At 56.3% G+C, this 226,039-nt stretch carries 224 protein-coding genes, 2 tRNA genes, 1 other RNA gene and 4 pseudogenes (2 of these 231 running past the window's edge); 68 read left to right on the top strand and 163 right to left on the bottom strand.

Features of this window, described 5'->3' with window-relative positions; translation table 11 throughout:
- The 5 genes from ACGHUK_RS06230 to ACGHUK_RS06210 all read right to left on the bottom strand — a co-directional run.
- On the bottom strand, positions 1-182 hold the 5' end (the start) of the coding sequence (locus ACGHUK_RS06230) for a TRAP transporter small permease (RefSeq protein WP_097774911.1). Its footprint begins 340 nt before the window's first position; the window shows 182 of its 522 coding nt (coding positions 1-182); its start codon is at positions 180-182; its stop codon lies beyond the left edge, outside the window.
- Positions 183-281: 99 nt separating this feature from the next.
- Positions 282-1,370 carry a TRAP transporter substrate-binding protein gene (locus ACGHUK_RS06225; protein WP_120079610.1) on the bottom strand — a complete coding sequence of 363 codons (1,089 nt, stop codon included), beginning with the start codon at positions 1,368-1,370 and terminating at the stop codon, positions 282-284.
- A 347-nt stretch (positions 1,371-1,717) separates the two neighbouring features.
- Entirely contained in the window at positions 1,718-2,728 is a 1,011-nt protein-coding gene (locus tag ACGHUK_RS06220) for a TRAP transporter substrate-binding protein (protein WP_390575528.1), read from the bottom strand.
- Positions 2,725-3,534, bottom strand: coding sequence for a response regulator (locus ACGHUK_RS06215; protein WP_005937194.1), 810 nt, complete (start codon positions 3,532-3,534; stop codon positions 2,725-2,727). Before ACGHUK_RS06215 ends, ACGHUK_RS06220 begins: the two co-directional genes overlap by 4 nt.
- A complete protein-coding gene (locus ACGHUK_RS06210) occupies positions 3,531-5,054 on the bottom strand; it encodes a sensor histidine kinase (protein WP_390575525.1) in 1,524 nt (507 codons plus the stop codon). Before ACGHUK_RS06210 ends, ACGHUK_RS06215 begins: the two co-directional genes overlap by 4 nt.
- A 137-nt stretch (positions 5,055-5,191) precedes the next feature.
- Here ACGHUK_RS06210 and ACGHUK_RS06205 point away from each other — a divergent pair, with 137 nt between their 5' ends.
- On the top strand, positions 5,192-5,725 hold the full coding sequence (locus tag ACGHUK_RS06205) for a YcxB family protein (RefSeq protein ID WP_332376252.1): 534 nt from the start codon (positions 5,192-5,194) through the stop codon (positions 5,723-5,725).
- A 138-nt stretch (positions 5,726-5,863) separates the two neighbouring features.
- Here ACGHUK_RS06205 and ACGHUK_RS06200 read toward each other — a convergent pair whose 3' ends face one another.
- From ACGHUK_RS06200 to ACGHUK_RS06190, 3 genes are all read right to left on the bottom strand, one after another.
- Positions 5,864-7,450, bottom strand: coding sequence for a mannitol dehydrogenase family protein (locus ACGHUK_RS06200; protein WP_005937186.1), 1,587 nt, complete (start codon positions 7,448-7,450; stop codon positions 5,864-5,866).
- Positions 7,451-7,455: 5 nt separating this feature from the next.
- On the bottom strand, positions 7,456-8,556 hold the full coding sequence (gene uxuA / locus ACGHUK_RS06195) for a mannonate dehydratase (protein WP_154258830.1): 1,101 nt from the start codon (positions 8,554-8,556) through the stop codon (positions 7,456-7,458).
- Between the two features lie 215 nt (positions 8,557-8,771).
- Positions 8,772-10,226: a lipopolysaccharide biosynthesis protein gene (locus ACGHUK_RS06190; protein ID WP_337679002.1), complete on the bottom strand. Its 1,455-nt coding sequence runs from the start codon at positions 10,224-10,226 to the stop codon at positions 8,772-8,774.
- Positions 10,227-10,536: 310 nt separating this feature from the next.
- On the opposite strand from ACGHUK_RS06190, the gene ACGHUK_RS06185 reads away from it, so the two are divergent.
- A tRNA-Leu gene (locus ACGHUK_RS06185) sits at positions 10,537-10,620 on the top strand.
- A gap of 179 nt (positions 10,621-10,799) precedes the next feature.
- Entirely contained in the window at positions 10,800-11,051 is a 252-nt protein-coding gene (locus ACGHUK_RS06180; protein WP_005922694.1) for a DUF6061 family protein, read from the top strand.
- Between the two features lie 310 nt (positions 11,052-11,361).
- On the opposite strand, the gene ACGHUK_RS06175 is transcribed toward ACGHUK_RS06180, so the two are convergent.
- From ACGHUK_RS06175 to ACGHUK_RS06155, 5 genes are all read right to left on the bottom strand, one after another.
- The gene (locus ACGHUK_RS06175; protein ID WP_005922692.1) at positions 11,362-12,300 is read right to left on the bottom strand and encodes a hypothetical protein; all 939 of its coding nucleotides are present in this window, start codon (positions 12,298-12,300) and stop codon (positions 11,362-11,364) included.
- 12 nt (positions 12,301-12,312) lie between these two features.
- A complete protein-coding gene (locus ACGHUK_RS06170; protein WP_112144086.1) occupies positions 12,313-13,863 on the bottom strand; it encodes a relaxase/mobilization nuclease domain-containing protein in 1,551 nt (516 codons plus the stop codon).
- On the bottom strand, positions 13,835-14,269 hold the full coding sequence (locus tag ACGHUK_RS06165; RefSeq protein WP_005934538.1) for a plasmid mobilization protein: 435 nt from the start codon (positions 14,267-14,269) through the stop codon (positions 13,835-13,837). Before ACGHUK_RS06165 ends, ACGHUK_RS06170 begins: the two co-directional genes overlap by 29 nt.
- A 684-nt stretch (positions 14,270-14,953) precedes the next feature.
- Positions 14,954-16,222, bottom strand: a complete 1,269-nt coding sequence (locus tag ACGHUK_RS06160; protein ID WP_097791218.1) for a GHKL domain-containing protein — start codon at positions 16,220-16,222, stop codon at positions 14,954-14,956.
- On the bottom strand, positions 16,219-16,917 hold the full coding sequence (locus ACGHUK_RS06155) for a LytTR family DNA-binding domain-containing protein (protein ID WP_097791219.1): 699 nt from the start codon (positions 16,915-16,917) through the stop codon (positions 16,219-16,221). Before ACGHUK_RS06155 ends, ACGHUK_RS06160 begins: the two co-directional genes overlap by 4 nt.
- A 179-nt stretch (positions 16,918-17,096) precedes the next feature.
- On the opposite strand from ACGHUK_RS06155, the gene ACGHUK_RS06150 reads away from it, so the two are divergent.
- From ACGHUK_RS06150 to ACGHUK_RS06110, 9 genes are all read left to right on the top strand, one after another.
- Positions 17,097-17,684, top strand: coding sequence for an accessory gene regulator B family protein (locus tag ACGHUK_RS06150; protein ID WP_005924490.1), 588 nt, complete (start codon positions 17,097-17,099; stop codon positions 17,682-17,684).
- A gap of 12 nt (positions 17,685-17,696) precedes the next feature.
- Positions 17,697-17,867 (top strand): hypothetical protein, encoded by a 171-nt coding sequence (locus ACGHUK_RS06145; protein ID WP_005924488.1) that lies wholly within the window; start codon positions 17,697-17,699, stop codon positions 17,865-17,867.
- Positions 17,868-17,885: 18 nt separating this feature from the next.
- Positions 17,886-18,416, top strand: coding sequence for a DUF5626 family protein (locus ACGHUK_RS06140; RefSeq protein ID WP_005934533.1), 531 nt, complete (start codon positions 17,886-17,888; stop codon positions 18,414-18,416).
- 13 nt (positions 18,417-18,429) lie between these two features.
- The gene (locus tag ACGHUK_RS06135; RefSeq protein ID WP_081027705.1) at positions 18,430-18,576 is read left to right on the top strand and encodes a cyclic lactone autoinducer peptide; all 147 of its coding nucleotides are present in this window, start codon (positions 18,430-18,432) and stop codon (positions 18,574-18,576) included.
- A 47-nt stretch (positions 18,577-18,623) separates the two neighbouring features.
- On the top strand, positions 18,624-19,388 hold the full coding sequence (locus ACGHUK_RS06130; RefSeq protein ID WP_005934532.1) for a hypothetical protein: 765 nt from the start codon (positions 18,624-18,626) through the stop codon (positions 19,386-19,388).
- Between the two features lie 2 nt (positions 19,389-19,390).
- Positions 19,391-19,672, top strand: a complete 282-nt coding sequence (locus tag ACGHUK_RS06125; protein WP_005943373.1) for a hypothetical protein — start codon at positions 19,391-19,393, stop codon at positions 19,670-19,672.
- A gap of 203 nt (positions 19,673-19,875) precedes the next feature.
- Complete coding sequence (locus ACGHUK_RS06120) at positions 19,876-20,442, top strand: hypothetical protein (protein WP_005934531.1); 567 nt, start codon at positions 19,876-19,878, stop codon at positions 20,440-20,442.
- 12 nt (positions 20,443-20,454) lie between these two features.
- Entirely contained in the window at positions 20,455-21,192 is a 738-nt protein-coding gene (locus ACGHUK_RS06115) for a DUF3658 domain-containing protein (protein WP_390575516.1), read from the top strand.
- A 198-nt stretch (positions 21,193-21,390) separates the two neighbouring features.
- On the top strand, positions 21,391-23,025 hold the full coding sequence (locus ACGHUK_RS06110; protein ID WP_390575513.1) for a recombinase family protein: 1,635 nt from the start codon (positions 21,391-21,393) through the stop codon (positions 23,023-23,025).
- Between the two features lie 378 nt (positions 23,026-23,403).
- Here the strand turns inward: ACGHUK_RS06110 and ACGHUK_RS06105 are convergent, their stop codons facing one another.
- Positions 23,404-24,540, bottom strand: a complete 1,137-nt coding sequence (locus tag ACGHUK_RS06105; protein WP_390575511.1) for a tyrosine-type recombinase/integrase — start codon at positions 24,538-24,540, stop codon at positions 23,404-23,406.
- Positions 24,541-24,697: 157 nt separating this feature from the next.
- Between ACGHUK_RS06105 and ACGHUK_RS06100 the strand changes: the two genes are divergently transcribed.
- Positions 24,698-24,862 (top strand): hypothetical protein, encoded by a 165-nt coding sequence (locus tag ACGHUK_RS06100; RefSeq protein ID WP_177720244.1) that lies wholly within the window; start codon positions 24,698-24,700, stop codon positions 24,860-24,862.
- Positions 24,863-24,908: 46 nt separating this feature from the next.
- On the opposite strand, the gene ACGHUK_RS06095 is transcribed toward ACGHUK_RS06100, so the two are convergent.
- The 6 genes from ACGHUK_RS06095 to ACGHUK_RS06070 all read right to left on the bottom strand — a co-directional run bounded on the left by ACGHUK_RS06095 (position 24,909) and on the right by ACGHUK_RS06070 (position 27,976).
- Positions 24,909-25,457, bottom strand: coding sequence for a hypothetical protein (locus ACGHUK_RS06095; RefSeq protein ID WP_154259802.1), 549 nt, complete (start codon positions 25,455-25,457; stop codon positions 24,909-24,911).
- A 136-nt stretch (positions 25,458-25,593) separates the two neighbouring features.
- A complete protein-coding gene (locus tag ACGHUK_RS06090; RefSeq protein ID WP_177720242.1) occupies positions 25,594-26,052 on the bottom strand; it encodes a hypothetical protein in 459 nt (152 codons plus the stop codon).
- Positions 26,033-26,473, bottom strand: a complete 441-nt coding sequence (locus tag ACGHUK_RS06085; RefSeq protein WP_349936105.1) for a helix-turn-helix transcriptional regulator — start codon at positions 26,471-26,473, stop codon at positions 26,033-26,035. The genes ACGHUK_RS06090 and ACGHUK_RS06085 overlap by 20 nt, the downstream gene beginning before the upstream one ends.
- Positions 26,474-26,475: 2 nt before the next feature.
- On the bottom strand, positions 26,476-26,889 hold the full coding sequence (locus ACGHUK_RS06080; RefSeq protein WP_044954351.1) for a hypothetical protein: 414 nt from the start codon (positions 26,887-26,889) through the stop codon (positions 26,476-26,478).
- 105 nt (positions 26,890-26,994) lie between these two features.
- Positions 26,995-27,336 carry a helix-turn-helix transcriptional regulator gene (locus ACGHUK_RS06075; RefSeq protein ID WP_177720241.1) on the bottom strand — a complete coding sequence of 114 codons (342 nt, stop codon included), beginning with the start codon at positions 27,334-27,336 and terminating at the stop codon, positions 26,995-26,997.
- A 10-nt stretch (positions 27,337-27,346) separates the two neighbouring features.
- Positions 27,347-27,976 carry a LexA family transcriptional regulator gene (locus ACGHUK_RS06070; protein ID WP_349936104.1) on the bottom strand — a complete coding sequence of 210 codons (630 nt, stop codon included), beginning with the start codon at positions 27,974-27,976 and terminating at the stop codon, positions 27,347-27,349.
- Between the two features lie 158 nt (positions 27,977-28,134).
- Here ACGHUK_RS06070 and ACGHUK_RS06065 point away from each other — a divergent pair, with 158 nt between their 5' ends.
- Positions 28,135-28,332: a helix-turn-helix transcriptional regulator gene (locus ACGHUK_RS06065; protein WP_227622660.1), complete on the top strand. Its 198-nt coding sequence runs from the start codon at positions 28,135-28,137 to the stop codon at positions 28,330-28,332.
- Positions 28,333-28,370: 38 nt separating this feature from the next.
- Entirely contained in the window at positions 28,371-28,586 is a 216-nt protein-coding gene (locus ACGHUK_RS06060; protein ID WP_390575504.1) for a hypothetical protein, read from the top strand.
- On the opposite strand, the gene ACGHUK_RS06055 is transcribed toward ACGHUK_RS06060, so the two are convergent.
- Positions 28,583-28,885 (bottom strand): hypothetical protein, encoded by a 303-nt coding sequence (locus ACGHUK_RS06055; RefSeq protein WP_349936102.1) that lies wholly within the window; start codon positions 28,883-28,885, stop codon positions 28,583-28,585. The two genes, ACGHUK_RS06060 and ACGHUK_RS06055, sit on opposite strands and share 4 nt — an antisense overlap.
- A 67-nt stretch (positions 28,886-28,952) precedes the next feature.
- Between ACGHUK_RS06055 and ACGHUK_RS06050 the strand changes: the two genes are divergently transcribed.
- The 18 genes from ACGHUK_RS06050 (at position 28,953) to ACGHUK_RS05965 (ending at position 36,427) form a co-directional block, all read left to right on the top strand.
- Positions 28,953-29,702 (top strand): phage regulatory protein/antirepressor Ant, encoded by a 750-nt coding sequence (locus ACGHUK_RS06050; protein WP_349936101.1) that lies wholly within the window; start codon positions 28,953-28,955, stop codon positions 29,700-29,702.
- A gap of 26 nt (positions 29,703-29,728) precedes the next feature.
- The gene (locus ACGHUK_RS06045) at positions 29,729-29,947 is read left to right on the top strand and encodes a helix-turn-helix transcriptional regulator (RefSeq protein ID WP_143405602.1); all 219 of its coding nucleotides are present in this window, start codon (positions 29,729-29,731) and stop codon (positions 29,945-29,947) included.
- Between the two features lie 93 nt (positions 29,948-30,040).
- On the top strand, positions 30,041-30,298 hold the full coding sequence (locus ACGHUK_RS06040) for a hypothetical protein (protein WP_097775530.1): 258 nt from the start codon (positions 30,041-30,043) through the stop codon (positions 30,296-30,298).
- On the top strand, positions 30,295-30,552 hold the full coding sequence (locus ACGHUK_RS06035) for a hypothetical protein (RefSeq protein ID WP_390575501.1): 258 nt from the start codon (positions 30,295-30,297) through the stop codon (positions 30,550-30,552). Before ACGHUK_RS06040 ends, ACGHUK_RS06035 begins: the two co-directional genes overlap by 4 nt.
- On the top strand, positions 30,549-30,695 hold the full coding sequence (locus ACGHUK_RS06030) for a hypothetical protein (RefSeq protein ID WP_390575499.1): 147 nt from the start codon (positions 30,549-30,551) through the stop codon (positions 30,693-30,695). Before ACGHUK_RS06035 ends, ACGHUK_RS06030 begins: the two co-directional genes overlap by 4 nt.
- A complete protein-coding gene (locus ACGHUK_RS06025) occupies positions 30,692-31,117 on the top strand; it encodes an ERF family protein (RefSeq protein ID WP_390575498.1) in 426 nt (141 codons plus the stop codon). Before ACGHUK_RS06030 ends, ACGHUK_RS06025 begins: the two co-directional genes overlap by 4 nt.
- 3 nt (positions 31,118-31,120) lie before the next feature.
- On the top strand, positions 31,121-31,585 hold the full coding sequence (locus tag ACGHUK_RS06020; RefSeq protein WP_390575496.1) for a single-stranded DNA-binding protein: 465 nt from the start codon (positions 31,121-31,123) through the stop codon (positions 31,583-31,585).
- Between the two features lie 24 nt (positions 31,586-31,609).
- Complete coding sequence (locus ACGHUK_RS06015; RefSeq protein ID WP_390575493.1) at positions 31,610-32,263, top strand: hypothetical protein; 654 nt, start codon at positions 31,610-31,612, stop codon at positions 32,261-32,263.
- Positions 32,264-32,334: 71 nt separating this feature from the next.
- On the top strand, positions 32,335-33,168 hold the full coding sequence (locus tag ACGHUK_RS06010) for a DUF6291 domain-containing protein (RefSeq protein WP_390575491.1): 834 nt from the start codon (positions 32,335-32,337) through the stop codon (positions 33,166-33,168).
- A gap of 225 nt (positions 33,169-33,393) precedes the next feature.
- Positions 33,394-33,543, top strand: coding sequence for a hypothetical protein (locus ACGHUK_RS06005; RefSeq protein ID WP_390575488.1), 150 nt, complete (start codon positions 33,394-33,396; stop codon positions 33,541-33,543).
- 287 nt (positions 33,544-33,830) lie between these two features.
- The gene (locus ACGHUK_RS06000; RefSeq protein ID WP_390575486.1) at positions 33,831-34,010 is read left to right on the top strand and encodes a hypothetical protein; all 180 of its coding nucleotides are present in this window, start codon (positions 33,831-33,833) and stop codon (positions 34,008-34,010) included.
- Between the two features lie 18 nt (positions 34,011-34,028).
- The gene (locus ACGHUK_RS05995; RefSeq protein ID WP_349137302.1) at positions 34,029-34,421 is read left to right on the top strand and encodes a hypothetical protein; all 393 of its coding nucleotides are present in this window, start codon (positions 34,029-34,031) and stop codon (positions 34,419-34,421) included.
- Between the two features lie 31 nt (positions 34,422-34,452).
- Entirely contained in the window at positions 34,453-34,599 is a 147-nt protein-coding gene (locus ACGHUK_RS05990; protein WP_349137301.1) for a hypothetical protein, read from the top strand.
- 81 nt (positions 34,600-34,680) lie between these two features.
- On the top strand, positions 34,681-35,094 hold the full coding sequence (locus tag ACGHUK_RS05985) for a D-Ala-D-Ala carboxypeptidase family metallohydrolase (protein WP_349137300.1): 414 nt from the start codon (positions 34,681-34,683) through the stop codon (positions 35,092-35,094).
- 10 nt (positions 35,095-35,104) lie between these two features.
- On the top strand, positions 35,105-35,407 hold the full coding sequence (locus tag ACGHUK_RS05980; protein WP_349137299.1) for a DUF4406 domain-containing protein: 303 nt from the start codon (positions 35,105-35,107) through the stop codon (positions 35,405-35,407).
- A 5-nt stretch (positions 35,408-35,412) separates the two neighbouring features.
- Positions 35,413-35,646, top strand: a complete 234-nt coding sequence (locus ACGHUK_RS05975; protein ID WP_173012902.1) for a hypothetical protein — start codon at positions 35,413-35,415, stop codon at positions 35,644-35,646.
- A gap of 2 nt (positions 35,647-35,648) precedes the next feature.
- Positions 35,649-35,915 carry a phage holin gene (locus ACGHUK_RS05970; RefSeq protein ID WP_097781834.1) on the top strand — a complete coding sequence of 89 codons (267 nt, stop codon included), beginning with the start codon at positions 35,649-35,651 and terminating at the stop codon, positions 35,913-35,915.
- Between the two features lie 170 nt (positions 35,916-36,085).
- On the top strand, positions 36,086-36,427 hold the full coding sequence (locus tag ACGHUK_RS05965; protein WP_120120044.1) for a sporulation initiation factor Spo0A C-terminal domain-containing protein: 342 nt from the start codon (positions 36,086-36,088) through the stop codon (positions 36,425-36,427).
- Positions 36,428-36,510: 83 nt separating this feature from the next.
- On the opposite strand, the gene ACGHUK_RS05960 is transcribed toward ACGHUK_RS05965, so the two are convergent.
- Positions 36,511-36,592 (bottom strand) — tRNA-Leu (locus ACGHUK_RS05960).
- A gap of 156 nt (positions 36,593-36,748) precedes the next feature.
- Between ACGHUK_RS05960 and spoIVB the strand changes: the two genes are divergently transcribed.
- The 3 genes from spoIVB to ACGHUK_RS05945 all read left to right on the top strand — a co-directional run bounded on the left by spoIVB (position 36,749) and on the right by ACGHUK_RS05945 (position 39,785).
- Entirely contained in the window at positions 36,749-37,978 is a 1,230-nt protein-coding gene (spoIVB, locus tag ACGHUK_RS05955) for a SpoIVB peptidase (protein ID WP_390575480.1), read from the top strand.
- A gap of 134 nt (positions 37,979-38,112) precedes the next feature.
- Positions 38,113-38,871: a sporulation transcription factor Spo0A gene (spo0A, locus tag ACGHUK_RS05950; RefSeq protein ID WP_044953592.1), complete on the top strand. Its 759-nt coding sequence runs from the start codon at positions 38,113-38,115 to the stop codon at positions 38,869-38,871.
- A gap of 71 nt (positions 38,872-38,942) precedes the next feature.
- Complete coding sequence (locus ACGHUK_RS05945; RefSeq protein WP_243139185.1) at positions 38,943-39,785, top strand: polysaccharide deacetylase family protein; 843 nt, start codon at positions 38,943-38,945, stop codon at positions 39,783-39,785.
- Between the two features lie 14 nt (positions 39,786-39,799).
- Here the strand turns inward: ACGHUK_RS05945 and ACGHUK_RS05940 are convergent, their stop codons facing one another.
- The 7 genes from ACGHUK_RS05940 to ACGHUK_RS05910 form a co-directional block, all read right to left on the bottom strand.
- Entirely contained in the window at positions 39,800-40,645 is an 846-nt protein-coding gene (locus ACGHUK_RS05940; protein WP_390575478.1) for a MerR family transcriptional regulator, read from the bottom strand.
- A gap of 110 nt (positions 40,646-40,755) precedes the next feature.
- Positions 40,756-42,159 carry an aminopeptidase gene (locus tag ACGHUK_RS05935; protein ID WP_390575475.1) on the bottom strand — a complete coding sequence of 468 codons (1,404 nt, stop codon included), beginning with the start codon at positions 42,157-42,159 and terminating at the stop codon, positions 40,756-40,758.
- A 15-nt stretch (positions 42,160-42,174) separates the two neighbouring features.
- Positions 42,175-42,843 carry a lytic transglycosylase domain-containing protein gene (locus ACGHUK_RS05930; protein WP_097774904.1) on the bottom strand — a complete coding sequence of 223 codons (669 nt, stop codon included), beginning with the start codon at positions 42,841-42,843 and terminating at the stop codon, positions 42,175-42,177.
- Positions 42,840-43,457: a dephospho-CoA kinase gene (gene coaE / locus ACGHUK_RS05925; protein ID WP_390575473.1), complete on the bottom strand. Its 618-nt coding sequence runs from the start codon at positions 43,455-43,457 to the stop codon at positions 42,840-42,842. Before coaE ends, ACGHUK_RS05930 begins: the two co-directional genes overlap by 4 nt.
- On the bottom strand, positions 43,454-44,482 hold the full coding sequence (locus ACGHUK_RS05920; protein ID WP_044953601.1) for an L-threonylcarbamoyladenylate synthase: 1,029 nt from the start codon (positions 44,480-44,482) through the stop codon (positions 43,454-43,456). The genes coaE and ACGHUK_RS05920 overlap by 4 nt, the downstream gene beginning before the upstream one ends.
- A gap of 86 nt (positions 44,483-44,568) precedes the next feature.
- Positions 44,569-45,660, bottom strand: a complete 1,092-nt coding sequence (prfA, locus tag ACGHUK_RS05915) for a peptide chain release factor 1 (protein WP_390575470.1) — start codon at positions 45,658-45,660, stop codon at positions 44,569-44,571.
- Between the two features lie 94 nt (positions 45,661-45,754).
- Positions 45,755-45,943: a DUF951 domain-containing protein gene (locus ACGHUK_RS05910; protein WP_005941184.1), complete on the bottom strand. Its 189-nt coding sequence runs from the start codon at positions 45,941-45,943 to the stop codon at positions 45,755-45,757.
- 205 nt (positions 45,944-46,148) lie between these two features.
- Here ACGHUK_RS05910 and ACGHUK_RS05905 point away from each other — a divergent pair, with 205 nt between their 5' ends.
- Together ACGHUK_RS05905 and ACGHUK_RS05900 are read left to right on the top strand one after the other, a co-directional pair.
- Entirely contained in the window at positions 46,149-47,084 is a 936-nt protein-coding gene (locus ACGHUK_RS05905) for a S1 RNA-binding domain-containing protein (protein WP_390575467.1), read from the top strand.
- A 50-nt stretch (positions 47,085-47,134) separates the two neighbouring features.
- Complete coding sequence (locus ACGHUK_RS05900) at positions 47,135-47,686, top strand: DUF4364 family protein (protein ID WP_118527808.1); 552 nt, start codon at positions 47,135-47,137, stop codon at positions 47,684-47,686.
- A gap of 54 nt (positions 47,687-47,740) precedes the next feature.
- On the opposite strand, the gene spoIVA is transcribed toward ACGHUK_RS05900, so the two are convergent.
- The 3 genes from spoIVA to ACGHUK_RS05885 all read right to left on the bottom strand — a co-directional run bounded on the left by spoIVA (position 47,741) and on the right by ACGHUK_RS05885 (position 52,051).
- Positions 47,741-49,231: a stage IV sporulation protein A gene (spoIVA, locus tag ACGHUK_RS05895; protein ID WP_044953602.1), complete on the bottom strand. Its 1,491-nt coding sequence runs from the start codon at positions 49,229-49,231 to the stop codon at positions 47,741-47,743.
- Positions 49,232-49,763: 532 nt separating this feature from the next.
- A complete protein-coding gene (aspS, locus tag ACGHUK_RS05890) occupies positions 49,764-51,098 on the bottom strand; it encodes an aspartate--tRNA(Asn) ligase (protein ID WP_005941202.1) in 1,335 nt (444 codons plus the stop codon).
- Positions 51,099-51,427: 329 nt separating this feature from the next.
- The gene (locus tag ACGHUK_RS05885; RefSeq protein WP_005941208.1) at positions 51,428-52,051 is read right to left on the bottom strand and encodes a sugar transferase; all 624 of its coding nucleotides are present in this window, start codon (positions 52,049-52,051) and stop codon (positions 51,428-51,430) included.
- A 328-nt stretch (positions 52,052-52,379) separates the two neighbouring features.
- Here ACGHUK_RS05885 and ACGHUK_RS05880 point away from each other — a divergent pair, with 328 nt between their 5' ends.
- From ACGHUK_RS05880 to ACGHUK_RS05865, 4 genes are all read left to right on the top strand, one after another.
- Positions 52,380-54,392, top strand: coding sequence for a TIM-barrel domain-containing protein (locus tag ACGHUK_RS05880; RefSeq protein ID WP_390575464.1), 2,013 nt, complete (start codon positions 52,380-52,382; stop codon positions 54,390-54,392).
- Positions 54,393-54,524: 132 nt separating this feature from the next.
- A complete protein-coding gene (locus ACGHUK_RS05875; RefSeq protein ID WP_291014711.1) occupies positions 54,525-54,785 on the top strand; it encodes a type II toxin-antitoxin system prevent-host-death family antitoxin in 261 nt (86 codons plus the stop codon).
- Entirely contained in the window at positions 54,775-55,116 is a 342-nt protein-coding gene (locus ACGHUK_RS05870; RefSeq protein WP_097774896.1) for a type II toxin-antitoxin system RelE/ParE family toxin, read from the top strand. The genes ACGHUK_RS05875 and ACGHUK_RS05870 overlap by 11 nt, the downstream gene beginning before the upstream one ends.
- Before the next feature lie 234 nt (positions 55,117-55,350).
- Positions 55,351-56,718, top strand: a complete 1,368-nt coding sequence (locus ACGHUK_RS05865) for an MATE family efflux transporter (RefSeq protein WP_291014716.1) — start codon at positions 55,351-55,353, stop codon at positions 56,716-56,718.
- 134 nt (positions 56,719-56,852) lie between these two features.
- On the opposite strand, the gene ACGHUK_RS05860 is transcribed toward ACGHUK_RS05865, so the two are convergent.
- The gene (locus ACGHUK_RS05860) at positions 56,853-56,990 is read right to left on the bottom strand and encodes a hypothetical protein (RefSeq protein ID WP_154255424.1); all 138 of its coding nucleotides are present in this window, start codon (positions 56,988-56,990) and stop codon (positions 56,853-56,855) included.
- A gap of 207 nt (positions 56,991-57,197) precedes the next feature.
- Entirely contained in the window at positions 57,198-57,746 is a 549-nt protein-coding gene (locus ACGHUK_RS05855) for a GNAT family N-acetyltransferase (protein ID WP_097774894.1), read from the bottom strand.
- A gap of 197 nt (positions 57,747-57,943) precedes the next feature.
- On the opposite strand from ACGHUK_RS05855, the gene ACGHUK_RS05850 reads away from it, so the two are divergent.
- Genes ACGHUK_RS05850 through ACGHUK_RS05840 form a run of 3 tightly spaced genes read left to right on the top strand, consistent with a single transcriptional unit; the run spans position 57,944 to position 60,108 of the window.
- A complete protein-coding gene (locus ACGHUK_RS05850) occupies positions 57,944-58,699 on the top strand; it encodes a GntR family transcriptional regulator (protein WP_097777907.1) in 756 nt (251 codons plus the stop codon).
- Between the two features lie 28 nt (positions 58,700-58,727).
- Positions 58,728-59,669 carry an aspartate carbamoyltransferase gene (gene pyrB / locus ACGHUK_RS05845; protein WP_154255423.1) on the top strand — a complete coding sequence of 314 codons (942 nt, stop codon included), beginning with the start codon at positions 58,728-58,730 and terminating at the stop codon, positions 59,667-59,669.
- Between the two features lies 1 nt (position 59,670).
- Positions 59,671-60,108: an aspartate carbamoyltransferase regulatory subunit gene (locus ACGHUK_RS05840; RefSeq protein WP_097774892.1), complete on the top strand. Its 438-nt coding sequence runs from the start codon at positions 59,671-59,673 to the stop codon at positions 60,106-60,108.
- A 416-nt stretch (positions 60,109-60,524) separates the two neighbouring features.
- On the opposite strand, the gene ACGHUK_RS05835 is transcribed toward ACGHUK_RS05840, so the two are convergent.
- The 3 genes from ACGHUK_RS05835 to ACGHUK_RS05825 all read right to left on the bottom strand — a co-directional run bounded on the left by ACGHUK_RS05835 (position 60,525) and on the right by ACGHUK_RS05825 (position 64,134).
- On the bottom strand, positions 60,525-61,832 hold the full coding sequence (locus ACGHUK_RS05835) for a sensor histidine kinase (protein ID WP_390575459.1): 1,308 nt from the start codon (positions 61,830-61,832) through the stop codon (positions 60,525-60,527).
- Positions 61,825-62,547 carry a LytR/AlgR family response regulator transcription factor gene (locus ACGHUK_RS05830; protein ID WP_390575456.1) on the bottom strand — a complete coding sequence of 241 codons (723 nt, stop codon included), beginning with the start codon at positions 62,545-62,547 and terminating at the stop codon, positions 61,825-61,827. The genes ACGHUK_RS05835 and ACGHUK_RS05830 overlap by 8 nt, the downstream gene beginning before the upstream one ends.
- 216 nt (positions 62,548-62,763) lie before the next feature.
- Positions 62,764-64,134 carry a sodium-dependent transporter gene (locus ACGHUK_RS05825; RefSeq protein WP_390575454.1) on the bottom strand — a complete coding sequence of 457 codons (1,371 nt, stop codon included), beginning with the start codon at positions 64,132-64,134 and terminating at the stop codon, positions 62,764-62,766.
- A 68-nt stretch (positions 64,135-64,202) separates the two neighbouring features.
- Here ACGHUK_RS05825 and ACGHUK_RS05820 point away from each other — a divergent pair, with 68 nt between their 5' ends.
- Positions 64,203-64,607, top strand: coding sequence for a hypothetical protein (locus tag ACGHUK_RS05820; RefSeq protein WP_390575451.1), 405 nt, complete (start codon positions 64,203-64,205; stop codon positions 64,605-64,607).
- Between the two features lie 306 nt (positions 64,608-64,913).
- On the opposite strand, the gene ACGHUK_RS05815 is transcribed toward ACGHUK_RS05820, so the two are convergent.
- The 6 genes from ACGHUK_RS05815 to ACGHUK_RS05790 form a co-directional block, all read right to left on the bottom strand.
- Positions 64,914-65,744 (bottom strand): pseudouridine synthase, encoded by an 831-nt coding sequence (locus tag ACGHUK_RS05815; protein WP_005941260.1) that lies wholly within the window; start codon positions 65,742-65,744, stop codon positions 64,914-64,916.
- 296 nt (positions 65,745-66,040) lie between these two features.
- Complete coding sequence (ytfJ, locus tag ACGHUK_RS05810; RefSeq protein ID WP_005941263.1) at positions 66,041-66,448, bottom strand: GerW family sporulation protein; 408 nt, start codon at positions 66,446-66,448, stop codon at positions 66,041-66,043.
- 79 nt (positions 66,449-66,527) lie between these two features.
- A complete protein-coding gene (locus tag ACGHUK_RS05805) occupies positions 66,528-67,277 on the bottom strand; it encodes a hypothetical protein (protein WP_097801861.1) in 750 nt (249 codons plus the stop codon).
- Positions 67,278-67,280: 3 nt separating this feature from the next.
- Positions 67,281-67,832, bottom strand: a complete 552-nt coding sequence (gene scpB, locus ACGHUK_RS05800; protein WP_390508492.1) for an SMC-Scp complex subunit ScpB — start codon at positions 67,830-67,832, stop codon at positions 67,281-67,283.
- The gene (locus ACGHUK_RS05795; RefSeq protein WP_097778376.1) at positions 67,829-68,551 is read right to left on the bottom strand and encodes a ScpA family protein; all 723 of its coding nucleotides are present in this window, start codon (positions 68,549-68,551) and stop codon (positions 67,829-67,831) included. Before ACGHUK_RS05795 ends, scpB begins: the two co-directional genes overlap by 4 nt.
- Positions 68,552-68,553: 2 nt before the next feature.
- The gene (locus ACGHUK_RS05790; protein ID WP_349936079.1) at positions 68,554-69,228 is read right to left on the bottom strand and encodes a site-2 protease family protein; all 675 of its coding nucleotides are present in this window, start codon (positions 69,226-69,228) and stop codon (positions 68,554-68,556) included.
- Between the two features lie 318 nt (positions 69,229-69,546).
- On the opposite strand from ACGHUK_RS05790, the gene rpmB reads away from it, so the two are divergent.
- From rpmB to ACGHUK_RS05765, 5 genes are all read left to right on the top strand, one after another.
- The gene (rpmB, locus tag ACGHUK_RS05785) at positions 69,547-69,735 is read left to right on the top strand and encodes a 50S ribosomal protein L28 (RefSeq protein WP_082210844.1); all 189 of its coding nucleotides are present in this window, start codon (positions 69,547-69,549) and stop codon (positions 69,733-69,735) included.
- Between the two features lie 69 nt (positions 69,736-69,804).
- On the top strand, positions 69,805-69,981 hold the full coding sequence (locus ACGHUK_RS05780; protein ID WP_097774886.1) for a DUF4250 domain-containing protein: 177 nt from the start codon (positions 69,805-69,807) through the stop codon (positions 69,979-69,981).
- Between the two features lie 100 nt (positions 69,982-70,081).
- The gene (locus ACGHUK_RS05775) at positions 70,082-70,837 is read left to right on the top strand and encodes an esterase family protein (RefSeq protein ID WP_390575448.1); all 756 of its coding nucleotides are present in this window, start codon (positions 70,082-70,084) and stop codon (positions 70,835-70,837) included.
- A gap of 143 nt (positions 70,838-70,980) precedes the next feature.
- Positions 70,981-71,376: a metal-sensing transcriptional repressor gene (locus ACGHUK_RS05770; RefSeq protein ID WP_317850999.1), complete on the top strand. Its 396-nt coding sequence runs from the start codon at positions 70,981-70,983 to the stop codon at positions 71,374-71,376.
- A 42-nt stretch (positions 71,377-71,418) separates the two neighbouring features.
- Positions 71,419-73,983 (top strand): heavy metal translocating P-type ATPase, encoded by a 2,565-nt coding sequence (locus tag ACGHUK_RS05765; RefSeq protein WP_097777913.1) that lies wholly within the window; start codon positions 71,419-71,421, stop codon positions 73,981-73,983.
- Positions 73,984-74,066: 83 nt separating this feature from the next.
- Here the strand turns inward: ACGHUK_RS05765 and ACGHUK_RS05760 are convergent, their stop codons facing one another.
- Entirely contained in the window at positions 74,067-74,333 is a 267-nt protein-coding gene (locus ACGHUK_RS05760; RefSeq protein ID WP_097774883.1) for a type II toxin-antitoxin system mRNA interferase toxin, RelE/StbE family, read from the bottom strand.
- Positions 74,330-74,596, bottom strand: coding sequence for an AbrB/MazE/SpoVT family DNA-binding domain-containing protein (locus tag ACGHUK_RS05755; RefSeq protein ID WP_097774882.1), 267 nt, complete (start codon positions 74,594-74,596; stop codon positions 74,330-74,332). The genes ACGHUK_RS05760 and ACGHUK_RS05755 overlap by 4 nt, the downstream gene beginning before the upstream one ends.
- A gap of 691 nt (positions 74,597-75,287) precedes the next feature.
- Here ACGHUK_RS05755 and ACGHUK_RS05750 point away from each other — a divergent pair.
- The gene (locus tag ACGHUK_RS05750) at positions 75,288-76,655 is read left to right on the top strand and encodes an AAA family ATPase (protein ID WP_390575444.1); all 1,368 of its coding nucleotides are present in this window, start codon (positions 75,288-75,290) and stop codon (positions 76,653-76,655) included.
- Positions 76,656-76,782: 127 nt separating this feature from the next.
- On the opposite strand, the gene ACGHUK_RS05745 is transcribed toward ACGHUK_RS05750, so the two are convergent.
- On the bottom strand, positions 76,783-77,835 hold the full coding sequence (locus tag ACGHUK_RS05745; protein ID WP_390575441.1) for a hypothetical protein: 1,053 nt from the start codon (positions 77,833-77,835) through the stop codon (positions 76,783-76,785).
- Positions 77,836-77,907: 72 nt separating this feature from the next.
- On the opposite strand from ACGHUK_RS05745, the gene ACGHUK_RS05740 reads away from it, so the two are divergent.
- Complete coding sequence (locus tag ACGHUK_RS05740; RefSeq protein WP_242961860.1) at positions 77,908-78,195, top strand: YabP/YqfC family sporulation protein; 288 nt, start codon at positions 77,908-77,910, stop codon at positions 78,193-78,195.
- A 9-nt stretch (positions 78,196-78,204) separates the two neighbouring features.
- Entirely contained in the window at positions 78,205-79,347 is a 1,143-nt protein-coding gene (locus tag ACGHUK_RS05735; RefSeq protein WP_390575438.1) for a sporulation protein YqfD, read from the top strand.
- Positions 79,348-79,751: 404 nt separating this feature from the next.
- Here the strand turns inward: ACGHUK_RS05735 and hslO are convergent, their stop codons facing one another.
- The 12 genes from hslO to ACGHUK_RS05675 form a co-directional block, all read right to left on the bottom strand.
- On the bottom strand, positions 79,752-80,663 hold the full coding sequence (hslO, locus tag ACGHUK_RS05730; protein ID WP_097777920.1) for an Hsp33 family molecular chaperone HslO: 912 nt from the start codon (positions 80,661-80,663) through the stop codon (positions 79,752-79,754).
- Positions 80,664-80,667: 4 nt separating this feature from the next.
- Positions 80,668-81,417 (bottom strand): class I SAM-dependent DNA methyltransferase, encoded by a 750-nt coding sequence (locus tag ACGHUK_RS05725; protein ID WP_390575435.1) that lies wholly within the window; start codon positions 81,415-81,417, stop codon positions 80,668-80,670.
- Between the two features lie 3 nt (positions 81,418-81,420).
- The gene (yihA, locus tag ACGHUK_RS05720) at positions 81,421-82,020 is read right to left on the bottom strand and encodes a ribosome biogenesis GTP-binding protein YihA/YsxC (protein WP_005940358.1); all 600 of its coding nucleotides are present in this window, start codon (positions 82,018-82,020) and stop codon (positions 81,421-81,423) included.
- 170 nt (positions 82,021-82,190) lie between these two features.
- Positions 82,191-84,650 (bottom strand): endopeptidase La, encoded by a 2,460-nt coding sequence (lon, locus tag ACGHUK_RS05715; RefSeq protein WP_390575433.1) that lies wholly within the window; start codon positions 84,648-84,650, stop codon positions 82,191-82,193.
- 141 nt (positions 84,651-84,791) lie between these two features.
- On the bottom strand, positions 84,792-85,337 hold the full coding sequence (locus ACGHUK_RS05710) for a Gx transporter family protein (protein ID WP_097781894.1): 546 nt from the start codon (positions 85,335-85,337) through the stop codon (positions 84,792-84,794).
- A gap of 13 nt (positions 85,338-85,350) precedes the next feature.
- Entirely contained in the window at positions 85,351-87,246 is a 1,896-nt protein-coding gene (locus tag ACGHUK_RS05705) for an ABC-F family ATP-binding cassette domain-containing protein (protein ID WP_005940348.1), read from the bottom strand.
- A gap of 35 nt (positions 87,247-87,281) precedes the next feature.
- The gene (locus tag ACGHUK_RS05700; RefSeq protein WP_044953456.1) at positions 87,282-88,022 is read right to left on the bottom strand and encodes a YjjG family noncanonical pyrimidine nucleotidase; all 741 of its coding nucleotides are present in this window, start codon (positions 88,020-88,022) and stop codon (positions 87,282-87,284) included.
- Positions 88,023-88,117: 95 nt separating this feature from the next.
- The gene (locus tag ACGHUK_RS05695; protein ID WP_390575430.1) at positions 88,118-88,339 is read right to left on the bottom strand and encodes a hypothetical protein; all 222 of its coding nucleotides are present in this window, start codon (positions 88,337-88,339) and stop codon (positions 88,118-88,120) included.
- Between the two features lie 55 nt (positions 88,340-88,394).
- Positions 88,395-90,272, bottom strand: a complete 1,878-nt coding sequence (locus ACGHUK_RS05690; protein ID WP_390575427.1) for an SGNH/GDSL hydrolase family protein — start codon at positions 90,270-90,272, stop codon at positions 88,395-88,397.
- Positions 90,273-90,314: 42 nt separating this feature from the next.
- Positions 90,315-90,968 carry an HAD-IA family hydrolase gene (locus ACGHUK_RS05685; RefSeq protein WP_242961859.1) on the bottom strand — a complete coding sequence of 218 codons (654 nt, stop codon included), beginning with the start codon at positions 90,966-90,968 and terminating at the stop codon, positions 90,315-90,317.
- Between the two features lie 152 nt (positions 90,969-91,120).
- On the bottom strand, positions 91,121-91,444 hold the full coding sequence (locus tag ACGHUK_RS05680; RefSeq protein ID WP_005940334.1) for a hypothetical protein: 324 nt from the start codon (positions 91,442-91,444) through the stop codon (positions 91,121-91,123).
- Between the two features lie 74 nt (positions 91,445-91,518).
- Positions 91,519-91,836 (bottom strand): YerC/YecD family TrpR-related protein, encoded by a 318-nt coding sequence (locus tag ACGHUK_RS05675; protein WP_005940332.1) that lies wholly within the window; start codon positions 91,834-91,836, stop codon positions 91,519-91,521.
- Positions 91,837-92,532: 696 nt separating this feature from the next.
- Between ACGHUK_RS05675 and ACGHUK_RS05670 the strand changes: the two genes are divergently transcribed.
- Positions 92,533-94,260, top strand: a complete 1,728-nt coding sequence (locus tag ACGHUK_RS05670) for a carbon starvation protein A (RefSeq protein WP_097774869.1) — start codon at positions 92,533-92,535, stop codon at positions 94,258-94,260.
- 377 nt (positions 94,261-94,637) lie between these two features.
- On the opposite strand, the gene ACGHUK_RS05665 is transcribed toward ACGHUK_RS05670, so the two are convergent.
- The 5 genes from ACGHUK_RS05665 to ACGHUK_RS05645 form a co-directional block, all read right to left on the bottom strand.
- A complete protein-coding gene (locus tag ACGHUK_RS05665) occupies positions 94,638-95,330 on the bottom strand; it encodes an alpha/beta hydrolase (RefSeq protein ID WP_390575425.1) in 693 nt (230 codons plus the stop codon).
- A 190-nt stretch (positions 95,331-95,520) separates the two neighbouring features.
- Positions 95,521-96,444 (bottom strand): translation elongation factor Ts, encoded by a 924-nt coding sequence (tsf, locus tag ACGHUK_RS05660; protein WP_005940319.1) that lies wholly within the window; start codon positions 96,442-96,444, stop codon positions 95,521-95,523.
- 48 nt (positions 96,445-96,492) lie between these two features.
- Positions 96,493-97,215, bottom strand: a complete 723-nt coding sequence (rpsB, locus tag ACGHUK_RS05655; protein ID WP_005940316.1) for a 30S ribosomal protein S2 — start codon at positions 97,213-97,215, stop codon at positions 96,493-96,495.
- Between the two features lie 201 nt (positions 97,216-97,416).
- Entirely contained in the window at positions 97,417-99,354 is a 1,938-nt protein-coding gene (locus tag ACGHUK_RS05650; RefSeq protein WP_223387823.1) for an LTA synthase family protein, read from the bottom strand.
- Positions 99,355-99,489: 135 nt separating this feature from the next.
- Positions 99,490-99,789, bottom strand: a complete 300-nt coding sequence (locus ACGHUK_RS05645; RefSeq protein ID WP_097774865.1) for a PRC-barrel domain-containing protein — start codon at positions 99,787-99,789, stop codon at positions 99,490-99,492.
- A gap of 130 nt (positions 99,790-99,919) precedes the next feature.
- Between ACGHUK_RS05645 and ACGHUK_RS05640 the strand changes: the two genes are divergently transcribed.
- The gene (locus ACGHUK_RS05640; protein ID WP_005940304.1) at positions 99,920-100,534 is read left to right on the top strand and encodes an HAD family phosphatase; all 615 of its coding nucleotides are present in this window, start codon (positions 99,920-99,922) and stop codon (positions 100,532-100,534) included.
- 66 nt (positions 100,535-100,600) lie between these two features.
- Here ACGHUK_RS05640 and ACGHUK_RS05635 read toward each other — a convergent pair whose 3' ends face one another.
- From ACGHUK_RS05635 to ACGHUK_RS05610, 6 genes are all read right to left on the bottom strand, one after another.
- Positions 100,601-100,759, bottom strand: a complete 159-nt coding sequence (locus ACGHUK_RS05635; RefSeq protein ID WP_005940302.1) for a DUF1540 domain-containing protein — start codon at positions 100,757-100,759, stop codon at positions 100,601-100,603.
- 58 nt (positions 100,760-100,817) lie between these two features.
- Positions 100,818-101,174, bottom strand: a complete 357-nt coding sequence (locus ACGHUK_RS05630) for a nitrous oxide-stimulated promoter family protein (protein WP_097781902.1) — start codon at positions 101,172-101,174, stop codon at positions 100,818-100,820.
- 329 nt (positions 101,175-101,503) lie between these two features.
- Positions 101,504-101,920: a flavodoxin gene (locus tag ACGHUK_RS05625; protein WP_005940293.1), complete on the bottom strand. Its 417-nt coding sequence runs from the start codon at positions 101,918-101,920 to the stop codon at positions 101,504-101,506.
- Between the two features lie 151 nt (positions 101,921-102,071).
- The gene (locus tag ACGHUK_RS05620) at positions 102,072-102,842 is read right to left on the bottom strand and encodes a heparan-alpha-glucosaminide N-acetyltransferase (RefSeq protein ID WP_390575420.1); all 771 of its coding nucleotides are present in this window, start codon (positions 102,840-102,842) and stop codon (positions 102,072-102,074) included.
- Positions 102,843-103,006: 164 nt separating this feature from the next.
- Positions 103,007-103,558: an NADH peroxidase gene (locus tag ACGHUK_RS05615; RefSeq protein WP_005926148.1), complete on the bottom strand. Its 552-nt coding sequence runs from the start codon at positions 103,556-103,558 to the stop codon at positions 103,007-103,009.
- A gap of 289 nt (positions 103,559-103,847) precedes the next feature.
- Positions 103,848-105,209, bottom strand: coding sequence for a uracil-xanthine permease family protein (locus tag ACGHUK_RS05610; RefSeq protein ID WP_005940287.1), 1,362 nt, complete (start codon positions 105,207-105,209; stop codon positions 103,848-103,850).
- A gap of 394 nt (positions 105,210-105,603) precedes the next feature.
- On the opposite strand from ACGHUK_RS05610, the gene ACGHUK_RS05605 reads away from it, so the two are divergent.
- Positions 105,604-106,725, top strand: coding sequence for a cysteine desulfurase family protein (locus ACGHUK_RS05605; RefSeq protein WP_097781906.1), 1,122 nt, complete (start codon positions 105,604-105,606; stop codon positions 106,723-106,725).
- 210 nt (positions 106,726-106,935) lie between these two features.
- Here ACGHUK_RS05605 and ACGHUK_RS05600 read toward each other — a convergent pair whose 3' ends face one another.
- The 16 genes from ACGHUK_RS05600 to ACGHUK_RS05525 all read right to left on the bottom strand — a co-directional run bounded on the left by ACGHUK_RS05600 (position 106,936) and on the right by ACGHUK_RS05525 (position 122,974).
- Positions 106,936-107,571: a thiamine diphosphokinase gene (locus ACGHUK_RS05600; protein ID WP_154255400.1), complete on the bottom strand. Its 636-nt coding sequence runs from the start codon at positions 107,569-107,571 to the stop codon at positions 106,936-106,938.
- Between the two features lie 18 nt (positions 107,572-107,589).
- Positions 107,590-108,468 (bottom strand): ribosome small subunit-dependent GTPase A, encoded by an 879-nt coding sequence (gene rsgA, locus ACGHUK_RS05595; RefSeq protein ID WP_097774859.1) that lies wholly within the window; start codon positions 108,466-108,468, stop codon positions 107,590-107,592.
- A gap of 11 nt (positions 108,469-108,479) precedes the next feature.
- The gene (gene pknB / locus ACGHUK_RS05590; protein ID WP_371287970.1) at positions 108,480-110,378 is read right to left on the bottom strand and encodes a Stk1 family PASTA domain-containing Ser/Thr kinase; all 1,899 of its coding nucleotides are present in this window, start codon (positions 110,376-110,378) and stop codon (positions 108,480-108,482) included.
- Positions 110,378-111,118 (bottom strand): Stp1/IreP family PP2C-type Ser/Thr phosphatase, encoded by a 741-nt coding sequence (locus tag ACGHUK_RS05585; protein ID WP_120079537.1) that lies wholly within the window; start codon positions 111,116-111,118, stop codon positions 110,378-110,380. Before ACGHUK_RS05585 ends, pknB begins: the two co-directional genes overlap by 1 nt.
- 19 nt (positions 111,119-111,137) lie before the next feature.
- Positions 111,138-112,178 (bottom strand): 23S rRNA (adenine(2503)-C(2))-methyltransferase RlmN, encoded by a 1,041-nt coding sequence (rlmN, locus tag ACGHUK_RS05580; protein ID WP_120019726.1) that lies wholly within the window; start codon positions 112,176-112,178, stop codon positions 111,138-111,140.
- A gap of 39 nt (positions 112,179-112,217) precedes the next feature.
- On the bottom strand, positions 112,218-113,552 hold the full coding sequence (rsmB, locus tag ACGHUK_RS05575; RefSeq protein WP_390575414.1) for a 16S rRNA (cytosine(967)-C(5))-methyltransferase RsmB: 1,335 nt from the start codon (positions 113,550-113,552) through the stop codon (positions 112,218-112,220).
- Entirely contained in the window at positions 113,552-114,472 is a 921-nt protein-coding gene (gene fmt, locus ACGHUK_RS05570) for a methionyl-tRNA formyltransferase (protein WP_005940255.1), read from the bottom strand. Before fmt ends, rsmB begins: the two co-directional genes overlap by 1 nt.
- Positions 114,472-115,008: a peptide deformylase gene (def, locus tag ACGHUK_RS05565; protein ID WP_005940252.1), complete on the bottom strand. Its 537-nt coding sequence runs from the start codon at positions 115,006-115,008 to the stop codon at positions 114,472-114,474. The genes fmt and def overlap by 1 nt, the downstream gene beginning before the upstream one ends.
- Positions 115,009-115,024: 16 nt before the next feature.
- Complete coding sequence (gene priA / locus ACGHUK_RS05560; protein WP_390575412.1) at positions 115,025-117,283, bottom strand: primosomal protein N'; 2,259 nt, start codon at positions 117,281-117,283, stop codon at positions 115,025-115,027.
- 21 nt (positions 117,284-117,304) lie between these two features.
- Positions 117,305-117,877 carry a guanylate kinase gene (gene gmk / locus ACGHUK_RS05555; RefSeq protein ID WP_390575409.1) on the bottom strand — a complete coding sequence of 191 codons (573 nt, stop codon included), beginning with the start codon at positions 117,875-117,877 and terminating at the stop codon, positions 117,305-117,307.
- On the bottom strand, positions 117,864-118,145 hold the full coding sequence (locus ACGHUK_RS05550; RefSeq protein WP_097777947.1) for a DUF370 domain-containing protein: 282 nt from the start codon (positions 118,143-118,145) through the stop codon (positions 117,864-117,866). Before ACGHUK_RS05550 ends, gmk begins: the two co-directional genes overlap by 14 nt.
- Positions 118,146-118,167: 22 nt before the next feature.
- Positions 118,168-119,046, bottom strand: coding sequence for a YicC/YloC family endoribonuclease (locus tag ACGHUK_RS05545; RefSeq protein ID WP_097774851.1), 879 nt, complete (start codon positions 119,044-119,046; stop codon positions 118,168-118,170).
- A 231-nt stretch (positions 119,047-119,277) separates the two neighbouring features.
- Positions 119,278-119,619, bottom strand: coding sequence for a transposase family protein (locus ACGHUK_RS05540; protein WP_118528073.1), 342 nt, complete (start codon positions 119,617-119,619; stop codon positions 119,278-119,280).
- Between the two features lie 185 nt (positions 119,620-119,804).
- Positions 119,805-121,208 carry an oxaloacetate decarboxylase subunit alpha gene (locus tag ACGHUK_RS05535; RefSeq protein ID WP_005940236.1) on the bottom strand — a complete coding sequence of 468 codons (1,404 nt, stop codon included), beginning with the start codon at positions 121,206-121,208 and terminating at the stop codon, positions 119,805-119,807.
- Between the two features lie 16 nt (positions 121,209-121,224).
- A complete protein-coding gene (locus ACGHUK_RS05530) occupies positions 121,225-121,605 on the bottom strand; it encodes a biotin/lipoyl-containing protein (protein WP_005940233.1) in 381 nt (126 codons plus the stop codon).
- 49 nt (positions 121,606-121,654) lie between these two features.
- Complete coding sequence (locus ACGHUK_RS05525; RefSeq protein WP_005940230.1) at positions 121,655-122,974, bottom strand: carboxyl transferase domain-containing protein; 1,320 nt, start codon at positions 122,972-122,974, stop codon at positions 121,655-121,657.
- Between the two features lie 366 nt (positions 122,975-123,340).
- On the opposite strand from ACGHUK_RS05525, the gene ACGHUK_RS05520 reads away from it, so the two are divergent.
- Entirely contained in the window at positions 123,341-125,296 is a 1,956-nt protein-coding gene (locus ACGHUK_RS05520; RefSeq protein ID WP_390575407.1) for a glycerophosphodiester phosphodiesterase family protein, read from the top strand.
- A 185-nt stretch (positions 125,297-125,481) separates the two neighbouring features.
- Here ACGHUK_RS05520 and ACGHUK_RS05515 read toward each other — a convergent pair whose 3' ends face one another.
- The 6 genes and pseudogenes from ACGHUK_RS05515 to ACGHUK_RS05490 all read right to left on the bottom strand — a co-directional run.
- Positions 125,482-126,147 (bottom strand): hypothetical protein, encoded by a 666-nt coding sequence (locus ACGHUK_RS05515; protein ID WP_390575404.1) that lies wholly within the window; start codon positions 126,145-126,147, stop codon positions 125,482-125,484.
- A 264-nt stretch (positions 126,148-126,411) separates the two neighbouring features.
- Positions 126,412-126,969: a TetR/AcrR family transcriptional regulator gene (locus ACGHUK_RS05510; protein WP_097781913.1), complete on the bottom strand. Its 558-nt coding sequence runs from the start codon at positions 126,967-126,969 to the stop codon at positions 126,412-126,414.
- A 410-nt stretch (positions 126,970-127,379) separates the two neighbouring features.
- Complete coding sequence (gene guaA / locus ACGHUK_RS05505) at positions 127,380-128,930, bottom strand: glutamine-hydrolyzing GMP synthase (RefSeq protein ID WP_044953447.1); 1,551 nt, start codon at positions 128,928-128,930, stop codon at positions 127,380-127,382.
- A 102-nt stretch (positions 128,931-129,032) separates the two neighbouring features.
- Positions 129,033-129,665 carry a GyrI-like domain-containing protein gene (locus ACGHUK_RS05500; RefSeq protein WP_097781920.1) on the bottom strand — a complete coding sequence of 211 codons (633 nt, stop codon included), beginning with the start codon at positions 129,663-129,665 and terminating at the stop codon, positions 129,033-129,035.
- Positions 129,666-130,573: 908 nt separating this feature from the next.
- Positions 130,574-131,458, bottom strand: a complete 885-nt coding sequence (locus ACGHUK_RS05495; RefSeq protein ID WP_226799365.1) for an XRE family transcriptional regulator — start codon at positions 131,456-131,458, stop codon at positions 130,574-130,576.
- 32 nt (positions 131,459-131,490) lie between these two features.
- Positions 131,491-131,706: pseudogene (locus ACGHUK_RS05490) on the bottom strand (helix-turn-helix domain-containing protein); the annotation flags it as partial.
- A gap of 384 nt (positions 131,707-132,090) precedes the next feature.
- Here ACGHUK_RS05490 and ACGHUK_RS05485 point away from each other — a divergent pair.
- Positions 132,091-132,270: a cysteine-rich KTR domain-containing protein gene (locus ACGHUK_RS05485; RefSeq protein WP_002588768.1), complete on the top strand. Its 180-nt coding sequence runs from the start codon at positions 132,091-132,093 to the stop codon at positions 132,268-132,270.
- Between the two features lie 23 nt (positions 132,271-132,293).
- Positions 132,294-133,283 carry a 23S rRNA (adenine(2503)-C(2))-methyltransferase RlmN gene (gene rlmN / locus ACGHUK_RS05480; protein WP_002569187.1) on the top strand — a complete coding sequence of 330 codons (990 nt, stop codon included), beginning with the start codon at positions 132,294-132,296 and terminating at the stop codon, positions 133,281-133,283.
- A 584-nt stretch (positions 133,284-133,867) separates the two neighbouring features.
- Here rlmN (ACGHUK_RS05480) and ACGHUK_RS05475 read toward each other — a convergent pair.
- The 7 genes and pseudogenes from ACGHUK_RS05475 to ACGHUK_RS05445 form a co-directional block, all read right to left on the bottom strand.
- A pseudogene (locus tag ACGHUK_RS05475) lies at positions 133,868-134,224 on the bottom strand (TnpV protein); the annotation flags it as partial.
- Positions 134,225-134,228: 4 nt separating this feature from the next.
- Complete coding sequence (locus ACGHUK_RS05470; protein ID WP_015541741.1) at positions 134,229-135,644, bottom strand: plasmid recombination protein; 1,416 nt, start codon at positions 135,642-135,644, stop codon at positions 134,229-134,231.
- 201 nt (positions 135,645-135,845) lie between these two features.
- Positions 135,846-136,073, bottom strand: a complete 228-nt coding sequence (locus ACGHUK_RS05465) for a DUF5348 domain-containing protein (RefSeq protein WP_008373546.1) — start codon at positions 136,071-136,073, stop codon at positions 135,846-135,848.
- 174 nt (positions 136,074-136,247) lie between these two features.
- Positions 136,248-136,487 carry a hypothetical protein gene (locus tag ACGHUK_RS05460; protein ID WP_008793133.1) on the bottom strand — a complete coding sequence of 80 codons (240 nt, stop codon included), beginning with the start codon at positions 136,485-136,487 and terminating at the stop codon, positions 136,248-136,250.
- A gap of 67 nt (positions 136,488-136,554) precedes the next feature.
- Positions 136,555-137,631 (bottom strand): AAA family ATPase, encoded by a 1,077-nt coding sequence (locus ACGHUK_RS05455; RefSeq protein ID WP_082419249.1) that lies wholly within the window; start codon positions 137,629-137,631, stop codon positions 136,555-136,557.
- A gap of 175 nt (positions 137,632-137,806) precedes the next feature.
- Positions 137,807-138,898 carry a site-specific integrase gene (locus tag ACGHUK_RS05450; RefSeq protein ID WP_004850597.1) on the bottom strand — a complete coding sequence of 364 codons (1,092 nt, stop codon included), beginning with the start codon at positions 138,896-138,898 and terminating at the stop codon, positions 137,807-137,809.
- Between the two features lie 11 nt (positions 138,899-138,909).
- Positions 138,910-139,104 carry a hypothetical protein gene (locus ACGHUK_RS05445; protein WP_008373537.1) on the bottom strand — a complete coding sequence of 65 codons (195 nt, stop codon included), beginning with the start codon at positions 139,102-139,104 and terminating at the stop codon, positions 138,910-138,912.
- Positions 139,105-139,336: 232 nt separating this feature from the next.
- Here ACGHUK_RS05445 and ACGHUK_RS05440 point away from each other — a divergent pair, with 232 nt between their 5' ends.
- Positions 139,337-139,819 (top strand): helix-turn-helix transcriptional regulator, encoded by a 483-nt coding sequence (locus tag ACGHUK_RS05440; RefSeq protein WP_008790928.1) that lies wholly within the window; start codon positions 139,337-139,339, stop codon positions 139,817-139,819.
- Positions 139,820-140,076: 257 nt separating this feature from the next.
- Here the strand turns inward: ACGHUK_RS05440 and tuf (ACGHUK_RS05435) are convergent, their stop codons facing one another.
- The 27 genes and pseudogenes from tuf (ACGHUK_RS05435) to coaD all read right to left on the bottom strand — a co-directional run bounded on the left by tuf (ACGHUK_RS05435) (position 140,077) and on the right by coaD (position 175,103).
- Entirely contained in the window at positions 140,077-141,282 is a 1,206-nt protein-coding gene (gene tuf / locus ACGHUK_RS05435) for an elongation factor Tu (RefSeq protein WP_390575398.1), read from the bottom strand.
- A gap of 175 nt (positions 141,283-141,457) precedes the next feature.
- Positions 141,458-143,584 carry an elongation factor G gene (gene fusA, locus ACGHUK_RS05430; RefSeq protein WP_097774838.1) on the bottom strand — a complete coding sequence of 709 codons (2,127 nt, stop codon included), beginning with the start codon at positions 143,582-143,584 and terminating at the stop codon, positions 141,458-141,460.
- A 24-nt stretch (positions 143,585-143,608) separates the two neighbouring features.
- On the bottom strand, positions 143,609-144,079 hold the full coding sequence (gene rpsG, locus ACGHUK_RS05425) for a 30S ribosomal protein S7 (protein ID WP_005930552.1): 471 nt from the start codon (positions 144,077-144,079) through the stop codon (positions 143,609-143,611).
- Between the two features lie 161 nt (positions 144,080-144,240).
- Positions 144,241-144,504: pseudogene (gene rpsL / locus ACGHUK_RS05420) on the bottom strand (30S ribosomal protein S12); the annotation flags it as partial.
- Entirely contained in the window at positions 144,479-145,660 is a 1,182-nt protein-coding gene (gene tuf, locus ACGHUK_RS05415; protein WP_390575395.1) for an elongation factor Tu, read from the bottom strand. The pseudogene rpsL (ACGHUK_RS05420) and the gene tuf (ACGHUK_RS05415), both read right to left, overlap by 26 nt.
- A 175-nt stretch (positions 145,661-145,835) precedes the next feature.
- On the bottom strand, positions 145,836-147,962 hold the full coding sequence (fusA, locus tag ACGHUK_RS05410) for an elongation factor G (RefSeq protein ID WP_097774838.1): 2,127 nt from the start codon (positions 147,960-147,962) through the stop codon (positions 145,836-145,838).
- Between the two features lie 24 nt (positions 147,963-147,986).
- A complete protein-coding gene (gene rpsG / locus ACGHUK_RS05405) occupies positions 147,987-148,457 on the bottom strand; it encodes a 30S ribosomal protein S7 (RefSeq protein ID WP_005930552.1) in 471 nt (156 codons plus the stop codon).
- 161 nt (positions 148,458-148,618) lie between these two features.
- Positions 148,619-148,882, bottom strand: a pseudogene (rpsL, locus tag ACGHUK_RS05400) (30S ribosomal protein S12); the annotation flags it as partial.
- Positions 148,857-150,038, bottom strand: coding sequence for an elongation factor Tu (gene tuf / locus ACGHUK_RS05395; protein WP_390575395.1), 1,182 nt, complete (start codon positions 150,036-150,038; stop codon positions 148,857-148,859). The gene tuf (ACGHUK_RS05395) and the pseudogene rpsL (ACGHUK_RS05400), both read right to left, overlap by 26 nt.
- Positions 150,039-150,213: 175 nt before the next feature.
- Entirely contained in the window at positions 150,214-152,340 is a 2,127-nt protein-coding gene (gene fusA / locus ACGHUK_RS05390; protein WP_097774838.1) for an elongation factor G, read from the bottom strand.
- Positions 152,341-152,364: 24 nt separating this feature from the next.
- Positions 152,365-152,835, bottom strand: coding sequence for a 30S ribosomal protein S7 (gene rpsG, locus ACGHUK_RS05385; protein ID WP_005930552.1), 471 nt, complete (start codon positions 152,833-152,835; stop codon positions 152,365-152,367).
- Between the two features lie 161 nt (positions 152,836-152,996).
- A complete protein-coding gene (gene rpsL, locus ACGHUK_RS05380) occupies positions 152,997-153,425 on the bottom strand; it encodes a 30S ribosomal protein S12 (protein ID WP_005940205.1) in 429 nt (142 codons plus the stop codon).
- A 288-nt stretch (positions 153,426-153,713) separates the two neighbouring features.
- A complete protein-coding gene (gene rpoC / locus ACGHUK_RS05375; protein ID WP_154255390.1) occupies positions 153,714-157,286 on the bottom strand; it encodes a DNA-directed RNA polymerase subunit beta' in 3,573 nt (1,190 codons plus the stop codon).
- 128 nt (positions 157,287-157,414) lie between these two features.
- Positions 157,415-161,257, bottom strand: a complete 3,843-nt coding sequence (locus tag ACGHUK_RS05370) for a DNA-directed RNA polymerase subunit beta (RefSeq protein WP_097774836.1) — start codon at positions 161,255-161,257, stop codon at positions 157,415-157,417.
- Positions 161,258-161,308: 51 nt separating this feature from the next.
- Entirely contained in the window at positions 161,309-161,527 is a 219-nt protein-coding gene (locus ACGHUK_RS05365) for a hypothetical protein (RefSeq protein ID WP_390575389.1), read from the bottom strand.
- A 275-nt stretch (positions 161,528-161,802) separates the two neighbouring features.
- Positions 161,803-162,882 (bottom strand): RNA polymerase sigma factor RpoD, encoded by a 1,080-nt coding sequence (gene rpoD / locus ACGHUK_RS05360; protein ID WP_049935214.1) that lies wholly within the window; start codon positions 162,880-162,882, stop codon positions 161,803-161,805.
- A 50-nt stretch (positions 162,883-162,932) separates the two neighbouring features.
- The gene (gene dnaG, locus ACGHUK_RS05355) at positions 162,933-164,708 is read right to left on the bottom strand and encodes a DNA primase (RefSeq protein ID WP_005940187.1); all 1,776 of its coding nucleotides are present in this window, start codon (positions 164,706-164,708) and stop codon (positions 162,933-162,935) included.
- Between the two features lie 25 nt (positions 164,709-164,733).
- On the bottom strand, positions 164,734-165,732 hold the full coding sequence (locus ACGHUK_RS05350) for a deoxyguanosinetriphosphate triphosphohydrolase (protein WP_097778128.1): 999 nt from the start codon (positions 165,730-165,732) through the stop codon (positions 164,734-164,736).
- Positions 165,733-165,899: 167 nt separating this feature from the next.
- Positions 165,900-166,520, bottom strand: a complete 621-nt coding sequence (locus tag ACGHUK_RS05345) for a YigZ family protein (protein WP_097774833.1) — start codon at positions 166,518-166,520, stop codon at positions 165,900-165,902.
- Positions 166,521-166,715: 195 nt separating this feature from the next.
- Positions 166,716-167,654: a CAP domain-containing protein gene (locus ACGHUK_RS05340; RefSeq protein WP_390575386.1), complete on the bottom strand. Its 939-nt coding sequence runs from the start codon at positions 167,652-167,654 to the stop codon at positions 166,716-166,718.
- A gap of 614 nt (positions 167,655-168,268) precedes the next feature.
- On the bottom strand, positions 168,269-169,363 hold the full coding sequence (gene acrA / locus ACGHUK_RS05335) for an acryloyl-CoA reductase electron transfer subunit beta (protein WP_097774831.1): 1,095 nt from the start codon (positions 169,361-169,363) through the stop codon (positions 168,269-168,271).
- Positions 169,364-169,384: 21 nt separating this feature from the next.
- Positions 169,385-170,179 carry an acryloyl-CoA reductase electron transfer subunit gamma gene (gene acrB, locus ACGHUK_RS05330; protein ID WP_005940175.1) on the bottom strand — a complete coding sequence of 265 codons (795 nt, stop codon included), beginning with the start codon at positions 170,177-170,179 and terminating at the stop codon, positions 169,385-169,387.
- Between the two features lie 17 nt (positions 170,180-170,196).
- Positions 170,197-171,372 (bottom strand): acyl-CoA dehydrogenase family protein, encoded by a 1,176-nt coding sequence (locus ACGHUK_RS05325; RefSeq protein WP_005940174.1) that lies wholly within the window; start codon positions 171,370-171,372, stop codon positions 170,197-170,199.
- Positions 171,373-171,476: 104 nt separating this feature from the next.
- Complete coding sequence (locus ACGHUK_RS05320; RefSeq protein ID WP_097774829.1) at positions 171,477-172,349, bottom strand: 3-hydroxyacyl-CoA dehydrogenase family protein; 873 nt, start codon at positions 172,347-172,349, stop codon at positions 171,477-171,479.
- Between the two features lie 42 nt (positions 172,350-172,391).
- Positions 172,392-173,177 carry an enoyl-CoA hydratase-related protein gene (locus tag ACGHUK_RS05315; RefSeq protein ID WP_097774828.1) on the bottom strand — a complete coding sequence of 262 codons (786 nt, stop codon included), beginning with the start codon at positions 173,175-173,177 and terminating at the stop codon, positions 172,392-172,394.
- Positions 173,178-173,299: 122 nt separating this feature from the next.
- A complete protein-coding gene (locus ACGHUK_RS05310; protein WP_097774827.1) occupies positions 173,300-174,517 on the bottom strand; it encodes an acetyl-CoA C-acetyltransferase in 1,218 nt (405 codons plus the stop codon).
- A 79-nt stretch (positions 174,518-174,596) separates the two neighbouring features.
- Complete coding sequence (gene coaD, locus ACGHUK_RS05305; protein ID WP_371287957.1) at positions 174,597-175,103, bottom strand: pantetheine-phosphate adenylyltransferase; 507 nt, start codon at positions 175,101-175,103, stop codon at positions 174,597-174,599.
- Between the two features lie 513 nt (positions 175,104-175,616).
- Here coaD and ACGHUK_RS05300 point away from each other — a divergent pair.
- Positions 175,617-176,963, top strand: coding sequence for a butyryl-CoA:acetate CoA-transferase (locus ACGHUK_RS05300; protein ID WP_005940161.1), 1,347 nt, complete (start codon positions 175,617-175,619; stop codon positions 176,961-176,963).
- Between the two features lie 48 nt (positions 176,964-177,011).
- Positions 177,012-178,277 (top strand): AI-2E family transporter, encoded by a 1,266-nt coding sequence (locus tag ACGHUK_RS05295; RefSeq protein WP_223387841.1) that lies wholly within the window; start codon positions 177,012-177,014, stop codon positions 178,275-178,277.
- Positions 178,278-178,644: 367 nt separating this feature from the next.
- Here the strand turns inward: ACGHUK_RS05295 and glmS are convergent, their stop codons facing one another.
- From glmS to ACGHUK_RS05165, 26 genes are all read right to left on the bottom strand, one after another.
- Positions 178,645-180,465 carry a glutamine--fructose-6-phosphate transaminase (isomerizing) gene (gene glmS / locus ACGHUK_RS05290; protein WP_390575382.1) on the bottom strand — a complete coding sequence of 607 codons (1,821 nt, stop codon included), beginning with the start codon at positions 180,463-180,465 and terminating at the stop codon, positions 178,645-178,647.
- A 301-nt stretch (positions 180,466-180,766) separates the two neighbouring features.
- Positions 180,767-181,324: a hypothetical protein gene (locus ACGHUK_RS05285; protein ID WP_390575379.1), complete on the bottom strand. Its 558-nt coding sequence runs from the start codon at positions 181,322-181,324 to the stop codon at positions 180,767-180,769.
- Positions 181,321-182,190 (bottom strand): DUF5685 family protein, encoded by an 870-nt coding sequence (locus ACGHUK_RS05280; RefSeq protein WP_154255381.1) that lies wholly within the window; start codon positions 182,188-182,190, stop codon positions 181,321-181,323. Before ACGHUK_RS05280 ends, ACGHUK_RS05285 begins: the two co-directional genes overlap by 4 nt.
- Before the next feature lie 68 nt (positions 182,191-182,258).
- On the bottom strand, positions 182,259-182,453 hold the full coding sequence (locus tag ACGHUK_RS05275; RefSeq protein ID WP_390575377.1) for a hypothetical protein: 195 nt from the start codon (positions 182,451-182,453) through the stop codon (positions 182,259-182,261).
- A gap of 7 nt (positions 182,454-182,460) precedes the next feature.
- Complete coding sequence (locus ACGHUK_RS05270; RefSeq protein WP_005940143.1) at positions 182,461-183,666, bottom strand: class I SAM-dependent RNA methyltransferase; 1,206 nt, start codon at positions 183,664-183,666, stop codon at positions 182,461-182,463.
- A gap of 105 nt (positions 183,667-183,771) precedes the next feature.
- Positions 183,772-184,341, bottom strand: coding sequence for a S1 RNA-binding domain-containing protein (locus ACGHUK_RS05265; RefSeq protein ID WP_005940140.1), 570 nt, complete (start codon positions 184,339-184,341; stop codon positions 183,772-183,774).
- Between the two features lie 39 nt (positions 184,342-184,380).
- Entirely contained in the window at positions 184,381-184,683 is a 303-nt protein-coding gene (locus ACGHUK_RS05260; RefSeq protein ID WP_390575375.1) for a septum formation initiator family protein, read from the bottom strand.
- Positions 184,684-184,713: 30 nt separating this feature from the next.
- Positions 184,714-185,154 carry a hypothetical protein gene (locus ACGHUK_RS05255; protein WP_120079515.1) on the bottom strand — a complete coding sequence of 147 codons (441 nt, stop codon included), beginning with the start codon at positions 185,152-185,154 and terminating at the stop codon, positions 184,714-184,716.
- Positions 185,151-185,435, bottom strand: a complete 285-nt coding sequence (locus ACGHUK_RS05250; protein WP_005940132.1) for a YabP/YqfC family sporulation protein — start codon at positions 185,433-185,435, stop codon at positions 185,151-185,153. Before ACGHUK_RS05250 ends, ACGHUK_RS05255 begins: the two co-directional genes overlap by 4 nt.
- Before the next feature lie 48 nt (positions 185,436-185,483).
- A complete protein-coding gene (locus ACGHUK_RS05245) occupies positions 185,484-185,741 on the bottom strand; it encodes an RNA-binding S4 domain-containing protein (protein ID WP_005940129.1) in 258 nt (85 codons plus the stop codon).
- Between the two features lie 70 nt (positions 185,742-185,811).
- On the bottom strand, positions 185,812-186,081 hold the full coding sequence (locus ACGHUK_RS05240) for an HU family DNA-binding protein (RefSeq protein ID WP_005940126.1): 270 nt from the start codon (positions 186,079-186,081) through the stop codon (positions 185,812-185,814).
- 54 nt (positions 186,082-186,135) lie between these two features.
- Entirely contained in the window at positions 186,136-186,846 is a 711-nt protein-coding gene (locus ACGHUK_RS05235) for a MazG family protein (protein WP_223387844.1), read from the bottom strand.
- Positions 186,847-187,007: 161 nt separating this feature from the next.
- Positions 187,008-187,415, bottom strand: coding sequence for a zinc ribbon domain-containing protein (locus ACGHUK_RS05230; protein ID WP_097774820.1), 408 nt, complete (start codon positions 187,413-187,415; stop codon positions 187,008-187,010).
- A 169-nt stretch (positions 187,416-187,584) separates the two neighbouring features.
- Complete coding sequence (locus ACGHUK_RS05225; RefSeq protein ID WP_338428588.1) at positions 187,585-188,547, bottom strand: nucleoside kinase; 963 nt, start codon at positions 188,545-188,547, stop codon at positions 187,585-187,587.
- On the bottom strand, positions 188,513-189,982 hold the full coding sequence (gene hemZ / locus ACGHUK_RS05220) for a coproporphyrinogen dehydrogenase HemZ (protein WP_154255378.1): 1,470 nt from the start codon (positions 189,980-189,982) through the stop codon (positions 188,513-188,515). The genes ACGHUK_RS05225 and hemZ overlap by 35 nt, the downstream gene beginning before the upstream one ends.
- A gap of 12 nt (positions 189,983-189,994) precedes the next feature.
- A complete protein-coding gene (locus tag ACGHUK_RS05215; protein WP_390575371.1) occupies positions 189,995-190,612 on the bottom strand; it encodes an MBL fold metallo-hydrolase in 618 nt (205 codons plus the stop codon).
- Positions 190,613-190,617: 5 nt separating this feature from the next.
- Complete coding sequence (dtd, locus tag ACGHUK_RS05210; RefSeq protein WP_005940113.1) at positions 190,618-191,079, bottom strand: D-aminoacyl-tRNA deacylase; 462 nt, start codon at positions 191,077-191,079, stop codon at positions 190,618-190,620.
- A 3-nt stretch (positions 191,080-191,082) separates the two neighbouring features.
- Positions 191,083-193,422 (bottom strand): RelA/SpoT family protein, encoded by a 2,340-nt coding sequence (locus tag ACGHUK_RS05205; RefSeq protein ID WP_390575368.1) that lies wholly within the window; start codon positions 193,420-193,422, stop codon positions 191,083-191,085.
- 1 nt (position 193,423) lies between these two features.
- Positions 193,424-195,556, bottom strand: coding sequence for a single-stranded-DNA-specific exonuclease RecJ (gene recJ, locus ACGHUK_RS05200; RefSeq protein WP_390575366.1), 2,133 nt, complete (start codon positions 195,554-195,556; stop codon positions 193,424-193,426).
- A complete protein-coding gene (locus ACGHUK_RS05195) occupies positions 195,553-196,902 on the bottom strand; it encodes a 5-bromo-4-chloroindolyl phosphate hydrolysis family protein (protein WP_390575363.1) in 1,350 nt (449 codons plus the stop codon). The genes recJ and ACGHUK_RS05195 overlap by 4 nt, the downstream gene beginning before the upstream one ends.
- 10 nt (positions 196,903-196,912) lie before the next feature.
- Positions 196,913-198,508, bottom strand: a complete 1,596-nt coding sequence (locus ACGHUK_RS05190; RefSeq protein WP_390575361.1) for an NAD(P)/FAD-dependent oxidoreductase — start codon at positions 198,506-198,508, stop codon at positions 196,913-196,915.
- Positions 198,509-198,531: 23 nt separating this feature from the next.
- Positions 198,532-199,836, bottom strand: a complete 1,305-nt coding sequence (locus ACGHUK_RS05185; protein ID WP_390575358.1) for a YbbR-like domain-containing protein — start codon at positions 199,834-199,836, stop codon at positions 198,532-198,534.
- Positions 199,833-200,732: a diadenylate cyclase CdaA gene (cdaA, locus tag ACGHUK_RS05180; RefSeq protein WP_005940107.1), complete on the bottom strand. Its 900-nt coding sequence runs from the start codon at positions 200,730-200,732 to the stop codon at positions 199,833-199,835. The genes ACGHUK_RS05185 and cdaA overlap by 4 nt, the downstream gene beginning before the upstream one ends.
- A 16-nt stretch (positions 200,733-200,748) precedes the next feature.
- A complete protein-coding gene (gene ispF, locus ACGHUK_RS05175) occupies positions 200,749-201,924 on the bottom strand; it encodes a 2-C-methyl-D-erythritol 2,4-cyclodiphosphate synthase (protein WP_390575355.1) in 1,176 nt (391 codons plus the stop codon).
- A gap of 127 nt (positions 201,925-202,051) precedes the next feature.
- Positions 202,052-203,734: a phospho-sugar mutase gene (locus ACGHUK_RS05170; protein ID WP_207698250.1), complete on the bottom strand. Its 1,683-nt coding sequence runs from the start codon at positions 203,732-203,734 to the stop codon at positions 202,052-202,054.
- 122 nt (positions 203,735-203,856) lie between these two features.
- Positions 203,857-204,213, bottom strand: coding sequence for a hypothetical protein (locus ACGHUK_RS05165; RefSeq protein ID WP_291011417.1), 357 nt, complete (start codon positions 204,211-204,213; stop codon positions 203,857-203,859).
- 160 nt (positions 204,214-204,373) lie between these two features.
- Between ACGHUK_RS05165 and ACGHUK_RS05160 the strand changes: the two genes are divergently transcribed.
- On the top strand, positions 204,374-205,912 hold the full coding sequence (locus ACGHUK_RS05160) for a YifB family Mg chelatase-like AAA ATPase (protein ID WP_097781936.1): 1,539 nt from the start codon (positions 204,374-204,376) through the stop codon (positions 205,910-205,912).
- Between the two features lie 148 nt (positions 205,913-206,060).
- Here the strand turns inward: ACGHUK_RS05160 and ACGHUK_RS05155 are convergent, their stop codons facing one another.
- From ACGHUK_RS05155 to ACGHUK_RS05105, 11 genes are all read right to left on the bottom strand, one after another.
- The gene (locus tag ACGHUK_RS05155) at positions 206,061-207,500 is read right to left on the bottom strand and encodes a TrkH family potassium uptake protein (RefSeq protein WP_390575351.1); all 1,440 of its coding nucleotides are present in this window, start codon (positions 207,498-207,500) and stop codon (positions 206,061-206,063) included.
- Positions 207,501-207,512: 12 nt separating this feature from the next.
- Positions 207,513-208,883 (bottom strand): Trk system potassium transporter TrkA, encoded by a 1,371-nt coding sequence (gene trkA / locus ACGHUK_RS05150; protein WP_005940088.1) that lies wholly within the window; start codon positions 208,881-208,883, stop codon positions 207,513-207,515.
- A 168-nt stretch (positions 208,884-209,051) separates the two neighbouring features.
- The gene (locus ACGHUK_RS05145; protein WP_337678737.1) at positions 209,052-210,371 is read right to left on the bottom strand and encodes a thymidine phosphorylase; all 1,320 of its coding nucleotides are present in this window, start codon (positions 210,369-210,371) and stop codon (positions 209,052-209,054) included.
- A gap of 171 nt (positions 210,372-210,542) precedes the next feature.
- Positions 210,543-211,460, bottom strand: a complete 918-nt coding sequence (locus tag ACGHUK_RS05140; RefSeq protein ID WP_097774807.1) for an ABC transporter permease — start codon at positions 211,458-211,460, stop codon at positions 210,543-210,545.
- A 1-nt stretch (position 211,461) separates the two neighbouring features.
- Positions 211,462-212,631, bottom strand: a complete 1,170-nt coding sequence (locus ACGHUK_RS05135; RefSeq protein ID WP_005940077.1) for an ABC transporter permease — start codon at positions 212,629-212,631, stop codon at positions 211,462-211,464.
- A 3-nt stretch (positions 212,632-212,634) separates the two neighbouring features.
- Complete coding sequence (locus ACGHUK_RS05130; protein WP_390575779.1) at positions 212,635-214,149, bottom strand: ABC transporter ATP-binding protein; 1,515 nt, start codon at positions 214,147-214,149, stop codon at positions 212,635-212,637.
- A gap of 295 nt (positions 214,150-214,444) precedes the next feature.
- The gene (locus tag ACGHUK_RS05125; RefSeq protein ID WP_154258681.1) at positions 214,445-215,620 is read right to left on the bottom strand and encodes a BMP family protein; all 1,176 of its coding nucleotides are present in this window, start codon (positions 215,618-215,620) and stop codon (positions 214,445-214,447) included.
- A gap of 273 nt (positions 215,621-215,893) precedes the next feature.
- Positions 215,894-216,340 carry a cytidine deaminase gene (locus ACGHUK_RS05120; protein ID WP_005940064.1) on the bottom strand — a complete coding sequence of 149 codons (447 nt, stop codon included), beginning with the start codon at positions 216,338-216,340 and terminating at the stop codon, positions 215,894-215,896.
- 90 nt (positions 216,341-216,430) lie between these two features.
- Positions 216,431-217,150 carry a purine-nucleoside phosphorylase gene (deoD, locus tag ACGHUK_RS05115; protein WP_390575348.1) on the bottom strand — a complete coding sequence of 240 codons (720 nt, stop codon included), beginning with the start codon at positions 217,148-217,150 and terminating at the stop codon, positions 216,431-216,433.
- A 78-nt stretch (positions 217,151-217,228) separates the two neighbouring features.
- On the bottom strand, positions 217,229-219,112 hold the full coding sequence (locus ACGHUK_RS05110) for a M23 family metallopeptidase (RefSeq protein WP_243139181.1): 1,884 nt from the start codon (positions 219,110-219,112) through the stop codon (positions 217,229-217,231).
- Between the two features lie 174 nt (positions 219,113-219,286).
- Positions 219,287-220,213: an RluA family pseudouridine synthase gene (locus tag ACGHUK_RS05105; RefSeq protein WP_390575345.1), complete on the bottom strand. Its 927-nt coding sequence runs from the start codon at positions 220,211-220,213 to the stop codon at positions 219,287-219,289.
- Between the two features lie 110 nt (positions 220,214-220,323).
- Here ACGHUK_RS05105 and rnpB point away from each other — a divergent pair.
- From rnpB to ACGHUK_RS05085, 4 genes are all read left to right on the top strand, one after another.
- An RNA gene (gene rnpB / locus ACGHUK_RS05100) (RNase P RNA component class A) lies at positions 220,324-220,661 on the top strand.
- Between the two features lie 216 nt (positions 220,662-220,877).
- The gene (locus ACGHUK_RS05095; protein ID WP_371290997.1) at positions 220,878-222,803 is read left to right on the top strand and encodes an NAD(+) synthase; all 1,926 of its coding nucleotides are present in this window, start codon (positions 220,878-220,880) and stop codon (positions 222,801-222,803) included.
- A gap of 3 nt (positions 222,804-222,806) precedes the next feature.
- Positions 222,807-223,160 carry a NusG domain II-containing protein gene (locus ACGHUK_RS05090; protein WP_154255363.1) on the top strand — a complete coding sequence of 118 codons (354 nt, stop codon included), beginning with the start codon at positions 222,807-222,809 and terminating at the stop codon, positions 223,158-223,160.
- Positions 223,161-223,179: 19 nt separating this feature from the next.
- The gene (locus tag ACGHUK_RS05085; RefSeq protein WP_390575341.1) at positions 223,180-224,886 is read left to right on the top strand and encodes an LCP family protein; all 1,707 of its coding nucleotides are present in this window, start codon (positions 223,180-223,182) and stop codon (positions 224,884-224,886) included.
- 189 nt (positions 224,887-225,075) lie between these two features.
- On the opposite strand, the gene ACGHUK_RS05080 is transcribed toward ACGHUK_RS05085, so the two are convergent.
- Positions 225,076-226,039, bottom strand: the 3' portion of a protein-coding gene (locus tag ACGHUK_RS05080) for a phosphopentomutase (protein ID WP_097774800.1). The gene runs 215 nt beyond the window's last position; only the last 964 of its 1,179 coding nucleotides appear in the window; the start codon falls outside the window, past its right edge; its stop codon occupies positions 225,076-225,078.

Raw genomic sequence — 226,039 nt, 5'->3', positions numbered from 1 at the left:
GTCAGCACAACTTCTTCCGACCATGCCGGGTCCGGGATGAACGAGACGTAACGACCGATGACCGACATGGTAGTGATGAGGATATCTGCGATCAGCAGCAGCTTGCAGATAAACAGAACCACTTTGTAGGTGATGTCGTACGCCGGCTTGATCTTATCCAAAGTGGTAAAGATTTTCGGCATATGAATTCCTCCATATAAAAAACCCGGCAGGTCTGCGGGCGTATCCCGTAGTCCCCCGCCGGGCTATGTACTATCTCAGAACAGGAAAGGCTTTTTCAATTATGCCTTCATGTCCAGCAGCTGCTGATACAGCTCAGCCTGATCGGAGGTGTTCTCGCTGATGACCTTCTGGCAAGCTTCCTGCCAAGGTGCCTTATCGGGAACATCCACGACATTGCAGCCGGAGCTCTTCAGCTCATCCAGAACCTTGTTCTCAGCGGTCTCGGACAGGTCTGCATTGAAGGCCTGCGTATCAGCACCGGCCTCCATGATGGCAGCCTGCTGGTTCTCGGTCAGCTTGCCCCATGCGTTATCGGTGATAACAGCCTGAATAGCGCCCAGAGTGTGGCCGTCCAGGATCAGGTTGTTGGCAACCTCGGGGAATGCATTGGACTTGTAGTTTGCGATGGGCTGCTCAGCACCATCCACAACGCCGGTCTGCAGTGCGCTGTACAGCTCACCGAAGGAAACGACGGTGGGGTTAGCACCCAGACCCTCGACCATGCCGTTCATAACGGGGTCGTTGGACACGCGCAGCTTCAGGCCCTTGAAATCATCGATGCCGGAAACCGGGTTGACCGTGAAGAAGTGACGGAAGCCCTCTTCGCCGTAGAAGACACCACGAACGGGCAGGCCCAGCTCCTGGGGCTCGTTCAGGAACTCAGGTGCCAGATCGCTGTTGGCGAAGTTCCAGAAGTGTGCGCGGTTCTCGAAGGTGAAGGGGATGGACAGCAGCTTGGACTTGTTGCAGCCATAGCTGGTCAGTGCGAAAGCGGAGATACGGCTCATATCGATGGAGGTAGAACCGCCCAGAATTGCGTCCAGAACGTCGTTCTCAGAACCCAGAACGCCGGAAGCCTGCACGTCGATGACGACGGAACCGCCGGTCAGCTCCTCGACCTTCTCCTTGAAGTGGGTAGCGGTCTGGCCAACGATGGTATCCAGCGGGTTGACCTCAGCGTAGACCAGAGTCACCTTGGGATCGTTTGCAGCAGCAGTAGCATCACCAGCAGCAGAAGCTGCGGTGGAAGAAGCTGCGGTAGAGGTGGAAGCAGCAGAATTGCTGGAGCCACCACATGCGGTCAGAGCCAGAGCAGCGGCGGAAACACCGGCTGCTGCCAGAAAGCTGCGACGAGTGATCTTTTTCATAATAAATCGTCCTCCTTAAATCTCCCGAACGGCCCGGTCTGCACAGGACCCGCATACCGTTCATTTACTGTACACACTTTAGCAAATTTTTTTAAACGAAACAAGGGCTTTCAAAAAATGTCCTGCTTTTTGAAAGAATGTCAGAATTTCTTTTGTGAAAAATGCCAAGTGCTTTACTTTTTGTTTGTGCACCTTCGCCTAACAGATGGATACATTTCTGTATTCCAGATAGAAGCAAAGCGCTGGATGCCCTTCCCTTTGGGGTTCAGAGCACACAGCGCTTTGCCGGTTCTTTATTCTGTTTTCCTGATTTCTTTGCCCATCTTTTCCGGGCTTTTCTGTGGGGCTTATGCCTGCCGGATGCGGGCGATCAATTCGCCCTGCTGGGCAAACCGATCATACATCGGCTGCACAGCAGCACGGAACCTTGCCTTTTCTTCTTCGTCCAGCTCTGTCACCTCAATGCCTGCTGCACGCAGATCACTTTCCGATTCCGCCTCCTGCTGCGCCCAGAGCCTGCGCTCCACCTTGGCGCTCTCCCGGGCACACAGGCGGATGATCTCCGGGTAGCGCTCGTCCAGTGCGGCCAGTTTTTCCATCACAGCAGGGCTTGCAAGCTGCACCTCCGGCACGCGGGTGTGCTCATCCTTTAAAAAGTAATGTGCCACCTCGTAGTGACCCATGGCCTCGTAGCTGGGCCAGCTGTTCTCCGCACCATCAATCTCGCCGTTGTGCAGAGCGGCATACACCTTGCTGTACACCACCTTTACCGGCTTTGCGCCGAGGTCGGTGATCATTTCGCTCATCATGTCCGATTCCTGCACGCGGATGGTCAGGCCCTGCAGATCTGCAAGGCCTGTCACCTTCTGCCGGGTGTAGATGCTGCGCACACCGGCATCGAACCATGACAGTCCCGTCAGCTCCAGCGACTCCAGCGTGGAGAGGAACTCGTCGCCGATGGTCCCATCCAGCACGCGCCACATCTGGTCAGCGTCGGTGTAAAGGTACGGCAGCTGCAATACGCTCAGCGCCGGCTCATACTCTGCCAGCTGGCTGAGGGACACGCGGGAGAAGTCAATGCCGCCAAACTGCATCTGCTGGATCACGCTCTGTTCCGCGCCAAGTTCTCCCCCGCTGTACACCAGCACTTTCACGCGGCCATCGGTGCGCTGAGCCACAAGATCCGCAAAGGCCAGCGCCGCCTGCGTAGTAGGATAATCCTCCGGCTGGTTCTCCGCATAGCGCAGGATCAGTTCCGCCCCCGGCTCGTCCTGCACCGGCTGATGGCCGCAGCCCGCCACCGGCAGTGCCAGCACCGCCGCGCCGAACAGGGCGGTGAGCATCTGGCGGCGGGTCACAGGCGGGCCTCCCGTGCAGCCTTGGCCGCTTCCCTGCGGTACTGGGTGGGGGTCATGCCGGTGCGTTTTTTAAAGGTGCGGGCAAAATAGCTGGAATCCTCGTAGCCCACCATGGAAGCTACCTCTGCTGCCGAACGGAACGGGTCGGTGAGCAGCTCCTTGGCAGCGTTGATACGCAGCTCGGTCAGGCAGTCCAGAAAGTTCATCTTCTGGTACTTCTTGAACTGTGCCGAGAGATACGCCGGGCTGATATGCAGGATCTCGCTCACACTGTCCAGCGAGAGGTCGAACATATAGTTATCCTCCATATACTTGCGCACATGGGCCATGACCAGTGCATTGCGGTCGTTCTCCCCTGCTTCGGCGGCATCGCTCTCCGGGTCAGCTTCCGGCTCCGGTTCCACCGGAGCCAGCTCTGCAAGGCGGCGGCCCGCCTCGATCTGACGGATGGCCTTGCGGATGGAAGCTTCCACTTCGTCCGGGTTCACCGGCTTGAGCAGATAATCGCAGGCACCCAGATGCATGGCCTCGTGGGCGTACTGGAACAGACTGTAGGCCGTAACAAAGATCACCTTGCACTCCGGGCGCTGTTCCAGCACAGCGCGGGCTGCATCCAGACCGTTCATACCGGGCATCTCAATGTCCATCAGGATCAGGTCTGCGCCCCACAGCACCGCCGTATCCGCTGCCTTGCGGCCGTTCTCGGCAGTCTCGATGGTCACTTCGTGCTCAAAGCGGCGGGCCACGATGTCCGCCAGCGTTTCCCGTTCCAGTGCTTCATCATCCGCGATCAACAGACGAATCATTCCTCAAACTCCTCCTCATTCTCCACCAATGGCAGATACAGCACCACCGCCGTACCGCGTCCCGGATGGGACCGTATCACAAAGCGGCTGTTCCGATCCAGCAGACGCAGGCGGGCCGCAACATTATAAATGCCGATATGCTCCCAGCGCTCACCGGGCTGGCTGAGCGCCCCGCGCAGCTGTCGTAATCGATCCGGCTGGATGCCCACGCCGTTATCCACCACGCGGATGCACAGCAGTCCCTTCTCCCGCAGAGGGTTCACGCGGATGCGCACCACACCGCCCTCCTCTTTGGGGCAGATGCCGTGCTTGAAGGCATTTTCCACGATGGGCTGTAAAATAAAGGACGGCACCATGGTCTCGGTAAGATCCAGCGAATCGGAAATGCGCCACTCCATACGCACCCGCTCACCAAAGCGGACATGGTAGATGGAGTAATATTCATCCACGATGCGCACCTCACGGGAGAGCGGCACCTGTTCATCGTTGCTCATCAGGCTATAGCGCAGCAGGTGCGAAAGCGCCATGATGAGCGCCTGCGTACGGTAGGCCGTCTCGGTACCGGCGGTCTGCTGGATCACATTCAGGGTGTTGAACAGAAAGTGCGGGTCGATCTGGCTGCGCAGCTGCTGCAGCCGGCTGCGCTCCATGCGGTTCTGCAGCTCCAGTGCTTCGGTCTTCTGGCGGTGCAGCTCCCGCTCGATTTCGTTTTTCTCCTGCAGGGTGGTCACCTGCTGGGCCATGGAGTGCTTCATGATGTTGAAGGACTCGGCCAGCTGAGCGATCTCCGTCTGCTTGGGCAGCGGGATGTCCGGGGTGTCGAACTCACTTTTGCCAATGGCGCGGGAGGCTGCAATCATCTGCTGCACCGGCGTGAGCAGACGCATGACCAGCAAACCGGTAACGCAGCCCAGCGCCACGCACAGCGCCACCACCACCGTCTGCAGCATGGTGATGCGCTCGTTCAGGGCCGAGATGGTGGTGTAGGTGGTCTGGGAATCCTGAATGGCGGTTTCCAGCAATTGCAGGGTGTACTGGCTCAGGTAATCGCCGCAGGGCACCACCTTTGCATAATACAGCTGGGAAGCTGCGGCATCGTTGCCGCTGAGCAGGTCGTTTTCCAGCTCATCCAGCAGGCCGGTGTAGGTCTGATAGACCGTATCCACTGCGCTGTAGAGCACCCACTGCTCATCGCTGACGCTTTCCAGACTGTTCAGGCTGGTACCGATGCGCCAGAGCCATGCGTTGCAGGTGGAAGATGCCGACTGCAGCCGGTCAATGATCTCCTCCGGCTCGCTGTTCTCCCAGCGGTAGTTCTCCAGCACGGAAATAGAGCTTTCCACACCGCCCTGAAAGCGGCTGATGGCGTTGAAGCAGCCCATCTGCGCGTCCTGTACTGCCTGCACTGCTCTGGACTGGTAGCCATTGAGCGTAAGCTGCATGGCAAAGGCCGCAAAAAATGCTGCCAGACACAAGCCCATGCGCTGCTTGAGGGTGATCTGCCGCTTGCGGTGCTGCAAAGCCTGCCGCCTCCTTTCGTTTGGTAACGATTTATTGTACCACGCTTTGGGCCGGATTGGCAAGGTTTGCATGTTTTTCTCTTGCCTAAACCGCGCAATTGTGGTACGATGCCTATAAATACAAAGGAGGCGACTTTATGTCCCAGACCATCTCCGTTTCCACCACCATGGGTGAGCAGGGCTTCCGCGATTTTGCCGTGTTCGATGCATTCCATCACCGCAAAGCATGGCTGCGTCCCGCTGTTTTTGCCGCCATCATGCTGGCTTTTGCCGCCGTCTGCCTTTCGCAGCTGGGCAAGCGCTCGGGTGCCGGGCTGCTGGCTGCTGTGCTTGCCATTGTGGGCATCGGCCTGCCGGTGAGCTACTTTTACTCGTTCTTCCGCAGCGTTTCCCGGCAGATCAAACAGATGCACCTGCCGCGTGCCTTCTACCGTGTGGAGCTGGCCGACACCGGCATTGCTGTGTGGATGTACGGCCAGCAGGACAAGCCCGAACCCACCAGCCGCCACGCATGGGACAGCTTTTACTGCGCCTACCGCACGGACAATGCGGTGTACCTCTACGTAGAGAAAGAGAAAGCTTACTTACTGAACGACCGCATGGAAGCGGTGTGGAAGTTTTTGGCCGGCATCCTGCCCAAAGAAAAGCTGCACGACTGCAGAAAAGGCTAAACCCAAAAAATATGCACACGCAAAAAAAGAACTGCTGACATTTCGTTCAGCAGTTCTTTTCTTTTATAAATACCCACGCTGCGGCAAAGCAAAGCGCAGCGTGGGTGCGAAGATAGCTTATGTGATTGCGTCAGCCGATCAGCGGGCAAGCGTATACTTGTGCAGGGTCTTGCGCACAGCGCCGGGGCCTGCAAACAGCTCCTTGGCCATTGCCTCGATCTTCTCGCCCAGACCAACGGCATACAGATCCACGCCGAACACGTCAACACGGCTGTACAGCTTCTTCAGGCAGCTGAAGTCCTGCTCGCCTTCCTTGACCTCCAGCGGAGCCACAATGGCCTGCAGCTCAGCCAGCAGCGGATCGGTGGAAGGCTCAAAGGCCTGACCATTGTCATCGATGCCCTTCAGGTAGCGGGCGTAGCCTGCCAGCACCAGCGGGATCAGGATCAGGTTGCTCTTGTCCAGACCGCGTGCCTCGTAGGCCTTGATGGTCTCACCAAATCGGATGGCCAGCTTCTGGGAGGTATCGGTTGCGATACGCTGGGGAGCATCCGGCATGAAGGGGTTGGGCAGACGGCGGTTGATGACAGCGCCGATGAACTCGTAGGGGTTCAGAACGCCGGGATCGACCACGACGGGCATTGCCTCGATGTAGCCGATCTTCTGGATGAAGGCACGCAGGTCTTCATCGGCCATCTCGGCGGAGATGAGGGTGTAACCCAGCATGCAGCCATAGATGGACATGGCAGTGTGCAGGGGGTTCAGGCAGGTGCACACCTTCATCTTCTCGATCTTGTCCACAGTCTCGCGGTCGCAGTACAGCACACCGCCCAGCTCCAGCGGAGGACGGCCATTGGTGTAGTGATCCTCGATGCACAGGTACTGGGTCTCCTCGGCGTTGACGAAGGGAGCGGTAAAGGTGTGCTTCTCGGTGACGATGGTGTAGTTGTCCTCAAAGCCGTCGTCGGCCAGCATCTGCTGGACCTTGGCATCCGGGCGCGGGGTGATCTTGTCGATCATGCTCCACGGGAAGGTGATCTTGGTCTCGTCCTGCACATAGGCAAGGAACTCGGCGGGCACCAGACCCTGCTCCACCCACTTGGCAGCATAGGCGTGGACAGCGTTCTTGACCTTATCGCCGTTGTGGGAGCAGTTATCCATGCTCTGGACGGTCAGGGGCAGCTTGCCGGCCTTGAAGCGCTCGTACAGCAGAGCAGTGACCTTGCCCATGGCCAGCACGGGGGTCAGGCCGCGCTCCAGATCAGCAGGAGCAACGCCGTAGCCCTTCTCAGTGATGGTGAAGGAGATCATCTGCAGGCTGGGGTTCTGGAAGATCTCCACCAGACGTGCCCAGTCCTCGCCGAAGGAGTAGTCAGCCTTCAGGCTCTCGGTAACGGAAGCCACCACCTTCTTCTCGATCTCGCCGGTGGACTTCAGGCAGACCAGCAGGCTCATATTGTCGTAGGGACGATAAGCCTTGTCGATGATCTCGTAGTCAAAGCTCTCGGCCACGATGACACCGCGGTCATACTTGCCGGTGTTCAGCGCATCGTTCAGGATGGCAGCCGGGAATGCACGGAAGATATTGCCTGCGCCGAAGTGCACCCAGGTGGGTTCGGCGTGGGTCTTGGCCTTGACAGCCTCGATATCGAATTTGGGCAGCTCATAACCCTTCTCTGCCCACTCGGCGGACAGATTGCCGTTTTTGATCTCAGACAGCTTCATATTTATCAGCCCTTCTTTTTCTCTTCATCCAGACGATCCAGCAGATCCCAGACACCCAGCATGTACTGAACGCCCAGAGCACGGTCATACTTGCCGTAACCAGGGCGGCAGTTGCCGGGGCCTTCCTCCCACAGCTGACGGCCGTGGTCGGGACGGATGTAGCCCTCAAAGCCGCAGTCATGGTAAGCACGCAGCACCTCGATGATGCCGGTCTCGCCGCAGCAGTCGCGGTGAGCAGCCTCGGAGAAGTCGCCGTTGGGGAAGTGGTGGATGTTGCGGATGTGACCAAAGGCAATGCGGTCGCAGTGCTTGCGCACGATCTCGGCACAGTTGTTGTTGGGGTTTGCGTTCAGGCTGCCGGTGCACAGGGTCAGGCAGTTGTACGGATCATCCACCATGCTCAGGAAGCGGTCGATGCTCTCAGCATCCACCAGCAGACGGGGCAGGCCGAAGATATCCCAAGGGGGATCATCCTGATGGATAGCCATTTTGATGCCGCACTCATGGCAGGTGGGCATCAGTGCTTCCAGGAAGTACTTCAGGTTTTCCCACAGCTTTTCCTTGGTGACAGGGGCGTAAGCCTTGAACAGCTCGTCCAGCTTTGCCATGCGCTCCGGCTCCCAGCCGGGGAAGGTCATGTTATACTTCTCAGTGAAGGACATGATGTACTCAGCCATAGCCTTGTAATCGCCCTTGATCTTATCCTTCTCATAGAACAGTGCAGTGGAGCCGTCGCCCACGGGGTGGAACAGATCGGTACGGGTCCAGTCGAACACCGGCATGAAGTTGTAGCAGATGACCTTGACACCGAACTTGGACAGATTGCGGATGCACTGCTTGTAGTTCTCGATGTACTTGTCGCGGGTGGGCAGGCCGATCTTGATGTCATCGTGGACGTTGACCGACTCGACCACGTCCATGTCGAAGCCGTAAGCGTGGATCTGATCGGCTACCTTCTGGATCTCGTCGATCTCCCAGATCTCGCCGGGCATCTTGTCGTGCAATGCCCAGACGATGCTGGTCACGCCGGGGATCTGCTTGATGTCGCTCAGGCTGATAGGATCGTTGCCCTCGCCATACCAGCGCCAACCCATTTTCATAGGCATAGGAAAATCCTCCTGTTTTATATTTTCTGCTTTGCATTTTCCGCGCAGCCGTGTGCCGCGCTCTTGTACTTATATTCTAGTATATCAGTTGCGTTTTTTCAATGGTCGCTTTGCCGGTTTTTAATGTTTCTTCTTGTATACTTTAGACAAAAAGAACAAAAATCCGTCGGACATCACCCGCCCGACGGATTTTTACACGATTCAAAATGCCGGTTTCAGCGTTTCAGCTTCTGCCGGATGGACGGAGCCAGCACATCCTTGAAATATTCAAAGGTGTCCAATTCCAGAATGGCAGAGCCTGTCAGATAAATGCCCAGACCAACCACCACCTGGATGATCACCGTCAGCAGATCCGGCAGGTGCAGAAAAATGACCAGATACATGCACAGGCCCGCGCCCGCTGCCAGCAGCAGGGTCGGCAGGATATCACGCATCTGTTCCAGATAGCCATAGCCGATCAGCTTTTTGTTGAGCTGTGCATCCAGGATCTGGGTCACAACATTCGTGATCAGCATACCATATGCAATGGCCTCGACGCTGACACGGAATGTTGCCAGCAGAAAAAGGATGCACACCCCTTCGTTCAAAAGCTGACATTTCAGGTAAAGATCGCTGCGGCCCACCGCCTTGGCTGCATTCAGGTTTGCCGTGATGATCGGCCAGCACGCATACCCCAGACAGAACACCCTGAGGAACAGCACACAGGGCAGCCACTTCTCGGTGAGGATCAGGCGCACCAGCGGTTCGGCACAGAACGCAGTGCTCATCATCACCGGCGCAATAATATAGGTACAGGTCTTGATGGAGCGGCGGGTCATGTTCTTGACCTGCGCACGGTCATCCTGCAGTGAGGACATGACCGGGAACAAAACGCTCTCAATGGAAGTATCCACGCTTGACGCGATATTATAAGTCAGGTTATCGCCCTGATTGTAATACGCCAGATCCGCCGAGGTGTACATCTTGCCGATGATCAGGCTGCGCAGGTTGTTGTAGATGACGCTGCTCAGCGACGAGGCCAGCAGCTTCCAACCATAAGAGAGCAGCCCTTTCAGGTGCTGCCACGAAAACTCCATCTTAGGCCGCCAGGAGGACAGCTTCCACAACACCAGCGTGTCCACCGTGATATTGGATACCTGCTGCACCACCAGCGCCCAGACTCCAAAGCCCATATAGGCAAGGCCCAGGCCCAGGACCGTGGATACGATCGCGCCCGCAAAGGCGGAATAGAAAAAATACTGGAACTTCATGTTCCGGGTCACATGCGCCTGCTGGATCGTTTTGATGCCGCAGACCGCCACTGTCAGGCTGATGCCGCGAAAGATCGGGGTCATGCTGGGGTCATTGTAGAAAGCAGCCAGATACGGTGCCGCCACGAACATTCCCCCATACAGCACAAAGCTGATCACAATGCTGAAAAAGAACGCCGACGAGTAATCCAGCTCGTCCACTTCCTTCTTCTGCACCAGCGCGGTGCCAATGCCGCAGTCCAGCAGGACATACATGATATTGTTGAACACCGTCACCAGTGCCACCTTGCCGTAATCATCGGGTGTAAGGATGCGCGCCAGAAGGATGGACACCACCGCTGAGATCAGCTGCACACCGCACCGCTCTGCAAAGCGCCAGAAAAAACCGTTTACAATAACATTTTCTTTTTTCTCGTTCATTCCTGCGTCCACTCAAATTCCTTTCAAAAAAGCGGTCGGTCTGCACCCTGCGCAGAAATGCATTTCCGCCGTATCCTTATCATCTTCTTCCCTGCTGCCAAAACAACTGAGCAGAGATAGTTAGTTTTATAATATCACACCCATCCATGCATTTCAACCAACATATTCTTAAGAAATGACGGCCCGAAAATTTCATTTAAAAAGAAAAAAAGCGCTTGACTATCTGCCGGGAACGTGGTAATATATTCAAGCAGTCCGCATCACGGTCTTTCACCTCAGAGATTTCAGGGCTGCAAAAACAATACGGTATGCGAGGGTGGCGGAACTGGCAGACGCGCACGTTTGAGGTGCGTGTGGTTTATCCTTGGGGGTTCGAGTCCCCTCCCTCGCACCAAACCATGAAAATCCGAACCTTTTCTCGATAGGAGAAGGGCTCGGATTTTTTGTTTTCTTCGGAAACGAGAACAATGGCTCTTCCCTTACGGCTGTGTGTCCAAAACCTTATCAGAAGAAAGACCGTATCACGAAGGTCACAACAGTAAGAGTGCCGTAAGGCAGAAGGGACGCAAGATTATGAAGTACGATGCAAGAGCCTGTCAGTTTAACATGGGCACCGGCTGTGTGGAGCTGCTGCTCCGGGATGGGCGCAAAATTTCCATCAACTGCACCGGTGTCGAGGATGCACTGGATGTTACCATGGCGCAGAGGTCTGAACTGGACTACCTCATCTACAATGACCCGCTGGCGTATGCAGAGCTAATTTTGAACGGTGAGCCAGAGGAGTATCTGAGAAATGCGGCTGGAAGTCACGGATTAGAGGACTGAACGCAAAAACAGGGTGCGCCCTGCCGGACGCACCCTGCAAAAATCCACACACGATAAGTAAGGCAGGGAGTTCCCCGACGGGAACTTCCTGTTTTTCTTTGGTTGCGATATGAGCCTGTTCCGCCTGCCATGCAGCAAATTCCCGTTGACCTTCCTCGCTGTTCCAGCAGGCAAGGATCGCCGGATAGAATGCCCGTGCCAGTCGTTCGATGGCTTCATCGGGGTAAGGGGAAATATTTGTGGACTTTTTCTTTTTGTTCAAACGCACACTCCTTTGGATTTCTGTTGACAGCATACAATGTGCCTGTTGTTATGCTGTCTGCTCATCCTCTGCGAGCGCAGATTCCAGCGAAGCAAGGTACTCCTTGTGCTTGTGGATGATTTCGAGAATGACTTCTCGCTGTGCTGTGTCTGGCATAGTTCTCAGAAGATAGTCAAACTCTGTGCGGAAACGTGTTGTAACGTGTTCCAGTGCGACATAATCATGCCGCACTTCTTCCGGGTAAGCATCGCTGTCGTAAACCGATTCGATTTTCTGAAACGGCAATACAGGTGCCTTTCCCGGTTCCCGGATGATGCCATCGGCATCCGGTTTCGGTTCAACTTTCAGTTCCGGGTGCAGGATTTCCTGCAAGGTCTGTGCGCGGGCATCATAGTTGGCTCGTGCAAGGCGGTGCATATCAGCCTTGCTGACTTTTACCTGTTTGTTCAGAATCTTCTCCCGCATACCGGGAATCAGGGATTCAGCAATTTCAACACCTTTCATGTACTTCGATGCGCGAAGTACAGTTGCCTTGCTTACACCATTTTCCTCTGCGATTCGTTCGCAGGTTTTCATGGCTTCACCGGAGTTATCAGTTTGAGAACTCCGGTGAAATCGGCCATTTTCATCATGCGATTCTTTGCGGGCTTCGCCATGAGAGGATTTTTCCGCTTCATATTGCTTCCCGATGAGGAACAGCTTCTGCTCCGGGGTGAGGTTGCGCCGCCCCAACTGATTCTTGCAGATCCATGCGAGGACTTCTTCTCTGCTTTCAAATCGGAGCGGCATGGTGGAAAAGCAAATCTCCGGGTGCTTCTGGAGAATTGCATAACGATTGTGGCCGTCAACGAGGGTGTTGTTCCAGACGATCAAAGGAGAGAGCAGCTTGCCTTCCTTGAGGATGTTTTCTTCAAGCTGCTTGTACTCATCGTCCGTCAGCGGCGGGATCTGATTCTGGAACTCCGGGTCGATTTTCAGATTGATCATACGCACAACTCCTTATCTCTCGTGATGTTGCGTCCGTTCGTCCTCCCGGAAGAACAGGGCAACATTCTGTTTTGCATCTTTCAGCTTGAGCAGTTCGATCTTGGCTTCCTTGTACTGCTCATAGAACTGGGCCTTTTCGGAAGCAAGAGCGCAGTATTCCGCTTCCAGCTTGTTCGGACTTGGCAGTTTAGTGATGTTGTTTGCCTTGAGATAGGCTGCTGCTGTCCGGTATGCTGTCAGCTCTGCACGATGCTGTTCTTCAAAGGTTGCGGGGGATTTGGCAGCGTTCCGTTTCTGCGCGAGCGGTCGGTACTGCTTGTAGGAAGCAGCATAACGGCGCAGTGTTTGGTTGTTTGCCATGCGGGTTTCGAGGTCTTTCACTACGGCCAGCGATTCATGGAACTTGGTGTCAAGCTCTGCAATTCTCTGGTCGAGTGCGTCCTCGTTGAGCAGACCTTTCTCCTGCAAAAGAATCAAGGTCTGCGCCATGGCTTTGAGGTTGTGCTTCTTCGCCCAACGCTCATAGCCGATGCCCTTGCCCTGCTTCAGTTTTGCCTGAATGTCCACCAGCTTCTTGATTCGGTCGGGTTTTTCCTCAAGATTGCTGTGGAGGATAATGGGCTGGCTCTTGGCATTTTCTTTCAAGGTGGCAAGCACGAGTTCTTTCTCAAACTTGTCACCGAGGCTGTGCGCCCGGATAAACTTCTTTCTTCCGGCTGGCAGGTAGCTGAGCCGCCCACGGCTTTTCTTGACCGTGATGCCGTACTGCTGCAAGAGCCTGTCCGAGAAATCTTCAAAGCTCGCTGCATTGTCCAGCACATCCGAGATCTGTTTCCGCAAAGTCTCCTTTGCGGTTTCAAACTCCGTTTGTGTAGGCTGCTGTCCGGCGGCAAGCAGGGCAGCGTTTTCACGGTCGAGTTTCATTTGACTGCGCCGTTTCATCCAGTATTCACGCTCGCTCACACGCTTTTTCGAGCTGAGCAGGTCGATCTGGTACAGCTTGGCATCCTGACACATTTCCATGACTGCGACACGCAGGTGCCGCATGGTCTGGGCTGTGCTGGAATGCTTCATGCCCTCACGCCAGTCACGGGGCTTTTGCATATAGGGCTTGCGCTCCACTTCTCGTGTCCGGACGCTGCCGATCACGATGTGGACATGGATATTTCCCGAATGGTTGTGTCCGTCCGGGTGGGTGCAGACGATAGCAGGATGACCGGGAAAGTTCTCTTTGCAGAAGTTCAGGCCGAGGGCCTGTGCCTTTTCCATCGTCAGCCCATTTTCGGCTGCATCCCGCGGGTCGAAGCTGATGATATACTGGTGACTCTTGATGTCATCCGGGTGGTTGTTCTTGTCGTACTTCCGGTTTGCCAGCAGGCAGGCCATTGCAAACGAGGCTTCGCCGCATTCAAGGGTGTCCAGAATGTACGATTCCCGCAGCTTGGGTCTGCTCTGTTCATCCAGAATTTTCTTGCCGGAAAATTCATCGTGCTGGTAAACCAGATAGGTCTCAGCGGCAGAGTAGTCCGAATTTTTAGAGGCGATATGCTTCAGCGTTGCCATACAGTTTACCCAGAACTTTCTCGGCGTTGAGCCGGAAGGCAGTCAGGTCTGCAAGTTCGTCCAGAAGTTTCGCCCGGAGCTGTTCGGTGTCTGCTCCGCCGGAGTTGAAGTGTCGTGCGAGTTGGTTCAGGTTGCCGCCCACCCTGCTGCACTGGGCAAGCAGAGTGGAAACGGCAGTCAGGGTTTCTTCTCCGCCGCCGGCAACGACAACGGTGCGCTCGATCTTCGCATTGTGCAGCGCACGGCGGATGAGGGTGGACAGGGAGAGATGAAGGAGTTTTGCTGTGCATTGGAGTTCCATCTTTTCAGTTTCCGTCACACGGAACTTGATGATGTGCGTTTTGTTGTTCGGCGTGTCGTGGCGGTGGGTCGTGCTGGGTTTCGTTTTGACATTCGTTTTGTTCATTGAACCTCCTGTCGTTTCGCTAGCTCCTCGGTGGAGCTATGTAAGCACGACACGCCGTTCTTTCGCACCGCAAGGTGCGAATATGAGCAGGGTTTGGGGCAGGTACGCCCCAACAAGATCACATCAAAACTCGCAAGAGTTGCAGATGTGAAGTCCCGGTGGAGCACAACATTTTCAAGAATTGAAAATTTGTGGCCACGGGACGGTTCTTGCTCTCCACCGCTGCGCTCAAAACGCATTTCCGAAAGTTGTTTCCGAATTGTTAAGACGCAAAAATAAGTAGAGAGTTCCGCTGCTCGTGTATGTTGATCGCCGTTTGCTCCGAACGAAGTTCCTGCCCCTGTTTTGCAGCGGCGTTGGCCGAAAAGCCGGTATCACGCTCGGACGGCTCATGAAATTCTCAAGGTACGGCTTCCCCAAAAAGAAAATACCGCCCACGCAGTACAGGCGAAGGATTTTGTCGGGTGAAACAGACGGCAAAATGATCGGGTGTGTTGCGGGGCGGTAAATCTTCGCAGGAAATAAAACCGCACAGAATCGTTTCTTTACAGAAATCGCTGTGGATTTGTTGGGAATGATAACATAAGTATTGATGTGTGTCAACACTTCAGGATAATGAATACATCAGATGAATGAAACACACAAAGTACAAGCAAAAGCAAAGCAATGTTTTAGGAGAATGTTTTAATTTTCGCAGTTCAGGCGGACTTGGACGGTAAACACACCGTCTTTCTTTTTCGTATAGAAGTCACCATGGTTCTCCTGAACGATACGATTTATATTTTTTAGTCCGTAACCGTGATACTCTCCGATGCGGATTCCGCGAGAAGTATCACTGTATGGGTTTTCCAGCCGATAGAAGAGGCTTCGATACTGCTTGCGCAGCTGTAGATGAATGATTCTCTGTTCCGCTGGCAGGTCGCAACAGGCTTCGATGGCATTGTCAAATGTGTTTCCGATAATGATGCTCAAAGACAACGATGAGATCGTCAGGACTTCAGGAATCGTCACATCCAGTTTGACGTTGATGTTATTCCTTTCCGCAATTCGTAAGTAATAATTCAAAAGAGCATCAACAACAGGATTTCCGACCGCAGAAATATTTGTGGAACGCTCGAAAACATCCGTGGCAGCCTGCGCAATCTTGTGAAGTTCTTCGGTATCACCGTGTTCTGCAACTGCCTGCATCGCCAGGATGTATTTCTTCACATCATGCCGCAGAGAACGGACTTCTTCCTGGCGTTCTTTGAGCTGCTGGTAGTATTCCATTTGAAGATTGTACTGCTGTTCGTTGAACTTAACTTTGAATTTTTCCAGTTCATTTTCCCGGAGAGCTTCCACATAGAACACGATCAGGATGTTTATAAGGAGAAGCACCGCCATAAGACCGACCATATAATCCGGGAAATACTCATCCGCAGCATGATACTGTGCCACATAACAGACAGCAATACTTGCGATTTGAATCGCAATGATCGGCAGCAGCCATAGGATACGCAGAGCATTTCCTTTTCGGCTGAAAAAATGTGAGATCAGGACTACGAGTGGAATTTGAATCAGGTTTGAAAAAACAACATAGACCAACCGTGCTGCCCCAGCCTGCATTAGAATGTCGGTATCCGGGATACGCAGCCCAATCAGAAGCATTGCAAGCACTTCCACCAAAGCAATCAGTGTGAAGAAAGCTCCGCTTGCAAAAACCGCCTGCCACGGTCGAACCTCATAGAACAGCAATGCAAGGAAAAATCCGCCAACTAAAAGATAGATCGTGCGCTGCGTCACCCAATCCGGGAATAAACTCAAAGCACACTGCCCAGCAATCAAGAGTGCAACATAGGCATAGAACCACCTTGAGACGGGCTCCTTTTTGGGAAACAGCCGACCGATAAAAAGCAGCAACAGGGCAATGTTGGCAAAGCTCCCTGCAAACTCAACGAAATAATAAAGCATCATCTTCCCAAATAAGCGTTGAAGATCTGATTGAACTCCTGACGCTTCCTCCTGCTGATCGGCAGCTGATGTCCGCTGGAAAGAAAAACAGCGGTTCCCGTAGCGTAAACAATGTGTTCCATGTTGACGAGATAACTTTTGTGTGGTGACACAAAGCACCGTTTGGGAAGCTGCTCCAAGGCTTCAGGAATGCTCATTCGCAATGTAAGGTCTTGCTCCTTGCAGTGAATCAGAACTTTATGTCCGTGGCTTTCCAGAAAGTAAACGTCCGATGTTTCCAAGGACATGGTAACACCATCGTATTCGATCGTGAAATGTTTGGAGTTCAGTTCCTGAAGGACGGCATCCATTGCCGCAGCGAACAGCGTCTGATCCAAAGGTTTGACAAGGTAGCGGAATGCAATGCCATATCCCTGCACAGCGTACTCATGCCGCTTCGTGACAAATACCACCAAAGGATGCTTCTCCATCTGAATCAAAGACTGCGCCAGCTGAAAACCGTTGGATGGCATCTCGATATCGAGAAGAAGCAGATCAAAGGATTTCTTCTGCATTTGCAATTCGCTCAGAAGTTCGTTTCCATCCATGTAAGTTTCAATGTCAAAGCAGCCTTGCACATCGTACTGCTGGACGCTTTGAACAATGCCATCAAGGTCTGATTTCTCATCATCGCAGACTGCAACGTGGTACTTCAGCATTTCGACAACCTCCACAAAATAATGTCCTGCTACTATTATAGACTGTGCAAAGGCTCCTTACAAGTAGCCTGACCTACCACTTTTGTCACCAGAACGACCAGTTTTGCCAAACCTCTTGATTTTGCTGAAATTTATGATACAGTGAAGCAAAAATCAGAAGATAAGGTGGCGCAACTGCAATGTGGGAACGCACGCTGTCTCAAAAATCAGTCCGTCTTTTCTGCGAGCAAAAAGTGATAGATGAAGCAAAGGCGGATGCGTATGTCTATGGGTACGAGTTGCTCATATCATCTGTTGTGAGCGTTCTGCTTGTTGTTTTAATCGCTGTTGTGTGTGGTGATGTGCGGTACGCACTTTCATTTTTGATTGGGTTTATCCCACAGCGAATCTACATTGGCGGATACCATGCAACATCGCACACCAGATGCTATTTGGCATTCTCCGGACTGGCACTTATCTGCATTTTGCTAAGTAAGGCAATCGCAGCAAATCACCTTTTCCGTATCCTGACAACAGTAGCTCTTTTGGGCATCTCTATCTTTCTCTCACCTATCGAAGCAAAGAATAAGCCTTTAAGTGAAAAGAAGCGGTCAAGTTACAAGATGGTCGCATCTGTTCTTTCGTCAATAGATTTCCTGCTTGCCATTTTTAATGTGCTTCCGTATACACGTCATGTAGTTTGCTACTATCTCTCCAAATGGGTATTGATTGTATTCTCAACAATTCCTTTGGTTCAACAAAAATTTAATGCCAACTTTTGTAGATAGGGAGGTGATAACATGAAAAAAAACAAATGGGTGCTGCTTCTTATCGCTTTTGTTGCATTTTTGGTATTGGTTTATTTTATTGGTGCTTGCCTTAATGCAACGGCAGAGGCATTGACAATTATTTCGCTCTGCATCGGCATACTGGTCATTTATTTAGTCGTAAAAGCAATCAAATCAAAATAAGGAAAGGAAAATGTGATCATGAGTACAAGAAAATTCATCAAAAAACTTACGGCGAGTCTGCTTTTTATTGCGGTTGTAATGTCGTTTGGCGTTCAGTCTGCCTTCGCTGAATCGAATTCACCGAAAGCTACCGTTAAGAACAATGTTGTTACTTTTAGCAATCTCGATCAACTGAAGGCAAACGAGAAGCTCGCAATTGCGGTAGTTGACAGTAATGGTGATCCAGCAACTATTACTATCGAGTCAGTGGACAATTCAATTTCTCGTGTAGCGAAATCGTCGAATTCTTGGAAGGTTTCGTATAAGGGAGTGGTGATTCATGCATATTTTTATATGACAGTGACGAATAACAAAGTCACAAATGCATGGGACTATTCGATTACAACTTTGGGTTCCACATATAGTGATGCAAGTTTGACGTATAACTCCAGTTCGGCAAAACTCACCTTTACCAGTAACGCTTATAATGGTATTGCTTCTCATACTTGCTGGCTGAAGGGAACTCCTCGCGGAACAAACAATGAAGTCGATGTAACGTATTCTATGTAATGTGGAGGACAATATGAAACAGAATTCACAAAAACTGATTTTTTTCCTGAGTAAAATTACATGTGCTTTTGCAATGGCGATTGCAGTCTTAAGTGTGAATAGCACCTGCTGCTTTACAGCGTATCAGCCGGATGTCCCTGAATCGCTTGATCGCAACTAAACTCATATGATAGACATTATATCAAAAACGATGTGAGGTGATAGAATATGAAAGATGTATCTCGAAGAGAATTCTTGAAAACTTTATGTTTAGGCATAACAGTAGCCGCTTTACAAAATTTGCCAATGACAACGGCTTTTGCAGACAGTGCAATCAGTAAAACAAAAATTATTTCTAAAAGCGACCGTGAAAATTTGGTGGCTACTGTTGCAAGAACTGTGCAAGTGTCCTACAAAATAGATAAAAATACGATCATTGAAGTAACTCGCTTTACTGATATTGATGGACAAAATGTTACCTTGAACCGGAGCGTTAAAGAAGATGGTACAGGTGAACTTGTCTATACGAAAGCCCAAAAAACGAAAAAAAGCAAATTGACCAATCAAAGCTATGATGTCTTTTTGAAATTAGCAACTTCAAAATCTATGCCTCAAACAAGGGGAGCCACTGTTGGAAGTGATGTTACAGGATCACAGTATAAGCATATATTTGTATCAAATCTCAGCTATACAATTGACAATACGGCGATTGCGCAAATTGAGATTGGTGGAGTTGAAACTGCAGCAAGCCTTTTAATTACTGGGTTGCACTTGCCGGGAAGCACTGCTGTTACGGTTGGATCCTTTTTGGTTAGTGTGGTTCTAGCTACTTCTCCATCGAAAGTTGTTATAAATCAATCGCTGTATGAAGTCCATTTCGCATATGATAATAGCTACTATACCCATTGCTATCATGATATTTTGTATTCGTATGATTCCGGTGGACACCTTATGGATACTACAAAATCGTACCATCAAGCTGTGGGAGGCTAAGAATGAAAAAAGGCAAAAGCAACTTTTTTCTTATTGCTCCTTTTGCCCTTTGGGGCTGCATTTCAGTATGGACTAGTAATCTTGTCCGATTGACAGATAAAAGCGCAGTACCTTATGCTTGGGCTTCTTTGTTTTTCTCATATGGAATCGTAGCAGTGCATTATATCCAAGTGGCAGTATCCTCCAAAGGCTGTAACAATGCCGAAAACGAAAAAATTGCATGGGTTCAGCTTGGGCTTTCAACTTTGTTCTTGATAGTAGCTGTTGTTCTAGCTATTCAATGAAGGAAAGCAAAGTAATCACCCAAAGCAGTGTAAGGTCACAATATTTTCTATTCCAGCAGTATTCTAGTAGTTTCAGCATTTGTATGGTTCACATTTATTTGCCGAGGAGTATACACCTGAAGGGGAAAATTTAATGAAGGTGATTCCAATGGAGCTTTAGTGTATTGAGTGAAGAAAAAAAATAAATTAGGAGGCAGTATACTGTGACTAACAAAATCAAACGGCTGATTTCCATTCTATTGGTCACGGTTTTATTTCTCCTGACCATTCAGCCAGCATTTGCAACTGGAAATAAGAGAAAGATCGATGATTATTCGATAGAAGAACTTCTCAATCTTTCTGTGCAAGAACAAGAGAATCTCGGATTTTATGTTTTGGCCGAGGTTCCAATGCGCATTCCTGTTTCTAATACAGACGGCTCAAGAGTTGTATCGTATATTGATGGAACATGGAGAGTTCTTTATACAAAGGCCAATGGATTGGGCTTTTATATGAGTGGAACTACCGTCGGTATTGGCCCGGATTTAATAAAAAATGTTTCAGGAACGGATTACTACACGAGCTATTCCGATAACATCGAACGAAGCTGCCCATTTTCAACGACAGCACTAGTTCCAGAACAAAGTATATATAATACAACCTATACATATGACTTCTATGATGTTGGAACTTATCTTGATTGCAGCGTTGGGTGTTATTTTGGAGTGGTTGGCTCAAGCAAACCAATCTATTGGAGTGCAACTACACAAGTTACCATCCCGAAATTATGATTTTGACCAGCTATGGATGAAATTGTTTTTGAACCCAGTGATGTCAATATGTTAGCAGCTTTAGGCATCGTCGAAAGTGTAAAGTTGTTTCCGTTTATGTTATCAATGGGAGAACTTCAATATGCTTGCGATTCAGAATATCGTTGCAAACAATTCGTGAATTGCCTTTCAGAATATTATCCTAACAGCCAAATTGAAGCTAGACAACTGTGGTCGAAATATCATGGTACAGCGAATGCGGTTCAATGTGATATGATAAATCATAAGCCACTGCGTGTTTGGGTCAGGAGTTCTGCCGATTGTTGGTGCGGCATTTATTATATTTGTTACTATGCAGCAAAGTATGGTACAAATAGAATTTTGCTTGCATCCAGAGAAGGTCTGAAAGAATTTATGGAAGGGAAAACCGATAAGATCTCACAAAAGTATTTGACGGAAGAAACTATTACTGAGTATGCCAAAAGATGGGGAAAGCTATTAAACGAAAACACCTCCATGCGTATTTGGCATGCGAACGATGTTAAAAGCGTTAACATAGATTATTTCGACCAGAGAATTATTAGTTTAGTATCGAGAATTCCTATTTCGGTTGGTGAACTTACCGCAGACGTATTAAAAGCGATTTCTGCTCCGGTAAGTGACTGGTATGTCATGAAACGCATAGAAGCACTTTTGAAAAAGGGTGTTCTTCAAGTCGTTATTCCAAACAAAATCTTTTATAATACCATCGTCCAGCTAAACGAAGAATAAAGGAATCCGAGCAAGTCGGCCCAACAGTCACCTCATTTCAACGAGAGGGGTGGCTGTTGGGTCAATTGTTCAAAAAGAAAAACTGAAGATAATAAAAAGTCTTGATTTCTCCATCAAAACATGGTATATACATTATACGAAACAATGCTTTGAAAGAACGTTTCACCGTTCAATGATGTGGAATGAGAGGTGTCCGCCATGACCGCCGTGATCTACGCCCGCTATTCCAGTGATAACCAGCGCGAAGAATCCATTGAGGGTCAGATTCGTGAATGTACGGCCTATGCCGAAAAGAATGACATCACTATCGTCAAGCACTACATTGACCGCGCCATCTCTGCCAAGACGGATAATCGCCCTCAATTCCAACAGATGATAAAGGACAGCGACAAGAAGCTGTTTGATATTGTTCTGGTCTGGAAACTTGACCGCTTTGCCCGGAATCGCTACGACAGTGCCCGGTATAAGACCCAGCTGAAGAAGAACGGTGTCAAGCTCATGTCGGCTACGGAGATCATCTCCGAGGGGCCAGAGGGTATCATTCTGGAATCGGTTCTGGAGGGCTATGCAGAATACTACTCTGCCGACCTTGCCGAAAAGGTTGTCCGTGGACAGACAGAGAACATCCTGAAAGGCCGCTGCAACGGTGGTCGTGGAACGTTTGGATATACGCTGGATTCCGAGCGGAAATTTCACATCGACCCGCTTGCCTCCCCTTTCGTGCTGGAATCGTTCACGAAGTATCGGGATGGCCTCACGATGAAAGAGATTCGGGACTGGCTGAATGAAAACGGCATCAAGAACCCGGTCGGAGGCGAATTTACTTACAACAGCGTGGAGCACATGCTCAAAAACCGGCGTTATATCGGAGAACTGAAATTCCGGGATGTGGTCGTGCCGGATGCGATTCCGCCCATCGTGCCGCTGGAACTGTTCGATGATGTGCAGGAAAAGATTGCCAAAAACAAGAAAGCCCCTGCCCGAAGAAAGGCAGAGGACGATTACCTGCTGACAACCAAGCTGCACTGTGGTTGCTGCGGTGCGCTGATGTTTGGCGAAAGCGGCACAAGCCGGACGGGAGAAGTCCACCGCTACTATAAATGTGCCACGGCCAAAAAGAAGAAGGGCTGCAAGAAGAAAACTGTCCGCAAACAGTGGCTGGAAGATCTGGTGGTGAACCAGACCATGCAGCTTGTCCGGGACGATGCCGCCATGGAATCCATTATCGCCAAGGTCATGGAGCTGCAAGACCGAGAGAACACCAACCTTCCTCTCTATGAGAAACAGCTCCGGGATGCAGAATCGGGTATCCAGAATATGCTCAACGCAATTCAAGCCGGAATCCTCACCAGTTCCACCAAGGAACGGTTGGAACAGCTCGAAGAAACCAAGCGTGAGCTTGAAGCCCGCATTGCGGAAGAAAAGCTGGCAAAGCCAAAAATCAAAGAGGAATTTATCCGTTTCTGGCTGATGCGCTTCCGTAAACTGGACATGAGCCTGAAAGACCAGAGGCAAGCGTTGGTGGATACGTTCATCAATTCGATTTATCTGTACGATGATAAGGTTTTGATAACCTTTAACTATAAAGAAGGTACACAGACCATCACGTTTGAGGAAGCGGCCCAAGCCGCATCAAAGGAAAATGGTTCGGATTTGGATTGCATTCCTGCACCAAAAACCAGTACACATTGTGTGCTGGTTTTTCTTTTTGTGCGAGGGAGGGGACCTCGAACAAGGCGGCGGCATTTATGCCGCAAGCAATCAGCCCAGTGCAACAACGACGACCGCAGCCTGCGACTGAAACAGGGAGGAGTTGTTGGGGCCGCGTTCTGATTTTTCAAAGCCCTGCCAAGGGGCTGCGGAAAAATCAGCTAACGCAACCCGTTGCTGTTGCTTAGCCTGCGGGTCCCAACCCGTAGGAATGTCTATCAGGGGTGTACCCATTTTGTACCGGTTTCTTTTTGCGCGAGGGAGCAGACCTCGAACAACACTATTTATTATATAAAAGAAAGCGCGATGAATTCTGAGAACTCATCGCGCTTTTTCTCTTATGCGGGTAGTGGGGGTCGAACAACAAAAAATGATTGAGCGACGTCAAAAACGTATCTGCAACGCGCCTAAACACTTGCTAAAAAGGTAGTGCGGTTGGTTTGTAGCCCATGTATTTTGCTACGTTTACAAAAAAGAGTGTTACCAAATGTGTTACCAGAATCACCCTTGAGCCTTCCTGAATGCCGCGGTGGTAGCGGCAGCAAGATCTTCCCTCTGACCGTCAAGCTCGTGCCGATACACTCCGGCAGTGTCCATGTTCTTGCTGTGACCGACCAGCATCTTCAGCTGGCTGTCGGTCAATACGCCGGATTCAATGCTGACGAAAGTGTGTCGCATCTCATACAGCGTGACCTGAGGCTCAATGCCATTGTCACGCTGGTACTTCTTCCAGCGCTTGAATAAAGCTCTCTGGTTCGGGATCTGGAACAAAGGGGTGGTATAGTTCAGCGGGATATCGGAAGCCTTCAGCAAGGCCACCTGCGCTTCGTAGGCCTCATGGGCTTCCTCGCCCATGTCAAATGAGCGAATGGCGTTTTCGTTCTTGCCGGTGGTTTCCTCATCCAACCGGTTGATGCTGCGGCGCAGATTGACCGTGTTTCCTTTGATATCACCATACCAGAGCCCCACAAGTTCACCGGGGCGTACACCTGTAGCAACTGCAAACCGGTAGGCATAGATATACTCGTCAAAGACCAGCTTGCCATAGTAAAGGCGGGTGTCCACATCAAACAGAACTTTCAAAGCGGTCGGCTGTAAAATCTTTTTCTTCCCCATGCGGGCATTCTTCGGGATAGACAGCTCAGGGAACATCGTACTGTACCTGTTCCGGCGGCACCATTTCAAAAAGCTGATCTCCGTTGAGCGGATCGTCATAATGGTCTTGCGGCTCAAAGGCTTGTCGCTTGACCTACGCTGACGCTCCTTTTTAAGGCATCGCTTTTTGAAAGACATATTGATGGCTTTTTGCAGATCGCCTTCGGTCAGCTCGTCAATGCGGATGTCCCCACAGACAGGCAGAATATAGTAATCTCCGTATTTCTTGCACTGCTCAACATAGGATGTGCCGCAGGTGAGCTTCAGCTCTTCCACCCACTCGGCATAGAGGGTGGCTACCTTCTTCCTGCCGTCCCGGATACTGTCATCCAGCCATGCGTCCGCTTTTGCGTTTGCTTCCCGTTGTCCTGTTCGGCCCGGCGTGCTGCTGTAAAAGCGCTTGCGGGTACCGTTCTTCTGCACCGCGATGCACCAGCGGCTTTCCTTCTCGACCCAAAATGCCGTGTTCGTTCTCTTTTTCATCGTTCTGCTCCTTTCGGTTGAAATTGCAAAAGCATCCAATTTTTTGATATTTGTTGACAACAACAACCGTTTGATGTAACACATGGTTGTGAGCAGTTGTTTTGTGAGCTTTGGAGAGGGCTATAAAACAAAAATGGAAACATGGAGGTGACCGCAGATGCAGGAGAAGGCTGCTGTTCTTGAAAGCGCCCAAGGTGTTGAGGGAGACAAGCGATACATGAGGAAGGTGTACGACACCCTCTCAAAGGATAACCGCAAAAAGCTGGAAGTATACGCTGCCGCGCTGCGAAGAACCCAGCTCGCACATGAAGGGACTGATTGAAACGGTTCCTTTATACATTGGCCCTTCGGCTTTGCCGAGGGGCCTTTTATTTTCCAGCCAGTTCAAATAATTCAGCGCTTGCTTCGCCAAGGGCTGTCTTTTGCCGGTCGCTCATATAAGAAAGGTAGGGTTCAAAAGCCTGATGATACTTTGCTGCCCAGTTTTCCTTTGCCTTTGATGTCTTGAGCGTCAGTATTTTGTTAGAATACTTTATCTGGGTTCGATGTATAAGTTCTTCTATTGCGCCATCCCTGAAGTCTAAATCTGTGTATTTGTTCAGCGAATCGGTGGTAGCAGCATTCACTCCGTATTTTTTACAATCTTCAAGCATCATAAGCCGACCAACGCAAAAATCGTATCTCATAAAGAACGTTGACGGTTCAGTGGTTGACGAGAGGATTCTGGCACAATCTTGAGCCTGTTTCAAAAGCTGAGGGGCTAATATCCTTGCATTCGCACGAGAGTTGACAAGATCCATTTGCCCCATCCACTCAGGATTTGGTGAGTATTTTGAACGTTCATCTTCTTCCGCTGCTTCAACAGCCATCTTGCCAATGACCTTTGTAGCCTTTTTCAACCATTTGAAAATTCCCATTGTAAACTCCCTATAAAAAAGAAAATGGAAAACAAAAAGCAGGGCTTGCGCTCAGCAAACCCCGCTCTTACAAGTGAATGATATTCTACGCCACATGGCACCCCGTCATTCCCGGAGGATAAACATAGAACGAGGATTAACTTTTGTTTTCTTTTTCAAACTGAGCTTTGAGCAGTTCGTACATATTGACCATTGGAAGCTCGATTTTTCCATGATTAAGAACCATAGAGGACATAACCTCCATTTTTGAACGGGCAATGCCATACACCGCTGCAGAGCCATTGAACCACAATTTTGCTTCAAAATCTTCGTCAGGTACGCTCTTATCAATCATAAACTTGCCGTGTATAACCATGTGATACTTGCAGGAAGCTTCTGAACCATCCTGCAATGAATAAACGCCGTCAAGAATGAGCCTGACATAAGCAGCCTTCTTAGAAGGATCATCAATTGGAACTTGCTCACTGATAGAAACAGAAAGCTGATGCGTTAATTCACACTGCGACACAGCATCAATGATATTATTATTAAAAGAGCATTCCGTAAGAAAGCTTCCAAGATACTGAATGTCAGCTTCAAACTGCTTTGAATCCATTGTGTGCACCTCCGGTTGGCTTTTTAGGTGTTTCAGGGAACCGAATCAACCTTGACGAAGAAAAGTCAGGCGTTTTAAAAGCTGTGTTGTTTGCAGCATCAGACTTCACATTTTCAGGTTCGGTGGACATGATTCTTTCATCGGGCTTCAAAGGGCACTGTACCGACAGCCCCAAAGCATCAGCAATGTCAATCAAAGTGTCGATGGTATAGTTGCAATCCCCGCTTTCCCAACGGGAAACAAGGCTTTGTTTTACCCCCATTTTATCAGCAAGATCTTTTTGCGCCCAGCCTTTTGCCATGCGGGTGTCGTGTATCATTTGCTGAATTTGGATATTTACAACGGCCTTTGCAAGTTCGGCAGTAGTCATGTTTTTGGCTATGGCAGCGATAAGGTCAGACAATGTTGTTCTATGAGACATTTTCATTCTCCTTCCATAAGTTCTGCAAAACGCGTTTTAGCAATAGGTGTGTGGGTACTGTATTCAGTGTTTTTGTGTCCTTGTCTTTCGTAGAAAGAAGATAGCAAGTATATTAAACCATCTTTATAAACAAAGAAAACCCGAAGATTTGAAATTCCAAGTTTGAACCTCATAGCACAAAGGTTCTTTTGCCCTGCCAAATGTTCGATCGGTGCACCCGGAGGGCCAATTGCGGCTTCCCCATTTTCCACAAGCTGTTGAATATACGATGCTAAACGTTTGAAAAACTTATCCTCCGAACCTGATTTTGCAAGTAAGCCAGCAAGCTCATCTCGGAAAACATCATGAACAATAACTGAATTTCCATATTTTGCAAGCAACATCACTAGTTGCAGCAGTGTTTCAAGATCATTCAATATAACCACATCCTGTCTGCGCCTATGCTATTATATCACTTATAAGTGATATTTACAACACTTTTGTACATTTTTACACTATTATTATAGTAGGATGTCTGCGCTTTAAGGTTTCTTTTCTTCTTTTTCCTGCCCAAGCAGGAGCAGCTCTGCATACTCTCTCAGTTTCCGTATACTTTCGGCATTCAAGCCCTCCATCAGGCGGTCAACGTCTGACTGGGGGGCTTTTTCTTTTTGCTCAGGGGCGGGGTCATCGGTCTCTCTGGTTAGACAGTCAACAGGAACGCCAAAATATGCTGCAACCTTTCTGGCAGTAGCATCTGTAATACCACCGCCATTTTTCCAGCGGTTCACGGTTGGCTTAGAAAGACCCATCTCTAACGCTGCACCGGACGGGGTCTTGTCCACACTGGCACATAGTTCCAAATACTTCTCGTAAAATGTCATAGCATTCACCTCATATATCTCGGCAGAGCCCCACAGCTTTGCCTTCGATCACAACGGTGTTCATTTCCTCTTTGGTAAGGATAATGCTCTCAAACGCCGGGTTTTCCGGGCGGAGCTCTATAAAGTTTTCGTGAAGATACACATGCTTCAGGGTAGCTTCATCGCCGATGCGCACCGCTGCGATTTCTCCCTGCTCCACCTCCGGCTGGCTGCGAATCGCCACCAGATCACCGTCGTGGATGCGGGGCTCCATGCTGTCGCCCTTGCAGGTCAGCGTAAAGGTTGAGTGCCAGCGAGAAGGTACACAAACCATCTGCTCTACATTTTCTTCCGCCGTGATGGGCGTCCCGCAGGCGATCCGGCCTACCAGCGGCACCCAGTCCATCTTTGGCATCGGCTCAAAGCCCGGGGGGATGGTGGGCTTCTTGGGCTCCGGCTGTTCTTCCCAGCCCATCAGGTAGGCGGGAGATACTTTCAGCCGTTTGGCAATAGCGTCAACCTTGTCTGTCGGTATATTGGTTACAATATTATTTTCATACTTATATACAGCCTGCTTTGATACGCCGATGTAATCGGCAAGCTCCTGTTGGGTTACATCTTGCTCTTGACGTACCTGTCGAATGCGATCGCCTACAGTCACCGTGAGCACCTCCTTTGATGTCTATAGTATAGCAGATAAACCATCAGTTTACAATATTTTTAATTCAATTATCAAAAATAACTTGACAGGTTACAAATATGATGCTATTATACTTGTGACCTCACAAGTTACACTGGGGTCGTTTGGAGGTGAAAAGTGTGGTAAACGTCAATTTGCTCAAGTCGTACATGGTCAAAGCAGGCTACACTCAAAAAATGTTGGCTCAGGAACTTGGAATTTCGGAGCAGACCTTAACACGCAAGCTCAAGAAACGTGTTTTTGGTACAGATGAAGCCTCAAAGATTGTGGAACTTTTGAGTATCGACAATCCGCAGGCCGTATTTTTTGGCCATTAAGTAACCTTACAAGTTACATTTCAAAGGAGGTAAGAGCCATGACGTACAGAGAATATGCAACGATGGACAGGCTGATGCAGGGCATCACCCCGGCACCGGTTGAGTATATCGCAGAGGAACTTGGCGGCGAGAAGTTCAAGACCGTTTGTGATGATATTTATGCCGTTCTAAAGGAAAACGAGCTTTCAGTCGAACAAGCAGAGGTAATGCTTGAAGTCGTGAAAGCTCATTTAAAGAAGATTGCTAAAATTTAAGACTGGGGTTCATCAGCAGGCTCAAGTGAATGAAGATATGCGGAAGTATCTTCCTTCACGCAGAGATCAAAACCAACCGGCTCCGCGAATGCGAAAGGATTCCCGCCATCGTCCGGGCCGATATGTCCGGGCAGGCTGCCAAGAGCGGTGATTCCTGCCTTTAGAGTTTCGTACTCAGCTGCGGGAATGGGCTGACCGCAATTCGGGCATTCAGCTGATTCGCGCTTGAGAAAACTCGTAGGAGCAAGCTCAAAAGAACATTTACATTTGCAGCATTTTACATCAATTTTGAATTTCATGCAATCCACCTCCTTTCTGCTTGCTACTATTTTACAGCAGGTAGGAGCCAATAACAAGGAGTTCACAATGAACGAGATCATCTTATCCACCCAGAACGGCGAGCCGGTAGCATCCAGCCGCCAAATCGCTGAGAACTTCGAGAAGCGTCACGACCATGTGATGCGTGACATTGATACCTTCAAGAAAGATGTCCCCAATTTTGGGGAGATGTTTTTCGAGGCGGAAGCCCCGGACAGCTACGACAGACCTCAGCGAACCTACCTCATGAACCGCGACGGCTTCAGCCTGCTGGTCATGGGCTTTACTGGCAAGGCTGCGCTGGGATGGAAGCTCAAGTACATCCAAGCCTTCAACGAGATGGAGAAGCAGCTGGCACAGCGCCCGCAGCTTTCCCGCGCGGAGCTGATGGCGCAGGCCTTGATTGCCGCCCACGACGAGCTGGAGCACAAGGACGCTCAGATTGCAGAGCTGACCCCGAAGGGCATCTTTGCGGATGCTGTAAGCGCCAGCAAGAAGAGCATCCTTGTAGGTGAGCTGGCAAAACTGCTGTGCCAGAACGGTGTGCAGATCGGGCAGAACCGGCTGTTCAGTTGGATGCGTGAGCACGGCTATCTGATCCGCGACCCCAAGCGCAGCGACTATAATATGCCCACCCAGCGGGCCGTGGAAATGTGCCTGTTTGAGATCAAGGAGACCACCGTGGTGCACTCGGACGGCCACACCAGCATCAACAAGACCCCGAAGGTGACTGGAAAGGGACAGATTTACTTTGTGAACCAGTTCCTGAATGGCCGGGCAAAGCGGCTGGAAGCGTGAAAGAAGGTGATAATTTGAAGGTAAACATGAAAAAAATTGAATCCCTGATGATTTTACGGGGAGTAAATGTTACCGAGCTGATGCAGGCTGCTGGCCTTGAGCGGGCCACCTACTACTACATCAAAAAGAAGGGTGGCACCAGCCCCCGGACGCTCAAGGCCATTGCCGACACGCTGAACGTTGACCCTCGCGAGCTTTTGAGCGAGCAGGAGAAGGAGCAGCGTCTTGGCAAGGAGACCGCCTGATGAACGGGCGGAACAAATACTGGCGGGAAGCCCGCTGGGACAAGAACCAGCCTGCACGGCTGGCACACATCAAAGAAAAGAGGTCGAAAAAGCATGATGAAGGTCGTACAGGGCACCTTCCGGCAGATTCCGTACTGGAAGCTGCGGGGGCGGTTCCACAGCTGCGGCTACCGCGATCAGGAAGTCGCTGAACATAGCGGCATTGGCCGGTACACTATGAGCGCCCGGATGAACGGGCACCAGCCGTGGACAAGTAAAGAGATCGTAGCAATTTGTGAACTGTTGGACATCCGGCAGGACGAAATCGGGGAGCTGTTCTTCCCTACTGTTGAGAAAGGAGAATCCGCATGAGCAAACCTTACACCCCTGCATCCAAGCGGGCCGACGCACCCACCGGATGCGCATACGTGGCACCGACGTTCTGGAACAAGTGGTTCCGCTGGGATGGAAGCCGGGCATCCGGCTGCTACCAGCTGGGCGGGCAAGTCAAGGACGAAAACCACACCGGCATGCAGGTTTTTGCAGATGGCGAATGGCACCCGGTCATTGGATGGACATTGGACAGCTGCGGCCCCGCAACTGACTATCAGGAGGTAGGAGCATGAAAATCAACCCGAACGCTCAGTTGAAAATCCAGCTGGGATCGGATGGCAACCCCAAAATTTACGCCTGCGGCACACAGATGGAACAAGCGGCTCTTTGCACCGCATTGGTCGCGGGAATCTGTATGGTGGCTGCATTTCCGTGAAGGCATACGCAAGAGAGCCGGAGCAAAAAACCAAGATGGACGCTGCACAGGTGACGGGAACATCCAGCAGTTACGCCCGCAAGTATGCCCTGAACGGCCTGTTCTGCATCGACGATACCAAGGATGCCGACACGGACGAGTATCATGCGGCAGAAGGTCGAAACCCCGCAGGTGTGAACAAGCCGCAGAAGCAGCCTGCTCCGAAGCGTGAAGCTCCTGCTCCGAAGCGTAATGCTCCTGCCCCGAAATCGCAGCCTGTACAGGAACAGCCCTTTATCTGCGCCTGCTGCGGCAAACCACTTCAGCCGGTGACCTATAAGGGCCGCACCGTGGAACCGGCAGAGACCGCCGCCAGCACCAAGAAGAAGTTTGGGCGCATCCTGTGCTGGACGTGTGCCCAGAAGCAGCCGAAGGAGGGCTGATCTATGCTGAACACGATTGCAATTATGGGCCGCCTGACCCACACCCCAGAACTCCGCATCACCACAAGCGGCAAGGAGGTCTGCTCCTTTGACATCGCTTGCGAACGCAGCTACTCTGCAAACGGGCAGCGTGAGACGGATTTTATCCCCTGTGTGGCGTGGGGCAAGACGGCGCAGTTCATCTCCCAGTATTTCGACAAGGGCAGCATGATCGCCGTCAATGGCAGCTTGCAGACCCGGAAATATCAGGACAAGCAGGGCAACAACCGCACTGCCTATGAGATTCAGGTGCGTGAGGTCAGCTTTTGCGGCTCGAAAGCCCCTGACAGCACGTCTACGCGGGGTTTTGATGAACAGACGGAAAGTTATGTCAGCGAAGCTATAAACGCTCAGAGCGCCCAGCAGGCGGCTGAGACCGGCACGGACGATTTTGCCGTTATCAACGACGATGAAGATTTGCCGTTCTGAGCGGCAGAAATGAGGGAGAGAAAAATGCGAGCAAAAAGAAATATTACGCCGGAAGAGGTGCGCAATGCAAAGCTTCTTCTTAGTAAGGGCCTGTCAGATGCAGAGGTCGCAGCCATTATCGGTCGTTCCGTGTCGGCAGTTGTCAATATCCGCAACGGTGCATACGACTTCATGCTTGAGGATGTACCGAATGATACCCCAGATGATAGCCGGGTGTGTATCCTGCTGAAATCTATCGACAGCCGCCTGTACCAGCAGAACGAAGACATGAAGAAGGCCATTGACAAGCTGGTGGGCCTGAACAGTGCCCTTGTTGAGCTTCAGAACGAGATCAAGGTGTGCAGTTCCTGCATGACGGCAATGCTGGATGCCCTGAACGACCTCAAGAGCCAGAACAGCCCGCAGGCTGAATCGGAAGCAACCCCTACGAAGTATCCGGGCAAGGATTTTGCGAACTGGGGAGAGGTTATTCGCCGTGTTGAGGTCTACGGTGACAAGTTCATTGCGGACAACCTGCGCGGAACCAAGGCCAGTCTGGACGGCGTTACGCTGTATCTGGCCTGCACCCCAAGCACGAAGAAGTTCCTCAAAAGCAGCGCTGTTGCGATCCCCCGCATCAAACAGCAGTGCCGGAACGTTATCGGCTACGGCGTTGAGGTTAAGATCATTGACCTGTAAAAGCCAAATAAAACCAAATGGTTTTTACGAAAAGCGTTTGGTTTTCAAAAACGGGAAGGAGGTGGTTAGTAGTGGACGATATTGAAATGGCTCGCCCGAAAGGCTTGTTGATCCTGTTCACATCGTTCAAACTTCTTGACATTCTTGATGATGCGGCATTCAGGCATGTTGTGAATGCAATGCGGGACTATGTGGAAACCGGGAGTGAACCGGAAGGGCTTGAGCCTATCGAACAGGTGGCGTTTGAATCTCAGAGGGAAGCGCTTGACGGGAATATTGAGACGTACAGACGTGCTATTACTGCACACCGAGAAGCAGGCCGAAAGGGCGGCAGGCCAAAGAAAACCGACGGAAACCAAAAGGTTTTTGACGATAACCAAACGGAACCAATTGGTTTTTCTGAGAAACCAAACGAAACCAATAGCCCCCTAAAATTAAAAACTAATAATTACTCAGATACTAAAGTATCTGATAGTAATAGCGCTGAAGCGCTGCCCCCTACCCCCAAAAGCAGGTTTTCACCGCCGGATGTTGAAACGGTGAAAAGTTACTTTGCGGAGAAAGGTGGCACAGAAGCGCAGGCTATTCGGTTCCATGCCTATTACGAATCCAACGGCTGGAAGGTGGGCCGGAATCCCATGAAGAACTGGAAGGCAGCAGCATCCGGGTGGATATCCCGTGACCGTGAGCAGCAACAGAACAAGCCTGCACCGGGCAATACATCCAGATCTGCAGCGGATGTCTATGCAGACATCTTCAAGGGGGGTGATATGATTGACGATGGAGAAGATCATCGAACTGCTGGCCGTGGCAGATGCCTATTTCGGCAAGCCCCAAACAGACGAGAGCCGGAAGGCGATTTCCACGGTCTGGGCAAAGTCAGACCTTCGGACGGCCCCGGATGATATCGCAGAACAGGCGTTTTACGATGTCATACAGCACTGCAAGTGGCAGGACAAGCTGCTTCCTGACTGGCTTGAGCGGATTCAGAAGATTCAGGGAGAGCGGCTCATGACAGAGCGTTGCATTCAGGGAAAGCGAACGTCTGAGACCAACTGGTGTGACTGGAATATTCCGTTGCACTGGGGGGCGTGAGCGACCCTTTCCAGCCTTGTGAGCGCTATTACCGCATGAGCTACAACGCTCTGCGCGTCTTTGCTGAAACCAAATACCCCTTTGTTGTTTCGACAAAGGGAAGGATCATCGCAGAGCCTGAATATCTCGAACTGCTGAAGAAGTGCAACTGCGTTGTGCAGATCAGTGGTGTGCAGCAGCTATGACAAGCTCGAAGAAGGCGCACCATCGTTTGAAGAACGTCTGGAAATTGCGAGAAAGGTTGCTCCGAGTGTGAAGCGCCTGATCGTCAGGATTCAGCCGTACATGCATGAGGTATACGGAGAAGTTTACGAAAACCTTGAAAAGTTCAAGGCAGCTGGTGCCTACGGCGTTATTGTCGAGGGCATGAAGTTTGCAAGCAAAAGACCGGGCCTTGTTAAGGTTGCGGGAGACTATACCTATCCGAAAGCCCTGATCGAGGGCGATATTCTTAAGCTGAAGCAGAGGGCGCATGAACTTGGCCTTGCTCTTTACAGCGGAGAAAACAGAACAAGAGAACTGGGAGACAGCCTTTGTTGCTGCGGTGTCTCTGACCTTCCCGGATGCATCCAAGTCTAATGCCATCTACGGCCGCAGCGCCACCGTGCAGCCTGCCGCCTACTATGTGCACATCTGGCGGCGCGTGGCCTGAGAAAGGAGGTTTTGAACCATGAAGATCATTGACGAGAACGGTGCAGCCATTGAAAACCCTGACCTGACGCTTGGGTATCTGGTGGACGACACCGAGCCAGTGGAGCACCCCGCCGTGGAAGGCGTGGAGGAAGTGAGCCACTACGAGACCGTAACGGAGTATCCCGGCGGCGGCAGGGATGTACGGAAGGTCATTGATGTGCCGGGCGTACCGGCAAGACCCGCGTGGACCGAGCAGCTGCCCATCCAGAGGTACATCCGCTACACCGCCGAAGAGCTGGCCGCGCAGGAAGAAGCGCGCAAAAAGGCCGAAGCCCGGGAGAAGCTGCCGGACACGGTGGCGGCACTGCAAAAAGAAAACGAGATGTTGAAACAGTGCTTGCTTGAAATGAGCGAGATTGTTTATGCATAAAATCACACAAGCATTAGAAAGGTTGGTACGTATGATGGCGATGTTGTGGGCACAGGAAATCATGTCTGCTGAGACTATGGAGGAGGCAAAGGCTCTGTATGAGCGCTGCCCCCGCCTGCTGAAGGAGAAGGTCAAGGCAATTCTCATCAAGAGCGGCTTTGAGGAAATCACGCAGTAAGGACGCTGAGGGCAAGGCAGATCAGTAGCTGGAAGAGAACGTGAAAATCGGGGCCTGACCCCGTGAAAGGACGTGATACATATGGCGATCAAACAGTATAGCCTGAAGAAGGACGGCGCAGCGCAGCTCTCCCCCGCGTTCCGCGTGCGGGAGTTCCGCTGCCGCGACGGCACCGACACCATCCTCATTGACGAGGGCCTTGTGGTGCTGCTGCAGTGCATCCGGGAGCACTTCGGCAAGCCCGTGACCATCACCAGCGGCTACCGCACCGCCAGCCACAACGCAAAGGTGGGCGGCTCCAGATCCAGCCAGCACCTGCTGGGCCGGGCCGCGGACATTCAGGTGCAGGATACTGACCCGCTGGCTGTGGCCGCCTACGCCGAAAGCCTGATGCCCGGCTGGGGCGGCGTGGGCCGCTACCCGGTCAAGGCAGGCCGGGCAAAGGGCTGGGTGCACGTAGACACCCGCCCGAACAAGAGCCGGTGGACGCTGTGAGGTGAATAACATGAGCAAGACTATTTTTATCAGCCAGCCCATGGGTGGCTTGTCCGATGAACAGGTACTTCAGGAACGCACCTCCGCGATCAGCAAGGCAAAGGCTCTGTTGGGTGAAGATGTGGCTCCGCTGGAAACCTTCTTTGATGATTTCGGCCCGGCAGCAAAGCCGCTGGACTATCTGGCCCGGAGCATCGAGTTCCTTGCAAAGGCCGATGTGGCAATTTTCGCACCTGGCTGGAAGAATGCCCGCGGCTGCCGTATCGAACACCAGTGCGCAGAGGATTATGGAATCCCCGTGATGGAGGTGTGAAACCAGTGGAAAGCATCATCTCAGCCATCCTTGCCGGTGCGGTGACCCTGATCGGCGTGCTGATCGCCAACAGCCGCAGTCAGGCCGTGACCGACACCAAGCTGGAAGAGCTGACCCGGGAGGTGCGGGAGCACAACAATTTTGCCCGCCGCGTCCCCATTTTGGAAGAGCAGATGAAGGTGGCCAACCACCGCATCGCTGATTTAGAAGCAGACGAACACGAAAGAGAAAGGAACTGACTATGAACGCACACACCTACAACGCCCCCACCATCTCCGCAGGCACCATTGCCCGCACCGCCTGCCTGCTGCTGGCCCTGACCAATCAGGTGCTGTCCGCACTGGGCAAACCCGTGCTGCCCATCGAGAGCCAGACCGTGGAGCAGCTGGTCACCGCTGGCATCACCACCGTTGCCGCGCTGGTCGCGTGGTGGAAGAACAACAGCTTCACCCCCGCAGCCCTTCAGGCAGACCAGACATACGACAAGCTGAAGGCACAGGGAAAGTAAGCCGCCCTGCCCAAAATAGCCATACATAGCAGCAGCCCCGGGGAGCCTGACGGTTCCTCGGGGCTGTTTTTGTTTGGCGTGTTTCGACGCTTTACGACGTATATCGACGTAATTGGTAAATTTTAAGTATTTTTCGGTTAGAGTTGACGCATAGAAAGGATGTGTCAACTATGATCGTTTCCGAATTGTCCACTCAGGTCAATGATTTGCTGCGCCCGATGGGCATCACACGCAATCTGAGCGCCTACAGTATCCTGTGCCAGTGTCTTGAGCTGGTCTGTGAGCAGGAAGACCGCCTGCAGGCCGTGGAGAAAGATATCTATACCCCTATCGCCGACCGCAGAAGATGTGAGCCAAAAGCGATTCAAAGCGCTGTCCGCCGGGCAGCTAAAGGTGCATGGCTCACAAACCCGGAGTATGTGCAGCAGCTGGCAGGCTATCCGCTGACCGGTGCGCCCAGCGCGGTGCAGTTCATTGAAATGCTGTATAATGCGCTGGTGAGAGCAGTCTGAAAACTTAATAGTGTTACCAAAAGTGTTACCATGATAAGAAAAAACACGCTGGTTCTGTACGAACCATCGCGCTTTTTCTCTTATGCGGGTAGTGGGGGTCGAACCCACACGCCTTGCGGCACAGGAACCTAAATCCTGCGCGTCTGCCAATTCCACCATACCCGCGTATTCTTCTATTCTGCAGCTGCGGCCAAACCGCCTTAATATAGTATCAGTTCCGGCGGCAAAAGTCAATCACTGCATTGATATTTCCGCCCTTCACAGCGCATACTATCGCCGGACGATCGTATCATTTTCCATGGCGGAAAGGGGCTTTTGCCGATGCGCAGATCAAAACTACGCCGCGCTGGCAGCATTGCGGCAGCTTATCTTCTGGTGGCCGCGCTGGCGGTGCTGGGCTGGCTGTGGCACAGTCTGCCTGCTGAAATTTTGCTGGAACCCGGCCAGACCCTTACCCTGCCCCGTTTTGCCTATGTGCAGCCGCTGCGCACCGCTGGCTCCCGCAACGCGGCCAGCACGCAGGCTGCGGGCAGCTATCAGGCCACTTTGTCCATTGGCGGGTGGCTGCCCGTCAAGACTGTGCGCGCTCTGGTGGAAACACGTCCGGTGGTAACCGTGTGCGGTACGCCTTTCGGCGTTAAGATGTTCTCCGAGGGTGCGCTCATTGTGGGCTTTTCCGACCTGAACACCCCGGACGGCACCGCAAACCCCGCCAAGAAGGCCGGGCTGCGGCTGGGCGACCGGGTGGTGCGCATGGACGACACCCTGACCGAGACGAACGACGCCGTGCACGATGCTCTGGAAACGGCCGCAGGCGCACCGGTGCAGGTGGTCTATATCCGCAATGGTGAGCAATTCCAGACCCGGCTGACTCCCGTGTGGGACAGCACCGCCGGGCAGTGGCGCGCCGGGATGTGGGTGCGGGATTCTTCCGCCGGGGTAGGCACCATGACCTTTGTGGACAATGTCGCCGGGGTGTTTGCCGGGCTTGGCCACCCCATCAGCGACAGCGACACCGGTGAGAGCGTGGCCCTGCGCAGCGGCGAGATCGTCCCCTGCCAGATCGTGGGGTGTACCAGCGGCACCGTGGGCAGCCCCGGTGAGCTGAAGGGCCGCTTTCTGAGCACCCATGCGCTTGGCAGCATCTGCATCAACAGCAAGACCGGGGTCTATGGCAGAACACGGGCTGCATTTTCCGGCCCGGAGCTGGAGATGGCTTTTGCGCAGGAGGTGGTGCCGGGCGATGCCGAGATCTGGACGACTGTGGACGGCGAGGTGCCCAAGGCATACCGCATCCGCATTGAAAAGGTAAACGACGCAGACCCCCACCGCAACATGATCCTGCGCGTGACCGACCGGCAGCTGCTTGCCAAAACCGGCGGCATCGTGCAGGGCATGAGCGGCAGTCCCATCCTGCAGAACGGCAGACTGGTGGGTGCAGTGACCCATGTGCTGGTAAACGACCCCACGCGGGGCTACGGCATTTTTGCTCAGACCATGCTCAAGCAGGCCCGCGCTGTTGAAAAAACAGACGATGCTGCGCAGCCATAAAGCTGATCTGCAAAAAAATTTGCGCATTTCGATTTTCTTTGCCAAAATTTACCAATATAAACCGTTGAAAGTTCTGGAAAATTATGGTAAAATCCATGGTGTTAAGGGAACTGCACACATTGGAGGAAACAACCATGGACAAAGTTAGATTTTTGATGTCGGATACTGGTGCCCCGTTCACTGCCGCCTGCCGCGAAGCGCTGGAGCAGAAGGGCGTGGACGTGACCGTTGTGGAAAAGGACGGCAACAAGGTCCTGCAGAAAATGCTCACCGTGCGCCCGCAGGTGGTCCTGCTGGATGCTTTTATGCCCGGTCTGGATGCCCTTGCGGTAAAGCAGCGCTACAATGCCGCCGGTGAGCGGCACACCTCCTTCTTCGTGACCGGTGCCTTCCAGAGCGAAGAGATGGTTCAGGAGCTGCTGGACGAAGGCTTTGCCTACTACTTTGTAAAGCCCTTTGATGAGACCGTGCTTGCCGCACGGGTGCTCAAGGCGGCACTTGGCCCGGAAAAGCACATCCTGCACACCAGCGTGGACAGCGATGAGCTGACCGTTACCGAGATCCTGCATCAGATCGGCGTCCCTGCCCACATCAAGGGCTACCAGTTCCTGCGGGATGCCATCCTGCTCACCATGAACGAGCCGGAGTATATCAACGCCGTGACCAAGCGCCTGTACCCGGAAATCGCCAAGAAAAACGGCACCACCGCCAGCCGGGTGGAGCGCGCCATCCGCCACGCCATCGAGGTGGCATGGGACCGGGGCGATGTGGATACCCTCAACAGCTACTTCGGCTACACCATCCATAACCTGCGGGGGAAACCCACAAACTCGGAGTTCATCGCGATGATCGCTGATAAGATGCGGCTGGATAAACGCCAGCGGGTGGGCTGATTTTTTCATAGAATCCGCCGTCGTTCATATTCTGATAAGAGCAAACCAAACAGACAAAGGAGGTTTTGCTCTTGAAGCTTGCAGAATATCTCGCACGGCGCAGGCGGGCCAGAGTTGCGGCCGTGATGCTGTTCGCCCTCATTATGGGGTTTGTATCTGCTGCGCCGCCGGTCGTCACCGGATGTCAGGCGCAGGATCTTACCCCGGCACCGGACACTTCGATGCTCTCCCCCGCCGTTTCGGCTCTGGCACAGGAGCAGCAGGAACCTGCTGCCCAGCCGCTGCCGGAAAAGTGGGTCTGCCTGACCTTTGACGACGGCCCCAGCAAGACCACACCGGATGTGCTCAGCGCGCTGAACGCGGCCGGAGTGCACGCCACATTTTTTGTGGTGGCTACCGGTTACAACGAGAAGTATCTGCCCCTGCTCACCGAAGCGGTCAGCGCCGGGCACCAGATCGCGCTGCACTCTGCTTCCCACGAGTACAGCGATATCTACCGCAGCAGCGACGCTTATTGGGAGGACATTGCCCTTTTAAAGGAGCGCATTGCGCCCTATGTGGATGCCGAGAGCATCCGGTATCTACGGTTTCCGGGCGGCAGCACCAACACCGTCAGTCGGCGCTACGGCGGCAAAGGCCTGATGAAGCAGCTGAAAGCCGAAGTAGAGCAGAAAGGCTGGCATTGGGTGGACTGGAACGTGTGCGCCGAGGATGCCGTGGGCGGGCACCCAAGCGCGGGCACCATTTACCGCAATGTGGTGCACGAGACCGGGCAGCAGACGAACTGCATCGTTCTGATGCACGATTCTTCCTCCACACACACCACCGCCGAAGCACTGCCGGACATTATCCGGTGGTATGCAGACAACGGCTACACCTTTTTGACCGTTGCCGAGGCTCTGCCGCTAAGCTGAGCAGACTGGCCCAGTTACAGCCGGTGTTCAAAGCCGCGGCCAAGCAGCACCCCGCCGGATGCCAGCGCCGCCAGCCAGAGCCAGCCTGCACCGCCGGTGACTACCCACCCTGCCGCCATGATGGCGGCAAAGGTGCACACCGGCGGCAGCACGATACGCGCGATGCGCAGCAGCTTTTCCCGCCGGGAGGGAAGCCCGGTGTCAAGCTGCTCGGGATGCACGGCATCGCAGCAGATTTCATCCCGGTACTTGCCCGGGTTTCGGTAAGCTTTATACGGAATGCCATCCAGCGAAAACTCCGGGTACATCCCCTCTTTTTCAAGGCTGAACTGCATCCCGTTGGCCTTTGCGTAGGTCTGCAGGGCCGCTGTGAACTCCTGCGGGGTGTTGATGCTGCCCTCCGGAATAAAGGAAAAATGCCTCTGGTGCTGCACCTGTGCCAGCGTGCGGTAATCCTGCAGCCAGCCAGAACAGAACGCACCCTGTACGGCAGGCTTTTCCATCCGGGACAGGCAGGCGTCCACATCCAGTGATGCCACAGACGGGTCCTGCCGGGCCAGTTCTGCACAAAAACGCGCCGCCCCTTCCAGCTGCTTTGCGCGCTGTTCCAGTGCGGTCTTTTGCTCCCGCAGGACACTCCCCAGCGATGCATCGCCTGCAAGCACGGATCGGATGACCGGAAGCGGCACATCCAGCATCCGCAGCATCCGGATGAACCGGAGAGTGCGGATGTCCTGTTCCGTGTAATCACGGTAGTCGTTGCCAGGCAGCCGGGCGGGATTCAGAAGTCCTTCTTTTTCATAGAAGCGGATATTGGGGGCAGACACCCCGCTCTGTTTCGAAGCCTGTTTGATGTTCATTTGCTTCACCTCCGCACTCACATTACACCTTAAAGACACTTGAAGGTCAAGCATTTTTTTGAAAAAAGCCCCGGAATGCGCGCGGCTGCGGGCGATCCGGGGCTAAATCTTTATTCCGCGTTCTGGCAGAACAGTGCAAAGGTGCGGTAAGCCATGTACAGGTCGGTCTTATGGATGACCTCGAAGGGCGAGTGCATGGACAGCACCGGCACGCCGATGTCCAACACCGGGATGCCGCGGTTGGCCACGTACTTGGCAATGGTGCCGCCGCCGCCAAGGTCCAGACGGCCCAGCTCACCGATCTGCCATGCCACGCCGTTGGCATCCAGCAGGCGGGTGATATCCCCTACCAGCTCGGCGGAAGCATCGCTGGCAGAGCTCTTGCCGCGGCTGCCGGTGTACTTGAAGAAGGCCACGCCGCGGCCTGCGTAAGTACCGTTCTGCGGCTCGAAGGCATTTGCCCAGGAGGGGTCGTAGGCGGCGGTCACATCGGCGGAGAGACACACGCTGTTCTGGAAGGCAAGGATGTCGTCCTGACCGGCGGCGCGGCACAGCAGCTGCATAAAGTGGAACACATACATGCTCTGCATGCCGGTCACACCGTCGGAGCCGATCTCTTCCTTATCGGTCAGCACGCAGACGGTGGTGTGCACAGGATCTTTCGTCTCGATCTCGGCCATAAGGGCGGGGTATGCGTCCACACGGTCATCGTGACCGTAACCGCCCACCATGGAGCGGTCAAAGCCCACGTCCCGGGCCTTATGGGCGGGCACCACCTCGATCTCAGCGCGGGTGAAGTCCCGCTCGGTGATGCCGTACTTTTCGTGCAGCAGCATCAGGGTGTTCAGCTTGACGGCCTCCTTGATGTCGGCATCCTCCACAGCGTCGGAGCCGATGAGCACGTTCAGCTCTTCGGCCTTGATGCCCTCGCTGAGCTTGCGGTCGTTCTGCTCGGCACCCAGATGGGGCAGCAGGTCGGTGATGCAGAACACGGGGTCATTCTCGTCCTCACCCACTGCAAAGGACACGCTGGAGCCATCGGCACGGGTGAACACGCCGTGGATGGCCAGCGGCATGGTGCCCCACTGGTACTTGCGGATGCCGCCGTAATAGTGGGTCTTGAAGTAGCTGAGGTGGTCTGCTTCGTACAGCGGGTTCGGGCGCAGGTCCAGACGGGGGCTGTCGATGTGGGCGATCACCAGACGGAAGCCCTCCTCAAAAGATCTCCGGCCGATGGTAGCGGCCACCACCGCCTTGTGCTCCTGCACAAAGTAGATCTTCTGGCCGGGGGCATAGGTCTTTTTCGGCTCAAACTTTTCGTAACCGGCCTCCAGCAGCAGCTTTTCGCTGGCGGCGGCAGCTTCGCGCTCGGTCTTGGCAGCGTTCAGGAAGGCTTTGTAGCCTTCGGCAAATGCTGCAGCCTTCTCCTTCACGTCGGCGCTCTTGTCGGCGGCGTACTCCGGCTTGTAAAGCAGCTGTTCGGCAGCCTGCTTTGCGGTAAGTTTCTCGCTCATGTTCCTTATCTCCTCTCAGCTTTCTGCATAGATACGCTGATACCGCGCATAGCAGGAAGTGATCTTTTTTACGTAGTGGTTCATCTGGTTATAGGGAAAGCCCTGCAGCGTTTCGCCGTCTGCGGAGTGCTCTTCCATCTGTAAAAGAGCATCTACCGTGCCCCACCCGCTGTGATAAGCGGCAGCGGCAGTGGCAACATCGCCGTTGTAGCGCTCCATGCACAGGTGCAGGTAATAGCATCCGAACCGGATGCTGGTCTCCGGGTCGTAGAGATTTGCAAAGAGCAGCCCTTCGTCCGGTGCGATCTTGCTGCGCAGCCAGATAAAGGTCTCTTCGGTCATCTGCATCAGGCCCCGGGCATCCACAGTGGAGGTGGCCTGCGGGTCAAAGCCGCTTTCGGTGCGGATGAAGGCATCCACCAGAAGCGGGTCAAGGCCGTAAGTCTCCGCCCACTGGTCCACCAGCACTTCGTACTTGCGGGGGTATAAAAGCCGTTCTGCCCTGCCCCACAAGTTGGGCACCAGCACAAACAGCAGGATCAGCGCCATGCCCAGCAGGAACAGCCTGCGGCTGCGCATTTTTTTGCGGCGGCGTGCCTTCTGGGCGCGGAGAGCGCGGCGGATGCGGGCCGTCTCCGGGTCGTACTGCGGTGCAGGATCTTGTTCGTTATATCGTTTGTTCAAAGCTCTTTTCCCGCACCTCCTTCTGCCAGAAGCTTTGTGCAGAGCTGCTCTGCCGCAGCCTGCAGATGTGCAAGGCTGGAATCGTTGCGCAGCACATAGTCTGCCTGCGCGGTGAGGGTGCTTTCCGATGTCTGGGCGTTCAGGCGGCGGGCGGCCATCTCGGCCGAGATGCCGTCCCGGGCCACGATGCGGGCCACACTGGTCTCAAACGGTGCCGTGACCACGCACAGGCGGTCACACTCGGCCTGCGCCGCAGTCCCCACGATGACCGCGCCATCCAGCACGAACAGCGGTGCACCGGCATCCTGTGCTGCCTGCTTTGCCGCACGGATGCGGCGCACGATCTCCGGGTGGGTCAGGCTGTCCAGCGCCGCCTTGCCTTCCGGGGTGGCAAAAGCGCGGTCAGCCAGCAGGCGGCGGTCCAATGTGCCGTCTGCTTTTAAAATGTCTGCGCCGAACCGCTGGGCCAGCCGGGGCAGCAGCGGCGAGCCGGGCAGTAAAATCTCGCGGCTGATCTGGTCGGCATCGGCCAGCGGCACACCGTGGGCCGAAAACACCGCCGTGACCGTGGATTTGCCGCAGCCGCTGCGGCCCGTGATGCCAAGCGCGATCATAGCTTGATCACCCGGAAGGCCGCAGCGCGGATCAGGCGGTTGTACACCGCCATGGAAAGGCCGTCCTTCTGCGGGCAGCGGGCGTAGACCACGGCATCGCCCTGCTCATCCAGCGCGCGCAGGCAGCGGAAGATGTGCTTTGCCTGATCGGCACCGTCGCCCTCGCGGCCATACTCCACGCAGGGCACACCCAGCTTTTCCGCCTCGCCGGTAAAGCACAGGCAGCTGGGATTCTGCTCGGCGTGGGCATCCACATAGGCTTTGAACTGCTCAAAGGTGCCGTCCAGCAAGGTCACATCCGCCTTGGGGGCGTAGTGCTTGTACTTCATGCCAGGGCTGCGCACCACAGCACCCTCCGGCAGCTTTTCGAGGATGGCTTTGGACACTTCCACCTCTTCGCCGAGGGCACGCTCGAGGTCCTCCAGCGTGATGTGGCCCGGGCGGAACAGGGTGGGCTTTTCGCCCACCACCGACACCACAGTGCTTTCTACGCCCACGTCGCACTCGCCGCCGTCCAAAATCAGCGGCAGGCGGCCGTCCATATCGGTGAACACATCCTGCGCGTTGGTGGGGCTGGGCTTGCCGGAAAGATTGGCGCTGGGGGCAGCAAAGGCGCAGCCGCTCTTTTCAATGACGGCGCGGGCCACCGGGTGGCTGGGCATCCGGATGCCCACGGTGTCCAGACCGGCACAGCACTCTGCTGCCACCTCCGGGCCGCGGGGCATAATGATGGTGAGCGGGCCGGGGCAGAACGCAGCCATCAGCAGCTGGGCGCGCTCCGGCACCTCGCTGACAAGGCCGGGCAGCATTTCCGGTCCGGTGACGTGGACGATCAGGGGATTGTCCTGCGGGCGGCCCTTGGCCACAAAGATCTTCTTCACAGCCTCGCCGTTGCGGGCATCGGCAGCAATGCCGTAAACCGTCTCGGTGGGCAGGGCCACCAGCTCACCGTTCTGCAGCAGGGCAGCGGCTTTTTCAATGCTCTTTTCGTCCGATGCGGGCAAAATTTCAGTTTTCATTTCCATACGGATCATCGTTCTTTCTATCTGTAAAGTATTTATGCTTTTCAGCATTTATCGACAGGATATCGTTTTATTTTCAAAACCGCATTTCAGCCCTGCTCGTTGAGCTTTTGCAGCTTTTCGGCCTGTTCGCGGGTGGCCAGTGCGTCGATCAGCTCGTCCAGATTGCCGTCCATGATCTTGGAAAGATTGTGCACGGTCAGGCCGATGCGGTGGTCGGTGCAGCGGTCCTGCGGGAAGTTGTAGGTGCGGATCTTTTCGCTGCGGTCGCCGGTGCCCACCTGCCCCTGACGGCTGGCGTTGATGGCATCCTGCTGCTGTTTCTGCTTCTGGGCCAGCAGGCGGCTGCGCAGGATCTCCAGCGCCTTGTCCTTGTTCTGGAACTGGCTGCGCTCGTTCTGGCATTCTACCACCATGCCGGTGGGGAGATGTGTCACACGGATGGCGCTGGAGGTTTTGTTGATGTGCTGACCGCCCGCGCCGGAGGAGCGGAAGGTGTCGATGCGCAGGTCCTTCATGTCCAGCGCAAAGTCCACCTCTTCGGCCTGCGGCATCACAGCCACCGTGGCCGTGGAGGTGTGGATGCGGCCCTGCGTCTCGGTCTCCGGCACGCGCTGCACACGGTGCACACCGCTCTCGTACTTGAGGCGGTTGTAGGCCCCGGCACCGTCCACCGAAAAGATGGCTTCCCTCACGCCGCCAAGCTCCGTCTCGTTGAGGTTGAGCATTTCCAGCTGCCAGCCCCTGCTTTGCACATACATGGTGTACATGCGCAGCAGGCTGTGGGCAAACAGGGCAGCTTCCTCCCCTCCTGCGCCGCCGCGGATCTCCACAATGACATTTTTGCCATCGTTCACATCCTTGGGCAGCAGCAGAATTTTGAGATTATTTTCCAGCTTTTCCACATCTTGACTTTTTTCGCTGATTTCCTGCTGTATCATCTGCTTGAAGTCCGGGTCAAGTGCGCCCGGTTCTTCCAGCAGAGCTTTGGCCTGTGCCAGATGATCCTGTGCGGTCTGCCACGCGCGGTAGGCCTGCACCACAGGTTCTGCATCGTGGTACTCCCGCATCAGCCTGCGGAAAAGCGCAGGGTCTGCGGCGGTATCCGGCTGGTTCAGGCGGATGGAAAGTTCTTCAAAGCGGTGGCAGACAGCATCCATCTGGGTAAACATGTTCGGCATAATTCCGGCAGTTCTCCTTACAAACTCAGATTCATGTTCGTGCAGCCGAACGGCTCCGGGGCCTTTCCGCCCCGGATGCGTGCTGCGCCGGGCGCTAGGCCTGCCCGGGTTTTACCACCTTTTTGATGTTCTTTTCAATTTTAGCACGCGGCAGCATCACCTCGCGCCCACAGCCGGTACACCGGATCTTAAAATCCATGCCGACGCGCAGTACCTCGAAGCTGGACGCTCCGCAGGGGTGCTTTTTGCGGGTGAGGATGGTATCGCCTACAGCAATGTCCATAGCTCTGCTTCTCCCTTCTGCCTGCCCAAAACAGCAGGCGGTGTGTGCGCAAAGCCCGGCGTGCCGGTTTGCTGCGCATACAGATATAGTATAATGCAAAGCCGCACAAAATGCAAATATCCGCCCATGCGGATGCATAAGTTTTAACAGAAAGGCCGCTGCCGTTCCAAGCACGGCCTAAAAAGCAGAGAAAGAGGAATGAAAGATGATGCAAGCTTACCGTACCGAAGGCAACTACCGTTCTGCTGCGCGCCTGTCCCCCACTGAACTGCGCGCCGCCATGGCAAACCGCGAGATCCTGCAGGCCACTGCTCTGGCCTTTGATACCCAGCGCCAGCTGCGGTTCGAGATCGGCGGGGTGAGAGCCGTGATGCCCTTTGCCCAGTGCGCCGATGGTGCCGCAAACGGCACCGTGCGGGACATTGCGGTGCTGACGAGGGTGGGCCGTCCCACCTGCTTTGTGATCGAAGCGCTGGACACCGATGAGAACGGTCAGCCCTTCTACCGGCTCTCCCGCGCGCTGGCGCAGCAGATGTGCAAGGCCGACTATCTGGACGCCCTGCAGCCCGGCGATATCCTGCCCTGCACCGTGACCCATATCGAGCCGTTTGGCGCGTTCTGTGATGTGGGCTGCGGCATCAGTGCCCTGCTGCCCATCGACTGCATGTCGGTGAGCCGCATCTCCTCCCCCGCCGACCGGGTGAGCGTGGGCCAGCAGATCTTGTGCGCCGTCAAGAACCGGGATGTACAGGGCCGCTTTGTGCTGACCATCCGGGAACTGCTGGGCACATGGGAGGAAAATGCGGCCGGGTTCACCGTGGGTGAGACCGTGGTGGGCATCGTGCGCAGCGTAGAGGAATACGGCACCTTTATCGAGATCGCGCCCAACCTCGCGGGCCTTGCCGAGAGCTGCACCGACCTTGTGCCCGGGCAGGCGGTGAGCGTCTACATCAAGAACATCCTGCCGGAAAAAATGAAGATCAAGCTGGTGATCGTGAACCACGCCCTGAGCCAGCGCCACCGGTTCGAGCTGAAGTATTTCATCACCGAGGGCCATCTGGACCACTGGGTGTACTCCACGCCGGAAAGCCCCAAGCGCATTGAGACAGATTTTGCCGCTGCGGCTTGCAATCCGGCGTGAAAGCCTTTATACTATAAAAGAAAAGGAATGCAAGGGGGATGTATGGAACGATGGCCGCCAATGATGCTTTTACTGCCGGTGTACGTCCCGGCGGGTTGACCAGCAGCACCGAGATCCGGCTGCTGCTGTGCTATCTGGTCAAAAATGCCGGACCCATTACCCGGCAGGAGATCGAAAACGCCCTGATGGAAGAAGCGCTGGTGAACTATTTCGAGATCGGCTCGTGTCTGGACGATATCACCAGGCAGCAGCTCGTCACCCTGACAAAGGGCAGCTACACCATCACCGAGAAGGGCCGCAAAGTGGCGCAGGAGCTTGCCTACGACCTGCCCCGCAGTGTGCGGGAGCGCGCTGTGGCCGCTGTGCTGCGCTGCCAGACATGGGCCCGCAAGGAAGCCAAGTACAGTGCCAGCATTACCGAAAAAGAGGACGGCCACTGCACCATCCGCTGCACGGTGAAAGGGCTGGACAGTGAGCTGTTCTGTCTGGATCTCGGCACACCGGACCGGCTGACCGCCGAGCTGGTAAAAAAGCAGTTCATCCTCAAGGGCAACGAGATCTACCAAATGCTCATCAATAAGCTGACCGAAGAAGAAAAGTGAACAAATAAAGAGGGAGGCACCCGCGCGGCGCTTCCCTCTTCTGTTTTGTAGCGGTCAGATCAGAATGCAGATGAGCCCGGTGCAGCCCTCATTGATGACCCGTTCCAGCGTTTCCTGCAGGCGGGTGCGGGCCTCCTGCGGCATGTGCAGTAGCTTGTTCTGCAGTCCTTCGTTCACCAGCTCGTGCAGGCTCTTGCCAAAGATGTTGGACTCCCACAGCTTTTCCGGGTCGTCCTCAAAGCCGGCCAGCAGGCTGCGGGCAAGGTCCTCGCTCTGCTTTTCGGTGCCCACGATGGGGCTGATCTCGGTGTGGATGGTGGCCTTCATCATCTGGATGGAGGGCGCGCAGGCTTCCAGCCGCACGCCGTAGTTCGTGCCCTGCCGCACGATCTGGGGCTGTTCCAGTTTCAGCTCGCTGACCGTGGGCATCACGATGCCATAGCCGGTGGCTTCCACCTGCTCAAGGGCGCTGCGCACCTTCTCGTACTCCCGTTTGGCCTTTGCCAGCTCCATGATGCAGGGCATCAGGCCCGCTTCGTCGCCAATGGCAAGGCCGGTCTGCTCGCTCAGCACCTGATAGAAAATTTCCGGCTTCAGCTCCACCGTGATGCGCACACTGCCGTTCGCAAGGTCGATGCCGCTGATGGCCGAGCGCTGCACCGCGTCACATTCCAGCGCAGGTGCGTCTGTTCCGGAGGGTACATCCTTCATGCGGGAGACCTTTGCCGCCAGCTGCATGGCCGCATCGTACACCTGCGTTTGCAGCCAGTGGCCATTTTCCAACATCGTGACCCAGCGCGGCAGGGCAAAATCCAGCTCCTGCACCGGGAACTCGTACAGAACCTGCCGCAGGATGCTGCCGAGTGCCTCCGCGTCCAGATCCACGCAGCTCACCGGCAGCACGGTGTGGTCGTAGTCCCGGGCCATGCCCTCGGCCAGCTGCTTCGTCTCCGGCGCATCCGGGTGGGTGCTGTTGAGCAGGATGATGTAGGGCTTGCCCAGCGCATCCAGTTCTTCCACGATGCGCTTCTCGGTTCTGGCATAGCCCTCCCGCGGGATGTCACTCACAGAGCCGTCGGTGGTGACCACGATGCCGATGGTGGAATGTTCGCAGATCACCTTGCGGGTGCCGGTCTCGGCGGCAAGGTCGAAGGGCACCTCGTGGTCGAACCACGGGCTTTTGACCATGCGGGGCTTGTCGTTCTCTTCGTGGCCCATAGCCCCCTCCACCATGTAACCCACGCAGTCGATGAGCCGCACCCGGCACTCGCCGCCGCCCTCCAACTGCAGGGGCACGGCTGCTTCCGGGATGAATTTTGGTTCCGTAGTCATGATGGTGCGGCCCGCTGCCGACTGGGGCAGCTCGTCCCGGGCACGCTCCCGCGCAGCCGCCGGGCCGATGGCGGGCAACACCAGCTGTTCCATGAAACGCTTGATAAAGGTGGATTTGCCGCTGCGCACCGGGCCAACCACCCCAATGTAGATATCTCCGCCGGTGCGTGCGCCGATCTCGCGGCAGATGCTCTTCTGTTCCTGATTTGCCAAATTGCTCTCCCCTTCCCGTTTGCGCTGTGCACCGGACAGGATTCCGGTCCGCTTGTTGTAATCGTATGAAACAGGGCGGGGCATTATGCCGGAACGATTTTGAATGCCCTCCGCCTTGCTCTGGGCATATTCAGCGGAAAATTTATTTTATAATTGCAATTCAGGAAAATCTGCGGATTTTCCTGAATTGCTTTTTCACAGATGGGGTCGTAGAGGAAAACAGCATTTACAGCGCCGCTTTCTGCGAAAGCGCGGCGCTGTGGAGGGGCTACCTGTTTGCTTTCAGCATGCTGAACCCTCTCAGGCTCACATTCGTTCGCCAGCTCCCCCGAAGGGGGAGCTTTTTGCAGTAACGGCGCAGTTTCCAGATAAAATGCAAGCCTTGCGGATGCGTCAGAAGCTCCCCCTTTCGGGGGAGCTGGCAAATCCGAAGGATTTGACTGAGAGGGTGAGTCCACCATTCTAAACCATCCAACAAAAAGAGAGCTGCCGTGCAAAATGCGCAGCAGCTCTCGGTATGATCTCTATAAAATTACGGGGTCAGACGGTTGGGGCCGCGGAACAGGAACTCGGCATCCTTGATGGTCAGGCCGCACAGCAGCATGGTCAGGCGGTCGATGCCCAGACCGAAACCGCCGTGGGGCGGGCAGCCGTACTGGAAGAACTCCAGATAGAACTTGACATCATCGGCCAGACCCTTTTCCTCGGCCTGCTTCTTCAGCACCTCGTAGCGGTGCTCACGCTGGGCACCGGTGGTGATTTCAACACCGCGCCAGATCAGGTCGTAGCCCTGGGGCACACCGTTCTCGTCGCGCATGTGGTAGAACGCACGCTTCTCGGCAGAGTAATCGGTGATAAAGAGGAACTCGTGGCCGTAATGCTTCTTCACCCACTCATAGCTCAGGCGCTCGGCCTCAGTGGTCAGGTCGCCCTTCTCGCTCTCATCGACGGTGTAGCCGAACTCTTCTTCCAGACCCTTGTACAGGTCTGCCAGCTTGACCACCGGGAACGGGGTGGTGGGAACGATCACTTCCTGCCCGAACATCTCCTTGATCTGGTCGCCGTAGTTGTCCTTGACAGCCTGCAGACCGGCAGTCAGCAGCTCCTCTTCCATCTTCATCACGTCTTTATAGGAAGTGATGTAGCTGAACTCCAGATCGAAGCCGGAGAACTCGGTGGAGTGCTTGTTGGTGTAGCTCTTCTCGGCGCGGAACACAGGGCCGGTCTCGAAGATGCGCTCAAAGCCTGCAGCCATGGCCATCTGCTTGTAGAACTGAGGGCTTTGTGCCAGATAGGCGTTGCGGTCAAAGTAGTCCACCTTGAACACCTCAGAGCCGCTCTCGCTGGCAGCAGCGATCAGCTTTGGGGTGTGGATCTCGATGAAGTTACGGTCCAGCAGGAACTTGCGCATGGCGTTCACAAAGCAGCTCTGTGCCTTGAACATGAGCTGATTCTCGTCGGTGCGCAGGTCGATCCAGCGGTAATCGATGCGCTGGTCGATGCTGGAACGCTCCACAGCCTTCTTTTTCTTGGTGGCTGCGATCTCCTTGCGGACGATGGGCAGAGCGTTGGCGATGCTCTCGATCTCGATGCTCTCGGGGATCATCTCCACGCCGCCCATCTTGACGTAGTCGTTCTCCACCACCTTGCCGGTGACGGTGATGACGGAATCCGGGGTGAGCTGATCGATGGTATCCACCAGATCGGGGTGATCTTCCTTTTCCACCGTGATCTGCAACTTGCCGGTAATATCCTTCAGCACGATAAAGGCCATATACTTGCTGTTGCGCAGGTTCTCGATAAAGCCCTGCACCTTGACCGTGCCGCCGATGGCCTTTTGAGCCTCGTTGATATAGGTGCGTTCCATAATACAGGAATCCTCCTTTGACGTCTTGTGTACTGTTTTATTATACGCTTTTCCGGGGATAAATCAAGAGATATGGCGATTTAGAATGGCCTCCGCTGCGCTCTGGCCATCTTCTGCGGAAGAATTATTTTTATTTTGTGTTTGTCGCGGCCTGCGGGCCGCTCCAAGCACCTTTTCACAAATCAGGACAAATCAGCAAAAAATGCAGTTTCTGGTCACAGCCCCTCCGTGAAAAAACAGTTCTGGAAAATCCGCAGATTTTCCAGAACTGCAAACATAAAATCTTTTTCCGCTGAAAATATTCGGGCTGCGGCACGCGGCGGCTATTTTTAATGGTTCTCTTTGCCTGTTTCTTCGTGCAGAGTGCCGGTGCCGCCCTCCACCACGCCGTCGTGCTTAAGCACAGCGGCAATGGTGCCAAAGAAGCATTTCACATCCAGCCCAAAGCTCAGATGCTCCACATACCAGCCGTCCAGCTTGGCCTTCTCGGCAATTTCCAGCTCGTCGCGGCCGTGGATCTGTGCCCAGCCGGTCAGGCCCGGGCGCACATCGTTTGCATGGTACTTGTCGCGCTCTGCCAGCAGATCATACTGGTTCCACAAAGCAGGCCGCGGGCCGATGACCGCCATATCACCTACAAAGATATTCCACAGCTGGGGCAGCTCGTCCAGACTGGTCTTGCGCAGGAAATGACCCATGCGGGTGATATACTGGTCCGGGTCGTGCAGCAGATGGGTGGGCATATCGTGGGGCGTGTCGATGCGCATGGTGCGGAACTTTAAAATGTAAAAGTGCTTTTTGCCAATGCCCACACGCTTCTGTTTGAAGAACACCGGGCCGGGCGAGTCCAGCTTGATGGCGACGGCCAGAATGAGAAAAAGCCAGGACAGGCAGATCATGCCGCACAGCGACAGCACCACCGCCAGCAGGCGCTTGATTCCATTGCGATACATGGGTTTCCTCCATTTTCCGATTCAAAGTAGCGGTTCCAGTATAACAGTATGGGCCGGAATTTGCAATTGCATCCGCCGCCTGCCGCCGATATTTTTATGCTCTGGCTGCGTTCTGCCGGTTTTGTGGCAAAAAAGTGCCGGTTTTGTCTCTTGTTTTGCAGCGTGGCCCGGGGTAAGATAAAGAAAATGAGAAGTCCACTCCCCCAGTCTCGCTTTCGCTCGACAGCCCCCTCGGAGATGAGGCCTTTGGCAAAACCTCTCACTTTGAGAGAGGTGGCACGCCAAAAGGCGTGACGGAGAGGGCAAGGATGCTACAAGGAGGTCCCCTATGATCCAACGTTTCCGTTTTGGCCTGCCCCTGCCCACCGACAGTGTGGTGCAGGAGATCCCAGTTTCCGCCGGGCCAGTGCCCTTCCTCACAGCCGAAGAAGACGGCTGGGCCTACCGGATGGCTCCGGATGCCATCGTGTACGGTCTGGGCGAAATGCCCCGCGGCATCAACAAGCGCGGCTGGCACTACGTGACCAACAACACCGATGAAGCCCGCCACAGCGAGGATAAGCTTTCCTACTATGGTGCGCACAATTTTCTGCTCATTGATGGCGGCGCAGGCCGTGAATGCTTTGGCGTGTTCATCGATTTCCCGGGCAAAGTGCGTTACGATATCGGCTACACCGAATACGATGCCCTGCGCTTTGCCACCGAAGAGCCGGATCATGAGCTTTACATCATTACCGGCGACGACCTGAACGATATCAGCCGCCAGTTCCGGCAGCTCATCGGCCGCAGCTATATCCCGCCCAAGTGGGCCTTTGGTCTGGCACAGAGCCGCTTTGGCTACAAGACCGCTGAGGACGTGCGGGAGGTGGCCCGCCAGTACAAAGAGAACGATCTGCCGCTGGATATGATCTGCATGGACATCGATTACATGCAGGACTACGCGGATTTTACCGTAAACAAGCAGCGCTTCCCGGACCTTGCCGCCCTGAGCGCCGAACTGAAGGCACAGGGCATCCGGCTGGTGCCCATCATCGATGCGGGTGTGCGCATCGACCCGAAGAACCCCGTCTGTGCCGAGGGCCTTGCAAACGGTTACTTCTGCACCAAAGCCGACGGCACCCCCTTTGTGGCGGCGGTGTGGCCCGGCAAGGCTTATTTTGCGGACTTCCTGCGCCCGGAGGTGCGGGAGTGGTTCGGCCGGCAGTACAAGGCACTGACCGACTGCGGCATCGAGGGCTTCTGGAACGATATGAACGAGCCTGCGCTGTTTTACTCACCCGAGCGGCTCAAGGCTTTCTTTGAGAGCATGGACGAACTGAGCCGGAAGGACAACATCGTGCAGGATGAGTTCTTTGGCAAGGTGGTGGGCGGCGCGCTGGGCCTGATGAACGCCCCGGAGGACTACGCCAGCTTCTACCACGATGTGGACGGCCAGCGGGTGCGCCATGACAGGGTGCACAACCTCTACGGCGGCAATATGACCCGTGCGGCAGGCGAAGCCTTTGCCCGCCTGCGGCCCGGCAGACGCACGCTGCTCTACAGCCGTTCCAGCTTCATCGGCAGCCACCGCTACGGCGGCATCTGGCTGGGTGACAACGCTTCCACATGGGCACAGCTTCTGGCCAATATCCAGATGATGCCCAACGTGCAGCTGTGCGGCTTTCTTTATGCCGGTGCCGACCTGTGCGGTTTTTCCTACGATACTACGCCTGATCTGGCTCTGCGCTGGCTGGAGTTCGGCCTGTTCACGCCGCTGATGCGCAACCACGCCACCGACGGCTCCCGGATGCAGGAATACTACCGCTTTGCGGATATGCTGCCTGCCCTGCGGAAGATGCTCCGGCTGCGGTATGCCCTGCTGCCCTACCTTTATAGTACCTTCATGAAGGCGGCATTGGAAAATACCAGTTACTTCCGGCCCTTGGGCTTTGATTTTCCTGCTGACCCGGATGCCCGCGAGGTGCAGGACCAGCTGCTGCTGGGCGAGGGTGTGATGGTAGCGCCTGTCTACACCCAGAACGCCAGCGGACGGCATGTCTACCTGCCGGAAGCAATGAAGCTCTACCGCATCCGCAGTGTAGACGACTACGACACCGAGCTTCTGCCCGCCGGGCACCACTACGTCCGCTGCGCATTGGACGAAGTGCTGCTGTTCATCCGCCCGGGCCATGCGGTGCCGGTGGCAAGACCCGCCAGCTGCACCGCCCAGCTGGACGAGACCAGCCTGACCCTGTGGGCCTGCCCGGACGAAAATGGCAGCGCCCGCTGCCGGATGTACACCGATGACGGCGAGACGAGCGATTTTGCCGCACCGGAGCACTGGAAGACGGTGGAAGCGTAAGCTTATTTTATCAGAAGACCGCTGCCCGACAGGACGGCGGTTTTTTGTAGGATCTCACTTTTATCAGCTGCAAATTTTACGTTGAATTTCACAGCAGAATTTGTTATACTACAGATGAAGGGAGTTGATCTTATGCCGAACATCAAACCTATTTCTGACCTGCGGAATTACAACGAAGTCCTTCGCGATGTGGAAGCAGGATCGCCGGTTTTTCTTACCAAAAACGGCCGTGGAAAGTATGCCATTCTGGACATGGAAGATTATGAGAAAACGCAGGCTACCATCCGGCTTATGAATGAAATTGCAAAAGGACGGTGCTCTGGTGAGACGGAAAAGCTTTACACTCCGGAAGAAATGAGGGCGCATTTCCGTGCAAAAGCCAATGGAAAATAACCTCATTTATACAACTCGTTCCCGTCAGGACCTGGACGACATCTGGGATTATATCTCGTTCGACTTGCAAAATCTGCCTTCTGCAGAGCGCATTCTGAACCGCATCATGGATGCTGCTGAACAATTAAAGCTGTTCCCGGAAAGCGGTGCATTGCTTTCTTCCGTAGCTCCGCTGGATCATGAACTTTATTTGGATGAGCGCTTTCTCGTCAGCGGAAAGTATCTGATTTTTTATCATGCTTTTCGGAACGATATTTATATTGACCGCGTCCTCTACGGCGGGCGGGATTATCTGCGGGTTTTGTTCCGGGACGCTTTGCAGGAAGAATAAACTCTTCTACTGTGCTTCAAGAAATGTTTTTGATCGTTTTATAAGCGGCACCGCCGGGAATTTGCATTTTTTCGGCGGTGCCACTTGTATTTTTCTGCGCCGCGCGTTATAATATGCTTTCGGTTCCCTTTATTTACGAAAAATTTACATTTCAGATGCTGTCCTCCTAAGCAGTGTGCAATGCTTCGGAAAATGGCTTCTCCGCGTAAACGATAAAAAGGAGGCACTCTTCTCATGGCTCAGACAAGCCGCACCGCTGACCTTACCAGCGGCCCGATGCTGCAAAAGATCATCCTGTTCTCCATCCCGCTGGCAGCTTCCAGCATTCTGCAGCTGCTGTTCAACGCTGCGGACGTAGTGGTCGTGGGCCGCTTTGCGGGCAGCACCGCACTGGCCGCCGTCGGCTCCAACGGCTCTCTCATCAACCTGCTGGTGAACCTGTTCGTAGGGCTTTCGCTGGGCGCAAACGTGGTGGCGGCCCGCTGCTTTGGTGCAAAGGATGACCACGGCGTTCAGGACACGGTGCAGACCTCGGTGACGCTGGGCCTTGTCAGCGGCGTACTGCTGGCTGTGGTGGGGTTCTTTGCAGCCCGGGGGCTGCTGGAGCTGATGAGCTGCCCGGAGGATGTGATCGACCTTTCTGCGCTGTACCTTAAAATTTATTTCATCGGGATGCCCATGACCATGCTGTACAACTTCAGCAGTGCGCTGCTGCGCGCCGTGGGCGACACCAAGCGCCCGCTGTACTGTCTGGCAGCAGCCGGTCTCATCAATGTGGTGCTGAACCTTGTGTTCGTCATTGGCTTTTCCATGAGCGTGGCAGGCGTGGCGCTGGCTACCATCATCAGTCAGACCGTTTCCGCCTGCATGGTGACGCGGATGCTGATGAAGGAGGAGGGCGCGCTGCATCTGGATCTGCATCATCTGGGCTTCCACATGGGTGCCCTGAAGCAGATTTTGCTTATCGGCCTGCCTGCCGGTCTGCAGAGCACCGTGTTCAGCCTGTCCAACGTGGTCATCCAGTCGGCCATCAACTCCTTCGGCTCCACGGTGGTGGCAGGCAGTTCGGCCTCCGCCAATCTGGAGGGCTTCGTCTATACCGCCATGAACGCCTTTTCGCAGGCAGCGGTGACCTTTACCAGCCAGAACATGGGCGCACGCAAGTACCAGAACCTGAACCGTGTTGTCCTCAACTGCCTGCTGTGCGCCATCGTGACCGGCGTGGTGCTGGGCGGCGGTGCGGTGCTGGCAGGCACCCAGCTGCTGCACTTCTACTCCTCGGATGCGGCGGTGATCGCTGCCGGATACGAGCGCCTGCGGGTGATCTGCGGCACCTACCTGCTGTGCGGCATCATGGATACGCTGGCCAGCAGCCTGCGCGGCCTTGGCTACAGCGTGCTGCCCATGGTGGTGAGCCTTGTGGGCAGCTGCCTGCTGCGGCTGGTGTGGATCGCCACCATCTTCCAGCTGAACCGCACACCGTTCATGCTGTACATCAGCTACCCCATCAGCTGGGTGCTGACGGCTGCCGTGCATCTGGCCTGCCTGCTGGTGGTGCGGCACAAGATGCGCCAGAGAGGTCAGACACTACAGGCGGCGTAAAGAGAAGCCCTGCGCCCTTGACAATCCCTGAAAAAAGCACTATACTACAAACAGAAAAGGCGCTGTCCGCAATGGTCAGCTTCTTGCCCGTTTAGTCAAGAAAAGATTGACCGCACGAGTTGGTAGCTGGGCGGTCAGTCTTTTTTGCTATCATCGGCTTTGTGCTTGGAAAACATTGTCATGACCTCAACGGCCAGACGGATCACGTCCACGATCAGACCCAACAGTGTGAGAATGAAGGTGAGCAGTGCGAGGGTTTCCAACAGAGTCACCGGATATCCCTCCCTTCGCCTTCAAGGCTCCGGGAAGTTTCATTTTGCAAAAAAGTTCCACTCCCGGAACCTCTGCTTCGTTCTATGTAGAAAGAGCAGCGATAACGGGCAGGAAGCATGACCACCTGCGCTTGCAGATAGCACCTTAACGCCACCCTTCGGGGTGGCGTTTTTAGTTTAACATACTTTTTGACGAATTACAACTTTTTACAGCTCCTTTGCCAGCAGGTAACGGTCGTGGCCGCCGTACATTTCCCGCCGGGAGACGATGGCAAAACCGGATGCAAGGGCGTTGTGCAGGCTGTACTGGTTCTGCGGGCTGACGGTAGCACCGATGTGGGTGATTTTTTTCGGGAAAAGCGGCAGCGCTGCTTCCAGCATGAGCCGCTGCAGGCCGTTGCCGCGAAAGTCTGCGTGGACGATGGCGCTGTCCGCATTGGCCCAGTGCTCCCACTCGGTGCGCGGCACATCCATGAAGGCCGCATAGTTGTGTGCGCTGCGCCCGCAGAAGCGCACGATGAGATACCCGCCAAGGCGGCTGCCCTGCCATGCGCCGATGCACAGATCATTGCGGACATAGGCCGTGATGTTTTCCAGCGTGTCCGGCACGAACTGCTCCGGGTCCGGCATGGCGGCGCGCACCTCGTTTTGCAAGGCGTACACCGCCGGGGCCTGCTCCGGCGTGCAGCGGCGCAGCTGCATGGACACCGGCGGCTGCACCGGCTGGCCGCAGATCTTGTGCAGAAAAACTTCCATCTTGCGTTTCCCTCCAAAATAAAATCATACTTTTTCGCTGTTTCCAGTATAAATGCCGCTTTTATAAATGTCAATTTATGTTATAATAAAGTATAAAGGGGTCTGCGGCGTATGGCGTGGTCACAAAGGTGCCGTGCGGCGCAGGCTTCAAGTCCCGGCGGGGAGCATCCCCTGCCCGTGAACGGAGGAACCGAACCATGAAGGAATCTGCACTTACCTCTTCCAACCGATTGGGCGGTGCTGTGATCAGCGACCGCATCGTTGCCAGTCTGCTGGAAGAGCTGCGCACCGGGCGCTATGCCCGGGCCGACCGTCTGCCCGCCGAGGTAGATCTTGCCGCTGAGCTGGGCGTGAGCCGCACCGTCATCCGCGATGCATTGAGCGAGATGGAGCGCGCAGGCTATGTGGAACGCGTGCGCGGCATTGGCACGGTGGTGAACCGCGCTGTGCTGAGCCTGCGCAGCCGGCTGGACCAGAAGCTGGAATACTACCCGCTGATCCGCAGCTTTGGCAGCTACCCCCATGCCGACGGCATTCAGGTATTTCCCATCCGTGCCGGTGAAGAGCTGGCCCGCGATCTGGAAATTGAGCCGGGCGACGACGTGATCTGCATCAAAAAGCGCATTCTGGCCGACACCACCCCGGTGATCTACTCCATCGACTACCTGCCCAGAGCACTGTTCGGCGCCAGAGACTACACCCGCATCGACCTGACCGGCGGCGTGTTCGATATTCTGGAACGGGAGTGCCACCAGCAGATCTCCTCCAACGTCGCCCACCTGAAGGCAAGCTGCGGCGATGATGCCATCCGCTCCGCCATGCGCCTTGCTCCGGGCGAGGCCATGCTGCTGCTGGACGAAGTGTGTTTCAATCGTTTGTGCCGCCCGGTGATGCGTTCGCTGAGCTACTACACAAACTTCTTTGATTTTTCCATTTTACGCAAGCTGCTCTAAACCAAAAAACTGACGGAGGTATGCACCCATGCGACATCTGATCGACCCGTTGGATTTTACCCAACAGGAAATCTCCACGCTGCTTGATCTGGCCGACCGCATCCATGACGACCCGGCCGCGTATCAGGAGGTGGCCCGGCATAAAAAGCTGGCTACCCTGTTCTACGAGCCTTCCACCCGCACCCGCCTCTCCTTTGAGGCAGCCATGCTGAACCTTGGCGGCCATGTGCTGGGCTTTCCCAGTGAGAACGTGTCCAGCGCAAGCAAGGGCGAAAGCGTTGCCGACACCATCCGCGTGGTGTCCTGCTATGCGGACATCGTGGCCATGCGCCACCCCAAAGAGGGCGCACCGCTGCGCGCTTCCCGCTACTCCCGCATCCCGGTGATCAACGCGGGCGACGGCGGCCACCAGCACCCCACCCAGACCCTGACGGACCTCATGACCATCCGCCGCCGCATGGGACGGCTGGATGACCTGACCATCGGCCTGTGCGGCGACCTGAAATTCGGCCGCACCGTGCACTCCCTCATCAAGACCATGGCCCGCTGCAAGAACATCCGGTTCGTGCTCATCAGCCCGGAAGAGCTGCGCGTGCCGGACTACATCGTAAAGGACGTGCTGGAGGCCAACGGCATCCCCTACCAGGAGACCCGCAGTCTGGAGGAATCCATGTCGGAGCTGGACATCCTGTACATGACCCGCGTGCAGAAGGAGCGCTTCTTCAACGAGGAGGACTACATCCGCCTGAAGAACAGCTACATCCTCACCAAGGAAAAGATGGGCCTTGCAAAGCCGGATATGGCTGTGCTGCATCCCCTGCCCCGCGTCAACGAGATCGCACTGGACGTGGACGACGACCCGCGTGCCGCCTACTTTGAGCAGGTGCAGAACGGTGTGTACGTCCGCATGGCACTGATCATGACCCTGCTGGGCCTGCGCGACCCCAAGGCACCTAAGGAGGAGAACTGATATGCTGAACATCGATGAAATTCAGAACGGAATCGTGATCGACCACATCAAGGCAGGCACTGCCATTGGCCTGATGGACCTGCTGGGCATTGCGGGCAACCGCACCGCCAGCGTGGCGCTGATCCAGAATGCACGCAGCAACAAGACCGCCAGCGGCCGCAAGGACATCATCAAGGTGGAGGGCGATGCTTCCTGGCTGAACCTGGATGTGCTGGCCTACCTTGACCCGGGCATCAGCGTGACCATCATTGAAAACGGCAAGGCCGTGCGCAAGGAAAAGCCGATGCCCCCCAAGCGCCTTGTGAACATTGTAAAATGCCGCAACCCCCGCTGCATCTCCTCCATTGAGGAAGAGTGCGACCAGATCTTTGAGCTGAGCTCCAACGGCAAATACCGCTGCATCTACTGCGAGCAGGAGCTGCAGGTAAAGCCGGAATAACGACACAGAAAAAGAGCTGCTGTATCAGGCAATTTTGCCGTACAGCAGCTCTTTTTTTGCAATAAAAAATCTGACGGAACTCTCACCGACGCAAATGCCCTGTGCGGCAGATGCTCCATTCCCACAAGCAGCACCTGCCGGACAGAAATGCGACGTACCGAGTGACTTTATCAGCAGCAAACCCCAAAGTTCGCCGTTGAAAGCCCCGCCAGATGAGCTGCGCAGCGCATGAGGACTGCACAGCGAAGAGCAAAGGGAAAACAGAGCAGCTTAACACGCACCGCTGCCCGGATCACTGCACAGGGGGCAAAGCTTCACCAGGTCTTCCTTTGGCCGCAAATCCGCCCTGCCCCGGCAGGAGGTCACCTTTACTGGCCTTAGTATAGCATTGTTGCGTGCCTGTTGCACAGAACATGTCATAAATTGTCGGTACACATGTCATGAACTGCGCACGGGATGGCGCAGGTAAACCGGAACCACCGGTCGCGGCAGCTCACGGTGTACTCGGCACCGTACTTGCGCAGCACGTCCTGCACGTTGGCAAGGCCCATGCCGTGGCCGCTCTCCTTTTTGGTGGTGCCGGGCAGCTTGCCCTCCTCCAGCAGCAGGTCTTCCTGCACGCGGTTGCGCACCGAGATCAGGTATTCTTCCGGCGTTTTGCGGATGCGCACATACACCTCCGGCGGCAGGGCCTGCGCTGCGGCGCGGGTGGCGTTGTCCAGAAGGTTGGAGAGCACGATGACCATATCCATGCTGTCGAAGGGCATCCGCTTGAGATCGCACAGGTCAAAGTAAATATTCACGCCAACTTTTGCCGCTTCTTCGTATTTTTTGCTCAGAATGGAATCCAGCAGCGGGTTGTGGGTATCCATGATGGTGGTGCCCGCCGCCACCGTTTTGCTCACGCTGGCAATGTAGGCCTGTGCGCCTTTCAGATCCCCCTGATCCAGCAGAGCGGTAAGGGCTGTCATGTGGTTGGTGAACTCGTGGGTCAGGCGGCGCTGTTCCGTGTAGGAATCCAGCAGGGCTTCGGCACGCTGCTGTTCCAGCTGAGCACGGTAGCGGGAGTTCTGCCGCTGCACCACCTGATCGTTGAACATCTGCACGATGGCGATATGCACCAGCACCGCCACGCTCATGCCAAAGGTGAGTAGCATGGTCATCCGGGTAGCGGGCTGCTGGGTCCCTGTGACCATCAGCACGATGTTCAGCACCACAGCCACCCCGGGGAAAAAGGACATCACCAGCGCCTGCAGCGGCTGCAGAGCACACTTCTGGTTCCAGCTGTACAGGGAATGCGCAACTGCTGCACCCACGATAAGGTTCGCGGCGCACAGCGCGATCAGGCAGCCGGGGCGCTGCCATGCTTCGCCGGTGCGCACTCCTGTGAACCAGGAGTAGGTATAGTTGACCGTGTTCTCCACCAGCAGGCACATGGTGCCGTTGATCAGGCAGGCGGTGAGCTTATCGGCAAAGGTTCCGCCAAACAGCTGCGCCGTAACAAAAAGGTACAGCACATTGAGCAGGACGCTCTGCACATTGAAAAATGACATTCCTGTTGCGAGTGACAGGCCCAGCTGCCCCATACACAGCAGCTCTGCCCACAGAACCGGCCAGCGCAGTTTTCCCCTGCCCAGATAGGCCCACTCCACCAGAATAAAGGCGTTCCCCTGGACCAGACACACCAGATGCCCCAGCATCATTTCCGCAAATGCATCACTCATCCACATACTGCCCCTTCCATTCCAGATATGCGTTCTGGATGGCCGCATAGCCTGCGCGGCTCACGCTCAGCTCCACCCCGTTTTTCAGCAGGGCGCGGTAGCTGCGGATGCTGCGCACATATTTCATGTTCACCACATCGTTGCGGCTCACCTGCAAAAAGCCGTTCTCGTAGAGCATGGGCGGCAGGTCGGCGATCTTGCCGTAGTAGGTGCAGATGGGCCGGCGGGCAATGTCGCCGTAGACGTTGATCTGGCGCAGGTCGCTTTCCAGATAATAGATCTGATCCAGCGGAATTTCCGTTTCGGTGCGGTTGTGGTGCACCGTCAGGGTCTTGCGCTGGTCGGTCAGGGCGGCAAGCAGGTCGTCCAGACACTTGGGCAGGGTGCGCGCAATGTCCCGCTTGAGCAGGTAGCGGTAGGCGTTCACCGTGTAGCCTTCCAGCGCAAATTCCAGATAGGCCGAAACATACACCAGCATCAGGCCGGGGCACTTCTGCTTGAGCTGACGGCCCAGCACCATGCCGTTTGCACCGGGCATGTCCACATCCAGAAACGCCAGCTGATACAGCTCCAGCCCCGGCGTTGCAAGCACCTCGGCTGCGCTGGTGCAGACGGCGGTGTGCACCTGCACGCTGCGGGCGGTAAAGTAGACGGTGACATATTCTGCCATGCGCGCGCCGAACGCCGCATCGTCGTCACAGATCAGGATATGCATGGAAGGTTCCTTTCTGCCGCAAAAGGCCCCTCTTATTGATGGAATAGGAGGAGCCTGTCGTTAACCTGCTTGCCCTCTCAGTCAAACCCTTTCGGGTTTGCCAGCTCCCCCAAAGTGGGAGCCCTTGGCAGTCCATGCAAAGTGCATCTTTCCGTCCGGTCTTCTCCCTTTGGGTGAGTTGTCACCGAAGATTACAGAGAGGTAGAAGTTATTTATTTACGCAAAAAATTTATCGTAGATGCCAAAAGCAAAGATGAACAGCACGATCACCGGCAGCACGCAGGTCAGGTAGCCGCGCATCCAGTCGTGCATCTTGAGGCCCTTGCCGGTGTTGACTTCCTTTTTATAGTTGTCCCAGCCCCAGCCGTACTTGGTAACGCAGAACAGCAGGTACACCAAGCTGCCCAGCGGCAGGAACAGGTTGCTCACGAGGAAGTCCTCCAAATCCAGCACAGCGCCGCCGAACACGGCAAAGCCGTCCCATGCCCACACGTTGTAGCCCAGCACGCAGGGCAGCGAAAGCAGAGTGATGAGCACGAAGTTCACCAGACTGGATTTCTTGCGGCTGCAGCCGGTCAGCTCCATGCCGCAGCAGATGATGTTCTCGAACACGGCCAGCACGGTGGAAAGCGCCGCAAAGGCCATGAACAGGAAGAACAGGGAGCCCCACAACCGGCCCATGGCCATGTTGGCAAAGATGTTGGGCAGGGTAATGAAGATCAGGCTGGGGCCGCTGGTCTGGTCCACACCGTAGGTGAAGCAGGCCGGAAAGATGATGAGACCGGCGGTGATGGCCACGAAGGTATCCAGCACCACGATGCGGGCGGACTCGCCCAGCAGGGAGTGCTCCTTGCCGATGTAGCTGCCAAAGATGGACATTGCGCCAATGCCAAGGCTCAGGGTGAAGAAGGCCTGATTCATGGCGGACACCAGCGTGTTGACCACGCCCACCTCTTTCATGCGCCCGAAGTCGGGCACGAGGAAGAAGCTCAGGCCTTCCTTTGCGCCGGGCATGAACAGGCTGTTGACGGCCAGCACCACCATGATCACCAGCAGGGCGATCATCATGGCCTTGGTCACGCGCTCAAGGCCGTTCTGCAGGCCCTTGGCGCATACAAAGATGCCCAGTGCCACCACGAACACCATCCAGAAGGTCATCACGCCGGGGTCTGCCAGCATTTCGGTAAACTTGCCAGCCACCTGATCGGCGTTCAGGCCTGCCAGCTTACCGGTGGCGGTCATGTAGAAATAGTGCAGCATCCAGCCTGCCACGGTGGTGTAGAACATCATGAGCAGATAGCAGCCAATGAGGGTGAGGTAGCCGTGGATGTGCCACTTCTGGCCCGGCTTTTCCAGTGCCTGATAGGCCCGCACCGGGCTTTTGCGGGAAGCGCGGCCCACTGCAAACTCCATGGTCATGATGGGCAGGCCCAGAATGATGAGGAAGATCAGGTAGAACAGCACGAACGCGCCGCCGCCGCCCTGACCGGCAATATAAGGGAACTTCCACACGTTGCCAATGCCGATGGCACAGCCCGCCGAAAGCAGAATGAAGCCCAGCCGGGACTTCAGTTTTTCTCTTTCCATGATTCCAAACTCCTTGTTTTCCGTTCTGCTCTGCCCTGCCCTTTGCGGGGCCGGGCGAAGCGTTGCTTTTGTATTATAGCACAAATTTGGTCGAAGAACAGGGGCGCTTCAGTGAGATGAACTTTTGTTGTCAAAAGTATTCTTTGTCTTCCCCGCGTGCACAGCCCGTCCTGCCGCAGGGCCGTACTGCAATTTTCGTTGCAGGTGCGTCCGTTTTCGGTGTATTTGCGGCGGGCTTCAATTTTTCTCACCTGAAAGGTGAAGAGCTGACAGTTATTCACTTATATAAAAATGCCTTGCATAACAGCCGAGAACCATCTCTTGACAAACCAGCAAAAAGAAACTATACTACAAATAGAGAAGGTGCTGTCCGCAATGGTCAGCTTCCTCCGGCTAATTGGTCAATAAGAAGAATGACCGCTCACCGTTTGGAGACTGGGGCGGTCATTTCTTATTGTTATGGATCTCTTTGAAGATTGCCCATGCGATCTGAAATGTAATCCCAACTGTACCGCCAACAATGACGAACAGCTGCAGAACATCGTTCAACACCATGATGCATCCCCCCTTCCGCATTTGCGAACGGGGGAACAAACAATAAGCTTTTACGTCCCCCGGACGCTTGCCGGAGGAAAGCATGACCACCTGCGCTTGCAGACAGCACCTAATCACCGCCTTTTCGGGCGGCATCTTTATGATATCATAAAAAATAACATTTTACAATAAAGAAAGCACCCGCTGTACAGGTGCTTTCTTTTCGTTTATATAGGTATATAGGCTTACTTGCGCTTTTTGGGGGCAGTACCCTTGCCCACCGGGCCGCGGGGGCGGCGCTCGGCAGCCTTGGACTGCACTGCGGCGCTGCGGGTCTGGGCGCGGCCCTTGGCGGCAGCGGCACGCAGACCGTTGATCTCTGCCTTGGTCAGCTCACGGTAGGTGCCGGGCTTGAGCATTCCCAGCTTCACCACGCCCTCGGCATTGCGCTTCAGGCGCACCACCTCAAGGCCCACGGTCTCGCACATGCGGCGGATCTCGCGGTTCTTGCCCTCTTTCAGGGTCATTTCCATCACGGTGCGGCCCGGCTCGTCGGTAACAACATTGATGGCGCAGGGCATGGTCTTGGTGCCGTCGTCCAGCACAACGCCGCTGCTCAGCTTCAGGATCTGGCTTTCATCGGCGCGGGGCTGCACGGTGACGCGGTACAGCTTGGAGATGCCGCCCGACGGATGGGTGACGGCCTGCGCAAACGCGCCGTCGTTGGTCATGAGCAGCAGGCCCTCGCTGTCCTTATCCAGACGGCCCACCGGGTACAGGCGGGCGGGGATATCGCTCACCAGCTCCATCACGGTCTTGCGGCCCAGCTCGTCGCTGGCGGTGGTCACATAGCCGCGGGGCTTGTACAGGGCCAGATAGTACATCTGCTGATCCTTGCGGATATAGATGCGCTCGTCGTCCACGTGCAGCACGTCGCGGTTGGGGTCCATCTTGTCGCCCACCTTGACGGGGTGGCCGTTGACCTTCACGCGGCCCTCGGCAATGATCTGTTCTGCCGCACGGCGGGAGCACAGACCCTGTTCAGCCATGATCTTTTGAATACGTTCTTCTGCCATAATAAAACTCCTTGTGCGCCTCCCGGCGCTCAAAACGCGCACCTCTCCCCTGTTTTGGGGTGCGGGTGCGCCTGTATCAAAACTGTGAGTTGGAAGCTCACAGTTACGGCGATAGTAGTTAGCAGGCCAGCAGGGATCGGCACCGGATACTCCGGCAAGATGCGCGAAGCCATGTCTGAAGTGCAGGCTGCGACTAAAATCGACAGAAAAGCCTGCCGGGAAGTGCGAGGGCTACACCACGCTGGTGGTCTGGCGAGCGCAGGCGGGACGGAGTGTCCGGTGCCAAGCCCCCTCCCTTACTGCTCAGCAGGAGCAGCAGGCTCTTCCTTCTTTTCGTCCTTCTTGATGAGGGCGGCAACCTTGTCCACCAGCTCCGGCAGCATGGTCAGGGCACGGTTGATGGTGTCGGCGTTGTCCGACAGCTGGATGGTGCGCACGCAGCCGTCCTTTACCACGAGGAAGGCCACCGGCTGGATGTTCACACCCGCACCGGAGCCGCCGCCGAACAGGTCCTTGTTGGCGGCGTTCTTGCCGTCAAAGTCGGTGCCGCCGGAGGCAAAGCCAAAGCTCACCTTGGAAACCGGCAGGATGGTGGTGCCGTCCTCGGTGATGATGGGCTTGCCAATGATGGTGTTGGAGTCCACCATCTGGTGGATCTTCTCCATGGTAACGTTCATCAGGCCCTGAATGGGATGCTCAGCCATAAAACAGCTCTCCTTTATCGGTTTGATTCGGGCAAAGGCCCGTTGTCTGCAGATCCGGATACACGTATAGTGTACCACATTATAGGAAGATGTCCAATACTTTTTTGCGCCAGAACTCGTACAGCACCCGCACCGCCGCAAGGACGATGAACAGTGCCTGTGCGCTCACCCGGCAGGACACCCGGTCCTCCACGGTGGGCTGCCCGCTGCCAAAGTCCGGCAGGATGCGCAGCTCATCGAACTGCAGCCAGAGAAAGCGGTCCAGCACGCCCAGCACCGGGTACAGCCACGCCTGCAGCTTGCCGTAGCTGCGGGCAGCGGCGGCGGGGTCCTCCCCGCGCACACCAAGGCGCACCTGTATTTTTGTGATGCGCAGCGCACCGAACACAGCTTTGGTCAAAGTGCCCGCACCTTTGAGCATGGTGCAGAGGATCTCCAGCGTGATCTTTGCCTTTTTGCGCGGCTGGGCGGGCTTGTTTGCCTTGGCGGCAGCGGCGGCGGCCTTTTTGCGGGCCTTCTCCTCTGCCTTTTTCCGCTTGCGCTCGGCCCGCCATGCGGCAAACTTTGCCTTGACCTTGCCAAAGCCCCTGGGCGGCTCCGGGTTTTCCGGTGCGGGCGGCGGCTCCGGCTTCGGGTACTGGAACACCGGGAAGGTGATGCCCAGCGCACCGGCCTTTACGGTGAGCACGCCGTGCTCCCAGCACAGGTCTGCGCAGAAGGGGCACAGCAGCAACAGCACCAGTAAGATCAGCACCACCAGCAGCAGAATGCCGATCACCCGGAGGATGAACAGCAGCACTGCGCCCAGCGCGGCGAGGAATGCTCCCATGCGTTACCCCTCACTTTCTGTCGGTGATGCGTTTGTTTCCATTTCCTGCCCATGCACCGGCGGCAGGTCGGCCAGAGAAGAAAGGCCGAACACCCGCAAAAAGGTGTCGGTGGTGCGGAAGCTCACCGGCCTGCCCGGCAGGTCAAGGCGGCCGGCTTCCTCAATGAGGCCCTTTTCCAGCAGGCCCGACACGCTGGACGAGGAATCCACGCCGCGCACCTGCTCGATGAAGGCGCGGGACACCGGCTGGTTGTAGGCGATCACGGTCAGGGTCTCCATGGCGGCGGGGCCAAGGGGCACTGCGCGGCGGCTGTCCAGCAGACGGCGGATGCAGTCGGCCCACTCGGTCTTGGTGGCAAGCTGCCAGCGGGTGTTCAGGTGCAGCAGGCACAGGCCGCTGTCCTCCCGGGCGTAGCGCTCCCGCAGGGCTTCCAGCGCGGCTTCCACGCTGAGCTGCGGCAGCTGCACCGCCTGGGCCAGCTTGTCGGCACCAATGGGGTCGCCGCTGGCAAACAGCATGGCTTCCACGGCTGCACGGATCTGTTTCTGGTTCATTCCTTCTCCTTATCACGTTGGATGCGGCCCCGCTGCATGGTCAGCCGGCCCTCGTCGTCCAGCTTTACGCGGCCGCCGCGCACCAGCTCCAGCAAGGCCAGAAAGGTGGCCACGTTGGTGCTGCGGGTCTGCTGGCGGCTGAACAGCTGGCTCATTTTTGCCGCTGTACCGCTGATCAGGTGCCGCAGAATGTACACCACCCGGCTCGTCACCGACACCATGGGCGCTGTGACCAGCGGCTCGAACTGCTGCTGGGTAGGCTCCCGGCGCAGCTTGGTGCGGCCGGAAAGAACGGCCCAGTAATCCGCCAGTACCTGCGGCGCATGGTGCAGGTCGTAGGTGTTATCGAACTCCATTTCCATGGGCGGACGCACAAAAACCGGCGCAGCTTCGGCCTTTTGGCGCAAAAGCGCAGCCATGCGGCGGCACTGGTCGTACTCGATCAGCTGGCCGGTGAACTCCTGCTTCATGCGCTCGCCCTCTTCGCTGCGGGGCAAAAGCAGGTAGCTTTTCATCTCCACCAGCCGCGCGGCCATCTCGATGAAGGCGCTGGCGGCTTCCGGGTCCGGGTCGGCCCGCGCCACCGTGGCGGTGTACTGGTCGATCAGCTCCAGAATGGGGATGTTGTGCAGGTCCATCTTATGTTTGGCCACAAGCGCCAGCAATAATTCCAGCGGGCCGTCAAAATCTTCCAGATGGAAGGTCAGTTCTTCTGCCACGCTCACACCACCGTCCCAAGGCCGGCATAGTAGATGGAATACGCGATCTTATCAATGTAGCCGGTGCCCTTGCCCAGCAGCTCCCACACGATGTTGTTCAGGTAGTACAGGGGGGTATCCAGTGCGCCGAACCACACTGCCGCCAGCAGGGCGATCATGATATAGCGCTCGTACTTCATCAGGCCAAAGTAGATGCGCCGGGGCAGCACCACCAGCAGGATGCGGCTGCCGTCCAGCGGCGGCACCGGGATCAAGTTGAACACGGCAAGGCTCACGTTCATCAGCACAAGGTACTGCAGGAACATGGCAATGTAGATGGTGGCATCGTTCACCGGTGCCCAGTAGTACATGAGCTTCCACACCACCATGCCCACATAGGCAAGGAGGATGTTTGCCGCAGGGCCAGCCAGCGCGGTGAGGGCCATGCCCCACTTGGGGTTTTTGAAATTGCGGGGGTCGGTGGAGACGGGCTTTGCCCAGCCCACGCCCGCAAACACCATGCACAGCGTGCCCAGCAGGTCAAAGTGGGCAAAGGGGTTCAGCGAAAGCCGCCCCTGCCGCTTTGCGGTGTCGTCGCCCAGCAGCCATGCTGCCAGCGCGTGGCCGCACTCGTGGAAGGGGATGGCCACCAGCGCCACCAGCGCGCGGATGAGATAATAGATGCCCTGAGAGGTCATTCGATATTCCTGCCTTTTTTCAGTATACCATATATAATACTATTTTTTGAGGTTTTAGACAAGGGGGTAAACTCCTTCAGTCTCGCATGCGCTCGACAGCTCCCTCAGTGAGGGAGCCCTTGGCAGGGAGAAAAACTTTGCCGTACTGCCAAAGCCTCCCTCCCCGAGGGAGGTGGCATTGCGTAAGCAATGACGGAGGGAGTTTCCAAAAAAACGCAATATTTTTTGAAAAAAGGCTTGCATTTTGCCCGGTAATCTGCTACAATAGTCAAGCTGATTATTTTGATTCCTTACTTCACTGCAGGAGGTGCAAGTACCATGGCTAAATGTGAATGCTGCGGCAAGGGTGTTGCCTTTGGTATCAAGGTTTCTCACTCTCATCGTCGTTCCAACCGTACCTGGAAGCCGAATGTCCGTCGTGTCAAGGCGGTCGTTGAGGGTTCTCCCAAGTACGTCTACGCATGCTCCCGTTGCCTGCGCGCTGGCAAAGTTACCCGCGCTGTCTAATTTGGTGTATGTGGCCGGTCACTTTGTCGAGTGGCCGGCTTTTTTTGTTGCTGTAAGGAGGCAAAACACATGGCTCTGCCCAACGATCCCATCATGCTGCTGAGCGTGGTGAACCTGAAGCTGCGTGATTTTTACAAAAACCTCGATGCTCTGTGCGAAGACATGGATGCCGACAAGGCAGATCTGTGCGCAAAGCTCAAAGCTGTGGGCTACGAGTACGATGCCCAGCGCAACCAGTTCGTGTGATATTTCCAGAGAAAGCTTTCTTTTGATCGCTAACGACCGGCACCAACGTGCAGCGACTGCGCCCGGGCCGGTGAATATAGAAACAAGGAGTGCTTGATTTATGATCCAGGGTACCTATTACAAAGAGTGGAGCAGCGTGCTGAACCGCGAGATGGAGTTCAAGGTATACGGCAGCACCGGTGTGCCGGTGCTGGCCCTGCCTGCCCGCGGCGGCCGCTTTTATGATTGGGAGAACAACGGCATGCCCGATGCCATTGCCCCGCTGCTGAACGAGGGCAAGGTGCAGCTGTTCTGCGCCGACAGCATTGACGGCGAGGCCGTACTGAACGGCGACATCCCGGTGCGCCGCCGCGCCGAGATGGAGGAAAAGTACTTCGTCTATCTTACCGCCGAGCTGGCTCCCCGGGTGCTGGCCCTGAACGGTGCCGCAAAGGATGCCAAGCTGTGGTGTGTGGGCATCGACCTTGGCGCTGTGCACGCCGTCAACTGCCGCCTGCGCCGTCCCAAGCTCTTTGCCGGTGCCATCGGCCTTTCCGGCATCTACGATCTGGCCCGCTTCTGGGGCAGTGAAGCCGACGATCTGGTGCTGCGCTGCTCTCCCCTGCAGTATCTGGCCGAGAACGGCATCGCCGACAAGCTGGCTCTGGCCAAGGCCGAGGAGAACAGCCTGATGCTCTGCGCCGGTCAGGGTGCCTACGAGGACGATGCCAAAGCCGACACACAGGCGCTGGCCGATGTGCTGGCCGCACAGGGCCTGCCCGCCCACCTCGAGGTCTGGGGCGGCGATGTCTCCCACGAGTGGTACTGGTGGGGCAAGATGCTGGGCCTGTTTGTGCCGCGGATTCTGGAGAAGTAAAAGTGATTTGATAGAGGGAAGGCATTTGCAGTGCCTTCCCTCTTTTTGTTTGTATTTTTCAATTCCCTACTTGATTTATCGGGTTTGCTGTGCTATACTCATGCTGTAAGACGTATACCCCCTATGGGTAAAGGAGATATTTTATGGACAACGAGAAAAAGCCCTGCTGCTGTTGCGGCACGCCCGCCCAGCCCGAAGCTGCCACGGCTCCGGCCGCTGACGCATCCGCTGTGCCCACCGAAAGCGTCACCCCCTCCTGCTGCCGCCACAAGGACCGCACCCCTGAGGAACACAAGGCCCTGCTGAACCGGCTCAGCCGCATCGAGGGGCAGGTGCGCGGCATCCGCGGCATGCTGGAAAAGGATGCCTACTGCGTGGACATCCTTGTGCAGGTGGCGGCGGCGAACTCGGCGCTGAACAGCTTTTCCAAGGAGCTGCTGGCCCAGCACATCTCCACCTGCGTGGCGGACGACCTGCGCGCGGGCAGCGAGGCAAAGCTGGACGAGCTGGTGAATCTGCTGCCCAAGCTCATGAAATAAGAAGCCCTTTCCTGTGCATACTCAACGTAGGAGTGATATTTTATGGAACAATACAACGTTACCGGCATGAGCTGCGCAGCCTGCTCCGCCCGGGTGGAGAAGGCCGTGAGCAAGGTGCCCGGCGTTGCCAGCTGTTCGGTGAGCCTGCTGACCAACTCCATGGGCGTGGAGGGCACCGCCAGCTCTGCCGAGATCATCAAGGCCGTGCAGGATGCCGGTTACGGTGCCAGCCCCAAGCGTGCGGGCGCGGCGGCTGCCAGCTCCACCAGCGCCGACCTTGACGCGCTGGCCGACCACGAGACCCCCAAGCTCAAGCGGCGGCTCATTGCGTCGCTGGGCTTTCTGCTGGTGCTGATGTACTTCTCCATGGGCCACATGATGTGGGGCTGGCCCCTGCCCCGCTGGTTCGACGGCAACCACATCGCCATGGGCCTTGTGCAGCTGCTGCTGGCGGGCATCGTCATGGTCATCAACCAGAAGTTCTTCATCAACGGCTTCAAGGGCCTCCTCCACGGCTCGCCCAACATGGACACGCTGGTGGCCATGGGTTCCATGGCAAGCTTTGTGTGGAGCACCTACGCCCTGTTCGCCATGACCCGCGCGCAGGTGGACGGCAACAGCGAGCTGGTCATGCATTATATGATGGAGTTCTACTTTGAGTCCGCTGCCATGATCTTGACCCTCATCACGGTGGGCAAGATGCTGGAGGCCCGCTCCAAGGGCAAGACCACCGACGCGCTCAAGAGCCTGATGAAGCTTGCCCCCAAGACCGCCACCCTGCTGCGGGACGGTGCCGAAGTGACCGTGCCCATCGAGCAGGTGCAGAAGGGGGACATCTTTGTGGTGCGCCCGGGCGAGAACATCCCCGTGGACGGCATCGTGCTGGAAGGCACCAGCGCCGTGAACGAGAGCGCCCTGACCGGCGAGAGCATCCCCGTGGACAAGGCTGCGGGCGACAAGGTGAGCGCTGCCACCACCAACCAGTCCGGTTTCCTGCAGTGCCGGGCCACCCGCGTGGGCGAGGACACCACCCTTGCCCAGATCATCCGGATGGTCAGCGATGCCGCCGCCACCAAGGCTCCCATTGCAAAGATTGCCGATACGGTGTCCGGTTTCTTCGTGCCTGCGGTCATTACCATCGCGGTGGTCACCACCATCGTGTGGCTGCTGCTGGGCCGGGAGCTGGGCTATGCGCTGGCCCGCGGCATCTCCGTGCTGGTCATCAGCTGCCCCTGTGCGCTGGGTCTGGCAACGCCGGTGGCCATCATGGTGGGCAACGGGCTGGGTGCAAAGAACGGCATCCTGTTCAAGACCGCCGCTTCGCTGGAAGCTGCAGGCCGCACCCAGATCGTGGCGCTGGACAAGACCGGCACCATCACCAGCGGTGAACCAAAAGTGACCGACATTCTGCCCGCCGAGGGCGTTTCCGAGGCGGAGCTGCTCACCCTTGCCGCCGCACTGGAGCGCAAGAGCGAGCACCCGCTGGCAAAGGCCGTGCTGGCCTGCACCGACGCGCAGAAGCTCACCGCCCCCGAGGTATCCGGCTTTGCCGCCCTGCCGGGCAACGGTCTGGCCGCAAAGCTGGACGGCGTGGAGATCTTTGGCGGCAATGCGTCCTTTATCGGCACCAAAGTCACCGTGCCCGCACAGCTGCAGGAGAAGGCCGCAGCCCTTTCCGCACAGGGCAAAACGCCCCTGTTCTTCGGCGGAGCAGGCCGTCTGCTGGGCATCATCGCGGTGGCCGATACCATCAAGGAGGACAGCCCCCGCGCCATCCGGGAGCTGCAGGCCATGGGCATCCGCGTGGTCATGCTCACCGGTGACAACCAGCGCACTGCCGACGCCATTGGCAGGCAGGCCGGTGTGGACGAGGTGATCGCAGGTGTGCTGCCCGACGGCAAGGAAGCGGTCATCCGCCAGCTGCAGGCATCCGGCAAGGTGGCCATGGTGGGCGACGGCATCAACGATGCCCCGGCCCTGACCCGTGCCGACACCGGCATCGCCATCGGCGCAGGCACCGACGTTGCCATCGACGCGGCGGACGTGGTGCTGATGAACTCCAAGCTGTCGGACGTGCCCGCCGCCATCCGCCTGAGCCGTGCTGCCCTGCGCAACATCCACGAAAACCTGTTCTGGGCGTTCATCTACAACATCATCGGCATCCCGCTGGCCGCAGGCGTGTTCATCCCCTTCGGCCTGACGCTGAACCCCATGTTCGGTGCTGCTGCCATGAGCCTTTCCAGCTTCTGCGTGGTAAGCAACGCCCTGCGCCTGAACCTGTTCGACGTGCACAGCACAAAGCACGATCGTGCGGCAAAAAATGCTGCTTCCCTGCCCGCTGTCTCCGCACAGCCCGCAGCGGTTGCAAATAAAGAGAGTACCAAGGAGGACACTGCTATGAAAAAGACCCTGAAGGTGGAAGGCATGATGTGCGGCCACTGCGAAGCCCGCGTGAAGAAGGCTCTGGAAGCCCTGCCCGAGGTGGACGAGGCCGTGGTGAGCCACGAGGCCGGCACCGCCATCGTCACCCTGAACGCCGAGGTCGCCGACGACGTGCTGAAGAAGGCCGTTGAGGATCAGGACTACCCTGTGACCGGCATCCAGTAAACCGCCGCTGAATACTCCCCATCAAATGGAAAGGCCGCTGCATGTGAACCGTGCAGCGGCCTTTTTATCGTGTTTACAGGCTTTTAAAATTGATTCAGAATATCATGGTGTCCGATGTCCAACAGCAGAATGATCGTATCACCGTCGTACTGCCAGATGACCCGCACGTCCATGTTTACGCTGAACTCGAACAAGTCTACCGTGCCTTGAATACGCTTTGTGCGCAGCGACGGATACAGCGGGTCCATTTCCAGAATTTCCAGCTTCTTTTTCAGCTGCGCCCGCTCCGCTGCGTTCAAACGCTTCAGGTTCTTTATGAATCGTTTGGTGTAGGTGATCTTGTAATTCATTCGTCCGCACCGTCCAGCGCTTCAAACAGTGCGTCCACAGTGTCGAACACCGGCTGCTCCCCTGCCGCAATTTTGGCCTTTGCTTCGTTGATCTCGCTGCGCAGCTCGTCCAGATACTTTTTGGGGTAAACGGCTACCGGCATCAGCTCGATCACGCCATCCTTCTCCACGATCTCCAGCTTGTCGCCCTCACGCAGGCCCATCTTCATTACAATATCCTTTGGAATGGTGATCTGGGATTTTGTCCTCAATTCCGTCAGCATCCTTCATCCTCCTTTGTGCGATTTTCTTACTTTCTCACTTTTATTATACTCTGCTTTTTTCAAAAAGCAACCATGCACCATAAAATTTTACAAAGCGTCGTTTCTGTGGGTTCTTATTGTATTACGTCAAAAAGTATGTTAAACTAAAAATGCCACCCCAAAGGGTGGCGTTAAGGTGCTATCTGCAAGCGCAGGTGGTCATGCTTCCCTCCGGCAAGCGTCCGGGGGACGTAAAAGCTTATTGTTTGTTCCCCCGTTCGCAAACGCGGAAGGGGGGATGCATCATGGTGTTGAACGATGTTCTGCAGCTGTTCGTCATTGTTGGCGGCACAGTTGGGATTACATTTCAGATCGCATGGGCAATCTTCAAAGAGATCCATAACAATAAGAAATGACCGCCCCTGTCTCCAAACGGTAAGCGGTCATTCTTATTGATCCAACCGGAAGGAGCTGACCATTGCGGACAGCACCTTTTCTATTTGTAGTATAGTTATTTTTTGCCGTTTTGTCAAGAGAAGGTGCCCGCCTTCTCTTTTTCTTTCCCCATTTTCCTGTGCATTTTCACCCCGGAAGCTGTGGCTTTTTGCGCAAAAACTATTTGTTGACACGTTGTTTTTTCAGAGTTATACTTATTGCAACAACATTTGGTTTTGCTTCCAGTTATAAACCACAGCGAAAGGAGAAATGTATTTTGGGAGTATCCATTCAGGACCGCACAGACTTTCTGAACATGCTGGATGCCTGCAGGACCGAGCAGCAGCTGTTCAGCCGCCTGACCTTTGCGGTAATGTTCCACCAGACCGACCCGGCTGCACGGGAAGACCTGCTGGACGACGTGCGCGGCGCAGCCTGCAACATGCAGCTGCCCGCCGTCAATTACAAGATCGATCAATGGCTCAACACCTGCAAGCAGGCGTGGCAGGCCGACCCCGCAGCCTTTATGGCAGCCGTGAACGCGGACGCAAAGCAGCGCAAGCTTGCGCTGGAGGGCAGCGCGGCGCAGCCCGGCCTGCTGGCCGATGTGCCCATGCAGAGCGTTGCGTGGCTGGTGCCGCAGCTGCTGCCGCTGGGCGAAGTGTCGCTGCTGGGTGCCGACGGCGGCACCGGCAAGGGCATCTGGCAGGCACAGCTCATTGCCTATGTGACGGCGGGCAAGACCTCCGGCTTTTTTCCGCTGCCGCCGCAGCAGACCGGCAAGGTGCTGCTGCTTGCGGGCGAGGACGACCCCGGCAAGGTGCTCAAGGCCCGTCTGCTGGCGGCCGGGGCCGACATGAACCGGGTGCTGGTGCTGACCGCCGACGACTACTTTGGCAAGACCGGCCAGCCCCTTACCCTCAAGGATCAGGCACTGGCGGATTTTGCCGCCAAGGCCGGGCCGCTGCTGCTCATCGTGGACCCGCTGCAGAGCTTTCTGCCCTCCGATGTGGAGATGGCAAGCCGCAACCAGATGCGCAGTGCCCTGCTGCCGCTGCACGCCATTGCCGCAAAGCAGGGCTGCGCGGTGCTCATCGTGATGCACTCCAACAAAAAGCAGGGCGTTTCCGGCCGCGCACGTCTGGCCGACAGCTCGGATATCTGGGACATGGCCCGCAGCGTGCTGATGATGGGCCGCGCCAAGAACGACGGCAAAATTTATCTCAGCCACGAGAAAAACAGCTACGCCCGCCCCCAGCAGACGGTGCTGCTGCACATCGACGATGTGGAGGTGGAGGGCGTAAAGACTGCGCGGGCCGTGTTTGACGGCTACACCGACAAGAAGGATGCCGACTTCATTGAGGAGCGGCGGGTGCGCACGGCGGAGACCCGGCAGGACACCCGCAGCGCCATCCTGAACGTTCTGTCCGAGAGCCGCCTTGGGTCGATGGCAAATTCTCAACTCAAAAGTGCTGTACTTCAGGAGATCAAGTGCAGTGAAGCCACTTACAAACGCTCGTATGCTGAGCTTGTACGGGATGGCGACATTGCAAAATATCAGCTGTGCCAAAAGGACGGCGCGCGAGGGTGGTTTACCCGGCTGGCCTACCGTGGAGAAACACATGATACAGTGAGAAATATATAACTTACTTATGTTTCTTTTTGCCAGTGTATCAGGTTGATACACTGGCCTGCCCTGATACACTGACGCACTGTATCAATCAAGGGGCACTGTATCAGCTTGACACAGTGCATTTTTCATCGCATCAGCGTCAATAATCTGCCACTGTATCAGATAACACCTCCACCGTGATGCAGCACACGGCAAAGGCCAGCAGGGCGCAGTCCAGCGGGACACGGCGCAGCACCACCACCCGTTCGGTCAGGGTGGTAAAGGTCTGCACGGCCTGCACCGGCACGGTGCTGCCCAGCCAGAACAGCGCCACCGAAAGCGGCAGATGCACCGCCCGCGCTGCCAGCAAAGGCCGCAGCGAGATCTCGGCCGGGCAGATGGTGCGCACCTGCAAAAGCACCGACACCCCCTGCACACTGAGCGCCGCACAGCACAGCGTGCTGGCCCACAGCCCGGTGCGGGCGGCCTGATCGCAGCCGGAACACACTTCCAGCAGCATGGCGGGCAGCGCCGCCCACGGCTGTGGCAGCAATGCCCCGCACCCTGCCGCCAGCAGCCGGAAGTACAGCACAAAGCCGCAGAGCTTCAGGTAGGTCACTGCCGCCTGCGCGATCACCGCGTCCAGTGCGGGCAGCGGAATGGTTTCCCCCTGCGCGGGTGGAGCCTGCCCGGCCCCGCCCTGCATCCTGCACAGCAGCGCCGCCGTGAGGTATCCCGCCAGCAGCTGGGCCGCAAACAGCCGCACCCCCACCGCGCGGCTGCCCAGCATCTGCTGCCCTACCGTGAGGATGACAAAGGACGGCCCGCTGCACACACAGGCGGGCAGCAGCGCCGAGGCCTGCCGGGAGGTGAGCTGACCGGTGCGCACGGCTTCGGACGCAGCCACCGCCGCCGGTGCAAAGCCCCCCAAGGCCCCAATGAGCAGCACGCCGCCCGCACCCTTTGCCCGGATGCCCATGAGCCGCGCCGCAGGCCGGAACACAAAGCCCAGCCACTGCCCGGCCCCGCAGCCTGCCGCCAGCGCCGATACGATGAGGAACGGAAACAGCGATACCAGCAGCGGCCCGCCGCACAGCCGCAGCCCCGCCTGCAGGGCATCGGCACAGCGCTGCGGCGCGGCAAACACCAGAAACGCCGTGTACCCTGCCAGCGCCAGCAGCACGCCCCGCCGGAAATTCCAGCTTCGATTCATAACTCAGCCCTCCGCATCCATATATATGTAGCAGCGCGCCGCGGGCAGAACTGCGGGATGGGAGGGAATGGGATGTGTGCCAAGCGCAAAAAGCGGCTTTTGCTGCAAAGCTGGCTGGCCCTGCTGTTCCGTCAGCCGCCGCAGGGCTTTTACCACGCCCCTGCCGTCTACCTGAGCGGGGGCCGCATGGAGGTGGAGCACTTTTGCCGCATTCTGGCCTACAGCCCCGACCGGCTGTGCCTGCAGATGCCCCATGGCCGGTTGACCATCTACGGCGACGGGCTGAAGATCGTCACCCTTACCGCCAGCCGCCTGACCCTGCGGGGGCGGTTCGTGCGCACGGACTTTGCGGATGACTAGGAGGTGCCCATGGAACCGGTAAGCCTTTGGGCCGCGGTGGAGTTCACCGCATGCAATGGCAGCACCGAAGCCCTGCTTACCGCTGCCGCCCGGGCCGGGCTGCATCCCTACGGGGTAACGGCCCTGCCGGGAGGGTTTGGCGGGCGGTGCGCCGCGTGGCAGTACCCGCGCCTTGCCGCGCTGGCCCGCAAGCACCGGGTGCGGCTGCGCATCCGCCGGAAGCTGGGGCTGTATTTCCGTCTGCGCCCCTTGCTGCGCCGGGCCGGGCTTTGGGCGGGGCTGGCGGTGTTTGTGCCGCTGCTGCTCTTTGCACAGCAGTTCGTCTGGTATGCGGACACCTCTTCCCTCACCACCGGACAGGCTGCGCGGGCCTGCGCCGTCCTGCGGGAAGCGGGCCTGCAGCCCGGTGCGGCTGTGACCGAGGCAAAGCTCACCGCCGGGGAGTACGCCCTTTTGCACAGCGGCGAGTTCTCCTGGGCCAGCCTGAATTTTGCCAAAGGGCGACTGGTGGTGGAAGCCGCCGCGGCCAGGCCCAAGCCGGACATTGCCGCCGGAACACTGCACGGCATCCGGGCAAAATGCAGCGGCACTGTTCTGCGCACGAACCTTACCAGCGGCACCATGCTGGTGCAGCCGGGCCAGCAGGTGGAAGCCGGGCAGGGCCTGATCGGCACAGCCCGCGCCGAGCGGGACGGCACCCTGATCTTTGCGCCCGCCGCCGGAACGGTGGTTGCGCAGTTTGAGTGGAGCGACACCCGCACCGTGCCCCTGGAAGAGACGGTGCAGCAGTACACCGGCGCGTGCACCCGCACATACCGGGTGACAGTGTTCGGGCACACCTTCTCTCTGCCCGCCGCGCCTGCGCCGGAACATGCGGCGGTGATCCTCCGGCACTTTCAGCCGGAGGTGCCGCTGCTGGGCCTTGCCCTGCCCTGCTCTGTGGAGGAGACCTGCCGCTATGTGCAGCAGCCGGAAACGCTGCACCGCACCGAAGCGCAGGCCGCCGCGCTGGCCCGGCTGCAGAGCCTGCAGGCGCTGTACGCCGCATGGCCGGATGCGGAGCGCATCGCCCGCAAAGAGGACTGCACCGTGAACGGCAATGTGCTGGACTATACCGTTACCTACACCGTGGCAGCGGACATCTGCGGGTGAAAGGATTCCCATTGTAATTCGTCAAAAAGTATGCTAAACTAAAAATGCCACCCCAAAAGGGTGGCGTTAAGGTGCTATCTGCAAGCGCAGGTGGTCATGCTTCCCTCCGGCAAGCGTCCGGGGGACGTAAAAGCTTATTGTTTGTTCCCCCGTTCGCAAACGCGGAAGGGGGGATGCATCATGAAGTTGGAAGAGGTTCTGCAGCTGTTCGTCATTATTGGCGGTACAGTTGGAATTACATTTCAGATCGCATGGGCAATCTTCAAAGAGATCCATAACAATAAGAAATGACCGCCCCAGACTCTCAAACCGTGGCGGTCATTCTTATTGATCTAACCGGAAGGAGCTGACCATTGCGGACAGCGCCTTTTCTATTTGTAGTATAGTTGTTTTTTAGCGGCTTGTCAAGTCCCTTGCTCTGCAGCGGCACGTTCCGCCGCCTGCGCGTCGTACTCGGCAAGCAGGTCGTTGAGGTCGTACTGGTACTTGCTGTGGCAGAAGTGGCACACCACCTCGCAGGCGGGGTCCTCGTCGCGCATCCTCACCAGCTCCTTGCGGCCAAGGCTGAACAGCATCTCCTTGGTGCGCTCGGCGCTGCAGTCGCACTGGTAGTGCACATCGCGCTCGTCCAGCACGTTGGGGTCAAAGCCCGCCAGCGCCAGCTGCATCATGTCCTCGGGGGTCTTGCCCTCGTGCAGCAGGGTGGTGACGGACGGCATGGCCGCGATGTTCTTTTCCAGCTGATCGATCTCCGCATCGGTGGCACCGGGCAGCAGCTGCACCATAAAGCCGCCTGCGCACAGGATGGACAGGTCTTTGTCCACCAGCACGCCCAGCGCCATGACGGTGGGCACCTGCTCGCTGTAGGCGTAGTAGGCGGTCAGGTCCTCGGCGATCTCGCCGGAGACCAGCGGCACCTGCCCCACGGTAGGCTCCTTCTGCAGGCGGTTATCCCGGATGACGGTGAGCACACCGTCTTTGCCCACAGCGCCGCCCACATCCAGGTGGCCGTTCGGCTTTGCGGGCAGCTCCACCAAGGGGTGATCGATGCAGCCCTTCACGTTGCCGGTGCCGTCGGTGCAGGCAATGACCACGCCGGCGGGGCCGCCGCCGGACACACGCAGGGTGATCTGGTCACGGTCGTCCTTGAGCATGGAGCCCATCAGGGCCGCGCCGGTGAGCAGACGGCCCAGTGCCGCGCTGCAGGTGGCGCTGGTGGTGTGCAGCTTTTCGGCCTTGCGGACGATCTGGGTGGAATCCACGCCGCAGAACACGACCCCGCCGTTCTCCGACAGGCCGCGGATCAGATTTGCCATAAAGTTATCCCTCCAATTGTGTATACTGCTTGACTGCGCAGAAGAAATAGCGCTGGCTGTCCTCGGTCAGCGGGCCGAAGGTCTCGCCGTCGCAGACGCTTTCCAGCGCAAAGCCGTGCTTTTCCAGCGCGGTGCGGATGGTGTCAAGGTCATAGGTGTACTCGCAGAACTGCTCGTGGAAGTGCTCGCCGGTCTCGTGGTAGTCGATGTCCACGGTGATCTCCACACGGCGGTTCACGGCATCGTAGTGGTTGCGCCACACACAGGCGGCATCCTCTTCCTCAAAGGTGAACGCATTGTCGCCCAGCACGTTCCGGTGCTTGTAGGGCGTGTTCATATCGAACAGGAACACCCCGCCCTTCTCCATGAAAAAGCCCGCGTTGGCAATGGCGGTGTCGAGGTCCGGGATGTGGTTGAAGGTGTCAAAGGTGGACACCGCGCCCCGGATGGTGCCGTACAGATCGAGCTTGAGCAGGTCCTGCCGGAGCAGCAGCAGCCTGCCGGAAAGACCCAGCTGTTCGGCCTTATCGCGCACAACGCAGAGCATCTCCTCGGACTGGTCAATGCCGATCATATCATAGCCCGCCTGCGTGAGCATCAACGTCAGCTCACCGGTGCCGCAGCCAAGGTCGGCAAGGATGCCGTCGTGGATGCCGTGCTCCTTGAGCTTTGCATGGATGTGGGCATACAGGGCATCGTAATCGGCCTCGCCGTTGAATTCATCGTAGAAATAGGCAAATTCGTTGTAGGCCATGGTTTACTCCGCTTCCTGTTCCCCGGCCACAGCGGCATTGAGCACCGCCTGCAGCTCCGGGATGCCGTAGCCGTTCTCGCCGCTGGTCAGCACCACCTTCTGGCAGCCATAGGGGCGGCAGAGGTTCTCAAAGTCTTCCAGCGTCTTGGCCAGCTGGCTCTTTTTGAGCTTGTCGGCCTTGGTCAGGGCCACCACGTAGGGGATCTGGTGATAGTGCAGGTAGCGCAGCATCTGCTCATCGTCGGCGCTGGGGGCGTGGCGGCAGTCCAGCAGCTGCACCAGCAGGGTGTGGTGGCGGGGTGCTTCAAAGTAGCTGTTGATGAGGTCGTCCCAGCGCTCACGGTCGGCGTTGCTCACCTTGGCGTAGCCGTAGCCGGGCAGGTCCACAAAGTAGCAGTCGTCCACCGAATAGAAATTGATGGTGGCCGTTTTGCCCGGCGTACTGGACACACGGGCAAGGTTTTTGCGGCTGCACAGCTTATTGATGAGGCTGGATTTGCCCACGTTGGACCGCCCCGAAAAGCTCAGCTCCGGGCGGTCGCTCTCGGGCAGCTGGCTGGAAATGCCGTAGCTGGCAATGAAATCAGCTTTGTTGTAATTCATGGAGCTTTCCTTTCTTGTGGTACGTCAAACCCTCTCAGTCTCGTCACTTCGTTCCTCGCCAGCTCCCCCGAAGGGGGAGCTCTTTCATCTGGTGGAAAACATCCCTTAAGCTCCCCCCTTCGGGGGAGCTGGCACGGCGCAAGCCGTGACTGAGAGGGTTTCTATTATTCTCAGCACACCGCGCCGGGCTGGGGCTTTTCTGCGGTGGGCGGCACAATGGCGGCGTCTGCCGCCTTTTTCTTTGCATGGGTGCGGCTGGGAGCCTTGGCCTTCTTTGCGTTCTGGGGCTTGAGCAGGGCCGCGTTCAGCACCTGCGTCAGGCTCTGCATGGGCAGGAAGGTGAGGTTCTTCTTCACCTCGTCGTCCACCTCATACAGGTCGGGTTCGTTGTCCTTGGGGATGAGCACCGTTTTCATGCCCTCGCGGTAGGCCGCCATGCTCTTTTCCCGCAGGCCGCCGATGGGCAGCACGTTGCCGTGCAGGGTGATCTCGCCGGTCATGGCCACATCACCGCGCACCGGGATGCCGGACAGGCAGGACACCAGCGCCGTGGTCAGGGTGACACCGGCAGAAGGGCCGTCCTTGGGCACTGCGCCCTCCGGGGCGTGGATGTGCAGGTCGCACTTCTTGAGCTTTTCCGGGTCGATGCCGTACTCGGCGGCGTGCACGCGCACCCACGTAACGGCCAGCTGAGCGCTCTCCTTCATCACGTCGCCCAGCGAACCGGTGACGGTGATCTTGCCGCTGCCGTTGTCCATCACCTGCACCTCAATGGGAAGGGTCTCGCCGCCCACGCTGGTCCATGCCAGACCGTTGGCGATGCCCACCGCGTTGGTGCGGTTGAGGAAGTCGGGCTTGACGAAGCGGGGGCCAAGCAGCTGTTCCAGCATGGTGCCGGTAACGGAGACGCTTTCCACCTCGCCTGCGGCGATCTTGCGGGCGCACTTGCGCAGCACGCTGGTGATGGTGCGTTCCAGATTGCGCACACCGGCCTCACGGGTGTAGCCGTCAATGATGCCGTACAGCGTGCTCTGGCTCAGCGTGACCTTGCCGGTCAGGCCGCAGGCCTTGAGCTGCTTGGGCAGCAGGTGCTTGCGGGCAATGTTGTATTTTTCCACGCGGGTGTAGCTGGGCAGCTCGATCACGTCCATGCGGTCACGCAGGGGGCCGGGGATGCTGCCCAGATCGTTGGCGGTGGTGATAAAGAGCACATGGCTCAAATCGAACGGGATATCGATGAAATGATCGTTGAAGGTGCTGTTCTGCTCCGGGTCCAGCGCTTCCAGCAGGGCTGCGGCCGGGTCGCCGCGGAAGTCGCCTGCCAGCTTGTCGATCTCGTCCAGCAGCATGAGGGGGTTCGCGCTCTTGGCAGAGATCATGGCAGTGATGATCTTGCCGGGCATCGCGCCGATATAGGTGCGGCGGTGGCCGCGGATCTCGGCTTCATCCCGCACGCCGCCAAGGCTGATGCGCACATACTTGCGGCCCAGACTTTCGGCGATGGAGCGTGCAATACTGGTCTTGCCCACGCCCGGAGGGCCTACAAGGCAGATGATCTGTGCCTTCACGTCCGGTGCCAGCTTGCGCACGGCCAGCGTTTCCAGAATGCGGTCCTTCACCTTTTTCAGGCCGTAGTGGTCGCGGTCCAAAATCTGCTGTGCGCGGCTGATATCAAGGTCGTCCACCGTAAAGGTGTTCCACGGCAGGTCAAGGCAGGTGTCCAGATAGGTGCGGATGACCGTTGCCTCCTGATTGGAGCCCTGCATCTTGGCAAGGCGGTCCACTTCCTTGAGCAGCTTCTTCTCGCTGTCCTCGGCAAGGTGCAGCCCGGTGATCCTGCGGCGGTACTCGTCGGCCTCGGCGTGGGTGTCGTCGCCCTCGCCCAGCTCGTCGCTGATGATGTGCAGCTGTTCGTGCAGGTAGTAATCGCGCTGGTTCTTGTCCATGGACTCGTTGACCTTTTCCGCGATCTCCTTTTCAATTTTCATCACCTGACACTCACGGCGCAGCATCTCGATGAGCTTTTTCAGCCGTCCGTTCAGGGTGCCCTCGTCCATCACGGCCTGCTTGTCCTCGTAGCGGAACAGCAGGTTTGCAGGCATGTACTCGCTGAGGAAGGCGGGGTCGTCGCTGGAAACGATGGCAAACACCACGTCCTTGCCAAGGCGCGGGTTCATGCCAAGGTACTCGTCAAACCCGGCCTTGAGGGCGCGCAGCAGTGCTTCGGTCTCCACGGCATCGTCGGCCTTGCCTGCGCGCACCGGGGCCGGGCGCACCTCCGAAAGCAGAAAATCGCCGCTGGCATCCAGTGCACTGAGCTTTGCACGGTACTTGCCCTCCACCAGGACCTTTACAAGGTCCCCGGAGACGCGCAGCACCTGCTTGACCTCGGCCACCACGCCGTAGCTGAACAGGTCTGCCTGCTGCGGCTCGGTGGTGTCCATGGACTTCTGTGCCACCAGAAACACGTTGGAATTATTTGCCATTGCCCACTCCACGGCGGCAATGCTCTTTTCGCGGCCCACCTCAAAGTGGACGAGATTGTTGGGGAACACCACCAGCCCCCGCAGGGCGATGGTGGGCAGATGCAGCTTTTTGCGCTCCACCTTGATGGTAACTTTTTCACTCATAGTGCAAACACCTCCCGGCTGCCGCGCACTTTCCCACGGCGGCAGCGCTGTATGCAAGAGATTTTATCTTTAAAATAGCAGGTTGTTTCCTTATTATACTGATTTCCGGCCAAAATGCAACTGTGATGCATGGACGGTTGGTTATTCTCCCCGCTTTTCCTGCGTGGAGAAGCCCATTTTGCCAAGAGCCGGCAGCAGGGCCTTGAGGGTGATGGAGGTCAGTGCGCCCATCACAAGGCCCAGCACCAGCATGACCGGCGCATAGTAGAAGGACAGCGAGGACGAGATGATCACGCCCGCGCCCAGCAGCTGGCCGATGTTGTGGGCCAGTGCGCCGCATACGGAAAGGATGAACCAGGTGGGCCGCACCGGCAGCAGGTAGTAGAGCACCCACATCACCAGCAGGGACAAAAGGCCGCCGCACAGCGAGAGAAAGCCCGCCGTGAAGCCGGACACCAGAAACACGAACAGTGCCTTGAGCACGTCCAGCACCAGCGCCTGCCTCGGCCCCATGAAAAACAGCGCGTACATCACCACGATGTTGGCAAGGCCCAGCTTCATGCCCGGCAAAAGGCCCGGGATGGTGAGCGTGCCCTCAATGAACGAAAGTGCCATGGCCAGCGCAAACAGCAGGCCGGAAAGGGCGATGCGGCGCGTTTTTTCGTAACTGCGTCTGTTTTGGGGCATGCTGCACCCTCCTTTACTCTTCGGTCTGCTGGCTCTGCTCGTAGCTTTCCTGCTCTTCCATGGCAGCTTCCCACGCGGCAAACAGCTCTTCCTGATGGAAGCGCAGGTCGCTCAGCTCGTCGCTCTTCTGGCGCAGCAGGTCGGGGTCGTTGTACACCTCCGGCGAGTTGATCTCGTTGTCCAGCTCCACTTCGCGTGCACCGCAGGCTTCCATCTCGTCCTCGCAGGCCTTGATCTTGGCCCGCAGCTCGGCGCGGCGGCGGCGCTGCTCCCTGCCGTAGCCGGTCTTGGCCGGTTCGGCGGCCTTCTGCACGGCAGGGGCCGGGGCGTTGCGGCCCATCAGGGCGTCGTAGCTGGGGTAGAGGGTAGCCTTGCCGTCCTCAAGGTAGAGGATGGGGCAGGCCAGACTGTTCATCAGGTGGCGGTCATGGGTGACCAGCAGCAGCGTGCCGGTGTAGGCCATGAGGGCCTCGGTAAGGTTTTCGCGGGTGTAGATGTCCAGATGGTTGGTGGGCTCGTCCAGAAACAGCAGGTTGGGCCGTTCCAGCACGATCTCCGCAAAGCGCAGGCGTGCCAGCTCGCCACCGGAAAGCGCCTCGCAGGGCTTGAACACCGTCTCGCCCCGGAAGCCCAGCTTTGCCAGATGGCTGCGCACCTCCAGCTCGGTCATGCGGGGGTACTTGTTCCAGATCACATCGATGACCCGGCCCTGCCCCAGACGGTTCTGCTGCTGGGCAAAGATGCTGGGCCGTGCGCCGGTGCCCAGCCGCACCATGCCGCCGGAGGGGCGGCGCTTGCCGTCCAGCACCTGCATCAGGGTGGACTTGCCCGCGCCGTTGGGGCCTGCGATCACCAGCCGCTGGCCGCGGCACACCGTGTAGGTAAAGGGTTCCAGCAGGGTGCGCTCCCCTATTTTGATGGTCAGGTTCTTGAGCAGCACCAGCTCATTCCACGGTTCTACGTCATATTCAAACCGGAACTTGAGCTGGTTGGTCTCGTCCTTTGGCGCTTCGGTGATCTCCAGCTTTTCCAGCTGCTTGCGGCGGCTCTGGGCCATTTTGGTGGTGGAAGCGCGCACAAGGTTGCGGTCCACATAGTCCTGCAGCTTTTCGGCCAGTGCCACATCTGCATCGTGCTGCTTCTGGCGCAGGGCATCGGCGGCTTCCTTCTGGGGCAGGTAGGCCGAGAAGTTGCCCTTGTAGGTGGTCATGGTCTGGAAGGAGACCTCCCAGATCTTCGTACACACGTTATCGAGGAAGTAGCGGTCGTGGCTGACCACCAGCACCGCACCGGAATAGCTTTTGAGGTAGTTTTCCAGCCATTCCATGGTGGCAAAGTCCAGGTGGTTGGTGGGCTCGTCCAGAATGAGCACGTCCGGCTTTTCCAGCAGCAGCTTTGCCAGCCGCAGCCTCGTCAGCTCGCCGCCGGAGAGCACCGCAATGTTCTTCTGCCATGTATCCTGCGCAAAGCCCATGCCAGACAGCACCTTTTTGATGTTCACATCCATGTTGTAGCCGTCGGCGGCATCCACGATGTTCTGCAGCTGGTCGTGCCGGGCCAGCAGCTCCGTGTCGTCCGGCTGCGCGGCCATTTTGCGTTCCAGCACCTGCATCTGGGCCATGGCATCCAGCACAGGGGCAAAGGTGGAGCGCATCTCGCCGTAGAGATCCAGCGTGGCATCCAGCTTTGCGTTCTGTTCCAGATAGCCCAGCGTCACGCCGTGGGTCACGCTGAACTCACCTTCGTAGTCCTGGTACTCGCCGGTCAAAATCTTGAGCAGGGTGGTCTTGCCCGCGCCGTTCTGGCCCACGATGCCGATGCGGTCCTCCCGCTCGACACTGGCGGTCACATCGTGCAGCACGATCTTTTCGCCAAAGCTCTTGCCTAGTTTTTCCAAATGTATCAGCATAGTTTTATGATCCCGTTCTCCATCCGCTTATTGGCTCAGCACTGGTGGCGGCGGTTCTTCAGGCCCACATTGGCCAGCTCTTCCTGCTCCATCACCAGCGGGTACAGCTCTTTCAGGTCTGCGATCTCGTAGGTGGGCACCACCTTGCCGGGGTTCTCGGCGTGGCTGGGGTTATACCAGCAGGTGTCAAGGCCCGCATTCACGCCGCCCTGAATGTCGCTGCTCAGGCCGTCGCCCACCACCAGCACATGCTCGCGGTTCTCCACGCCAAGGGCGCGCAGGGCCGCATCAAAAATTCTGCGGTTCGGCTTTTCGCTGTCCATCTTCTCGGAGACGAACACGTCCTCCATAAAGTTCAGCACACCGCTCTCGGCCAGACGGCGGATCTGCACCTTCTGGAAGCCGTTGGTCACAACGGCCAGCGTTGCCACCTCGGAAAGCTCCCGCAGCACGTCCAGCACTTCCGGCCCCATCAGGTCCGGGTGGGTGGAGAGCTGTTCCAGATAGAAGCGGTTCATCTCGGCTCCATCACCGGCGGCATCAATGGCCTTGAGGAAGCGGGTGAACCGCTCCGCCATGAGCTTTTCCCGCTTGATCTGGCCTTTTTCCAGCTGCCGCCACAGCTCCGAGTTGATGGTGCGGTAGGTCTGCACCGTTTCTGCGTCCGGCTCAATGCCGTAGTTCACCAGCGTTTCGGCCAGTGCCTTGCTTTCGGCTGCGTCAAAGTTCAGCAGGGTGTTGTCTGCATCGAACAGCACGCAATAATATTTTGCCATAAACCTTCCCTCTTTTCCTTCTGCCATGGCCTCAGCTGCCATGCGCTCAACAACAGGCAGAAGCCAGCCCTGCCGTAAACAGAGCTGGCTTCACATCATTCTGTTACAATTTCGTACGATGGTACGTCCGTCTGCTCCGGGTTGTTGTCCGGGCAGGTGGTTTTGACATCACAGGGGGTGGCAGCACACTTTGCCATTTCCTCTTCCAGCGCGCCGTTGTCCACGTTCTCCCAGTCGGTGCCGTAATCGTCCACGCTGCCGTCGGTCACGTTCTCTTCCCCGGGCAGCGCCGGGATGCGGGGTTCCTCGTAGTACATGCAAACGCCTCCCTTCCTGCCAGCCTATGCGGCACAGCAGGCCGGGGTGACAGCCTCAGGACGCGGAGTCCGTGGATGCGGACTGCTCGTTGGCGGCTTCCTTGCTGGCGTTGGATTCCGAAGCCGCATGGGAGCTGCCAGAGCTTGCAGAGCTGCTCTCGCTGCTGGAGCTGCTATGGGAGGCCGAGCTGCTCTCACCAGAGTCCGCGTGGGACGAGCTGGTGCTGTGGGAAGAGCTGGCTGTTCCGTTGGAAGCAGAAGCCGAGCCTGCCGGGGAAGCCGTGCTCTCACTGCTGGAAGAGCTGTGAGACGAGCTGTCGGAAGAGCTGTGAGACGAGCTGCCGGAGGTGGATGTAGCCCCGGAGGATGCCCCGGAGGTGGTGCCGGACGATGCACCGGAAGAACTGGTGCTGCCGGAAGAACTGCTGCCCGACGTGCTGCCAGAGCTGCCGGAGCTGTGAGACGAGCTGCCGGAGCTTACGCCGCTGACCGTCACATTCAGGACGTTGCTGGTAACGGTGCAGCCGTTGTAGCTTGCCACTGCGTACACCTTAAAGGTCGCATTGAGCATGGAGGGGTCGATCTCCACCTTGACGGTGGTCTTGCCCGCCGCCTGCGGCACTTCCGCACCGTTGGCGTACCAGCGGATGCTGTCGGCAGTGAGGTGCTTGCCGCCCAGCTTTGCGGTAAAGGTGTAGGAATCGCCCAGCACGGCCTTGCCGGTGCTGCTGATATGCACGGAAGCCGCTGCAAACACGGCGGTCACGTCCACGTTCTGCTTGAAGTTCGTATCGGTGCGGGTCTTCTGGGTCACGCCGTCGCTCCACTTGACGAACACATAGCCGTCCTGCGGCACAGCCGTCACGCTGATGGACTGGGCGGCGTTGGTCACTTCATAGGAGAGGGATGTCTTGCCGCTGTCGCTGCCGCTGGAAAGGGTGCCGCCGGTCTTGTCCACCCGGTAGCTGGCCTGATACAGCACACCCTGCTCTTCGGAAGAGCCTGCAGCCTCCGAGCTGCTGGGTGCTGTCACCGCAGAGCTGGGGTTGGGGGTATACTCGGCGCGGGTGGGGATGTTGGCGGTGTCCGGGCGGCGGTCGTCGGTCTGGTAAGCGTGGGTGCGCAGATAGCTCAGCATGGCCTTCAGGCCCACGGGCTTCAGGTGGATATCGCCGGTCTGGTAGTAATCCTCGCGGCCATAGCCGTTGGCATCCTTCAGCGCTTCGGCGCTGTTGAGGAACTTCAGGCCCATCTGCTCACACATGGACAGCAGGGCCATGTTGAAGTCGTCGATCTTGGTCTGGTCCATGTGGGGGTAGTTTGCGTGGTTTGCAGGCACCGGCGGCACCGTGTTCACGATGATGTCGGTGTAGGGGTAGCTTTCCTGAATGGCCTGCACCAGCGCGGTGTAGTTCTTGATGAACTCGTCCACGCTCATGCCGGTATCGTTGGTGCCCAGCATGATGACCACGCGGCGGGGCTTCATTTTGGCCACGGCCTGCGCGATGGTGTAGGTGTTGCTGTCCTTTTTAAAGGTAACGATGCCCTCGTTCAGGGCGGCATGGGTGCCAATGCCCTCCTTGGCGCAGAACTGCTGCAGGCTGATCAGGCCGTTGGCGTACAGGCGCACCGTGTTGGAATCGCCGAGGAACAGCGTTTCCTTCTGGTAGCTCTCGCCCGCGTCGGCGGTCTCCGGCAGCAGGGCGGCAGAGGTCTCGCTGATCTGGTAGTGATCCGAGATATCCTCTTCGCCCGGCACCAGCACCTCGCTGGAGGGCTGTTCCACCGGGGATGCAGGGGTCTTGCCGCGCTTGAGCAGCGTCATGGTAATGGCAATGGTCAGAATGGCTGCCAGTGCGCACACACTGCACACCAGCACAGCCTGCTTCTGCATAGGAGTAAGCGATTGCTTTTCCGGTCGTGTATTTCTCATATCTCTCACCATTCATTTCGTTTCCGGCACAGGGCCTTCCGGTCATGCCTGTCCGTTCAGGATCTGGTCTGCAAGGTTGGCGCAGCTTTCGGCCAGCAGCACCGGGTGGAAGGGTTCCAGCTCTTCCCTGCTGCCGTAGCCGTACAGCGCACCGGCGGCATCCAGCCCGCAGTCCGCCGCGCCGCGCATATCGTCGTTGCGGTCGCCCACCATCAGCACCCGCCTGCCCTGCATCATGGGCTGGGCCAGCACATGGCGCACCACGTCGGTCTTGGTGTCGCGGCTCTCGTCCATGGACGCGCCGCCGATAAAATCAAAATAATCTGCAAGGCCCTTTTCTTCCAGAATGGGCGTGACGACCTGCGTGGGCTTGGAGGTAGCGGTGCACAGCACAAGGCCCGCGTCCTTCAGGCGCTGCAGCATCTCTGCTGCACCGGGGTAGGCGGCGCACTCGTGGCTGCCCTTGACGGCGTAGCTGTCGCGGTACAGGTCGGTGGCCTTTTCAATGAGGGCCGGGTCGGTAAAGTGCTCACCAAAGCTCTTGCGCAGCGGTGGGCCAAGGTAGCGGCGCAGGTTCACATTTGTGGTGTCCACGCCCATCCTGGCAAAGACTTCTTTTAATGTATTTATGATACCGGGAGCGGAATCGATCAGGGTCCCGTCCACATCAAACAGGATCGCATCGTAGTTCAGCAATTTGTAAATTTCCTCACTTTCATGGTGATACATTGTATAGTATAGCACAGAATCCCGTTATCAGCAATTCCAACAAATGGTTTTTACAAAAATTATGCATTCAAGCAGAGAAAAGGCCCGCCCGGCATCCGGACAGGCCTTTCAGCATCTTCTTACTTCGCTGCGGCATCCGCAGGCGGATAGTACAGGTTGTTGGAGACGAACTCCAGCTTATCCTTGAGCACCAGCTCCAGGTTTGCCACGGCGTGCACCATGTTGGTGGCCGAATCGTTCACTTCCAGCAGCTTGCACAGGTCCAGACCGTCCAGTTTCATGGCGGCGTCCATCTTCCGGCTCTCGGCGCACAGGATGTGGCTCAGGGCATTTTCCTGCAGAGCGATGCTCTCCACAAGGTCAACGACCGCCTGCTCCAGCGTCACCTTGGGCAGGCAGGGGCAGGGGCAGCGGGTGGTATCGATACAGTTCTCAGCAGACATGATAAAACCTTCCTTTCGTTCGTCCGGTCAGGGGCGGTGTACGCCCCATTCTATGTCTGCCGGGTACGCCGGTGTTACTCCTGCTTTTTAGGGTTCTGGGTGCCGCGCACCTTTTCAATGGTCTCGCGGTAGCCGCCGGAGCCGTACTGGATGCAGCGGTTGATGCGGCTGATGGTGGCCGTGCTGATCTCCACCGCCTTCACGATCTGATCGTAGGTTCTGCCGTCCAGCAGCATCTTTGCCGCTTCCAGCCGCTGCGCCATATCCGAGATCTCCTTTACAGTGCACAGGTCTTCAAAGAAGTTGTAGCACTCCTCCCGCGTTTCCAGACTGAGGATGGCATCAAACAGTGCATCGGTGGTCTGGTTTCTTCTGGAATTTTTATCTGACATGAATGTTCTCCTTGCCGCCGCAGCGGACTGTCCGGTTTTGGAAGCGTTCCCTCTTTTAAATGTTTCGGAAATGTTCAGGTTCTTTCTTGCATCATCACTTTAGCACATCAAAGTGTGAAAGTCAAGCCCTTGGCGTGAACTCTTTTCATTCGTGTGGGTGTATAGTTTTCTTCGTTTCACGCATGAACAAAAATCACCTAAAAATTATTGCAGAACACTTTCCTGAATTAGTGTATCCTCCGAACTTGTTCCAATGATATTGACAATTTGTGAATTCCGCACTAAAATACGGACAATCATTCGGCAAATGCGATGAACAGGACATGATTCTTTGCAGCACCCTCTCCCAGAGAGCCGCCCATCTGATGCAAGGGCAGCAGTCAGGAGCAAAGCGTTCTCCCCTGCGAGCAGCCTGTGTGAACAAAGGCGCTGACCCCGCCTTCCAGTAATGCATGGCCGTTTTGCCCACGTTACGGGGCTGCGTATGTATGTACGCTGGGAGTGGCTGCCCTGTGCAGCAAACGAAGTGGTATCGCGGAGTATTCCATACACGATGTGCAGTGTATGTGAAGGCCTTCGTCTTCGATGGTTCGTCCCAAACGGAACGAACGCAGGAAGACGGGGCCTTTTTTACACCCTTCCGCCCCCATGCCGCTGACATTTGCCGGATGCCAAGAAAGGAAAGAGGTAAAAACAATGAATACGCTGGTCATCGTATTGATCGCAGCCGTGTGTCTGTTTGGCGCTTATATGCTTTACGGCCGCTGGCTGGCAAACAAGTGGGGCATCGACCCCTCTGCCAAGACCCCGGCAGTTGTCCATGAGGACGGCCGGGACTACGTTCCCACCGACGGCTGGACCGTGTTTGCACACCAGTTCAGCTCCATTGCCGGTGCAGGCCCTGTTACCGGTGCGATCCAGGCTGCTGCTTTCGGCTGGCTGCCGGTGCTGCTGTGGGTGCTGCTGGGCGGCATCTTCTTCGGTGCCGTCACCGACTTCGGCGCTCTGTATGCTTCCGTTAAGAACGACGGCAAGAGCATGGGCATGCTGATCGAAAAGTACATCGGCAAGACCGGCCGCAAGCTGTTCCTGCTGTTCTGCTGGCTGTTCTGCGGCATCGTCATTGCCGCCTTTGCCGACATGGTGGCCGGCACCTTCAATGCCTACGGTGCTGACGGTGCTCTGGTGGAGGCTGCCCAGACCAACGGTGCTGCCGGCATGGTCTCCATCATGTTCATGGTGTTCGCCGTGGTCTTTGGCCTGCTGCAGAAGAACCTGCACTTCACCGGCTGGAAAGAAAATGTGATCAGCATCGTATTCATCGTGCTGTCCTTTGTGGTGGGTGCAAACTTCCCCATCATTCTGGGCAAGGCTGCATGGAGCTACATCACCTTTGTGTACATCTTCTTTGCCGCTGTCCTGCCCATGTGGCTGCTGAAGCAGCCCCGTGACCACATGACCACCTTTATGTTCGTGGCCATGATCGTGGGCGCTGTTCTGGGCCTGATCGTCAATCATCCCGTCATGAACCTGCCGGTGTTCACCGGCTTTACCAACGCCAAGCTGGGCACCATGTTCCCCATCCTGTTCGTTACCGTTGCCTGCGGCGCTGTTTCCGGTTTCCACAGTCTGGTGTCTTCCGGCACCTCCTCCAAGACCGTTACCAATGAGAAGGATATGCTGAAGGTCGGCTATGGTGCCATGGTGCTGGAAAGCCTGCTGGCTGTCATCGCCCTGTGTGTTGCCGGTGCTTCTGCTGCTGCAGACGGCACCCCCGCAGACGGCACTCCGTTCCAGGTCTTCAGCCGCGGCGTTGCCAGCTTCTTCGTGGGCTTCGGCCTGGACCAGCACTTTGCCTCTGTGTTTATGACCATGTGCGTTTCCGCACTGGCCCTGACCAGTCTGGATGCTGTGGCCCGTATCGGCCGCATGAGCTTCCAGGAGCTGTTCAGCGTGGACGACATGGAGCATGCTGAGGGCTGGCGCAAGCTGCTGTGCAACGTGTACTTCTCCACCTTCCTGACTCTGGCTTTCGGCTTCCTGCTGACCAAGATCGGCTACGCCAACATCTGGCCCCTGTTCGGTTCTGCAAACCAGCTGCTGAGCGCTCTGGTTCTGGCCACCCTGTGCGTGTTCCTGAAGGTCACCGGCCGCAGCAACAAGATGATCTTCCCTCCGCTGATCATCATGCTGTGCGTCACCTTCACCGCTCTGGTGCAGCGCCTGATCGCCATGGTCAAGGCCATCAGCAATGCCGCTGCTGTCACCATCCCCGCTGGCGAGACCACTTGGGGTGCTGTGTTCATTGCAAACGGCCTGCAGCTGATCCTGGCCGTGCTGCTGATCGTTCTGGGCCTGAACATCGTGTTCCACTCCTTCAAGGCCTATAAGAATGCTGAGCACAACAGCGAAGCAAAGGTCTGAGTTTCAGATCCTGCTGAACTGAATCTGTAAATGCAAACTGCCGCTGACGGCGTAAAAACCGTCAGCGGCAGTTTTTGTTGCTGTAAGCTTCTATGATTTGAAATGGCCTCCGCGTGCGCTCTGGCCATAAGCAGAGGAAAATTTATTTGATATTGTGGTTTGGAAACGACTGCGGTCGTTTCCAAACCAGTTTTTCACAGAAAGAGTCCCAAAGATAAAATGCATAGTCACCACAAAAAATGCAGTGTACGGTCACGACCTTTCCCGTGAAAAAGCAAACCAGCAAAGCCCGCAGGCTTTGCTGGTTTGCAAATATAAAAATAATACTTCCGCTAAAAATAGCCAAAGCGCACGCGGCGGCTATTCTAAATCAAAAATCAAACGTTCGTTTCTTCCCACGTTTGAAGGACCGCCATCTGCACCGGGGTATGGAACCAGTGTTCCCCGCCTTCCATGATCGTCAGATGCGCCCCGCTTTCCTGACGGAAGCGCTCGATCATGGTGCGGCTGGTCAGGGCATCCCTGTCACCATACAGCACCTGCGTGCGGCCATGCCAGTGCAGCGGATGTTCCCGCACCCAGCACAGATACGGCCATGAGAGGGTCTCCCCAAGATCCGTGGGGATCTCCCCTGCCCGGTGCAGCTGTTCCTCGGTCACATGGGCACATTGCATCATATTCGTGATGAGAGCTTCCATATCCACCACCGGAGAGACCAGCAGGCTCTGTTCCGGCGCGTCTCCCTGCAGCGCCTGCATTGCAAGCCACGCGCCGATGCTCACGCCATACAGCCGGATATGCGCCCACACCGGCTTCATGCGGGCGTATACGGCTTCTATCTCCGGCACAGCCACCCACGGCAGAAGCCGCTCATGGCTGTTTTTCCGTGCGCCATGCTCGGGCAGGTCGATAGCCAGCACCTGCCAGCCCGCTTCACAGGCTGTAGCGGCAAAACGTTCGGCCTCTTCCTTGCAGCCGTTCTTACCATGGAGATAGAGGTAAACATTCCGGCTCCGGCTGCCGTACAGGATGGCAGGGATGCCCACAAGAGTCATGGTTTGTTTTTTCATAAGGGATTCTCCTTATCCGATCATGCTCTCCATTCGGAGAGACGTTTTGTTTACACTGCGCATTGCTTTTCGTCCTCCCTTCTTTCCGTTTTCTCTATGATAGCACATCCGCCCGCCAAACACAAACAAAAAGGAGCCGCAGCGCCCTGTTACGGGTACTGCAGCTCCCAATTCAACTTTGGAAGTTAAATTACTTCACCATGCTTGCAACTTCAGCAGCGAAGTCGTCAGCACGCTTCTCCAGGCCTTCGCCCTTCTGGAAGCGGGTGAACTTGACGATCTTGATGTCGCCGCCCAGATCCTTAGCGACCTTAGCGGTGTACTGAGCAACGGTCAGGTCGCTGTCCTTGACGAACTCCTGATCGACCAGGCAGTTCTCCTTGAAGAACTTCTTGATCTTGCCCTCGATCATCTTCTGCTTCACAGCCTCGGGCTTGTTAGCGGTCTTGGGATCGCCAGCCATCTGAGCCAGCATGATCTCCTTCTCCTTGGCCACGACCTCAGCGGGGACAGAAGCCTCATCGACATAGCCGGGGTTAGCAGCTGCAACCTGCATGGCGATGTCCTTGCCGTAGGTAACGAACTCGTCCTTAGCCTCGATGCCGTTGGTGGTCTCGAAGTTGACCAGAATGCCGTGGGTGCCGCCGCCGTGGACGTATGCAGAGCAGACGCCCTCGTAACGGACGAAACGGCGAACCTTGATGTTCTCCTTGATGACCAGGATCAGGTTCTTCAGAGCCTCGTCCACGGTCTCGCCGTTCTCGGTCTTGCAAGCCATCAGAGCCTCAACATCAGCAGGGTTCTGCTTCATGATGACCTGAGTAGCCTCCTTGACGAAAGCAACGAACTTGTCGTTCTTGGCAACGAAGTCGGTCTCAGCGTTGACCTCGATGACAACACCCACCTTGCACTGGGGGCAGTAGTCAGCGTAGACCATGCCCTCGGCAGCGGTACGGCTTGCCTTCTTGGCAGCGGTAGCCAGACCACGCTCACGCAGGATCTCGATTGCCTTCTCGAAGTTGCCGTCAGCCTCGGTCAGAGCCTTCTTGCACTCCATCATGCCGCAGTCGGTCTGCTTGCGCAGTTCCATAACGTCCTTTGCAGAAATAGCCATTTTCGTATTCTCCCTTACACGTTATTTTGTTGTTTGTGGGATGGGAAATCAGGCGTTTGCTGCATCCTCAGCGGGAGCGGCCTCCTGGTTGCCCTGCTTGCCTTCCAGCACAGCGTCAGCCATAGCGCCAGCGATCAGCTTGACAGCGCGGATTGCGTCGTCGTTGCCGGGGATCACGTAATCGATCTCGTCGGGGTTGCAGTTGGTATCAACGATAGCCACGATGGGGATGTTCAGCTTGCGGGCCTCAGCAACAGCGATGCGCTCCTTGTGAGGATCGACGATGAACATAGCCTTCGGCAGGGTCTTCATGTTCTTGACACCGCCCAGGTACTTGTCCAGCTTCTCCATCTCCAGCTCCAGCTTAGCAACTTCCTTCTTGGGCAGCAGCTCGAAGGTGCCGTTCTCCTTCATCTTAGCCAGCTGATCCATACGGTCGATGCGCTTGCGGATGGTGCGGAAGTTGGTCAGCATACCGCCCAGCCAGCGAGCATTGACATAGTGCATGCCGCAGCGCAGAGCCTCGTCACGGATGGACTCCTGGGCCTGCTTCTTGGTGCCGACGAACAGGATGTCGCCGCCCTCAGCTGCAACTTCCTTCACGTAGTTGTAAGCCTCGTCCAGCTTCTTCACGGTCTTCTGCAGATCGATGATATAGATGCCGTTGCGCTCGGTAAAGATGTACTTTGCCATCTTGGGGTTCCAGCGGCGGGTCTGGTGACCGAAGTGCACACCTGCTTCGAGAAGCTGCTTCATAGAAACGACTGCCATAGTAAAAATACCTCCAGATATTGTTTTGCCTCCGCACACCGTGATCCCGGGCCGTATCGGACGGTTCGGGACTGCCCTCCACCCATTTGGGCACAAAAGGGCATAGTGATGCGTGTGTAATGCCTTGTTATAATATCACAAACAAACGCCGGTTGCAAGAGTTTTTCTCTGTTTTTTACAAAGAAATCGTCTGTTTTTCGCTCATTTGCCTGTGTCCACGCCGCTCAGGCCCGCAAGGCCCATGCGCTGCAGGGCGTATCCCCTGCCGAACATCAGGTCGTACTGCAAAAGCCAGTGCTCTGCGCACCACCGCTGCTGGAACTCGGTGGGCTCCTGCGTGGTGGTGCCGTCCAGATTCATGGTGGTTCCGCGGGTATTGGTGCGGCTGGCCACACGCAGCTGACGGTTCAGGAACTGGAAGTAGAGCGGCTCTTCCAGACCGTAAATGTCCATCATCACCGGCGAGATATCGTAAGCGGCAATGGTGCCAAGGTCCACCTGCTGCTGGCTGTAGTTGGACCACATCAGCAGCGTGGTCTGGTGCAGGCGGGGGTCTGCGCTGGAATCGCTGGCATAGCCGGTAGTGGTGTAGACATCGTAATTGGAATCGATGGGGTTATAGTGGTCGCCCCAGAACACCAGAATGACCGGCTCGTCCACCTGCGAGAAGTATTCGGTCAGTTTGCCCATCATGGCATCTGCATCCCGGATGCCGGTAGCAAAATCTTCCAGCGCGCCCACGGTGCTGGGCTTGAGGCCCGCCGGGTGGGACAGCACCTTTACGCGCTCGTCGTCCGGGTAGTTGTCCTTGTTATAATTGGTATGGTTCTGCATGGTGACAGCGTGCAGGAAGATGGGCTTGTCCGAGCTGGACTTCATGCTCTCGTACTGCTGGATGATCTGGTCGGCCATGGAATCATCGGTGACAAGGCCGCTGGTCCAGTAGTGCTTGCGCACCTTGGTCACGTCATGCATATCCTCAAGGCTGATAAAATCGTCAAAGCCGAGGTTGGGGTAAGCCTTGTCGCGGCTCCAGTATTTTGCCCAGAAGCAGTGCACGGCTGCGGTCTGGTAGCCCTTGAGCTTGAGGTAATTGGGCATGGCGAACATGGGCTTGGTCACATGCTGCTGGTAGGGCTTGCTGCCGCTGGGCAGGAAGGATACCGAGTAGCCGGTAAGGGCTTCAAACTCCACATCGCAGGTGCCGCCGCCAAAGCTGGGGCTGTAGGCCCGGCCATAGGCGCTGGTCTGCTGCAAGGCGTGCAGGTTCTTGGAGACATCGGTATCAAAGGTGATGCCGTACTGTTCCAGCTCCGAAACATCCCAGTAGGACTCGTCCATCACATAGATGATGGTGGGCTGCTTCACCTGCTCGTCCTTGGGGGTCACGGCACTGTAGCTGGTGGAGTACAGCGGGCTGGTGGCAAACTTCTGGCTCCCGTCCACATTGTCCAGCAGGGCATCCACCGCTTCCTGCGAGTATTCCTCGGGCTTCGAGATCTCCAGATTGGTGAGGTTGGTCATAAAGCCGGTGATCACGCCGTAGTAGCGGTAGTAGCGGTCCTGCATCCATGCATCCGGCGTAATGCCCAGCACCTGCGTGACAGCGGGCTGCAGGTACACGCCGAACACCAGCAGGCAGAGGGCCGCTGCGGTGGCGGCGCTGCCCGCCAGCCGGGGCAGCCAGCGCTGTTTGTGACGGCCGCGGAACAGGAAGAAGCTGCCCACCGTCAGTGCCAGCACCACGATGATGGTCACGACCATGCTGGGCTGGATCTTGAGGCCCGCAGCGGATGCCACACCGGCAGCCTCCGACACCTGTGTCAGATCCCATGGCAGGAACGGCTCGCCGCGCAGCTGCAGGGTGTAAAAGTTCACCGCGCAGGGCGCACAGCCCAGCACCGCCATGCCCAGCGTGGACAGCGGCGGACAGCGGAACACCCAGTCCAGCAGCAGCCACACCAGAAACAGCAGCAGCCACGCCAGCAGATAAGCCCCGATGTGCGGGAAGATAAAACTTGCAAAAACGTCTGCGCTCAGGCTCCCGCGGGCGATCCCCTCGCCCAGCAGCAGCACGATCAGCGATGCCGCCAGCGGGAATACCATCCGCAGCGCCAAAAGCGGTTTGGGAGTTTTCATAATTCCTGTTCCTTTCCTCATCCGTGAAACCTCAGATCATACGCAAAAGCACATTTCTTTACGCTTTTTGCACAAAGCTTCTGCGATTATTATAGTCACTTCCACAAAAAAGTCCACCCTGTTTTTGCAAAAAATTTACAAACCCAGCTTCACGCGCAGCTTTTGCCACCATTTGAGCTGTTCCGGCTGCGGCGGTGCTTCCGGCAGGGCCGTGTGCACCAGCACCGCATCCGTGCCAATGGTCTCGATCTCCTGCCATGGAATGGTCAGGCTATCGTCCCGGCCAAGCAATCCGAACAGCCTTGGCCGCCCCAGCAGGATCAGGCTCTGCAGCCGGGCGGTGGCAGGGTCAAAGGTCAGGTCGTCGGCCCGGCCAAGGCAGACCCCCTGCTCCAGCTGCACCACCTCTTTTTCACACAGTTCCCGGATGGTCAATGCCCTTCTCCCCTTTCTGCCACAGCTTATGCAGCCGCCGGGCACATCATGCAAAAAGCAGTGGAAACCGCATGGCAGATTGTGGTATACTGTGGGCAGAGCATTCCATGAGAAACAGAGGAAATTTTAAATGTATAAAAGCATCGTGTTTGATCTGGGCGGTGTCATGGTGGATTTTGCCCCCCGCGCCTATCTGGTAGACCGCATTTGCAATGAAGAGATCGAAGAACAGGTGTACGACCTGACCTTTGGCAGCGAGGAGTGGAAGCAGCTGGATGCGGGGCTTGTCTCCCGCTTTGACGGCAATCAGGCCATGCTGCGCAACGCCAAGGCCGCCGGGCGCGAGTTTGAGGTGCAGGGCGTGCTGGATGACTGGCTGCACATCCTGCGCCCGCGCCGCCGGATGCAGGAGCTGGTGCGCCGCCTGAAGAACCATGGCTACAGCGTGTACTATCTCAGCAACATCCCGGAGGACGTGCTGGCCCTGCTCAAGGAGCGCGGCGTGCTGGACCGCTTTGACGGCGGCGTAGCCTCCTGCGAGGTGCACATCAACAAGCCCGACCCCCGCATCTATCAGGCCCTGCTGGACAAATACGGCCTGAAGGCCAGCGAGTGCGTGTTCATCGACGACAATCTGGCCAATGTGCAGGCCGCATTCACGCTGGGCTTCGTGGGCATCCGGATGAAGGAGAGCGTGGGCACCCTGATCCGCAGCCTTGCCACCTGCAATGTAGCCCTGCGCTGACCTCCGTGACCCAAAACAGCTCCTGCCGGAAATGCTCTGGCAGGAGCTGTTTTGCTGCTTTAGGAATTACTTTTTCTCGTAGCTCTGGCAGTAGTGCGGGGTCTCCACCTGCTGCGTATCGCAGGTGCACTGCTCGGTCACTTTGATCTGGGGCAGGTCGCACTTGCAGCCGCTCACATTGTGGCTGCACTCGCAGACATCACAGGTAACGCCGATGTTTTCCATATTTATCACCTCTCTGTCCACAGTATGGCCTGCGGGCAGGGTGTTTATTCTGGAAAACTCAGCCAGTCTTTTTCGCTTCGCGCTTAGACCGGAGTGTGACTGCCGCATGCCGGATGGAAAGCACCGGGTGCACCGGCAGCATCCGCGGGCCTGCCCAGCGCATCACCGCGCGGATCTTCTCCCGCATTTCCGGCTTGTAGCAGTGCACTTTACAGGCCGAGCAGAAGGTCTTGGTCTCCATGAACGGACATTTGTCAATGCGGGTCAGGGCGTAATCGTGCAGCTGCCGGCACTCCGGGCACAGGCTGCCTTTGGGTGTTTTGTGCTGCCTGCGGCAGTAAAGAGCGATCATCTCGCTCACCAGCATCTTTTCATCTGCGCGCTTCTGATCCAAGTTCTTCGGGGTATCCTGCATGGGACGGGGCCTCCTGCTGCCTTATTTTTTTCTACGGTCCGACCGCATTGCAGCGCGGCGCACCGCACGGCGCAAAAATGCAAAGCCTACCGTAACACCAATTGCTGCAGCCACTGCCATATACACCGCCTTCTGAAACCAAAGCGGCAGGAGCGCAGACCTTTCCGCCTGCTGTCCCCTGCCGCAGTTTTGATGCATTCTGTACAGAGGCTGCTGCTTTTGCGTGAAAGTTAGCGCTTACTAACTTTCAGCTCTGCAAAAACACCGTTTTTCGGTGTTCTCATAGTTTATCGCAGCTGTCTCTGTTTGTCAAGAGAAGCTTCTCCTGTTTACCATGCAGCCAGATCTGCACCCAGCTTGCGGCATGCAGCCTGAACATCATCGTCCGGGGCCTCGTTGCAGATCAGGCCCTCACCGTTCAGCACCTGTGCGCCGTCGCCCTGAGCACGCTCCACCCAGTCACGCATCCACTGGCCGTCGCCCCAGCCGTAGGAGCCGAACAGGGCGATCTTCTTGCCGTTCAGAGAACCCTCCAGATCAGAGAACATCGGCTCGAACTCGCTCTCCTCCAGCTGCTCAGCACCCATTGCGGGGCAGCCAAAAGCCACTGCATCAAACTCAGCCAGCTTTGCGGCGTTCATCTCGCTGCAGGGCACGATGGTGCCGTTTGCACCCTCTGCCACGCAGTTTGCCATGGTCTCAGTGTTGCCGGTTGCGCTCCAGAATACGACTGCTACTTTGCTCATAAAGATCGTCCTCTCTCAAATCAATATTAGTTAGATATATCTAACTTTATGTTCCATGAAAATGCGTCCAACCACGCAGACGCATCCCCATTTGGTTAGTACCTTCTAACCACCGATAGAATACCACAGCTTCCCGGCTGTGTCAAGCCTTTTATGCAAAAAGAACTGCCGCGGCTGAAAGTACGCCGTAGATCACCGGCTGGTGCAGCAGATACAGCAAAAGCGAGTGCCGGCCCATCCAGCCCAGCGCCGGGCACACCGAGCGGCGCAGCGGTTCCATGCGTCTGCGGCCCACCGCCTTGTGCAGGTAGTACCCCGCCCAGAACAAAAACAGCCACGGCAGCAGGCCAAAGTAATCGGCGGAGTAGAACCAGTCCGGGTAAAAGCCAAAAAATGCAGTAAAGTAGTTGGCATACAGGCTCTGCGGCAGCATCAGCTTCCAGCCGCCAAGGCCCACCCAGCCCAAGCCGACCGGGTAGCACACCGCAAACAGCACCGCCGACACCGCAAGGCCCACAGCGGGCATCACTTTTTTCAGCAGCGGTTCCAGCACACCGGTGAGCAGCATGGCGCTGCCCAGAAAGGTCAGCACACCGAACACCACCCGGTCCTCCGGCATGAAGACCAGCGTCACCACCGTGACCAGTGCCCCGGCAGCAAACACCTGTGCGCCGCGCTTCAGGGTGCGGTGTCCCAGCGGCACGCAGAAGCCGGACAGCAGGATGAACACCCAGCAGATGCTCTGCTGCCACAGCCGCCCCGGCCAGCCGATATACCAGTCCATCCAGATGCCGAACAGGAACATCATGTCCCAGCAGGCATGGTACAGCATCATGCTGACCAGATCCAGTCCGCGCAGTTCGTCCAGCAGGGCGTAGCGGCTCGCCGGGGCCTTTTGCTGCACTCGTCGTTCGTTTTCCATTATCCATATTCCCCTTTGCTGTGTTTCGCAATACGATATGACAAATTATAAACCGCACTGCGGCACCTGTCAACCAGACATCTCAGGGGGTTGAAGGCAGCAAAAAACCGCTGCACAGCGGCAAAGCCATGCAGCGGTCAGAATGGATAACCGGGGAAACCTTATCAGACTTCGGTGTTGAAGTAGCGCTTCAGCAGGCCCTCAAAGCCGCGGCCGTGACGGGCCTCGTCCTTTGCCATCTCGTGAACGGTGTCGTGGATGGCATCCAGATTCAGGGCCTTTGCCTTCTTGGCCAGATCCATCTTGCCTGCACATGCGCCGCACTCGGCCTCGGCACGCATCATCAGGTTCTTCTTGGTGCTGTCGGTGACAACTTCGCCCAGCAGCTCTGCAAAGCGGGATGCGTGGTCTGCTTCCTCGTAGGCATAACGCTTGTAAGCCTCAGCAATCTCGGGGTAGCCCTCGCGCTCAGCCACACGAGCCATTGCCAGATACATGCCGACCTCGCTGCACTCACCCTCAAAGTTTGCGCGCAGGCCATCCACGATCTCCTGCGGCACGCCCTCGGCCTTGCCGATGCCCACAACATGCTCGGTGACGTAGGTGTTGCCGGTCTTTTCCACAAAAGCGGAAGCAGGAGCCTTGCAGACGGGGCACTGTGCCGGGATCTCGCCTTCAGCAATATAACCACAAACGGTGCAAACGTACTTCTTCATAAGAATAGACCTCCATCATTCTTTTTATATCAGTTAGAAAACAGGCTGGGCGGTGTTGGTACTCACCGGCCCTTGTCATGGCTCTATTATAGCGAATTATTCCTAGTTAGTCAAGGATAATTTTAAGAATAATTCCTATTTATTTTGCCTTACAGATAAATTCCGGCAGGGTCACTAAAAACCATCCTCAAAAACTGTGTGCTTTGCCCTGTGCACCTTAAAAAAAGCAAAGCCGCCCTGCACACACAGGACGGCTTCTGCCTTGTTGTTACTGAGATTCTATGGGAGATCAGACCTGCAGGTTGCTGCTGGTAGCGGCTTCGGAGCCGTCGGCAGCATCAAACTCGTAGTCGTTGCCGGGCAGGATAGCGTTCAGCAGGATGCCTGCGATCGCGGCCACAGCCAGACCGGACAGGTTGATGGTGACACCTGCAACGGCAAAGCTGACACCGCCCACAGAGTTGAAGCCCAGTGCGCACACCAGAATGACAGCGGCCACGATCAGGTTGCGGCTGTTGGTAAAGTCCACGCGGTTCTCCACCACATTGCGCACACCGATGGCGGAGATCATGCCATACAGCACAAAGCTGATGCCGCCGATGATGCCGGTGGGGATAGTGTTGATGACAGCCTCAAACTTGGGGCTGAAGCTCAGGATGATGGCCAGGACAGCCGCAATGCGGATGACCAGCGGATCGTAGATCTTGCTCAGAGCCAGCACGCCGGTGTTCTCGCCGTAGGTGGTATTGGCCGGGCCGCCCAGCAGGCCGGCCATGGTGGTTGCAAGGCCGTCGCCCAGCAGGGTGCGGTTCAGGCCGGGGTCGTTGATATAGTTGTGGCCCACGGTTGCGCTGATGGCGGCGATATCGCCCACATGCTCCATCATGGTTGCCAATGCAATGGGGATGATGGTGAACAGTGCGCTGATGAACTCCGGGCTGCCGTCGATGGCAAACAGGCCCATGGCCTCCTTGTGCAGAGGGATGCCCACCCATGCAGCCTCAGAAATGCGCTGGAAGTCCACTGCACCGGTCACCAGTGCCACTGCATAGGACACCAGCACGCCGATGAGGATGGGCAGGATCTTGACCATACCCTTGCCCCAGATGTTGCACACGATCACGACACCCAGTGCCACAAAGGCCAGGATCCAGTTGGACTGGCAGTTTTTGATAGCAGAGGGGGCCAGGATCAGGCCGATGGAAATGATAATGGGGCCAGTAACCACCGGCGGGAAGAACCGCATGATGCGGCGGATGCCGAAGGTGGAGATCAGCAGGCTGGCCACCAGATACACCAGACCGGAAAATGCGACGGCGGCGCAGGCGTAGGGCAGCATCTTGGTGTTGGCAACGGTCAGGTTGCCGTCTGCATCTGCCAGCATGGGGGCCACGATGGAGAAGCCGCCCAGATACGCAAAGGAGGAGCCGAGGAATGCAGGCACCTTCTTTTTGGTAATGAGGTGGAACAGCAGGGTGCCCAGACCTGCGCACAGCAGGGTGGTGGAAACGCTCAGGCCGGTGAGCAGCGGCACCAGCACCGTTGCACCAAACATGGCAAACATGTGCTGCACGCCCAGAATGAACATGCGGCCTGCGCCCAGCTGGCGCGCGTCGTAAATGCCTTTGGAGTAATCGATCTTTTCGCTCATGAAGTTTTTCTGCCTCCTACAGAACTCGCAGCCCCAAAAAAAGAGGCACCGCCGTCAGCAAAACGGCAATGCCCTTGAAATTTGGGAACAATGATTCCGCCCGGAAATGAGAAGTGCAATACAGCGCAGTCGATGATTCTTGTGCAGCATGGTGCGCTCCCCCTTTCATTCAGGCTCTTTCCAAACCGCCGCCAAAAGCCCCGCAAAAGGCCGCAGCGGGCAGTCCTTCAAGAGATTATAGCAGACTTTTTGCCGCCGTGCAACCATTTTGCTTAATTCTCCTGTATTTCCAGCCCGGAAGTTTGCGCCGCTTCTCTTGCAATCCGGCCCAAAGCGCACTATAATATAGCCTACCATTGTAATCTGTATTATAAGAGAATTATCAGGAGAGTTTATGATCTATCTGGATTATTCCGCCAATACCCCGGTAGACGAAGCGGTTTTACAGCGCTTTTGCGAGGTGGAGCGCAATTGCCCGGGCAATGCAAATTCCCGCCATGCAGCAGGCACTGCTGCAAAGGCCGCCATCGATGCCGCCACCCAGAGCATTGCCCGCAGTCTGAATGTGCAGCCCGCCGAGATCATCTATACATCCGGTGCCAGCGAGGCCAACAACTTTGCCATCAAGAGCATCGCCCGGCTGGAGCGCCACCATGGCAGACACATCATTTCCACCCCGCTGGAGCACTCCTCGGTGAGCGGCAGCCTGACCGCCCTGCAGGAGCAGGGATACGAGATCGACCTTGTGGACATCCGGCAGGACGGCACGGTGGACCTTGCCCACCTGAAAGAACTGCTGCGCCCGGACACCATTCTGGTGGCCGTCACTGCCGTGGACAGTGAGCTGGGCGTGGTGCAGCCGGTGGCCGAGATCGCGGAAATGTTGAAGGCCTGCCCCCACTGCCACTTCCATGTGGATGCCACACAGGCCGTGGGCAAGCTGCCGGTCAGCTTTGCGGGCATCGACACCATGAGCCTGACCGCCCACAAGTTCTACGGGCTGAACGGCATCGGTGTGCTGGTCAAGCGGCGCGGCCTTGCGCTGGAGCCGCTCATCCATGGCGGCGAGAGCACCACCCTCTACCGCAGCGGCACCCCCACCGTGGCGCTGGCCTGTTCGCTGGCGCTGGCGCTGGAAAAGGCAGTGAGCGAGCTGCCCGCCCGGGTGGAGCACATCCGCGCCCTGAACGCCCGCCTGCGCACCGGGCTTGCCCAATACCCCAAGGTGCGCATCAACAGCCCGGACACCGCCGTGCCGCAGATTTTAAATCTGAGCGTACAGAACGTGAAGGGCACCGTGTTCCAGCGGGAGCTGGATGCCAGGGGCGTATGCGTCTCGGTCAAATCGGCCTGCTCTTCGGACGGCCTGCCCTCCCGCGCCGTGTTTGCCGTGAGCCATGACCGGCGCAACGCGCTGTCCTCGTGGCGCATCAGCCTGAGCCACCTGACCACGGAACAGGAGATCACTGATTTTATGCAGGCGTTCGATGCCTGTTACAACGCCCTGACGCAATAAAAAGGAGTATTATGAAGCAAGATCCCCCCGCCGACCAGCAGCGAGGGGATCTTTTTTTACTGTTTTTGAATGCCGAACAGTCTGCGCAGAATGCCGCGCAGCGCCTTGGGGCTTCGGATCACAACTACCTGCATATGCTCCCCGCCTTTCCGTTTTCTGGCCCATCCTATGCAGGCAGGGGCCGGAACGTTCCGGCAAGGGCAGCAGCGCTCAGTCTGCGATGGTCTCCACCACCACCAGCGCACCGCTGCGGGTGGAGATGGTGATGCAGTCCGACCCGGCAGCGTACTCGTTGCTGACGCCCAGCGGGTAGCTGGCGGTCAGCTCCGCATCGGTCAGCTCATAGTAGGAGCCGCGCTCGCACACGCCCTGCGCCCTGCCCTCCATCGGGAAGGCCGAGAAGAAGAAGTACCTTTCCTTCGGGTAGCGGCGGGTCTCGCCGGGCATCACGTAGGTGATGCGGCTGCGCTCATCCAGCAGGGTGGTGCGCACACCGCGCTGTTCCAGCCCAAGGCCGGTGCACAGGTTTGCAAGGGTGTGTTCCACCCGTCTGCCGCCAAGGCCGCCCAGCAGCAGCACCTCGTCAAAGCCCTTTTCCGAGACCAGCTTTGCGGCATACTCGGTGTCGGTATCGTCCTTCACATGGGGCAGCACGATGATATCGTCGTCCTGCTGTTCCGGGCAGGGGGCGGTGTCAAAGTCACCCACGATGATGTTGGGTCTGCGCCCCAGAGGTGCGCAGTTGCGGTAGCCTGCATCACAGGCAATGATAAAGTCGTCCGGCCGCAGGGCCTCTGCCAGCTCCGGAGAAACCGGGCAGGCCGAAATGATCACACAGCGTGACATGAATCTCTTCCTTATCCTTTATACTTTCGGGCGCTGCCAATCCTTCACGTCCTTGACTTCCTCGTACATGGCGCAGTAGCTGTCGTACCGGGTCTGGGAGAGCCTGCCCTCGGCCAGTGCGGCGCGCACGGCACAGCCTTTTTCGCTGCGGTGGGAGCAGCCGGTGAACTGGCACTGGCCCAGATAAGGCCCGAACTCCGGGAACGCATGCTCCAGATTTTCTTTGGGGATGAACCCGGCGCGGTTCGCTTCCAGACTGGCAAAGCCCGGCGTATCCGCAATGCGCCCGCCAAAGGCTTCAAAGATCGTCACCTCACGGGTGGTGTGGCGGCCGCGGCCCAGCTTCTGGCTGATGGCACTGGTCTCGCGCTCTGCTTCCGGCAGCAGATGGTTCAAAAGGGTGGATTTTCCCACGCCGGAGTTGCCGCAGAACGCACACAGCCTGCCGCTGATCCACTGCTTCACCTCGTCCAGCCCGCCGCCGGTCTCGTAATCGATGCGGATGAACGGCAGGGTCGATTTTTCGTAGGCCTTACGCAGGAATTCCGCCTCGGCCAAGTCGCCCTTGGTGCACACGATCACCGGCTGCACGCCCTTGTCCACCGCAATGGCGGCAAGCTTATCCAGCACCAGCGTGCTGGGCGTGGGCTGGGTGGTGCTGGCCACAAGGAACAGCACATCCAGATTTGCCACCGGAGGCCGCACGAACACATTTTTGCGCGGTGCGATCTCGGCAATGACGGCTGCACCGTTCTCGGTCTCCAGCGTCACCTCATCGCCCGCCACCGGCGTGATCTTCTGTTTGCGGAAAATGCCGCGGGGCTTGCACTCCACAATGCCCTCCGGCGTTTTCACATAGTAAAAGCCGCCGATACCCTTTGTGATATATCCCTTCATGCACGCCTCCGTCAGCTCAGCAGCGAGGACCACCAGTCGGTCAGCGGTTTCTGCGAAGGGTCGCCGCTGCCCGCTGTGCCCTGTTCGGTGCCGGTCTCGGTGCTGGAAGAAGAGGAGCTGCTGCCAAACAGGCCGCTCCACCAGTCGCCGCCGGTGGTGCTGTCGCTGGGTGCTTCCGGTTCCGGTGCAGGCTCCGGCCCTGCGCTTACCACAATGTTCACGCGGCCGTTCAGCTTTGTGGTAGAGCCTGCCGCCGGGTTCTGACTGATGACAGTGCCCACCGGCTGGTCGCTGTACTGCTCGGTCTGGCTGCCAAGGCCCAGATGGTTCTGCACCAGCAGGGTGCGGGCATCAGCGGTGCTCATGCCGGTCAGCGAGGGCACCTTGGTGGTGGTTGCCACCTGCGGGCGGCTGATATACATCACCACAGTGCTGCCTGCAGCCACCTGACTGCCCGCCGCCGGGTCGGTGCGGATCACCGCGCCGGATGCCACAGAGGTATCCACAGCCTGCGTTACCAGCACCGAGACACCCAGCTCCTTGAGCTGCTGCTCTGCATCGGCCTGCACATAGTTGGTCAGGTCCGGCACGGTAACGTACTGGGTGCCAAGGCTCACAGTCAGGGTCACATTCTGGCCCTCGCGCACCGTGCGGCCGGACACCGGCGACTGCTTATAGATATAGCCCGCCGCATAGTTACTGTTGTACTCCTGCTCCCAGGTAACGCTGATCTGGCCGGAGACCACCTGCTCGGTGGCAGCAGCCTCGTCCTGCGTCATACCGATATAATCGCCCAGCGTGATATCGGCCTTGTTGTTCATCAGGTTGGAGGAATCGTTCAGGATCATCCAGCACAGCGCAAGGCACGCCAGTGCAAATGCAATGGTAACGCCGAACAGTGCCGGCAGGAAGATGGTGCGCTTTTTCTTGCGCGGTGCGGCCTTTTTGCCGCGGGGCGCAGGCTTTTCGGCCTGACGGTTTGCACGGTTCTGGTTCATGGTACGTTTCACCACCTTTTCGGGAGCATCTTCTGTAATATACTTGTACTCGAACATCACGGAGGGGTTGTGCACGTAGGTGTCCAGCGCATCCAGCATTTCGCGGGCGGATGCGTAGCGGTTCTGCGGCAGCTTTGCCATGGCCTTTTCGGTGATCTCCACCAGTGCATTCGGCACCTCCGGCGCGATCTCGTGCAAAGACTTCGGCTTATCGGAGATCTGCTTGATGGCAACTTCCACCATGTCGTCTGCATCAAAGGGCAGATGACCGCTGAGCATCTCGTACATCATCACGCCCACCGAGTAGATATCGCTGGTGCAGTCGGTCTCATCGCCCTTGGCCTGCTCCGGGCTGATATAGTGCACGCTGCCCATGGCCTTGCCGCTCAGCAGCTGGTTCTCGGCACGGGAGATGCGCGCAATGCCAAAATCCATCATGCGCAGCTGGCCGTTGTCCAAAAGCATGATGTTCTGGGGCTTGATGTCCCGGTGCACCACACCGTTGGCGTGGGCATGTTCCAGCGCCTTTAAGATCTGGGAGATGAAGTGCACGGTCTCCCGGTTGGTCAGCCTGCCGCCGCGCTGGTTAAGGTACTCGCGCAATGTCATGCCGTCCACATATTCCATCACGATATACTGCAGATCATCATTCACCGATACATCGTACACTTTTACGATGTTGGGGTGGTTCAGCAGCGAGATGGCCTTGGATTCATTTTTAAAGCGGCGCACAAGGTCCGGGTCGTGCATATACTCCTGCCGCAGCACCTTTACCGCCACCACGGTACCGGCAGGCACCGGGCCGTTGTGCCCCAGCATGACCGCCTTGTAGACGTTTGCCATGCCGCCGGAACCGATCAGCTCCCGCACCTCATACAGGCCGTCCAGCTTTTTGCCGATCAGGTTGTCCATCAGCGCACCTCCTCCACACACAGCAGCAGCGCGGTGATGTTATCCGGGCCGCCGTTCTCGTTGGCCGTGCGGATCAGAAGGTCCGGCAGGTCGTAGAACCTGCCGGTGCGCAGCAGCTGTTCCAGCTGTTCTCTGGGCACGGCATTGGTCAGGCCGTCCGAGCACAGCAGCAGGATATCCCCTTTCTGCAGCGGTGCGGTGGTGAACTCCGAGTCCAGCCGGTAGTCCACGCCCAGCGCCTTGGTGATGATGTTCTTCTGGGGGTGGTGCTCGGCTTCCTCCACGGTAATGGTGCCGCAGTCCACCAGCTCCTGCACATAGGAGTGGTCGTGGGTGAGCTGGGCAAGCCTGCCGTCCCGGTACAGGTACGCCCGCGAGTCGCCTGCATGACACAGGAACACCTTGCCGCCGCGCACCAGTGCGCACACAGCCGTGGTGCCCATGCCCGCCAGCGATTCCTCACGCAGGGCCTTCTGGAACACAAAGCGGTTGGCGCTGAGCAGGCTCTTTTTCAAAAAGGTCTCCTCTTCGCCGGGCAGGCACTTGGAAGCATACTGCTCCTGAAAGCAGCGCTCGATCACATCGCACGCGCTCTGGCTGGCTTCCCTGCCGCCGCGTGCACCGCCCATGCCGTCGCATACCAGCAGCCATGCGGCATCGCCGGGCAGTTCTCCTGCGCGATAATCGTCCTGATTATCCTGCCGGACCCTGCCGACATCCGTTTTTCCTGCAAGTTTCATAGGCTTCTCCCTTTAATATTTACGCTTTCCCGTTCATTTCGTCACGGCGCAGCTGGCCGCATGCGGCGCTGATCTCGCTGCCAAGGCGGCGGCGCACCGTAGCGTTCACGCCAAGGCTCTCCAGCTTCTGCTGGAAGCGGTGCACGTTGGCTGCATCGGTGGCCGAGTACGGGCTGCCGTCCACCGGGTTGATGGGGATCAGGTTCACATGGGCACCCATGCCCCGGATCAGGTTTGCCAGCTGTTTGGCGCAGGCATCGGAATCATTGACACCGCGCACCATGGAATATTCAAAGCTCACGCGGCGGCCGGTGGTATCCTGATAGCGCCGCACGGCCTGCATCAGCACTTCCACGGGATAGGCATCGTTCACCGGCATCATGCCGCTGCGAATTTCATTGTTGGGTGCATGCAGCGACACCGAGAGGGTCAGCTGCAGCTTTTTCTCGGCCAGCTGGTCGATCTTGGGCACCAGACCGCAGGTAGAAAGGCTGATGTTGCGCATCCCGATGTTCACGCCCTCGGGCGAGGTGATGTTCTCCAGAAACTTCATCACTTCGTCAAAGTTATCCAGCGGTTCGCCAATGCCCATGAGCACGATGTGGGAAATGCGCTCCCCGATATCCTTCTGGGCGGTGTAGATCTCAGAGCAGATCTCGCCTGCTTCCAGATCGCGCACGCGGCCCGCCTGGGTGGACGCGCAGAAGCGGCAGCCCATGCGGCAGCCCACCTGCGTGGACACACACACCGTGTTGCCGTAGTGGTAGCGCATCACGACGGTCTCGATGCAGTTGCCGTCCGCCATGCGCAGCAGATATTTTACCGTGCCGTCCTTTGCTTCCTGCCTGCGCTCGATCTTGGGCGCGGCAATGTAGAAGCTTTCTTCCAGCTTTGCCAGCAGGGTCTTGGGCTGGTCGGTCATGGCAGAAAACTCGGTGACCAGCTTCTGGTGCACCCAGTGGAAGATCTGCTTTGCCCGGAAGCCCGGCTGACCCATCGCTTTCAGTTCAGCGGTCAGCTCTGCCAGCGTAAAGGAAGAGATACAGCGTTTTTGTTCCATTGTGTTCTCCTATTGTTTTTTACGAACAAGCCACCTGTTTCATTGCAGCTTTTCCCCGTTTTTCTGCATGGCGCACAGGAAAAAACCGTCCATGCCGGTACGGGTGGGCACCGAAAGCGCGCCGTGCTCCCCTGCCGTCATCCCGGCGGGCAGCGCTGCGGCAGGCTCCACCACCGTAAACTCCGGGTGGCGGGCCAGAAATGCCGCGATCTGCTGCTGGTTTTCTGCCGGGTCGATGGTGCAGGTGGAGTACACCAGCCTGCCGCCCGCTTTCAGCAGCTGTGCCGCCGTATCGAGGATGGCCGACTGCGTGGCCAATAATTCAGCTTCGCGGGCCGGTTCCAGCTTTTTGTAGCGCAGATCCGGCTTTTTTGCCAGAATGCCAAGGCCGCTGCAGGGCACATCCGCTAAAATGCGGTCGGCCTGCGGCAGGGCCGGGTTCACCTTTGTGGCATCGTTGCACAGGGCTTCCACATTAGTCAAGCCCATGCGCTGCACTGCCGTGCGGATCAGGCCCACGCGGTTCTCGGCGGCATCGCAGCTGTAAAGCCTGCCGGTGCTGTGCATCTGCTCGGCCAGCAGGATGGTCTTGCCGCCGGGCGCGGCGCACAGGTCGATGACTGTTTCTCCTGGCTGTGGGTCCACGCAGAGCGCCGCCAGCTGGCTGGCCTGCCCTTCCACATGGAAGTACCCCTGCCGGAACAACTCATTTTCCGCCGGGCTGCCCTCGAAGCGGGCCAGCACACTGCCGGGCACAATGCCCCGCTTTGCTTCCTTTGCACCGGAAGCCAGCAGCTTTGCACAAAGCTCATCGGCACTGCCTTTCAGCGGGTTCGCCCGCAGGCTGGTCATGCCGCCGTCGGCCTTGTAGGTAAGGATATCCAGTGCTTCGTCCGGGTAGTTTTTGTGCAGAAATTCCGCCACATCCCGCCCGGCAGAGCCAAGCACCATGAGCCGTTCCACTTCGTTTTTGAAGCTTGCGGTGCTCAGGTCGTAGCTGCACGCCTTGCGCAGCACGGCGTTGACCAGACCGGATGCGCTGGATTTTTTGAAGGCACGGGTCAGCTTGACGGCCTCGTTCACCGCAGCGGACACCGGCACCTGCATATAGCGGGCCTGCGCCAGCGCCGCGCGCAATATTTCGCGCACCGGTGCATCCAGCTTGGCAAGGCCCTTGGGCAGGAACTGGCACAGGATGTAGTCCAGCGTGCCCCGGTGTTCCAGCACCGTGTAAAAGATGGCGCTGGCAAAAGCTTTATCGCGGCCTTCCAGCTGCTGGCGCTTGAGTTCGGCATCCAGAACAAGGTTGGAAAAACCATCCTGCTCCTGCCGCACCAGCGCCGCCACTGCCGCCGCGCGGGGATTCGCCGCCATCAGAGGATATCCCCCGTTTTCAGGCGCTGACCGGCCGCAAAGGCGGTGCCGTCCATGGGCTTTTTGCCTTCCGGCACCACATTCAGCAGCTGGACGGCCCCCTCACCGCAAGCCACCGTGAGCGGCTTTGTGGCCAGCACGGTGCCGGGCGCTTCGCCGTGAGCTTCCACGGCACGGCACTCCATCACCTTGAGCTTTTTGCCGCCGGAGGTGACGAACCATGCACCGGGCCACGGGTTCATGCCGCGCACCCAGTTGTGGATGTGGGCAGCCGATTCGGTCAGGCGGAACTCTGCCATCTCCTTGTTCAGCATAGGTGCAAGGCAGGCGTTCTCATGATCCTGCGGCTGGGGTTTCAGCGTTCCGGCGGCGATGGCGGGCACCACCTCGCACAGCACCCGTGCACCCACGGCAGTCACGCGATCAAACAGCTGGCCGCTGGTCTCCTCCGGGTCAATGGCGATCTTCTCGCAGCAGAGCACATCGCCGGTGTCAAGGCCCTCGTCCATCTGCATGATGGAAACGCCTGTCTCGGCATCGCCGTTCAGCACGGCCCACTGCACCGGGGCGCTGCCGCGGTACTTGGGCAGCAGGGAGACATGCAGGTTGATGCAGCCGTACTTCGGCGCTTCCAGCACAGACTTCGGCAGGATGCAGCCGTAAGCCACCACCACGATCAGTTCCGGGGCCAGTGCGCGGATGTTCTCGTCCTCGCTGCCGTCCCGCAGGGTGCGGGGCTGGAACACCGGCGTGCCGTGGGCAAGGGCCACTTCCTTGACCGGGGGTGCGGTAAGCACCTGCTTGCGGCCAACCGGCTTGTCCCGCCGGGTGTACACCGCGCAGATGTCATGCCCGGCGGCATACAGGGCTTTGAGGCACTCTGCGGCAATATCCGGCGTGCCCATGAACAAAATGCGCATTACTTGTTTCCTTTCGCTTCGCGGGCAGCTTTTTTGCCCTCTTCGGTATCCTCATAGAAATACTCGCTGGACTGCATGATGGTAATGCCGTCCAGATGGTCGTTCTCGTGCTGGATGCAGCGGCCCAGCAAATTCTCAGCTTCCAGCTCGAACCACTCACCGTGGCGGTCCTGTGCGCGCACCTTGACCGCGGCGGGGCGGGTCACAGCGCCGTTGTGGCCCGGGAAGGACAGACAGCCCTCGTAGGCGGTCTCCTCTTCCTCGGATACAGCCAGAATTTCCGGGTTGACGAAGTCGATGAACTTATATTCGTAATCTTCGGGGATCTCCTCGGGCGCGTCGGTGGTGTCCCACACCACGAACAGACGGCGCAGCATGCCCACCTGCGGGCCGGCCAGACCCACGCCGTCGGCGGCGATCATGGTCTCGTGCATGTCGTCCAGCAGGGTAGCCAGACGGTCATCAAAGGTGGTGACGGGGCGGCAGACCTTGTTCAGGATGGGATCGCCCTCTTTTACAATATTGCGGATAGCCATTTATGGTACCTCCAAATCAGATGTCACCGTCCGAGTGCAGGTCCACCGCAACGGTGGCCTTGGACGGAAGTTTTTCCTGTTCGTATCTTTCCAGTGTGCTGCGCACGAGATCGCGGAAGCGGCGGTCGTTGCGGCACTTGATGGTAAGTTTGTAGCGGTAGGTGTCGTTGATCTTTTCAATGCTGCCGGGCGTGGGGCCAAGCACCCGCAGCGGCAGGTCCGGCTGTTTTGCCGCCTGCTGGCCCAGCAGGGCCGCAAAGCGCGCCGCCGCCCGTGCCACCTCGATCTCCTTTGCGCCTGCAAAGCCAATGACGCACAGCCCGCAGAAGGGCGGGTACAGGCCCAGCTTGCGGTAGGCGATCTCCTGCTCAAAAAAGGCATCGTAGTCCTGCGCGGCGGCAAGGTTCAGCACCGGGTTATCGGGGTCGGTGGTCTGGATGATGGCAAAGCCCGGGTCTCTGGCCCGGCCGCTGCGGCCCACCACCTGCGTGATGAGGCTGAACACGTTCTCATACGCGCGGAAGCCCTGTGCAAACAACAGCGAGTCGATGCCCAGCACGCCCACAAGGGTCACATCCTCAAAATCCAGTCCCTTGGCCACCATCTGGGTGCCCACCATGATGTCATATTCGTGGTTTGCAAACCTTGCCAGCAGCTTTTCGTGGGCATCCTTTGCGGCAGTGGAATCCTGATCCATGCGCAGCACCCGCGCATCCGGGAACAGCTTTGCCAGCTCTTCCTCGGCTTTCTGGGTGCCGAAGCCCCGGTACTGCAGCTTGCCGCCGCAGGCGGGGCACACAGTGGGCGGTTCCATCTGGCTGCCGCAGTAGTGGCACAATACCTTGTGCGCCGCTTTGTGGTACACCATCGGCACGCTGCACTTTGTGCACTTGAGCACCTCGCGGCAGTCCTCGCACTGGGCCATGGTCTGGTAGCCCCGGCGGTTCAGCAGCAAAATGGTCTGCTTGCCTGCATCCAGATTGCGGCGGATGGCATCTTCCAGCGACAAACTGATCTCCCGCGGGTTGCCTGCCGCCAGCTCTGCGCGCATATCCACGATCTGCACCGTGGGCAGCGGGTTGCCGCCGTAGCGCTGGGTCAGCCGCACCAGCTGGGTGCGGCCATGCTGGGCCGCGTAAAAGCTCTCGGTGCTGGGGGTGGCGCTTGCCAGCAGCAGCAATGCACCGTTTTCCGCCGCGCGCTGCCGGGCCACCTCGTGGGCAGAATAGCGGGGCGCGGATTCCGAGCGGTAGGTGTGCTCCTGCTCCTCATCGATGATGATGAGCCCGATGTTTTCCAGCGGCGAAAAGATGGCGCTGCGGGTGCCCACCACGATGTCTGCGCCGCCGTCCTGGATCATCTGCCACTGCAAAAGGCGTTCGGTGTGGTTGAGGGCAGAGTGCTGCACCGCCACCCGGCGGCCAAACTGACTCTTGAGCCGCAGGATCATCTGCGGGGTCAGGCTGATCTCCGGCACCAGCACCAGCGCACGCCTGCCCTGCTCCAGACAGCGGGCAATGAGCTTTAAAAACACCAGCGTCTTGCCGCTGCCGGTCACGCCATAGAGCAGCGCCGAGTGGGGTGCATCGTCTTCCAGCTTTGGCAGCAGAGCATCGTAAGCCGCCTGCTGCTCCTGCGTGAGGGTGATCGGCTCGTTTTTCAGCGGGATGGACGAATACAGGTCGATGGATTTGTTCACCTTGCTGCATTCCAGCACGCCTTTGGCGCACAGGTTATCCAGCACGGCACGGCTGATGCCCTTGTCTTCCAGCTCGTTCAGGGTGCGCGGCCCGCCGCCCAGCAGCGCCACTGTCGCCAATTGCTTGGCCGTCGGCTTCGGCTTTGGCGGCAGCCCGCCCACAAGGCGGTAGGAGTTCTCGGTGTGGCGGGTGAGCTGCTTTTGCAGCACCGGCGTCACACCGTCTGCCGCCACAGCGGGCTTGTACTGCGCACCATAGGGAATGACCGCCTTGACCGCTTCGTAATAGGTGCAGAAGGTGCGCTCCTTCAAAAAGTGCACCAGCCGCAGCAGTTCCGGGGTCAGGCAGGCGGATGCCGGGGCCACGTCGAAAAGATATTTCAGCTTTGCACTTTCCGGTTCGGCATCGCAGGCCAGCACCACGCCCATGCGGGCGCGGCTGCCACGGCCAAAGGGCACCAGCACCATGCTGCCAAGTTTTACCGCATTCTGCTGATCCGGCATGACGGCATAGGTATAAAGCTTATCAAAGTGGAAGGTCGCATTGCTGACGGCAACGCCTACCGTTTTGGGCATTCGTCCAGCTCCTTCAAAATGTTATTCTGCGGCACCAATGCGCTGGCAGATGGCCTGATACAGTGCATCGGCGCAGGTATCGACCTGGTCGTTGACCAGCTTCAGGGTGAATTTATCCTGCTGGGCCAGCTCCTTCTGGGCGGTGGCAAGACGTTCCTGAATGCTCTCCTCGGTCTCGGTGCCGCGGCCCCGCAGACGGCGCTCCAGCTCCTCCACCGACGGCGGCAGCAGGAACACGGTGGTCGCGCCCGGGAACATGCGGCGGATGTTCGCTGCGCCGTGCACATCGATGACCAGAACGACCACCTTCCGGGCTGCAAGGCGCTTGTCCACTTCCTCGCGCAGGGTACCGTAGTAGTTGCCGTTGTAGAAGTTGTGCTCCACCACCTGATCGTTCTCGATCAGCTGCTGGAACTGCTCCCGGGTGCGGTAATAATAATCCACGCCCTCCTGCTCACCGGGACGCGGTGCGCGGGTGGTGGCGGAAACAGTCTTTTCGATCTCCGGGTGTGCTTCGCGCAGTGCCTTCACCACGCTGTCCTTGCCGGTACCGGCCGCGCCGGAGACCACAAACAAATATTTATCGTTCGCCATGGGTCTGTTCCTCCTCTGTTGGTGTTTTGCCCTCCTGCCCTGCCGCACGGTTGGCCACCGTTTCCGGCTGAAGCGCCGAGAGCACCACATGATCGGAGTCCATGATAAGCACTGCACGGGTGCTGCGGCCATAGGATGCATCGATCAGCATTCCGCGCTCCCGCGCTTCCTTTACAAGGCGCTTGACCGGGGCGGAGTCCGGGCTGACCACTGCCACCACACGGCCTGCACTGACCATATTGCCAAACCCGATGTTGATGAGCTTCATAAACCCCTCCGAATTTTCTGTATCACTCCAGATTCTGGATCTGTTCGCGGATCTTTTCGATCTCCGCCTTCATATCCACCACGATGCGGGTGATATCCAGATCCTGACACTTGGAGCCGATGGTATTGGTCTCGCGGTTCAGCTCCTGCGTCAAAAAGTCCAGCTTGCGGCCCACCGGCTCGTCCAGCTTGAGGATATCGCGGTACTGCGCAATGTGGCTGCGCAGGCGCACCGTCTCTTCATCCACAGCGGTCTTATCGCCAAAAATAGCGGCCTCAGTCAGCACGCGGGCATCGTCGATATCGCGGTCCTCCAGAATGACCTTGAGCTTCTCGTACAGGCGGTTGGTGTAGGCTTCCACGCGGCCTGCGCTCAAAGTCTCCACCCTGCCCACGCACTCCTCGAGGAAGTTCAGGCGGTTTTCCACGTCTGCCTTCATCTTGGCACCCTCGGCGGCGCGCATCTCCACAAAGCGGTCCAGCGCCTGTGCGGTAACGGCAGAAACATCTTCCCACAGCTGTTCCTCGTCCACATCCGCGTGGCGGGTGGTGAGCACATCCGGGAAGCGGGTCAGCACACCCGCAGAGATATCGTTCTTGACACCCAGCTGTTCCGAAATATCCCGCATGGCCTGCTGGTAGCTGCGTGCCAGCTCCATGTTGACGGCCACCACCGTATCGGCAGCGTCCACATTCTGCACGGTCATGCTCAGCTCCACCTTGCCGCGGGAAATGCGCTCGTTGAGCTGCTTTTTCAGGCGGCTGTCCAGATAGCTGCAGGTGCGCGGGATGCGCGAAGAATACTCAAAGTAGCGGGAATTCACGCTGCGCAGCTCCACCGTGATCTCACGGCCATTGCGCACAGCAGTCCCCCGGCCAAAGCCGGTCATGCTTAAGATCATAACGCTCTCCTGTTCTTACATTTTCAGTGTTTCAGCTTACAAGTTTCGGTATACGTATCCGCCTTTGGGTACACAAACCCATGTTACGATACATATAGTTTCATTTTACTATTCTTCGGCCCAAAATTCAAGGTGCACTGTTGCGTGCCGCCGCCAAAACCGGCCGCAATACACGGTGCAAAGCAAAAAAGCTCTGATACAAAATCTTCCGATCCTGTATCAGAGCCTGTTTCAGTTGGTTTTATATACGCAGGTCACGCTGTTCTGCAGCAGATTTGCGTTCAGCAGTGCGCGCTCCACCCAGTGGATATTGTCCGCAATGGTATCGCGGGAGACACCGTATTCTGCCGCAATGTTCTCCATGCTGCGGTACTCGCGGCGGTAGAGCAAAGTCAGCACCAGCTTATCCTGCATTGTGATCTTGGTAAAATGCGGCCTGCGCCGGTGCTCCTTGCAATAAGCCGCATTCAGTGCTTCCAGCATCTGGGCAAATTCCTTCCGGGTGATGCCGAAGGTAAATTCATAATCCTGCTCTGTAAATTCCGCAAGGCGTTGTACCGTGATGCTTCTCATGCAGATCACCTCTTCTTTTTCCGGGGATGCCCGGGTGTCGGCTGCATCCATTTTGATTCATTATAAAATGGATGGATTTTCATGTCAATGAGCCGCCGCCCATTTTTGGGGCCAGATCCGGTGCAAAACACAAAAAGGAGCCTCCCGCCGCAAAAGCGGGAAGCTCCGGAATCCGTTATGAAAAATCAGACGGGATGAGACTGATTGGTGTAGTCCACATGGTCGCCGTCCACGCCCTGCTTCTTGGCATTGCGCTTTTCAAAGAACTTGGGTGCCACCTGCGGGAACATTGCGTAGGTCAGCACATCCTCTTCCTGCGTTGCCCACTTGGCAGCCTCTGCCTTCAGCTTGTCCATCTCAGGAGCCAGAGTATCAGCAAAGCGGCAGGTAATGGGCTGCTCGTCGCCCAGGATCTTCTTGGTGAACTCGGGCTTGATGGGAGCGGGAGTCTTGCCGTAATCACCGTGGACCAGACCCTTGAACTCCTTGGTGACCATCTTGTAGCGCTCGCCCAGGATCACATTGAACACAGCCTGCGTACCAACGATCTGGCTGGTGGGGGTGACCAGCGGCGGATAGCCTGCATCCTCGCGGACGCGGGGGATCTCTGCCAGCACTTCGTCCAGCTTATCTTCCTTGCCGGCATCCTTCAGCTGTTTGAGCATGTTGGAGAACATGCCGCCCGGCACCTGATACAGCAGGGTGTTTGCATCCACGCCCAGGCTCTTCGGGCTGATCTGGCCGTTGGCAATGTACTTCTCGCGCAGCTTTGCAAAGTATGCGCGCACAACGTTCAGCTGCTTCAGATCCAGACCGGTGTCGTAATCGGTGCCCTGCAGGGCAGCGACCAGACTCTCGGTGGGCATGTGGCTGGTGCCCAGGCTCAGGGGGCTCATGGCGGTATCGATGATGTCGGCACCTGCCTCGATGCCCTTCAGGATGGACATGGAAGCCAGACCTGCGGTGTAGTGGCTGTGGATATCAACAGGGATGCTGACGGTCTCCTTCAGCTTCTTCACCAGATCGTAGCAGGTATAGGGGGTCAGCAGACCGGCCATATCCTTGATGCAGATGGAGTTTGCGCCCATCTCCTCCAGGGTCTTGGCGTAGGCTGCAAAGTACTCGTTGTTGTGCACGGGGCTGAGGGTGTAGCTGATGCAGCCCTGCACATGAGCGCCTTCCTTGTTGGCTGCCTTGATGGCGGTCTGCAGGTTGCGCGGATCGTTCAGTGCATCGAAAATACGGATCACGTCGATGCCGTTTGCAACAGACTTCTGCACAAAGTACTCAACGGCATCGTCTGCGTAGGGGCGGTAGCCCAGCATGTTCTGGCCGCGGAACAGCATCTGCAGCTTCTGGTGGGGCAGCTCCTTGCGCAGGATGCGCAGGCGCTCCCACGGGTCTTCGTCCAGAAAGCGGATGCAGCTGTCGAACGTAGCGCCGCCCCAGCACTCCACGGAGAAGTAGTTGATCTTATCCATTTCCGGCAGGATGGGACGCATCTCATCCATGGTCATGCGGGTGGCCAGCAGAGACTGGTGGGCATCGCGCAGGACGACCTCAGTAACCTTGATCGGCTTTTTGGCCATGATTGTCACCTCTCCCTTAGTTCATGGAAACCAGAACGTCACCGGAGTTGACGGTGTCGCCCTTGTTGACGTTGATGGAAGCCACAGTGCCATCCTGCGGAGCAACGATCTCGTTCTCCATCTTCATGGCCTCCAGGATCACCAGCACGTCGCCAGCCTTCACGGATGCACCGGCCTTGACCTTGACATCCAGAATGTTGCCGGGCATGGGAGCCTTGACGGCAACGGCACCAGCAGCGCCTGCAGCAGCCTTGGGAGCAGCAGCGGGAGCCGGAGCAGCCTTAGGAGCAGCGGGTGCGGCAGGAGCTGCAGCAGCAACCGGAGCAGCACCAGCGGCAGTCTCCTCCACGGAGACGCTGTAAGCAACGCCATTGACGGTAATATTGTAGTACTTCATGGAAGGATCCTCCAAATCAAAATCGTATCAAAAAGATTTATACAGACGATTACAGAGCCATGTTGCCGTGCTTCTTGGGCAGGCGGGCAGCACGCTTGGTGCTCAGCAGTTCCAGTGCGGCAACAACGCTTGCACGCACATTGGCTGCATCGCAGGTCAGGTCAGCAGCGCCGCAGGCAACTGCATTTGCTGCGCTGCACACCTCGGCGGTGTAAGCAGCAGCCTTTGCGTTGGTGGCTGCAATGATGTTGTCGGAAGCATCGATCTCTTCCTTGTACAGGACGCTGACCGCTGCGCTGGGTTCCAGTGCGCTGACGGTGCAGCCAGCCACGGCAATGCGCAGATCGGCAGCAGCCAGAGCGGTGTAAACAGGGCCGACGGCCTTGCCAGCCAGCACAGCCACCTTTGCGGTGGTAGCGTCGGCATAGGTAGCAGCCAGACGGGCAGCCTCACGGATGCCGCCTGCAATGTCATCGGTCGCGCTGGGCACAAAGCCCTCGGTATCCACAATGGTGATCACCGGCACGCTGAAGGCATCGCACAGGCGCACAAAGCGGGAAGCCTTGGCCACGCAGTTGTGGCACAGGGTCTTGCCGGTGGCCACAACGCCCACGGCGTTGCCGCCCACGGTGGCAAATGCAGTGTAAACAGACTTGCCAAAGCCTGCATACAGCTCCACAGCGCTGTCCTTATCGACCACGGCAGCAGCAGCCTTTGCAGGCTCTGCACCGGCAGCCAGAGCAGCAGTGGGCTGCTCGAACTCAAAGATCGCAGGGCCGGTCAGGTTGTTGGCCGGCAGCAGGCCCACGATGTGAGCAGCCTTCTCGGCAGCTTCCTCAGCAGTGGGTGCCACAATGGCGGCCACGCCAGCCTTTGCAGCGGCGGCTGCGGTGCCGGCATCGGCCACCTTGTCGCCCTTGGCAGCAGAGGTGAACGGAGCGGTGAAGAACAGCTCTGCGCCCTCAGCCATGATGCAGACATCTGCATTGGCAGCGCTCAGTGCGCTGGTGCCGCCGCAGACACCCAGAACAACAGCCACCTGCGGGATCACGCCGGAAACCTTTGCGATCTGCGCATTCAGCTTTGCGCTGGCGGTCAGTACGTCCAGACCCTCAGCCAGCTTTGCGCCGACGGAGTTATAGAAGGTGACGACCGGGCAGCCAGTCTGAGCTGCCATCTCCAGAACCTTGATGTTCTTTTCAACATCCTTTACGGTAACAGCTTCGCCGTTCTGGTAAACAGCGTAAGCCTGCTGACCTGCCGCATAGCCGCAGGCAGCGCTCACTGCACCGTCAGCAAACAGTGCAGTGTATTCCCCGTCATCAAAAAACTTGGCGAGGATTTCTCCCTTATTGATCTTTGAAGCCATGGTAAGACCTCCTGGTTGTCTGTGTGAGCTTTCAAAATTAGTCTTATTATACTGAATTTTCCATAAAAATGCAAGAGATTCTATAAAAGTCCATGCGAATCAACATCTGTCGCGCAAAGTTCTACAATTTTTTAACGATTCATCGTTCCTCCGCTTTCTCGCCTTTTTGCGGGCATTTTGCGCCGCACACTCAGCTGCCAAAAATTCTCTTTTAATTTTGTGGATTCTGTCTGCCCCTGCTGCATTTTATTTTATAAGAAGTTATGTTACACTATATTTAATATGTAAATTTTTTTCGCAGAACAGCCCGCCGGGAAGCTTCGGGGCGGGTCATTTTGCAGAATATAAAAGGACGGCCATGTCAAATTGAAAAATCTGCTCACTTCACTCCGCGCCTCCAACGAAACCTACAACTCCATGAAACACTCCGCCCGGGCTATCATCCGCCGCGCCGAGATCCCCCTGCTCGCGGTCATCGTCCTGTATAAGGCTGCAACGAACCTGCTGTTCGTCCCCCTGATGCAGCAGCTCTGGTCGCTCACGCTGCGGTTCGCACCCATGCACTACCTGAGCAACAACAACGCTTCCGATATCTTTTCCTCCCCTGCGATCATCCTGTGCATCACGCTCATTGCCATCCTGACCGCGTTCTGGGCGCTGTATGAGTTTTCCGTCCTGCTGCATGGGCTGGATCTTGCCCGCAAGGGCGAAACGATCCGCCTGCCTGCCCTGCTGCGCACCTCTCTTGCAGATATCCGCCACGCATTCCTGCCGCAAAACTGGCTCGTTCTGGTCTACAGTGCCGTGCTGATCCCGTTCACCAACTTCTTCCTCGCCTATAACTATATCACGCAGCTTGCCGTGCCGGAATACATCATGGGTGTCATCCGGGCAAACAGCCGGTATTACCTGCTCTATCTGGCTGCCGGTGCCGCCTTGCTGTTCCTCTGTGTCAGCTGGGTGCTGGTGCTGCCGCTGTTCGTGCTGGAGCGCAAAAGCCTGTGGCAGTCGGTAAAGGAAAGCTTTTGCTGCATCCGCAGGCGCGTCTTCCGTGCTTTTCTTTTGCTGCTGCGCTGGAACCTCTCGGTCGTCCTGCGTTCCCTGCTGCTGACGGCAGCGGTTGCCGTGCCGCTGTACGGCATCATCATCGCGGTCGGGCTGCAGAGCACACAGGCCATGTTTGCACTGTCCCGCGCGGCGCTGGCCATTGAGATGCCTTTCTTCCAGTTCCTGATCGACTGCGCCATCACCATGGCGCAGTGCACGATCCTCGCCATGCTGCACTGCCGCCTGCGGGAGTCTCTCCCCTCTGAGCCGGAGCCGGTCCAGAGCGGAAAGCATCACCGTTCCACCGGCAGGCTGCTTCTGGGTGCATCGGTTGCGGGTGCTACTCTGCTCACCTTTGCGCTGGCATTCTGTTACCTTGCCCTGCCCAGAGACGACGAGCTGCTCTCCATGCTGGGCGGCGTTGCGCCGGTAGTCACCGCGCACCGCGGCTACTCCGCTGCCGCACCGGAAAACACCCTGCCCGCTTTCCAGCTGGCCATCGATCAGGGCTGCGAGTGGGCCGAGCTGGATGTGCAGATGACCAGGGACGGCGTGGTCATGGTGACCCACGATACCAGCCTGCGCCGCTGCACCGGCCGCAACGAGAACATCTACGACCTGACCTATAACGAGGTTCGTAAGCTGGATGCCGGGCGCTGGTTCGGCCAGAAGTACACTGGTGCCAAAGTTCCCACACTGGAAGAAGTGCTGGACCTGTGCAAAGGTAAGATCCAGCTGAACATTGAGATCAAGCCCAATGCCGCCACCCCGGAGCTGGAAGCGGAAACCATCCGCATCATCCGCGAAAAAGGCTTTGCACAGGACTGCACCATCACCTCGCAGAGTTATGAAACCCTCTGCAAGGTCAAGGAGCTGGCACCGGAGATCCGGACCGGCTATATCCTTGCACTGGGCGTGGGCAGTTATTACGATCTGCCTGCCGCAGATTTCTTCAGCGTACAGTCCACCTTTATCACCTCCGGTATGGTGCAGCAGATCCATAAGCGCAGCAAGACGATCTCCGCATGGACCGTCAACCGCGAAGAGGATGCCAGCGAACTGCTGAGCATCGGCGTGGACGACCTGATCACCGATAAGCCGGATATGATCCAGCAGCTGCTGAGCGAGGATGCCGACCTTGACAACAGCCTCGTCCTCCTGCGCGACTTCATCCGTGACCTGTTCGCTCCGTCCGATGTCGATGAACCCACTCCTGAGGAAGAGACCATCGAAGAAGCCATCGAGGACCCGGACGAATTGCTGGATGCATCGTAATCGCGGCAAAGATCAAGTATTCTGTTAAACTAGCCGTACACACATAAAAAGCCCCCTGCCAGTTCATCACCGGCAGGGGGCTTACAAGTTTACCTGATCCAGTTTTATCAAGTAAGATCATTCCGGTTCGGTAAGCTTGGATCTTTACGAAGCAATTTATTTCATAAATCGGTGCTGTGAACAAATCACTTACATTCCTTCTTCATAGCAGAATAGCCGATGAGAACGGTCCACACATAGGCGCAGGTCTTGGGGATCATCAGCATACCGATCATGGGGACGGTATTGGCCCAAAGAACAACGGGAATGTAGAAACCGAAGCTCAGCACGATGGTCAGCCACATCCAGCGGAAAGCCGCGTCGTTATGCTCCTTGGCGCTGCGGTAGAACAGCACGATGATCAGCAGGCCCATCAGTGCAAAAGGAATGTTACGGTAAATGCCCCAGGACAGCGGGGATTCGGCGCTCAGCCACTGGTTCTGCGGCATCATGCACAGGATAACACGCACGGCAGCCAGACCGTAGATGGCGGCAGTCAGGCCATTGTTGCCCTTGACCCGGTAGCGCTCACGCCATACATAGTACAGCAGCACATAAAAGACAGTCATTGTCACAGAGGTGATCCACTTACCCAGACCCAGAGGAACGGTAAAGTTTTCAAAGCCCGTGGTGCACAGAGCCAGAGCACGGGGAATCAGATGGAACGAGTCGCCGGCACCCAGAACGACAGCCATCAGACCGAACAGCTTGAACTGGTGGTTGCCCTTGCAGCCACAAATCATCAGGATACCGATGGTGATGACGGATACCAGATACACAGCATCAAAAACAGTTTCTACGATTGCTTGCATAGTTGATTGCTCCTTGTTGATAGATTAAATTGATTGTAACACTGCATTTTTTGCAGGGCCGACTTCGTTTTTACGGTCATCAAGGGCTTGCTCGGCAAAGTTGCATCCAAAGCGCAGGATGTTGAAGCTTGCATTCCTCCACACAAGACAGGCGAGCAGCAACAGGATATTGCGATGAACTTTCCTATGAGTGTCTCCCTTGAGTGAACAGTGTTCATTTTGGACATTATAAAATTCCCACAGCAGTGTGGGAAGAAAATGCAGTCAATATAAGGTTCTGCGCACGATTTCCAGCACAGCGGCGGGGTCGTAGTCCTGCCGCAGCAAGGCAGACAGCATCAGCGAAAATAGAACATCGGCAAATTTTTCAACGGTGAATTGCGCATTAAAAGCGTCAGGACGGATTTTGGTATCCTGTTGCAGCACCGTACACAGACCATTTAAGATATGGTGCCAGATTTGCTGCATGTGCCGTTTGCCATCGGCCTTGTCCTCCTGCATAAAGCCGAGAGAGTGCAGTGTGAAGAATCCAGGATACTGCTCACAGCCGTAGGCCATGCGCTCGTACATCCATTTGACACAGGTCTGCACATCCTGAAATACAGCCTCGTCCTGCGGGCGGTGGAAAATTTCGCACCAGACGCTCTCGACCGTGGCGCTGATAAGCTCAGCCTTGGAGTCATAATAGTTGTAGATCGAGCCGACCGAGACCCCGCATGCCGAGGCGACAGAACGGATACTGACCGCCGCCCAGCCCTTTTCCCGGATAAGCTCACGGCTGTTTTTTAAGATATCTTCCTTGGAGGTTACGATTGTATTCATGTGGTCACCCTCAATATGAACAATGTTCATTTTTATTATACTGCCCGTTCTCACTTTGTCAAGAGGATTTCATAAAAGGTTTATATTTTGCGGATTAAGACATTGAATGCAAACTTACAAAAATCATAAAAGGAGTATATGTATGATGCCACCTTACTGTCGATTCAGTATCATCTATTTTCGATAATGTCAGGGCATTTTCTTAATGTCAATAATGTCAAAAAGCCCCGGAAAGAAACGTAAACTCGTAACTTTCCGGGGCTTTCAAATTATTCTCAAATGTTAAACCGAACCAGTGATCCGGGTGGCTCCACAATGAAGTTTTCCGCGGCTTAGTGTCAAACTAATGTCACAGCGCGATTTTTCTTTCGATTTTGCTCATAGCAACGTTGAAAGTTCGCGTAATTTCATTATTCGAGCTCAATGGTTGCCGGCGGCTTACCGGTGCAATCATAGAACACGCGGTTCACATGCTTGACCTCATTGACGATGCGGCTAGTGACAGTGCCCAGAACATCCCAAGGCATATTGTAGCTCTCCGCAGTCATGAAGTCGGTGGTGGTCACAGCACGCAGCGCCACAGCGTAATCATAGGTGCGCTCGTCGCCCATGACGCCCACACTGTGCATGTTGGTCAAGGCTGCATAGTACTGGCTGATCTCCTTATCCAGACCTGCCTTTGCGATCTCCTCACGCCAGATCGCGTCGGCATCCTGCACGATAGCCACCTTCTCCGGGGTCACTTCGCCGATGATGCGGATGCCAAGACCCGGGCCGGGGAACGGCTGACGGCTGACCAGATATTCGGGCAGGCCCAGCTCACGGCCAGCCTGACGCACCTCGTCTTTGAACAGGTTGCGCAGCGGCTCCACCAACTCCTTGAAGTCCACGGTGTCGGGCAGACCGCCAACGTTGTGGTGGCTCTTGATAACAGTGGACTCACCGCCCAGACCGCTCTCAACGACATCCGGGTAAATGGTACCCTGTGCCAGAAAATCCACCTTGCCGATCTTCTTGGCCTGCTCTTCAAACACACGGATGAACTCTTCGCCGATGATCTTGCGCTTGCGCTCCGGCTCGGTAACACCAGCCAGCTTTGCAAAGTAACGTTCGCGGGCATCCACACAGATAAAGTTGATATCAAAGCCGTTGGCATTGCCCGGGCCGAATACAGAGCAGACCTCTTCCTTCTCGTTCTTACGCAGCAGACCGTGATCCACGAACACGCAGGTCAGCTGCTTGCCGATGGCCTTAGCCAGCATAGCTGCCAGAACGGAGGAATCCACGCCGCCGGACAGGGCGCACAGCACCTTGCCATCGCCGATGCGCTCACGCAGGGCCTTGACGTTGTTTTCCACAAAGGAGTCCATCTTCCAGTCGCCGGTGCAGCCGCAGACGTTGTACACGAAGTTGCGCAGCATCTTCTTGCCTTCCGCAGTGTGCAGCACTTCCGGATGGAACTGGACCGCGTACAGGCCCTTCTCGGCGTTCTCTGCCGCAGCTACCGGGCAGTTGACCGTGTGAGCAGTGATCTTAAAGCCGGGCGCTGCCTGCTCAATATAGTCGTTGTGGCTCATCCAGCAAATGGTGGAGGGCTGCACATCGGTGAACATCTTGCTGTTCGTGTCCACGAACACCTCAGTCTTGCCGTACTCGCGCTCCGGTGCGCGGCAGACATGGCCGCCCAGCAGATGCATCATCAGCTGGCTGCCGTAGCAGATGCCCAGCACAGGCACACCCCAGTTGAAGATCTCAGGGTCGATCGTGGGGGAATCCTCCAGATAAACGCTGTTGGGGCCACCGGTAAAGATGATACCCTTGGGGTTCTTTGCCTTGATAACCGACAGATCGGTTTTATAGGAATAGATTTCACAGTAGACATTGTTCTCGCGGACGCGGCGCGCGATCAGCTGATTGTACTGGCCGCCAAAGTCCAGCACGATGACAGTTTCATGCTGCATGAAGTTCTCTCCTCCCTTATCCATTCAATGTGTTTCTACAGATAAAATCAGTATAGCACATCTGCCAAATAAAAGCGACATCATTTGTGAATTTTCCTGTTTTTATTTTTCACGTATGGGATGCCGCAACACCGTTTTCAGTGTTCCCGGTGCAGCGCGGCGAGGATCACTCAGATAAATTTCGTGGTGGAAGCGTGTCTCTGAAAAATCAAGCATATACCCCTGCTCTACGGCAAAGGCATCCATCTGCGCCAGCGTTTTCGGTTCTTCATCATAAGGGCCGATATGCAGGCACTGAACGCAAAGTCCCTCGTCATAGGTCAGGAATTCCGCCTTGGAAAAATCCTTTTTCTTTTTTGCCGTTGCTTCCTGTACGGCCCAATCAAACGCTTCCGGCGTCACGAATTCTGGCAGTCGGATCATGGATGTCCACTCAAATGTTTCTTTATGTGCATAGTCAACGCCATCCACGCCCTTCTGATGCCACAAGCCCTCCAACGGTGGAACCACATATTCAAAATAGCCGTCCATCTTGTGGCTGCCCTTATAGCTCATTTTGATGGTGAAAGCAATGCCGTACAGCACTCCCATAGCCTCCTGATAGGCTCCACCCGGAGCATTCGGGTCGCCCTTGCCGTGCACTGCCACAAAATTCATACGCGGTATCGTAATCAGATGCGGTTTTTTCGGCGGGAGATAAAATTCCCTGTACTCTTTCTTATAATCAAACGGCATTACTCTTCACACCTTCCAGAAGTTCTCGCTGCTTCTTTTTGCTGAATTCCCTCAGCACCAGCCGATAGGACTTTTCCAGCATTTCCTTTTTCAGTATACCAGAACAACCTTGTTTTGTAAACAAAGAGTTGTGACATGCCGCAAAAAAATCCCCTGCCCTTACAGACAGAGGATCTAAAACAAAAAGAGACCTTCCCACTCTCCGGAATGGGAAGGTCTCTCGTAAGTTTAACCTTTAGCCTTAGGAAAGGCGCGAAGGGCCAAAATCACTCAATGATCTTGCCAACAACGCCAGAACCAACGGTACGGCCACCCTCACGATACTTTAATCCCGTTTTATCTCATATTTTTTATGGTTTTCTCTCCAAAATACAGTGAAAAACAGCTGAATTGCACCACCTATTTTGATTTGCCTGATTTCTTGGCACCGTTTTGGCACCGGAGAATACTCAAACCGATTCTCTTCTGTAGATACTAGATACTTCTCTACCAACTTTATATTGCACCGGTAATTTTTAACTGTTATAATCGAAACATGGGTGCTACCATAACGGTAGGCGGTTAGTCCTTCTCCAGAGGGACTGTGACCCTCTGATTACATAGAAACCTGTAAAGGAATCCAGTGGAAAGGAGGGCTAAGCCAATGAGTATTGTGGACTTCATAGCAGTAGTGAGCTTCGGCTTAACCTGCTTTAGTATCGGATATACATTAGGCAAAGATAATCATAAACCACAAAAATAACCGCCCCAGCCTGCAAACTGAACGGTTATTTTTGTAATCAATAAGTATGTGGACTAACCGTCTATCGGTAGCACTCTTTTTCTATAATCATATTAGCACGCATCTGTGGAAATGTCAAAAATTTTCTTCTTTCTCAACTACATCTATTTCCATACATTTTTACAACCTATTTCAAGTGTTCCTCAAAAATTGATTCGAGTTCCTTATTCCCCCTCAAGAATTCATACTCTTTCTTATTTTCAATTTCCGAATACAATTCACGAACAAAATTTTTTCCAAGTCCCGAAAAAGCTTTTCCCTGTGCAGTATCTTCATACCTGTAATACAAAGGGGATTGTGTCATATTCCAAGGCTTCTGTGATTCACTTAATAATCGCTTAATTAACTGGATACATTTTTCTACATCTTTTCGATATCCAGCAATCAGCAGATATGGAACTGTGTTGCCATAATTCCATAGTCCAAACAATGATATCATGTGATCTGTAATCTCAGCAATTTTCTCTGCTTTATCATGATTTCCTGTCTCTTCTTCCATTTCTATTAACTTATACAAGTAGCTTTGGATATTGATAACTGCCTGTAGCAATTTCCCTTCTAAGAATAATGCAGCAGTATCTGTTCCTTCCTGATGTGCTAATACACTTGTTTTCATAATCGTTGCATCAATTACAGTATCAGGAATTTTTTTCAAAAGGGCATTTGCTTCTTCATATTTCTCCATTTGGACATATTTTGTTGCAAGTATAAAAACGCTTGAATTTCTCACTCTTTCATCCTGACTATCTGCTGTTCGTTCCAGCCACTCAATAATAGCTGTATTATATTCCATTCGTTCTTCGTCATTAAGATCTGACAAAGTCAAAGATCCGTTCAGAACGGTTGCGATCGTATATATTAATAAGTCGCAATGAGGATACTCCTGTATTTTACGAGATGCCATCTCGAAAGCCTCTGTAAAGCTGTCCAATGAAACTTCCGAAAGTTCATTCACAAATTGTCCAATCTCTTTTTCTGTCAATTCTTCATGAAACGAAAACAATTCATTCATATCAATTTTCAATAGTCGTGCCAAAGCTGGAAGTAATGAGATACGGATATATGGTAACGCTGTATCAGCTCAAAGAATATCTGTAAACTTGGGTGCTGCCCCTTGTTCTCAATGTTCGCAAGGTAGCGCGGCGAGATAAACATTTCGTCGCCTACTTTCTTGCGGCTTTCCTTGCGTCCTTCACGCGCTGCCTTTATCGCTGCCCCAAAAGCCTTGAAGTCGTATTTTGGTACTGGTCTTTTTGCCATAGTTATTCACCCTCTTACATTTTACTGTTCCCCTTTCTTCTTGGATATGTCTACATAGTTCTATCAGTTAGCCAAAATAATTCATATATATATATGTTGACAACAAGCTGCTTTTGTATATAATATTATATAAAAGGGGGGGAATGTTTATGTTACATAGCATGCGTATTCGATAAGCATTGAAATCAAAAAAGATTTTTCCCATTTTCAATATGGGCTTTTTTGTCATGCTTATTTTGCGTATGCTATACAACAAAACTAACGACGTATAGACATAGTATAAAAACTATGCCTTAATTTTGTTGTAGTATTATATGTATAAATGCAGGTCAATGCTCATGTTGAGAATTGACCTGCATTTTTTTGCGCAAAAGGAGAAATATTATGCTTGAAAAATATTGGATAAAATGTCCAATTTGTAACGGAAAGACGAGGGTTCAAGTATTTTATAATACGGTATTAAGAAATTTTCCTCTTTTCTGCCCTAAATGTAAATTAACGCATATCGTTGATGTTGAAAAACTAGAAATCATAATCAAAAACTCTGAAAAACAAACTTTTTAATTTTGAAAAGGAAGGATATTTAAATGAAACACTTACCTAAAAGTACACCTACGGAAATATTGAATGACCCATACGGATTTACTTACAAAGAAATGTCGGAAGTAATTGGAGAGGATAAAGCAAGAGCCTTATATACGGAATTGTATAAACAGCCATTTCACAAAGAAAATCTATCAATATCAACAAAAAAAGTCTATAAAAGTAGCGATACTGAAAAGTATGTTTATGAATTGAAAGATAACAGGTATATTGAAACGGTTTTTATTAAACGGCGAGATGGTGGGACTGTTTGCGTAAGTACGCAAGTTGGTTGTTCTGTTGGCTGTATTTTTTGTGAGTCCGGACGCAATGGTTTTGTTCGTAATCTAACACCGTCTGAAATTGTGCAGCAGGTTGTATTGATACGTCAAAAAGTAAATCGTATCGTTTTTATGGGAATGGGAGAACCTTTATTCAATTACGACAACTTGATTGCAGCAATCCATATTCTTCGAGATAGAAATGGACTTAACTTTCCAACCGACGGCATTACCGTATCAACAGTTGGTCCAGTTAATCAATTAAAAAAATTGCGCGAAGAACATCTAAAAATTCAGTTGACAATATCTTTACATGCAGCAACACAGGCTGCGAGAAACTGTATCATTCCTCATATGCACATGTACGCTATTGAAGATGTTGTTAAGCAAGCATTGTCCTATTCTCAAAGGCATAATCGAAAAGTGGTATTTGCGTATTTGCTTTTACCAGGTATAAATGACCGTTCCTCAGATATAAGGCAACTTGCAAAATGGTTTAAGGGCAAAAATGTTATGATTAACGTGCTGCAATACAACCCGACGAGTAATTCAAAAATTAGAGCACCACAAAAACAAGAAATGGTTGCGTTCAAACATCAATTAGAGCAAACAGGACTTGAAGTTACCATGAGAGTTTCTCATGGTAGAGAGATTAAAGCAGCTTGTGGACAGTTAGCTAATACATATAATAAAGCCAAAAAACAACAGAAATAATTTAATTAAAAGAGCCAGACGCACAGACGCAGAGCCGATAATATGCAGTTTGAAATACTGCTGTTATCGGCTCTTTTTTGATTTTAATTTGTGCCCCTAATAACCATATTGGAGCAAAATCAGAACTGTTGCTTGTCGTTCTTTGATTTCCGCAGCAGCTTTGAAAAATCAAAGCCGCCGTTTCTTTTTATCTTCTAATGAAATGACGCGGTATCACTGTTAAAAGCGGCGGCTAAAGGAGGTAGCCGCCATGAAGCACATACCCTATCGACAAAATCCGACGGTCATTGACATATCAAAAAAAGCCCGACCACCGCCGGGAACCTCTCTACCCTTGACTATGAACTGTCTAATCATCTAAATACTGCTTACAATACCTATACGCCTGTCCGGGCTTTTCGGACAGGCGTATTTTGCTGCTCAAAAAATTTTTTGAAAAAATTTCAAAAAATCTTCGGCGTTTTTCAAAAACGCCGTATTGCCCCGCGAAAAGGGGGAAGCACCACCAACTTTCCAACGAGAAAGGAGGTGAGAATGTGGAACCTAATAGCAGGGAGTTTTACAAACAATGTGCTTTTCAGAAGTTTCAACACCATTTCTTCTGCACTAGCTTTTATATTATTCATCAGTCTAACCCACTTCGTCCGATTCTGTACCTTTAATTCTTCAGTTACGCCCTGTTTTTCTGCCATCTGTTCCATAAGCATTTCCACCTGCTCTCTGCTCTCCTGATCAATTTGATTCAGGTGTTCCGTCAGCTTTCCAGTCAACAACAAATATTGATATTTTGCTAATCTGTGTTCCTTCAGAAACTGTTTCCTCAGCATTCCATATTTCCCATATATCGGTTCTTCTTCATTCAATACCAAATCCGGCAAATAATAATCTCCATGCAAAGTATAGCTTAATCCGTTCTTTTCATCATAAATGTGTGTTTCCATAATCTTATCTCTCCATTTCTCTGTTTTTTGATTTAGTTTTCTTACGCTGCTGATTCTCCATCTCGCTTTTTTTCATTCCCCATGCCAATCTTTCATGAATATTTCCCTTCGGCATTTGTTCCATCCGTCGCTTTTCTTCCAGGACTTTCTCGTTTTGAATATCCTGCTGTACTGCTGTATCTACAGTTTCTATTCCAAGAACACGCACAACACGATCATACCTATCAGAAACACCTTGTAATATATCTTTTTCTTCTGACAATTTCTGATTATCTTTACGTATATCATCCAGTTCTCTCTGAATAGCATTATATTTTTGTTTCACCTTTTGATATTTTCTCTTCCAACCTTCCACCTCTTTCGTAAGTTCTTTAACCTGAGCCGCCATTACAGCAACCTTATTCTTTATTTGAAGAAACAGTGGTTTAATTTTTTTATCTCGATAGGTTACTGCCCGTTCTAGCGTGCCCGCCTCCGGCAGTAACATTTTAACCGTTCCATATTCTTTGATTTCTTTGCTCACACTATCCATAATCGGTTGTAGCTGTTCTCTGCGATCTTCCAGGCTTTTTAGTTCTTTTTCTGCGCTCCCTGCCTTTTGTTCTGCTTCTTGCTTCGCCTTGATTGCCTGTTCCTTATCGTCTTTTAAATTCTGGATATCTGCTCTGGATTCTGCAATTTGTGCTGTTAATTCTTCTTTTTCAGCAGTTAGATGCTCTTTCTCCTGCTCCAATTCCTGTACTTCCTTTTTCCGTTCTTTTTTCTTGAAGTTATAGACATCCAGATGTTCCTCATGAGTACCTTTCTGTTCCCATTCAATTCCATACTGCTTTGCAGTCTCTGCCAGAACTTCTTTTTCATGATTTATCCACTGATTCAGTTCCGTATCATGCTTATTTCCACCTTGAAATCCAAGACTTTTTAATGCCTGTTTCAGTGAAACTCTGGTATCCATTCCTTTTCCTTTCCAGTCCGTCACATAAGGAATAAAATCAATATGGAGATGTGGAGTAGCCTCATCCTGATGCAGATAGCAACTAAATACCCGAAGTGTCGGATTCCGTTTCTGGAAATCTTTTACATACTCATCCAGTACGTTTACAGCCAGATCTCCTGCTTCTGTTCCAACAGCCATATCTTCTCGGTTTCCAATCTGGAAAATCACTTCATGGAACAACTTTTCCTGTTTTCCTTGGCGAATCTTTTCATAATAATTTGTAATCTGCCGATCTTTTCTTTTCCCGACATTATACCGTTCTACAGCTTCATCAAACAGCTCTTTATAGACTTCTTTCAGATTCTCATTCCGGTAACAAATATTTAATTGCACTCTGTCTGGATCAACATTTTCTGCTATAAAATCTCGTCTGTTATGAGCCAGAGACCCTGTCCCGATCATACCACTGATTGTTCGTTTCATCGTCATATTCCTCACCCCGCTTTCTAAAACCAGTGCCAGACATGGCACATAAATTTGTATCTTTGCCAGCTATAGTATAAAAAGAAATATTCGCCGGATACGGCGGTTTTGTTACTTTTGTCAAAAGTAACGCAAAAGCACTTTCGACAGCCGTACCGTCCATCAAAAGTACCCTTGCGCCCTCCGGGGGTACAGAGACCTTTACTCCGGTATCCTTGCCCGAATATATTCCAAATCACCACAATACGGTGTCCCTACAAGATACCATTCTCTTGCAGGATTCATTTCCATTCTGGTCTGAACCCATTCATCATCAAGCAACACTTCCAGGCATTCTCCACAGTGAAATCCTGTATCAATCCATAGATCTGATGATAATAATCCATATCTTTTGTTATAACTGTTATATCCTAATCTTCCTTCTCTCATTGTGCCAATCTCCTTTCATCTACCGTTTCCGCAGGGGCGCCCTGAATCAGGGCTCCCTTTTGAAAATTCTCTTCTACGCCAGTCAACTCCCGACTACACCTTACCAACATTCTCCTTGTCTGCTATCTACAGGTGCGTGACACGCTCCTGTAATAAAGTGTTCAGAAAGAACCTTTACCATCGAAAGTTCTCCGGTATTCCCCGTCTGTCCAGATATTCCTTCCGGAACTTTTCTCTTTCTTCTTCCGTTGGTGCTGTTTTGGATTTGCTGTATACTTCACGATTCACCATTGCATCCAGTTTTTTCTCCAATCCCAACCGTATTATTTCTTCACCATCGTAGTTATCCATCAAAAAATATTGCAAGAGCTGAAAGAATAACTCGTATGGAATCTGTACACTTTTATTTTGCATCTATTCTCCTTTCAAGGTAGCAAGATCCCCTCTTCTTAAGAAATGGTAATCTTGCCATCTTCCATTTTTATTCTGGCAACATCCAATACCATTGCTTTCCACGTTTTACGGAATCAATTTCAAGTTCCCGTTTGGCGTTCCATAGCGTTTTACTTTTGATTCCTCTGGCTTCTGCTTCTTCTGCAATTTTCTTCTGAGTCATTCCTCCATTTGCCAGTATCTCAAGGAGAAATTCTTTTGCTTTCCGACTTTTCTGTCCTCTTCCGTCTCCATTAAGAAGTTCATCGGCACTGATATCATATTCTCCAATCCATTCAAACCCATTATTCTTATCCAGTCTGAATGCAATGGACGTTCCTTCCGGTGCAAGAGAACTCTTCGTATGACATACCACTCTTACTTCCGGTTCATCTTTCACTCGCCCGACAATCAGAACACTTCTTGCAGCAGCCTGAAAATCAATGGAGCCAAGTCCTCGATAAGAAGATTTGCCGTTGCTGTTTTTGTTCATATGACCGATTAAAATAACTGCACAGTGATATTTTTCTGACAGCACTGCGATACGCTTCATCAGTGGTCTGATCTCATTTGCCCTGTGCATATCTACGTCCGCTCCCAGAAAGCCCTGTATCGGATCAAGAACAACCATTTTTGCTTTTGTCTGCACGATTGCTTCTTCCAATCTGACATCTGCCATTGTCAGTGGCTGGTCACTGTCATCAATCACCAGCACCTTTGAACAATCTGCACCTGCAGCAAGTAATCTGGGTTTGATAGTATCTCCAAGTCCATCTTCTGCTGTCTGATAGATTACATTTACAGGTGACACAGAAGACTGTTCCTGCATATTATCTTCAGCATCTAAATCTTCATTCTCACTATCGACTTCATCACTTCGTTTTTCTTTTGTTTTCGTTTTATCAGTAACAGGAAGAATCGGCTCTCCTCTGGTCAGTTTTGCAATAATCTGAAGTACCATCGTTGTCTTGCCTTCTCCTGGATCTCCCTGTATAATGGTCACTTTTCCATAAGGAATAAACGGATAAAGCAGCCATTCTACCTGTTCCACCTCTACTGAATCCATATTGATCAGTTTCAGTTTTGGTTCTATTCTACAATTCTCAATTTTATTTTTTTCATTCATATTCATTCCATCATCTCCTCCTGCCCTTCCGGGCAAGTCTCTGATGAACAGATATTCGGGAATTGTCGTATTTCCCGATTCGTGATATACTGAATCTGCCAAGATGGTATATCAGTGAATCTGATTATCAGAGAACTTGCTCAGATTATTTATCTGGGCTTTTTCTTTTGCCTTTTCAACATTCATCTCTTTCTTCTCCCAATCCGGTAACAGCATTTCCATTTTCATTATCCAGAAGATTTGCAATCTTTCTCTGCTGATTTGGATAAAGATGTCCATAAGTGTTCAATGTGATACGAATATCTTTATGACCTAATCTGTCCCGAATCAATAACGGTTCCACACCTTTCTCAATAAGATAAGCCACATGGCTGTGCCTGATATCATGCACTCGAATTTTCTTCACTCCTGCCAGCTCAATCTGCCGTTTCATCTTATGCTGTACCGCTTCCTGAACAACCGGAAATAATCTTTCTGTATCCGGCATTCCGTAATGACCATCTACAAATTCCTTAATTTCCTCTTTCAGAAATTCCGGAATTTCGATTGTCCGAAAGGACTGTTTTGTTTTCGGTTCTGTGATAATATCCTGCATTCCTGTCCGGTAATAAGTCTTATTGATACTAAGCTGATTCTTTTCAAAATTGATATCAGCTTTTGTAATCGCAAGCAGCTCCCCGATCCTGCATCCAGTCCAGAACAGCATCTCAAACATAAGATAATATCTTGTTCCCGGCTCCATTGTCTGTATAAACTGTTTGTACTCGTCCAGTGTCCAGAAGTTCAAACTTCTTGAATCTGAATTTCCCATTCGTTTCACTTTCTTGCATGGATTAACCGGCAAGTCATAGATTTTAGCTGCATGTGTAAACAGACTGGTCAACTGATTCTGAATCATTCTCAGATAAGAATCTGAATAGCCTTTTTTCTGAATTTCATTCTGCCACTGAATAATCTGTGAAGCCTTGATTTCACTCATCATCTGATTTCCGAAGTATGGAACGATATGCTGTTGCATCATATATCTTTTATTTTTGATTGTTCGATCTTTCAGATCATTTTGTTTGTCTGAAAAATAAATCTCAATAAAATCGCTCAGCTTCATATCCATACTTCGCTCATTGCTCAACTTTTTGCTTCGTTCAAACTCCAATGCTTCTCGCTTTGTTTCAAATCCACGCTTTCTGCGTTTTTTCTTCTCACCCATGACATTTGTCTCAAACCACTGGGCTGTCCATTTTTTTGTGTCTTTTTCTCTGTAAGCCATATTGATCCTCCCTAATTTTCTGCTATTTCATAGCCATACATCTTTTTTGCCCAAAACGCCTTTGGTATTCTTCCAGCCATCGTAATATATCCCTGTGCAGATAATTCTTTATTCATAGCTTTCACCAGTTTATAGGCATGAGATTTTGAGCAGTTTAATTCCTGTGCCACTTCATCAGCACTCATCATATAATTGTAACTTGCCATATTGCCTCCTCCTTTCCTCTCCAGATATAGAATACGTTTACTGTATTTCTATATCTGTACGATTTTCGTAAATTGATAATATCATGTATTTCTATCGTTGTCAATATTTCGTAAACACATTTTTACGAACTTCGTACACTATTTTTTCTTTATTTTATTCCACGTCTGTGTTATGATATTTTATAGATTTATGTTTTTCGTAATTTTCTAATATATGAAAAAGGAGGATTCTATGGGTGACGGTAAAAATTTAAAGAAATATCTTGATGAAAAAGGCACAAATGTCCGCAAAATTGCAAAGGCAACCGGAATCAGTGCTACAACCTTATATTCAATTATTCAAAAAGATTCCAATATTCGATTTGATTTTGCATTAAGACTTGCGAATGAATTGCAAATTGATGTGAATGAGATATGTTCTGCCAGTCCATTTTCTGGCACAATTAAGGAAGAAGAGATTTATCCTACACTTCCAGACGGTTTGAACGGAGCATTAGACGCAAGTCGTGTAAAGACTTACTTAAAAAATTCTATGTATCCGCTGATGTACCTTTTCGGTAAGAACAGTATGCCTGATGTAGATAATCTGCTTACATCGTTCTATCAGCTTGATGATGAATCCAGACAGGAAGTTGTGGAAACTATCCGTCTGAAATTACAATATCATCGTGATCCAGAACGTGCTGAACAAATCAAACAGATCAAAGGCTGGTAAAAAAATACTCCTGTGAATAGCAAACATTCGCAGGAGTTTCTTTTTGGCACCGTTTTGGCACCGCTGGTCTTATTTTTTAATTATAAATTTATCTGTATTTCATCTTGCTGATAAATGTTTCACTATTACTAACCTGATAAATTTACGAATAATTCTTTTCTTAGAGTACAGAAAAACCCCGGAAACCTTACGGTTCCGGGGTATCTTACGTTTGGACACAATGTACCTTGCGGTACTCAATATATATTAGTCAGTGATTACTCGATGATTGTAGCAACACGTCCTGATCCAACAGTACGTCCACCTTCACGGATAGCGAAACGCAGGCCCTCTTCCATAGCAACAGGGGTCAGCAGCTCAACGTGCATCATGACGTTATCGCCGGGCATGCACATCTCAGTGCCTTCGGGCAGAGTGATGATACCGGTCACGTCGGTGGTGCGGAAGTAGAACTGAGGACGATAGTTGGAGAAGAACGGGGTGTGACGGCCGCCTTCGTCCTTGGTCAGAACGTACACCTGAGACTCGAAGGTCTTGTGGGGGTGCACGGAACCGGGCTTAGCCAGAACCTGACCACGCTCGATCTGGGTACGATCAACACCACGCAGCAGAGCGCCGATGTTATCGCCAGCCTCAGCGAAGTCCAGAGACTTACGGAACATTTCCAGACCGGTAATGGTGGTGCTCAGACGATCGGGCTTGATGCCGACGATCTCCATAGCATCGCCAACCTTAGCAATACCACGCTCAACACGACCGGTTGCAACAGTACCACGGCCAGAAATGGTCATGACATCCTCGATGGGCATCAGGAAGGGCTTGTCTTCCTCACGATCGGGGTTGGGGATATAGGTGTCAACAGCGTCCATCAGCTCCTTGATGCAAGCATACTCGGGAGCATTGGGATCAGTGGAGGTAGACTCCAGAGCCTTCAGAGCGGAACCACGAATGATCGGGGTGTCGTCGCCGGGGAAGTCGTACTCGGTCAGCAGCTCACGGATCTCCATCTCAACCAGATCCAGCAGCTCTTCGTCGTCGACCATATCGCACTTGTTCATGAACACGACGATATAGGGCACGCCGACCTGACGAGCCAGCAGGATGTGCTCACGGGTCTGGGGCATGGGACCATCGGTAGCAGCAACGACCAGGATAGCGCCGTCCATCTGAGCAGCACCAGTGATCATGTTCTTGACGTAGTCAGCATGGCCCGGGCAGTCAACGTGAGCATAGTGACGAGCGTCGGTCTGATACTCAACGTGAGCGGAGTTGATCGTGATACCACGAGCACGCTCCTCAGGAGCCTTATCGATGTTGGCATAATCCATGAAGTCTGCGTCGCCCTTCAGAGCCAGGTACTTGGTGATAGCGGCGGTCAGAGTGGTCTTGCCGTGGTCAACGTGACCGATGGTGCCGATGTTCACATGCGGCTTAGAACGGTCGAACTTTGCCTTTTCAGCCATTGGAATATCCTCCCTTAATTTAGGTTTTGATATTTGGTTACAACAACCCTGCAAGATGCAGACATTGCATTGCAAGGCTATTCTACTAAATTTGCCCTGTAAAATCAAGTGCTTTTACAGGAAATTTTGCCGAGGTTACACTACCCCGGCAAAATCTTTATCCATTTTTCAGGAATCAGCCCTTGGTGCGGCCAGCAATGATCTGGTCAGCAATGTTCTTGGGCACCGGCTCGTAGTGAGACGGCTCCATGACATACTGGCCACGGCCCTGAGTCTTGGAACGCAGGTCGGTAGCGTAGCCGAACATCTGAGCCAGAGGCACAAATGCATTGACGCGCTGAGTACCAGCCATAGCTTCCATGCCCTGGATCTGACCACGGCGTGCATTCAGGTCGCCGATAACATCGCCCAGATACTCATCGGGAACGATAACTGCAACCTTCATGATAGGCTCAGTGATGATGGGATCAGCCTTGCGCATAGCATCCTTGAACGCCATAGAACCAGCAATGGAGAAGGCCATTTCAGAGGAGTCGACCTCATGATAAGAACCATCCCACAGGGTAACCTTGACATCAACGACAGGATAGCCAGCCAGAACGCCGGACTTCATAGCACCCTGGATACCGTTGTCGATAGCCGGGATGTATTCCTTCGGGATGGCACCGCCAACGATGGCGTTGACGAACTCGTAACCCTTGCCGGGCTCGTTGGGCTCGATCTTGATCTTAACATGACCGTACTGGCCCTTACCACCGGACTGACGTGCGTACTTGGTCTCCTGGTTGGCCTCTTTGCGGATGGTCTCACGGTAAGCAACCTGAGGTGCACCCACGTTTGCTTCAACCTTGAACTCACGCAGCAGACGGTCAACGATGATCTCCAGGTGCAGCTCGCCCATACCGGCGATGATGGTCTGACCGGTCTCTTCGTCAGTGTAGGTCTTGAAGGTCGGATCCTCTTCGGCCAGCTTTGCCAGCGCGATGCCCATCTTCTCGTTGCCGGCCTTGGTCTTAGGCTCGATGGCAACGCGGATAACAGGCTCGGGGAACTTCATGGACTCCAGAATGATGGGATGATTCTCATCACACAGAGTGTCACCGGTAGTGGTGTTCTTCAGACCGACAACAGCAGCGATATCACCTGCGTAGCAGCAGTCGATATCCTTGCGGTGGTTAGAATGCATCTGCAGGATGCGGCCCATACGCTCCTTGCTGTCCTTCACGGAGTTGTAGACAGTGGTACCTGCCTCAACCTTACCGGAGTAAACACGGAAGTATGCCAGCTTACCAACGAACGGGTCGGTAGCGATCTTGAAGGCCAGAGCTGCGAAGGGAGCGTCGTCAGAAGACGGACGGGTCTCCTCTTCCTCAGTCTCGGGATTCACGCCCTTGATGTCAGGGACATCGGTAGGAGCGGGCATATAGTCAACGATAGCGTCCAGCAGCTTCTGGACACCACGGTTCTTGTAGGAAGAACCGCAGACAACGGGAACCAGCGTGTTAGCGATGGTCTCCTTGCGGATCGCAGCCTTCAGCTCGGCACGGGTGATCTCCTCGCCCTCGAGGTACTTTTCCATGAGCTCTTCGTCGTTCTCAGCAACAGCCTCGATCAGAATGTTGTGGTACTCCTCGGCCTGCTCACGCATATCCTCGGGGATGGGCTCAGTGCGCATGTCGTTGCCCATGTCGTCGTAGTAGACCTCAGCGTTCATATCGACCAGGTCAACGATACCGCGGAAGGTATCCTCCTGACCGATGGGCAGCTGGATTGCCACGCCGTTTGCGTGCAGACGATCGTGCAGCATCTTGATGCAGCGGAAGAAGTCGGCACCCATGGTGTCCATCTTGTTAACGTACACCATACGGGGAACCTTATACTCGTCAGCCTGACGCCAGACGGTCTCAGACTGCGGCTCAACACCGCCCTTTGCAGCCAGAACGGTCACAGAACCGTCCAGCACGCGCAGGGAACGCTGGACCTCAACAGTGAAGTCCACGTGGCCCGGGGTGTCGATGATGTTGATGCGGTGACGGTTCTTCTTGAATGCAACCGGATCCTTCTGGGTCTCAGAGTGGCTCCAGTAGCAGGTGGTAGCAGCGGAAGTGATGGTGATACCACGCTCCTGCTCCTGAACCATCCAGTCCATGGTAGCGCCGCCATCATGAACTTCGCCGATCTTGTGGTTGATACCGGTGTAGTACAGAATACGCTCGGTAGTAGTAGTCTTACCAGCATCAATGTGGGCCATAATGCCGATATTTCTCGTCATCTGAAGAGAAACTTCTCTGGGTGTAGCCATGAAATTAACCTCCTACAGAACAGATCAATAACGGAAATGAGCGAAAGCCTTGTTAGCCTCTGCCATCTTGTGAGTATCCTCACGCTTCTTCACGGCGTTACCAGTGTTGTTGGCAGCATCCATGATTTCAGCAGCCAGACGCTGAGCCATAGTCTTCTCACCACGGCTGCGGCTGTAGGCAGTCAGCCAGCGCAGACCCAGAGTCTCGCGGCGAGCCGGGCTGACTTCCAGAGGAACCTGGTAGTTAGCACCGCCAACGCGGCGGGTCTTGCACTCGAGGCTGGGCATGATGTTCTCCATCGCCTTCTCGAAAGTCTCCAGAGGATCGTTGCCGGTCTTCTCCTGAATCATGGAGAAAGCTTCGTAAACGATCTTCTGAGCGACGCCCTTCTTGCCATCCAGCATAACGCTGTTGACCAGACGAGTGACCATCTTGGAATTGTAAATAGGATCAGCTAAGACATCGCGCTTAGCAATGTTACCTCTTCTAGGCATCTTTCTTCCCTCCTTCACAGAATGATATCATCGGTACTCGAAAGTAATAAAACTCCCGTTGTGTCACAAAGAGCTGACCTTTACATAAACTGTTGCCCTCCGCTTTGCAAGCGGACTTGTTATTTATATAATGGAAAGCCGTTTATGGCGGTTGTCCTCAATTACTTCTTTGCAGCACCGGCCTTAGGACGCTTTGCGCCGTACTTGGAGCGGGCCTGATTACGGCCTGCCACACCCTGAGTATCCAGGGTACCACGGATGATGTGGTAACGCACACCGGGCAGGTCCTTAACACGACCGCCACGGATCAGCACGACGGAGTGCTCCTGCAGGTTATGGCCGATACCGGGAATGTAAGAGGTGACCTCGATACCATTCGTGAGGCGGACACGAGCAACCTTACGCAGAGCAGAGTTGGGCTTCTTCACGGATAGCGAAACGCAGGCCCTCTTCCATAGCAACAGGGGTCAGCAGCTCAACGTGCATCATGACGTTATCGCCGGGCATGCACATCTCAGTGCCTTCGGGCAGAGTGATGATACCGGTCACGTCGGTGGTGCGGAAGTAGAACTGAGGACGATAGTTGGAGAAGAACGGGGTGTGACGGCCGCCTTCGTCCTTGGTCAGAACGTACACCTGAGACTCGAAGGTCTTGTGGGGGTGCACGGAACCGGGCTTAGCCAGAACCTGACCACGCTCGATCTGGGTACGATCAACACCACGCAGCAGAGCGCCGATGTTATCGCCAGCCTCAGCGAAGTCCAGAGACTTACGGAACATTTCCAGACCGGTAATGGTGGTGCTCAGACGATCGGGCTTGATGCCGACGATCTCCATAGCATCGCCAACCTTAGCAATACCACGCTCAACACGACCGGTTGCAACAGTACCACGGCCAGAAATGGTCATGACATCCTCGATGGGCATCAGGAAGGGCTTGTCTTCCTCACGATCGGGGTTGGGGATATAGGTGTCAACAGCGTCCATCAGCTCCTTGATGCAAGCATACTCGGGAGCATTGGGATCAGTGGAGGTAGACTCCAGAGCCTTCAGAGCGGAACCACGAATGATCGGGGTGTCGTCGCCGGGGAAGTCGTACTCGGTCAGCAGCTCACGGATCTCCATCTCAACCAGATCCAGCAGCTCTTCGTCGTCGACCATATCGCACTTGTTCATGAACACGACGATATAGGGCACGCCGACCTGACGAGCCAGCAGGATGTGCTCACGGGTCTGGGGCATGGGACCATCGGTAGCAGCAACGACCAGGATAGCGCCGTCCATCTGAGCAGCACCAGTGATCATGTTCTTGACGTAGTCAGCATGGCCCGGGCAGTCAACGTGAGCATAGTGACGAGCGTCGGTCTGATACTCAACGTGAGCGGAGTTGATCGTGATACCACGAGCACGCTCCTCAGGAGCCTTATCGATGTTGGCATAATCCATGAAGTCTGCGTCGCCCTTCAGAGCCAGGTACTTGGTGATAGCGGCGGTCAGAGTGGTCTTGCCGTGGTCAACGTGACCGATGGTGCCGATGTTCACATGCGGCTTAGAACGGTCGAACTTTGCCTTTTCAGCCATTGGAATATCCTCCCTTAATTTAGGTTTTGATATTTGGTTACAACAACCCTGCAAGATGCAGACATTGCATTGCAAGGCTATTCTACTAAATTTGCCCTGTAAAATCAAGTGCTTTTACAGGAAATTTTGCCGAGGTTACACTACCCCGGCAAAATCTTTATCCATTTTTCAGGAATCAGCCCTTGGTGCGGCCAGCAATGATCTGGTCAGCAATGTTCTTGGGCACCGGCTCGTAGTGAGACGGCTCCATGACATACTGGCCACGGCCCTGAGTCTTGGAACGCAGGTCGGTAGCGTAGCCGAACATCTGAGCCAGAGGCACAAATGCATTGACGCGCTGAGTACCAGCCATAGCTTCCATGCCCTGGATCTGACCACGGCGTGCATTCAGGTCGCCGATAACATCGCCCAGATACTCATCGGGAACGATAACTGCAACCTTCATGATAGGCTCAGTGATGATGGGATCAGCCTTGCGCATAGCATCCTTGAACGCCATAGAACCAGCAATGGAGAAGGCCATTTCAGAGGAGTCGACCTCATGATAAGAACCATCCCACAGGGTAACCTTGACATCAACGACAGGATAGCCAGCCAGAACGCCGGACTTCATAGCACCCTGGATACCGTTGTCGATAGCCGGGATGTATTCCTTCGGGATGGCACCGCCAACGATGGCGTTGACGAACTCGTAACCCTTGCCGGGCTCGTTGGGCTCGATCTTGATCTTAACATGACCGTACTGGCCCTTACCACCGGACTGACGTGCGTACTTGGTCTCCTGGTTGGCCTCTTTGCGGATGGTCTCACGGTAAGCAACCTGAGGTGCACCCACGTTTGCTTCAACCTTGAACTCACGCAGCAGACGGTCAACGATGATCTCCAGGTGCAGCTCGCCCATACCGGCGATGATGGTCTGACCGGTCTCTTCGTCAGTGTAGGTCTTGAAGGTCGGATCCTCTTCGGCCAGCTTTGCCAGCGCGATGCCCATCTTCTCGTTGCCGGCCTTGGTCTTAGGCTCGATGGCAACGCGGATAACAGGCTCGGGGAACTTCATGGACTCCAGAATGATGGGATGATTCTCATCACACAGAGTGTCACCGGTAGTGGTGTTCTTCAGACCGACAACAGCAGCGATATCACCTGCGTAGCAGCAGTCGATATCCTTGCGGTGGTTAGAATGCATCTGCAGGATGCGGCCCATACGCTCCTTGCTGTCCTTCACGGAGTTGTAGACAGTGGTACCTGCCTCAACCTTACCGGAGTAAACACGGAAGTATGCCAGCTTACCAACGAACGGGTCGGTAGCGATCTTGAAGGCCAGAGCTGCGAAGGGAGCGTCGTCAGAAGACGGACGGGTCTCCTCTTCCTCAGTCTCGGGATTCACGCCCTTGATGTCAGGGACATCGGTAGGAGCGGGCATATAGTCAACGATAGCGTCCAGCAGCTTCTGGACACCACGGTTCTTGTAGGAAGAACCGCAGACAACGGGAACCAGCGTGTTAGCGATGGTCTCCTTGCGGATCGCAGCCTTCAGCTCGGCACGGGTGATCTCCTCGCCCTCGAGGTACTTTTCCATGAGCTCTTCGTCGTTCTCAGCAACAGCCTCGATCAGAATGTTGTGGTACTCCTCGGCCTGCTCACGCATATCCTCGGGGATGGGCTCAGTGCGCATGTCGTTGCCCATGTCGTCGTAGTAGACCTCAGCGTTCATATCGACCAGGTCAACGATACCGCGGAAGGTATCCTCCTGACCGATGGGCAGCTGGATTGCCACGCCGTTTGCGTGCAGACGATCGTGCAGCATCTTGATGCAGCGGAAGAAGTCGGCACCCATGGTGTCCATCTTGTTAACGTACACCATACGGGGAACCTTATACTCGTCAGCCTGACGCCAGACGGTCTCAGACTGCGGCTCAACACCGCCCTTTGCAGCCAGAACGGTCACAGAACCGTCCAGCACGCGCAGGGAACGCTGGACCTCAACAGTGAAGTCCACGTGGCCCGGGGTGTCGATGATGTTGATGCGGTGACGGTTCTTCTTGAATGCAACCGGATCCTTCTGGGTCTCAGAGTGGCTCCAGTAGCAGGTGGTAGCAGCGGAAGTGATGGTGATACCACGCTCCTGCTCCTGAACCATCCAGTCCATGGTAGCGCCGCCATCATGAACTTCGCCGATCTTGTGGTTGATACCGGTGTAGTACAGAATACGCTCGGTAGTAGTAGTCTTACCAGCATCAATGTGGGCCATAATGCCGATATTTCTCGTCATCTGAAGAGAAACTTCTCTGGGTGTAGCCATGAAATTAACCTCCTACAGAACAGATCAATAACGGAAATGAGCGAAAGCCTTGTTAGCCTCTGCCATCTTGTGAGTATCCTCACGCTTCTTCACGGCGTTACCAGTGTTGTTGGCAGCATCCATGATTTCAGCAGCCAGACGCTGAGCCATAGTCTTCTCACCACGGCTGCGGCTGTAGGCAGTCAGCCAGCGCAGACCCAGAGTCTCGCGGCGAGCCGGGCTGACTTCCAGAGGAACCTGGTAGTTAGCACCGCCAACGCGGCGGGTCTTGCACTCGAGGCTGGGCATGATGTTCTCCATCGCCTTCTCGAAAGTCTCCAGAGGATCGTTGCCGGTCTTCTCCTGAATCATGGAGAAAGCTTCGTAAACGATCTTCTGAGCGACGCCCTTCTTGCCATCCAGCATAACGCTGTTGACCAGACGAGTGACCATCTTGGAATTGTAAATAGGATCAGCTAAGACATCGCGCTTAGCAATGTTACCTCTTCTAGGCATCTTTCTTCCCTCCTTCACAGAATGATATCATCGGTACTCGAAAGTAATAAAACTCCCGTTGTGTCACAAAGAGCTGACCTTTACATAAACTGTTGCCCTCCGCTTTGCAAGCGGACTTGTTATTTATATAATGGAAAGCCGTTTATGGCGGTTGTCCTCAATTACTTCTTTGCAGCACCGGCCTTAGGACGCTTTGCGCCGTACTTGGAGCGGGCCTGATTACGGCCTGCCACACCCTGAGTATCCAGGGTACCACGGATGATGTGGTAACGCACACCGGGCAGGTCCTTAACACGACCGCCACGGATCAGCACGACGGAGTGCTCCTGCAGGTTATGGCCGATACCGGGAATGTAAGAGGTGACCTCGATACCATTCGTGAGGCGGACACGAGCAACCTTACGCAGAGCAGAGTTGGGCTTCTTCACGGATAGCGAAACGCAGGCCCTCTTCCATAGCAACAGGGGTCAGCAGCTCAACGTGCATCATGACGTTATCGCCGGGCATGCACATCTCAGTGCCTTCGGGCAGAGTGATGATACCGGTCACGTCGGTGGTGCGGAAGTAGAACTGAGGACGATAGTTGGAGAAGAACGGGGTGTGACGGCCGCCTTCGTCCTTGGTCAGAACGTACACCTGAGACTCGAAGGTCTTGTGGGGGTGCACGGAACCGGGCTTAGCCAGAACCTGACCACGCTCGATCTGGGTACGATCAACACCACGCAGCAGAGCGCCGATGTTATCGCCAGCCTCAGCGAAGTCCAGAGACTTACGGAACATTTCCAGACCGGTAATGGTGGTGCTCAGACGATCGGGCTTGATGCCGACGATCTCCATAGCATCGCCAACCTTAGCAATACCACGCTCAACACGACCGGTTGCAACAGTACCACGGCCAGAAATGGTCATGACATCCTCGATGGGCATCAGGAAGGGCTTGTCTTCCTCACGATCGGGGTTGGGGATATAGGTGTCAACAGCGTCCATCAGCTCCTTGATGCAAGCATACTCGGGAGCATTGGGATCAGTGGAGGTAGACTCCAGAGCCTTCAGAGCGGAACCACGAATGATCGGGGTGTCGTCGCCGGGGAAGTCGTACTCGGTCAGCAGCTCACGGATCTCCATCTCAACCAGATCCAGCAGCTCTTCGTCGTCGACCATATCGCACTTGTTCATGAACACGACGATATAGGGCACGCCGACCTGACGAGCCAGCAGGATGTGCTCACGGGTCTGGGGCATGGGACCATCGGTAGCAGCAACGACCAGGATAGCGCCGTCCATCTGAGCAGCACCAGTGATCATGTTCTTGACGTAGTCAGCATGGCCCGGGCAGTCAACGTGAGCATAGTGACGAGCGTCGGTCTGATACTCAACGTGAGCGGAGTTGATCGTGATACCACGAGCACGCTCCTCAGGAGCCTTATCGATGTTGGCATAATCCATGAAGTCTGCGTCGCCCTTCAGAGCCAGGTACTTGGTGATAGCGGCGGTCAGAGTGGTCTTGCCGTGGTCAACGTGACCGATGGTGCCGATGTTCACATGCGGCTTAGAACGGTCGAACTTTGCCTTTTCAGCCATTGGAATATCCTCCCTTAATTTAGGTTTTGATATTTGGTTACAACAACCCTGCAAGATGCAGACATTGCATTGCAAGGCTATTCTACTAAATTTGCCCTGTAAAATCAAGTGCTTTTACAGGAAATTTTGCCGAGGTTACACTACCCCGGCAAAATCTTTATCCATTTTTCAGGAATCAGCCCTTGGTGCGGCCAGCAATGATCTGGTCAGCAATGTTCTTGGGCACCGGCTCGTAGTGAGACGGCTCCATGACATACTGGCCACGGCCCTGAGTCTTGGAACGCAGGTCGGTAGCGTAGCCGAACATCTGAGCCAGAGGCACAAATGCATTGACGCGCTGAGTACCAGCCATAGCTTCCATGCCCTGGATCTGACCACGGCGTGCATTCAGGTCGCCGATAACATCGCCCAGATACTCATCGGGAACGATAACTGCAACCTTCATGATAGGCTCAGTGATGATGGGATCAGCCTTGCGCATAGCATCCTTGAACGCCATAGAACCAGCAATGGAGAAGGCCATTTCAGAGGAGTCGACCTCATGATAAGAACCATCCCACAGGGTAACCTTGACATCAACGACAGGATAGCCAGCCAGAACGCCGGACTTCATAGCACCCTGGATACCGTTGTCGATAGCCGGGATGTATTCCTTCGGGATGGCACCGCCAACGATGGCGTTGACGAACTCGTAACCCTTGCCGGGCTCGTTGGGCTCGATCTTGATCTTAACATGACCGTACTGGCCCTTACCACCGGACTGACGTGCGTACTTGGTCTCCTGGTTGGCCTCTTTGCGGATGGTCTCACGGTAAGCAACCTGAGGTGCACCCACGTTTGCTTCAACCTTGAACTCACGCAGCAGACGGTCAACGATGATCTCCAGGTGCAGCTCGCCCATACCGGCGATGATGGTCTGACCGGTCTCTTCGTCAGTGTAGGTCTTGAAGGTCGGATCCTCTTCGGCCAGCTTTGCCAGCGCGATGCCCATCTTCTCGTTGCCGGCCTTGGTCTTAGGCTCGATGGCAACGCGGATAACAGGCTCGGGGAACTTCATGGACTCCAGAATGATGGGATGATTCTCATCACACAGAGTGTCACCGGTAGTGGTGTTCTTCAGACCGACAACAGCAGCGATATCACCTGCGTAGCAGCAGTCGATATCCTTGCGGTGGTTAGAATGCATCTGCAGGATGCGGCCCATACGCTCCTTGCTGTCCTTCACGGAGTTGTAGACAGTGGTACCTGCCTCAACCTTACCGGAGTAAACACGGAAGTATGCCAGCTTACCAACGAACGGGTCGGTAGCGATCTTGAAGGCCAGAGCTGCGAAGGGAGCGTCGTCAGAAGACGGACGGGTCTCCTCTTCCTCAGTCTCGGGATTCACGCCCTTGATGTCAGGGACATCGGTAGGAGCGGGCATATAGTCAACGATAGCGTCCAGCAGCTTCTGGACACCACGGTTCTTGTAGGAAGAACCGCAGACAACGGGAACCAGCGTGTTAGCGATGGTCTCCTTGCGGATCGCAGCCTTCAGCTCGGCACGGGTGATCTCCTCGCCCTCGAGGTACTTTTCCATGAGCTCTTCGTCGTTCTCAGCAACAGCCTCGATCAGAATGTTGTGGTACTCCTCGGCCTGCTCACGCATATCCTCGGGGATGGGCTCAGTGCGCATGTCGTTGCCCATGTCGTCGTAGTAGACCTCAGCGTTCATATCGACCAGGTCAACGATACCGCGGAAGGTATCCTCCTGACCGATGGGCAGCTGGATTGCCACGCCGTTTGCGTGCAGACGATCGTGCAGCATCTTGATGCAGCGGAAGAAGTCGGCACCCATGGTGTCCATCTTGTTAACGTACACCATACGGGGAACCTTATACTCGTCAGCCTGACGCCAGACGGTCTCAGACTGCGGCTCAACACCGCCCTTTGCAGCCAGAACGGTCACAGAACCGTCCAGCACGCGCAGGGAACGCTGGACCTCAACAGTGAAGTCCACGTGGCCCGGGGTGTCGATGATGTTGATGCGGTGACGGTTCTTCTTGAATGCAACCGGATCCTTCTGGGTCTCAGAGTGGCTCCAGTAGCAGGTGGTAGCAGCGGAAGTGATGGTGATACCACGCTCCTGCTCCTGAACCATCCAGTCCATGGTAGCGCCGCCATCATGAACTTCGCCGATCTTGTGGTTGATACCGGTGTAGTACAGAATACGCTCGGTAGTAGTAGTCTTACCAGCATCAATGTGGGCCATAATGCCGATATTTCTCGTCATCTGAAGAGAAACTTCTCTGGGTGTAGCCATGAAATTAACCTCCTACAGAACAGATCAATAACGGAAATGAGCGAAAGCCTTGTTAGCCTCTGCCATCTTGTGAGTATCCTCACGCTTCTTCACGGCGTTACCAGTGTTGTTGGCAGCATCCATGATTTCAGCAGCCAGACGCTGAGCCATAGTCTTCTCACCACGGCTGCGGCTGTAGGCAGTCAGCCAGCGCAGACCCAGAGTCTCGCGGCGAGCCGGGCTGACTTCCAGAGGAACCTGGTAGTTAGCACCGCCAACGCGGCGGGTCTTGCACTCGAGGCTGGGCATGATGTTCTCCATCGCCTTCTCGAAAGTCTCCAGAGGATCGTTGCCGGTCTTCTCCTGAATCATGGAGAAAGCTTCGTAAACGATCTTCTGAGCGACGCCCTTCTTGCCATCCAGCATAACGCTGTTGACCAGACGAGTGACCATCTTGGAATTGTAAATAGGATCAGCTAAGACATCGCGCTTAGCAATGTTACCTCTTCTAGGCATCTTTCTTCCCTCCTTCACAGAATGATATCATCGGTACTCGAAAGTAATAAAACTCCCGTTGTGTCACAAAGAGCTGACCTTTACATAAACTGTTGCCCTCCGCTTTGCAAGCGGACTTGTTATTTATATAATGGAAAGCCGTTTATGGCGGTTGTCCTCAATTACTTCTTTGCAGCACCGGCCTTAGGACGCTTTGCGCCGTACTTGGAGCGGGCCTGATTACGGCCTGCCACACCCTGAGTATCCAGGGTACCACGGATGATGTGGTAACGCACACCGGGCAGGTCCTTAACACGACCGCCACGGATCAGCACGACGGAGTGCTCCTGCAGGTTATGGCCGATACCGGGAATGTAAGAGGTGACCTCGATACCATTCGTGAGGCGGACACGAGCAACCTTACGCAGAGCAGAGTTGGGCTTCTTGGGGGTCATGGTACGAACAGCAGTGCAGACACCACGCTTCTGGGGGCTGTTCAGATCAGAATACTGTTTCTTCTGAGAATTGTAGCTCTTCAGCAGTGCGGGAGCGGTGCTCTTGGTAGCCAGAACCTGACGGCCCTTGCGTACAAGCTGGTTAAAAGTAGGCATTTTGTTTCTCCTTTCTTAATAATGCACATCGGACTTTTTCCGACTTTTTTGCCGCACTATCCCCATGAGGGATGCGCAACAGTTATATAATACTCGCTTTACAGGCGGATGTCAACAGTTTTTGCAAAGTTTTTTGCATTTATTCCAGATTTTTTCTTTCAGTATTTTTTCGACGCAAAACGCACGGTTTTCTCCCCTGTTTCCGCTTTTCCGGGCATATAAAAACCGCCCTGCAGGCGGATGCCCACAGAGCGGTCCATTGTTTTATTTCAGAAGAAGGAGCTTTGCTTACTGTACAGCAGCTGCCAGTTCAGCAGCGACCTCAGCATCGCGCTCAGCCTCACGGTTCTTCAGATCCTCACGGACTTCCGGCAGACCGGTACCTGCGGGGATCAGCTTACCAATGATGACGTTCTCCTTCAGGCCGGCCAGCGGGTCGACCTTGCCCTTGATGGCAGCCTCGGTCAGCACGCGGGTGGTCTCCTGGAAGGATGCAGCGGACAGGAAGGAGTCGTTTGCCAGAGCAGCCTTGGTGATGCCCAGCAGCACCTGCTGGTACTCGACCAGCTTCAGGCCCTCTTCACCAGCGTCGATGCGCTGCTGCAGATCGGCGTTGATGCTCTCCACTTCCAGACGGCTTGCCAGCGCACCGCCGATCAGGTTGGAAGAACCGGAATCAGTCACGCGCACCTTGCGGCACATCTGACGGACGATGACTTCGATATGCTTATCGTTGATCTCAACGCCCTGCAGACGGTAGACCTTCTGAACTTCGTTGATCAGGTAGTTCTGGACATCCTCCAGACCCTTGATTGCCAGAATATCCTGCGGATACAGAACACCTTCACGGGTGATGATGTCGCCCTTCTCCACACGGTCACCCGGCATCACGCGGGAATGCTGGGTGAACGGGATGGAGTAGCTCTTTACGACCTCGGCACCGTTCTCGTCCTTGCCGGTCACCTTGATAACGACATTCTTCTTGGTATCGTCCTGAGAAACGACACCAGAGATCTCGCTCATGATGGCCATGCTCTTGGGACGGCGGCTCTCGAACAGCTCTTCAACACGGGGAAGACCCTGCGTGATATCTTCAGCAGATGCGATACCGCCGGTATGGAAAGTACGCATGGTCAGCTGAGTACCAGGCTCGCCGATGGACTCTGCGGCGATAACGCCGACAGACTCGCCCAGACGGACCGGCTCGCCGTTTGCCATATCGGAACCGTAGCAGCGTGCGCAGACACCGGTCTTTGCACGGCAGGTCAGCAGGCTGCGGATCTTCAGCTTGGTAATGCCAGCAGCCTCGATCTCGTTTGCATCGTACAGGTCGATCATCTTGCCTTCCGGCACGATCACCTTGCCGGTGACGGGGTTGACCACATCGCCCACAGCGAAGCGGCCGATCAAGCGCTCGCGGAAGCTCTCGATCTTCTCCTTGCCCTCGTGGATCTCAGACACCCACAGGCCGTCGGTGGTGCCGCAGTCGATCTCGCGCACAATGACATCCTGAGAGACATCGACCATGCGGCGGGTCAGGTAACCGGAGTCAGCGGTACGCAGAGCGGTATCGGCCAGACCCTTACGGGCACCACGGGCAGAAACGAAATATTCCAGAATATTCAGACCTTCACGGTAGTTGGCACGAATGGGCATCTCGATGGTGTGGCCAGCGGTGTTTGCCAGCAGGCCGCGCATACCGGCCAGCTGCTTGATCTGGTTCATAGAACCACGAGCACCGGAGTCTGCCATCATATAGATCTCATTATCCTTGGGCAGGTTGTCTGCCAGAGCCTTGGAGACCTTATCGGTGGTAGCCTGCCAGATGGCGATGGTCTGGTTGTAACGCTCGTTGTCGGAGATCAGGCCGCGGTTGAACAGCTTGCCGACCTTTGCGATCTGCTGGTCAGCCTCAGCGATCAGTTCCTGCTTCTGCGGCGGGATCACAGCGTCGCACACAGCGACGGAGATTGCAGACAGAGTGGAGTACTTGTAGCCCTGCGCCTTGATGGCATCCAGCATCTTTGCACACTTGCGGGTGCCGTTGCGGGTCATGCAGCGGGAAATGATGTCGGGCAGAGTCTTCTTGGTCACGCGGAAGCTGACCTCGTACTCCAGCCAGTGCTCGGGATCAGTACGGTCGATATAACCCAGATTCTGAGGAACAGGGTTATTGAAGATGATGCGGCCGACGGTGGTTTCCACCAGACCGGTGCGCTCCACGCCGTCAATGGTCATGGTGCGGCGCACCTTGATGGGTGCGTGCAGGGTAACGATGTGCTCTGCATAAGCCATCAGGGCTTCGTTCTCATCGCGGAACACCTTGCCTGCGCCCTCGTCATTTTCACGAACGGTGGTCAGGTAGTAGCTGCCCAGGATCATATCCTGCGTAGGCACGGTAACAGGTGCGCCGTCAGAGGGCTTCAGCAGGTTGCCGGAAGCCAGCATCAGCATCTTGGCCTCACGGCAGGCATCCTCGCCCAGAGGCAGATGGACTGCCATCTGGTCACCGTCGAAGTCGGCGTTGAATGCGGTACATGCCAGCGGGTGCAGCTTGATGGCACGGCCCTCCACCAGCACCGGGTTGAAAGCCTGAATGCCCAGACGGTGCAGGGTAGGTGCACGGTTCAGCAGAACGGGGTGGCCCTTGATCACGGTCTCCAGGCTGTCCCACACTTCGGGCTTAGCGCGCTCCACCATCTTGCGGGCGGACTTGATGTTGTTGGCAATACCCTTCTCCACCAGATCCTTCATGACAAAGGGCTTGAACAGCTCCAGAGCCATTTCCTTGGGCAGACCGCACTGATCCATCTTCAGCTCAGGGCCGACGACGATAACAGAACGACCGGAGTAGTCAACACGCTTGCCCAGCAGGTTCTGACGGAAGCGGCCCTGCTTGCCCTTCAGCATATCGGAAAGGCTCTTCAGTGCGCGGTTGTTGGGGCCGGTGACCGGACGGCCGCGGCGGCCGTTGTCGATCAGGCTGTCCACTGCTTCCTGCAGCATACGCTTCTCGTTGCGCACGATGATGTCGGGAGCGCCCAGCTCCAGCAGACGGCGCAGACGGTTGTTGCGGTTGATCACGCGGCGGTACAGGTCGTTCAGGTCGGAGGTGGCAAAACGGCCGCCGTCCAACTGGACCATGGGGCGCAGGTCAGGCGGCAGAACAGGCAGCACATCCATGACCATCCATTCAGGACGGTTGCCGGAAATGCGGAATGCCTCAACTACTTCCAGACGCTTGAGGATGCGCACGCGCTTCTGGCCGGAGGACTTTTCCACCTCGGCAGTCAGCTCTTCACTCAGCTGATCCAGATCGATCTCCTTCAGCAGATCCTGAATGGCCTCAGCGCCCATAGCAGCCTCGAACTCATCACCGTAGTGGTCGCGCATCTCACGATACTCGCTCTCGGTGAGCAGCTGCTTCTTTTCCAGACGGGTAGCGCCCGGATCAGTGACGATATAGCTTGCAAAGTACAGCACCTTCTCCAGCAGGCGGGGGCTGATGTCCAGCATCAGGCCGATGCGGCTGGGGATGCCCTTGAAGTACCAGATGTGGCTGACGGGAGCGGCCAGCTCAATGTGGCCCATGCGCTCACGGCGGACCTTGGCCTTGGTCACTTCAACGCCGCAGCGGTCGCAGATCTTGCCCTTGTAGCGGATGCGCTTATACTTACCGCAGTGGCACTCCCAGTCCTTGGTAGGTCCAAAAATGCGCTCACAGTACAAGCCGTCGCGCTCCGGCTTCAGGGTACGGTAGTTGATGGTCTCAGGCTTTTTGACCTCGCCGTAGCTCCAGTTGCGGATCTGCTCCGGGGAGGCAAGGCCGATCTTGATGGAATCGAAAACGTTGTTTTCCATGAAACGAACCCTTTCTTAATCTCTAGTTGTCTCGATGATACAGGCGGCTTTCTTGTTCAGACCACAGGCCCCTCTCCCCTGCCGCAGCACGCGGAACAGGGGGCTTGAGGCTTGTGTTCTTTGTCTGATCAGAAATCTACTTCGTCAGAAGAAGCGGGAGCTTCGGCACCGGAGTTATTGTCCTCCAGCACAGAAGGATCATCGAAACCGGCATCGGCATCCTTAATATTATAATCGTTGAGCAGTTCGCTCTCCTGCACGACGTTCTCAGTGCCGGCAACATCGCGCATATCAAAGCCGGTCTCTTCGTCGTCGAAGTTCTGACGCATGTCGATCTCGTTGCCGTCCTTGTCCTGAACAACAACGTCCAGACCCAGAGACTGCAGTTCCTTCAGCATAACGCGGAAGGACTCGGGAATGCCGGGCTGCGGGATCGGCTCACCCTTAACGATGGCCTCGTAGGTCTTCACACGGCCCTCCACGTCGTCGGACTTGACGGTCAGGATCTCCTGCAGAGTGTAAGCAGCACCGTAAGCTTCCAGTGCCCAGACTTCCATTTCGCCAAAGCGCTGGCCGCCGAACTGGGCCTTGCCGCCCAGAGGCTGCTGAGTGACCAGAGAGTAGGGGCCGGTAGAACGTGCATGGATCTTATCATCGACCAGGTGATGCAGCTTCAGGTAGTACATATAACCGACGGTAACGCGGTTATCGAACTTTTCGCCGGTGCGGCCATCGTAAACGGTGGTCTTGCCATCGCGGTCCAGCTCGATCTTGGAGAAGTCGATGATGTGTCCCTTCTCACCCATGATCTTGGGGAGCTTCGTGGGATATGCAGGAGCATTCTCACCATGCCACATCTCGCGGGCGGTATCAAAGGTATCGCCGATGTCGTTCTCACGAGCAGAGTCGAAGACGGGAGTCATGACCTTGATGCCGCATGCCTTGGCAGCGTAGCCCAGGTTGACTTCCAGCACCTGACCAATGTTCATACGGGAAGGCACGCCCAGAGGGTTCAGCACGATGTCCAGCGGGGTGCCGTCGGGCAGGTAGGGCATGTCCTCCTGCGGCAGAATGCGGGAAACGACACCCTTGTTGCCGTGACGGCCTGCCATCTTATCGCCAACGCTGATCTTACGCTTCTGGGCAATATAGCAGCGGACGACCTCGCGCACGCCGGGCTGCAGTTCGTCGCTGTTCTCCGGGGTGAACACCTTGACATCCACAATGATGCCGTATGCACCATGGGGCACGCGCAGAGAAGTATCACGCACTTCGCGTGCCTTCTCGCCGAAGATGGCGCGCAGCAGGCGCTCTTCAGCGGTCAGCTCGGTCTCGCCCTTCGGGGTGACCTTACCAACCAGAATGTCGCCGCTCTTGACCTCGGCACCGATGCGGATGATGCCGCGCTCGTCCAGATCCTTCAGTGCATCCTCAGAAACGTTGGGGATATCACGGGTGATCTCTTCGGGTCCCAGCTTGGTATCGCGGCTCTCGGTCTCGTACTCTTCAATATGAATGGAGGTGTACACGTCCTCGCGCACGATCTTCTCGTTCAGCAGAACGGCATCCTCGTAGTTGTAGCCTTCCCAGGTCATGAAGCCGATCAGAGCGTTCTTACCCAGAGAAATTTCGCCGTTGCGCATTGCAGGGCCGTCGGCCAGCACCTGACCGGCCTTGACGCTCTCGCCGACCTCCACGATGGGACGCTGGTTGATGCAGGTGCCTGCGTTGGAGCGTGCGAACTTGACCAGAGGATAATCCTCCAGCTCGCCCTTGTTGTTGCGCACAACAACATGGTCGGCATCCATCTTCTCAACGATACCGTCATTCTTTGCCAGAACAGCGGTGCCGGAGTCGGTAGCAGCCTTGTACTCCATACCGGTAGCAACGATGGGCTGCTGGGTGACCATCAGAGGCACTGCCTGACGCTGCATGTTGGAACCCATCAGAGCACGGTTACAGTCATCGTTCTCCAGGAAGGGGATGCAGGCGGTAGCAACAGAGACCATCATTCGCGGAGAAACGTCCATGTAATCGACTTTCTCTGCATCAATTTCAAGGATCTCGTCGCGGCGGCGGGCAGACACACGGGGACGGATGAAGTGCTTGCCCTCATCCAGCGGCTCGTTGGCCTGTGCCACCACGTACTCGTCCTCGACATCAGCGGTCATATACTCCACTTCGTCGGTAACGACCTGCTCCTTCAGGTTGCCGTTCTCGTCATAGATCTTCTTGACCTTGCGGTACGGAGCTTCCACAAAGCCGTACTCGTTGATCTTAGCGTAGGATGCCAGATAGGAGATCAGACCGATGTTGGGGCCTTCAGGAGTCTCGATGGGGCACATACGGCCGTAGTGGCTGTAGTGAACGTCGCGGACCTCGAAACCTGCGCGGTCACGGCTCAGACCGCCGGGGCCCAGAGCAGACAGGCGGCGCTTATGGGTCAGCTCAGCCAGCGGGTTGTTCTGATCCATGAACTGGGACAGCGGAGAAGAACCGAAGAACTCCTTGATGGCTGCCACCACCGGACGGATGTTGATGAGGGCCTGCGGAGTGATGACGCTCTGATCCTGGCTCTGCAGGGTCATGCGCTCACGGATGACGCGCTCCATGCGGGAGAAGCCGATGCGGAACTGGTTCTGCAGCAGCTCGCCCACGCTGCGGATGCGGCGGTTGCCCAGATGGTCGATATCATCGGTGGTACCAATATTGTGGCCCAGACCGTTCAGGTAGTTGATGGAAGCCAGAATATCGGCGACCGTAACGGTGCGGCCGATCAGCTGGTCGTGGTTGCGGCGCAGCATCTCCTTCTGCTCTTCCACATCAGAGGTGGTGTCGAGGATTTTCTTGATCTCATCGAAGGAGCAGCGCTCGTTGATGCCGCACTCCTTCACGTCGAAGGAGAAGAAGCCCTGTGCATCCACACAGCCGTTGGTGATGACCTTGATCTTCCGGCTCTCTTCCTTCATGGGATCGTCGAGCTTCAGCACGACCAGATTCACACCGGCATTGTCAGCCTTCTCAGCCAGCTCGCGGGTGATCTTGGCACCAGCCTCGATCAGGATCTCGCCGGTCAGCGGAGCGACCACATTCTCAGCAGCCACTTGGCCGGTGATGCGGCGTGCCAGAGACAGCTTCTTGTTCATCTTATAACGGCCGAAACGAGACAGGTCATAACGGCGCGGGTCGAAGAACAGCATGTTGATCTGGCTGGTAGCAGACTCCACCGTGGGAGGCTCGCCGGGGCGCAGCTTGCGGTAGACTTCCAGCAGGCCCTCTTCCTGATTCTTGGTGGTATCCTTTTCCAGAGTAGCGAGGATGCGCTCATCGTCGCCAAAGAAGTTCAGGATGTCCTCGTTGGTGGACAGGCCCAGTGCACGGCACAGCACGGTGACAGGCAGCTTGCGGTTCTTATCAATACGGACATAGAACACATCGGAAGCATCGGTCTCGTACTCCAGCCATGCACCGCGGTTGGGGTTCATGGTGGCGCTGTACAGGTCGTTGCCCACCTTATCCTTGGCATCGCCGTAGAACACGCCGGGAGAACGCACCAGCTGGCTGACGATAGCACGCTCTGCACCGTTGATCACAAAGGTGCCGGCATCGGTCATCAGCGGGAAATCGCCCATGAAGATCTCCTGATCCTTCACTTCGCCGGTCTCCTTGTTCAGCAGACGGGCGGTGACGCGCAGGGGTGCTGCATAGGTCACGTCGCGCTCCTTGCACTCCTTGATGCTGTACTTCGGCTCCTTATCCAGGCGGAAGTCCACAAAGCTCAGTGCCAGATTGCCGGTGTAGTCCTCAATGGTGCCGATATCGTGGAAGACCTCTTTCAGGCCCTCGTCCAGGAACCACTGATAAGAGTTCTTCTGGACCTCGATCAGGTTCGGCATACTGATGACTTCGTCGATGTGGGAGAAGCTCATGCGCTCGGTTTTGCCGAGCTTTACGGGCTTGACTTTCATCATAAAATCAACCACTCCTTACTTTTATACTCTACGGGATGTCGTATACACGGGTCAAATTTGAGCAGACACACATAATTCGACCCGCGTCAAAGGGAACGTTTCGGCGTTTTTCACAAACTTTTCGGTTTGACCCGTCCAGCCGCCGCCTGCGTATTCCCCTTTTTGGCGCACTAGTCCATTATGTGATACTAATGCAGTATACACCCTAAAAGCCTTGCTGTCAAGCCATTTTTCAGATTTTTGCCAAAACAAATTTATTTTTTCTTTCATTTTCGCACGCCCGGCAGCGTGTTGTGTTTTGCCGTTTTAGGGCTTGATTTTTTTATTTTGCACGTTCCTGTTCATAATCCCCTTGTGCAATTTGTCTATCTTTGCCCTTGTGTTTTGGCGTATTACTTTTACAGTCGGATATGCCCGCTTTCCCTTGCGGCCCTTTTTTGTGAAAAAGCAGCTCAGAAAAGCTCGCAGGCTTTTCTGAGCTGCAAATATAAAAATAATGTTTTCTCTAATATTGCCAGAGCGCAAGCGGCGGCAATTATAATCGTTCACTCATCCAGATAATCCCGCAGGCGTTTTGCACGGCTGGGATGCCGCAGCTTGCGCAGGGCCTTGGCTTCGATCTGCCGCACCCGCTCCCGGGTCACATTGAACTCCTTACCCAGCTCTTCCAGCGTATGCGCCCGGCCATCCTCCAGCCCGAAGCGCAGTGCGATCACCCGCTCTTCCCTCGGTGTCAGGCTTTTGAGCACGCTGAACAGTTCCCGCCGCAGCAGCTGCCGCCCGGCTTCATCCACCGGGACGCCTGCATCCTCGTCCTGAATAAAATCTTCAAGGTGGGCATCCTCTTCCTCGCCCACCGGCGTTTCCAAGCTGATGGGGTCCTGCGCCAGCTGCAGCAATTCCCGCACACGGTCCGGCTCCATGTCCAGCTGAACAGCGATCTCTTCCGCGGTAGGCTCCCGGCCATTTTTCCGCAGCAGGTCACCCGTCATCTTTTTGACCCGGTTGATGCTCTCCACAAGGTGCACCGGGATGCGGATGGTCCTTCCCTGATCCGCAATGGCGCGGGTGATGGACTGACGGATCCACCACGTGGCATAGGTGGAAAATTTGAAGCCGCGCTCCGGCTCAAACTTTTCCGCCGCCTTCATCAGACCGAGATTGCCTTCCTGAATAAGATCCAGAAACGGCAGGCCCCGCCCTGCATAGCGCTTTGCCACCGACACCACCAGCCGCAGGTTCGCTTCGCTGAGCTTCCGCCGGGCATCCTCGTCCCCGGCCTGCGCGGCACGGGCAAGCTCCGTTTCCTGTTCTGCTGTCAGCAGCGGCACCCGGCCGATCTCCTTCAAATAGGCCTTTACCGGGTCGTCCAGCGCCACCCCCTCTGCCGAAAGCTCATGTTCCAGCCTGCCGATCTGCGTTTCATCCAACGCAGGCAGGTCCGCTTCCTCTTCGGTCAGGTGCACGCCGCGGTCCTCCAGTGCCGTATACAGCTCGTCCAGCTGCGCCACATCGTAATCCTGTTCGTCCATGGCACGGCTGATCTGCTCCGGTGTCAGAGCATGGTGGCGTGCCCGCGCAGCCAATGTTCTGGCCAATTCCTCCGTTTGCGACAATTTCTGCATGGTTCCTGCTCCTTTCCTCTCCTGCTCCAGCCGGAGGGGAAAGCGGGGGATCATTCTTCTACAGGCACATTTCCCTGCTTCTTTTCGCGCATCGACTGGAGGTAATCACTCAGTTCCTCATTGGACATATGCGCCGCCTTGCCTGCCATGGGCATCCCCCGGGCAATGCGGTCCAGATACAGCCGGATATCATCCGGCGTACAATTCACATCGCTGTATTGTGCCGCAAGATGGCTCAGTTCATTCAGCGCTTCTTCGCTTACAAAAGCGCGCAGCGTAGTCAGGCTGATCTCAATGCCCTCCTGTCGGCAGCGCAGCATGGCTTCAAACAGCTCCTTCTGCTGCGGCAGCACGAACTGTTCTGCGGTCAGCTGCCCCTGCACCAGATCGATATAGTGCGGCTCCCGCAGCATGGCCGCCAACAGCCGCTGCTGTGCGCTGGCAATGCCCAACGCCTGACTGCCGCCCGCACTGTACGGCACGTTGATCTGATTCATCTCACCGGACTTGAGCGCCTGCTGCTTTTTCTCCCAGCGGTGCTTGCTGCCCGCCCTCTTCACTGCAGTCTCCAGCTGGGTCATGATAGCTGTTTTGGAGATGTTGGTCTCCTCAGCCAGACGCCCCGCATACACTTCCTGCTCGGTAGGGTTGGAGCGCTCTGCCAGCATATTCACAGCTTCCTTCACGTATTCCAGCCGCTGGGCATCCTGTGCCAGATCGTACTGGCTGCGCAGACGGCCCAGCCGGAAGTCCAGTGCATTGCCCACACCGTCCAGCAGAGCCTTGAACCGCTCTGCGCCATACTTTTTGATGTACTCGTCCGGGTCCTTTGCACCGGGGATCTGCAGCACACCCACCTTTACCGGGCTGTTGCGGAACAGTTCCAGCGAGCGCAGCGTGGCCTTCTGGCCTGCTTCGTCCGAATCGTAGCTCAGGATCACCTCGTCAGCATACTCGCTGATGAGCCGCACCTGCTCCGGGGTCAGGGCCGTGCCGCAGGCGCACACTGCTGTGTCGATGCCTGCCTGATGCATACTGATCACGTCCATGTAGCCCTCGCACAGCACGAACCGGCGCACCGCGCTGCGCTTTGCGATCTGCAGCGCAAACACCGTCTCGGATTTGTGGTACACCAGCGTTTCCGGGCTGTTGACATATTTCGGTTTGGAATCGTCCAGCACGCGCCCACCAAACGCAATGATGTTGCCGCGCAGGTCAAAGATGGGGGTCATCACCCGCTTCCAGAACAGGCAGTAGATGCGGCCGGACGCACTGCGCTTGAACAGGCCGCTGGCATCCAGCTCCTGCTGATTGTAGCCCTTATCGCGCAGGAACTGATACAGCGCCTGTCCGTCGTTGGGCGCATAACCCAGCCCGAACCGGACGATAGTCTTGTCGTCCAGACCGCGCCGCCGCCAGTAGGCACGGGCCTGCCGGGCTTCCTCCACGGTGGAGTTCAGGCAGGCGTGGAAAAACCGTGCCGCCTCCTTGTTCATGGAGAGGATGCGGCTGCGCATCCGGCCTGTTTTGTCGTCCTCCTGCGGCTCCGGCATACCGGCCCGCGCTGCCAGCAACTTAACGGCCTCCGGGTAATCGATGCTGTTGATCTTTTTCGTAAAGGTAATGGCATCGCCGCCTGCGCCGCAGCCAAAGCAGTAAAAGCTCTGGGTGTCCGGGTAGACGTAGAATGAGGGCGTTTTTTCGCTGTGGAAGGGGCACAGGCCGCCATACAAACGTCCCTTGCGCTTGAGCTGCACATAGCTGCCCACCAGCTCCACAATGTCGGTGCGGCGGGTCAGTTCTTCAATGTATTCGTGTGGGATCATGGATCTTTCAAACGACCTTTCGGATTTATAGGACATGCCACTTCCGGGGCACAAACAATTCCTCAAAAGTGCGGATGGCAAATTCATCGCTCATGCCACTGATGTAATCAGTCACTGCGCGTTCTCTGCCCTCCTGATAAGCCAGCTGGATGTAAAAATTGGACATCCGGTCCACATGGTTCAGGTAGTAATCGTACAGTTCCCCGATCACCTTGTCCACCTTCTGCTCTTCCCGCTTGGCGGTCTTGTCCACGTACACGGTGGCATACATGAAATCCCGCAGCGCAAGGAAGGCTTCGTTTTCCTCTGCGCCCACCTTCACATCCCCATCGCTGTTGGCAAGGATACTGTTGATCATGGTGGTGATGCGGGCAGATTTTGTCTGGCCCAGCACGGCGGTGCATTCTTTCGGCAGGGTGGCTGGGTCCAGCACACCGGCGCGCACCGCGTCCTCAATGTCGTGGTTCACATAGGCGATCTGATCCGCCATGCGCACGATGCGCCCTTCCGGCGTTGCCGCCCAGGTGCCCTTTGTGTGGGTCACGATGCCGTTGCGCACCTCCCACGTCAGGTTCAGGCCCCGGCCGTCCTTTTCCAGCTTGTCCACCACACGCAGGCTCTGCATGTAGTGCTTGAAGCCGTCCGGGCACAGCTCATTCAGCGCGCGCTCCCCGGCATGGCCAAACGGCGTGTGGCCCAGATCATGGGCAAGGCTGATCGCTTCGGTCAGATCTTCGTTCAGCCGCAGGGCGCGGGCAATGGTCCGCGCGATCTGCGAGACCTCCAGCGTATGGGTCAGTCGGGTGCGGTACAGGTCTCCCTCCGGCGAGAGGAACACCTGCGTCTTTTGTTTGAGCCGTCGGAACGCCTTGCAGTGCAGCACCCGGTCACGGTCACGCTGGAACACCGGCCGGATCGGGTCCTGCTCTTCCGGCAGCATGCGGCCGCGGCTCTGGTCGCTGAAGGTAGCCCACGGCGCGAAGGTCATATGTTCGATCTCTTCTGTGCGCTGACGTACATCCATACAAAGTCGCCCTCCCTTTTTGTCGCCATTCCCCCTCTCTGTTTCGGCACAGCCGATCCCAATTGCTGCGTCTGCGGCAATTGTAGCACACCCGCTTTGTCGAAGGGGGAAAAAGCCTGTCGGTTCGCAAAATAATGCTTGCTTTTTTATTTTTGCTGCTGCCGGGTTCAGAACGGTGCGTAGAACGGGTCGGATACCGTCACCTGCGCGCTGCCGCGCGTCAGCTCCCGCAGCTGTTCCAGCAGCGGGCCTTCGGTGTGTTCCGGCATCTGCCAGCACAGGGTCACGCGATCCGTGAACTGCGGCGCGGCCTGTTTTGCTCCCGCCGCATCGATCAGCAGCGATGCACGCTCATAAAGGGAGTAATCCACCGTCACGCGCAGCTCCACCACGCTGCGCACCGTGACCACCTCGGCATTTTCCAGTGCACGGGCCGTAGCCGTGGTGTATGCGCGCACCAAGCCGCCGGTGCCCAGCAGCACGCCGCCAAAGTAACGGGTCACCACCACGATCAGATCCGTCAGGCCGCTGTGCTGCAGCACCTCCAGCGCTGGTGTGCCCGCCGTCTTGGCCGGTTCACCATCATCTGAATAGCGTTCCCGGTTGCCTTCCCGCAGGCGGTAGGCATACACATTGTGACGGGCGGTGCGGTTGGCCGCACGCACCTGTTCCAGAAATGCAACGGCAGCTTCCTCGCTGTCCGCAAATGACAGCGCCGCAATGAAGCGGCTCTTCTTTTCTTCATATTCTCCTGTGGCCGTGCCATGGATGGTGCGGTAATCCTCCACTGTGGTTCCTCCTGCATGTTATTCAAAACAAGTATAACATAAATCGTCCGTTGTGCAACCACTGCCGCATACGTTTTTGTGTCAAGGCCAGCTCCCGGTACCGCTGCCCGCATGTCCTCTGCCAGAAAAAAGCGCAACAAAAAATCGGCCAAGCCTTGCAGCTCAGCCGATCTTTTGTTAGAAGAAAGCAGATGATCACTTCGTAAAGAGCTGGATCCACTGATGGCCCCAAGTGCTGGAGCTGTTGTAGTAGTAGCCAACACCCATTGCACGAGCTTCGGGATTCAGAATGTTTGCGCGATGGCCTTCGGAGTTCATCCAGGCATTCACGACTTCTTCAGGAGAAACGCTGCCCCATGCGGCATTCTCGCCAGCAGCGGCATCCGTCACGCCGTACTCGCTGAGAACAGTGTACCACTTGGTACCATTGGGACGAACGTGAGAATTGACGGTTGCGATCTCTTCGGCGCGCTGCTGAGCAGCTGCGGTGAGCTTTGCATCGCCCATGACCAGGGGCTGCAGGCCGTACTTTGCACGCTCGGCATTGACCAGATTCAGAACTTCCTGACGGTAGTTGCTGGTGTAAGAGTTTTCGGGGCAAGAGAAGATCAGCACCCAGTAGTTGTTGTAAACACCGCCTTCGTAGTGGCCCACGCTCATGGTGGTCGCGTCTGCGTTCAGGATGCGCTCACGGGTAAAATCAATGTTCATCCACTGATCTACCGCTGCATCGGGGGTGGAAACGCCCGCCATGTAGTCCTCGCCAATCGACACATCTTCGATGCCATTCTCGGCGAAGATGGTGAAATCGCGCTGGCCATTGGGACGAACGTAGGAATAAGAAGAGGCCAGTTCCTTAGCGCGCTCCTGAGCGGCACTGTTGTGGTTGCTGTCGCCCAGCTGAACGGGCTTCAGGCCAGCCTTTGCGCGCTCGTTGTTTACGCGGCGCAGGAACTCGTTCTGATAAGCTTCGTCCTGAAAGCTGATGTAGGAATTTTCTTCTTCGATGGAGGCAGAACCCGAAGCCTCAGCTGCGTTTGCAGTAACGGGCCTGAGAGATGCAGCACCAAAAACCACAGCCAGAGTCATAGCAGCTGCTGCGATATTTTTCAGGGTGCGCATCTCGAGTTTCATAAGACATCCTCCGCAAGCTTTTGTATATAAAAACTTTTTTGCATTCATGTGAATGCGTACTGCAACACATTTGCAACTCTTCCGTTTCAAATGTGTTGCTTTTGTGCAACAAAAGTATCACAATAGCATCTCATCGTCAAGGGGTTTCTGTCGATTTTTTGAGAGAAAATGCAAAAAATCAAAATTTCCCGTTCCGAAAACGTTTCACAAGCGCAACAGGTTCATCCAAGATACCGTAAATTTGTTACGTCTGTGTTGCACTTCACCGTTTCCAGGATTGTTTTGTCACACTTAACGTGTTGCATTTTATTTTTCCACACCTTTTTGCAGTGTTTTTCATGCATTTTTCTGTATGTTTATTTACTTATATGCATATTTCAAAGTGCAACAGACTTTTGTGTGCGCTTTTCCGTTCCACTCCCCTCCCATCCCGCAGCCCTTTTCTGGGCTGCAGCCGGCCTTTGGCTGTACTTTCTGCAACAAAAAACAGCACAGGCAGCCTTTTCAGGGCCATCTGTGCTGTGCCGTATTCCTTACATAAAAAGAAGAGCGGCTCCGAAGAGCCGCCCTCCCACAATTCAGGCTATGCTATAAAAAGATCTCGCGTCAGTCGATCACTGAGCAGCCTTTGCTGCCTCGATCTGCTTGATCAGCTCGGGCACGACCTTGAACAGATCGCCCACGATGCCGTAGTCAGCCACGCCGAAGATGGGAGCACCCTCGTTCTTGTTGACAGCGATGATGCACTCGGAGTCCTGCATACCAGCAGTGTGCTGGATAGCGCCGGAAATGCCCAGAGCAACATAGATCTTGGGGTGCACGGTCTTGCCGGTCTGACCAACCTGATGGTCAGCGGTCATCCAGCCTGCATCGGTGACGGCACGGGAAGCACCCACAACGCCGCCGCCCAGAGCAGCTGCCAGCTGCTCAGCCAGCTCAATGCCCTTCTGGACATCCTTGCTGATGCCGCGGCCGACAGAGACGATCACGTCTGCGCCGATCAGATCGACCAGCTTCTCAGCGGCCTTCTCAACGCTCAGGACCTCGGTCTTGATGTCCTCAGCAGCCAGAGCGAATGCGGGCTTCACGATCTGGCAGGCATCAGCCTTGGCCTGATCGAAGGGAGCCTTCTTCATAACGCCGGGACGCACGGTGGACATCTGCGGACGGAAGCGGGGGCAGATGATGGTAGCCATCAGATGGCCGCCGAATGCGGGACGGGTCATCTTCAGGTTGCGGTCTTCCATATCGAACTTCTGCTTGGACAGGTCGATGGTGGAGCTCTCCTTCAGGAAATCGATGTACTTTGCAGTGTCGATGTCCAGATGGGTAGCATCAGCGGTCAGGCCGGTGTGCAGACGAGCTGCGCAGCGGGGGCCGAGATCGCGGCCGATGTTGGTTGCACCGATCAGCAGGACTTCGGGCTTATACTCGTTGACCATGTCGCACACGACCTTAGCGTATGCATCGGTGGTGTAATCCTTCAGCAGGGGGCTGTCGCAGACCATGACCTTATCGGCACCATAGCCGCCCAGCTCCTTGGCAATGCCTTCCACGTTGTCGCCCAGCAGCAGACCGGTGACCTCGCAGCCCAGCTCATCAGCCAGCTTGCGGGCCTCGCTCACCAGCTCGAAATCAGTGGGCATCAATGCGCCCTGGCGCTGCTCGCAGAAGACCCATACGCCCTTGTATTCGTTAAAATCAGCCATTGTAATCCTATGCTCCTTTCATCAGATCAGGTGCTTCTTGGCCAGGATACCAGCCAGCTGTGCGGCAGTATCGTCGCCCTTCAGCATGGTGCCTGCGCCCTTCTGCGGAGGAGTGAAGGACTTAAAGACGTTCGTCGGAGAACCCTTCAGACCAATGGTATCGACCTCGATCAGCGGATCGTCCTTCAGTGCGTTGTAATCGAACACTTCCATCGGCTTGTCGTAGCAGGTGAAGATGCCGTTCACGCTCATGTAACGGGGCTGGTTCAGCTCCTTGATGCAGGTCAGCAGGCAGGGAGTCTGCACCTTGACCATCATGTAGCCGTCCTCCAGCATACGCTTCACGGTCAGGGTGTTGCCATCCTTCTGGATGTCAGCCACATAGGTGACCTGAGGCAGGTGCAGCTTCTCAGCAATCTGAGGACCGACCTGAGCAGTATCACCATCAATTGCCTGACGGCCGCAGAACACAACGTCCTCGGGGCCAACACCGATCTTGTTGACGGCAGCAGCCAGGATCTGGCTGGTTGCGAAGGTATCGGAACCGCCGAACTCACGGCCAGAAACCAGAACAGCCTTATCTGCACCGCGGGCCAGCAGCTCACGCAGCATGCCTTCTGCCGGCGGGGGACCCATGGTAACAACAACGACTTCGCAGCCGGTAGCGTCCTTGAGCTTCAGAGCAGCCTCCAGAGCGTTCAGGTCATCAGGGTTGGTGATGGTAGCCATCGAAGCACGGTCCAGAGTGCCATCGGGCTTGACGGACACCTTGCCGGAGGTATCAGGAACCTGCTTTACACAAACAATTGCTTTCATTGTAACTCTTGCCTCCCTTACTTCAGCAGCGCGCCGGAAATGACCATCATCTGCACTTCGCTGGTGCCCTCGTAGATCTCGGTGATCTTGGCATCACGCATCATGCGCTCGATGGGATAGTCACGGGTGTAGCCGTAACCGCCGAACAGCTGCAGGCAGCGGCGGGTCACATCGCTTGCGGTGCGGGCTGCGATCAGCTTTGCCTGAGCAGCCTCAACGCTGTAACGGACCTTCTTGCCATCCATTGCTTCCTGCTTCTTCAGAGCAGCAGCGTAGACCAGATACTTTGCAGCCTCAACGCGTGCCTTCATCTCAGCCAGCTCGAACTGGGTGTTCTGGAATGCGGAAATGCTGCGGCCGAACTGCTTGCGCTCCTTGACGTAAGCAACGGTCTCTTCCAGAGCGCCCTCGGCAATGCCCAGAGCCTGAGATGCGATACCGATACGGCCGCCGTCCAGAGTAGCCATAGCCAGCTGGAAGCCGCGGCCACGCACACCCAGCATACGGTCAGCAGGGATGCGGCAGTCCTCAAAGATCAGCTCGCAGGTGGAAGAACCGCGGATGCCCATCTTGTCCTCAGCCTTACCGACGGAGAAGCCCGGGTCGGTGCGCTCCACGATAAAGGCGGAGCACTGCTTGGTGGGACGGCCCTTCTTGTCGGGCACGATATCGGTGACAGCAATAACGATAAAGACGTTTGCGTAGCCGGCGTTGGTGATGAAGATCTTGGAACCGTTCAGGATCCAATCACCGGTCTCGGGGTCCTGCTTTGCAAAGGTCTGCTGACCCTGTGCATCGGTGCCGGCACCCGGCTCAGTCAGGCCGAAAGCACCCAGCCACTCACCGCTGCACAGCTTGGGCAGATACTTTGCCTTCTGCTCGGGAGTACCATTTTCATAAATAGGAGCAGCACACAGGCTGGTGTGAGCAGAGACGATGACACCGGTGGTGCCGCAGACCTTGCTCAGCTCTTCCACTGCCATGACGTAGGACAGCACATCGCCGCCTGCACCGCCGACCTCAGTCGGGAAATAAATGCCCATCATGCCGAGCTTGCCCATCTTTTCGACGGTCTCTTTGGGGAAGTACTCTTCCGCATCAACCTTCTTTGCCAGGGGCTTGACTTCGTTCTCAGCAAACTCGCGGTACATTTTCTGTACCATCTGCTGCTGCTTGGACAGAGTAAAATCCATCGCTATATCCTCCTAACGGGTCTTTTTCATTTACCGGAATTGCCCGGTGCAAACAAATTCCTCCCGGCCGCGTTTCCGCGGTCGGGAGAAATGTTTATCAGAATTTACAGCTGGTCAACAGGGGTCTTGGTGCGGTCTGCGTTGTAAACGTAGAAGCCCTTGCCGCTCTTGCAGCCCAGGTTGCCGCCGCGGACCATCTTACGGATCAGCGGGCATGCACGGTACTTGCTGTCGCCGGTCTCCTTGTACAGCACGTCCATGATAGCCAGGCAGATATCCAGGCCGATGAAGTCGCCCAGCTCCAGGGGACCCATGGGATGGTTGGCACCCAGCTTCATAGCGGTGTCGATGCCGGCGATATCGGAAACGCCTTCCATCTTGATGAAAGCAGCTTCGTTAATCATGGGGATCAGGATGCGGTTGACGACGAAGCCTGCAGCCTCATTGACCTGAACCGGCTGCTTGCCGATGGCAACAGAGATCTCCTTGATCTTCTCAACGGTCTCAGCGGGAGTGTTGCAGCCTGCGATGACCTCGATCAGCTTCATGCGGTCTGCGGGGTTGAAGAAGTGCATGCCGACCAGCGGACGGCCAACGCCCTTGCCGATCTCGGTAATGGACAGAGAAGAAGTGTTGGAAGCGAAGATGCACTCGGGCTTGCAGATTTTATCCAGTTCGCCGAAGGTGGTCTGCTTGACCTTCATATCCTCAAAAGCAGCCTCAACGACCAGATCGCAGTCAGCGCACAGGTCTTCCTTCAGGCCCGGGGTGATGGCAGCAACGATAGCGTCTGCCTTTTCCTGCGTCATCTTTCCCTTGGCAACCAGCTTCTCGTAGCCCTTCTTGATCTTTGCCAGACCATTCTCGGCCCACTCCTGCTTGATGTCGCACAGAGCAACGGTGTTGCCCTCAACCTGTGCAAATGCCTTTGCGATGCCCTGGCCCATGGTGCCAGCGCCGATAACACCGATCTTCATAGGAAACCTCTCCTTTAATATCAAAAATTATGTAGTAATGGATTAGTTGTTGGTGAACACTGCCTTGGGCTTCGGCTTCTCACGGCTCAGGAAGCAGGCCATGCCTTCCTTCTGGTCGTGGGTCTCGAAGCAGCTGCCGAACAGCTTTTCCTCGACCTCAACAGCCTTCTCGATGGGCAGGCTGATGCCGCCGTTGATTGCCTTCTTGCAGTTGCGTACAGCGATGGGTGCATTCTTTGCGATCTTGCCGGCCAGCTTCAGCACGTTCTCCATCAGTTCAGCCTGAGGATACACAGCGTTCACCAGACCAATGCGCAGAGCCTCGTCCGCCTTGATGTTCAGTGCAGAGTAGACCAGCTGCTTTGCCATACCCATGCCGACCAGACGTGCCAGACGCTGGGTGCCGCCGAAGCCCGGGGTGATGCCCAGACCCACTTCCGGCTGGCCGAACACAGCGTTGTCAGAGCAGATGCGGATGTCGCAGCTCATAGCCAGCTCGTTGCCGCCGCCCAGTGCAAAGCCGTTCACGGCTGCAATAACGGGGATGGGGAAGCTCTCGATCATCAGGAACACATCATTGCCCAGCTTGCCGAAGGCCTCACCCTCTGCCTTGGTCATGGTGCTCATGGAACCGATATCTGCACCTGCCACGAAGCTCTTGTCGCCTTCGCCGGTCAGAACGATGCAGCGGACAGTCTCCTGATCCACAGCCTCAAAAGCTGCCTTCAGGTCTGCCAGAACTTCGGGATTCAGGGCATTCAGTGCCTTGGGGCGGTCGATGGTAATGATCTCAACTGCACCCTGCACCTCGGTTTTTACAAATGCCATTGTGAAAACCTCCTATTCAAATCTTATCAATTATCACAAACAGCCCCCGGACGGAGGAAAGGCTCTCCGGTTCCCTTCCCCGCCCGGGTCTGTCATTCAGTCAGGATTCCAAGAGGTGGAACTTAGTCCATCTCAACGATGGTAGCGCAGCCCATGCCGCCGCCGATGCACAGGGTAGCCAGACCCTTGTGAGCACCGCGATGCTTCATAGCATACAGCAGGGTGACCAGGATACGAGCGCCGGAAGCGCCGACCGGGTGGCCCAGAGCAATTGCGCCGCCGTTGACGTTCACCTTGCTCATATCAAAGTTCAGAGCCTGGCTGACAGCCACAGACTGAGCAGCAAATGCCTCGTTGGCCTCGATCAGATCCATGTCAGCAACGCTCATGCCGGTCTTAGCCATGACCTTCTTGGTAGCAGCGATGGGGCCCAGACCCATGACTTCCGGCTCAACGCCAGCCAAAGCACCTGCGACCCAGGTAGCCAGAGGCTTCACGCCCAGCTCCTTAGCCTTCTCCTCGCTCATGATGACCAGAGCAGCAGCGCCGTCATTGATGGCGGAAGAGTTGCCGGCGGTCACGATGCCGTCCTTGGTGAAAGCGGGCTTCAGCTTTGCCAGCACTTCAGGAGCGCTCAGACGGGGGCCTTCATCAGTATCGAACACGGTGTCGCCCTTCTTGCCCTTGATCACAACGGGAACGATCTCGTCCTTGAAAGCGCCGTCCTTGATGGCCTTGTCAGCCTTCAGCTGGCTGTTGTATGAGAACTCGTCCAGCATCTCACGGGTGATGGGGCTGTAGCCGTACTTCTTCTGATAGGTCTCGTTGGTGCAGACGTTCTCAGCGGTCATGCCCATGTGCTTGTTGAAGCCGCAGGCATCCCACAGAGCATCGTTGACCATGGTATCCACGATCTCGCTCTTGCCCATAGGAGCGCCCATGCGGTAGCCGTAACGAGCCTTCTGCAGTGCGAAGGGAGCCATGTCCATGTTCTCCATGCCGCCTGCGACCACGATATCAGCATCGCCAGCCTCGATCATCTGAGCAGCCATATTGACGCAGTTCAGACCGGAGCCGCACACCACGTTGACAGTGACAGCCGGGGTCTCGATGGGCAGGCCAGCCTTCAGAGCAGCCTGACGAGCGACGTTCTGGCCCAGACCGGCCTGAATGACGCAGCCCATGTAGACATGATCGACCTGCTCGGGAGCGACGTTTGCACGGTTCAGAGCTTCCTTGATGACGATGGAGCCCAGCTCAACTGCGGGAACGTTTGCCAGAGTGCCGCCGAACTTGCCAATAGCGGTACGGCATGCAGATGCGATAACGATCTTTTTCATGTGAATAGCCTCCTGAATTGTGTATGTGTTACTTTTCGTAAGCCATTTTTATCAAAACGCCCGTAAGCGCTTTTACAAATTAGGTCTCGGGGTCTTTTTTCTGCCGGATCAGCGCATACTTTTCGTTGACCGCCTTTTCCACATTGGGTGTGACGAACTTACCGATGTCGCTGCCGTAGTAAGCTGCCTCTTTTACAATGGTGGAAGAAAGGTAGCTCCACTTGATGCTCGTTGCCAGAAACATGGTCTCGATGCCGGGCATCAGTGCGTGATTGGTCTGCGCAAGCTGGATCTCGTTTTCAAAATCCGTCACCGCCCGCAGGCCCCGCACCATCACCGAAGCGTGCCGTTTCTTGGCGAACTCCACGGTCAGGCCGTCGAAGCTCTCCACCGAAACATTCTGGATGCCCTTGCAGCATTCCTTTAAAAGCTCCACGCGTTCCTCCACGGTGAACAGCGGATTCTTTGCGTTGTTGTTGAGCACCGCCACGATCAGATGATCGTTGATCTTTGCTGCGCGCTTGATGATATCGAGATGCCCTTTTGTGACCGGATCGAACGAACCGGGATAAACTGCTGTTGCCATCGTCTGGTGTCCTCCTTGAGCGCTGTGAAAAGCGCGTTTTGGTTCTGCCATGATAGCACTTTCCAGTCTTGGGTGCAAGATTTTTGTGCAAGCTGTACGTTTTATCGTTAAAATTTAAACAATCAATGTCGTGCTGCATCGCAGCTGCTTGCTACGCTATAAGTAAACCATATCGTCAAAATTTTATCAAGTCCTTTTGCAAAGATTTTGGTTTTTCAGCACCAAACAATCGTCCAAAAACTCCGCGAATTTTGTCCATATTGCCAGTCGGTCAAAATTTTCTCGATAAACTATTGATTCTACACATTGTTAATGTTATAACTAAGTTGTGCAGATCTGCTGCCCTGTCCGACAGCTGCCTTCTGCTGGTTATCAGGATATCATCCGCCTGTGTCAGAGCTGTGTTCAAATTGCCAACAGGTGGTAAACATCCTGCAAAGATTTGTCCGTGCAGGAAGAGTAAATGATAAATTTACAATTCCTTTATGTTATTATAGGAGAGGATGGTTTATAATGGATTTTACGGAACTGTATGCTCAGAAGAAAATGACCGCCGCTCAGGCTGCCGCACTGGTCAAAAGCGGTGACTGGGTGGATTACGGCTGGGCTGTGAACACCCCTGTGGCGGTGGATGCCGAGATCGCAAAGCGTCTGCCTGAGCTGGAAGGTGTCAACTTCCGCGGCGGCATCCTGATGTGGGTGCCCGCGATCTTCCAGATCGACGATCCCGCTGCACACATGACATGGAACAGCTGGCATATGGGCGGCATTGAGCGCAAGGCCATTGCACAGGGCTTCTCCTTCTACTCCCCCATCCGTTATTCCGAGCTGCCCCGCTACTACCGCGAAAGCCCGGATCCGCTGGATGTGGCGGTGTTCCAGGTGACCCCCATGGACGAGCACGGCTACTTCAACTTCGGCCCCAGTGCATCTCATCTGGGTGCTGTGTGCGAAAAAGCCAAGAAGATCATCGTTGAGGTCAACAAGAACATGCCCCGCTGCCTTGGCGGCATGGAGAACTGCATCCACATTTCTCAGGTCACCGGCATCGTGGAAGGCGAGAACCCGCCCATCGGCCAGATGGCCGCTCCCGGTGCTGCTACCGAAGTGGATCTGAAGGTTGCCAACCTGATCGTTCCGCAGATCCCCAACGGTGCCTGCCTGCAGCTGGGCATCGGCGGTATGCCCAATGCCATCGGCAGCCTGATCGCACAGAGCGATTTGAAGGATCTGGGCGTGCACACCGAAATGTATGTGGATGCCTTTGTGGATATCGCCAAGGCCGGCAAGATCACCGGTGCATGCAAGCAGCTGGACAAGGGCCGTCAGGTCTACGCCTTCGGTGCCGGCACCCAGAAAATGTACGATTACCTGAACGATAACCCGGAGTGCATGTCTGCACCCGTGGACTACACCAACGATATCCGCAGCATCTCCGCACTGGATAACTTTATTTCCATCAACAACGCTGTGGACATCGACCTGTTCGGTCAGGTGAACGCCGAGACTGCAGGCCTCAAGCAAATCTCCGGTGCCGGCGGTCAGCTGGACTTCGTTCTGGGCGCATACCTTTCCAAGGGTGGCAAGAGCTTTATCTGCCTGTCCTCTACCTTCTTTAATAAGAAGACCGGCCAGCTGGAGAGCCGCATCCGTCCCACTCTGGAAAACGGCAGCATCGTCACCGATACCCGTGCCAACATCCACTACCTGTGCACCGAGTACGGCTGCGTGAACCTGAAGGGCCTGACCACCTGGGAAAAGGCCGAAGCTCTGATCAGCGTAGCACATCCCGACTTCCGTGAAGACCTGATCAAGGAAGCCGAAAAAATGCACATCTGGCGCAGGAGCAACAAAATCTGATAAGTGCCGCGGGGATTCCTGCTGTCCGCGGCTGAAATGGAGTCTATCATGATGGACAAAAAGCCGCACATCAAGCCCTATCTCTACGGGATGTTGGCAGGATTTGGAGCGATCTCCCTGAGCATCATCTTCTTTTTCCTGATCTACCGCTTCGATGGTTTTGGTGATGCCATCTCCACGCTGACCGGCATTCTGATGCCATTCATCTACGGTGCCGTCATCGCCTACCTGCTCAAGCCTGTGTGCAACACCATCGAGAGCTTTCTGCGCCGGTTCATCCCGGAAAAGATGCATGGTCTGGTCAATGTGCTGTCCGTTACGCTGACCATCCTGTTCGGCCTGCTCCTCATCTACGCTTTGTGCATGATGATCATTCCGCAGCTCATTACCAGCGTGACCACCCTGTACTACACTGCGCAGCGCAACCTCGCAAAGTTCGTGCAGTGGGCGAATCATGTGGAGTTCATTGAGAACAACCAACAGATCATGGACATGCTCAATTCTGCTTATGCCACCATCAGCACCAATATCGATGATCTGATCAAGACCCGGCTCCTGCCCTCCATGCAGAACATCGTCAGCGGTGCCGCAGTGGGTGTGCTGAACGTAGTGACCATGGCCAAGAACCTGATCATCGGCATCATCGTGGCCGTGTATATGCTGGCCAGCCGCAAGCGCTTTGTGCAGCAGGCCAAGCTGGTGCTCTACAGCATCTTCAAGCCCCGCTGGGCAGAGCTGATCAAGGAAGAAGTGAAGTACGCCGATAAGATGTTCGGCGGCTTCATCAACGGCAAGATCATGGATTCCGCCATCATCGGCGTGCTGTGCTATATCGGCTGCCTGATCTTCAAGTTCCCCAGTGCCCTTCTGGTTTCCGTGATCATCGGCGTGACCAATGTGATTCCCTTCTTCGGCCCGTTCATCGGTGCCGTGCCCGCCACCCTGCTGATCCTCATTCAGAGCCCCATCAAGGCGCTGTGGTTCGTCCTGTTCGTTCTGGTGCTGCAGCAGCTGGACGGAAACGTGATCGGCCCCAAGATCCTGGGCAACACCACCGGTCTTTCCAGTTTCTGGGTACTGTTCGCCATCCTGCTGTTCGGCGGTCTGTGGGGCTTTGTGGGCATGATCGTAGGTGTGCCGCTGTTTGCAGTCATCTATGATGTGATCAAAAAGCTGGTCATCCACGGCCTGAAGCGCAACAAGGAGATCGACCTGCTGCAGACTTACCACGACAACTTCGGCGACCCGGAGGACGATGTTCCGGTAGAAACGTCTGCATCGGAAGCACCTCCTGCCGAAACAAATAATCTATAAATCACAATGCCCCAGCATTCCATGTGATACGCTACCCCTAGAGTAAACAGAGACAAAAACTCTGAGTACTCTGGGGGTATTTTCATGTCAAGAAGGAACAATCACTCTTCACGATTGACTGCTGCAACAACCGCCGTTACCAGCACCGTCTGTTCATCCAGATGTCGATGCAGGCTCATGTCGGTGCCATGAACCGAGCTGCCTGATACCGATTTTGCACAAAAAATTCGCCGTCTCCTTGTGGAAACGGCGAACAAAAACCTTATATTATTTTTTCTACTTGACAGAATGCACTTCAGTGATTCAGCGCGGGTCCTGTTTTTTTATTTCTGTTTCGTGCAGGGCTTTCTGGCTGCGTTTTGTGCCGTCACTCCACGGTCACGCTCTTGGCCAGATTACGCGGCTTATCCACGTCACAGCCGCGCAGAACAGCCATATAATAGGCGAACAGCTGTAACGGCACAATGAGCTGCAGCGGCATCAGAATGTCCTCATACTCATCCAGCCGGATCACGGCATCTGCCACGCCTTCCGGCACCACAGCATCCTTTGTGGTAAACAGCAGCACCCTTGCGCCGCGGCTGCGGGTCTCCTTGGCATTGGAAATGGTCTTTTCGTACACCTGTTTCTGGGTGGCCAGTGCGATCACCGGCACACCATCGGTGATCAGGCTGATGGTACCATGTTTCAGTTCACCGGCTGCATAGGCATCCGAGTGCACATAGCTGATCTCCTTGAGTTTCAGGCTGCCCTCCAGCGAGAGCGCATAGTCGAACCCGCGCCCAATGAAGAAGCAGCTCTGGGTGTTCACATAGCGGCTGGCAAGGTACTTGATCTGCTCACAATCTGCAAGGCGCGGCTTGATGACCTCCGGTGCGCGCAGCAGCTGGGCCGTAAAGCGGCGGGTCTCTGCCTCGCTCAGCCGTCCGCGCGCGTAGGCCAGCCGCAGTGCAAACAGATACAGCACGCACATCTGCACCATATACGCCTTGGTGGATGCTACCGCGATCTCCGGCCCGGCATAGGTGTACATTACATAATCTGCGGCACGTGCAATGGAGCTGCCCACCACATTCACGATGGCCAGCACCGGCACGCCGCGGCTCTTGGCCAGCTTGAGCGCTGCCAACGTGTCGCTGGTCTCGCCGGACTGGCTGATGATGATGACCAGATCGTTTTTTTCCAGAATGGGGTCCCGGTAACGGAACTCGCTGGCAATGTCCACCTCGGCGGGCACACGGGCCAACGTTTCGATGGCAGATTTGCCCACCATACCGGCATGCATAGCCGTACCGCAGCCCACCAGATGCACCCGGCCAATACCGCGCAGCACTTCATCGGTCAGCTCCGGGATGCGCAGCACCGGCAGTCCGTCCTCTACACGGGGGCTGACCGTGGCCATAATGGCCGCAGGCTGCTCGTTGATTTCCTTGAGCATAAAGTGGGGATAGCCGCCCTTTTCGGCAGCTTCCATATCCCAGTCCGCCTTCAGCTGCTGGCGCTCCACCGGCTCACCAAATTCGTTGTAAAAGCGGATGCCCTCTGTGGTGCAGACGGCCATATCCCCTTCTTCCAGCACGCTGTATTTCCGGGTATACTTGAGCAGTGCCGGAATATCCGAAGCCACAAAGTTTTCGCCCTCGCCCCAGCCGACGATCAGCGGGCTTTCCCGCTTGACTGCAAAAATGGTGTCCGGGTAATCCCGGAACAGCACGGCCAGCGCATAGCTGCCGCGCACCTTGGCAAGCGCCTGCTGCAGTGCACGCAGCGGGTCACCGGTATAGCAGCTGTCGATCAACTTTACCAGCACTTCGGTGTCCGTCTCACTCTGGAAGGTATAGCCTTTTGCGGCCAAGCGCTCCTTGAGCAGGCCGTAATTTTCAATGATGCCATTGTGCACAATGCTCACGCGCGGGGTCGAATGCGGGTGGCTGTTCACATCGCTGGGCTCGCCATGGGTAGCCCAGCGGGTGTGGCCGATGCCGCAGAAGCTTTGTGCCAGCTGCTGCGCCGCCAGCTTTTCCCGCAGGGCGGTGAGCCGTCCTTTGCTTTTTACCACGCGGATGCCGCCGTCCAGCGCAAGCGCCACACCGGCGGAGTCGTACCCGCGATACTCCAGCTTTTCCAGACCATCCAGCAGCACGTCCTGCGCACTGCGCTTACCGACATAACCAACAATGCCGCACATACAAAACACCTCCATACCGACCGTTCCCGCGCAAAAAGGCGCAGTGATATCCAGTCAGCTTCCTAGTACAGTTTATGTTCTTGTATGGCTTTCTTTGAAGGGATCTGTTGCGGTATTGCTGCCGTTTTTTGCCCTTCTCTGCGGCTGGTCTAGCCCTCAGCCGGAGAAACATCCGCCGAATCTTTCGATGATTCCTCTCCTCGTCACCCTCGCGGCTGTCACCCGCGTGGCCCGGCGCTTTGCGTTACCTGTGTGCTGCGCTCTCCCCTTTCTGATGCCCCATTATAGCACAAAGGCTGGCTCAGCGCCAGCCCAAAGTTTTATGAAGTTTCGGCCGCCAGACCAGCCGGTACATCATGAGCATGTTATGCAATGCCCGGTCGTACAGCACAAAGGCAACATTGCCCATGACCAGCGTTGCCAGCGAGACAGCCAGCGCGGTGGTGCGCAGCTCCTGCGAAATGCTGCCCGCCGGCACCAGCAGAAATACCAGCCCGTACATGGCCAGCACTGTGCCGTTGCACAGCAGCAGCTTGCAGACAATGCGCAGAACCGCAGGGCGGATGCGCTCAAACTTCGGCTTTGCCAGCGGGTAATACCCCAGCAAAAACACAAAGATCAGCGCTACTTCCTTATCCGGCACGAACAGCAGTGCCAGCAGGCTGACTGCCGCATAGGCCGTCAAAGCCAGCTGCATCCCGCACTCCACGCAGATTGTTGCAACAAGAAAGCCCGCCACTGCAGGCGCAATGAACATGGCAATGGGGATCACAGCTCCCAGCAGCATCAGTGCGACGCACAGCGCCGCCACAATGCCGCAGTAAGCCATGGCCCAGCTTTTTTGATGGTTTTGCTTCATGGGATCTCCCAGTTTTCGTGCTCAGCACCGGCTTCCAGCGGTTCCACCGCATGGTGCAGGCCAAGCAGCATGATGTTATCCAGCAGGCCGCGGTTCAATTTGATGTCCAGCATACTGTACACGCGGATCAGATCGTTGGCGGCAGCCAGTGCCTGACGGCGGGCATTCTCCACCGCCGCAGCCTGTCCCCGCAGGTCGTTGACTACGAACACGTTGTAGCGGCCGCTGCTCTTGTCCATCTCAAAGCGCTCAGCCTTATCCAGCAGGTAAAAAATGCGGCCGATGCTGCTGCCGATGTAGCGCATGCTCTTGCGCTGGCTGGGGTCGTCGGTGGCAAGGGTGGAATACAGTGCACCGTAAATGTTGCTCATGGGTTCAGCGGCAAGAGAGTAGTTCTTGGCGCTCAGGTTCATCTGCACCACGGCCTGATCCCGCTCCTGCACGAACAGCCGTTCCAGCGCCGGGTTCTCCTGCACGGCACGCTCATAGGCGCGGCGCAGCAGCAGACGGTCCACCGCACGGCGCAGGCGCTTGAGCGGCCGCAGCTCGCTGTATTTGCGGTCCTGCAGGTTGTGCCAGCCCAGCAGCACCTCCACCTGTGCGGCCAACCGGATGCCCTGGGTCTGGCACATGAGCCTGCGCCAGGCCAGTGTGCCCGGGACCCGCTTGCGCTGGCAAGTGGCCTGCCGCCCGGCCAGACTGTCCGAAAGGATGGCAAACAGCACGCCGTTGCTCCGCAGCAGATGGCAGGAATATAATCCGTACGCCTCGTACAGCTGACGTCGCACCCCGCGCAGATAGCGCAGGTAGATATTGTAATCCCGGATGGTGAGCTCCGGCAGATATGGCCGCATCCTACCCTTCATACGCACCTTTTCCTCCTCGGAAGAACCGCAGAATAATAAGGTAAGTATAATCCATTTTCAGCCCGGGTTCAACCATCCTTTGTAAAAAGAGCATGAATTTGTCTCATCTTTGCCGCACGTGGCGCGGAACACAGCGTAAAACTTCCTGTATTTGCGTCCATTTCCATCTCCTGCCAATTCAGGCCCCGCTTTGTTTTTTTCCGGTAATTACCGGCTGCAATGTAAAAAGCCGCACTGGACAGCTCCGGTGCGGCAGGTAACATTTTTCAATTACTTCTTGTTAAAGCGGTTCGGTGCAGTGCGCTTGCCGTCAAAGCCGGACTTCGGCATCGGCTTTGCAGTGTGCTCAAACTTGGGCGCGCTGTAGTACATATACAGCTGGCAGGGGATCATGCCGTTGTACATCTTGCGGCGCTTGTTGGCACGCTTGCCGTAGTGGGTCTCAAAATCCATATCGGCAGTGATCGCATACACGCCTGCACAGGGGTGTGCTTCCATCTGCCGGCCCAGCGTGCGGGCCAGCTTTGCAGCACCTTCAATGGTGCTCATGCGCTCGCCATACGGGGGATTCGTCAGCACGATGGCCTCCTGCTTTGCGGCAAAGTCGGCCACATCAGCCACTTCAAAGTGGCAGCGCTTTTCCACACCGGCCAGCTTTGCATTGGCGTTGGCCAGAGCCACAGCGGCAGGGTCGATATCATAGCCAAAGGCTTCAAAGCCCACATCCAGCTTGGCCTCGGCCAGTGCCTTCTGACGCTGCTCAGCCCAGATGGCTGCCGGCACAAAGCCATAGCGCTCGGCGGCAAAGCGGCGCTTCAGGCCGGGGGCAATGTTCATGGCTTTCTGAGCAGCTTCGATCAGCAGCGTGCCGCTGCCGCAGAAGGGGTCCTCCACCAGACTGTCGCGGCGCACACGGCCAAGGTCTGCAATGGTAGCCGCCAAAGTCTCGCGGATGGGTGCCTCCATGGCGTTGCGGCGGTAGCCGCGCTTGTGCAGGCCGTCGCCGGTGGTGTCCAGCATGATCTCACACTGATCCTTGCGCAGCATGAAGCGGATCTTGTACTCCGCGCCGGTCTCCGGCAGCACAGAGGTGTGGTGCTTTGCCATCAGGCGCTTGACCACAGCTTTTTTGATGATGCTCTGGCAGGCAGGCACACTGGACAGCTGGCTGTTCAGCGAAGAGCCGGTGACCGGAAAGGCTGCGTCTGCGGGCAGCAGCTCCTCCCACGGGATATCGTACACGCCGTCGAACAGGTCATCAAAGGTGGCGGCCCTGTAGCGGGCCAGCAGCAGCATCACGCGCTCCACCGTGCGCAGATTAAGGTTTGCAGCAGCGATCATCTCTGCGCCGCCGGCAAAGCTCAGACGGCCATCGTCCACGCGGATATTCTCTGCGCCGATGCGGGTCAGCTCAAATTTTGCAGTGGATTCACACCCAAAAAAGCAGGGCGCGATCAGTTCAAATTTTGCAGGCATTGTGTTTCCTTTCTTTTATTACGGAAAAAACAGACCTGCCCGATCAAATGAGACAGGTCTGTTTCCGTTATTTTGATCAGGCTTGAAAAGCGCAGGCCTTTCCGCTCAGCGGCGGCCACCGCGGCCGCGAGGCGCATAACCACCGCCGCGGCGGTTATTGGTCTCGTGATCAAGATCGGCCATCTTCTCTTCGCTCTGGCTCTTGAAGCGGCTCATCATGTCCTCAAAACTCATGTTATCGGAACGGACGGGAGCCTTGGGCTGCCATACACGGGGTGCGCTGTCGCGGGCAGGGCCTCTGCCGCCCTCACGCGGGGGGCGGCCAGCGCCGCCGCGGCCTGCACCAAAATGACCACCCTCGCGGGGGCCGCCCGGACGGGGACCACCAGAGCGCGGACCGCCTGCAGGGCCTCTGCCCTCACGCGCCGGGCGCGGAGGCGGCGGCAGCAGGCGCTTGATGGACAGCGCGATCTTGCCATCCGGTGCAATGTTGATCACCTGCACCTTGACGATATCACCATCGTGCAGAACAGCTGCAATGTCCTGCACGAACTCGTTGGACACCTCGGAAATATGGACCATGCCTACACGGCCCTCCGGCAGTGCGACAAAAGCGCCAAACGGCTTTACACCGGTGACGCGGCCCTCGAATACGTTCCCTACCTCAATTGCCAAAACTCAATACTCCTTGTTTTCCATAGAATGGGCAGCAATTCAGCTGCCGGTCACATCCACAAAGATGCGCTCGTTGGGTGCAGCGTAATTGTAAGAATCCCGCGCGACCCACTCGGTGATCTGGTCTGCATCGCCGCTGAGAATGCGCTGCATCTCCTCGTTTTCAGTCTTTTGCTGGGCGATCTGCTCGTTCAGCGTGTCCAGCTCCGCACGTTTGGAGCTGATGGTGACCTGATTGGAAATGTATGCTGCCAGCATACTCAGCAGCAGGACAAAAAACACCCGTACAAGCGTTTTAACGACCACTTTCTTCTTGCGTTTTCTGCGGTCCGGTGCTGCCATGATCTCTTCTGCCCCCGTTGCATTTGACTCTTACTTTAACACATATGAATTATACATCATGCGGCGCTGGTTTGGCAAGTTCTTTTTGCGCTTTTTTGCAGTTCTTTTTGCGCTGCGGCGTAGTTTGCGCACCTTTCTCCGCCGGGCGCGCCGCCGCTCTGCCGGCCGGAGCACCCGGCGCTGTAAAACGCCTCCCGCTGCACGCAGCGGTGCACCCAGCACAAAGGCTGCTGCACCGGCACCGGCAAAGGCTGCCGCAGCCATGTACCAGCGCAGAACACCGGCACTGCTCTGCCCTGCTGCGTAGCTCTGCACAGCAGCCAGCACAGCACCCATCCACACCAGATCCGGCACAAAAGCTGCACGCCCTCTGGCCGGGAATACAGCCCGCAGTGCGCCGATACTGGCTCCCAGCACCGTGCAGGCAGCGATCTCCTGCCCAAGGGCTGCAGGCGGCAGTACCGGGATCATCGCAGCAGGCGGCGCAGGAAACCGCCCGCCGGTGCGCTGGCCGTATATTCCAGCGTGTCGATGCGGCCGGTGAACTTCGCCTCCCCGGTCTCCAGATCCAGCGCCGCCATGTTCAGCTGCGCCCCGGTCAGGTGCAGCGTGCCCTTGCCCGTTTCCATGGCAGCGCTGTCGGCATTGCAGTGCAGTACCTTCTGCACACCGGTCACCGTCAGGCGGGCGCGGCTTTCCAAGATCAGATCGTGCGGCGCGGGCTGCGGATCTCTGGGTGTTTTTTCCGGCATGGTTCGTCTCCCCTTTTCTGGTGCATCCTATGCACCGGACCGGGGCTTTTATGCCTGCTCGCCCTCTGCAATGATCTCGTACATCTCGCGGGCCACATCCTTGGTGCGCGGCTCCACATCCGAGAGCACCTTTACCTTGATGGGCCGGTTGCCGAAGGTCACCTCGATGATGTCGCCCGCCTTGACGGCCTGACTGGCCTTGGCGATCTTGCCGTTGATGAGGATGCGGCCTGCATCGGCCACCTCGTTTGCCACGGTGCGGCGCTTGATCAGACGCGAAACTTTCAAATATTTATCCAGACGCATGGTTCTTCCTCCTGTCACAAAAAAAGCCGCCGCACCCTCTTGCAGGCAGCGGCGGCAAAGCAGATACAGCTTACAGGGTGTCCTTCAGGGACTTGCCGGGCTTGAACACGATGCTGCGGGAAGCGGCAATGGTGATCGGCTCACGGGTGCGGGGGTTGATGCCCTGACGCTCGGCGCGCTCACGCATCTCAAAGGTGCCAAAACCGGAAATGGTGATCTTTTCGCCCTCAGACATGGCCTTGCTCAGTGCTTCAAACACAGCATTGACAGCCTGCTCAGCGCTCTTCTTGCTCATCTCAGTGTTCGCAGCAACCTGTGCGATCAGATCGGTCTTCGTCATAAAAATACCCTCCAGATTTGTTACTTGGTGTTCTTTTTTCTCTATCGGAGCAGGTCACTCGACCTGAGTACCGCTTTGTTCTTTCTGCGCCAGCAGTTCTGCACAATAGCGCTTGGATGCAAAGGTCAGCGCTTCCTCCGCGTCCACACCAGCCAGCCGCATGGCATTGGCCGCAGCAAACAGCAGTTCTCCCGCCGCCTGTGCGTCCTGTTCCCGGTTCCAGCCGTCCAGTGCTGCCCGCAAAGCCTGCCGTGCCGTTTCCGGCGCAGACTGCTCTGCCCCGCAGCGGTCGGCACGCTTCTGCAGCTTCTGGGCACGCATCAAAGCAGGCAGCGTAACCGGCACTGTGCCCAGCTCATCAGCCAGAGTGGTGCGGCCCTTTTCCTTATTTTTGAGCGCATCCCAGCCGTTTATACCCGCATTTTGTGCCGCCGAGGACGCAAAGATGTTCGGATGCCGGAACACCAGCTTCTCGCACACCTCACGGCAGACATCCTCAAAAGTAAAGCGCCCGCGCTCTTCTTCGATCACCGCGTGGAACGCCACCTGCATCAGCACATCGCCCAGCTCTTCCTGCATCAACTGCGGATCGTCAGCATCAATGGCCTCCAGCGCTTCGCAGGTCTCTTCCAGAAAGTTCTTCCGGATGGAAGCATGGGTCTGTACCTTATCCCACGGACAGCCGTTCTCCGGGTCCCGCAGGATACGCAGAATTTCCAGCAGCTGCTCTGCCGTATAGGGTGCCTTTGGCTGCCAGTCCAGCACAGCGCTCACCTGCCTTGTAAAAGATACTGTATATTGTATCGCATCTCATGCAGTTTTGCAAGACAAAGTGCGCAAATTTCCCGCATTTCGCCTGCATTTTCCGCTCGCAAAAACAGGACGGTGCCCTGTGGGGAGCGCCGCCCTGTTGCTGAACCGTTTTATTACAGCTGTGCACCGCACTTGTTGCAGAACAGTGCATCGTCCGAGACGGGAGCACCGCACTGCGGGCAGGCTTTGTGCTCTTCCGGCTGGTCAGCAGGAACTTCCTCGTGCACCACATATTCCGCCTCGGCAGCTTCCGCCGGGGTCAGGGATGCTTTCAGGCGGGCGATCTCCTGCTCGATGTTATCGATCATCTCGATATACTTATCCACCAGCGGCTGGTTTTCTTCCTTGCCCTTGGCCAGACTGTACACCAGTGCGCCCAACTGGCGCTGTGCCTTGAGCAGCTTGCCCTGCTCATTTACGATCAAAGCCTGAGTCTTGCCCTTTTCGGCCAGGTCCAGCGCAGCGTTCTTGCCTTTTTCGGCATATTCCAGACCCATTTCCTTGATCTTGTTGAAATCCATAAAAGACACCTCTCTTACTATCGGCCTGTTTATCATGGGCCATGTGCGGATGTTATCTCCATTATAGCGCACAGGCCGCTCGTTTGCAATGAACGGACCGCATTTTTTACAGTTTGGTGCCGGTTTGGAAACAATTTTTTCGCATTCGGCCTAAATTTACACGATAATTTCACACATCGGCATTCTGTGCCCTGCGGTCGGCTGCGCCGCCATAGAATTCCCGCAGCATGCTGTCCTCCGGCAGCAGCTCCAGCTCCAGCGGTGCCACATGCTCAAAGCGGCGGGCTGTCTCGTCCCACAGCTCCGCATTGTGGCCTTCCAGCGTGAACTGACGGCGCACCACGCCCAGCAGCTTGGAGATCAGGCCCAGCTCGTAGGTAAAGGAGGTATCCAGCAGAAAATCTGCCGTGGTCTTGAAGCCCTTGATATACCGCGTCTCACCGTCCAGCACGCGGTCCCACATGGCAAGGGTCTTTTCCGGGCTGCGGCCGCGCGCTGCAGCGTCCCGCAGGGTGCGGCGGCACAGGCGGATATCCTGCGTGTTGATGACGCGGCGGCCATCGATGCAGTATTCCTCCCGCAGGCCTGCATAGATGCGGTAGATGTCGTCGCCCTTTACAAGGCCGGTCAGCTCCGGGTTCAGCGCATGGATGCCCTCCACGATGCATACACCACCCTGTAGGTCGATGGGCTCCACCTCCGCCGAGCGCTTTTCGGCAGAGAAATCGTAGATGGGCAGCACGGTCTTGCCCATCTCGCTCAGCTCCCGCAGGCACTGCTTGATGAGAGGCAGATCCAGCGTATCGGGGTTCTCGTAGTCCAGCGTGCCGTCCGGCAGGCGCGGATAGAACTCTGCGCCTTTGAAGAAATTATCCAGACTGACCACCTGCGCCGGGGTCCCGCGCTTTTGCAGAGCCTTTGCAATACAGTGGGCGCTGGTGGTCTTGCCGCTGGCCGACGGGCCGGTGAGCATGACGATCTTTGCGCCGGAAAGCTGCACTTTCTGGGCGGCGTAATCTACCCTTTGGGCATAGCTCTGCTCACTCAGGTCGGCAAGTGCCTGCGGGCTGCGAGCTGCCACATTGTACAGATCGATCTCAACCAGACGTTTGGGTACCCAAATCGTGATCATAAAAATCAGCCACTCCTTTTTTGCGTTCCAGCACCTCCGCAAAACGCTGGATATATTCGTTCGGATACTTAAAATTGAAAATGCGCTGCATCCGTTTTCCGCCGTCGGCCACCAGCTTGGTGCTGCCGCCTGCACCGGCGGAGAGGATGGTCTGGACTTCCTCCATGATATAGATGTTGTAATATCCCTCGTGGCCCGGCTTGCACCAGCCCACGTTTTCCAGGTTCTGCAGAGTATTCTTCTGGCGGTAGAGGTAGTAGGGCCGGTAACCCGCCTCGGCCAGCAGGTTGCACTTTTCCAGCATGGCGGCGACATCGGCGTAGTCGTTCTCCTTCTGGTCCTCAATGACGATGCGGGAAGCGCGCTTGAGGGTGAGGGTGTGCACGGTGATGTTCTCCGGGTCCAGCGCGATGGCCTGCCGCAGGCTGCGCTCAAAACTTTCCACCGTGTCGCCGGGCAGGCCGGCGATCAGGTCCATGTTGATATCATCATGACCGGCCTTGCGCGCTTCGGCATAGCAGTCCAGAATGTCCTGCGCCGAGTGCTTGCGCCCAATGCCCGCCAGCACCTCGTCCGAGAAGGTCTGCGGATTGATGGAGATGCGGGTAGCGCCGTATTCCTTGATGACCGCCAGCTTTTCGGCATCCGTGCAGTCCGGACGGCCTGCCTCCACCGTATATTCCACGACCTTCGAGAGGTCAAAATTCGCCCGGACCGTGCCCATCAGCTGCCGCAGCTGGTCGGCAGACAGGCTGGTGGGCGTGCCGCCGCCGATGTAGATGCTGCAAAGGGTAAGCCCCGCCTTGTCAGCCTGAATGCGGATCTCTTCCACCTCTTTGCACAGGCAGTCCACATAAGGCTGCACCATCTTGCGGTCGCGGTCCAGATTGCAGCTGACAAAGCTGCAGTAGCTGCACCGGGACGGGCAGAACGGGATGCCGATGTACAGGCTGTAGGTCCCGGGTTCATTGCCCACTTTCAAAATTGGCTCCTGCAGGTCGGCAATGGCCTTGGCCATCTGGTATTTCTGCTGGGAGCAGTCGAACCGGTCCAGGAAAAAGTGGTCGATCTCCGCTTCCGTCCAGCCTGCGGCGCGCTTGTCGTGGATGAGCCGCACCGGGCGCACACCGGTCATTTTGCCCCATGGCGGGCGGATGCCGGTCCAATCCCGCAGCAGATCATAGGTCAGGCTGGCAAGGCTGAATTCCGGGGTCTCGCCGCCCTGTTCCACAGGCGCGGGCAGCGGTGCGTGTCGTTCAGCACTTCTGCCGTCCTGACGCACCAGTGCATGCAGGCCGTCCGGCGTTTTTTCTGCCCAGACGCAGTCCTCGGCGTTCTCCGGCGGGGTGAGGGTGAGCGGTGCCATGGGGTAAAACAAACGCACCAGATGCTCCACTTCGTAGCCGGAAGGCAGGCCGGTAATATAAATCTTCATGTTGTTCACTCTTTAAAATAAATCATTGTTGCCGCGCACAGCGCTGCGGATGTAGTAATTGTTGTCCAGTTCATCGCCAAAGGTGGAGAACTCGCCATGGCCGGGCAGCACCTGCGTGCCGCGCGGGATGGGCAGCTTTGCCAGCTTACGCAGACTCTCGGCCATCTGTGCACTGCTGCCGCCCTCCAGATCGGTACGGCCGATGCTGCCTGCAAACAGGGTATCGCCGCAGAAGAGATACTCGCCGCACAGCAGCACCACGCCGCCGGGCGTATGGCCGGGCGTGTGCCAGACCGTGAACTGCAGCTCGTCTACCGAGACAGTCTCCCCTTCTGCGTAGCCGCAGTCCGCTGCGCTCAGCGGATACATGCGGTCGCCTGCAAGGTCGGCAGCCTCACAGTAGAGCTTTGCGTTCCACTCGGTGCGCAAGGCTTCGGCGCTGCCCACATGGTCGTAGTGGCCGTGGGTGCACAGGATGGTGGTGAGCTGCGCATTGTTTTCCTTTAAAATTTTATCGTAGGTCTGCGCATCTGCCGCCGGATCAATGACCACGGCATGGCCTGCGTCGGAAATGAGCAGGAAGGTATTGGTATACAGCGGCGCAGCGCCCGGAATATGAAAAGCCTGCATGGCGGTCACTCCTTTTTCTTCCACTCGTCGGTATCGATGATAATGGTGCAGGGTCCTTCGTTCACAAGAGCCACCTGCATGTCCGCGCCAAACTCGCCGTGCTGAACATCCTTCAGGCCCTGTTTGTTCATCTCTGCAAGGAACAGCTCGTAAGCATCCACGGAGAGCGGCGGCTTTGCGGCCTTGATAAAGCTGGGCCGGTAGCCTTTTTTCGTGTCGCCGTAAAGGGTGAACTGGCTCACCACCAGAGCCGAATAGCCAAGGTCCTTTGCGCTGAGATTCAGCTTGCCCTCTGCGTCCGGGAAGATGCGCAGGCCTGCGCATTTATCGGCAAGCTTGGGCACGATGTCCAGACTGTCGGTATCCCTGACACCCAGCAGGATCATAAGGCCCGGCCCGATGGCTCGCGGCTCACCGCCGTTTACCCGCACACTGGCGGAAGACACCGCCTGAATGACTGCACGCATGTTTTAGCTCCTTGTCACCTTGAGCACGTCCTTCACCTTGGAAAGTCTTGCGACCACACGGTTGAGGTGCTCGGTATTGTTGATGCCGATGGTCAGGCTGACCATGGCGCAGTTGTTTTCCACCTGACGGGCGTTCACCGCATAGATGGGCACCCGGATATCCGCCAGCGCAGCCAGCACATCCTGCAGCAGCTCGTTGCGGTTCAGCGCAATGATCTCAATGCCGGCCTTATAGCTGTCCTTGACGCTGTCGGCCCAGTACGCCTTGACCCAGCGGGGAGCGTTTGTGGGATCCTTCATGCTGGAAATGGCGTTCACGCAGCTCTGCTTGTGGATGGAAACGCCAAAGCCGCGGGTGATAAAGCCCACGATGGGGTCGCCCGGCAGCGGGCTGCAGCACTTGGCAAACTTGATGGGGGTGTTATCGAAGCCTTCCACCACCACGCCGTCGGTAGCGTGCACACGGCTCAGGTCCACCTTGGGCAGGTCTTCCCCGGCCTTTTCCTCCGAAGCTTTCAGCTTCTGCCACTCCTCCTTGAGCTTGGGCAGGCAGTTGGCAATGGTCATGCCGCCGTAGCCGATGGCGGCATAAAGCTCCTCGGCATTGTTCTGACGCAGGCGGCGGGAACAGCTGTTGATAAAATCGTCCAGCTGGTCGTCCGGAAGGATGATCATTTCCCTGCGCAGCTCACGGGCCAGTGCATCACGTCCCTGCGTGATATTTTCCTCGCGGCGCATCTTTTTGAACCAGTTTCGGATCTTACTCTTCACTTCGCTGGTGCGCACGATCTTGAGCCAGTCGCGGCTGGGGCCTTTGTCCGCCGGGCCAAGGATCACTTCGATGATCTCGCCGGTGGAAACGATGTGGTCGATGGGCACCATGCGGTTGTTCACCTTGCAGCCCACCATGCGGTTGCCCACCGCCGAATGGATCGCATAGGCAAAATCGATGCAGGTAGCGCCGGTAGGCAGGTTGATGACATCGCCCTTGGGGGTAAAGGCAAACACTTCCTCCGGCAGCAGGTCGCTCTTGAGGTCGTGCAGCAGATTGCCGGAATCCTCGCTGACGCGCTGGTTTTCCAACAGCTGGCTCACCCATGCCAGACGTTCGTCCAGCTTGTCGTGGCCATCCAGACCTTCTTTATACTTCCAGTGGGCCGCAACGCCGTACTCGGCCTGCTCGTCCATCTTGCGGGTGCGGATCTGCACCTCAAAGGGGATGCCCTCGTGGCCGATGACGGTGGTGTGCAGGCTCTGGTAGCCATTGGGCTTGGGAGTGGAGATATAGTCCTTGAAGCGGTTGGGCAGCGGATGGTACATATCGTGGATGAGGCCCAGAGTGCTGTAGCACTCGGCCAGCGTATCCAGAATGACACGCACCGCATAGATATCGTAGATCTCATCAAAGGACTTGTTCTGCATGATGGTCTTGCGATAGATGCCGTAAATGCTCTTGACGCGGCGCTTGATGGTAGCGCCCTCAATGCCGCTTTCGGCCAGCCTCCGCTCGATCACACCGGACACCTTTGCAAGGAACTCTTCGCCTGCACGCTCACTGAGCATCCGGCTGATCTCCTCGTAGCCCACAGGGTCAAGGTAATGCAGGCTGCGGTCTTCCAGCTCTTCCTTCACGTTCAGGATGCCCAGACGGTTGGCGATGGGGGCATACACCTCCATGGTCTCGCGGGCTTTATCGCGGCGCTTCTGTTCCGGCCATGCATCACCGGTGCGCATGTTGTGCAGCCGGTCGCACAGCTTAATGATCATCACGCGCACATCGCGGCTCATGGCCAGCAGCATCTTGCGCAGGTTTTCAGCCTGCAGTTCCTCAATGTTAGAGAACTGGATCTTGGTCAGCTTGGTCACGCCGTCCACCAGCAGGGCAACTTCCTCGCCAAAGGCGGCTTTCAGGTCGTCCAGTGTAGTGGGAGTGTCCTCCACCACATCGTGCAGCAGGGCCGCAGCAATGCTCTCGGAGTCCATACCAAGATCCAGCACCAGCCGTGCCACAGCCAGCGGATGGCAGATATACGGCTCGCCGCTGCGGCGGCACACCCCCTTGTGGGCAGTGTTGGCAAGGTCATATGCCTTTTTGATCATCTCCATATTGTAGGAGCGGCCACTGGCCTTGATGGCCTCACACAGCTTTTCCCAGGTAACGATCTCCGGCCGCACCTCCGAAGGCAGCGCGCCTTCCGGGGCATCGGCCAGCTGTGCTGTTGCAGAAACGGTAGCCGTTTCCTGCACCGGTACCGGCTGATGCAGGTGGGTCTTTGCGGAGTAGAGATCTTCTTCCCGCACCGGCTTGGGTGCCGGGACCGCAGCTTTCTTTCCCTCTGGCATTTTACATTCCCTCCAAACATTTCAGGATCGGGGCATCCGCAAGGTTCTTTTTGCCCTGCGCAGGCACAAGCTCCAGATATTTTGCCCCACCCTTTTCCACAGCGGCGATCAGGCCCACCTGTTCCAAGGCCGTCACTGCCACCAGTGTTTTGCCTGTATTTTCCTCGCCCAGTTTTGCGCACAGCGGCTGCAGATCTTCTGCGTGCCAGCGGCGCGCCTGCAGCTCACGGTACACTGTGACGATATCACTGCGCTCAGGCGTAATAAGCTTTTTCTGTTCCTCAGTCAGGGGTGTGCCGCGGCGCAGCGCCACCACAAAAGCAGCCTGCTCCGCAAGCTTTGTGCCCAGCCCTGCCGGATGCAGGTCCAGAATGCGGCCCGAAAGCTGTGCGCCTCGGGGCGAATCGTAGACCGAAAGGTTCAGCGCAGCATCCACCACATCGCCCATGGCATAGGGCAGCTGTTCCGGCGGCATACCGAACCACACGGCATACACGCTGGCATTGCCCTGCCGCAGGCGCAGGCGGCTGTGCCTGCCCTCCGATACCGGGTATACCCCATCCAGCACGGCGTTCTGCAAAAGGAACACCGGGGTCGGGTTCTCGGCCCCATAGGGAGCCAGCTGGTCGAGCTTCCGCACACTTTCCACGGTCACACGGTCCAGATGGATGGGCAGGTCGCACTCCAGCGGGGTGGTATGCAGCACCGGGCATTCCCGTGCTGCCCAGTCGTTCAGGCGGCGGCGCAGAGCGGGCAGATTTTCTTCCCGCACCGAAAGGCCCGCAGCCATGGCATGGCCGCCGTAGCGGATGAGCAGATCTGCACAGGCACCAATGCAGGCATGCAAATTGAATCCCTGCACGCTGCGTCCGCTGCCCTTGCATTCGCCGTGCTCGTCGATCGTCACCACGATTACAGGCCGGCCGGTGCGTTCCACCAGCCGGGATGCCACGATGCCAATGACACCGGGGTGCCAATCGCGGCCCCACAGCAGCATCACGCGGTCTTCCAGCCGCTCCGGTTCCTGTTCCAGCAGTTCCTGCGCGGCCTTGAAGATCTGCAGCTCTGTCTCCTGACGCTTTGTATTGATCTCGTTCAGTTTATGGGCCAGCTCTGCGGCGCGGTCCGGGTCCTCACACATCACCAGCTGCAAAGCCGTAACAGCGTTGTCCATGCGGCCAGCCGCATTGATGCGGGGCGCAATGGCGTAGCTGACATTTTCTGCGGTGACCGGTCTGCCCGCAAGGCCCACCTCTTCCAGCAACGCTTCCAGACCCGGACGGTCCGTGTTCTGCAGCTGGCGCAGGCCCGCCTTGACAAGGGTGCGGTTTTCGCCGGTAAGCGGCATCACGTCCGCCACAGTACCCACAGCGGCAAGGTCGCCGCAGTAGTCCAGCATTTCTTCCGGCGGACAGCCATCCAGTGCGGCACACAGCTTGAACGCCACGCCCGCACCACACAGGCCCTTGAAGGGACTGGTGTCGTCCTCACGACGGGGGTCTACCACGGCAATGGCCTTGGGCAGAGTTTCCGGCGGCAGATGATGGTCGGTAATGATCAGGTCAATGCCCAGTTCAGCGGCATAATCGGCTTCTTCCACAGCAGAAATGCCGTTATCCACCGTCACGATCAGCTTGCAGCCCTTATCGTGGATGGTACGGATGGCATTGCGCGAAAGGCCGTAGCCGTCGCCCTCGCGGCTGGGCAGCATACATTTTACGGTAGCCCCCATGCCCTTGAGATGCTGGTACAGCAGGGCCGTGGCCGTCACGCCGTCCACGTCATAATCGCCGAACACCACAATGGTCTCGCCCTCGTCAATGGCCCGCCAGATGCGCTCGCAGGCCTTGTCCATATCGGTGAGCAGCGAGGGGTCGCTCAATTCTTCCTCACCGGCAAGCAGGGTCAGTGCTTCGGTAGGGTCGGTAATGCCGCGTGCCGTCAGCACGCCCGCCAACAGGGCATTTTCCTTCTGCTGGGCGGCAAGGGCGGCCGCATATTTTTGCTCGCTCCACGGCTCGTCGTTCTGTGCGTTATATTCCAGTTCTTCGGTGGCCTGCTCCGCAATCGCCTGCGTCAGCTCCCGCAGCGCGGCACGGTCCAGCGGTTTCAGATTCCATGCACGGTAGGTCATTCAAAATTTCCTCCCGTCAGGCCGTCGTTGGCCAGCATTCCCTGCAGGGCAGCGATCTCAGAAGAGACATCCATCGCTACATCCGAGAGCAGCGTATCATACAGGGTGTCGTAGGCCTGATTCAGCGTGTGAAGGATGCCCGCGATATCGCGGCGGATGGTCTCGGCGTTTTCGCCCTGCTGGCCCTGCACATCGTTGTAGGTGTGCAGCAGCTTGAGGGTGGTGGGGATATAGTATTCCGCAAAGCGGCGGGCCTTGGGCAGGCTTTCCGGGTGTGCTTCCAGCCAGTCACAGATGGCAGTGGTGGTGGTCTGCATATGGTCCAGCTCTTCGCGGCCCTGCGCATCCTGCATCAGCTGTTTTTCCTGCTGCAGCACGGCGGCAAAGCGGCGCGCTGTCTCAAGATTAAGCGGCACATCGTCTGTTTTTTCTGCTGCCGGTTCCGGCTGCGGCGGTGCCTTGGAGGCTGCGGCAGCTTCCTGCGCGGCACGGTAATCCTCAGCAGTCAGGTAAAGCTTTTCCGCTTTTTCGTCCACCCATGCACTCAGCCAGCCATTGCGGATGAATCTGCGCACCCGCTTGAGGGCACGGGTCTTTTTCTCGTCCACGGCTTCCAGCGGCAGGCCCTTTTTGCAGTCAAAGCCTTCTGCTGCCTCGGCCAGACGGAGCAGCGTCTTGCTGGCCTTCAGGCGGGATGCACCGGCAGTGATCATCCACACGAACACGGCGGTGACAGCCGCAAAGCACCAGCCGGTGATCCGCACCGCCCCCAGCGCAAAGCTGCCCATGGCTGCAGCATTTTCAGCCATAAAGCTGTCCTGCAGAAGAGCCTGCAGAACCGCCGCATTGGGCGTAAACAGGCCCGCCGCACCCAGACAGGAAACCGCCGTGATGCCAAAGATCACCGTAAACGTGATGCCGACTGCCAGCAATGCGCAGCCTGCGCTGTAGCGCTTTTTGGCACTGGCGCGGATCTCGTCTGCCGGGGTCGTCTCTGCCTTGCCGAACATCTGCCGGAACCAGCCGGAAACACCTGCGGCCTGCGCGTTGATACAGTCCTCATTCAAGCCCTGTTTCGTATTCTGCGCATTCTGACGGCTGCGGTAGTATTCCTCCCGGCTGCTGCGGAACGCCTTTGCCGCTTCGCCAAGGCCAAAGTTTGCAGCATTCACCGCCGCACGGCCCACACCATAGGCGCGGTCGCCAATGTCCTCCCCTTTGCCCTCAAAGCCATGGGCAAAGGCATCCGACACGGTATCGCCAAAGGCGCGCAGCTGGTTTTCCAGCTCCTGCTGCACCTGACGGCCCTCATTTTCTCTCATTGCATCGTTTTCACGATCGTTCATCAAATTCTTCTCACCCTTCTGCCGGTGCATACCGGCTGATGATGGCGCGGGCCACCCGCAGGCCATCCACGGCGGCGCTCATGATGCCGCCCGCATATCCGGCACCCTCGCCGCAGGGATACAGACCTGCCAGCTGGGAGCATTCAAAATTTTCTTCCCGCTTCAGCCGCACCGGGCTGCTGGTGCGGGTCTCAAGACCCGTAAGGATCGCTTCCGGCGCGGTATAACCCGCAATTTTGCGCTCGTAGGCGCGCAGGCCCGCCCGCAGCGTTTCGGCCAGCTCCTGCGGCAGCAGTGCGCCGAGGTCTGCCGCAGCAACGCCGCGGTCATAGGTAGGCTGCACGCGTCCAATGTTCAGCTGGCCGCGCCCTTCCAGAAAGCTCTGGATGTTCTCTGCCGGAGCGGCATACTCCCCTGCACTGCGCCCAGCGGCGTAGGCTCTGGCTTCCAGCTCCCGCTGGAACGCGATGGCCCGGCGCGGATCGTCTGCAAAATCCTTGCCGCCCACGCTCACCACCACGGCCGCGTTGGCATTTTTGCCATTGCGGGCGTGGAAGCTCATGCCGTTGGTCACTACACGGCCTTCCTCGCTGGCCGATGCCACCACCTGCCCGCCGGGGCACATGCAGAAGGTGTAAACGCACCGCTCTCCCACATGCTGGGAGAGTTGATACTCGCCCCGCGGCAGAGCCGGATGCCCGGCAGCCTCGTGATATAAGCTCTTTTCGATCTCACTCTGCAGATGCTCGGCGCGGAAGCCCACACTGAACGGCTTGCATTCCAGCTGCAGGCCGCCGTCCATCAGCATCCCGAAGGTATCGCGGGCCGAGTGGCCCACCGCGAACACCAAAGCTTCGCAGGCAAAGGTGCCATTTGTGGTAAAAATGCCGGTGAGCTGACCATTTTTCTGTTCAAAGCCAGTCAGGGCCGTGTTGAAATGCACCTCACCGCCCAGAGCTTCGATCTCCTTGCGGATAGATGTGATCACACCGCGCAGCAGGTCGGTGCCCACGTGGGGCTTCTGCTTCCAAGCGATCTCCTCCGGCGCACCGTGCTGCAGGAACACCTCGGTAACAAAGCCGCACAGCTCATCGCCGATGCGGGTGGTCAGCTTGCCATCCGAAAAGGTACCGGCACCGCCCTCGCCAAATTGAATGTTCGCATTCACATCCAGTTCGCCGGTAGCAGAAAAATGTTCCACCGCCTTTACGCGCTCGTCCAGCGCCGGGCCGCGCTCCAGCACAATGGGCTGATAGCCCTGCCGGGCCAGCAGCAGCGCTGCAAACAGGCCCGCCGGGCCAAGGCCGCACACCACAGGCCGATGTGCCAGTGGCTGGATGCCATTCTGCACCGAAAAATCCACCTTCTGCTGCAGAGAAGCATCACCACAGCGGGCTGCAAAAGCCGCTTCCTCGGCAGGTTCTTTCAGGGTGACAGCCACGGTATACACCAGCTTGGGCTGGCCGTGGCGGGCATCCACCGAGAGCTTTGCCACGCCCAGATGCTGCACCTTTCCGCGCGGGATGCGGGCAGCGTGCAGGGCTTTTTCAAATGCCTGCGGCTCTCCGGCAGAGAGCGGCAGACGGATGTTGCGAACCAGAATCATGTTATCGTGTGTTCCTTTTTGTTTCAGTTGCTTTCGATGCGGCACTGCAGCACATAGCTGCCCAGTGCAAAAATCTTGCCGTTGGAGGGCACATACAGGCGGCAGGCAATGTTCTGCTCGCCGGTCGCCACCGAGAAATCCTCGGCATCGATCTCAATGACCACCTGCTCCGGGGTCAGCGTTTCGATCGCGCCCTTGGGGCCGCAGAGCGTTACATTCATCAGGCGTTCGGTCTGCACCGTCAGCTGGTAGGTAGAGGGCAGGTTGACCACCTGCACGCAGGTATTGGGCAGGTTCATGGTCTTGGTTCCCAGATTGGAGCAGTCAAAGCTGACCGTTATGGTGGAAATGTTATCCAGCAGATAGATGTCTGCGGGCAGGTCGATGGGCAGCTCATAGCTCTTGTTCAGTGTAAAGGTGGAAAGGTCGATATTGCCGATGGGCAGCGTGGACAGCATATCGATCTTAGCTGCCGGACCTGCCACCTTGAGCTGCTTGCGGCTGAGTGCATATACCAGCATCGAATCATCAAAATCACGCGGTGCATTGATGAAATTCACGTCCACCGGCAGCGTTGCCATCTTGTACACCTGCAAGGTCACATCCACGCTGTTCTCTTCCAGCTCCGTGTACTCAAACTTGACTTCCTTGCCGCCGGAGGTATAGAAGCGCAGCGGCGTGTTCAGCGTGATGGACTCGGTCAGTTCGCCGCTGTAGGTCACCTCTGCAGTGCAGGTAGCAACTTTATTCAGCTCACTGCTGGGGCCGGAAAGGGTGATATTCTCCTTGGAAACATCCGTACTATAAAGGATATAACCGTCCGCGATGGTCAGGTAGTTGGTGGTAATGGTAACGGGCAGGGTCTTTTCCTCCACCACGTCAAACACCACATCCACCGTGTTGTCATTGCCTTCCATGGTCACAGTCACACCGTTCAGCAGGCCGTTGGCACCGCGTACCAGCAGGCGCAGGGTCTTTTCGCCGCTGTCACGTACGCTGGAAAAATCCGGGTAGACCACAAAGTCGGAAGCCGTCAGCCCGCCGATGGTGTAGCCGTCGCCGGAGATTTTCAGGTTCACGGTCTTATCCTCGGCGCTGACGATGCTCAGGCCCCGGGAGGTGTAAGCAGCGGAATCGTAGGTATAATCCACCGGCACATTGTAGATGGTGTTGCTGGTGCCGGGCTGGACGATGATCGTGACCACCATCCATGCAACGATGGCACCCAGCACCGAAAGTGCCAGCCGGATGCGGCGGTCGTCCAGAATGTTTTTCTTATGGGCGACCGCCGGCTTTGCGCCGTTTTTCTTGTTGGGTTCGTTGTTCATTGCGCATCGTCCTCCTTCTGGCTGACCCATTTCCACAGACGGTCCAGCTGACCGCGCCAGCCGCTGACCGTCGTCTTTTCGGTGGTGGTCTCCTTAGGGATCATCTCATCCACCAGACGGGTATACAGGGTCTGGCGGTCAAAATGGCGGATCAGCACACCGTTCTTTGCCATGGAGATGATACCGGTCTCCTCGCTGACCACGATGGCGATGGCGTCGGAATTTTCGGCAATGCCAAGGCAGGCACGGTGACGGGTGCCCATATCCTTGCCAAGATCCAGATTGTTGGAAAGCGGCAGCACACAGCCCGCGGCTTTGATGCGGCCATTCTCAATGATGGCAGCACCATCGTGCAGGGGCGTGCCCTCGTAGAAAATGGTGCCCAGCACTTCCAGATTGACCGCACTGTTCACCGGCGTGCCGGTGCGCACGATCTCCGAAAGGTTCGTGTGGCGTTCCAGCACGATCAGTGCACCGGTCTTGGTCTCAGAAAAGCGCTCTGCCGCATCGCAGATGGCAATGATGGCGCTGCGCCATGCACCTTTCAGGCTGGGATCGTTGTAGCGGCCTTTGACATTGAACAGCTTGGCGGCCCACTGGTCGGTCTGGCCCATGCGCTCCAGCGCACGGCGGATCTCCGGCTGGAACAGCACCACCAGCGTCAGCAGGCCCACCTGCAGCAGTGAGTTCAGCAGCCATGTAACGGTACGCATGTTCAGCGTTTCTGCCACCAGATAGACGGCCATCACCAGCAGCGCACCCTTGAACAGCTGGCCGGCGCGGGTGCGGTTGACAATGCCCAGCAGCTGGTAAATCAGGAAGGAAATGATGATGATATCCAGCAAATCGACCAGTTTGAAGGTCTGGAAATTTGCAATGATCGCGTTCAGAGTCATTGGTACACGCTCCCGTTTACAGTGTTTCGATCAGGGCAACAGCGTGGGCGGCAATGCCCAGCCCCTCACCGGTAAAGCCCAGATGTTCCTCGGTGGTGGCCTTTACGCTCACGGCATCCACCGGCAGGCCGAAGGCATCGGCCAGATTCTGGCGCATAGCCGGAATGTACGGCGCAAGCTTGGGCCGCTGACACAACAGCGTCGCGTCGATATTTTCAATGCGGAAGCCGTGCTCCTTTAAAATTTCGGCCACACAGCGGGCCAGCTTCAGGCTGTCGGCACCGGAGTAAGCCGGGTCATTGTCCGGGAAATGCTGGCCGATATCCCCCAGCGCAGCGGCACCCAGCACAGCATCCATCACCGCATGGGCCAGTACATCTGCATCCGAGTGGCCCAGCAGGCCTTTTTCAAAAGGCACTTCCACGCCACCCAGGATCAGCTTGCGGCCTTCCACCAGACGGTGCACGTCATAACCATGTCCAATGCGCATTTTGTGTTCCTCTTTCTGTTCCGGGCGGGGCAAGTCCTCGCGGGTCGTGATCTTATAATTGGCGTAATCGCCCTGCGTCAGCTGCACGGCGCGGCCGGTCAGCTCGAACAGGCTGCAGTCGTCGGTGACAAGGCGGGCTTTTTCGGCATCCAGCTCTTCCAGCGCAGCAAGGTACTCTGCGCGGTCAAAGCACTGAGGGGTCTGCACCGCATACAGGGTGCTGCGGTCGGGCGTTGTGTACACAAGGCAGGCATCCGGCACGGTCTTTCCGTTGCCGCGCGCTGCAGCCTTGATGGTATCCTTTACCGGTACGGCAGGTGCAGCTGCGCCGCACCGGGCCGCTGCTTCCAGCGCTGCTGTGATGACGGCCTGACTGGCGAAGGGTCTTGCCGCGTCGTGCACTGCCACAAGCTCCCCTGCTGCCGCCAGCACGCCGTTTTTTGCGCTCTCGGCGCGGGTGGTGCCGCCCGTTACGATCTGCACAGGCTTTGTGCAGTCTGCTGCCTGCTGCTCCACAAAGGCGCGGTTCTTACCGGCCACCAGCACGATCTCCGTGACAAGCGGATCCTGTTCAAACGCGCGGATGCTGCGGTGCAGCACGGTCTCGCCGCCCAGATCAAAGCTGAGCTTGTCAAAGCCCATGCGTGTGGAAGACCCCGCCGCCACCAGTACCGCGGATACTCTCTTTTCCAATTTCTTCACCTGCCCGATTCCTATAGTAAGCCATATTTTATTATAGCGTATAACTTCCCAAACTGCAACCAATATTCTACAGCAAAAATGCCCCTCTGCACACAGCAGAGGGGCACAAACTTGTTCTTGATGGAGTTTACTTCAGGATCGGCTCGATGGCAGCAGCCAGAGCATCCTTCTGTGCCTGTGCTTCAGCCAGATCCTTGCCCAGAGTGGTGAAGTAGGTCTTGATCTTCGGCTCAGTGCCGGAGGGACGCACCACAACGGTCGCACCGTTTTCCAGACTGTAGATCAGCACGTTTGCAGCGGGCAGGCCGGTCTCCTCGGGCTTCTTGTAGTCGGTCACCTTGACCACCTTGTGGCCAGCCAGCTCGGCGGGCGGGTTATCACGCAGCTTCTGCATGATGGAAGCCATCTTCTCCATGCCGGTCAGGCCGGGGAACTCGAAGCTGTCCACCTTGTTCAGGTAGCGGCCATACTGTTTATAGATCTCTTCCAGACGCTGCTTGATGGAGGAACCGATGCTGCGGTAGTAAGCGGCCATTTCGCAGATCAGCATGGAACCGATGACGGCATCCTTATCGCGTACATAGGGGCCGGCCAGATAGCCGTAGCTCTCCTCGAAGCCAAAGATGAAGCGGTCCACCTCACCGGCAGCTTCCAGATTTGCGATCTGGTCGCCGATCCACTTGAAGCCGGTCAGCACGCTGCGCATTTCCACGCCGTAGTGTGCGGCAATGGCATCGGCCAGAGGAGTGGATACGATGGACTTGACGGCCACCGGGTTTTTGGGCATGGTGCCCTTCTCGATGCGGCCTGCGCAGATGTAATCCAGCAGCAGAGCGCCCATCTCGTTGCCGGATACCAGCTCATAGCTGCCATCCGGGCACTTCATGGCAATGCCCACGCGGTCGGCATCGGGGTCGGTGGCCAGCATCAGATCGGCACCAGTCTTGGTTGCCAGCTCCAGACCCAGCTTCAGAGCCTCGAAAATTTCGGGGTTCGGGTAGGAGCAGGTGGTAAAGTAACCGTTGGGGTACTCCTGCTCGGGCACGATGGTGATATCGGTGATGCCTATATCGTTCAGCACATGAGTGACAGGCACCAGACCGGAACCATTCAGCGGGCTGTACACCAGCTTCAGGCCGGCAGTCTTGCACAGGCCCGGGCGCACCTGACGGGCCTCGATGGCATCATACAGTGCCTTCTTGCAGTCGTCGCCCACAAAGCGGATCAGGCCCTGCTCCACGCCCTCGGCAAAGGAGATGTACTTTGCACCGGTCAGCACATCCGTCTTCTGGATCTCATCGTACACGATGGCAGCAGCATCATCGGTCATCTGGCAGCCATCCGGGCCGTAGGCCTTGTAGCCGTTGTACTTGGCCGGGTTGTGAGAAGCCGTGACCATGATACCAGCATTGCACTGGTAGTAACGGGTAGCAAAGCTCAGTGCAGGCACAGGCATCAGAGCATCGTAAATGCGCACCTTGATACCGTTTGCCGCCAGAACGCCTGCGGCGGTCTTGGCAAAGATATCGCTCTTCAGGCGGCTGTCGTAGCTGATCGCCACAGTCTGGCTGCCGCCCTGAGTCTTGACCCAGTTTGCCAGACCCTGCGTGGCCTGACGCACAACATAGATATTCATACGGTTGGTGCCAGCGCCCAGAACGCCGCGCAGACCAGCGGTGCCAAACTTCAAAGCCACAGCAAAGCGGTCCTTGATCTCGTCGTCATTTCCCTCGATCTTGGCCAGCTCCGGCTTCAGATCAGCGTCTTCCAGCTCTGCAGCCATCCAGCGCTTATATTCATCCAAATACATCTTGCACACCTTACCTTTTGTAAATTTTTCCGCAAAAAAGAACAGGTTTGGTTAAACCTACTTATAATATAAACTCTCCGCGTTCATGTGTCAATTGCGTAATCTGCAACAAGATTTGCAGTTCAAAACCGGCATATGGCACAAAATTCCAAGTTTTTCCCGGTAAAGTCGGGAACCATCCCGGCCTCGCCTGCATTTTCCAGCAGTTCATAACTCTGGCCTGCATCGTCCAGAACGTCCAGCCACTGCTCCAAACCGATGCTGTTTTCACACAGGTAGCGCAGCAGCTGCATTGCCCGGGCAAAACTGTCCTGCAGCAGCACCGCGCTGCGGCGCACCCGGCCATCCTGCTCCTGCCGCAGCTCCATTACAACGCCCTGCGCAGCGGCGGCACCGCAATATACAAGGGTGTGGGCATGCTGCAGCCCTTCCAGTTCTGAATATGTACGGATATAGCGGCAGTATTCTTTGCTCATCATGGAAAACTCTCTCCTCTCTATCGCATTGACATCTTTCCTGCCCTTTACTATAATGAATTCAGAAGTATTTTTGTGTCGAAGTATGACATAATCATCCAATATTTTCCACTTTTGCCAATTCTTTTCCGTCATATCATCCGCTGGGATAAGGGAGAACAACATGTATTCTGTTACCAGAAGCTTTGGTCTGAACGGCCTGAGCGGCTTTGCCGTGGCAGTGGAGGCCGACATTTCCGGCGGTCTGCCTGCATTTTCTATCGTAGGCCTGCCGGATTCCGCTGTGCGTGAAAGCGCCGACCGTGTGCGCGCCGCCATCAAAAATCTGGGCTTCAAGTTCCCGGACCGGCGCATTACCATCAATCTTGCCCCGGCGGATGTGCGCAAGACCGGCCCGGTGTACGACCTGCCGCTTCTGCTGGCAGTGCTCACTGCCAGCGGCCAGCTGGAGGATGTGCCTGCCGACGCGGCATTTCTGGGCGAACTGGCACTGGACGGCACCTTGCGGCCGGTTTCCGGCGTGCTGCCCATGGCGCTGGCTGCAGCAGAAAATGGCACCCACGCCCTGTATGTACCTGCCGAGAATGCCGCCGAAGCAGCCGAGGCCTGTGCCGACAGCATGGCCGTCTACCCCGCCCACACGGCACGCGAAGTTGTAGATGCCCTGCGCGGCATCTCCCCGCTTGCCCCGGCGGCTGTTGTTCCCTTTGACCCTGCAGACGCATGGGCACAGGTGCCGGATTTTGCGGACGTGATGGGCCAGTCGCTGGCGCGGCGGGCTATGGTCATTGCTGCCGCAGGCGGACACAATGTTTTGCTCATTGGCGCACCCGGCACCGGCAAATCCATGCTGGCAAAGCGTCTGCCCGGCATCCTGCCGCCGCTCACCCGTGAGGAAGCCGTGGAGACCACTAAAATTTATTCCATTGCAGGGCAGCTGCCGCAGGGCCGGGGCCTGATCTCTGCACGGCCTTTCCGCAGCCCGCACCACTCGGCCAGTGCCGCAGCTCTGGCTGGCGGCGGCGCACAGTTCCGGCCCGGCGAGTGCAGCCTTGCCAACTGCGGTGTGCTGTTTTTAGACGAATTGCCGGAGTTCTCCCGCGAGAGTCTGGAAGTGCTGCGCCAGCCGCTGGAGGACGGCCAGATCACCGTGAGCCGAGCGGCAGGCAGTGCCACCTATCCCAGCCGCTTCCAGCTGGTAGCCGCCATGAACCCCTGTAAGTGCGGCTACTACGGCCACCCCACCCGGCAGTGCACCTGTTCGCCCAGTGCTGTGCGGCAGTACCGCAGCCGTGTGTCCGGCCCGCTGCTGGACCGCATCGACCTGTGCGTGGAGATGGACCCCATCGCCTTTGACGAGCTGCACGCCGTCGTCCCTTCCGAGAGCAGCGCCGATCTGCGCAAACAGGTGCTTAGCGCCCGGGCCATTCAGGCAAAGCGCTATACCGCCCCGGGTTTTGAGGGTGTGCTCTGCAATGCCCAGCTCACCGCCGGGCAGGTGCGGCGCGTCTGCCGCATGACCCCCGCCGCCGAGCGGCTGCTGCGCGCCTCCTACGACGCTTTGGGCCTTTCCGCCCGCGCCCATGACCGTATCCTGCGGGTGGCCCGCACGGTGGCCGATCTGGCAGGCAAACAGCTGCTGGATGAGGACTGTGTGCTGGAAGCCCTGCAGTACCGGGCACAGGAAAAAGTGGAAGTATAAAAACTTCTTCGTCTTTGCTTCGCAGATCCGCCTTCCACGAAAAGAGAGGGGTTTGTGCAGCTTACCGTTACGCGCAAAAAAGCCATCTGTATCTTTCCAAATGCTCAATACGAGCAGAAGATCACAGATGGCTTTTTATAATTGCTTTTTAGAATCTGCGCCATGTGTCCGGCAGGAACAGCACCAGCATCGGGAAGATCTCCAGACGGCCGGCCAGCATGTCAAAGATCATCACCAGCTTTGCAGGGTTCGTAAAGCTGCCAAAGTTCATCATGGGGCCTACCTGCGCAAGGCCCGGGCCGATGTTGTTCAAAGTAGCTGCAATGGCTGTGAAGTTCGTCACCATATCAAAGCCATCCAGACTGATGAGCAGGAAGGATACCACGAAGATGAAGAAATACGCGCCCATAAACACATTGGTGGTGCGGATGGTCTCGTGGTTGAGCAGCTTGCCGTCCATGCGGACGGGGGCCACCACCTGCGGGTGCAGTGCCTGCTTGAGCTCCTTGCCCAAGGTCTTGCCCAGAATGAGGAGGCGGCTCACCTTGATGCCGCCGCCGGTGCTGCCTGCGCAGGCACCAATGAACATGAGCACCACCAGAATTTCTTTGGAGAGGGTGGGCCACAAGTCAAAATCGCAGCTGGAAAAGCCAGTGGTCGTAATGATGGAACCCACCTGAAAGGCTGCCTGACGCACCGCTTCGCCAAAGCTGTTATAAAGGCTGTAGATATTGGCCGTGATAATGCCAATTGCCACCAGAATAATGGCGAAGTAGCCGCGCACTTCCTCGCTGATGGCGCGGTTGAATTTGCGCAGCAACAGCAGGAAGTAGGCATTGAAGTTGACACCAAACAGGATCATGAAGATGGTTACGACCCACTGGATGTAGGGAGAAAAGCTGGTAAAGCTGTCGTTCTTGAAGCCGAAGCCGCCGGTGCCCGCCGTACCGAAGGCCGTGAGCATGGACTCAAACAGCGGCATGCCGCCCAGCAGCAGGAATACCACCTCCAGCACGGTGAGTGCAAAATAGATGCTGTACAGGATCTTTGCGGTAGACTGCACCTTGGGCACCAGCTTATCCACCTGAGGGCCGGGGCTTTCTGCCTTCATCAGGTTGACGTGGGAGCCGCCGGTCAGGGGCAGCAGCGAGAGCAGGAACACCAGAACGCCCATGCCGCCGATCCAGTGGGTGAAGCTGCGCCAGAACAGGATGCCCTTGGGCAGATCCTCCACCCCGGGCAGGATGCTGGCACCGGTGGTGGTAAAGCCGGACACCGTCTCAAACAGGGCATCCACCGGGTTCGGGATGCAGCCCGCCACCACAAACGGAACGGCGCCCACGATGGAAATGACGATCCAGCTCAGCGAGGTAGCAGCAAAGCCCTCCCGCATATAGAACATCTTGCTTTTAGGCTTGATGCCGCGCAGGGCGTAGCCGATGGCGGCGCTGACTGCCGCCGTGATCAGAAACACGCCCAGCACGAACCATTCGCCGTAGATCCAGCTGGCCGCTGCGGGCAGCAGCAGCAGCGCACCCTCGATCAGCATGACATAGCCCAGCAGACGGAAAACGATCGCATAATTCATAGTCTGCCTCCGTCAACCCTCTGCGCCCTTGTCCAGAATATCGCGCAGGTCATGCAGACCATGCTCCAGCGTGACCACGATCACGTTGTCGCCCACCTGGATCTGGTCGCCGCCGCGCGGGATCAGGATCTGATGGCCGCGGGTGATGCAGCACAGCAGCAGATTCTTTTTCAGGTGCAGCTGGCTCAGGGGGACACCGGTGGCAGCGCTCTTCTCGTGGACGGTAAATTCCAGCGCTTCCACGCGGTCGTCCAGAATGCGGTACAGCGTCTTGATGTTGCTGCCCGCTTCGTTCTGCAGTGCACGCACATACTGCACGATGTAATCGCAGGTCATGTACTTGGGGTAGACCACGCTGCCCAGATCCAGACCGGCCAGAATATCATCAAATTCCAGACGGTTGACTTTGGTGACCAGCTTGCCCTTGGAGTGCTTTTTGGCAAACAGGGTCAGCAGCACATTCTCCTCGTCGATGTTGGTCAGGGCCACAAAAGCCTCGGTGGACTCCATACCCTCCGAGAGTAGGAATTCGCGGTTGGAGCCGTCCTCGTTCAGGATCTGTGCGCCGGGCAGCTGCTCGGCCAGCTCCATGCAGCGGGCAGGGTCGCGCTCCACGATGCGCACACGCACGTGGTTTTCCAGCAGCTCCTGGCTCAGATAGAAGGCGATGGCACCGCCGCCCACGATGAAGGCATTGCGCACCGGGCGCACCGGCAGGTGGATGCGCTGGAAGAACTCGTGGGCCTTATCCTGTGTTGCAAGGAAGGTGACCTGATCGCCGTTCTGCAGTACAAAGTTACCGTTCGGGATGATCACGCCGCCGCTGCGCTCCACTGCACACACCAGAATGTCGCTCTTCAGGCGGGTGGGGATCTCGCGGATGGCCACGCCATCCAGCCCCTGCTCTGCAGTGAGTGCAAACTTGATCAGCCGCACACGGCCGTCTGCAAAGGTGTCGATCTTGCTTGCACCCGGGAAGCGCAGCAGATGGGAGATCTCCTTTGCTGCAGCCATTTCCGGATTGATGATGGCCGAAATGCCGATCTGCTTTTTGATAAAGTCCAGCTCATGACTGTAGGACGGGTTGCGCACACGGGCAATTGCATGGCAGTGGCCCGCCTTTTTGGCAAACATGCAGCACAGCAGGTTCAGCTCATCCGAACCAGTCACGGCAATGAACACATCCGCGTCTTCAATGCCGGCCTCTGCCAGCGTGGTGATCGAGGAACCGTTGCCCACGATGCCCAGCACATCGTAGCTTTCAGTCAGGTGCTCTACACGCGCTTTGTTGGTATCCACAATGGTCACATTATGGTCTTCCTCACTGAGCTGCCGCGCCAGCGCAGTACCAACCTTGCCGCCGCCCACCAGAATGATCTTCATAACAAGTCCTTTCTCTTTCCGCGTCCCTTCTGCCGGGACAGCACAAATCCATCATAGTATACCATATCTCCTGCCAAAGTTCCACTGTTTTCCACATTATGCAACAAAAACCTGCCAAATGACGCAAAAAAGCCCCGGGAGATACCGTCCCGGAAGCTTTTATTTCATTTAATAGCGCGCCACGCCGTCCTTCGTTACAAGGGCATACACCAGCGGGGCTTCCTCCGGCTTCTCAGGGCCGTATCCAAGGCCGCTGCGGTACTCGGCGGCGGCAGCTTCAAACTTATCGGCTGCGCCGTAGAAGGTAGCCAGACTCTCGCCCTTCTTTACGTAGTCGCCGCGCTTTTTATGCAGGGTGATGCCGGCGGCAAAATCCAGCGGGTCGCCCTTTTTCTGTCGGCCCGCACCCAGCAGTACGCTGGCAGAGCCGATCTTCTCGGCATCATTCGCCACAATGTAACCGTCCTGCTCTGCCAGCAGCTCAAAGCTTGCCGCGGGCTGCTCAAACAGGCTGTAATCGTCCAGCACGCGGGTATCGCCGCCCTGCGCCGCAAACATCTCCTTGCACTTAGCAAAGGCAGAACCGTCGGCGATCACCGTCTCGGCCATGGCGCGGCACTCGGCAGGAGTGCCCTTATCGGCCAGCACCAGCATGTTTGCCGCCAGCTGCAGGCAGACCTCGGTCAGGTCGGCGGGGCCATGGCCCTTGAGCACATCCATGCTTTCCATGACTTCCAGACTGTTGCCAATGTTATGGCCCAGCGGGGTGTCCATATCGGTGATCATGGCAGCCACCCGGCGGCCGTGATGGGTGCCAATGGATACCATCAGCTTAGCCAGCTCAATGCTCTGGTCTACCGTTTTCATAAAAGCTCCGGTGCCGGTGGTCACATCCAGCAGGATGGCATCCGAGCCGGAAGCCAGTTTCTTGGACATGATGCTGGATGCGATGAGTGGGATGCAGCTGACGGTTGCGGTCACATCCCGCAGGGCATACATTTTTTTATCTGCAATGGCAATGCCCTCGCTCTGGCCAATGACCGACAGACCGATCCTGTTCACCTGCGCAAAGAACTCCTCCTGCGAGAGGGCGGTTCTGGTGCCGGGCACGCTCTCCATCTTATCAATGGTGCCGCCGGTATGGCCAAGGCCCCGGCCGCTCATCTTGGCGATCTTCACGCCGCAGGCCGCCACGATGGGGGCAATGACCAGCGTGGTCTTGTCGCCCACGCCGCCGGTGGAGTGCTTGTCCACCTTGATGCCCGGAATGGGCGAAAGATCCACCATCACACCGCTGTGAGCCATCACATCGGTCAGCTCTGCGGTCTCCTCATCGGTCATGCCGCGCAGATAGACAGCCATCATCCATGCAGCCATCTGGTAATCAGTCACTTCTCCGCTGACATAGCCATTGACGATCTGCTCCAGCTCCTCACGGCTGTGCGTACCGCCATCACGCTTTTTTGCAATCAGATCATAAACGCGCATCGTATCACGCTCCTCGTTTTTTCAATAGTACGACATTGTAAGATATAGTATAGCAAAATTCCAAACAAAAGCAAGTATCATTCTGTAAACTTTGCCCAATTTTAAACCAAAAAGGGCGCAGCCGCCCGGAAAAGCAGCTGCGCCCTTGTTTTGGGAACACAAATCGTCGTTTTAGCGGGACCCCTTGTCGTAGGGGATGCCCTCTGCCTTGGGTGCCATGCTGTTCTTGGAGGTAAACGCCAGAATGATCATGGACGCCACGAACGGCATCATGTTGTAGATGTTGCTGGACCAGTGCAGCTGTGCCAGGAAGGTGGAGTCTGCAATGTTTGCCAGACTCTTGAACACAGCAAAGAACATGGCTGCGCCAAAGATGTTGAAGGGCTTCCACTGGCCAAAGATCATAACAGCCATGGCAAGGAAGCCTGCGCCGGCCACGCCCACCTCAAAGTTCCAGGTCTGCACCGGGGGCACAATGTAGGCCATACCGCCGATCGCGCCCAGTGCACCGGAAATGACAACACCGGCATAGCGCATCTTGTAGACATTGATGCCCACAGAGTCCGCTGCCTGCGGATGCTCGCCGCAGGCACGCAGACGCAGGCCAAAGCGGGTCTTGTACAACACCACATAGCTGATGATCAGCAGAATGATGCCCAGCGGCACAAAAATGCTCAGCTCCAGCCCGCCGATGCTGAACAGGAAGGGCCTGTTGGTGTAGTTCAGCTTTGCACTGCCGCTATCGCTGAAATTCTTGGCAAGGACCACCGCGATGGCCGTGGCCAGCAGGTTCAGGGCCGTGCCGCCGATGGTCTGATCCGCCTTCAGGTTGATGGAGGCAAAGGCCAGCAGCAGACTGTACACCATACCGGCCAGTGCCGCCACCAGAACAGAGATCAGCACCACGAGGAAGACCGGCATTTCGGCAGGCAGCATGGTCAGGGTGAGAACACCCGCCACACCGCCAATGACCATGATGCCTTCCAGTGCAATGTTGATGATGCCGGAGTGCTCACTGAACATACCGCCCAGTGCCACCAGCATCAGAACGATGCCATACAGCAGCGTATATTTGATCAGAAGCAGCATATCACTTGCCCTCCTTTTCGGTTGCAGATTTTGCAGGAGCAGCAGGCTCTGCGTTCACATTGGTTTTATCGGCATTCTTGAACAGCAGTGCGTGGATCTTGCCGCGGAACAGCATGGAGAATGCACACAGGTAGATGATGATACCGCTGATCAGGTCCGAGATCTCAGTGGGGTAATACTTGGTGGAAAGGAAGGAGCCGCCCACCGAGATATGGGAAATGAAGATTGCCGAGAAAATGGTGCCAATGGGGTTGGAGCTTGCCAGCAGTGCAACGGAAATGCCGTTGAAGCCCATTGTCGGCAGGCTGGTGGAGTTCAGCGGGTTCCACTGGGACACATTGGACAGATAGTACAGGCCCGCACCAAAACCGGCCAGTGCACCGGCAATGGCCATGGAGAGGATGATGTTCTTCTTCTCGTTGATGCCGGCGTAGCGGGCAGCGCTCTTGTTCAGGCCCACAGCCTTGAGCTCGTAGCCGAAGGTGGTCTTGTTCAGCACTACCCAGATCAGAACTGCCACTGCTGCCGCCAGGAAGATGGCAATGGTGGTGCTGTTGGTCTGGAACAGCTTGTTCAGGCCGAAATCCGGGATGATGGACTGAGCGTAATCGGCGTTCTTGCTGATGTTGATGGTACGGGTGTTGCGCACATCGTACATGGGGCCGGTGCCGTTCTGGTAAATGAGCTCATTGACCAGATACAGGCCGATCCAGTTGAACATGATGGAGGTAATGACTTCGTTGATGTTGAAGTAGGCCTTGAAGAAGCCGGGGATCGCACCCCAGATGCCGCCCAGAATGGTGGCTGCGATCAGACAGACGAACCACGGCAGCTTGAGCATGATGGCACAGTACAGAGCACCGTAAGCGCCCAGCGTATACTGACCCGCCGCACCGATGTTGAACAGGCCGGTCTTGAAGGCAAAGGCCACGGACAGACCGGTCATAATGAGGGGAGCCGCATTTGCCAGCTCCTTGCCGACACCGTAGGGCGCGTCATGGAAGCCGCCCTTCAGGATGCGCACAAAGCCGTCGCCCCATGCGTGGGCCGGGTTGATGGCCAGCAGCACCAGAAAACCGACCACAAGGCCGATCAGGATGCACAGCAGAGCAGCCAGCACACTTGTGATGGAGCTGTTCAGACTGCTGTGGGAAAGTTTTTTCTTGTTCATGTGTTATTTGCTCTCCTTTCCCTGCTTGCGTGCGCCTGCCATATACAGGCCCAGCTCCTGCACGGTGGTGGTCTTGGGGTCAAATTCGCCCACGACCTCGCCCTCGTACATCACAAGGATGCGGTCGGACAGGTTCATCACCTCGTCCAGCTCCAGACTGACCAGCAGCACGGCCGTACCCTTATCGCGCTCGGCCACGATCTGACGGTGGATGTATTCAATTGCACCAACGTCCAGACCGCGGGTGGGCTGGACTGCCACCAAGAGCTTCGGGTCCTTATCGATCTCACGGGCAATGATGGCCTTCTGCTGGTTGCCGCCGGACATGCTGCGCACGGTGGTCAGGCTGCCCTGACCGCTGCGCACATCGTACTGGGCAATGAGCTTATCGGAATATTCGCGCACCTTATCGCTGCGGATAAAGCCGCCCTTCTGGAACTCGGGCTGCCAGTAGCGCTGCAGCACCATGTTGTTTTCCAGACTGTAGTCCAGCACAAGGCCGTGCTTGTGGCGGTCCTCCGGGATATGGCTCATGCCGTCCTTGGAGCGCTGACGGATGGACTCGTTGGTGATGTCCTTGCCGTCCAGCGTGATCTTGCCGCTGCTGATCTTTTCCAGACCGGTCAGACCGTAGACGAACTCGGTCTGACCGTTGCCCTCGATACCGGCAAGACAGACGATCTCACCGGCGTGCACCTGAAAAGAGACATCCCGGACTGCGTCCTTCTTGTGCTGGGCGCTGTGCATGGTAACGTTTTCCACATCCAGCACCACTTCGCCGGGGTTGGCAGGCTTTTTGTCCACCTGCAGCTGCACATCACGGCCAACCATCATGCGGGAAAGCTCTTCCTTGGTGGTGTCCTTGATGTCCACGGTGCCCATATACTTGCCCTTGCGCAGAACAGTGCAGCGGTCTGCCACCGCCATGATCTCGTTGAGCTTGTGGGTAATGAACAGGATGGACTTGCCTTCCTTCTTGAACCCGCGCATGATCTCCATCAGTTCGTCGATCTCCTGCGGGGTCAGCACTGCGGTAGGCTCGTCGAAGATCAGGATCTCGTTGTCGCGGTACAGCATCTTCAGGATCTCAACACGCTGCTGCATACCAACAGAGATATCGCTGATCAGTGCATCCGGATCCACGCGCAGGCCGTACTTTTCGCTCAGGGCCATCACCTTTTTGCGTGCCTCGGCCTTCTGCAAAAAGCCCATCTTGTTGGGTTCCACCCCCAGAATGATGTTGTCCAGCACGCTGAAGCATTCCACCAGCTTGAAGTGCTGGTGCACCATGCCGATGCCCAGTGCGTTTGCATCATTGGGGTTGCGGATGACAACCTCCTTGCCGTTTTTGCGGATCTGACCAGCTTCCGGTTGGTACAGGCCAAACAGCACGCTCATCAGCGTACTTTTGCCGGCGCCGTTCTCGCCCAGCAGGGCATGTACCTCGCCTTTGCGCAGCTGCAGGGTGATATCGTCGTTTGCCTTGATTCCAGGGAACTCCTTGGTAATGTGGAGCATTTCGATCACAAAATCCTCTGCCAATCTGCTCACTCTCCTTTCGTGTCGTTTCGACACCGATACTTCTTTAAGTTCCATTATACCTGATTTGCGGCAATTTGCACATGTCTTTTTTGCTTTTTGGCAGAAAGCACAGACAATAGTATTACTTTTGTACTCTTTTCACGAAGAGTACGCTGCATTTTTCCCGCATTACGCCAATAGAAGACAGAAAAAAGCGGGACACCCCGTTACAGGATGCCCCGCTTTGAAAAGAACTATCGATCGTCCGCAGGCAGGCCTGCCGGACAACAGCTTACTGGATGTAGTTGACGGTGGTGAACTCGCTGACGGTGGGCTTGGTAGCGTCGTCGGAGCTGTTATCAACAGTGATCTCGCCGCTCTTGATCTTGCCCTTGACTTCCTCGTACTCGTCGGTGGTGAAGGACTCGAAGTTCCAGCTGTCTGCATCGGTGGGCAGGCCGATATAATCGCCGTCCTCCAGACCGAAGTTGCCATTGGAACCTGCGATGTCGCCCCAGCTGCCGGCATCGATATCAGCCAGAGCAGTGTTGACAGCCTCGGACAGGCCCTTCATAGCAGAGGTGATGAACGGGTTATAAGCGTAGGTGCCATCTGCAACGCCGTTTGCACCGATGTAGTTCTGGTCAACGTCAACGCCGATGACGTAGCCATTGTTCTTCAGAGCAGCCTCAACAGCGGAGGTGTAGATGCCGCCGCCGCAGGCAAAGACGACCTGAGTGCCGTTGGAGTACCAGCCCTCCATACGGGAGGTGATGTTTGCATCGCCGTAGAACTGGCCGCCGTAGAAGTAGTTGATCTCGATGTTCTGGCCCAGCTCAGCAGCAGCGGCATCAGCGCCCTGCACGAAGCCGTAGCCGTAACGGATAACAGCGGGAACAGCCATGCCGCCCAGGAAGCCCAGCTTGGTCTTGCCGTCCTTTGCGATGGCGTAGCCTGCCAGATAGCCTGCCTGCTCCTCCTTGAAGGTGATGCAGTAGCAGTTAGCAGGGATAGCGTCGGTGCCGATATCGCCCTGAGTCACATCGATGGCGATGAACTTGACATCGGGATACTGGTCAGCAGCCCATGCCAGAGAAGCGCCGTACAGGTAGCCGACACAGACGATCACATCAGCGCCATCGTTGACAGCCTGACGGATCATGGTCTCGCGATCCTCATCGGAAGCGTCAGCCTCGGGAATGTAGTACTGGCAGTCATCGCCCATGTAGCCGGAAACAGCAGTCCAGCATGCCTGGTTGAAGCTCTCATCATCGATCGTGCCGGTATCGCAGGTCAGAGCGACCTTGACGATCTTCTCACCGCCCTCAGCAGCAGAGGAAGCAGTAGAAGCAGCAGCGGAAGAAGCGGTGCTGGTAGAAGAAGCGGAAGAACCGCCGCAAGCGGTCAGAGCAGCGGCAGCGGCAGCGGCACCAGCCACAGCCAGGAAATTACGACGAGAAATCATCATAATCAAACTCTCCTTTTATTTTTAATAAAATTGCGTCAAACAAATAAAATGCGCAGAACTGCACATTTACTGGCTCAAGTATAACGGCAAGCCGTGTCAGATGCAAGCGAATTCCGATTACAAAATCTTTACAATAATTTTGTAAGTTTTTATCAAAAGTAGTATTTATGCACAAATTTGCCGTAGTTCCGTGCGTTCTCTGTGCTTTGGCACACAATGCACGTATTGTCGTCACTTTATTGTCCTGCAGTGTGCCTCTGCGTTTTTATCCCGTCACTTCACGGCACGGTTGCCCGCCACATTGGAGGGGCCAAAACCGAAGGGCAGCAGTTCGTCCATGCTGCGCTCGATAAAGTCTTCCGGTGTCTTTGCCATGATAACGTTCAGTTCCGGCCCGCCGAATTCAAACAGAGCCTGGCGGCACACCCCGCAGGGAGAAGTGATCTGCTCGTTCACCTCGCCGCGGCGGCTGCCCACCACAGCAATGTCGGTGAACTCGGTCACACCCTCGGCCACCGCCTTGAACAGAGCCGTGCGCTCTGCACAGCTGGTGGGGGTAAAGGCAGCGTTCTCCACGTTGCAGCCGGTAAAAATGCGGCCATCCTTGGCGCGCAGGGCAGCGCCCACCATAAAATCGCTGTAGGGCACATAGGCTTTTTCCCGTGCAGCCAGTGCCATGCGGATGAGCTCCTTCTTTTCTTCCAGGGTCAGGTTTGTCATATCCGTCACTCCTTTTTTGGTTTTCAGGGGTCGAAAACAGCGCGGCAAGCCCTTTTGCAGGCAAACCGCGCTGAAATGCGTTTTTAACGCTTAGTATTCTGCACCCAGTGCTACCTTCATCATATCGGTAAAGCTCTTCTGGCGCTGTTCTGCCGTGGTGATTTCCGGCGAAACAAAGCTGTCGGAAATGGTCAGCAGGCAGGCAGCGTTCTTGCCCAGCACCTGTGCATTGGCAAACAGGGCAAAGCTCTCCATCTCCACGCACAGGCAGCCGCGCTCGTCGCGCAGCTTTTCCCAGTAGGTGGGCTTTGCATCGGAGGGCTGACGGTAGAACACATCCGAAGAGTGGATGTTGCCCTCAATGAGGGGGATACCCTGCTTGGCGGCAGATGCGCGCAGCTTGTCGTTCAGGCTCTGGCTGGGCAGCGTGATGTCCCCTTCAAAGCCGCTCTGCACACGGGCATAGTTGCTCTCGCTCACAGCACCGGCGGCCAGCACCGTATCAAACAGCTTGGCCTTGTCGGTATAGCTGCCGGCAGAGCCGATGCGGATGATGTTCTCTACATCGTAGAACTTGAACAGCTCATAGGAATAAATGCCGATGGAAGGCATCCCCATGCCGCTGCCCATCACGCTGATGGAACGGCCCTCGTAAGTGCCGGTAAAGCCAAGCATGCCGCGCACGCCGGTCACCTGACGCACATCCTTGAGGAAGGTATCTGCAATGAATTTTGCACGCAGGGGATCGCCCGGCATCAGGACAGTCTTTGCAAAATCGCCTTTTTCAGCACTGATGTGAGGGGTAGACATAAGATCATCTCTCCTTTTCTGTTACATAATACAGCAGATGGGCCTTCTCCGGAGAAAAAGCCCTCTGCAAACTTACCTTTACCTATACTTTCTGCGGTTGAACACATTCTGCGGCGCGATGTAGCTGCCGTTGCGGCGGATCTCAAAGTGGCAGTGGTTGCCGCTGGAGCGTCCGGTGCTGCCCACATAGCCGATCAGCTGGCCCTGCTTGACCGTCTGACCAGAGTGCACCGCCAGCGACAGACAGTGCGCATACACCGTGGTGTAGCCGCTGCCGTGGCTGATGATGATGGAGTAGCCATAACCCGTACCGGCACCGGCCTTGTTGTAGCCGGCCTTGGTCACGGTGCCGCCCGCCGATGCGTAGATGGGCGTACCGGCAGCCGCACAGATATCCACACCCTTGTGGCTGCCGCCGTACCAGCGCGAGCAGTTCCGGTAGCCGGGCACCGGCCAGATGAACTGACCGCTGCCGGTGATGTAGCTGGTGCTGCTGGTCACCTTTTTGGTGCCCTTCACGATCTTTTCCGTGACAGGCTCCTGCACCACTTCCGTGCTCAGGATCTTCTGAGAAAGCTGGATGCCATCGGTGTTATAAACACGCTGCGCCGTGATCTGACGCAGGCCGTTCACACCGTTCTGCACCGTTTTCTTGGTACCCACCGTGTACTCGTTGGAGGTGGTGGTCTCGGTGGTATAGGGAATCTCCTCCTGCCAGGTTTCCACCTTGGTGATGCGCACTTCCAGCGTAGCTTCCTGCTTGGTCACGATCAGCTCATCACCGGCCTGAATGTTAGATTTCTCGTTCAGGGGCGCGCCCTTGAAATTGGTATTCAGTTCGCACAGCTCACGGAAGGTGAGGTCGTTTTTCTGGGCGATGCTCCATAGCGTGTCGCCTGCGCCCACTGTGTAGATCTTTTCCTGCTGCTGCACACCGGAAAGTTCCTTTTCCACATCCGCTTCGTCCTGAAAGCTGTCGTTGAAGTAGATGCCGTTTTCCAGCGTGACTTCCTTGTTGAAGCCCACGGTCACGTTGGAGTTCTCAGGGTCCTCATAGGGTTCCAGCAGGCTGCTCAGGTAGCTCTGCAGGCTGACACCATCGCTGCACACTGCGGTCAGCTCGCCATCCAGATACAGGGCCGTGCCCTCGCTGATCTCGTCGCTGGCGCTCTTCAGGATCGCGTCCGCCATCTCGTTTTCATCCATGGTCTTGTGGGCCACGGTAACGGTGTAGGTAGGCTCCACGGTCCACTTTGCATGGTCGGTGTCTGCGTAGTTGATACGCTCCTGCACCGCCTCACGGGCCGAGTTGAACACATCCTCATTGGCTACATAGCCGACGGTCTGGCCGTTCACCTGCACCTCCAGCGCATAAGGCTGGCGGACGGTATGGTTGAACACGGTCACCATAACGGCCAATGCGCACACCGGCAGCACATACATGGCCATGCGCGGCAGTGTTTTCAGGTTGCGGCGCACGCCGCTGGCCAGATAATGTACGCTGGCTTTGCAGGCTGCGGCAAAGCCTTTTTCTTTCCGCACCCGTTGGGCGTGCACCAGCAGCGAACCGCAGCCCCGGAAGAACAGCCAGATCGGGCCGAACAGGTCCCGGAACATCTGCGCTGCCCCCGGGAACGCCATTGCCGCAGCATTTGCCAGCAGTGTCGTAAATGCCTGCCACAGCCACAGCCAGCCGCTGCGCAGGCCGCGCCCAACGCGGACGAATCCATACTCTGTAGAATAGCCCAGTGCATACAGCGTCTCCCCGATGACTGGCACGGCAGAATTCTGGGCAAGCTTTCTGCCAAAATCATTCACATGATTCTGGGTTTTACGGCGCAGCCGGTGCCGGTGCAAAAGCCCCATGCATTGCAGCTGTGCCCAAAGGGAGCGCAGCCTCTGGCCGCGTTTCGGTTTTACCGGTGAAGCGGGCTGCTGCTCCTTTGTCTTGTCTTCGATCAAAAGGTTTTTCTCCTTCCTTGCCGCCAATGCACACACGGTGCCGGGATAAGACGGCGGCGGTCTTGGGCGCACATGCCCTTTCCAGCAGGCTCATGCACACAACATTCTTATTTTATTATACACCCTGCCGTCTTTGAAACAAGCATTGTCACAAAATTTGGGCGGTTCTTTCACTTACTTTTCACCAAAAAGCTGTTTCATATCCTGCGGCAGCGGGCTTTCCGCCGCAGCAGTCTTCCAGTTATTTCCATTCGCCGGGCATTCCACCCGGATTCCGCCCTCCACCGGGGTGTACACCGGCACCCGGAAGCTCTGCCTTGCGCAGTGCAGCGCCTGCCGCCCAATGCGCTCCCGGCTCCCGCCGTAAAGGTCATCCCCAGCCAGCGGGTGGCCGATGGACGCAAAATGCACCCGGATCTGATGGGTGCGGCCCGTTACCGGCACACAGGCTGCAAGGCTCAGGCCGTTTTCTGCCTTTAATATGGTATACTCGGTACGGCTGGGCTTGCCGTCCGGGGTCACGCAGCGGCCAATGATGCTCTCCGCCTGGCGGCCAATGGGCGCGTCGATCACGCCCGGACCCAGCGGCAGCTCTCCCTCCACAACGGCATAGTAGAGTTTTTCCACATTCCGGGCCAGCAGCGGCGCAGCATAGGCGTGCTTTGCAGCCAGAACAAGGCCGCTGGTGTCCTTATCGATACGGTTCACCGGGCGGAACACCGGGCTGATGCCCTGCTGCGCAGCCCATGCCGCATACCCGTTGGCAAGGGTATCGTAGGGGTAGTTCAGGGTGGGGTGCACGGCCAGATGCGGCGGCTTTTCCAGCACCACTGCAAAGGCATCCTCATAGACCACGCTTACCGGGATCTCCGGCTGCGGGGCCACGCCTTCCCCTTCCGGCGGCAGCTCAAAGCTGACCGTCTGCCCCGGGTACACCCTGCGGTTGGCAAGGACAGGCTCTCCATCCGCAAAAAAGCCGCTGCCCCGGAACTTGACTGCACGGGCAAGGTCGGTAGAAACGGCACACTGGCGCAGAAAATTGCGCAGAAGCACTCCGTTTTGGGTCTGCGGCGTATCGGGCACCGTAAAAAACAGCCGCATATGCACCCCCACCTCCTGCGCAAAAAACATAAAAATATATAAGATATTATATCAAAAAAGGCTTCTACTTGCAAATCCTGCTTTTTTATGGTATCATGAGGAGCGGAAAACGAGTGGAACATACGGCGGCGGGGCGGCTTTGACCGCTCTGAGGAAAGTCCGGGCCTCACAGAGCACGGTAACTGCTAACGGCAGCCGAGGGTGACCTTAGGGAAAGTGCAACAGAAAACAAACCGCCGCAGCAATGCGGTAAGGATGAAACGGCGAGGTAAGAGCTCACCAGCGCATGGGTGACCATGCGGCTTTGTAAACCCTACCGGAAGCAACGCCTATATGGGACGTACAGCGCTGCTCGCGTGTCCCGAAGGCGGCACGAACCTGTCAGCAATGGCAGGTCTAGACAGATCGTCGTTTAATACAGAACCCGGCTTACGGTCTATCTCGTTTTCCATTTTTCAGTCTTTGATTCCCGCACATTTTTGTGTGGGATTTTTTATTTTTTGTCTTGCCCGCTTTCTCCGTCGGGCAGTGCGAGATGGAGAGAGCGCGGCTGTTTTGTTTTTGTCATTGTTCTTTTACTTCCCATTTGGGTCTGTTTGTGGTATACTATGTGCACTGCAGGAAATTGCAGTCAACTAAGAAAGACAGGATGTGAAATCCTCCGATGAAAGATGGTTTTTTGAAAGCAGCCGCCCTTTCTCCCGCACTGCGGGTGGCCGACTGCGCCTATAATGTCCGGCAGATCACGGATGCTTTGCACAAAGCCGCAGCCCGCGGCGTAAAGCTGGCCGTGTTCCCCGAGTTCTGCCTGACCGGCTATACCTGCGGCGACCTGTTTCTGCAGCGCACGCTGCAGACCGGTGCACTGGATGCCCTGAGCACCCTGCTTGATGAAACAAAAGCACTGGACGTTGTCACGCTGGTGGGCCTGCCGCTGCTGGTGCACGGCAAGCTGTACAACTGCGCCGCCGTGCTATGCCATGGCCGCATTCTGGGTCTTGTGCCCAAGACCTATTTGCCCAACTACGGCGAGTTCTACGAAAAGCGCCAGTTCACCCCGGGCAGCACCGAAGTGGAGCTGGTGGAGGTGTGTGGTCAGCAGGTGCCCTTTGGCACTTCCCTGCTGTTCCGCTGCCGCCAGATGCCCAGCTTTGTGCTGGGCGTGGAGATCTGCGAGGATCTGTGGAGCGCCCTGCCGCCCTCCACCTTCCACGCGCTGGCCGGTGCGACCGTGATCGCAAATCTTTCCGCCAGCGATGAGACCGTCGGCAAGGCCGAGTACCGCCGGGCGCTGGTGTCCAACCAGTCTGCCCGCCTGCTGTGCGGCTACCTGTATGCTTCCGCCGGGCACGGTGAGAGCACGCAGGACATGGTGTTCGCCGGCCACGACCTCATTGCCGAGAACGGCACCATCCTCTCTGAGAACGCCCCCTTTGACGGCGGCTGTGCTGAGACCGAGATCGACTGCCAGCGCATGGAAGCCGAGCGTGCCCGCAACACCAGTTTTGAGCTGAGCGGCGAGGGCTACCAGACCGTGGAGTTCGATCTGGAACCGGCAGAGACCACGCTGACCCGCTGGATCGACCCCGCCCCCTTTGTGCCCGGCGACCCCAAGCGCCGCGCCGAGCGCTGTGAGCTGATTCTGAAAATGCAGGCCGACGGCCTTGCCAAGCGGCTGGAACACGCCCACGCAAAGACCGCCGTTATCGGCATTTCCGGCGGCTTGGACAGCTGTCTTGCGCTGCTGGTGGCCGTGCGTGCCATGAAGCAGCTGGGCCGCCCCGCCCGGGATGTGTTGGCTGTGACCATGCCCTGCTTTGGCACCACGAAGCGCACCCGCAGCAACGCAGAGATCCTGTGCGATGAGCTGCAGGTCTCCTTTAAAGAGATCGATATCGCCAACACCGTGCACAGCCATTTTGCGGACATCGGTCAGGACGAGAGCGTGCTGGATGTCACCTTTGAAAACGGACAGGCCCGCGTGCGCACGTTGGAGCTGATGGATACCGCCAACCGCACCGGAGGCCTTGTAGTGGGCACCGGCGACCTTTCGGAGCTGGCGCTGGGCTGGGCCACCTACAACGGCGACCACATGAGCATGTACGGTGTGAACGCCGGTGTGCCCAAAACGCTGGTGCGCCACCTTGTGCGCTACGAAGCCGACATTGCCGCCACCGATGCTCTGCGCACGGTACTGCTGGATATTCTGGATACGCCCGTCTCCCCGGAGCTGCTGCCTGCCAAGGACGGCGAGATCGCGCAGAAGACCGAGGACCTTGTGGGACCCTACGAGCTGCACGATTTCTACCTGTATCAGGTGCTGCGCTTCGGCTTTGGCCCGGCCAAGATCTTCCGGCTGGCAAAGACTGCATTCGCAGGCCGGCCGGAGTACCCGGACAGCGTGCTGTACAAGTGGCTGCGCAACTTCTACTGGCGGTTCTTTGCCCAGCAGTTCAAGCGCAGCTGCCTGCCCGACGGCCCCAAGGTGGGCAGCGTGACCCTTTCGCCCCGCGGCGACTGGCGGATGCCCAGCGATGCCTGTGCCGCACTGTGGCTGGCCGAGCTGGAACAATTACAGATCAAGGATTAACGCATGAAAAACAAAAAGCTGCTTACCGATCTTCTCTTTGCCGTGGTCATTCTGGCCATTGCCGCTGTGCTGCTGGTGGTGCGCCGCGTGCACGCTTCCGGCTCCGGGCTGCGGGCCGAGCTGATCTACGGCGACAACAACACCACCATGAACCTGCCGCTGGACGTGGATGAGACCTATGATGTGGACACCGGTTACTATACCGTCCACATTCAGATCAAGGACGGTGCAGCCCGGTTCGTGGATTCGCCCTGCCCGGATCACATCTGTGAAGGCTTTGGCTGGCTTTCCAACGAAGATCAGACCGCCACCTGCCTTCCGGCCCGTGCAGTGCTGACCATTGTACCTGTTTCCTGACAAAAAGGAGTGGTTTTGAATGATGGATGAAAACGATCGTTCCCACGAAGATTACCGTTCTCTGCGGCACATCAGCCGCAAGGAAGGCTCTGAGGATACTGCGCCCATCGAGGTAGACAGCTCGGCGTTTTTTTCCGAGCTGCCGCCGGAACAGCCCAGCACACCGCCTCCGGCCCAGCCTCCCCAGAAGCCGCCGCGCAGCGGCCACAACACACCCGTACCGCCCAAGGCCCAGCCGCCCATGGATGGAGCCGTGGCAGTACCTTCCAAGTGGGGGAAAATTTTGCTGATCTTACAAGGTATTTTAAGCATTCTGGCACTGGTGCAGCTGTGGCGCACCCAGATGCTGCCGGTGCTGTATCTGGTCATTCTGGCCGCGCTGCTGGCGCTTTTGTGGCTGCTGGTAAAGCGCTGTCAGGAGTACAATGTTCCCGGCAAGGTGGCCCGGGTATTCTCGGTGTTCCTGTGCGCTGCCATGGCGCTGGGCTGCTTCTGGGCCCAGCAGGGCCTTTCTGCCTTGGGCAGCATGACCTCTGGCCTGCTCACCGGTGCCGAGGCCAACAAGATCACCAAGGAGCCGTTTGTGATCTACCTCAGCGGCGTGGACACCCGCGGCGAGTTGACAGAAAATGCCCGCAGCGACGTGAATATTCTTGCTGCCGTGAACCCTGTCACCAAGAGGGTGGCCCTGATCAACACCCCGCGCGACTACTACGTAGACCTTGCCGGCACTGACAGCAAGGATAAGCTGACTCACGCCGGTCTGTACGGCGTGGAAACCAGCATGGCCACACTGGGCAATCTGTACGGCGTCAATGTGGACCATTACATCCGCATCAACTTTGCGGGCTTCATCAGCATCATCGATGCGCTGGGCGGCGTGGATGTCTACTCCGATCAGGCGTTCACTTCTGTGGGCAGCCCCGGCTACTATGACCCCACCACCTTTGTGGAGGGCTGGAACCATCTGGACGGCAAGGCCGCTCTGGCCTTTGCCCGTGAGCGTCACGCCTTTGCATCCGGCGATATCCAGCGCGGCATCAACCAGATGAAGGTGATCGATGCCATGCTGAACAAGATCAAGTCCCCTGCCCTGCTGATGGGCTTTTCCAAGATCATGGATGCCGCAGCCGACTGCTTTGTGACCAGCTTTTCGCAGGATCAGATCAGTGCGCTGGTGCGGATGCAGCTGAGCGACTTTGCCGAGTGGGATATTGAAAGCTACACCGTCACCGGCACAAGCTCCAGCAGCACCAAGTGCTACTCTGCCAAGGGACAGAAGCTCTACGTCATGAAACCGGACGATGCTTCTGTGAGCAAGGCCAGGGAAATGATCGCGTCCGTGCTGGGCGGTGAGGGCACCGTTGCCGACACCACCCAGAAGCCGGAAAAGACCGATGTGTTCACCCCCACCACCGACCCGAACGCTGCCGTTTCGGAGGTGCCTGCGGAGAGCGTTCCCGAGGAAGTGCCCGCCGACAGCCTGCCGGAAGAGACCGTCCCGGCTGACCAGCCTGCAGAGCAGCCTGCCGACACCCAGCCGCAGGAGCCGGAAGCTCCCGCCGAGGGCGAGACCGGCAGCGGTGATACGGCCGGAGAAGCACCGTCCATCTCCCTGCCCACACAGGAAGAGGTGGAACAGGCTGCATCGTCCATCTACAATGCGGCTTCCTCCATCTGGGGTGCCATTCAGGATGCTGCTTCGCAGCAGAACGACGCGGCCTGACGATTTGAAATATCCTCTGCGCAAGCTCCGGACTCTATCGCGGAAATATTATTTTATTTGCAAAACAGGAAACAACTGCGGTCGTTTCCTGTTTTGCTTTTTCACCAGAAAGTCCGTGCCGATAAACTGCATAAAAATGCCGCCTGCATCTTGAACCAATGCAGGCGGCTTTCTCATTCTATAAAATCATTATGCCTTGATCTCGTTCCAGACGCTCTTGCCGTCCAGAGAGGAAGCATCCACATCAAGATACTCGCAGATGGTCTGGGCGATGGTGCCAAAGCACAGACGGGTGCCAAGGTCAACGCCAGGCTTCACGCCCTTGCCGCAGATCAGGTACGGCACATACTCGCGGGTGTGGTCGGTGGTCTTGGTATAGGACGGGTCGCAGCCATGGTCAGCGGTGACCATGAGGAGATCGCCCTCCCGCATTCCGGGGATGAAGTCGGCCACGAACTTGTCAAACTCGGTGGCAGCGGCGGCATAGCCTGCTACATCGCGGCGGTGGCCGTAGAGCATATCGAAGTCCACCAGATTCACAAAGGCAAGGCCCTCAAAGTCGCGGGTCTGCAGTGCCTTGGTGAAGGCGATGCCATTGGTGTTGCCAGTGGTCTTGATCTTTTCGGTCACGCCCTCACCGTCGAAGATGTCAAAGATCTTACCCACAGCGATCACATCCCTGCCAGCATCTTTCAGCAGATCCAGCATGGTAGCGCGGGGCGGCTTGAGGCTCAGGTCGTGGCGGTTGGTGGTGCGGTAGAAGGTATCCGCAGTGTGGCCCAGGAAGGGGCGTGCGATCACGCGGCCCACGCCGTACTCGCCCTTGAGCATCTCGCGGGCGATCTCGCAGTAGCGGTACAGCTCATGCACCGGCACCAGCTCTTCGTTGGCGGCCACCTGAAATACACTGTCGGCACTGGTGTAAACGATAAGGGCGTTTTCTTTCATGGCCTGCTCGCCGTAATCCTTCAGTACCTGCGTGCCGGAGTAAGGCTTGTTGCACAGCACCTTGTGGCCGGTCTTTTCCTCAAACTCGTGGATCAGCTCATCCGGGAAGCCGTTCGGGAAGGTGGGCAGCGGCTTGGGGCTTACCACACCGGCGATCTCCCAGTGACCAATGGTGGTATCCTTGCCCATGCTCTGCTCCTGCAGG

It is taken from the genome of Faecalibacterium sp. i25-0019-C1, from assembly GCF_042854225.1.
Classification (GTDB): Bacteria; Bacillota; Clostridia; order Oscillospirales; family Ruminococcaceae; genus Faecalibacterium; species Faecalibacterium taiwanense.
This window is presented reverse-complemented; position numbering and strand designations above follow the sequence as displayed.

Bases quoted from the DNA above. Each gene is read 5' to 3' on its own strand.
- priA (WP_390575412.1), bottom strand. From the start codon at position 117,283: ATGCCCAAAACGGTAGGCGTTGCCGTCAGCAATGCGACCTTCCACTTT.
- ACGHUK_RS05140 (WP_097774807.1), bottom strand. From the start codon at position 211,460: ATGCTGCTTCTGATCAAATATACGCTGCTGTATGGCATCGTTCTGATG.
- tuf (WP_390575395.1), bottom strand. From the start codon at position 150,038: ATGGCTGAAAAGGCAAAGTTCGACCGTTCTAAGCCGCATGTGAACATC.
- ACGHUK_RS05350 (WP_097778128.1), bottom strand. From the start codon at position 165,732: ATGGATGTACGTCAGCGCACAGAAGAGATCGAACATATGACCTTCGCG.
- ACGHUK_RS05900 (WP_118527808.1), top strand. From the start codon at position 47,135: ATGGCCGCCAATGATGCTTTTACTGCCGGTGTACGTCCCGGCGGGTTG.
- ACGHUK_RS05230 (WP_097774820.1), bottom strand. From the start codon at position 187,415: ATGGATTTCAACAAGATCAAGGAAATGGGTCTGGAATATGCCGAAAAA.
- rpsG (WP_005930552.1), bottom strand. From the start codon at position 148,457: ATGCCTAGAAGAGGTAACATTGCTAAGCGCGATGTCTTAGCTGATCCT.
- ACGHUK_RS06205 (WP_332376252.1), top strand. From the start codon at position 5,192: ATGTCCCAGACCATCTCCGTTTCCACCACCATGGGTGAGCAGGGCTTC.
- ACGHUK_RS05130 (WP_390575779.1), bottom strand. From the start codon at position 214,149: ATGCTCCACATTACCAAGGAGTTCCCTGGAATCAAGGCAAACGACGAT.
- ACGHUK_RS05225 (WP_338428588.1), bottom strand. From the start codon at position 188,547: ATGATCACGATTTGGGTACCCAAACGTCTGGTTGAGATCGATCTGTAC.
- ACGHUK_RS06130 (WP_005934532.1), top strand. From the start codon at position 18,624: ATGAAAGATGTATCTCGAAGAGAATTCTTGAAAACTTTATGTTTAGGC.
- ACGHUK_RS06215 (WP_005937194.1), bottom strand. From the start codon at position 3,534: ATGATTCGTCTGTTGATCGCGGATGATGAAGCACTGGAACGGGAAACG.
- fusA (WP_097774838.1), bottom strand. From the start codon at position 143,584: ATGGCTACACCCAGAGAAGTTTCTCTTCAGATGACGAGAAATATCGGC.
- ACGHUK_RS05295 (WP_223387841.1), top strand. From the start codon at position 177,012: ATGATGGACAAAAAGCCGCACATCAAGCCCTATCTCTACGGGATGTTG.
- ACGHUK_RS05315 (WP_097774828.1), bottom strand. From the start codon at position 173,177: ATGGCATTTGTAAAAACCGAGGTGCAGGGTGCAGTTGAGATCATTACC.
- ACGHUK_RS05755 (WP_097774882.1), bottom strand. From the start codon at position 74,596: ATGCTGACGGAATTGAGGACAAAATCCCAGATCACCATTCCAAAGGAT.
- ACGHUK_RS05325 (WP_005940174.1), bottom strand. From the start codon at position 171,372: ATGGATTTTACTCTGTCCAAGCAGCAGCAGATGGTACAGAAAATGTAC.
- ACGHUK_RS05445 (WP_008373537.1), bottom strand. From the start codon at position 139,104: ATGGCAAGTTACAATTATATGATGAGTGCTGATGAAGTGGCACAGGAA.
- ACGHUK_RS05605 (WP_097781906.1), top strand. From the start codon at position 105,604: ATGATCTATCTGGATTATTCCGCCAATACCCCGGTAGACGAAGCGGTT.
- ACGHUK_RS05835 (WP_390575459.1), bottom strand. From the start codon at position 61,832: ATGAGTGATGCATTTGCGGAAATGATGCTGGGGCATCTGGTGTGTCTG.
- ACGHUK_RS05525 (WP_005940230.1), bottom strand. From the start codon at position 122,974: ATGGCTTCAAAGATCAATAAGGGAGAAATCCTCGCCAAGTTTTTTGAT.
- uxuA (WP_154258830.1), bottom strand. From the start codon at position 8,556: ATGCCTATGAAAATGGGTTGGCGCTGGTATGGCGAGGGCAACGATCCT.
- ACGHUK_RS06050 (WP_349936101.1), top strand. From the start codon at position 28,953: ATGAACGAGATCATCTTATCCACCCAGAACGGCGAGCCGGTAGCATCC.
- ACGHUK_RS06170 (WP_112144086.1), bottom strand. From the start codon at position 13,863: ATGGCAACGCTGAAGCATATCGCCTCTAAAAATTCGGACTACTCTGCC.
- rpmB (WP_082210844.1), top strand. From the start codon at position 69,547: ATGGCTAAATGTGAATGCTGCGGCAAGGGTGTTGCCTTTGGTATCAAG.
- ACGHUK_RS05990 (WP_349137301.1), top strand. From the start codon at position 34,453: ATGATGGCGATGTTGTGGGCACAGGAAATCATGTCTGCTGAGACTATG.
- ACGHUK_RS06015 (WP_390575493.1), top strand. From the start codon at position 31,610: ATGCGAGCAAAAAGAAATATTACGCCGGAAGAGGTGCGCAATGCAAAG.
- deoD (WP_390575348.1), bottom strand. From the start codon at position 217,150: ATGTCTACCCCTCACATCAGTGCTGAAAAAGGCGATTTTGCAAAGACT.
- ACGHUK_RS05615 (WP_005926148.1), bottom strand. From the start codon at position 103,558: ATGAAGAAGTACGTTTGCACCGTTTGTGGTTATATTGCTGAAGGCGAG.
- ACGHUK_RS05280 (WP_154255381.1), bottom strand. From the start codon at position 182,190: ATGAAGGGTAGGATGCGGCCATATCTGCCGGAGCTCACCATCCGGGAT.
- ACGHUK_RS05865 (WP_291014716.1), top strand. From the start codon at position 55,351: ATGGCTCAGACAAGCCGCACCGCTGACCTTACCAGCGGCCCGATGCTG.
- ACGHUK_RS06180 (WP_005922694.1), top strand. From the start codon at position 10,800: ATGAAGTACGATGCAAGAGCCTGTCAGTTTAACATGGGCACCGGCTGT.
- ACGHUK_RS05920 (WP_044953601.1), bottom strand. From the start codon at position 44,482: ATGGAAATGAAAACTGAAATTTTGCCCGCATCGGACGAAAAGAGCATT.
- ACGHUK_RS06075 (WP_177720241.1), bottom strand. From the start codon at position 27,336: ATGACATTTTACGAGAAGTATTTGGAACTATGTGCCAGTGTGGACAAG.
- ACGHUK_RS06110 (WP_390575513.1), top strand. From the start codon at position 21,391: ATGACCGCCGTGATCTACGCCCGCTATTCCAGTGATAACCAGCGCGAA.
- ACGHUK_RS05995 (WP_349137302.1), top strand. From the start codon at position 34,029: ATGAAGATCATTGACGAGAACGGTGCAGCCATTGAAAACCCTGACCTG.
- ACGHUK_RS06090 (WP_177720242.1), bottom strand. From the start codon at position 26,052: ATGGATTCAAAGCAGTTTGAAGCTGACATTCAGTATCTTGGAAGCTTT.
- rpsG (WP_005930552.1), bottom strand. From the start codon at position 152,835: ATGCCTAGAAGAGGTAACATTGCTAAGCGCGATGTCTTAGCTGATCCT.
- ACGHUK_RS05780 (WP_097774886.1), top strand. From the start codon at position 69,805: ATGGCTCTGCCCAACGATCCCATCATGCTGCTGAGCGTGGTGAACCTG.
- ACGHUK_RS06055 (WP_349936102.1), bottom strand. From the start codon at position 28,885: ATGAAATTCAAAATTGATGTAAAATGCTGCAAATGTAAATGTTCTTTT.
- ACGHUK_RS05155 (WP_390575351.1), bottom strand. From the start codon at position 207,500: ATGAATTATGCGATCGTTTTCCGTCTGCTGGGCTATGTCATGCTGATC.
- ACGHUK_RS05745 (WP_390575441.1), bottom strand. From the start codon at position 77,835: ATGAATCGAAGCTGGAATTTCCGGCGGGGCGTGCTGCTGGCGCTGGCA.
- ACGHUK_RS05540 (WP_118528073.1), bottom strand. From the start codon at position 119,619: ATGAGAAGCATCACGGTACAACGCCTTGCGGAATTTACAGAGCAGGAT.
- yihA (WP_005940358.1), bottom strand. From the start codon at position 82,020: ATGAATTACAACAAAGCTGATTTCATTGCCAGCTACGGCATTTCCAGC.
- ACGHUK_RS05880 (WP_390575464.1), top strand. From the start codon at position 52,380: ATGATCCAACGTTTCCGTTTTGGCCTGCCCCTGCCCACCGACAGTGTG.
- ACGHUK_RS05935 (WP_390575475.1), bottom strand. From the start codon at position 42,159: ATGAGCGAGAAACTTACCGCAAAGCAGGCTGCCGAACAGCTGCTTTAC.
- ACGHUK_RS05725 (WP_390575435.1), bottom strand. From the start codon at position 81,417: ATGGCCTACAACGAATTTGCCTATTTCTACGATGAATTCAACGGCGAG.
- ACGHUK_RS05485 (WP_002588768.1), top strand. From the start codon at position 132,091: ATGCTTGAAAAATATTGGATAAAATGTCCAATTTGTAACGGAAAGACG.
- ACGHUK_RS05850 (WP_097777907.1), top strand. From the start codon at position 57,944: ATGAAGGAATCTGCACTTACCTCTTCCAACCGATTGGGCGGTGCTGTG.
- ACGHUK_RS05830 (WP_390575456.1), bottom strand. From the start codon at position 62,547: ATGCATATCCTGATCTGTGACGACGATGCGGCGTTCGGCGCGCGCATG.
- ACGHUK_RS06000 (WP_390575486.1), top strand. From the start codon at position 33,831: ATGAACTTGGCCTTGCTCTTTACAGCGGAGAAAACAGAACAAGAGAAC.
- ACGHUK_RS05095 (WP_371290997.1), top strand. From the start codon at position 220,878: ATGAAAGATGGTTTTTTGAAAGCAGCCGCCCTTTCTCCCGCACTGCGG.
- ACGHUK_RS05165 (WP_291011417.1), bottom strand. From the start codon at position 204,213: ATGATGAGCAAAGAATACTGCCGCTATATCCGTACATATTCAGAACTG.
- ACGHUK_RS05965 (WP_120120044.1), top strand. From the start codon at position 36,086: ATGATCGTTTCCGAATTGTCCACTCAGGTCAATGATTTGCTGCGCCCG.
- rpsB (WP_005940316.1), bottom strand. From the start codon at position 97,215: ATGGCAGTCGTTTCTATGAAGCAGCTTCTCGAAGCAGGTGTGCACTTC.
- ACGHUK_RS06005 (WP_390575488.1), top strand. From the start codon at position 33,394: ATGAGCTACAACGCTCTGCGCGTCTTTGCTGAAACCAAATACCCCTTT.
- ACGHUK_RS05885 (WP_005941208.1), bottom strand. From the start codon at position 52,051: ATGTATCGCAATGGAATCAAGCGCCTGCTGGCGGTGGTGCTGTCGCTG.
- ACGHUK_RS05185 (WP_390575358.1), bottom strand. From the start codon at position 199,836: ATGAACAACGAACCCAACAAGAAAAACGGCGCAAAGCCGGCGGTCGCC.
- ACGHUK_RS05270 (WP_005940143.1), bottom strand. From the start codon at position 183,666: ATGCCTGCAAAATTTGAACTGATCGCGCCCTGCTTTTTTGGGTGTGAA.
- ACGHUK_RS05545 (WP_097774851.1), bottom strand. From the start codon at position 119,046: ATGATCTTAAGCATGACCGGCTTTGGCCGGGGGACTGCTGTGCGCAAT.
- ACGHUK_RS05195 (WP_390575363.1), bottom strand. From the start codon at position 196,902: ATGAACGATCGTGAAAACGATGCAATGAGAGAAAATGAGGGCCGTCAG.
- ACGHUK_RS06160 (WP_097791218.1), bottom strand. From the start codon at position 16,222: ATGATGCTTTATTATTTCGTTGAGTTTGCAGGGAGCTTTGCCAACATT.
- ACGHUK_RS05245 (WP_005940129.1), bottom strand. From the start codon at position 185,741: ATGCGTCTGGATAAATATTTGAAAGTTTCGCGTCTGATCAAGCGCCGC.
- fusA (WP_097774838.1), bottom strand. From the start codon at position 152,340: ATGGCTACACCCAGAGAAGTTTCTCTTCAGATGACGAGAAATATCGGC.
- ACGHUK_RS05670 (WP_097774869.1), top strand. From the start codon at position 92,533: ATGAATACGCTGGTCATCGTATTGATCGCAGCCGTGTGTCTGTTTGGC.
- ACGHUK_RS05760 (WP_097774883.1), bottom strand. From the start codon at position 74,333: ATGAATTACAAGATCACCTACACCAAACGATTCATAAAGAACCTGAAG.
- ACGHUK_RS05690 (WP_390575427.1), bottom strand. From the start codon at position 90,272: ATGAGAAATACACGACCGGAAAAGCAATCGCTTACTCCTATGCAGAAG.
- ACGHUK_RS05320 (WP_097774829.1), bottom strand. From the start codon at position 172,349: ATGAAGATCGGTGTTATCGGCGCTGGCACCATGGGCCAGGGCATCGCA.
- tuf (WP_390575398.1), bottom strand. From the start codon at position 141,282: ATGGCTGAAAAGGCAAAGTTCGACCGTTCTAAGCCGCATGTGAACATC.
- def (WP_005940252.1), bottom strand. From the start codon at position 115,008: ATGGCTATCCGCAATATTGTAAAAGAGGGCGATCCCATCCTGAACAAG.
- ACGHUK_RS05600 (WP_154255400.1), bottom strand. From the start codon at position 107,571: ATGTCACGCTGTGTGATCATTTCGGCCTGCCCGGTTTCTCCGGAGCTG.
- ACGHUK_RS05510 (WP_097781913.1), bottom strand. From the start codon at position 126,969: ATGAATACAATCGTAACCTCCAAGGAAGATATCTTAAAAAACAGCCGT.
- ACGHUK_RS05135 (WP_005940077.1), bottom strand. From the start codon at position 212,631: ATGAACAAGAAAAAACTTTCCCACAGCAGTCTGAACAGCTCCATCACA.
- coaE (WP_390575473.1), bottom strand. From the start codon at position 43,457: ATGATCGCGCTTGGCATCACGGGCCGCAGCGGCTGCGGCAAATCCACG.
- ACGHUK_RS06175 (WP_005922692.1), bottom strand. From the start codon at position 12,300: ATGATCAATCTGAAAATCGACCCGGAGTTCCAGAATCAGATCCCGCCG.
- prfA (WP_390575470.1), bottom strand. From the start codon at position 45,660: ATGCCGAACATGTTTACCCAGATGGATGCTGTCTGCCACCGCTTTGAA.
- ACGHUK_RS06135 (WP_081027705.1), top strand. From the start codon at position 18,430: ATGAAACAGAATTCACAAAAACTGATTTTTTTCCTGAGTAAAATTACA.
- rpoD (WP_049935214.1), bottom strand. From the start codon at position 162,882: ATGCAGAAATTGTCGCAAACGGAGGAATTGGCCAGAACATTGGCTGCG.
- ACGHUK_RS05650 (WP_223387823.1), bottom strand. From the start codon at position 99,354: ATGAAAACTCCCAAACCGCTTTTGGCGCTGCGGATGGTATTCCCGCTG.
- ACGHUK_RS05090 (WP_154255363.1), top strand. From the start codon at position 222,807: ATGAAAAACAAAAAGCTGCTTACCGATCTTCTCTTTGCCGTGGTCATT.
- fmt (WP_005940255.1), bottom strand. From the start codon at position 114,472: ATGCGCATTTTGTTCATGGGCACGCCGGATATTGCCGCAGAGTGCCTC.
- ACGHUK_RS05940 (WP_390575478.1), bottom strand. From the start codon at position 40,645: ATGAACATCAAACAGGCTTCGAAACAGAGCGGGGTGTCTGCCCCCAAT.
- fusA (WP_097774838.1), bottom strand. From the start codon at position 147,962: ATGGCTACACCCAGAGAAGTTTCTCTTCAGATGACGAGAAATATCGGC.
- ACGHUK_RS05770 (WP_317850999.1), top strand. From the start codon at position 70,981: ATGGACAACGAGAAAAAGCCCTGCTGCTGTTGCGGCACGCCCGCCCAG.
- ACGHUK_RS05455 (WP_082419249.1), bottom strand. From the start codon at position 137,631: ATGAATGAAAAAAATAAAATTGAGAATTGTAGAATAGAACCAAAACTG.
- spoIVB (WP_390575480.1), top strand. From the start codon at position 36,749: ATGCGCAGATCAAAACTACGCCGCGCTGGCAGCATTGCGGCAGCTTAT.
- ACGHUK_RS05840 (WP_097774892.1), top strand. From the start codon at position 59,671: ATGCTGAACATCGATGAAATTCAGAACGGAATCGTGATCGACCACATC.
- dnaG (WP_005940187.1), bottom strand. From the start codon at position 164,708: ATGATCCCACACGAATACATTGAAGAACTGACCCGCCGCACCGACATT.
- ACGHUK_RS05250 (WP_005940132.1), bottom strand. From the start codon at position 185,435: ATGCCGGAAAAAACACCCAGAGATCCGCAGCCCGCGCCGCACGATCTG.
- ACGHUK_RS05190 (WP_390575361.1), bottom strand. From the start codon at position 198,508: ATGATTCTGGTTCGCAACATCCGTCTGCCGCTCTCTGCCGGAGAGCCG.
- pknB (WP_371287970.1), bottom strand. From the start codon at position 110,378: ATGGACAACCTGATCGGCAAAAAGCTGGACGGCCTGTATGAGGTGCGG.
- ACGHUK_RS05815 (WP_005941260.1), bottom strand. From the start codon at position 65,744: ATGGCAGAAGAACGTATTCAAAAGATCATGGCTGAACAGGGTCTGTGC.
- scpB (WP_390508492.1), bottom strand. From the start codon at position 67,832: ATGAACCAGAAACAGATCCGTGCAGCCGTGGAAGCCATGCTGTTTGCC.
- hemZ (WP_154255378.1), bottom strand. From the start codon at position 189,982: ATGAAGATTTATATTACCGGCCTGCCTTCCGGCTACGAAGTGGAGCAT.
- ACGHUK_RS05285 (WP_390575379.1), bottom strand. From the start codon at position 181,324: ATGAAGCAAAACCATCAAAAAAGCTGGGCCATGGCTTACTGCGGCATT.
- guaA (WP_044953447.1), bottom strand. From the start codon at position 128,930: ATGCAGCATGAAACTGTCATCGTGCTGGACTTTGGCGGCCAGTACAAT.
- coaD (WP_371287957.1), bottom strand. From the start codon at position 175,103: ATGGCAACAGCAGTTTATCCCGGTTCGTTCGATCCGGTCACAAAAGGG.
- ACGHUK_RS06155 (WP_097791219.1), bottom strand. From the start codon at position 16,917: ATGCTGAAGTACCACGTTGCAGTCTGCGATGATGAGAAATCAGACCTT.
- ACGHUK_RS05310 (WP_097774827.1), bottom strand. From the start codon at position 174,517: ATGAAAAAGATCGTTATCGCATCTGCATGCCGTACCGCTATTGGCAAG.
- gmk (WP_390575409.1), bottom strand. From the start codon at position 117,877: ATGGCGAACGATAAATATTTGTTTGTGGTCTCCGGCGCGGCCGGTACC.
- ACGHUK_RS05370 (WP_097774836.1), bottom strand. From the start codon at position 161,257: ATGATGAAAGTCAAGCCCGTAAAGCTCGGCAAAACCGAGCGCATGAGC.
- ACGHUK_RS05440 (WP_008790928.1), top strand. From the start codon at position 139,337: ATGGGTGACGGTAAAAATTTAAAGAAATATCTTGATGAAAAAGGCACA.
- ACGHUK_RS05585 (WP_120079537.1), bottom strand. From the start codon at position 111,118: ATGAAACTTGCAGGAAAAACGGATGTCGGCAGGGTCCGGCAGGATAAT.
- ACGHUK_RS05125 (WP_154258681.1), bottom strand. From the start codon at position 215,620: ATGATGATTTCTCGTCGTAATTTCCTGGCTGTGGCTGGTGCCGCTGCC.
- ACGHUK_RS05980 (WP_349137299.1), top strand. From the start codon at position 35,105: ATGAGCAAGACTATTTTTATCAGCCAGCCCATGGGTGGCTTGTCCGAT.
- ACGHUK_RS06020 (WP_390575496.1), top strand. From the start codon at position 31,121: ATGCTGAACACGATTGCAATTATGGGCCGCCTGACCCACACCCCAGAA.
- ACGHUK_RS05630 (WP_097781902.1), bottom strand. From the start codon at position 101,174: ATGCAGGATACCCCGAAGAACTTGGATCAGAAGCGCGCAGATGAAAAG.
- ACGHUK_RS05625 (WP_005940293.1), bottom strand. From the start codon at position 101,920: ATGAGCAAAGTAGCAGTCGTATTCTGGAGCGCAACCGGCAACACTGAG.
- ACGHUK_RS05875 (WP_291014711.1), top strand. From the start codon at position 54,525: ATGCCGAACATCAAACCTATTTCTGACCTGCGGAATTACAACGAAGTC.
- ACGHUK_RS06105 (WP_390575511.1), bottom strand. From the start codon at position 24,540: ATGAAAAAGAGAACGAACACGGCATTTTGGGTCGAGAAGGAAAGCCGC.
- ACGHUK_RS05105 (WP_390575345.1), bottom strand. From the start codon at position 220,213: ATGCGGCTGTTTTTTACGGTGCCCGATACGCCGCAGACCCAAAACGGA.
- ACGHUK_RS05365 (WP_390575389.1), bottom strand. From the start codon at position 161,527: ATGAAAGAAAAAATAAATTTGTTTTGGCAAAAATCTGAAAAATGGCTT.
- ACGHUK_RS05665 (WP_390575425.1), bottom strand. From the start codon at position 95,330: ATGAAAAAACAAACCATGACTCTTGTGGGCATCCCTGCCATCCTGTAC.
- rlmN (WP_120019726.1), bottom strand. From the start codon at position 112,178: ATGGAACAAAAACGCTGTATCTCTTCCTTTACGCTGGCAGAGCTGACC.
- ACGHUK_RS06095 (WP_154259802.1), bottom strand. From the start codon at position 25,457: ATGGGAATTTTCAAATGGTTGAAAAAGGCTACAAAGGTCATTGGCAAG.
- ytfJ (WP_005941263.1), bottom strand. From the start codon at position 66,448: ATGGCTGAGCATCCCATTCAGGGCCTGATGAACGTTACCATGGAGAAG.
- ACGHUK_RS05680 (WP_005940334.1), bottom strand. From the start codon at position 91,444: ATGTCTGCTGAGAACTGTATCGATACCACCCGCTGCCCCTGCCCCTGC.
- ACGHUK_RS06165 (WP_005934538.1), bottom strand. From the start codon at position 14,269: ATGAACAAAACGAATGTCAAAACGAAACCCAGCACGACCCACCGCCAC.
- ACGHUK_RS05500 (WP_097781920.1), bottom strand. From the start codon at position 129,665: ATGCCGTTTGATTATAAGAAAGAGTACAGGGAATTTTATCTCCCGCCG.
- ACGHUK_RS05120 (WP_005940064.1), bottom strand. From the start codon at position 216,340: ATGACAAACCTGACCCTGGAAGAAAAGAAGGAGCTCATCCGCATGGCA.
- ACGHUK_RS06045 (WP_143405602.1), top strand. From the start codon at position 29,729: ATGAAAAAAATTGAATCCCTGATGATTTTACGGGGAGTAAATGTTACC.
- ACGHUK_RS05145 (WP_337678737.1), bottom strand. From the start codon at position 210,371: ATGCGCGTTTATGATCTGATTGCAAAAAAGCGTGATGGCGGTACGCAC.
- rsmB (WP_390575414.1), bottom strand. From the start codon at position 113,552: ATGGCGGCGAATCCCCGCGCGGCGGCAGTGGCGGCGCTGGTGCGGCAG.
- ACGHUK_RS06125 (WP_005943373.1), top strand. From the start codon at position 19,391: ATGAAAAAAGGCAAAAGCAACTTTTTTCTTATTGCTCCTTTTGCCCTT.
- lon (WP_390575433.1), bottom strand. From the start codon at position 84,650: ATGAGTGAAAAAGTTACCATCAAGGTGGAGCGCAAAAAGCTGCATCTG.
- tuf (WP_390575395.1), bottom strand. From the start codon at position 145,660: ATGGCTGAAAAGGCAAAGTTCGACCGTTCTAAGCCGCATGTGAACATC.
- ACGHUK_RS06040 (WP_097775530.1), top strand. From the start codon at position 30,041: ATGATGAAGGTCGTACAGGGCACCTTCCGGCAGATTCCGTACTGGAAG.
- ACGHUK_RS05495 (WP_226799365.1), bottom strand. From the start codon at position 131,458: ATGAATGAATTGTTTTCGTTTCATGAAGAATTGACAGAAAAAGAGATT.
- ACGHUK_RS05910 (WP_005941184.1), bottom strand. From the start codon at position 45,943: ATGGACATTGCTGTAGGCGATACCATCCTCACCCGCAAAAAGCACCCC.
- ACGHUK_RS06200 (WP_005937186.1), bottom strand. From the start codon at position 7,450: ATGAAGCTGTCTGAGATCAAAAACGGCAATCTGTCCGCCGAGTGGGCA.
- ACGHUK_RS05985 (WP_349137300.1), top strand. From the start codon at position 34,681: ATGGCGATCAAACAGTATAGCCTGAAGAAGGACGGCGCAGCGCAGCTC.
- rpsL (WP_005940205.1), bottom strand. From the start codon at position 153,425: ATGCCTACTTTTAACCAGCTTGTACGCAAGGGCCGTCAGGTTCTGGCT.
- glmS (WP_390575382.1), bottom strand. From the start codon at position 180,465: ATGTGCGGCATTGTTGGTTATGTCGGTAAGCGCAGTGCGCAGGACGTG.
- ACGHUK_RS05470 (WP_015541741.1), bottom strand. From the start codon at position 135,644: ATGAAACGAACAATCAGTGGTATGATCGGGACAGGGTCTCTGGCTCAT.
- dtd (WP_005940113.1), bottom strand. From the start codon at position 191,079: ATGCGTGCAGTCATTCAGGCGGTGTCTTCCGCCAGTGTGCGGGTAAAC.
- ACGHUK_RS05300 (WP_005940161.1), top strand. From the start codon at position 175,617: ATGGATTTTACGGAACTGTATGCTCAGAAGAAAATGACCGCCGCTCAG.
- ACGHUK_RS05550 (WP_097777947.1), bottom strand. From the start codon at position 118,145: ATGAAGCTCATCAACATCGGGTTTGGCAATATGGTCAGTGCAGGCCGT.
- ACGHUK_RS06060 (WP_390575504.1), top strand. From the start codon at position 28,371: ATGACGTACAGAGAATATGCAACGATGGACAGGCTGATGCAGGGCATC.
- ACGHUK_RS06085 (WP_349936105.1), bottom strand. From the start codon at position 26,473: ATGTCTCATAGAACAACATTGTCTGACCTTATCGCTGCCATAGCCAAA.
- ACGHUK_RS05240 (WP_005940126.1), bottom strand. From the start codon at position 186,081: ATGACGAAGACCGATCTGATCGCACAGGTTGCTGCGAACACTGAGATG.
- ACGHUK_RS05170 (WP_207698250.1), bottom strand. From the start codon at position 203,734: ATGTATTTGGATGAATATAAGCGCTGGATGGCTGCAGAGCTGGAAGAC.
- ACGHUK_RS05340 (WP_390575386.1), bottom strand. From the start codon at position 167,654: ATGAAACTCGAGATGCGCACCCTGAAAAATATCGCAGCAGCTGCTATG.
- ACGHUK_RS05465 (WP_008373546.1), bottom strand. From the start codon at position 136,073: ATGAGAGAAGGAAGATTAGGATATAACAGTTATAACAAAAGATATGGA.
- tsf (WP_005940319.1), bottom strand. From the start codon at position 96,444: ATGGCTATTTCTGCAAAGGACGTTATGGAACTGCGCAAGCAGACCGAC.
- ACGHUK_RS05160 (WP_097781936.1), top strand. From the start codon at position 204,374: ATGTATTCTGTTACCAGAAGCTTTGGTCTGAACGGCCTGAGCGGCTTT.
- spo0A (WP_044953592.1), top strand. From the start codon at position 38,113: ATGGACAAAGTTAGATTTTTGATGTCGGATACTGGTGCCCCGTTCACT.
- rlmN (WP_002569187.1), top strand. From the start codon at position 132,294: ATGAAACACTTACCTAAAAGTACACCTACGGAAATATTGAATGACCCA.
- ACGHUK_RS05970 (WP_097781834.1), top strand. From the start codon at position 35,649: ATGAACGCACACACCTACAACGCCCCCACCATCTCCGCAGGCACCATT.
- ACGHUK_RS06115 (WP_390575516.1), top strand. From the start codon at position 20,455: ATGGATGAAATTGTTTTTGAACCCAGTGATGTCAATATGTTAGCAGCT.
- ACGHUK_RS06030 (WP_390575499.1), top strand. From the start codon at position 30,549: ATGAAAATCAACCCGAACGCTCAGTTGAAAATCCAGCTGGGATCGGAT.
- ACGHUK_RS06225 (WP_120079610.1), bottom strand. From the start codon at position 1,370: ATGAAAAAGATCACTCGTCGCAGCTTTCTGGCAGCAGCCGGTGTTTCC.
- acrA (WP_097774831.1), bottom strand. From the start codon at position 169,363: ATGGCTGATTTTAACGAATACAAGGGCGTATGGGTCTTCTGCGAGCAG.
- hslO (WP_097777920.1), bottom strand. From the start codon at position 80,663: ATGGCAAATCTGATCCGCGGCCTGTCGGAGAACGGCGGGGTCGTGTTC.
- ACGHUK_RS05085 (WP_390575341.1), top strand. From the start codon at position 223,180: ATGATGGATGAAAACGATCGTTCCCACGAAGATTACCGTTCTCTGCGG.
- ACGHUK_RS06150 (WP_005924490.1), top strand. From the start codon at position 17,097: ATGTGGGAACGCACGCTGTCTCAAAAATCAGTCCGTCTTTTCTGCGAG.
- ACGHUK_RS05805 (WP_097801861.1), bottom strand. From the start codon at position 67,277: ATGGGAGCATTCCTCGCCGCGCTGGGCGCAGTGCTGCTGTTCATCCTC.
- pyrB (WP_154255423.1), top strand. From the start codon at position 58,728: ATGCGACATCTGATCGACCCGTTGGATTTTACCCAACAGGAAATCTCC.
- acrB (WP_005940175.1), bottom strand. From the start codon at position 170,179: ATGAAAGCAATTGTTTGTGTAAAGCAGGTTCCTGATACCTCCGGCAAG.
- ACGHUK_RS05705 (WP_005940348.1), bottom strand. From the start codon at position 87,246: ATGCTGATACATTTGGAAAAACTAGGCAAGAGCTTTGGCGAAAAGATC.
- ACGHUK_RS05905 (WP_390575467.1), top strand. From the start codon at position 46,149: ATGATGCAAGCTTACCGTACCGAAGGCAACTACCGTTCTGCTGCGCGC.
- ACGHUK_RS05620 (WP_390575420.1), bottom strand. From the start codon at position 102,842: ATGGAAAACGAACGACGAGTGCAGCAAAAGGCCCCGGCGAGCCGCTAC.
- ACGHUK_RS06140 (WP_005934533.1), top strand. From the start codon at position 17,886: ATGAGTACAAGAAAATTCATCAAAAAACTTACGGCGAGTCTGCTTTTT.
- ACGHUK_RS05710 (WP_097781894.1), bottom strand. From the start codon at position 85,337: ATGCCCCAAAACAGACGCAGTTACGAAAAAACGCGCCGCATCGCCCTT.
- ACGHUK_RS05255 (WP_120079515.1), bottom strand. From the start codon at position 185,154: ATGATCCCGGTACTGCCGCCTGCAGCCCTTGGGCAGGAGATCGCTGCC.
- ACGHUK_RS05260 (WP_390575375.1), bottom strand. From the start codon at position 184,683: ATGGCAGCACCGGACCGCAGAAAACGCAAGAAGAAAGTGGTCGTTAAA.
- ACGHUK_RS05855 (WP_097774894.1), bottom strand. From the start codon at position 57,746: ATGGAAGTTTTTCTGCACAAGATCTGCGGCCAGCCGGTGCAGCCGCCG.
- ACGHUK_RS05675 (WP_005940332.1), bottom strand. From the start codon at position 91,836: ATGTCAGATAAAAATTCCAGAAGAAACCAGACCACCGATGCACTGTTT.
- ACGHUK_RS05530 (WP_005940233.1), bottom strand. From the start codon at position 121,605: ATGAAGTACTACAATATTACCGTCAATGGCGTTGCTTACAGCGTCTCC.
- rsgA (WP_097774859.1), bottom strand. From the start codon at position 108,468: ATGAAGGGATATATCACAAAGGGTATCGGCGGCTTTTACTATGTGAAA.
- ACGHUK_RS05765 (WP_097777913.1), top strand. From the start codon at position 71,419: ATGGAACAATACAACGTTACCGGCATGAGCTGCGCAGCCTGCTCCGCC.
- ACGHUK_RS05870 (WP_097774896.1), top strand. From the start codon at position 54,775: ATGGAAAATAACCTCATTTATACAACTCGTTCCCGTCAGGACCTGGAC.
- ACGHUK_RS05695 (WP_390575430.1), bottom strand. From the start codon at position 88,339: ATGTACTACGAGGAACCCCGCATCCCGGCGCTGCCCGGGGAAGAGAAC.
- ACGHUK_RS05775 (WP_390575448.1), top strand. From the start codon at position 70,082: ATGATCCAGGGTACCTATTACAAAGAGTGGAGCAGCGTGCTGAACCGC.
- ACGHUK_RS05825 (WP_390575454.1), bottom strand. From the start codon at position 64,134: ATGGAAAGAGAAAAACTGAAGTCCCGGCTGGGCTTCATTCTGCTTTCG.
- ACGHUK_RS05460 (WP_008793133.1), bottom strand. From the start codon at position 136,487: ATGCAAAATAAAAGTGTACAGATTCCATACGAGTTATTCTTTCAGCTC.
- ACGHUK_RS05700 (WP_044953456.1), bottom strand. From the start codon at position 88,022: ATGGCAAAATATTATTGCGTGCTGTTCGATGCAGACAACACCCTGCTG.
- ACGHUK_RS05275 (WP_390575377.1), bottom strand. From the start codon at position 182,453: ATGTTACCTGCCGCACCGGAGCTGTCCAGTGCGGCTTTTTACATTGCA.
- ACGHUK_RS06100 (WP_177720244.1), top strand. From the start codon at position 24,698: ATGCAGGAGAAGGCTGCTGTTCTTGAAAGCGCCCAAGGTGTTGAGGGA.
- ACGHUK_RS05215 (WP_390575371.1), bottom strand. From the start codon at position 190,612: ATGCAGGCTTTTCATATTCCGGGCGCTGCGCCGCTGTATACCAATACC.
- rpsG (WP_005930552.1), bottom strand. From the start codon at position 144,079: ATGCCTAGAAGAGGTAACATTGCTAAGCGCGATGTCTTAGCTGATCCT.
- ACGHUK_RS05635 (WP_005940302.1), bottom strand. From the start codon at position 100,759: ATGGAAAACATCGGCGTTACCTGTGATGTCTGCGAGTGCAGCCACAAT.
- ACGHUK_RS05790 (WP_349936079.1), bottom strand. From the start codon at position 69,228: ATGACCTCTCAGGGCATCTATTATCTCATCCGCGCGCTGGTGGCGCTG.
- ACGHUK_RS06145 (WP_005924488.1), top strand. From the start codon at position 17,697: ATGAAAAAAAACAAATGGGTGCTGCTTCTTATCGCTTTTGTTGCATTT.
- trkA (WP_005940088.1), bottom strand. From the start codon at position 208,883: ATGAAGATCATTCTGGTGGGCGGCGGCAAGGTTGGTACTGCGCTGGCG.
- ACGHUK_RS05515 (WP_390575404.1), bottom strand. From the start codon at position 126,147: ATGCAAGCAATCGTAGAAACTGTTTTTGATGCTGTGTATCTGGTATCC.
- ACGHUK_RS05610 (WP_005940287.1), bottom strand. From the start codon at position 105,209: ATGAGCGAAAAGATCGATTACTCCAAAGGCATTTACGACGCGCGCCAG.
- aspS (WP_005941202.1), bottom strand. From the start codon at position 51,098: ATGGAACGCACCTATATCAACGAGGCTCAAAAGGCCATCGGCGGCACG.
- ACGHUK_RS05640 (WP_005940304.1), top strand. From the start codon at position 99,920: ATGTATAAAAGCATCGTGTTTGATCTGGGCGGTGTCATGGTGGATTTT.
- ACGHUK_RS05740 (WP_242961860.1), top strand. From the start codon at position 77,908: ATGTGTGCCAAGCGCAAAAAGCGGCTTTTGCTGCAAAGCTGGCTGGCC.
- ACGHUK_RS05450 (WP_004850597.1), bottom strand. From the start codon at position 138,898: ATGGCTTACAGAGAAAAAGACACAAAAAAATGGACAGCCCAGTGGTTT.
- ACGHUK_RS05205 (WP_390575368.1), bottom strand. From the start codon at position 193,422: ATGCCAGAGGGAAAGAAAGCTGCGGTCCCGGCACCCAAGCCGGTGCGG.
- ACGHUK_RS05735 (WP_390575438.1), top strand. From the start codon at position 78,205: ATGGAACCGGTAAGCCTTTGGGCCGCGGTGGAGTTCACCGCATGCAAT.
- rpoC (WP_154255390.1), bottom strand. From the start codon at position 157,286: ATGGAAAACAACGTTTTCGATTCCATCAAGATCGGCCTTGCCTCCCCG.
- ACGHUK_RS06190 (WP_337679002.1), bottom strand. From the start codon at position 10,226: ATGAACGAGAAAAAAGAAAATGTTATTGTAAACGGTTTTTTCTGGCGC.
- recJ (WP_390575366.1), bottom strand. From the start codon at position 195,556: ATGACCTACCGTGCATGGAATCTGAAACCGCTGGACCGTGCCGCGCTG.
- ACGHUK_RS06035 (WP_390575501.1), top strand. From the start codon at position 30,295: ATGAGCAAACCTTACACCCCTGCATCCAAGCGGGCCGACGCACCCACC.
- cdaA (WP_005940107.1), bottom strand. From the start codon at position 200,732: ATGACTCTGAACGCGATCATTGCAAATTTCCAGACCTTCAAACTGGTC.
- ACGHUK_RS05535 (WP_005940236.1), bottom strand. From the start codon at position 121,208: ATGGCCAAAAAGCCGATCAAGGTTACTGAGGTCGTCCTGCGCGATGCC.